General features: G+C 50.8%; 227 protein-coding genes, 1 tRNA gene and 1 pseudogene (1 of these 229 cut by a window edge). 29 read left to right on the top strand and 200 right to left on the bottom strand.

Annotation, left to right across the window (positions count from 1 at the left end):
• On the bottom strand, nucleotides 1–181 hold the 5' end (the start) of the coding sequence (htpG, locus tag NST04_RS17735) for a molecular chaperone HtpG (protein ID WP_341185423.1). It extends 1,703 nt beyond the left edge of the window; 181 of the gene's 1,884 nt are visible here — the first part of the coding sequence; the start codon lies at nucleotides 179–181; its stop codon lies beyond the left edge, outside the window.
• 232 nt (nucleotides 182–413) lie between these two features.
• On the opposite strand from htpG, the gene NST04_RS17730 reads away from it, so the two are divergent.
• Entirely contained in the window at nucleotides 414–869 is a 456-nt protein-coding gene (locus tag NST04_RS17730) for an AraC family transcriptional regulator (RefSeq protein ID WP_341185422.1), read from the top strand.
• Nucleotides 870–1,245: 376 nt separating this feature from the next.
• On the opposite strand, the gene NST04_RS17725 is transcribed toward NST04_RS17730, so the two are convergent.
• The 4 genes from NST04_RS17725 to NST04_RS17710 are packed head-to-tail and all read right to left on the bottom strand — an operon-like array spanning nucleotide 1,246 to nucleotide 6,422.
• Nucleotides 1,246–2,622 (bottom strand): MBL fold metallo-hydrolase, encoded by a 1,377-nt coding sequence (locus NST04_RS17725; RefSeq protein WP_341185421.1) that lies wholly within the window; start codon nucleotides 2,620–2,622, stop codon nucleotides 1,246–1,248.
• Nucleotides 2,619–4,304 carry an ABC transporter permease gene (locus NST04_RS17720; protein ID WP_341185420.1) on the bottom strand — a complete coding sequence of 562 codons (1,686 nt, stop codon included), beginning with the start codon at nucleotides 4,302–4,304 and terminating at the stop codon, nucleotides 2,619–2,621. Before NST04_RS17720 ends, NST04_RS17725 begins: the two co-directional genes overlap by 4 nt.
• 25 nt (nucleotides 4,305–4,329) lie before the next feature.
• Nucleotides 4,330–5,415, bottom strand: a complete 1,086-nt coding sequence (locus NST04_RS17715; protein WP_341185419.1) for an ABC transporter substrate-binding protein — start codon at nucleotides 5,413–5,415, stop codon at nucleotides 4,330–4,332.
• Nucleotides 5,416–5,417: 2 nt separating this feature from the next.
• On the bottom strand, nucleotides 5,418–6,422 hold the full coding sequence (locus NST04_RS17710; RefSeq protein ID WP_341185418.1) for an ABC transporter ATP-binding protein: 1,005 nt from the start codon (nucleotides 6,420–6,422) through the stop codon (nucleotides 5,418–5,420).
• 169 nt (nucleotides 6,423–6,591) lie between these two features.
• Between NST04_RS17710 and NST04_RS17705 the strand changes: the two genes are divergently transcribed.
• Nucleotides 6,592–7,482: a LysR family transcriptional regulator gene (locus tag NST04_RS17705; RefSeq protein WP_341185417.1), complete on the top strand. Its 891-nt coding sequence runs from the start codon at nucleotides 6,592–6,594 to the stop codon at nucleotides 7,480–7,482.
• A gap of 119 nt (nucleotides 7,483–7,601) precedes the next feature.
• Nucleotides 7,602–8,471, top strand: coding sequence for a hypothetical protein (locus NST04_RS17700; RefSeq protein WP_341185416.1), 870 nt, complete (start codon nucleotides 7,602–7,604; stop codon nucleotides 8,469–8,471).
• A 135-nt stretch (nucleotides 8,472–8,606) separates the two neighbouring features.
• On the opposite strand, the gene NST04_RS17695 is transcribed toward NST04_RS17700, so the two are convergent.
• Nucleotides 8,607–9,503 carry a LysR family transcriptional regulator gene (locus NST04_RS17695; RefSeq protein WP_341186784.1) on the bottom strand — a complete coding sequence of 299 codons (897 nt, stop codon included), beginning with the start codon at nucleotides 9,501–9,503 and terminating at the stop codon, nucleotides 8,607–8,609.
• A gap of 119 nt (nucleotides 9,504–9,622) precedes the next feature.
• On the opposite strand from NST04_RS17695, the gene dapA (NST04_RS17690) reads away from it, so the two are divergent.
• A complete protein-coding gene (gene dapA / locus NST04_RS17690) occupies nucleotides 9,623–10,528 on the top strand; it encodes a 4-hydroxy-tetrahydrodipicolinate synthase (RefSeq protein ID WP_341185415.1) in 906 nt (301 codons plus the stop codon).
• A 209-nt stretch (nucleotides 10,529–10,737) separates the two neighbouring features.
• Here the strand turns inward: dapA (NST04_RS17690) and NST04_RS17685 are convergent, their stop codons facing one another.
• The 19 genes from NST04_RS17685 to sleB form a co-directional block, all read right to left on the bottom strand.
• Nucleotides 10,738–12,267, bottom strand: a complete 1,530-nt coding sequence (locus NST04_RS17685) for a DEAD/DEAH box helicase (protein ID WP_341185414.1) — start codon at nucleotides 12,265–12,267, stop codon at nucleotides 10,738–10,740.
• Between the two features lie 220 nt (nucleotides 12,268–12,487).
• Nucleotides 12,488–13,060, bottom strand: coding sequence for a phosphate propanoyltransferase (pduL, locus tag NST04_RS17680; protein WP_036692683.1), 573 nt, complete (start codon nucleotides 13,058–13,060; stop codon nucleotides 12,488–12,490).
• 161 nt (nucleotides 13,061–13,221) lie between these two features.
• Entirely contained in the window at nucleotides 13,222–14,208 is a 987-nt protein-coding gene (locus NST04_RS17675) for a dipeptidase (protein WP_341185413.1), read from the bottom strand.
• Nucleotides 14,209–14,364: 156 nt separating this feature from the next.
• A complete protein-coding gene (locus NST04_RS17670) occupies nucleotides 14,365–14,625 on the bottom strand; it encodes a stage V sporulation protein S (protein ID WP_019910496.1) in 261 nt (86 codons plus the stop codon).
• Between the two features lie 215 nt (nucleotides 14,626–14,840).
• A complete protein-coding gene (locus NST04_RS17665) occupies nucleotides 14,841–15,635 on the bottom strand; it encodes a TIGR00282 family metallophosphoesterase (RefSeq protein ID WP_036724768.1) in 795 nt (264 codons plus the stop codon).
• 146 nt (nucleotides 15,636–15,781) lie between these two features.
• Entirely contained in the window at nucleotides 15,782–17,323 is a 1,542-nt protein-coding gene (gene rny / locus NST04_RS17660; protein ID WP_209879583.1) for a ribonuclease Y, read from the bottom strand.
• A 309-nt stretch (nucleotides 17,324–17,632) separates the two neighbouring features.
• The gene (locus tag NST04_RS17655) at nucleotides 17,633–18,370 is read right to left on the bottom strand and encodes a regulatory protein RecX (RefSeq protein WP_341185412.1); all 738 of its coding nucleotides are present in this window, start codon (nucleotides 18,368–18,370) and stop codon (nucleotides 17,633–17,635) included.
• 120 nt (nucleotides 18,371–18,490) lie between these two features.
• The gene (gene recA / locus NST04_RS17650) at nucleotides 18,491–19,555 is read right to left on the bottom strand and encodes a recombinase RecA (RefSeq protein ID WP_341185411.1); all 1,065 of its coding nucleotides are present in this window, start codon (nucleotides 19,553–19,555) and stop codon (nucleotides 18,491–18,493) included.
• A 299-nt stretch (nucleotides 19,556–19,854) separates the two neighbouring features.
• Nucleotides 19,855–21,144, bottom strand: coding sequence for a competence/damage-inducible protein A (locus tag NST04_RS17645; protein WP_341185410.1), 1,290 nt, complete (start codon nucleotides 21,142–21,144; stop codon nucleotides 19,855–19,857).
• A 58-nt stretch (nucleotides 21,145–21,202) separates the two neighbouring features.
• Nucleotides 21,203–21,790, bottom strand: a complete 588-nt coding sequence (pgsA, locus tag NST04_RS17640) for a CDP-diacylglycerol--glycerol-3-phosphate 3-phosphatidyltransferase (protein ID WP_340753219.1) — start codon at nucleotides 21,788–21,790, stop codon at nucleotides 21,203–21,205.
• Nucleotides 21,791–21,939: 149 nt separating this feature from the next.
• Nucleotides 21,940–22,431 carry a YajQ family cyclic di-GMP-binding protein gene (locus NST04_RS17635; protein ID WP_036724757.1) on the bottom strand — a complete coding sequence of 164 codons (492 nt, stop codon included), beginning with the start codon at nucleotides 22,429–22,431 and terminating at the stop codon, nucleotides 21,940–21,942.
• A 231-nt stretch (nucleotides 22,432–22,662) separates the two neighbouring features.
• Nucleotides 22,663–22,824 (bottom strand): hypothetical protein, encoded by a 162-nt coding sequence (locus NST04_RS17630; RefSeq protein ID WP_179090467.1) that lies wholly within the window; start codon nucleotides 22,822–22,824, stop codon nucleotides 22,663–22,665.
• Nucleotides 22,825–22,907: 83 nt separating this feature from the next.
• Complete coding sequence (locus NST04_RS17625; protein ID WP_341185409.1) at nucleotides 22,908–23,858, bottom strand: RodZ domain-containing protein; 951 nt, start codon at nucleotides 23,856–23,858, stop codon at nucleotides 22,908–22,910.
• Nucleotides 23,859–23,906: 48 nt separating this feature from the next.
• Complete coding sequence (locus NST04_RS17620) at nucleotides 23,907–24,674, bottom strand: DUF3388 domain-containing protein (protein ID WP_341185408.1); 768 nt, start codon at nucleotides 24,672–24,674, stop codon at nucleotides 23,907–23,909.
• A 147-nt stretch (nucleotides 24,675–24,821) separates the two neighbouring features.
• Complete coding sequence (locus NST04_RS17615; RefSeq protein WP_036692667.1) at nucleotides 24,822–25,082, bottom strand: DUF3243 domain-containing protein; 261 nt, start codon at nucleotides 25,080–25,082, stop codon at nucleotides 24,822–24,824.
• A 131-nt stretch (nucleotides 25,083–25,213) separates the two neighbouring features.
• The gene (ymfI, locus tag NST04_RS17610; protein WP_036724753.1) at nucleotides 25,214–25,981 is read right to left on the bottom strand and encodes an elongation factor P 5-aminopentanone reductase; all 768 of its coding nucleotides are present in this window, start codon (nucleotides 25,979–25,981) and stop codon (nucleotides 25,214–25,216) included.
• Nucleotides 25,981–27,261, bottom strand: a complete 1,281-nt coding sequence (yfmH, locus tag NST04_RS17605; protein ID WP_341185407.1) for an EF-P 5-aminopentanol modification-associated protein YfmH — start codon at nucleotides 27,259–27,261, stop codon at nucleotides 25,981–25,983. The genes ymfI and yfmH overlap by 1 nt, the downstream gene beginning before the upstream one ends.
• A gap of 2 nt (nucleotides 27,262–27,263) precedes the next feature.
• Nucleotides 27,264–28,544 (bottom strand): EF-P 5-aminopentanol modification-associated protein YfmF, encoded by a 1,281-nt coding sequence (yfmF, locus tag NST04_RS17600; protein ID WP_445667925.1) that lies wholly within the window; start codon nucleotides 28,542–28,544, stop codon nucleotides 27,264–27,266.
• Between the two features lie 145 nt (nucleotides 28,545–28,689).
• Complete coding sequence (gene sleB / locus NST04_RS17595) at nucleotides 28,690–29,541, bottom strand: spore cortex-lytic enzyme (protein ID WP_341185406.1); 852 nt, start codon at nucleotides 29,539–29,541, stop codon at nucleotides 28,690–28,692.
• A 173-nt stretch (nucleotides 29,542–29,714) separates the two neighbouring features.
• On the opposite strand from sleB, the gene NST04_RS17590 reads away from it, so the two are divergent.
• Nucleotides 29,715–31,694 carry an AraC family transcriptional regulator gene (locus NST04_RS17590; RefSeq protein ID WP_341185405.1) on the top strand — a complete coding sequence of 660 codons (1,980 nt, stop codon included), beginning with the start codon at nucleotides 29,715–29,717 and terminating at the stop codon, nucleotides 31,692–31,694.
• 161 nt (nucleotides 31,695–31,855) lie between these two features.
• Here the strand turns inward: NST04_RS17590 and NST04_RS17585 are convergent, their stop codons facing one another.
• The 79 genes from NST04_RS17585 to NST04_RS17195 all read right to left on the bottom strand — a co-directional run bounded on the left by NST04_RS17585 (nucleotide 31,856) and on the right by NST04_RS17195 (nucleotide 113,288).
• The gene (locus tag NST04_RS17585; protein ID WP_341185404.1) at nucleotides 31,856–34,528 is read right to left on the bottom strand and encodes an FtsK/SpoIIIE family DNA translocase; all 2,673 of its coding nucleotides are present in this window, start codon (nucleotides 34,526–34,528) and stop codon (nucleotides 31,856–31,858) included.
• Between the two features lie 97 nt (nucleotides 34,529–34,625).
• A complete protein-coding gene (locus NST04_RS17580; RefSeq protein ID WP_341185403.1) occupies nucleotides 34,626–34,841 on the bottom strand; it encodes a YlzJ-like family protein in 216 nt (71 codons plus the stop codon).
• Nucleotides 34,838–35,632 (bottom strand): ClpP family protease, encoded by a 795-nt coding sequence (locus NST04_RS17575; protein ID WP_341185402.1) that lies wholly within the window; start codon nucleotides 35,630–35,632, stop codon nucleotides 34,838–34,840. Before NST04_RS17575 ends, NST04_RS17580 begins: the two co-directional genes overlap by 4 nt.
• Nucleotides 35,633–35,789: 157 nt before the next feature.
• Nucleotides 35,790–36,809: an anti-sigma factor gene (locus tag NST04_RS17570; protein ID WP_341185401.1), complete on the bottom strand. Its 1,020-nt coding sequence runs from the start codon at nucleotides 36,807–36,809 to the stop codon at nucleotides 35,790–35,792.
• Nucleotides 36,806–37,306 (bottom strand): RNA polymerase sigma factor, encoded by a 501-nt coding sequence (locus NST04_RS17565; protein ID WP_341185400.1) that lies wholly within the window; start codon nucleotides 37,304–37,306, stop codon nucleotides 36,806–36,808. Before NST04_RS17565 ends, NST04_RS17570 begins: the two co-directional genes overlap by 4 nt.
• A gap of 153 nt (nucleotides 37,307–37,459) precedes the next feature.
• Entirely contained in the window at nucleotides 37,460–39,145 is a 1,686-nt protein-coding gene (locus tag NST04_RS17560) for a ribonuclease J (RefSeq protein ID WP_036692641.1), read from the bottom strand.
• A 579-nt stretch (nucleotides 39,146–39,724) separates the two neighbouring features.
• Nucleotides 39,725–40,600 carry a 4-hydroxy-tetrahydrodipicolinate synthase gene (gene dapA, locus NST04_RS17555; protein ID WP_341185399.1) on the bottom strand — a complete coding sequence of 292 codons (876 nt, stop codon included), beginning with the start codon at nucleotides 40,598–40,600 and terminating at the stop codon, nucleotides 39,725–39,727.
• A gap of 16 nt (nucleotides 40,601–40,616) precedes the next feature.
• Nucleotides 40,617–41,837: an aspartate kinase gene (gene dapG, locus NST04_RS17550; RefSeq protein WP_036692638.1), complete on the bottom strand. Its 1,221-nt coding sequence runs from the start codon at nucleotides 41,835–41,837 to the stop codon at nucleotides 40,617–40,619.
• 218 nt (nucleotides 41,838–42,055) lie between these two features.
• The gene (locus tag NST04_RS17545; protein ID WP_341147960.1) at nucleotides 42,056–42,652 is read right to left on the bottom strand and encodes a dipicolinate synthase subunit B; all 597 of its coding nucleotides are present in this window, start codon (nucleotides 42,650–42,652) and stop codon (nucleotides 42,056–42,058) included.
• A complete protein-coding gene (gene dpsA, locus NST04_RS17540; RefSeq protein WP_341185398.1) occupies nucleotides 42,653–43,549 on the bottom strand; it encodes a dipicolinate synthase subunit DpsA in 897 nt (298 codons plus the stop codon).
• Nucleotides 43,550–43,728: 179 nt separating this feature from the next.
• The gene (gene dut / locus NST04_RS17535; protein WP_076078657.1) at nucleotides 43,729–44,181 is read right to left on the bottom strand and encodes a dUTP diphosphatase; all 453 of its coding nucleotides are present in this window, start codon (nucleotides 44,179–44,181) and stop codon (nucleotides 43,729–43,731) included.
• Nucleotides 44,153–45,418 (bottom strand): M16 family metallopeptidase, encoded by a 1,266-nt coding sequence (locus NST04_RS17530; RefSeq protein ID WP_341185397.1) that lies wholly within the window; start codon nucleotides 45,416–45,418, stop codon nucleotides 44,153–44,155. The genes dut and NST04_RS17530 overlap by 29 nt, the downstream gene beginning before the upstream one ends.
• A 79-nt stretch (nucleotides 45,419–45,497) precedes the next feature.
• A complete protein-coding gene (locus tag NST04_RS17525) occupies nucleotides 45,498–46,484 on the bottom strand; it encodes a polysaccharide deacetylase family protein (RefSeq protein ID WP_341185396.1) in 987 nt (328 codons plus the stop codon).
• Between the two features lie 264 nt (nucleotides 46,485–46,748).
• Nucleotides 46,749–48,851 carry a polyribonucleotide nucleotidyltransferase gene (gene pnp / locus NST04_RS17520; protein ID WP_341185395.1) on the bottom strand — a complete coding sequence of 701 codons (2,103 nt, stop codon included), beginning with the start codon at nucleotides 48,849–48,851 and terminating at the stop codon, nucleotides 46,749–46,751.
• Nucleotides 48,852–49,075: 224 nt separating this feature from the next.
• On the bottom strand, nucleotides 49,076–49,345 hold the full coding sequence (gene rpsO, locus NST04_RS17515) for a 30S ribosomal protein S15 (RefSeq protein WP_019910460.1): 270 nt from the start codon (nucleotides 49,343–49,345) through the stop codon (nucleotides 49,076–49,078).
• A gap of 149 nt (nucleotides 49,346–49,494) precedes the next feature.
• Nucleotides 49,495–50,442, bottom strand: a complete 948-nt coding sequence (locus NST04_RS17510) for a bifunctional riboflavin kinase/FAD synthetase (protein ID WP_341185394.1) — start codon at nucleotides 50,440–50,442, stop codon at nucleotides 49,495–49,497.
• Between the two features lie 36 nt (nucleotides 50,443–50,478).
• Nucleotides 50,479–51,393, bottom strand: a complete 915-nt coding sequence (gene truB, locus NST04_RS17505; RefSeq protein ID WP_341185393.1) for a tRNA pseudouridine(55) synthase TruB — start codon at nucleotides 51,391–51,393, stop codon at nucleotides 50,479–50,481.
• A complete protein-coding gene (locus NST04_RS17500) occupies nucleotides 51,390–52,367 on the bottom strand; it encodes a DHH family phosphoesterase (RefSeq protein WP_341185392.1) in 978 nt (325 codons plus the stop codon). The genes truB and NST04_RS17500 overlap by 4 nt, the downstream gene beginning before the upstream one ends.
• 26 nt (nucleotides 52,368–52,393) lie before the next feature.
• Nucleotides 52,394–52,741: a 30S ribosome-binding factor RbfA gene (rbfA, locus tag NST04_RS17495; RefSeq protein WP_173133324.1), complete on the bottom strand. Its 348-nt coding sequence runs from the start codon at nucleotides 52,739–52,741 to the stop codon at nucleotides 52,394–52,396.
• Nucleotides 52,742–52,759: 18 nt separating this feature from the next.
• The gene (infB, locus tag NST04_RS17490) at nucleotides 52,760–55,408 is read right to left on the bottom strand and encodes a translation initiation factor IF-2 (RefSeq protein ID WP_341186782.1); all 2,649 of its coding nucleotides are present in this window, start codon (nucleotides 55,406–55,408) and stop codon (nucleotides 52,760–52,762) included.
• Nucleotides 55,401–55,691 (bottom strand): L7Ae/L30e/S12e/Gadd45 family ribosomal protein, encoded by a 291-nt coding sequence (locus NST04_RS17485; RefSeq protein ID WP_445667924.1) that lies wholly within the window; start codon nucleotides 55,689–55,691, stop codon nucleotides 55,401–55,403. The genes infB and NST04_RS17485 overlap by 8 nt, the downstream gene beginning before the upstream one ends.
• 25 nt (nucleotides 55,692–55,716) lie before the next feature.
• Nucleotides 55,717–56,025 (bottom strand): RNase P modulator RnpM, encoded by a 309-nt coding sequence (rnpM, locus tag NST04_RS17480; protein WP_036692616.1) that lies wholly within the window; start codon nucleotides 56,023–56,025, stop codon nucleotides 55,717–55,719.
• Nucleotides 56,026–56,055: 30 nt separating this feature from the next.
• Nucleotides 56,056–57,153: a transcription termination factor NusA gene (nusA, locus tag NST04_RS17475; RefSeq protein WP_036692613.1), complete on the bottom strand. Its 1,098-nt coding sequence runs from the start codon at nucleotides 57,151–57,153 to the stop codon at nucleotides 56,056–56,058.
• Between the two features lie 26 nt (nucleotides 57,154–57,179).
• Entirely contained in the window at nucleotides 57,180–57,647 is a 468-nt protein-coding gene (gene rimP, locus NST04_RS17470; protein ID WP_036724721.1) for a ribosome maturation factor RimP, read from the bottom strand.
• Nucleotides 57,648–57,849: 202 nt separating this feature from the next.
• Complete coding sequence (locus NST04_RS17465) at nucleotides 57,850–62,181, bottom strand: PolC-type DNA polymerase III (RefSeq protein WP_341185391.1); 4,332 nt, start codon at nucleotides 62,179–62,181, stop codon at nucleotides 57,850–57,852.
• 174 nt (nucleotides 62,182–62,355) lie between these two features.
• The gene (proS, locus tag NST04_RS17460; protein ID WP_341185390.1) at nucleotides 62,356–63,804 is read right to left on the bottom strand and encodes a proline--tRNA ligase; all 1,449 of its coding nucleotides are present in this window, start codon (nucleotides 63,802–63,804) and stop codon (nucleotides 62,356–62,358) included.
• A gap of 94 nt (nucleotides 63,805–63,898) precedes the next feature.
• Nucleotides 63,899–65,173, bottom strand: coding sequence for an RIP metalloprotease RseP (gene rseP, locus NST04_RS17455; RefSeq protein ID WP_341185389.1), 1,275 nt, complete (start codon nucleotides 65,171–65,173; stop codon nucleotides 63,899–63,901).
• Between the two features lie 147 nt (nucleotides 65,174–65,320).
• The gene (locus tag NST04_RS17450; RefSeq protein WP_341185388.1) at nucleotides 65,321–66,460 is read right to left on the bottom strand and encodes a 1-deoxy-D-xylulose-5-phosphate reductoisomerase; all 1,140 of its coding nucleotides are present in this window, start codon (nucleotides 66,458–66,460) and stop codon (nucleotides 65,321–65,323) included.
• A gap of 23 nt (nucleotides 66,461–66,483) precedes the next feature.
• Nucleotides 66,484–67,287 carry a phosphatidate cytidylyltransferase gene (locus tag NST04_RS17445; protein ID WP_341185387.1) on the bottom strand — a complete coding sequence of 268 codons (804 nt, stop codon included), beginning with the start codon at nucleotides 67,285–67,287 and terminating at the stop codon, nucleotides 66,484–66,486.
• Between the two features lie 20 nt (nucleotides 67,288–67,307).
• Complete coding sequence (locus tag NST04_RS17440) at nucleotides 67,308–68,075, bottom strand: isoprenyl transferase (RefSeq protein ID WP_341185386.1); 768 nt, start codon at nucleotides 68,073–68,075, stop codon at nucleotides 67,308–67,310.
• A gap of 78 nt (nucleotides 68,076–68,153) precedes the next feature.
• Nucleotides 68,154–68,708, bottom strand: coding sequence for a ribosome recycling factor (gene frr, locus NST04_RS17435; protein ID WP_036724711.1), 555 nt, complete (start codon nucleotides 68,706–68,708; stop codon nucleotides 68,154–68,156).
• Complete coding sequence (gene pyrH, locus NST04_RS17430) at nucleotides 68,709–69,437, bottom strand: UMP kinase (RefSeq protein WP_036692582.1); 729 nt, start codon at nucleotides 69,435–69,437, stop codon at nucleotides 68,709–68,711. It abuts the gene before it with no gap.
• A 102-nt stretch (nucleotides 69,438–69,539) separates the two neighbouring features.
• Nucleotides 69,540–70,190 (bottom strand): translation elongation factor Ts, encoded by a 651-nt coding sequence (tsf, locus tag NST04_RS17425; RefSeq protein ID WP_036724710.1) that lies wholly within the window; start codon nucleotides 70,188–70,190, stop codon nucleotides 69,540–69,542.
• A gap of 146 nt (nucleotides 70,191–70,336) precedes the next feature.
• Nucleotides 70,337–71,038, bottom strand: a complete 702-nt coding sequence (gene rpsB, locus NST04_RS17420) for a 30S ribosomal protein S2 (RefSeq protein ID WP_036692565.1) — start codon at nucleotides 71,036–71,038, stop codon at nucleotides 70,337–70,339.
• 161 nt (nucleotides 71,039–71,199) lie between these two features.
• Nucleotides 71,200–71,820 (bottom strand): hypothetical protein, encoded by a 621-nt coding sequence (locus tag NST04_RS17415; RefSeq protein ID WP_341185385.1) that lies wholly within the window; start codon nucleotides 71,818–71,820, stop codon nucleotides 71,200–71,202.
• On the bottom strand, nucleotides 71,817–72,389 hold the full coding sequence (locus NST04_RS17410; RefSeq protein ID WP_341185384.1) for a hypothetical protein: 573 nt from the start codon (nucleotides 72,387–72,389) through the stop codon (nucleotides 71,817–71,819). The genes NST04_RS17415 and NST04_RS17410 overlap by 4 nt, the downstream gene beginning before the upstream one ends.
• Before the next feature lie 68 nt (nucleotides 72,390–72,457).
• On the bottom strand, nucleotides 72,458–72,766 hold the full coding sequence (locus NST04_RS17405) for a hypothetical protein (RefSeq protein ID WP_341185383.1): 309 nt from the start codon (nucleotides 72,764–72,766) through the stop codon (nucleotides 72,458–72,460).
• Between the two features lie 69 nt (nucleotides 72,767–72,835).
• Complete coding sequence (locus NST04_RS17400; RefSeq protein ID WP_341185382.1) at nucleotides 72,836–74,239, bottom strand: DUF342 domain-containing protein; 1,404 nt, start codon at nucleotides 74,237–74,239, stop codon at nucleotides 72,836–72,838.
• A gap of 30 nt (nucleotides 74,240–74,269) precedes the next feature.
• Entirely contained in the window at nucleotides 74,270–75,058 is a 789-nt protein-coding gene (locus NST04_RS17395) for a FliA/WhiG family RNA polymerase sigma factor (protein WP_341185381.1), read from the bottom strand.
• 78 nt (nucleotides 75,059–75,136) lie between these two features.
• Nucleotides 75,137–75,547: a hypothetical protein gene (locus tag NST04_RS17390; RefSeq protein WP_341185380.1), complete on the bottom strand. Its 411-nt coding sequence runs from the start codon at nucleotides 75,545–75,547 to the stop codon at nucleotides 75,137–75,139.
• A gap of 2 nt (nucleotides 75,548–75,549) precedes the next feature.
• Complete coding sequence (locus NST04_RS17385) at nucleotides 75,550–76,047, bottom strand: chemotaxis protein CheD (protein WP_036724701.1); 498 nt, start codon at nucleotides 76,045–76,047, stop codon at nucleotides 75,550–75,552.
• Nucleotides 76,040–76,666, bottom strand: a complete 627-nt coding sequence (locus tag NST04_RS17380; RefSeq protein WP_339310138.1) for a chemotaxis protein CheC — start codon at nucleotides 76,664–76,666, stop codon at nucleotides 76,040–76,042. Before NST04_RS17380 ends, NST04_RS17385 begins: the two co-directional genes overlap by 8 nt.
• A 3-nt stretch (nucleotides 76,667–76,669) precedes the next feature.
• A complete protein-coding gene (locus NST04_RS17375; RefSeq protein ID WP_036692546.1) occupies nucleotides 76,670–77,131 on the bottom strand; it encodes a chemotaxis protein CheW in 462 nt (153 codons plus the stop codon).
• Nucleotides 77,132–77,158: 27 nt separating this feature from the next.
• Nucleotides 77,159–79,249, bottom strand: coding sequence for a chemotaxis protein CheA (locus NST04_RS17370; protein WP_341185379.1), 2,091 nt, complete (start codon nucleotides 79,247–79,249; stop codon nucleotides 77,159–77,161).
• 34 nt (nucleotides 79,250–79,283) lie between these two features.
• Nucleotides 79,284–80,678 carry a protein-glutamate methylesterase/protein-glutamine glutaminase gene (locus NST04_RS17365; protein WP_341185378.1) on the bottom strand — a complete coding sequence of 465 codons (1,395 nt, stop codon included), beginning with the start codon at nucleotides 80,676–80,678 and terminating at the stop codon, nucleotides 79,284–79,286.
• Between the two features lie 35 nt (nucleotides 80,679–80,713).
• Nucleotides 80,714–81,595 carry a MinD/ParA family protein gene (locus NST04_RS17360; RefSeq protein WP_341185377.1) on the bottom strand — a complete coding sequence of 294 codons (882 nt, stop codon included), beginning with the start codon at nucleotides 81,593–81,595 and terminating at the stop codon, nucleotides 80,714–80,716.
• Nucleotides 81,592–83,010 carry a flagellar biosynthesis protein FlhF gene (flhF, locus tag NST04_RS17355; RefSeq protein WP_341185376.1) on the bottom strand — a complete coding sequence of 473 codons (1,419 nt, stop codon included), beginning with the start codon at nucleotides 83,008–83,010 and terminating at the stop codon, nucleotides 81,592–81,594. Before flhF ends, NST04_RS17360 begins: the two co-directional genes overlap by 4 nt.
• On the bottom strand, nucleotides 83,007–85,040 hold the full coding sequence (flhA, locus tag NST04_RS17350) for a flagellar biosynthesis protein FlhA (protein ID WP_036692533.1): 2,034 nt from the start codon (nucleotides 85,038–85,040) through the stop codon (nucleotides 83,007–83,009). Before flhA ends, flhF begins: the two co-directional genes overlap by 4 nt.
• Before the next feature lie 20 nt (nucleotides 85,041–85,060).
• Nucleotides 85,061–86,155, bottom strand: a complete 1,095-nt coding sequence (gene flhB, locus NST04_RS17345) for a flagellar biosynthesis protein FlhB (RefSeq protein WP_083677977.1) — start codon at nucleotides 86,153–86,155, stop codon at nucleotides 85,061–85,063.
• A 22-nt stretch (nucleotides 86,156–86,177) separates the two neighbouring features.
• A complete protein-coding gene (fliR, locus tag NST04_RS17340; protein WP_036692526.1) occupies nucleotides 86,178–86,969 on the bottom strand; it encodes a flagellar biosynthetic protein FliR in 792 nt (263 codons plus the stop codon).
• Nucleotides 86,970–86,973: 4 nt separating this feature from the next.
• On the bottom strand, nucleotides 86,974–87,243 hold the full coding sequence (fliQ, locus tag NST04_RS17335; RefSeq protein WP_036692523.1) for a flagellar biosynthesis protein FliQ: 270 nt from the start codon (nucleotides 87,241–87,243) through the stop codon (nucleotides 86,974–86,976).
• Nucleotides 87,244–87,265: 22 nt separating this feature from the next.
• Complete coding sequence (fliP, locus tag NST04_RS17330; protein ID WP_341022677.1) at nucleotides 87,266–88,030, bottom strand: flagellar type III secretion system pore protein FliP; 765 nt, start codon at nucleotides 88,028–88,030, stop codon at nucleotides 87,266–87,268.
• Nucleotides 88,027–88,557, bottom strand: coding sequence for a flagellar biosynthetic protein FliO (locus tag NST04_RS17325; protein ID WP_341185375.1), 531 nt, complete (start codon nucleotides 88,555–88,557; stop codon nucleotides 88,027–88,029). Before NST04_RS17325 ends, fliP begins: the two co-directional genes overlap by 4 nt.
• Nucleotides 88,558–88,566: 9 nt before the next feature.
• Nucleotides 88,567–88,932, bottom strand: coding sequence for a response regulator (locus NST04_RS17320; protein ID WP_036692515.1), 366 nt, complete (start codon nucleotides 88,930–88,932; stop codon nucleotides 88,567–88,569).
• A 26-nt stretch (nucleotides 88,933–88,958) separates the two neighbouring features.
• On the bottom strand, nucleotides 88,959–90,293 hold the full coding sequence (gene fliY / locus NST04_RS17315; RefSeq protein WP_341185374.1) for a flagellar motor switch phosphatase FliY: 1,335 nt from the start codon (nucleotides 90,291–90,293) through the stop codon (nucleotides 88,959–88,961).
• Nucleotides 90,283–91,281 carry a flagellar motor switch protein FliM gene (gene fliM / locus NST04_RS17310; RefSeq protein ID WP_036692509.1) on the bottom strand — a complete coding sequence of 333 codons (999 nt, stop codon included), beginning with the start codon at nucleotides 91,279–91,281 and terminating at the stop codon, nucleotides 90,283–90,285. The genes fliY and fliM overlap by 11 nt, the downstream gene beginning before the upstream one ends.
• A gap of 39 nt (nucleotides 91,282–91,320) precedes the next feature.
• Nucleotides 91,321–91,788 carry a flagellar basal body-associated FliL family protein gene (locus tag NST04_RS17305; RefSeq protein WP_036724673.1) on the bottom strand — a complete coding sequence of 156 codons (468 nt, stop codon included), beginning with the start codon at nucleotides 91,786–91,788 and terminating at the stop codon, nucleotides 91,321–91,323.
• Nucleotides 91,785–92,009: a flagellar FlbD family protein gene (locus tag NST04_RS17300; protein ID WP_036724671.1), complete on the bottom strand. Its 225-nt coding sequence runs from the start codon at nucleotides 92,007–92,009 to the stop codon at nucleotides 91,785–91,787. The genes NST04_RS17305 and NST04_RS17300 overlap by 4 nt, the downstream gene beginning before the upstream one ends.
• A gap of 113 nt (nucleotides 92,010–92,122) precedes the next feature.
• Nucleotides 92,123–92,941, bottom strand: coding sequence for a flagellar basal body rod protein FlgG (gene flgG, locus NST04_RS17295; protein WP_341185373.1), 819 nt, complete (start codon nucleotides 92,939–92,941; stop codon nucleotides 92,123–92,125).
• A 125-nt stretch (nucleotides 92,942–93,066) separates the two neighbouring features.
• On the bottom strand, nucleotides 93,067–93,450 hold the full coding sequence (locus tag NST04_RS17290) for a TIGR02530 family flagellar biosynthesis protein (RefSeq protein ID WP_341185372.1): 384 nt from the start codon (nucleotides 93,448–93,450) through the stop codon (nucleotides 93,067–93,069).
• The gene (locus NST04_RS17285; protein WP_341185371.1) at nucleotides 93,447–93,983 is read right to left on the bottom strand and encodes a flagellar hook capping FlgD N-terminal domain-containing protein; all 537 of its coding nucleotides are present in this window, start codon (nucleotides 93,981–93,983) and stop codon (nucleotides 93,447–93,449) included. The genes NST04_RS17290 and NST04_RS17285 overlap by 4 nt, the downstream gene beginning before the upstream one ends.
• Nucleotides 93,984–94,010: 27 nt before the next feature.
• Complete coding sequence (locus NST04_RS17280) at nucleotides 94,011–95,486, bottom strand: flagellar hook-length control protein FliK (RefSeq protein ID WP_341185370.1); 1,476 nt, start codon at nucleotides 95,484–95,486, stop codon at nucleotides 94,011–94,013.
• 22 nt (nucleotides 95,487–95,508) lie between these two features.
• Nucleotides 95,509–96,453, bottom strand: coding sequence for a MotE family protein (locus NST04_RS17275; RefSeq protein ID WP_341185369.1), 945 nt, complete (start codon nucleotides 96,451–96,453; stop codon nucleotides 95,509–95,511).
• Between the two features lie 18 nt (nucleotides 96,454–96,471).
• Nucleotides 96,472–96,915 (bottom strand): flagellar export protein FliJ, encoded by a 444-nt coding sequence (gene fliJ / locus NST04_RS17270; RefSeq protein WP_341185368.1) that lies wholly within the window; start codon nucleotides 96,913–96,915, stop codon nucleotides 96,472–96,474.
• 6 nt (nucleotides 96,916–96,921) lie between these two features.
• On the bottom strand, nucleotides 96,922–98,235 hold the full coding sequence (fliI, locus tag NST04_RS17265; protein WP_036692488.1) for a flagellar protein export ATPase FliI: 1,314 nt from the start codon (nucleotides 98,233–98,235) through the stop codon (nucleotides 96,922–96,924).
• On the bottom strand, nucleotides 98,228–99,076 hold the full coding sequence (locus NST04_RS17260; RefSeq protein WP_341186781.1) for a FliH/SctL family protein: 849 nt from the start codon (nucleotides 99,074–99,076) through the stop codon (nucleotides 98,228–98,230). Before NST04_RS17260 ends, fliI begins: the two co-directional genes overlap by 8 nt.
• Nucleotides 99,069–100,085, bottom strand: coding sequence for a flagellar motor switch protein FliG (fliG, locus tag NST04_RS17255; protein ID WP_036692485.1), 1,017 nt, complete (start codon nucleotides 100,083–100,085; stop codon nucleotides 99,069–99,071). The genes NST04_RS17260 and fliG overlap by 8 nt, the downstream gene beginning before the upstream one ends.
• A gap of 4 nt (nucleotides 100,086–100,089) precedes the next feature.
• Nucleotides 100,090–101,679 carry a flagellar basal-body MS-ring/collar protein FliF gene (gene fliF, locus NST04_RS17250; protein ID WP_341185367.1) on the bottom strand — a complete coding sequence of 530 codons (1,590 nt, stop codon included), beginning with the start codon at nucleotides 101,677–101,679 and terminating at the stop codon, nucleotides 100,090–100,092.
• Nucleotides 101,680–101,713: 34 nt separating this feature from the next.
• A complete protein-coding gene (fliE, locus tag NST04_RS17245) occupies nucleotides 101,714–102,022 on the bottom strand; it encodes a flagellar hook-basal body complex protein FliE (protein WP_036724654.1) in 309 nt (102 codons plus the stop codon).
• A gap of 29 nt (nucleotides 102,023–102,051) precedes the next feature.
• On the bottom strand, nucleotides 102,052–102,498 hold the full coding sequence (flgC, locus tag NST04_RS17240; RefSeq protein WP_341185366.1) for a flagellar basal body rod protein FlgC: 447 nt from the start codon (nucleotides 102,496–102,498) through the stop codon (nucleotides 102,052–102,054).
• A gap of 6 nt (nucleotides 102,499–102,504) precedes the next feature.
• Nucleotides 102,505–102,912 carry a flagellar basal body rod protein FlgB gene (flgB, locus tag NST04_RS17235; protein WP_341185365.1) on the bottom strand — a complete coding sequence of 136 codons (408 nt, stop codon included), beginning with the start codon at nucleotides 102,910–102,912 and terminating at the stop codon, nucleotides 102,505–102,507.
• Nucleotides 102,913–103,288: 376 nt separating this feature from the next.
• Nucleotides 103,289–104,689, bottom strand: a complete 1,401-nt coding sequence (hslU, locus tag NST04_RS17230; protein WP_036724651.1) for an ATP-dependent protease ATPase subunit HslU — start codon at nucleotides 104,687–104,689, stop codon at nucleotides 103,289–103,291.
• 33 nt (nucleotides 104,690–104,722) lie between these two features.
• Entirely contained in the window at nucleotides 104,723–105,265 is a 543-nt protein-coding gene (gene hslV, locus NST04_RS17225) for an ATP-dependent protease subunit HslV (protein ID WP_341147949.1), read from the bottom strand.
• A 40-nt stretch (nucleotides 105,266–105,305) separates the two neighbouring features.
• A complete protein-coding gene (trmFO, locus tag NST04_RS17220; RefSeq protein ID WP_341185364.1) occupies nucleotides 105,306–106,694 on the bottom strand; it encodes an FADH(2)-oxidizing methylenetetrahydrofolate--tRNA-(uracil(54)-C(5))-methyltransferase TrmFO in 1,389 nt (462 codons plus the stop codon).
• A gap of 23 nt (nucleotides 106,695–106,717) precedes the next feature.
• Nucleotides 106,718–108,814, bottom strand: coding sequence for a type I DNA topoisomerase (topA, locus tag NST04_RS17215; protein ID WP_341185363.1), 2,097 nt, complete (start codon nucleotides 108,812–108,814; stop codon nucleotides 106,718–106,720).
• A gap of 99 nt (nucleotides 108,815–108,913) precedes the next feature.
• A complete protein-coding gene (dprA, locus tag NST04_RS17210) occupies nucleotides 108,914–110,032 on the bottom strand; it encodes a DNA-processing protein DprA (protein WP_341185362.1) in 1,119 nt (372 codons plus the stop codon).
• Between the two features lie 251 nt (nucleotides 110,033–110,283).
• Nucleotides 110,284–111,213, bottom strand: a complete 930-nt coding sequence (sucD, locus tag NST04_RS17205; protein ID WP_341185361.1) for a succinate--CoA ligase subunit alpha — start codon at nucleotides 111,211–111,213, stop codon at nucleotides 110,284–110,286.
• A 35-nt stretch (nucleotides 111,214–111,248) separates the two neighbouring features.
• The gene (sucC, locus tag NST04_RS17200) at nucleotides 111,249–112,406 is read right to left on the bottom strand and encodes an ADP-forming succinate--CoA ligase subunit beta (RefSeq protein WP_340940063.1); all 1,158 of its coding nucleotides are present in this window, start codon (nucleotides 112,404–112,406) and stop codon (nucleotides 111,249–111,251) included.
• A 414-nt stretch (nucleotides 112,407–112,820) separates the two neighbouring features.
• The gene (locus NST04_RS17195; protein ID WP_341185360.1) at nucleotides 112,821–113,288 is read right to left on the bottom strand and encodes a MarR family winged helix-turn-helix transcriptional regulator; all 468 of its coding nucleotides are present in this window, start codon (nucleotides 113,286–113,288) and stop codon (nucleotides 112,821–112,823) included.
• A gap of 148 nt (nucleotides 113,289–113,436) precedes the next feature.
• Here NST04_RS17195 and NST04_RS17190 point away from each other — a divergent pair, with 148 nt between their 5' ends.
• Nucleotides 113,437–113,865, top strand: coding sequence for an organic hydroperoxide resistance protein (locus NST04_RS17190; RefSeq protein WP_036692467.1), 429 nt, complete (start codon nucleotides 113,437–113,439; stop codon nucleotides 113,863–113,865).
• Nucleotides 113,866–113,968: 103 nt separating this feature from the next.
• Here the strand turns inward: NST04_RS17190 and NST04_RS17185 are convergent, their stop codons facing one another.
• The 11 genes from NST04_RS17185 to NST04_RS17135 all read right to left on the bottom strand — a co-directional run bounded on the left by NST04_RS17185 (nucleotide 113,969) and on the right by NST04_RS17135 (nucleotide 123,711).
• On the bottom strand, nucleotides 113,969–115,666 hold the full coding sequence (locus tag NST04_RS17185; RefSeq protein ID WP_341185359.1) for a YifB family Mg chelatase-like AAA ATPase: 1,698 nt from the start codon (nucleotides 115,664–115,666) through the stop codon (nucleotides 113,969–113,971).
• Between the two features lie 211 nt (nucleotides 115,667–115,877).
• Nucleotides 115,878–116,387: a phosphoesterase gene (locus tag NST04_RS17180; protein WP_341185358.1), complete on the bottom strand. Its 510-nt coding sequence runs from the start codon at nucleotides 116,385–116,387 to the stop codon at nucleotides 115,878–115,880.
• A gap of 34 nt (nucleotides 116,388–116,421) precedes the next feature.
• The gene (locus NST04_RS17175) at nucleotides 116,422–116,703 is read right to left on the bottom strand and encodes a hypothetical protein (RefSeq protein ID WP_083677976.1); all 282 of its coding nucleotides are present in this window, start codon (nucleotides 116,701–116,703) and stop codon (nucleotides 116,422–116,424) included.
• Nucleotides 116,704–116,973: 270 nt separating this feature from the next.
• Nucleotides 116,974–117,360 carry a YraN family protein gene (locus NST04_RS17170; RefSeq protein ID WP_341185357.1) on the bottom strand — a complete coding sequence of 129 codons (387 nt, stop codon included), beginning with the start codon at nucleotides 117,358–117,360 and terminating at the stop codon, nucleotides 116,974–116,976.
• Nucleotides 117,357–117,659, bottom strand: coding sequence for an EscU/YscU/HrcU family type III secretion system export apparatus switch protein (locus NST04_RS17165; protein ID WP_341185356.1), 303 nt, complete (start codon nucleotides 117,657–117,659; stop codon nucleotides 117,357–117,359). The genes NST04_RS17170 and NST04_RS17165 overlap by 4 nt, the downstream gene beginning before the upstream one ends.
• Complete coding sequence (locus NST04_RS17160) at nucleotides 117,656–119,848, bottom strand: hypothetical protein (protein WP_341185355.1); 2,193 nt, start codon at nucleotides 119,846–119,848, stop codon at nucleotides 117,656–117,658. The genes NST04_RS17165 and NST04_RS17160 overlap by 4 nt, the downstream gene beginning before the upstream one ends.
• Before the next feature lie 167 nt (nucleotides 119,849–120,015).
• Nucleotides 120,016–120,648 carry a ribonuclease HII gene (locus tag NST04_RS17155; protein ID WP_341185354.1) on the bottom strand — a complete coding sequence of 211 codons (633 nt, stop codon included), beginning with the start codon at nucleotides 120,646–120,648 and terminating at the stop codon, nucleotides 120,016–120,018.
• Between the two features lie 488 nt (nucleotides 120,649–121,136).
• The gene (gene ylqF / locus NST04_RS17150) at nucleotides 121,137–122,000 is read right to left on the bottom strand and encodes a ribosome biogenesis GTPase YlqF (protein ID WP_340753151.1); all 864 of its coding nucleotides are present in this window, start codon (nucleotides 121,998–122,000) and stop codon (nucleotides 121,137–121,139) included.
• A 40-nt stretch (nucleotides 122,001–122,040) separates the two neighbouring features.
• Nucleotides 122,041–122,661, bottom strand: a complete 621-nt coding sequence (gene lepB, locus NST04_RS17145; protein ID WP_341185353.1) for a signal peptidase I — start codon at nucleotides 122,659–122,661, stop codon at nucleotides 122,041–122,043.
• Between the two features lie 256 nt (nucleotides 122,662–122,917).
• Entirely contained in the window at nucleotides 122,918–123,262 is a 345-nt protein-coding gene (gene rplS, locus NST04_RS17140; RefSeq protein WP_036701215.1) for a 50S ribosomal protein L19, read from the bottom strand.
• Between the two features lie 146 nt (nucleotides 123,263–123,408).
• Nucleotides 123,409–123,711: a hypothetical protein gene (locus NST04_RS17135; protein WP_341185352.1), complete on the bottom strand. Its 303-nt coding sequence runs from the start codon at nucleotides 123,709–123,711 to the stop codon at nucleotides 123,409–123,411.
• Between the two features lie 265 nt (nucleotides 123,712–123,976).
• Here NST04_RS17135 and NST04_RS17130 point away from each other — a divergent pair, with 265 nt between their 5' ends.
• Nucleotides 123,977–124,924 (top strand): hypothetical protein, encoded by a 948-nt coding sequence (locus tag NST04_RS17130; RefSeq protein WP_341185351.1) that lies wholly within the window; start codon nucleotides 123,977–123,979, stop codon nucleotides 124,922–124,924.
• An 80-nt stretch (nucleotides 124,925–125,004) separates the two neighbouring features.
• On the opposite strand, the gene NST04_RS17125 is transcribed toward NST04_RS17130, so the two are convergent.
• Complete coding sequence (locus tag NST04_RS17125) at nucleotides 125,005–125,262, bottom strand: hypothetical protein (protein WP_076078592.1); 258 nt, start codon at nucleotides 125,260–125,262, stop codon at nucleotides 125,005–125,007.
• A 227-nt stretch (nucleotides 125,263–125,489) separates the two neighbouring features.
• On the opposite strand from NST04_RS17125, the gene NST04_RS17120 reads away from it, so the two are divergent.
• The gene (locus NST04_RS17120; protein ID WP_036701210.1) at nucleotides 125,490–125,684 is read left to right on the top strand and encodes a hypothetical protein; all 195 of its coding nucleotides are present in this window, start codon (nucleotides 125,490–125,492) and stop codon (nucleotides 125,682–125,684) included.
• Nucleotides 125,685–125,784: 100 nt separating this feature from the next.
• Here NST04_RS17120 and NST04_RS17115 read toward each other — a convergent pair.
• The 10 genes from NST04_RS17115 to NST04_RS17070 form a co-directional block, all read right to left on the bottom strand.
• Nucleotides 125,785–125,858, bottom strand: a tRNA-Pro gene (locus NST04_RS17115).
• 540 nt (nucleotides 125,859–126,398) lie between these two features.
• On the bottom strand, nucleotides 126,399–126,527 hold the full coding sequence (locus NST04_RS17110; protein ID WP_341022736.1) for a hypothetical protein: 129 nt from the start codon (nucleotides 126,525–126,527) through the stop codon (nucleotides 126,399–126,401).
• A gap of 251 nt (nucleotides 126,528–126,778) precedes the next feature.
• Nucleotides 126,779–127,573, bottom strand: a complete 795-nt coding sequence (trmD, locus tag NST04_RS17105) for a tRNA (guanosine(37)-N1)-methyltransferase TrmD (protein ID WP_341186780.1) — start codon at nucleotides 127,571–127,573, stop codon at nucleotides 126,779–126,781.
• A complete protein-coding gene (rimM, locus tag NST04_RS17100) occupies nucleotides 127,573–128,097 on the bottom strand; it encodes a ribosome maturation factor RimM (protein ID WP_341185350.1) in 525 nt (174 codons plus the stop codon). The genes trmD and rimM overlap by 1 nt, the downstream gene beginning before the upstream one ends.
• 104 nt (nucleotides 128,098–128,201) lie before the next feature.
• Nucleotides 128,202–128,432 carry a KH domain-containing protein gene (locus NST04_RS17095; RefSeq protein WP_020432321.1) on the bottom strand — a complete coding sequence of 77 codons (231 nt, stop codon included), beginning with the start codon at nucleotides 128,430–128,432 and terminating at the stop codon, nucleotides 128,202–128,204.
• Nucleotides 128,433–128,454: 22 nt separating this feature from the next.
• Complete coding sequence (gene rpsP, locus NST04_RS17090; RefSeq protein ID WP_036701203.1) at nucleotides 128,455–128,727, bottom strand: 30S ribosomal protein S16; 273 nt, start codon at nucleotides 128,725–128,727, stop codon at nucleotides 128,455–128,457.
• Nucleotides 128,728–129,079: 352 nt separating this feature from the next.
• A complete protein-coding gene (gene ffh, locus NST04_RS17085; protein WP_076160340.1) occupies nucleotides 129,080–130,471 on the bottom strand; it encodes a signal recognition particle protein in 1,392 nt (463 codons plus the stop codon).
• A 21-nt stretch (nucleotides 130,472–130,492) separates the two neighbouring features.
• Nucleotides 130,493–130,849, bottom strand: a complete 357-nt coding sequence (locus NST04_RS17080; RefSeq protein ID WP_341185349.1) for a putative DNA-binding protein — start codon at nucleotides 130,847–130,849, stop codon at nucleotides 130,493–130,495.
• Between the two features lie 170 nt (nucleotides 130,850–131,019).
• Nucleotides 131,020–131,667: a PAQR family membrane homeostasis protein TrhA gene (trhA, locus tag NST04_RS17075; protein WP_341185348.1), complete on the bottom strand. Its 648-nt coding sequence runs from the start codon at nucleotides 131,665–131,667 to the stop codon at nucleotides 131,020–131,022.
• Between the two features lie 150 nt (nucleotides 131,668–131,817).
• Entirely contained in the window at nucleotides 131,818–133,335 is a 1,518-nt protein-coding gene (locus tag NST04_RS17070; RefSeq protein WP_341185347.1) for a carboxypeptidase M32, read from the bottom strand.
• Nucleotides 133,336–133,567: 232 nt separating this feature from the next.
• Between NST04_RS17070 and NST04_RS17065 the strand changes: the two genes are divergently transcribed.
• From NST04_RS17065 to NST04_RS17055, 3 genes are all read left to right on the top strand, one after another.
• Nucleotides 133,568–134,131: a beta-class carbonic anhydrase gene (locus NST04_RS17065; protein ID WP_036701195.1), complete on the top strand. Its 564-nt coding sequence runs from the start codon at nucleotides 133,568–133,570 to the stop codon at nucleotides 134,129–134,131.
• A 164-nt stretch (nucleotides 134,132–134,295) separates the two neighbouring features.
• On the top strand, nucleotides 134,296–134,730 hold the full coding sequence (locus NST04_RS17060; protein ID WP_200869617.1) for a hypothetical protein: 435 nt from the start codon (nucleotides 134,296–134,298) through the stop codon (nucleotides 134,728–134,730).
• Between the two features lie 20 nt (nucleotides 134,731–134,750).
• Nucleotides 134,751–135,017, top strand: coding sequence for a YxcD family protein (locus tag NST04_RS17055; RefSeq protein ID WP_339249069.1), 267 nt, complete (start codon nucleotides 134,751–134,753; stop codon nucleotides 135,015–135,017).
• A gap of 85 nt (nucleotides 135,018–135,102) precedes the next feature.
• Here the strand turns inward: NST04_RS17055 and NST04_RS17050 are convergent, their stop codons facing one another.
• The 3 genes from NST04_RS17050 to NST04_RS17040 are packed head-to-tail and all read right to left on the bottom strand — an operon-like array spanning nucleotide 135,103 to nucleotide 138,515.
• Nucleotides 135,103–136,062 (bottom strand): pectinesterase family protein, encoded by a 960-nt coding sequence (locus tag NST04_RS17050; protein WP_341186779.1) that lies wholly within the window; start codon nucleotides 136,060–136,062, stop codon nucleotides 135,103–135,105.
• A 51-nt stretch (nucleotides 136,063–136,113) separates the two neighbouring features.
• Nucleotides 136,114–137,616, bottom strand: a complete 1,503-nt coding sequence (locus NST04_RS17045) for an extracellular solute-binding protein (RefSeq protein ID WP_341185346.1) — start codon at nucleotides 137,614–137,616, stop codon at nucleotides 136,114–136,116.
• Between the two features lie 41 nt (nucleotides 137,617–137,657).
• Nucleotides 137,658–138,515, bottom strand: coding sequence for an ABC transporter permease (locus NST04_RS17040; RefSeq protein ID WP_445321838.1), 858 nt, complete (start codon nucleotides 138,513–138,515; stop codon nucleotides 137,658–137,660).
• Nucleotides 138,516–138,895: 380 nt separating this feature from the next.
• Here NST04_RS17040 and NST04_RS17035 point away from each other — a divergent pair, with 380 nt between their 5' ends.
• Nucleotides 138,896–139,780 (top strand): carbohydrate ABC transporter permease, encoded by an 885-nt coding sequence (locus NST04_RS17035; RefSeq protein ID WP_341185345.1) that lies wholly within the window; start codon nucleotides 138,896–138,898, stop codon nucleotides 139,778–139,780.
• A gap of 141 nt (nucleotides 139,781–139,921) precedes the next feature.
• On the opposite strand, the gene NST04_RS17030 is transcribed toward NST04_RS17035, so the two are convergent.
• From NST04_RS17030 to NST04_RS17020, 3 genes are all read right to left on the bottom strand, one after another.
• The gene (locus NST04_RS17030; RefSeq protein ID WP_341185344.1) at nucleotides 139,922–142,177 is read right to left on the bottom strand and encodes an AraC family transcriptional regulator; all 2,256 of its coding nucleotides are present in this window, start codon (nucleotides 142,175–142,177) and stop codon (nucleotides 139,922–139,924) included.
• A 200-nt stretch (nucleotides 142,178–142,377) separates the two neighbouring features.
• The gene (locus NST04_RS17025; RefSeq protein ID WP_341185343.1) at nucleotides 142,378–142,746 is read right to left on the bottom strand and encodes a hypothetical protein; all 369 of its coding nucleotides are present in this window, start codon (nucleotides 142,744–142,746) and stop codon (nucleotides 142,378–142,380) included.
• A gap of 181 nt (nucleotides 142,747–142,927) precedes the next feature.
• A complete protein-coding gene (locus tag NST04_RS17020) occupies nucleotides 142,928–143,767 on the bottom strand; it encodes a DegV family protein (RefSeq protein WP_341185342.1) in 840 nt (279 codons plus the stop codon).
• Nucleotides 143,768–143,918: 151 nt separating this feature from the next.
• Here NST04_RS17020 and NST04_RS17015 point away from each other — a divergent pair, with 151 nt between their 5' ends.
• Nucleotides 143,919–144,149, top strand: a complete 231-nt coding sequence (locus tag NST04_RS17015) for a hypothetical protein (RefSeq protein ID WP_341185341.1) — start codon at nucleotides 143,919–143,921, stop codon at nucleotides 144,147–144,149.
• Between the two features lie 159 nt (nucleotides 144,150–144,308).
• Here NST04_RS17015 and NST04_RS17010 read toward each other — a convergent pair whose 3' ends face one another.
• Nucleotides 144,309–145,178 carry a phosphotransferase family protein gene (locus tag NST04_RS17010; protein ID WP_341185340.1) on the bottom strand — a complete coding sequence of 290 codons (870 nt, stop codon included), beginning with the start codon at nucleotides 145,176–145,178 and terminating at the stop codon, nucleotides 144,309–144,311.
• Between the two features lie 146 nt (nucleotides 145,179–145,324).
• Here NST04_RS17010 and NST04_RS17005 point away from each other — a divergent pair, with 146 nt between their 5' ends.
• Nucleotides 145,325–146,134 carry an alpha/beta fold hydrolase gene (locus tag NST04_RS17005; protein ID WP_341185339.1) on the top strand — a complete coding sequence of 270 codons (810 nt, stop codon included), beginning with the start codon at nucleotides 145,325–145,327 and terminating at the stop codon, nucleotides 146,132–146,134.
• A gap of 101 nt (nucleotides 146,135–146,235) precedes the next feature.
• Here the strand turns inward: NST04_RS17005 and NST04_RS17000 are convergent, their stop codons facing one another.
• Entirely contained in the window at nucleotides 146,236–146,925 is a 690-nt protein-coding gene (locus NST04_RS17000) for a metal-dependent hydrolase (protein WP_209869408.1), read from the bottom strand.
• 226 nt (nucleotides 146,926–147,151) lie between these two features.
• Between NST04_RS17000 and NST04_RS16995 the strand changes: the two genes are divergently transcribed.
• Nucleotides 147,152–147,919, top strand: a complete 768-nt coding sequence (locus tag NST04_RS16995; RefSeq protein ID WP_341185338.1) for a PaaX family transcriptional regulator C-terminal domain-containing protein — start codon at nucleotides 147,152–147,154, stop codon at nucleotides 147,917–147,919.
• 48 nt (nucleotides 147,920–147,967) lie between these two features.
• Here NST04_RS16995 and NST04_RS16990 read toward each other — a convergent pair whose 3' ends face one another.
• The 3 genes and pseudogenes from NST04_RS16990 to NST04_RS16985 all read right to left on the bottom strand — a co-directional run bounded on the left by NST04_RS16990 (nucleotide 147,968) and on the right by NST04_RS16985 (nucleotide 152,156).
• A complete protein-coding gene (locus NST04_RS16990) occupies nucleotides 147,968–150,070 on the bottom strand; it encodes a thioredoxin domain-containing protein (RefSeq protein ID WP_445667923.1) in 2,103 nt (700 codons plus the stop codon).
• Between the two features lie 338 nt (nucleotides 150,071–150,408).
• Nucleotides 150,409–150,504 (bottom strand): annotated as a pseudogene (locus NST04_RS34035) (DUF255 domain-containing protein); the annotation flags it as partial.
• 293 nt (nucleotides 150,505–150,797) lie between these two features.
• Nucleotides 150,798–152,156 (bottom strand): serine/threonine-protein kinase, encoded by a 1,359-nt coding sequence (locus tag NST04_RS16985; protein WP_341185336.1) that lies wholly within the window; start codon nucleotides 152,154–152,156, stop codon nucleotides 150,798–150,800.
• 103 nt (nucleotides 152,157–152,259) lie between these two features.
• Between NST04_RS16985 and NST04_RS16980 the strand changes: the two genes are divergently transcribed.
• Entirely contained in the window at nucleotides 152,260–152,919 is a 660-nt protein-coding gene (locus NST04_RS16980; RefSeq protein ID WP_341185335.1) for a hypothetical protein, read from the top strand.
• Here the strand turns inward: NST04_RS16980 and NST04_RS16975 are convergent.
• The 3 genes from NST04_RS16975 to NST04_RS16965 all read right to left on the bottom strand — a co-directional run bounded on the left by NST04_RS16975 (nucleotide 152,891) and on the right by NST04_RS16965 (nucleotide 155,892).
• Nucleotides 152,891–154,930 (bottom strand): serine/threonine-protein kinase, encoded by a 2,040-nt coding sequence (locus NST04_RS16975; RefSeq protein ID WP_341185334.1) that lies wholly within the window; start codon nucleotides 154,928–154,930, stop codon nucleotides 152,891–152,893. The two genes, NST04_RS16980 and NST04_RS16975, sit on opposite strands and share 29 nt — an antisense overlap.
• Before the next feature lie 409 nt (nucleotides 154,931–155,339).
• Nucleotides 155,340–155,537, bottom strand: coding sequence for a hypothetical protein (locus NST04_RS16970; protein ID WP_341185333.1), 198 nt, complete (start codon nucleotides 155,535–155,537; stop codon nucleotides 155,340–155,342).
• 88 nt (nucleotides 155,538–155,625) lie between these two features.
• Nucleotides 155,626–155,892, bottom strand: coding sequence for a DUF6809 family protein (locus NST04_RS16965; RefSeq protein WP_341185332.1), 267 nt, complete (start codon nucleotides 155,890–155,892; stop codon nucleotides 155,626–155,628).
• A 106-nt stretch (nucleotides 155,893–155,998) separates the two neighbouring features.
• Here NST04_RS16965 and NST04_RS16960 point away from each other — a divergent pair, with 106 nt between their 5' ends.
• Nucleotides 155,999–156,217 (top strand): helix-turn-helix domain-containing protein, encoded by a 219-nt coding sequence (locus NST04_RS16960; protein ID WP_036733492.1) that lies wholly within the window; start codon nucleotides 155,999–156,001, stop codon nucleotides 156,215–156,217.
• A gap of 125 nt (nucleotides 156,218–156,342) precedes the next feature.
• Here NST04_RS16960 and NST04_RS16955 read toward each other — a convergent pair whose 3' ends face one another.
• The 8 genes from NST04_RS16955 to NST04_RS16920 all read right to left on the bottom strand — a co-directional run bounded on the left by NST04_RS16955 (nucleotide 156,343) and on the right by NST04_RS16920 (nucleotide 163,930).
• On the bottom strand, nucleotides 156,343–156,612 hold the full coding sequence (locus NST04_RS16955) for a helix-turn-helix domain-containing protein (RefSeq protein WP_341185331.1): 270 nt from the start codon (nucleotides 156,610–156,612) through the stop codon (nucleotides 156,343–156,345).
• A 14-nt stretch (nucleotides 156,613–156,626) separates the two neighbouring features.
• On the bottom strand, nucleotides 156,627–157,619 hold the full coding sequence (locus NST04_RS16950) for a hypothetical protein (RefSeq protein ID WP_341185330.1): 993 nt from the start codon (nucleotides 157,617–157,619) through the stop codon (nucleotides 156,627–156,629).
• Nucleotides 157,620–157,869: 250 nt separating this feature from the next.
• Complete coding sequence (locus NST04_RS16945; protein ID WP_341185329.1) at nucleotides 157,870–158,508, bottom strand: histidine phosphatase family protein; 639 nt, start codon at nucleotides 158,506–158,508, stop codon at nucleotides 157,870–157,872.
• A gap of 227 nt (nucleotides 158,509–158,735) precedes the next feature.
• The gene (locus tag NST04_RS16940) at nucleotides 158,736–159,776 is read right to left on the bottom strand and encodes a DUF1835 domain-containing protein (RefSeq protein ID WP_341185328.1); all 1,041 of its coding nucleotides are present in this window, start codon (nucleotides 159,774–159,776) and stop codon (nucleotides 158,736–158,738) included.
• 19 nt (nucleotides 159,777–159,795) lie between these two features.
• The gene (locus NST04_RS16935; protein WP_341185327.1) at nucleotides 159,796–161,190 is read right to left on the bottom strand and encodes an ADP-ribosylglycohydrolase family protein; all 1,395 of its coding nucleotides are present in this window, start codon (nucleotides 161,188–161,190) and stop codon (nucleotides 159,796–159,798) included.
• Nucleotides 161,191–161,303: 113 nt separating this feature from the next.
• Nucleotides 161,304–162,020: an SMI1/KNR4 family protein gene (locus NST04_RS16930; RefSeq protein ID WP_076160385.1), complete on the bottom strand. Its 717-nt coding sequence runs from the start codon at nucleotides 162,018–162,020 to the stop codon at nucleotides 161,304–161,306.
• Between the two features lie 239 nt (nucleotides 162,021–162,259).
• The gene (locus tag NST04_RS16925; RefSeq protein WP_341185326.1) at nucleotides 162,260–162,907 is read right to left on the bottom strand and encodes a hypothetical protein; all 648 of its coding nucleotides are present in this window, start codon (nucleotides 162,905–162,907) and stop codon (nucleotides 162,260–162,262) included.
• 96 nt (nucleotides 162,908–163,003) lie between these two features.
• Entirely contained in the window at nucleotides 163,004–163,930 is a 927-nt protein-coding gene (locus NST04_RS16920) for a helix-turn-helix transcriptional regulator (protein ID WP_341185325.1), read from the bottom strand.
• Nucleotides 163,931–164,029: 99 nt separating this feature from the next.
• Here NST04_RS16920 and NST04_RS16915 point away from each other — a divergent pair, with 99 nt between their 5' ends.
• Entirely contained in the window at nucleotides 164,030–164,521 is a 492-nt protein-coding gene (locus NST04_RS16915; protein WP_341185324.1) for an effector binding domain-containing protein, read from the top strand.
• Between the two features lie 129 nt (nucleotides 164,522–164,650).
• Here the strand turns inward: NST04_RS16915 and NST04_RS16910 are convergent, their stop codons facing one another.
• The 5 genes from NST04_RS16910 to NST04_RS16890 form a co-directional block, all read right to left on the bottom strand.
• Nucleotides 164,651–165,226 (bottom strand): DUF1648 domain-containing protein, encoded by a 576-nt coding sequence (locus NST04_RS16910; RefSeq protein ID WP_341185323.1) that lies wholly within the window; start codon nucleotides 165,224–165,226, stop codon nucleotides 164,651–164,653.
• Nucleotides 165,227–165,531: 305 nt separating this feature from the next.
• Complete coding sequence (locus NST04_RS16905) at nucleotides 165,532–166,275, bottom strand: hypothetical protein (RefSeq protein WP_341185322.1); 744 nt, start codon at nucleotides 166,273–166,275, stop codon at nucleotides 165,532–165,534.
• A 79-nt stretch (nucleotides 166,276–166,354) separates the two neighbouring features.
• Entirely contained in the window at nucleotides 166,355–167,281 is a 927-nt protein-coding gene (locus NST04_RS16900; protein ID WP_341185321.1) for a hypothetical protein, read from the bottom strand.
• A gap of 172 nt (nucleotides 167,282–167,453) precedes the next feature.
• The gene (locus NST04_RS16895; RefSeq protein ID WP_341185320.1) at nucleotides 167,454–168,146 is read right to left on the bottom strand and encodes an SAM-dependent methyltransferase; all 693 of its coding nucleotides are present in this window, start codon (nucleotides 168,144–168,146) and stop codon (nucleotides 167,454–167,456) included.
• Nucleotides 168,147–168,274: 128 nt separating this feature from the next.
• Nucleotides 168,275–168,718 (bottom strand): DUF4275 family protein, encoded by a 444-nt coding sequence (locus NST04_RS16890; protein WP_341185319.1) that lies wholly within the window; start codon nucleotides 168,716–168,718, stop codon nucleotides 168,275–168,277.
• A gap of 283 nt (nucleotides 168,719–169,001) precedes the next feature.
• On the opposite strand from NST04_RS16890, the gene NST04_RS16885 reads away from it, so the two are divergent.
• Together NST04_RS16885 and NST04_RS16880 are read left to right on the top strand one after the other, a co-directional pair.
• On the top strand, nucleotides 169,002–169,352 hold the full coding sequence (locus NST04_RS16885; protein WP_341185318.1) for a hypothetical protein: 351 nt from the start codon (nucleotides 169,002–169,004) through the stop codon (nucleotides 169,350–169,352).
• A gap of 32 nt (nucleotides 169,353–169,384) precedes the next feature.
• Complete coding sequence (locus tag NST04_RS16880; RefSeq protein ID WP_341185317.1) at nucleotides 169,385–169,945, top strand: helix-turn-helix domain-containing protein; 561 nt, start codon at nucleotides 169,385–169,387, stop codon at nucleotides 169,943–169,945.
• A 5-nt stretch (nucleotides 169,946–169,950) separates the two neighbouring features.
• On the opposite strand, the gene NST04_RS16875 is transcribed toward NST04_RS16880, so the two are convergent.
• Nucleotides 169,951–170,643 carry a metallophosphoesterase family protein gene (locus tag NST04_RS16875; RefSeq protein WP_341185316.1) on the bottom strand — a complete coding sequence of 231 codons (693 nt, stop codon included), beginning with the start codon at nucleotides 170,641–170,643 and terminating at the stop codon, nucleotides 169,951–169,953.
• Between the two features lie 170 nt (nucleotides 170,644–170,813).
• A complete protein-coding gene (locus NST04_RS16870) occupies nucleotides 170,814–172,292 on the bottom strand; it encodes a serine hydrolase domain-containing protein (RefSeq protein ID WP_341185315.1) in 1,479 nt (492 codons plus the stop codon).
• 361 nt (nucleotides 172,293–172,653) lie between these two features.
• Here NST04_RS16870 and NST04_RS16865 point away from each other — a divergent pair, with 361 nt between their 5' ends.
• Nucleotides 172,654–174,387: a M28 family peptidase gene (locus NST04_RS16865; RefSeq protein WP_341185314.1), complete on the top strand. Its 1,734-nt coding sequence runs from the start codon at nucleotides 172,654–172,656 to the stop codon at nucleotides 174,385–174,387.
• A 111-nt stretch (nucleotides 174,388–174,498) separates the two neighbouring features.
• On the opposite strand, the gene NST04_RS16860 is transcribed toward NST04_RS16865, so the two are convergent.
• From NST04_RS16860 to NST04_RS16835, 6 genes are all read right to left on the bottom strand, one after another.
• Complete coding sequence (locus NST04_RS16860) at nucleotides 174,499–175,137, bottom strand: ABC transporter ATP-binding protein (RefSeq protein ID WP_341185313.1); 639 nt, start codon at nucleotides 175,135–175,137, stop codon at nucleotides 174,499–174,501.
• A 1-nt stretch (nucleotide 175,138) separates the two neighbouring features.
• Complete coding sequence (locus NST04_RS16855) at nucleotides 175,139–176,017, bottom strand: hypothetical protein (protein ID WP_341185312.1); 879 nt, start codon at nucleotides 176,015–176,017, stop codon at nucleotides 175,139–175,141.
• Nucleotides 176,010–176,774, bottom strand: a complete 765-nt coding sequence (locus NST04_RS16850) for a hypothetical protein (protein ID WP_341185311.1) — start codon at nucleotides 176,772–176,774, stop codon at nucleotides 176,010–176,012. The genes NST04_RS16855 and NST04_RS16850 overlap by 8 nt, the downstream gene beginning before the upstream one ends.
• Before the next feature lie 9 nt (nucleotides 176,775–176,783).
• Nucleotides 176,784–177,980 carry a hypothetical protein gene (locus NST04_RS16845; protein ID WP_341185310.1) on the bottom strand — a complete coding sequence of 399 codons (1,197 nt, stop codon included), beginning with the start codon at nucleotides 177,978–177,980 and terminating at the stop codon, nucleotides 176,784–176,786.
• Nucleotides 177,981–178,076: 96 nt separating this feature from the next.
• The gene (locus NST04_RS16840; protein WP_341185309.1) at nucleotides 178,077–178,463 is read right to left on the bottom strand and encodes a hypothetical protein; all 387 of its coding nucleotides are present in this window, start codon (nucleotides 178,461–178,463) and stop codon (nucleotides 178,077–178,079) included.
• Between the two features lie 227 nt (nucleotides 178,464–178,690).
• Nucleotides 178,691–179,254 (bottom strand): RNA polymerase sigma factor, encoded by a 564-nt coding sequence (locus NST04_RS16835; RefSeq protein WP_341185308.1) that lies wholly within the window; start codon nucleotides 179,252–179,254, stop codon nucleotides 178,691–178,693.
• Nucleotides 179,255–179,529: 275 nt separating this feature from the next.
• Here NST04_RS16835 and NST04_RS16830 point away from each other — a divergent pair, with 275 nt between their 5' ends.
• Complete coding sequence (locus tag NST04_RS16830) at nucleotides 179,530–179,883, top strand: VOC family protein (RefSeq protein ID WP_341185307.1); 354 nt, start codon at nucleotides 179,530–179,532, stop codon at nucleotides 179,881–179,883.
• A gap of 2 nt (nucleotides 179,884–179,885) precedes the next feature.
• Here the strand turns inward: NST04_RS16830 and NST04_RS16825 are convergent, their stop codons facing one another.
• The 3 genes from NST04_RS16825 to NST04_RS16815 all read right to left on the bottom strand — a co-directional run bounded on the left by NST04_RS16825 (nucleotide 179,886) and on the right by NST04_RS16815 (nucleotide 182,132).
• Nucleotides 179,886–180,278, bottom strand: coding sequence for a VOC family protein (locus NST04_RS16825; RefSeq protein ID WP_341185306.1), 393 nt, complete (start codon nucleotides 180,276–180,278; stop codon nucleotides 179,886–179,888).
• A 21-nt stretch (nucleotides 180,279–180,299) separates the two neighbouring features.
• Complete coding sequence (locus NST04_RS16820; RefSeq protein WP_341185305.1) at nucleotides 180,300–180,569, bottom strand: DUF6809 family protein; 270 nt, start codon at nucleotides 180,567–180,569, stop codon at nucleotides 180,300–180,302.
• Between the two features lie 276 nt (nucleotides 180,570–180,845).
• Nucleotides 180,846–182,132 (bottom strand): amidohydrolase, encoded by a 1,287-nt coding sequence (locus NST04_RS16815; protein WP_341185304.1) that lies wholly within the window; start codon nucleotides 182,130–182,132, stop codon nucleotides 180,846–180,848.
• A 78-nt stretch (nucleotides 182,133–182,210) separates the two neighbouring features.
• Between NST04_RS16815 and NST04_RS16810 the strand changes: the two genes are divergently transcribed.
• Both NST04_RS16810 and NST04_RS16805 read left to right on the top strand, forming a co-directional pair.
• Complete coding sequence (locus NST04_RS16810; RefSeq protein WP_341185303.1) at nucleotides 182,211–183,191, top strand: MerR family transcriptional regulator; 981 nt, start codon at nucleotides 182,211–182,213, stop codon at nucleotides 183,189–183,191.
• Nucleotides 183,192–183,501: 310 nt separating this feature from the next.
• Nucleotides 183,502–183,870, top strand: coding sequence for a hypothetical protein (locus NST04_RS16805; protein ID WP_341185302.1), 369 nt, complete (start codon nucleotides 183,502–183,504; stop codon nucleotides 183,868–183,870).
• A gap of 298 nt (nucleotides 183,871–184,168) precedes the next feature.
• Here the strand turns inward: NST04_RS16805 and NST04_RS16800 are convergent, their stop codons facing one another.
• The 3 genes from NST04_RS16800 to NST04_RS16790 all read right to left on the bottom strand — a co-directional run bounded on the left by NST04_RS16800 (nucleotide 184,169) and on the right by NST04_RS16790 (nucleotide 186,916).
• Nucleotides 184,169–184,618 carry a GNAT family N-acetyltransferase gene (locus tag NST04_RS16800; RefSeq protein WP_341185301.1) on the bottom strand — a complete coding sequence of 150 codons (450 nt, stop codon included), beginning with the start codon at nucleotides 184,616–184,618 and terminating at the stop codon, nucleotides 184,169–184,171.
• Nucleotides 184,619–184,877: 259 nt separating this feature from the next.
• Entirely contained in the window at nucleotides 184,878–186,200 is a 1,323-nt protein-coding gene (locus NST04_RS16795) for a sensor histidine kinase (RefSeq protein ID WP_341185300.1), read from the bottom strand.
• A gap of 2 nt (nucleotides 186,201–186,202) precedes the next feature.
• Nucleotides 186,203–186,916, bottom strand: a complete 714-nt coding sequence (locus tag NST04_RS16790) for a response regulator transcription factor (protein WP_341185299.1) — start codon at nucleotides 186,914–186,916, stop codon at nucleotides 186,203–186,205.
• Nucleotides 186,917–187,099: 183 nt separating this feature from the next.
• Here NST04_RS16790 and NST04_RS16785 point away from each other — a divergent pair, with 183 nt between their 5' ends.
• Nucleotides 187,100–187,993: a serine protease gene (locus NST04_RS16785; RefSeq protein WP_341185298.1), complete on the top strand. Its 894-nt coding sequence runs from the start codon at nucleotides 187,100–187,102 to the stop codon at nucleotides 187,991–187,993.
• A gap of 101 nt (nucleotides 187,994–188,094) precedes the next feature.
• On the opposite strand, the gene NST04_RS16780 is transcribed toward NST04_RS16785, so the two are convergent.
• The 3 genes from NST04_RS16780 to NST04_RS16770 all read right to left on the bottom strand — a co-directional run bounded on the left by NST04_RS16780 (nucleotide 188,095) and on the right by NST04_RS16770 (nucleotide 189,911).
• Nucleotides 188,095–188,496 (bottom strand): hypothetical protein, encoded by a 402-nt coding sequence (locus tag NST04_RS16780; RefSeq protein WP_341185297.1) that lies wholly within the window; start codon nucleotides 188,494–188,496, stop codon nucleotides 188,095–188,097.
• A 213-nt stretch (nucleotides 188,497–188,709) separates the two neighbouring features.
• Complete coding sequence (locus NST04_RS16775; protein WP_341185296.1) at nucleotides 188,710–189,318, bottom strand: ankyrin repeat domain-containing protein; 609 nt, start codon at nucleotides 189,316–189,318, stop codon at nucleotides 188,710–188,712.
• A gap of 8 nt (nucleotides 189,319–189,326) precedes the next feature.
• The gene (locus NST04_RS16770) at nucleotides 189,327–189,911 is read right to left on the bottom strand and encodes a TetR/AcrR family transcriptional regulator (RefSeq protein WP_341185295.1); all 585 of its coding nucleotides are present in this window, start codon (nucleotides 189,909–189,911) and stop codon (nucleotides 189,327–189,329) included.
• Between the two features lie 169 nt (nucleotides 189,912–190,080).
• Between NST04_RS16770 and NST04_RS16765 the strand changes: the two genes are divergently transcribed.
• Nucleotides 190,081–191,067, top strand: coding sequence for an NADP-dependent oxidoreductase (locus NST04_RS16765; protein WP_341185294.1), 987 nt, complete (start codon nucleotides 190,081–190,083; stop codon nucleotides 191,065–191,067).
• Nucleotides 191,068–191,218: 151 nt separating this feature from the next.
• Here NST04_RS16765 and NST04_RS16760 read toward each other — a convergent pair whose 3' ends face one another.
• From NST04_RS16760 to NST04_RS16750, 3 genes are read right to left on the bottom strand one after another with little or no spacing between them, the layout of a single operon-like run.
• A complete protein-coding gene (locus tag NST04_RS16760; RefSeq protein ID WP_341185293.1) occupies nucleotides 191,219–191,695 on the bottom strand; it encodes a DUF6756 family protein in 477 nt (158 codons plus the stop codon).
• 56 nt (nucleotides 191,696–191,751) lie between these two features.
• Nucleotides 191,752–192,369, bottom strand: coding sequence for a CPBP family intramembrane glutamic endopeptidase (locus NST04_RS16755; RefSeq protein ID WP_341185292.1), 618 nt, complete (start codon nucleotides 192,367–192,369; stop codon nucleotides 191,752–191,754).
• A 3-nt stretch (nucleotides 192,370–192,372) separates the two neighbouring features.
• Nucleotides 192,373–193,107, bottom strand: coding sequence for a MerR family DNA-binding transcriptional regulator (locus NST04_RS16750; protein ID WP_341185291.1), 735 nt, complete (start codon nucleotides 193,105–193,107; stop codon nucleotides 192,373–192,375).
• A gap of 150 nt (nucleotides 193,108–193,257) precedes the next feature.
• Here NST04_RS16750 and NST04_RS16745 point away from each other — a divergent pair, with 150 nt between their 5' ends.
• Nucleotides 193,258–194,142 (top strand): alpha/beta fold hydrolase, encoded by an 885-nt coding sequence (locus NST04_RS16745; RefSeq protein ID WP_341185290.1) that lies wholly within the window; start codon nucleotides 193,258–193,260, stop codon nucleotides 194,140–194,142.
• Between the two features lie 115 nt (nucleotides 194,143–194,257).
• Here the strand turns inward: NST04_RS16745 and NST04_RS16740 are convergent, their stop codons facing one another.
• The 4 genes from NST04_RS16740 to NST04_RS16725 all read right to left on the bottom strand — a co-directional run bounded on the left by NST04_RS16740 (nucleotide 194,258) and on the right by NST04_RS16725 (nucleotide 200,723).
• Nucleotides 194,258–195,484 carry a glycoside hydrolase family 5 protein gene (locus NST04_RS16740; protein WP_341185289.1) on the bottom strand — a complete coding sequence of 409 codons (1,227 nt, stop codon included), beginning with the start codon at nucleotides 195,482–195,484 and terminating at the stop codon, nucleotides 194,258–194,260.
• Between the two features lie 577 nt (nucleotides 195,485–196,061).
• Complete coding sequence (locus NST04_RS16735; protein ID WP_341185288.1) at nucleotides 196,062–198,362, bottom strand: glycosyl hydrolase; 2,301 nt, start codon at nucleotides 198,360–198,362, stop codon at nucleotides 196,062–196,064.
• Nucleotides 198,363–198,835: 473 nt separating this feature from the next.
• Nucleotides 198,836–199,429: a hypothetical protein gene (locus NST04_RS16730; RefSeq protein WP_341185287.1), complete on the bottom strand. Its 594-nt coding sequence runs from the start codon at nucleotides 199,427–199,429 to the stop codon at nucleotides 198,836–198,838.
• Nucleotides 199,430–199,556: 127 nt separating this feature from the next.
• Nucleotides 199,557–200,723 carry an MFS transporter gene (locus NST04_RS16725; protein WP_341185286.1) on the bottom strand — a complete coding sequence of 389 codons (1,167 nt, stop codon included), beginning with the start codon at nucleotides 200,721–200,723 and terminating at the stop codon, nucleotides 199,557–199,559.
• A 154-nt stretch (nucleotides 200,724–200,877) separates the two neighbouring features.
• Between NST04_RS16725 and NST04_RS16720 the strand changes: the two genes are divergently transcribed.
• Nucleotides 200,878–201,768, top strand: a complete 891-nt coding sequence (locus NST04_RS16720; protein WP_341185285.1) for a LysR family transcriptional regulator — start codon at nucleotides 200,878–200,880, stop codon at nucleotides 201,766–201,768.
• Here NST04_RS16720 and NST04_RS16715 read toward each other — a convergent pair.
• Nucleotides 201,738–202,232, bottom strand: a complete 495-nt coding sequence (locus NST04_RS16715) for a copper amine oxidase N-terminal domain-containing protein (RefSeq protein WP_341185284.1) — start codon at nucleotides 202,230–202,232, stop codon at nucleotides 201,738–201,740. The two genes, NST04_RS16720 and NST04_RS16715, sit on opposite strands and share 31 nt — an antisense overlap.
• A 200-nt stretch (nucleotides 202,233–202,432) precedes the next feature.
• Between NST04_RS16715 and NST04_RS16710 the strand changes: the two genes are divergently transcribed.
• The gene (locus tag NST04_RS16710; RefSeq protein ID WP_341185283.1) at nucleotides 202,433–203,404 is read left to right on the top strand and encodes a helix-turn-helix transcriptional regulator; all 972 of its coding nucleotides are present in this window, start codon (nucleotides 202,433–202,435) and stop codon (nucleotides 203,402–203,404) included.
• Nucleotides 203,405–203,578: 174 nt separating this feature from the next.
• On the opposite strand, the gene NST04_RS16705 is transcribed toward NST04_RS16710, so the two are convergent.
• The 22 genes from NST04_RS16705 to NST04_RS16600 form a co-directional block, all read right to left on the bottom strand.
• Nucleotides 203,579–209,359, bottom strand: a complete 5,781-nt coding sequence (locus NST04_RS16705) for a tail fiber domain-containing protein (RefSeq protein WP_341185282.1) — start codon at nucleotides 209,357–209,359, stop codon at nucleotides 203,579–203,581.
• Between the two features lie 38 nt (nucleotides 209,360–209,397).
• Nucleotides 209,398–209,580, bottom strand: coding sequence for a hypothetical protein (locus tag NST04_RS16700; RefSeq protein WP_036701070.1), 183 nt, complete (start codon nucleotides 209,578–209,580; stop codon nucleotides 209,398–209,400).
• 19 nt (nucleotides 209,581–209,599) lie between these two features.
• Nucleotides 209,600–212,440, bottom strand: a complete 2,841-nt coding sequence (locus tag NST04_RS16695) for a tail fiber domain-containing protein (RefSeq protein WP_341185281.1) — start codon at nucleotides 212,438–212,440, stop codon at nucleotides 209,600–209,602.
• A 28-nt stretch (nucleotides 212,441–212,468) separates the two neighbouring features.
• Nucleotides 212,469–213,218 (bottom strand): phage tail protein, encoded by a 750-nt coding sequence (locus tag NST04_RS16690; protein WP_341185280.1) that lies wholly within the window; start codon nucleotides 213,216–213,218, stop codon nucleotides 212,469–212,471.
• On the bottom strand, nucleotides 213,215–214,087 hold the full coding sequence (locus NST04_RS16685) for a hypothetical protein (RefSeq protein ID WP_341185279.1): 873 nt from the start codon (nucleotides 214,085–214,087) through the stop codon (nucleotides 213,215–213,217). Before NST04_RS16685 ends, NST04_RS16690 begins: the two co-directional genes overlap by 4 nt.
• Nucleotides 214,088–214,109: 22 nt before the next feature.
• On the bottom strand, nucleotides 214,110–217,751 hold the full coding sequence (locus NST04_RS16680; protein ID WP_341185278.1) for a putative baseplate assembly protein: 3,642 nt from the start codon (nucleotides 217,749–217,751) through the stop codon (nucleotides 214,110–214,112).
• Between the two features lie 11 nt (nucleotides 217,752–217,762).
• Nucleotides 217,763–218,158 carry a GPW/gp25 family protein gene (locus NST04_RS16675; RefSeq protein WP_036701060.1) on the bottom strand — a complete coding sequence of 132 codons (396 nt, stop codon included), beginning with the start codon at nucleotides 218,156–218,158 and terminating at the stop codon, nucleotides 217,763–217,765.
• 3 nt (nucleotides 218,159–218,161) lie between these two features.
• On the bottom strand, nucleotides 218,162–218,557 hold the full coding sequence (locus tag NST04_RS16670) for a PAAR domain-containing protein (protein WP_341185277.1): 396 nt from the start codon (nucleotides 218,555–218,557) through the stop codon (nucleotides 218,162–218,164).
• Between the two features lie 16 nt (nucleotides 218,558–218,573).
• Entirely contained in the window at nucleotides 218,574–219,293 is a 720-nt protein-coding gene (locus NST04_RS16665; protein ID WP_341185276.1) for a phage baseplate assembly protein V, read from the bottom strand.
• The gene (locus NST04_RS16660; RefSeq protein WP_341185275.1) at nucleotides 219,290–220,333 is read right to left on the bottom strand and encodes a phage late control D family protein; all 1,044 of its coding nucleotides are present in this window, start codon (nucleotides 220,331–220,333) and stop codon (nucleotides 219,290–219,292) included. Before NST04_RS16660 ends, NST04_RS16665 begins: the two co-directional genes overlap by 4 nt.
• A 12-nt stretch (nucleotides 220,334–220,345) precedes the next feature.
• The gene (locus NST04_RS16655) at nucleotides 220,346–220,957 is read right to left on the bottom strand and encodes a CIS tube protein (protein ID WP_036701053.1); all 612 of its coding nucleotides are present in this window, start codon (nucleotides 220,955–220,957) and stop codon (nucleotides 220,346–220,348) included.
• Nucleotides 220,957–222,510 carry a hypothetical protein gene (locus tag NST04_RS16650; RefSeq protein ID WP_341185274.1) on the bottom strand — a complete coding sequence of 518 codons (1,554 nt, stop codon included), beginning with the start codon at nucleotides 222,508–222,510 and terminating at the stop codon, nucleotides 220,957–220,959. The genes NST04_RS16655 and NST04_RS16650 overlap by 1 nt, the downstream gene beginning before the upstream one ends.
• Entirely contained in the window at nucleotides 222,510–222,986 is a 477-nt protein-coding gene (locus NST04_RS16645; RefSeq protein ID WP_341185273.1) for a phage tail protein, read from the bottom strand. Before NST04_RS16645 ends, NST04_RS16650 begins: the two co-directional genes overlap by 1 nt.
• Before the next feature lie 11 nt (nucleotides 222,987–222,997).
• The gene (locus NST04_RS16640) at nucleotides 222,998–223,183 is read right to left on the bottom strand and encodes a DUF6760 family protein (protein WP_076083189.1); all 186 of its coding nucleotides are present in this window, start codon (nucleotides 223,181–223,183) and stop codon (nucleotides 222,998–223,000) included.
• The gene (locus tag NST04_RS16635) at nucleotides 223,180–223,548 is read right to left on the bottom strand and encodes a hypothetical protein (RefSeq protein ID WP_340753075.1); all 369 of its coding nucleotides are present in this window, start codon (nucleotides 223,546–223,548) and stop codon (nucleotides 223,180–223,182) included. Before NST04_RS16635 ends, NST04_RS16640 begins: the two co-directional genes overlap by 4 nt.
• A gap of 147 nt (nucleotides 223,549–223,695) precedes the next feature.
• Nucleotides 223,696–224,139, bottom strand: a complete 444-nt coding sequence (locus NST04_RS16630; protein WP_019910188.1) for a phage tail protein — start codon at nucleotides 224,137–224,139, stop codon at nucleotides 223,696–223,698.
• A gap of 23 nt (nucleotides 224,140–224,162) precedes the next feature.
• The gene (locus NST04_RS16625; RefSeq protein WP_341185272.1) at nucleotides 224,163–225,701 is read right to left on the bottom strand and encodes a phage tail sheath family protein; all 1,539 of its coding nucleotides are present in this window, start codon (nucleotides 225,699–225,701) and stop codon (nucleotides 224,163–224,165) included.
• A gap of 214 nt (nucleotides 225,702–225,915) precedes the next feature.
• Nucleotides 225,916–226,488: a DUF4255 domain-containing protein gene (locus NST04_RS16620; RefSeq protein WP_341185271.1), complete on the bottom strand. Its 573-nt coding sequence runs from the start codon at nucleotides 226,486–226,488 to the stop codon at nucleotides 225,916–225,918.
• Nucleotides 226,489–226,490: 2 nt separating this feature from the next.
• Nucleotides 226,491–228,941 (bottom strand): ATP-binding protein, encoded by a 2,451-nt coding sequence (locus NST04_RS16615; protein WP_341185270.1) that lies wholly within the window; start codon nucleotides 228,939–228,941, stop codon nucleotides 226,491–226,493.
• A gap of 353 nt (nucleotides 228,942–229,294) precedes the next feature.
• A complete protein-coding gene (locus NST04_RS16610; protein ID WP_341185269.1) occupies nucleotides 229,295–229,984 on the bottom strand; it encodes an SMI1/KNR4 family protein in 690 nt (229 codons plus the stop codon).
• Between the two features lie 69 nt (nucleotides 229,985–230,053).
• Nucleotides 230,054–230,368, bottom strand: coding sequence for an HNH endonuclease (locus NST04_RS16605; RefSeq protein ID WP_341185268.1), 315 nt, complete (start codon nucleotides 230,366–230,368; stop codon nucleotides 230,054–230,056).
• Nucleotides 230,365–230,686 (bottom strand): hypothetical protein (locus tag NST04_RS16600; protein WP_341185267.1); only part of this gene is annotated, 322 nt, incomplete at its 5' end. The genes NST04_RS16600 and NST04_RS16605, both read right to left, overlap by 4 nt.

The following is a 230,686-nucleotide window of genomic DNA, read 5'->3' as shown; positions in this document are numbered from 1 at the left end:
AGTAGTCCTCTTTATTGAACACCAGACTGTCATCGGCCAGTGCCTTGTAATAGATTTTATCGATGGCATCACTTGCATTAGAGATCAGTTCCCGCAGAAAAATCTCACGCTGCGTATAAATGGAGTTAATCATCATTTCCAGCAGTCTTTTGGATTCAGCTTTAAACTCTTTTTTAGCCATGAATAAATGAATCTCCTTTCAAAAGTAACCTTCGGATTGCGGAGCATCGTTTAGCACTCCACTCACTTGAGTGCTAACACTCCCTTTTATATAACATATTCTAGTTTTTGATGTCAATATCTTGCTGCCTAAGAAGTCCACAAAAAAAGAAATGAATTCTATTTTAGTCCATGTTAGCATTCGGATTGTACTTCATTTGACCACTTAACCATAGAAAGGATAATGATTAACGATGAACATTCAGCTCGAGAGCATTCCGGCAACACGCATAGCTTATGTACGGCAGACAGGTCCCTACGGGCCCGCAAACGCTCAGGCGATGGACCAATTGAAGCAGTGGGCGCGGGAACAAGGCTTGCTTCAAGGCTCGGCGGTGCTGTTCGGCATTCCGCAGGACAACCCTGCAGCTACACAGCCGGAGCATTGCCGATACGATGCCTGCATCAGCCTGCCTGAGAATCCTCCCGCCGAGACCTCGGTACCTTACGGTGAGCTTCCCGGCGGAGCCTACGCAGTAATGAGCATCCAGCATACGGCTGAAGCCGTCCAGCAGGCATGGGCCGAGATTCTACCGGCGATGTCACGCAGCGGCCATAAGCTTGATCCCGGGCGTCCGGTGATGGAGAGATACACGGAGGACATGGTCAGCAGGCATCTTTGTGAGCTTTGTTTTCCTGTGCTTGAGTAAGGGTAGAAAGACGCTTTGAAAAAGTGCTCCTCATCTCTAGCCAGTTCTGAACTTTTCTCTCACCGACCACTTGTATGAAGCAGTATTGTTGCACATTTTGCAGGACTTCACTAAAAAAGTTACTGGTCGTGGTACATTGTTGCATCATTTGCAGGAATTCCGGTACTTAGTGCGAGTTAGCGCTAACTTTCTTGCATTTCATGCAAGATTTCAGCATCAGTCGCTTCTACCGGGCCAGTATTGCTGCATTTCTTGCATGATTTCTCTACAATGTTACGGACTGCGGATGCATCTGCTCTTCTTTCTAAAACAAAAAAAGAGGCCATCTCTATAAGTGAAATTCCACTTATGAGACAGCCTCTTTTCATCCGTCATTTCATAGGCCTTCCAAATCCAACTCTTCCCCCGGCGCCATAGAATGCAGCGTGCAGCCGGTCAGCTGACCGCCTTGGATCAAGGCTTCACGGAGCTTGTCGGTCTCCGGCTTCGCGGCATGAACCAGTACGGCGTGCCGGACGGGGAGGGACTTCAGCATATGCTGCACATCTTCCCGGCCCTGATGCACCTTGTAACGCAGCTTAAGCACCTCGCATACTCCATGCTGTCCCGGTTCATGCAGCAGCTTGTATCCAAAGGTACCAGCCGCTACATGGCCGGTAATCAGCACGGAATAGGTTGAATGGGATGCCCACCTCGCATAGTACCAGCGGGACAAGGATGATTGCATCATGCCATCCGGTACGAACCATAGGGAAGGGCCGGAGCGTGACAGCAGCTCCTCCCGCTCCGCCTCGCTCTGCGGCAACGTCCAGCGGCGGGCGGTAAGAAAGCCCGCCATGTTGTCCTGTGCGGAATACTCTCCCGTTCTCTCAGTCCTCCTAAGCCAGAACGGCGATGCAGCAAGCCGCCTCATCCCCTCTATCAGCTTCGCTTCCACAACCATTGGCAGATCCGCAAAAAGCTCAGCGGCCCACAGCAGCATCTCCTGGCCGCGTCCGCCTGCCGGAACCGGGAGCAATACCTTGCCTCCCCTTGCCGCAGTCCTGCGGATGGCCTGCTCCAGCTGCCTTAGCTTATCAGACTGGCTCTCCTCGTCCATTCCGTAGGCCGCATCAGCAACCGCTAGATCAAGACGCTGGCCGCAGGACCATGTTCTCAGCCTCTGCTCAAGGTCCGGGATACCCCCAGCAGCTTGTATTGCTTCAGCCGGTGAATCAGCCGCAAGCAACAGGGATTCCGCCGTATAATCACCGGAATAGAAGATCGACCGCCCTTCCGCAGCGATCAGGAACCATACAGATCCCGCCAGATGACCGCTGCGCCCCCACATGACCTGAACTCCGGGAATTAGTCCGAACCAGGACAGGCAGCTGCCCTCCTCCTCCAGATACCGGTAACGGATCGCTTGTTCATCTGCTTCAGTGTATGGCAGTTCATGGCCCTCACGGCTCATACTCGAACGCCAAGAGCGGAAATAGGCATCCAGCTGCGCCCGCGTTTCCCGCGTTGTCCATACCTCACCCTTGTAACCCTGCGCATACAACAGCGGCAGTGCTACCGAATGATCCTCATGGGCATGAGAGAGCAGTACCGCATCCAGCAGGGCCGCCTGTCCGGGTTCAATGAGGGGATATTGTCCGGCACCGCCTTTTTTGACGCCGCAATCCAGCAGCAGACGGTAGCCGCCGCCACTCAGGAGATAAGCGGAACGCCCGTGTTCACCCGCCCCGCCCCATATGGTCAGCTTCGTCATGATCCATTCCACTTTCTTCTGGAATTCAGCAGTTCAATACCGAGCAGCAGCAGCACCGTCAAACCGACCGATACCACCGCCATTGCCATGCCAAGCGATACCTGCCCCTGCTCGAACTGGGCAAAAATATACGTAGCCGAGGTCTGCATCGAAGGCGGCAGAATCAGCAGCGAGCCGACCAGCTCCCGTACAGATATGGTGAAGGTCATCATCCAGCCTGCCAGCATGCCGGGCATAATGAGCGGAAGCAGAATCCGCCGCAGGATATAGAACGGGCCTGCTCCGCTGACCTGGGCCGCTTGAAACAGCAACCCGTTAATTTGCGAGAAGCTGGCCTTCACATACTGTACCGTATAAGGAAGAAACAGCACCACATAGGTAAGCACTACCATCCCGTAGGTGTTGTAGAGCGTGAAGGGCATCCATGGCGCATTCCAGAGCAGAATCAGCCCTACCACCATTACAATGCCCGGAACCGTATTAGGCAAAAGACTCAGCAGATCAATGATCCGCTGCAGCCGGGTAGAAGACCTGCCGATGGCCAGAGCAAGGCCGGCTCCAAGTATGACAGCCACCGATGCTGCGGCAAGCGACAGCCCCAGACTGTTCCCAATTGCCTTCAGACTCACCGATCCCCAGGAGAGCAGCTCCCTGTAATGATCGAGCGTCAGGTTGTCCAGCGACAACCCGGCACCGCGCAGCTTCATCAGCGAGGCGGCGATAATCGAGAAGTAAGGGATGCCTATGGATAATAGCAGTAGTGAAGCCAGATATAAGCCTGCGAGCCAGCCTGCGCCGCCGCGCAACGAATACGTCTTGGAGCGCTGTCCCTTGCCGCCCACCAGACGGTAAGTGAACCGGCGGCTGACTGCCGACTGCATATACCAGATGACCAGACAGACCGACAGCAGCACGGATGCGAGCGACGTAGCCTTGCCGAAGTCAATCGGCCAGCTGGAAATGTATTTATGAATTTCCGAGGTCATGACATAATAGCCGATCTTGCGGCCGAAGGTAGCCGGTGTTCCGAACTCCGCAATCGTCTTAACGAAGACGAGCATTACCCCCATACCATAAGCCGATAACAGCAGCGGCATGATGATCCGCCTGAAGCGGTAGCCTGCCTTTGCGCCGTGCACCGCTCCCGCCTCCTCCAGATTGCCGCCTATGCGGATAAGCGCATCCCGAAGCAGCAGGTACAGGAACGGGAACAGATGCATGCTCATGATGAAGACCATCCCCCAGAAGCTGAAGAAAGAATCACTTAACACACCCGCGCCAGGAAGCCACTGCTGAAGATAGCCGCCTTTTTGCATGAACAGAATCCAGCCCATGGAGCCGATATACGGCGGGGTCATGAACGGAATCAGCAGAATCACATCAATCCAGCGGTGCAGCCCCATACGGGTCTTAGCCATCATCCAGGCCAGCGGCATCGCAAGCAGCGTCGTTCCGGCCACTACGCATATTCCAAGCCATACCGAATTCAGCAGCACCCCGGACAGACTCTGTCCGGTGATCGTACGGAGCGGGGCCATCCAGTCCAGCCGCTGATTTGGGGTAATACTTTGCCAGAAGATGAGCAGAAGCGGAATGCCGATGCTGACCGCCAGCAAAAAGAAGGAGAGCAGTAAGCCCGCTCTCCGAAGTATCCGGTTACTGTCCATGGAGACTGGACTCATTGCTTTTCACCTCAACCTTAAGCCTTTATTTGTAGAGTTCTGCGAATTTCGAAGCCGCCATATTCCCGTGCTCACTCATCCAGGCCCAGTCTGCCTTAAGCTGCGGGATGTCCTTCAGATTGGTCCGGTTCGAAGCTTCAATATCCCCGCGGCCCGGGATGAGATACGCATCCGCTACCAGCTGCTGGGCTTCGTCGGACAACAGATAATCAATGAACGCTTTGGCGTTGTCTACGTTCGGGCTTGATTTAAGAATCGCCGCCGGTCTCGGACTAACCACTGTGCCTTCCTCAGGATAGACAATATCCAGCGGCTCTCCCTTAGCTTTGGCCTTGTAGGCCATATAATCTACACCTGCTGCGACAATACTCTTAGCTCCTGTAATCACCGGATCAAGCGCCTCCTGGTTCGCCCCAGCCATAGCAACACCGTTTGCCTTATAATTCTTGAACAGATCCCAGCCCTGCTCGCCGTTCACGCTGAGATAGCCTGTAATGAAATCCAGCGCAGAGCCTGACAGCGTCGGATCAGGAATGTTGACGGCATCCTTCCACTCCGCACCGGCCAGCTCTGCCCAGGTCTTGGGCGGATTCGCTACCAGCTTCGTATTATAGACAATTCCCAGCGCAGAGGCGCTTGAACTGAAATAATTGCCTTCGGCATCCGACCAGTCCGGATTCAGCTTCTCTTTGTTGGCTGCTTCCGGGTAGGGCAGCGTCAGACCGTCCGCCTTAAGAGCTTGTGCGGAGGGCAGAGAAGCCAGAATCACCACATCGGCCACCGGATTTGCTTTCTCCGCCTCCATCCGGGCCAGAATCTTGCCGGTTGTTCCCTGGAACATCTCCACCGTGAGTCCTGTCTTGGCCTTGAAGCCATTGACAATATCGTCTGCCAAGCCCTGCGGGCCGGCGGAATACAGTACCAGCTTGCCGCTTAACGCAGCAGCTGTAGCTTCAGGAGTGGACGCAGCTGCATCCGTTGCCTCTGGGGTACTCGTGCTGGCCCCGCCGGCACTGGTGCTGTTGCCCGTACCGCAGCCCGCCAGACTCACACTCATCACAGCAGATAACAGCAGCGTTGCCCCTTGTTTACGCGGATTGTTCCATTTCATGATTATGTTTCGCTCCTTTTAGGTTGTTCTTCATTTGAATTAGAATTCATTCGGCATATCCGCCGTGGTGAGACATAGAGCTGAACCCTTTCTTCTACAGGAATCCGGTTGTTCAGATAGACTGTCCATATTCCGGCCCCCTCCACCTCCGCACGGATCTCATAACGCTCTCCGACATAACTGACACTCCGTACAATAGCGGGATAACACAGATCCTCTGCCGCCGTGCGGCTCCATCCGATATGTTCAGGCCGCACCATCTCCTGCTCCGGCGTAAGCCAGTTCGACTTGCCGATGAACGAAGCAACGAACGGCTCTGACGGTGCCTCGTATACCGCTTCGGGAGTTCCTGTCTGCAATATCCGCCCGCTTTTCATAACCACAATCTCGTCGGACATCGACATCGCTTCGATCTGATCGTGGGTCACGTAGAGTGCAGTTAGACCCATGTCCCGGACCAGCGACATCATTTCCACTCTCATCTCTTCCCGGAGTACGGCATCCAGCGCGCTTAACGGCTCATCGAAGAGCACTACACCCGGACGGACAACTACTGCTCTGGCAAAAGCAACCCGCTGCTGCTGGCCGCCCGACAGCTGATGCGGATAGCGGTTCTCCATCCCCTGCAGCCGGACCATCTCCAGTGTCTCCAGTACCTTGCTCCGCTGCTGTGTACGCTGCCCTGAGGCCTTCAGCCCGAAGGCCACATTCTCGTACACCGTCATATGCGGCCAGAGTGCAAAATCCTGAAACACCATCCCGAAATTCCGCTTATGTACCGGAACATCGATCCGCTGCGCAGCAGAGAAATAACATTTCCCGTCAGCGTTTAATTCTCCGCCATCCGGGCGCTCAAGGCCCGCTAACATCCGCAGCAGCGTGGTTTTTCCGCAGCCGGAGGGCCCCAGTAAGGTGGTGAACTTACCGTGTTTCAGTTCAAGCTGGGCAGGCAGCAGCGCCGCTTGTCCGCCAAAGCTTTTATGAATCCCCTTGATCTGAATATTCATTTCGATCCCTGCCTGTCTTCTTGAGCTGTCCTCAGTCTAACGTCTGTATTCGCAGGTTGTTTATTTTTCATGTAAACATGTAATTAACTTTTTATATGAATTCTGTTAACGTTCATAGATAAAATCTATGGTGGGGGATCTCCCACTAACGCTTAGAAGAGGTAAAACCATGAATCTGATGAAACTGCAAATCATTGAACTGATCGACCAGCTGCACCATATGACCAGCGTAGCCGAGGTACTCGGGATCAAGCAGCCGACCGTAACCTTTCATATGAAGTCGCTTGAAGAAGAGCTTGGGGTCCGGCTGTTCGAATCCCGCAGCGGCAAAACCTTTCTCACCGAGGCCGGAGCAGCCCTCCTTCATTATTCCGTGAAAATTAATGCGCTTGCCCGTGAGGCCCGCCGGGTAGCCGGCGAATTCGACACCCTCTACCGGGGAACGCTGCTGATTGGGGCTAGTTATGTACCTGCAACCTATTTGCTGCCGCCTATATTACATGCGTTCTCCCAGGAGTTCCCCGGCATCCGTATGGCTCTGTCCGTAAAGCCCGCCCCTGTGATCCGGGAGATGCTGATCCGCCACGAAATTGACTTAGGCGTCATCTCCTCAGAGCCTTTCACGGAGCCAGCCCTGCAGGCTGAGCCGCTGATTACAGATTGTCTCGTCCTGATCTGCTCTCCCGGGCATCCGCTTGCCTGCAAGACTCAGCTTGGCATGGAGGAGATCAGTAAGACTCCCTTTGCTCTGCATGGAAGCGAGTCCACCACACGCAGCCTGACCGAACGCTGGTTCGAGCAGCAAGGGCTGCGGCTGCGTAATACAATTGAGGTGGATTCGCTGGAGGCTATCAAGCAGCTCGTGCGGCTCGGCGGGCACATCTCTGTGATGTCACGGATGGCGGTGCAATGGGAGGTAGAACAAGGACTGATCCTGGTGCTGCCTATTGAAGGGGGAATGGCACCGCGGTATATCTATGCCGTGCATAACAAGGACCGGCATCCTTCGGTACAAATGGAGAGCTTCCGGAATAGTGTAATGGCCACCAAAAACTGTTAGCTGCCATTGAGTAAGTCTATGCAGGATTAACGCAATTCCCCTTTCGCTTTGACCGCTCCCATATACTCAGCATATAAAGTGGGTCATGTACCCAAACCCGATCATAGGAGTGATGATGCTTGAGAAAATGGAAAAAGCTTACCCTGTCCTTCATGCTGAGTATAGTGACGGCAGGCGGTGGATTGGCCGGACAGGGCATCCTGCTGCCGGAGCGTGTCTCAGCTGCAGCTAACGCAGTTCCAGCCTATGAAGTAAAGTTTCTGGCGGACCCTGATCTTGTACTGGATAGCAGCGGATCGCCGCGCAGCGAGGTCGTGGATGCGCTGGACCTGGATTCTACTCCACAGGCTATTCGTGTTGAGTATTTCGATACGAATATGCTGGAGCTGAACAGCAAGGGGTGGGATGTGCGGCTGCGCAAAAAAGAAAACAAATCTGATTATGAATTGACCTACAAGAAACGTTATCCTGTCGTGAACGGAAATATCCAGGCAGCGCTCACCCTGGCGAATCAGGAGGGCTTCGATGCCTCCGATGACAACTATGAAGCAGAAGTGGATTGGGGGTATGGCAAGCAGACCCTCAGCTTCTCAAATACCAAGAAGGTCAGCACCAAAGTTGCCGGAGCCGTACTTCCCGCTGAGGATGACGCCCTGGAGCTGCTGCTAGACAAGCTGCCCGGTAAATTGAAGAACTGGTCTGCATCGAACTGGGGGAAGCAGAAGCTGGCAGCCTCCCGGGCGCATGGCCCTTTGACCTTCGAGCGTTATACAGGCACCTGGAATAATCAGGAGATCACCCTTGAGGTATGGCCTGTGCGTGACGAGGCGGGAACCGGCATCCAGAACATCGTAGAGATTTCGTTCAAAACAGCCGATAGCACCAGCGTAGCCGGATTACGTGCCGGGCTGATGAGCCTGCTGAACGCCGAGGGATGGCTTATTCCTGCTGATGGTCTCAAGACCCAGCTGATTCTGGAACGGTATTAACGTAATCGTCAATCAATATTTGCTTATAACACAAACAAGAGCACTACCGCACCCTAAATGAGGGTGATACGGCAGTGCTCTTCTAGATGGTATGAATTTGTTACGAGGCGACCCCCGCTGCTCCTTGCATCACCTTCACAGCACAGCAGTCTTCGCCTTAGCATCCTCAAGCAGCATCTGAATCAGCGACTGGAGCGGCAGGGACTTCCACTTCTTCGGATGCAGCAGAAGCTGCAGATCGAAATGAATCTCCGGGTGGGCAAAAGACAGCTCGGACAGGTTGCCCCGCTCGATCTCCTCCTCCGCCACAATCCGCGGCAGCAGCGCTATGCCCAGGCCATTGCGCACACACCGCTTGATCGCTTCCAGATTCGACAACTCAAAACCAATCCGAAACACGATCCCGTGATCCCGGAGCAGGTTCTCGAACAGGCTGCGGTAAATGCAGCTCTCCTCGGAGACAATCAGCTCGCAGTTGTTCAGATCCTGAAGCGTCACCTGCTCCAGCCGGGCCAGCGGATGGCTGGCCGGTGCCACCAGGACAAGCGGCTCCTCGCGGATGATCGTCCGCGAAAGCGCGCTATCCACCGTGCTGCGGTCCAGCAGAAGACCGATATCGACCTCGCCGTCCCTGATCTTGGAGATCAGGTTGGCCTCCTGCTCCGTCTGCAAATGAATATTCAGACCAGGGAACATCGTACGCAGCTGCTGCAGGAACGGCGGCAGATAGAAGGCCGCAAGGGAATCAATCGTTCCGATCGTAAGCGTTCCGCCGATTTGCTGGGCGATCGTTTCCTTAGAGCGGTCATAGAGCTCCAGAATCTCCACGAACAGCTTAAGCAGCTCTTCCCCAGGCGGCGTCAAGCGCAAGGCGCGGCCGTGACGTTCGATAAGCGGCACGCCGTATTCCTTCTCAATCTTCTGTATCTGCATCGTGACACTGGACTGTGCATAGCCCAGCTCTTCAGCCGCACGTGTGAAGCTCTGCCGCTTGGCCACTTCGCGGAAGGTCCGCATATATGTTAAATCCATCATCTCACCCTAACATCAATATTATTGATAGCCCACATCATTTATTATAGCTAACAACGATGCAATAATCCATGGTACAGTAGAACAAACGGATTTTACATTTTTGGAGGACGATATTCATGTTAACAGAAGAACAGATTTATGGAATTTATGTTCCCGTGGTCACCCCGTTCCATGCTGCCGGCGAGCTTGATCTGGAATCGTATCAGCGTTATGTGAACAACATCATCAAGAACAATATTCATGGTCTGGTCGTCAATGGAACCACTGGAGAATCGCCGACAGTCAATATACAGGAATTACAGTCTCTCGTAGATACCTCACGGGAACTTCTGAAGTCCAGCTCTATCCCGCTCGTGGTGGGCACAGGTACAAATGATACCTACTCTACCGTGGCCCGTACTGAGCTGGCGGCGAACGCAGGTGCCGATGCCGCACTGGTGGTTGTCCCTTATTACAGCCGTCCGTCCCAGGAAGGCATCATCGCTCATTTCCGCAAGGCGGCAGAGGTGGGTCTGCCCATTATGGCTTACGATATCCCGGGCCGCACTGGAGTCGGCATGACGCTGGACACCGCCCGTACGATCCTGGAGATGAACAATGTCGTAGGGTTAAAAGACTGCTCCGGCTCCCCCCTGCTCGTCTCCGAGCTGTCCAAGAGCGGCGGCAAGCCCGTGCTCTGCGGCGACGATCTGCATTTCTTCGACATGCTGGGCTACGGGGCCGCCGGAGGCATGCTGGCCTCAGCCAATGTACATACAGGCCGCTTCCTAAGCATCTACGAGCAGTACAGAGCCGGTCAAATTGAGGCTGCACAGGCTGCGTATGATCAGCTAGTGCCGCTGATGAAGCTGCTGTTCAAGGAGTCCAACCCGGCCCCGATCAAATGGCTGCTCAGCGAACTCGGAGAGCTCTCCTCAGACACGCTCCGCTTGCCAATGACTTCCATTAGCACCGCGCTGCGCGAGGAGCTGGGCGCCTACCTTGCAGAGGAAGCTGTCAGCGGCAGACAAGAAGCGATATAACCGTTAAGAGGCCATGGAGCAGACAAACACCCGCCATTTTCAGTGAGATACTGAGAATGGCGGGTGTTTTTTGTTAAAATATAAGAATTTAGTTTCACGCTATAAATGATCCTTGTATTTCTCGCTGAAACGGTACCGTCCTTTAAAAGGACGGCGAAGCCGTTTCCACTTGGATAAGGTCAATCATTACTGCACGTTACAAAATCGAATTACGAGCGCCCCGCTTTAGCCGCTGGACGGCTGGACGGACGTCCGCTCTGACCGCCAGGTCTGCTGCCCGAAGGGTTTGAACGGCCGTATGAGCCGCTGGGCGATTTCTGGCTCTGGCTGCCGCCTGGACGCCCGTTGGCATTAGCCTGGCCCCCCGAAGCACCTCTCGCTCCACCGCCAGCATAACTGCTGCCCGATGCGCTTCTAGCTCCACTGCCTGCATGACCGCTTCCAGAAGCGCCTTTAGCGCCACCTGTGTTGCCGCCGCTCTGCTGTTTGCCTTGCGCGAACCATTCCGACTTCGGCTTGCGGGGCGGATTCGTTTTGGCTTTCTGCGACGGTTTGACCGGCGCTTTGCCGGGACGGTCTGCCAGCAATGCCAGATTGCTCTTAGACATCGGATACGCATGCTCCTTGATCTCCGGAATCGTCTTGCCAATCAGCTTCTGGATATCCTTCAGATACGGAATTTCCTCCGCTTCGCACAGCGAGATGGCGATGCCGCTCATCCCCGCACGGCCGGTCCGGCCAATACGGTGAACATAGGTTTCCGGAATATTCGGCAGGTTGAAGTTGATGACATGGGACAACTCATCAATATCAATTCCGCGCGCAGCGATGTCTGTAGCTACCAGTACGCGGGTCGCTCCGCTCTTGAAGTTTCTTAGCGCATTCTGGCGCTCATTCTGTGATTTGTTCCCGTGAATGGCCTGTGCTGTAATATTAATGCGGGTTAAATCCCGGGTTACCCGGTCCGCGCCGCGTTTGGTGCGTGTGAATACCAGTGCCGATACAATCGACGGGTCCTGCAGCAGACGGTTCAGCTGATTCTGCTTATTTCCGTTCTCCAGCAGATAGATTGACTGCTCAATTCTGTCTACCGTGGAGGATACCGGAGTAATCTCGATTTTTACCGGATTGACAAGCAGTGTTTTCACCAGCTGCGAAATCTCCGCAGGCATAGTCGCTGAGAAGAACAAGGTCTGCTTCTTGAGCGGCATCTTGGCGATAATCCGCTTCACATCATGAATGAAGCCCATGTCCAGCATGCGGTCCGCTTCATCCAGCACGAGAATCTGCACATGCTGCAGATCCACACGCTTTTGGCTGATCAGGTCGATTAGACGGCCCGGTGTAGCAATCAGAATGTCGGCACCGATTGCAAGCGCCCGCTCCTGCGCCTTCTGTGATACTCCACCGACAATGGCTGTCGAACGGATGGTTGTGAACTTGCTGTAAGCCTGAATGTTCTCTTGAATTTGCAGCGCCAGCTCACGGGTAGGCGTAAGAATCAGGGAACGGATGCGCTTGCCTCCGCCGGTTCTGCCCGGCTGCTGGCTCAGCAGCTGAATAATCGGCAACGAGAAGGCCGCCGTTTTACCGGTACCCGTCTGTGCACAGCCCAGGATGTCTCTGCCGGCTAAGGCCGCAGGAATAGACTCTTCCTGGATCGGGGTCGGGGATGTATAGTTTTCCAGGCTAAGCGCCTTAAGAATCGGGGGGATCAGGTTCAAATCGTTAAATGTCATTTTATCTCCTTCATTGTGCATACATATATTGGTGAATCCTTAATTCCATTACTGTATATTCCTTTTGCGGCGTCTCCACATAGCGCTAAGCAAAGTCATAACACATAATGATAACACATAAAAGCGAATATGAAAACTTTCATTTCTTTCTTTTCAAAAAAATCTACAACAAAAGAGCAGAGGAAGGGTCCCCTGCTCTTGTCTTACCTATTATAAAATACTAGTCTAGGATTTCAGCGGTATCACCATTATTGGCACCGGCAGCGTTAGCTTCATCGGTATCGATGTGCATGTCCAGCTTGAAGCTGTCGGATACGCGTGCAATCACGTTCTCCAGCACCAGGCCGCGTTCGCCGCCCAGACGTACCTTCAGGAGCTGCTTGTCAGCAATGCCCCAAGCTTCTGCTTCGGAAGTATGGAAGTGGATGTGGCGCGCTGCTACAATAACACCAGTCTCCAGCTCAACTTCACCGGCAGGTCCTTTAATCGTAATTCCTGGTGTTCCTTCAATATTGCCGGATTCACGGACAGGTGCCTTCACGCCGAGGCTGAAGGAGTCTGTGCGGGATACTTCCAGCTGCGAAGCCGGACGGGCAGGTCCGAGGATTCTTACTTTGTCGAACTTCCCTTTCGAACCAATGACAGCCACTTGCTCATTGGCTGCGAATTGTCCGGGTTGGGACAGCGGTTTGAACTCGGTCAATTGATAACCTGGGCCAAACAATGCTTCTACGTGCTCCTGCGTAAGGTGAATATGCCGGGCCGACACACCTACGGGTACAGTCTTGCTCATTTTTAAGTCACTCCTTGTATTTTCTCTAGTATCTGTACAAGCCACTGAACATTATACCTCTAATGACCTGAAAATAAAAAGACCCGCATCACAATGCGAGGCTTTTTTCCGGGCATATTACGATTCTGTGAATGCTTCATCCTGGTTTTTCCAATTCATAGTCACTTCCTGGTGAGAAAAGAGGGTAAACCTGTGGAAGAAGGCAGCTGCTCCCTCAAGAACCCCAGCGCATTCTCATACAGCCAGCCCCGTACCTCAGCTTCGGGATAGTATTTCAGCAGCATCTCGGCGAACTCCGCGTATTGCCCCGGATGCTCCAGCCCTTCTACCCACGCTTCAATTCCGTCAAAATCCGAGCCGAACATCAGTTGTCCGCTCCCGCCAAGACCACAGACATGCTCAATATGCCTCCGCATATCCTCCCTCCGGGCTGCTCCTTCATCCCGCACGAACCAGGGGACAAAGGTAAGCCCAATTCGCCCGTCCCTTACAATCAGTGCCTTCAGCTGATCATCACTCAGGTTGCGGGGATGACTGCATACCGCTGCGCAATTCGAATGCGAAGCAATGAACGGACGGGTACTGTGCTCCAGCAGCTCCCAGAAGCCTGCCGGGGCCAAATGCGACACATCCAGCAGCATTCCGCTCCCGTTGCACCAGTCGATCAGCTTCCGGCCATGCTCAGTGAAACCGCCGTTCCGCCGCTCCAGCACACCGTCCGCCGCCCAGTTGGCATAGTTCCAGGTAATCCCCAGGCAACGCACACCCAGCTCGAAGCATAACTGGGCATAGAACAGATTGCCCTCCAGACCGTCCACCCCCTCCAGAGAGAGCATTCCATAGGCTGGTGCAGTGAAGCTGCCTTCCTGCGCTTCTTCCTTCCACCTCAGCCACTGCAGCCCTCCAGGACCGGTAACCTTTTGATGGAAGCACTCGATTTGCCCCAGAATATCCTCGAACTTTGCCCTTCCGCGCACCGCAGACAAATAGATGGCAAAAACCTGCAGTCCGACATTTCCCTCTGTCAGCCGCTCTGCGGTCACATCCAGACGGGGATCATTCTTGAAGTCTATCCCTGGATTCGCCTGCAGCTTACTCAGAGCATCACAATGAAAATCCGCCACCTTCAGCCTCCTGTTTCCCACCATAGGTCAGCTCTCCTTCTTTCTTCACCTGAATATCCAAATGAACCGTTGACAGCCCAGCGTCTATTTCATGTATATGCACCTAACTGAAGCGGCAGTCAGCACAGCAAAAAGCCTGTTTACAATGTAAACAGGCCTAATCTAAATGATTCACTTGAGTTATCTAGGTTCTACAATAAGTTTGATAGCCGTCCGGTCTTCCCCATCAATCACTATATCCGTAAAAGCCGGAATACAGATCAAGTCCACTCCGCTAGGTGCGACAAATCCCCGGGCGATGGCAACGGCCTTCACGGCCTGGTTCAGTGCTCCTGCTCCAATAGCTTGTAGCTCGGCCGATCCACGTTCGCGAAGAACACCTGCTAATGCGCCAGCAACGGAATTTGGATTGGATTTAGCTGATACTTTTAATACATCCATAGTAAGTACCTCCCCTGGGAAAATGATGGTGTTCTTCTTCCACTACAGTAGATGTTATTCGCTTCAGAAGAATTAATTCCTTCTTTTTGCGGACCTCTCCGGAGAAAATAGTTCAAAAGATACTCTTTTTCGATATAATAAATATCACACTTCACCCAAAACAAAATGAGTATTACCGAATTACCTATTTGCAAGTAGAAACGGCATTGCCGTCCTTAGCTCATCACCCATTCATCCTCACGCAGCCGGATCTTCTCCAGTCGTGTCGCTCTGCCTGTAGCTTCATCAAGTTCTGCGAATAGACCATGCAGCTGCCATTTGCCTTCGTCGACTACAAACCGGGAGGGAAGCTGAGTTGTAAATTTATAGATGATCGCATCCTTTTCCATACCCAAAATCCCTTCTCTTGAACCAACCATACCCGCATCTGTAAGATACGCTGTACCTCCAGGCAGAATCACATCATCATTACTCTGCACATGAGTATGTGTGCCGACTACAATCGAAGCCATTCCATCCATAAAATAGCCCATCGCTATTTTCTCGGAGGTTGCTTCCGCATGGAAATCCACCAGAATGCACTTATGCTCTCTGCGCAGTTCCTCCACAATCTCCTCGCCTACCCGGAACGGGTCATCGATCGCCGGAAGGAAGGTACGGCCCTGCAGATTCACAATCGCCAGCTGCTTGCCGTTCCCCTTAACAACGGTATATCCACGGCCCGGTGTCCCCGGCGGAAAGTTAGCCGGACGGATGATCCGCGGCTCGTCGTCGATGAACTCGAAGATATCCTTGTTGTCCCAGGTGTGGTTGCCCATCGTAATCCCATGGATACCCCAGTTAAAGAATTCGTTAGCGATAGCAGCGGTGATCCCTCTGCCGGCAGCGGCATTCTCACCATTGGCAATGATGATATGCGGCTGATATTTGCTTTTCAGGGAAGGCAGCATTTCACGCAGCGCTTTTCTGCCTGTATTGCCTACAATGTCTCCGATAAATAAAACTTTAATAATCTTCTCCTCCTAAATTTTTGGTTTGTGTATGCTCTGCCAACCATAAATCGCTGCTTAAGTATAATTTCACCTATTCTGCTTCATTCCAAACTCCACGGCGTGCTGCATGAAAAAAGGCCCCGCAAGGGGGCCGATTTCCTTATTTATTTCGCATATTCTACAGCGCGTGTCTCGCGGATTACCGTAACCTTGATATGACCCGGATAATCCAGCTCACTCTCAATCATCTTCGTAATATCGCGGGCCAGACGGAAGCTTTCGGCATCATCAATCTTCTCAGGCTGTACCATTACGCGAACCTCACGGCCCGCCTGAATGGCATAGGATTTCTCGACACCCTCGAAGGACTCCGAGATCTCCTCCAGCTTTTCCAGACGTTTGATGTACGTTTCCAGGGTCTCACGGCGTGCACCTGGACGGGCAGCTGACAAAGCATCAGCAGCACCAACCAGCATAGCAATAACCGAGGTAGCCTCGCAATCTCCATGGTGGGACGCGATACTGTTGATAACCACCGGATGTTCCTTGTACTTCTTCGCCAGTTCGACGCCGATTTCAACATGCGAGCCTTCCACTTCATGATCAAGCGCCTTGCCGATATCATGCAGCAGTCCGGCACGTTTTGCAAGCACGATGTCTTCCCCAAGCTCACCGGCCATAAGTCCAGTCAAATAAGCAACCTCCATGGAGTGCTTCAGTACGTTTTGACCGTAGCTCGTGCGGAATTTCAGGCGGCCCAGAATTTTGATCAGATCCGGGTGCAGACCATGAACGCCAACCTCGAAGGTAGCTTGTTCACCGTATTCGCGAATCCGTTCATCCACTTCTTTGCGGGATTTCTCCACCATTTCTTCAATACGTGCAGGATGGATACGTCCGTCTGCCACCAGCTTCTCCAGTGCCGTACGGGCCACTTCGCGGCGGATCGGATCAAATCCTGACAGAATAACGGCTTCCGGCGTATCATCAATAATAAGATCAATCCCGGTCAGAGTCTCCAGCGCACGGATATTGCGGCCTTCACGACCGATAATCCGGCCCTTCATCTCTTCATTCGGCAAGGTAACGACAGATACCGTAGTTTCCGCCACATGATCAGCCGCACAGCGTTGAATCGCCAAGGTGATAATCTCACGGGCTTTCTTGTCCGCTTCTTCCTTAGCTTGCTGTTCGATTTCCTTGATCATCTGAGCAGTTTCATGGCGAACTTCCTGTTCTACATTGCTGAGAATGATACTTCTGGCATCATCGATGCTCAGATTGGAGATACGTTCCAGTTCAGTAACCTGATTCTTGTAAATAACATCAATTTGCTGTTGGGTTTCATCAATTCGTTTCTCTTTGTTAGCTACTTGTTCTTCTTTTCGTTCAAGCGATTCCATTTTTTTATCCAGCGATTCTTCCTTTTGCAGCAAACGTCGCTCTTGCCGTTGGATTTCATTCCGACGTTCACGAGTTTCTTTCTCAGCTTCGGTACGGATTCTATGAACTTCGTCCTTAGCCTCAAGTACCGTTTCCTTCTTCAGCGCCTCCGCCTCTTTCTTCGCGTTCTCCACGATGACTACGGCTTCTTTCTCTGCGCTGGAAATCTTAGCTTCTGCAAGGGATTTACGAATAAAATAACCGAATCCAAAGAATGCTGCAGCTACAACGAGAACGACAATGACCCAGATCAATGTTTCCATCTGTTCACCTCCTCGTTGATATCCTCCAAGGATCTTCCCTTGGGTATTTGTGCAGTTGTTAAACTATCCGTTCATCACCATACAAAAAACCGGTAATACACCGATTGCCATACTGCACATGCTGCACATGGACATTGCCCGCCTTATCCGGCGATTACATTTCATATGAGTTGTACGCGAACCGGAACATAAGAGTCTGCTTTTTGGGAAGGAAAAAGGATTCTTAGTTTATGCCGATTCATGTTATATTTTATTATTTATAAAAAGACCTTGTCAAGAGAGTCGATAACCGTAATAAAGTCAAGAGAATCAATCCAGGAAGTAAAACTCCTCTTCTTCCCCCCCAGAATCCTGCTCATCCCGCAGAATCCCGATCACCTGGCGCACCATTTCTCCTGAGAATCCCCGGCGCATCAGGAACGCCCCTGTCTTCCGGCGTTTGTCGTTCACATCTCCCCGGATCGTATTCCATTTCTTCCGTCCGGTCTGCAGCGCGCTCTCCAGCTCCTGCTCGGGTGTGATCTCATCCAGCGCTTCCGCAATCAGCGACTTATCAATCCCTTTCTCCCGCAGCTCCTGCCGGATCCACATCTTGCCCTTACGCTGATTCACAATCCGCTGCTCCGCCCACTGCTTGGCGTACAAGGGATCATCAAGCAGACGTTCCTCCTGCAGGCGGAGCAGAACTTCGGCAATAACAGTCTCCCCTATTTCCTTCTCCCTTAAACGGCGGGCCATCTCCTGTGCGGTTCTGGGCTTGCGCTCCAGATACCTAAGCCCCTCCACATACGCCCGCTGACGCTCATCTGCGGCAACGATATCCTCCAGATCCGCTTTTACAAAAGCACTCCCGGTAATCATCCGGTATTTAATCATGACATCTTCATGAACAGTCATGTTGTAGTCTCCGAAATGGATTAGATAACGATAATTAGACTTCTTAAGCCGCTCTACCTTTGTAATTACCAGCTCTTGATCTGCCGGGAAATCCGCCAGCACCTGCTGCTCATCCTGTTCCTCGAATTCCTCATCCAATTGTATAACCATCCTGCCAATCACCTACTTAAGCTGAAATATTTGCGAAAAGGCACCCTGTTATATCTTCACAGGGCGCCTATCCATCTTGACTTCATTATTCAATTAGAAGTAGAGGGGTAGAGTACTTAATTACTCAATCTCAAGCAACAGCTTCTCTTCTTCCTCTTGCTCTGCAGCCACAGCCGCTTCGGATGGTGCCTCTACCAGAGTCGTGAGATTACTTGCCTCACGGATCTTATTCTCGATCAGCAGAGCAATATCCTGATGTTCCTTCAGGAACTGCTTGGAATTCTCACGTCCTTGACCCAGACGTTCGCCTTCATAGGAATACCAGGCACCGCTCTTGTTAACGATATCCATCTCTGTACCGATATCCACAAGGCTTCCCTCTCTGGAGATTCCTTCGCCGTACATGATATCTACATCCGCTTGCTTGAACGGAGGCGCTACCTTGTTCTTCACAACCTTGATCTTCGTGCGGTTACCCACAACATCGTTACCCATCTTGATGCTCTCTACCCGGCGCACATCCAGACGGACAGAGGAGTAGAACTTCAGAGCGCGTCCACCCGGAGTGGTCTCAGGGTTACCGAACATTACGCCGATCTTCTCACGAAGCTGGTTAATGAAGATCGCAATGGTGTTGGATTTGTTGATGGCGCCTGACAGCTTCCGCAATGCCTGAGACATCAGACGGGCCTGCAAGCCTACGTGGGAATCACCCATATCGCCTTCAATTTCCGCCTTCGGTACCAATGCAGCTACAGAGTCAACTACGATGATGTCTACTGCTCCACTGCGTACAAGCGCTTCAGCGATTTCCAGGGCCTGTTCACCTGTATCAGGCTGGGACAGCAGCAGTTCATCAATGTTAACGCCAAGCGCCTTAGCATACTTAGGATCAAGTGCATGCTCGGCATCGATGAAGGCAGCTTGTCCGCCCTGCTTCTGTACTTCAGCAATCGCATGAAGTGCAACCGTTGTCTTACCGGAAGATTCCGGTCCATATACTTCAATAATACGTCCTTTGGGAAGTCCGCCAATACCTAGTGCAATATCAAGTGCCAAAGATCCGCTAGGTACAACTTCCACTTTCATGTGAGTGGATTCTCCCAGTTTCATTACCGAACCTTTACCGAATTGTTTCTCTATCTGACGAAGCGCCATATCAAGCGCTGCACGACGATCTGACAATCAGACCACTTCCTTCACTGTTTATAGTATTATCATAACGTGTTTTGAAGGTCTTGCCAAGTCTTTTTTAGAACATACATTCGTTTTTTTTGCTCCCAGGGATAATACTCCCTTTAATTGTAAGAGACTAACCTCCTTCCGGATGCAAGGACTTAGCAGGCAGCTTCTCTTCCGCTTCTTACGTTAACAGGAACAATCATAGGATAATTTGTTATACCTGATATAAAACAAAAAACCGCAGCATGATTGCTCAAGCCACGGTTCTTCCGCATGTATAAATTATATACCGCCCTGAAGCGTTATTGCAAGGCCGAGCCTTCCAGCGGAGTCGCCACCTTGCGTTCTTCCAGCCTCCGCCACAGGCGGTACAGCAGCGCCTTGACGGTGCGCAGGCGGATGTTGTCACGGGTACCCTTCAGATTCAGCTCATATACCTCTGTCTTGCAGCCCCGCTCAGCCAGTCCTACGAACACAAGACCCACAGGCTTGCGCTCCGAATATCCCGGTCCGGCTACACCGGTAACCGATAAGCCGAAGTCCGTGTCGCCGATCATACGCACCTGCTCAGCCAGCACCTCGGCAACCTCGCGGCTCACCGCTCCCGGGGCATCCGGGCCTTCAAGCATAGCAGCGGGCACATTCAGCAGTTTTTTCTTAATATCATTGGAATAACAGACGATGCCCCCGGCAAACATGGAGGCGCTGCCCGGGATATTCGTAATGCTCTCCATCAGCAGCCCGCCCGTACAGCTCTCGGCAGCACTCAGAGTGAGTCCCGCATCCGCCATCCAGTCCACAATCAGCTGCTCCAGCGGCACATCAATGTTGGCATACAGGTTCTCCGGCAGAATATCCGCTATCGTCTTCTCCAGAGCATCGAGCTTGACCATAGCTTCCCGCTCGGACGGAGCCTTGGTAGAGATGCGCACGGTCACTTCGCCTTCCTTGGCATACGGGGCAATCGTAGGATCGCTCTGGCTGCGGATCAGATCAATCAGCTTGTCCTCCAGCAGCGACTCGCCAATCCCGGCGAACTTCAGCATCTTCGAGTAGAGGGGCATTTCACTCGTAAGTGCATGCTGCTGAAGCCATGGCTTGGCCTTATCCGTGAACATCGGCTTCATCTCCCGGGGCGGGCCCGGCAGTACGATATAATATTTGTCCTCTTCTGCAAAAGCAATCCCTACCGCAAGGCCGGTATCATTGGACAGAGGAGTCGTCCCTTCAATGACAAGCGCCTGCTTGCGGTTATTCTCAGTCATTACAATCTTGCGGTCATCGAAGAAGCGCTGCACATGATCCATGGCCAGCTGGTCGATGTGCAGGGTCCGGCCAAGCGCCGCAGCCAGCGCATCCTTGGTCAGATCATCCTCGGTCGGACCGATGCCGCCGGTGAACAATATAACATCCGCCCGGCTCTGAGCAATCCGGATCGCTTCCAGCAGGCGGCTTTTGTTATCTCCCACAACGGTCTGAAAATAAACGTCAATGCCTAATGCAGCCAGCTCTACTGAAAGAAACTGGGCATTGCTGTTCACGATTTGTCCAAGTAAAAGTTCTGTTCCAACGGCAATAATCTCTGCTTTCATAGCTGACGTTCTCCTCCTGATTGTAGGTATCCTGCAAGGTTCAGCCTGTTCCAGCGTCTCAGGCTTTGTTCAAATCCAGCAGTTCCTTATTCTTCACAAAATAATCAATACCCGAGTAAATGGTAATGATGGCTGCCGCCCAGATGGCAATATCATCCACAGGGATGCTGACGAACTGGAACGGGAAGTTGTTAAGCAGCAGCAGGGAAATGGCAACAATCTGAATCACTGTTTTTACCTTGCCCCATTTGCTTGCAGCTACTACCTTCCCTTCCAGCAATGCCACCTGGCGCAGTCCGGTCACGGCAAACTCACGGCTGATGATGACAATGGCAATCCAGGAATCGCATCTTCCCAGCTCGACCAATGAAATCAGCACGGCCGAGACCAGCAGCTTATCCGCTAGCGGATCGAGTAGCTTGCCCAGATTGGTGACCATGTTATATTTTCTGGCTATGTAACCGTCAATTCCATCGGTACTGGCTGCCAGCAGAAAAATAACCGCCGCGACCAAATGATTAATTGAAAGCTGAAAGGAGCCCCAATGTATCGGTTCCGGATAGAAGCTGAAGTCCACCAGCAGAAAAAACATCATGATTGGGATAAGGCAAATACGCGCTAATGTGATACGGTTGGGTAAATTCACTGAAGGTTCCTCCCCTAGTCCATACGAATCCAGTATTCCAGCAATTTCTTCAAAACTGCTTAGCTAGTATATTATAGCCATAAATAAGTGTCAAAAAAACATGAAGCACCCCGCAAGTAAGGTAAGTATACACTGCGGGGCACATGATCTTACTTTAAATTGTTAAACTGCAAATCAAGCGGCAAATCAGCCTTGCGTAAAAGCTGGATAATCTGCTGGAGGTCGTCGCGGCTTTTACCGGTCACACGGATCTGATCACCCTGAATCGTGCTCTTAACCTTCAGCTTGGAATCGCGGATCAAAATATTGATCTTCTTCGCGTTCTCCTGGTCTATCCCTTGCCGCAGTCCCAGCCGCTGGCGCACCGTGCCTAATGAAGCCGGCTCCACTTTGCCGAAATCCATATTCTTTAGCGTGATTCCCCGCTTCACCATCTTGGTCTGGAGGATATCAATCACTGCATTCAGCTTGTATTCATCCTCTGAGGCGATGACAAGCGCATCCTTCTCCAGCTTCAGGCTGCTCTTGCTGTTCTTGAAATCAAACCGGTTATCGATTTCCTTCTCGGTCTGATGAACCGCATTGGTCAGCTCCTGCATATCCATCTTGGATACGATATCAAACGAACTTTCTGAACTCATGGTTCCACATCCTTTAGTTACAATTAGTCTGTTCCTATTATATGAGATAGGGGCTCTTAAGTCTAATACTGGAAAAGAGTCAAGTGGAAACGGCATTCCGTCCTTTGTAAGGACGGTACCGTTTCAGCGAGAAATAGAAGGATAATTTATAGCGTGAACATATAAATTCTTATATTTGCACCTAAAAACACGCCTCCCGGAACCCGTCCGGGAGACGCTCACATCTAATTATTATCTGCTGCGTGCAGGAGCCCGGAACATATCCAGAATCCCCAGCAGAACATGTGCCAGTCCAAAGCCCAGAATACCATATCCCCAGGCGCCCGGTGTCAAATAATACCCCAGGAGACTGACGATAATACCAAGCCCTGTTACAATCCAGCTGACGGTCATGAGAGAATACACCTCACTTTGGCGAGAGAACTGTTAAACACTTCTAGGTTCTCCATTCCGCCAAAGACTATACATCGGGTCTACTATTCTCCTGTAGTACTCCCGCCAGTAGCGCCGCCCGTCCCGCTGTCCAGTTCAAGCAGCAGACGTGAGGAGGTTTTGCCGTCGGTGATAGCCTGTCCGTTGACCGAAATTGCCGTAGCCGGTGAATATCCCGATTTGATATACATTCCGCCGCTGTCCAGCGTAAAGCTCAGATTCTCGCCGGCCTTGGTGTTCCCGAAGCTGAGCTTCTCCCCCTTGGAGTTCTCGCCCTTGTACACTTCAAGCCAGCTGACTCCGGTAGCGGCAATCTGTACCTGAACCGGGGTTCCGGCAGGTGCAGAGACCTTGTAAATGGTCGTCTTGCCCGATTTACGGTCCTGAGTAACAGTGACAGCCCCCGGAGAAGCCGATGGAGACGGCTCTGGAGTTGCAGAAGGCGCAGTAGTAGCCGTGGCTCCTGCCTCAGGCGTAGCTGCCGTTCCCGCTGTCGCTGAAGGCACTGCTCCCCCGCCAGCGGCCGTAGGTGAGGGCTTCACCTTGGCCGGATCTTGCGTTGCGTCAGTCAGGCTTGCGTTATCTGCTTTCTTCGGCCCTGCATCATTACTCATCGTGGAAGAGGCATACAGGTAGATGACCACCAGGATCAGCACCGGGAAGGTCCACATCAGCAAAGTCGGCAGCCACTTGGCATTACGCTCCGTTTCAGGCTTGCGGCTCCGCTTCTGAATCACGGTTTCCATGGTGGTATCGACGGGAGCGGCAGGCACATTGCCATGCTCCTCCATCAGCTCATCCGGGTTAACCCCAACTGCCTCGGCATAGGTTTTAATAAAGGCCCGGACATAAAAACTGCCCGGAAGCACTTTATAATCCCCTGCTTCGATGGCTTCCAAATATTTTTTACGGATCTTTGTTACTTCCTGGACATCATCAAGACTCATCCCCTTTTGCAGACGAGCCTCCTTCAAATGCCGGCCCAGTTCCGACATACCATCACCTCCTGAATGTTGTGTGAGCAATGCTCTGAATGAAATATATTAAAGATCTTCACTGTAGCTTGTCGTAAACGACTCGTACAATATCTCTTCGTTCGGTGAATTGCGCAGCTCAATAATAATATCGAAGTCATCGAAGGTGAATTCGGACTCCCGCACAAAAATATCAGGATGCTCAATCACCTTGGTGCTTGCCATACCCATGACATTCTGCAGCAGGTTGTAATGCTTCTCGTTCGAGCGGATGGTGCTGACGATCCCGTCAATGATAAATACATTATGCGGATTCATCTCGTCTTCGGCGAGCTGGCTGCGGACGGTCTGGCGCAGCAGCGTAGAGGAGACAAACGTCCAGCGCTTCATCGCACAGACGCTGCCGGCAATGATCGATTCCGTCTTGCCTACCCGCGGCATGCCACGTAGTCCTATTACCTGATTGCCTTCTTTTTTAAACACCTCACCGAGGAAATCGACCAGCAGTCCAAGCTCATCCCGGGTGAACCGGAAGGTCTTGCGGTCATCCGAGTCACGGTCAATATACCGTCCATGCCGGACGGCCAGCCGGTCGACAAGCCGCGGTGTACGGAGCGCCGTAACCGTTATATTATCAACTTTCTTGAGCATCTCGCCCATCAGCATAATCTTCTCATCGTCGCTGGTTTCCAGCAGCATACCGCGTGTCTTGCCTTCCACACCGTTAATCGTCAGAATATTGACTTCCAGCATACCCAGCATAGAAGCAATGTCGCCTAACAGACCGGGTCTGTTCTTATGTATCTTATACTCCATATACCATTGTTTATATTCCACTTGTGCGCACCTCATAGATTCCTTTTCCCTGCATGTTGTTTCAGACACACGGGTCATGTTAATGATATAGAAAAAAAAATTGAAAGGCAAGGACACGATTGTAATAATTGCAGAAAAGCTCCCTCAAGGGGAGCTTCTTCCGCGTACCTATGCGTTTTTCTTCGCCAGTTTGACCATGAGTCCGGCAATGGTATGCTTCTCATCATCCGTTCCGACATCCCACAGCTCTTTGATGGCCCGGTTGGAATAGTTGCCCGGATCGACCTTCTTGTCGAGGAATTCCCCGATTTCGAACGCCAGCTTGGTGATGGTCTCGTCGCTCATCCCCATTTTTTCGGCCTGAATGACCCGGTCGCCCAAAAAGCTTTTCCAGGTATCAAAGTTCTTCACTACGGAATCTGTTGACATCTTAAATCCTCCTCAGGTTTGTAATGATATTGAGATTTAGAAGCAACAGTTATAATATGTCTCAAGCCGGAAATTCTTATGCTGGAGCATTTCTCCAGAGCAACTCATGGTTCCTGGTATTATACCGGATATTAAGTAATCCAGCCGCCGTTCGGACTGATGACCTGCCCCGTAATATAGCCGGATTCAGGCAGCGCCAGAAAATAGACAAGCGAGGATATATCTTCAGGGGTAGCCAGTCTCCCCGCAGGGATCTCCTCCTCCAGCATCTTCAGCTCATCCGCCTGCAGATTGGACAGCATGGCCGTGTGCACCGCTCCTGGCGCTACTGCGTTCACAGTGACCTTCGAGGGGGCCAGCTCCTTGGCAAGCGCCTTGGTAAAAGCATTCACTCCGCCCTTGCTGGCCGAATACGCCACTTCACAGGATGCGCCTGAGATCCCCCACACAGAGGACACATTAATAATCCGGCCGTAACGCTGCGTGACCATATAAGGCATGAAAATCTGGCTGCACATAAAGGTGCCCTTCAGATTTACCGCCATGATATCGTCCCATTCCTCCTCGGTCAGATCGGCTAACATGCCATAATGTGCTTTTCCGGCATTATTGACCAGGATATCCGGCATCATGCCGCTGCTCTCCAGTCTTTCGGCCATGCGTACGAGCTGACTGCGGTCTTTCATGTCCGCCGCTACGGTCATTACCTTCGCCCCCAGCGCCAGACAGCGCCGGGCCACATCATTGGCCGCTTCATGCGAATTCATATAATGAATCACAATGTTCATTCCCACCGAAGCAAAACGCTCAGCGATCGCGCCGCCGATTCCCCCGCTGCCCCCGGTAATGAGCACTGTCATTTCACCAATCGGTTTGCTGTCCTCTCCCGGTAACATCATTAAGGACTCACCACCAGCGACACGGCCAGCTGCTCCCAATTCACATGGGCATGTAGCCGGTCATTCACTTCATCCAGAGTGATCGATTCATACAGGGGAAGCACTTCAAACAGATCTCCTCCACGGAACTGGTAACGGGTGAACTCATGGGCAATGCTCTCCGGCGAATTCAGCATCCGCAGGAAGCCGCCGATTTTCTTTTTGCGGGCCCGTTCGAAATCCTTCTCCGCGAAGCCCGTCTCCAGAATACGTCCAACTTCTTCCTTAATCCGTTCAAGCAGCAGCCCCGGATCTTTGGTATCGCCGCCGATTGCCGAGAATGCATACTCCGAGGAGCTGTTAAATTCATGGCCGAAGCTGTCCGAGATCAGTTCCTCGTCGTAGAGCTTCTGATACAATGCTGTACTGCTGCCAAACAGCAGGTCCAGCATCAGCTTCGTGGTCAGGTCACGGCGTACAGCCGCTTCACCGCTGAGACCATCCACCTTTTCCTTGAAGCCGAACATCATTTTGGGAATGGAGACAGCAAGTCTGCTCTCCACATGCTTCGAGGCTACCTGCTCAGGCTCCTCCGCGAAGATACGTGTAATTTCACCCTGCTTCTCATAGCTCTTGCCCTGCTGATTGTTGCGGATCAGTTCAAATACCTGCTGTGGGTCCACCCCGCCGACAACGAACAGCAGCATGTTGCTCGGATGATAGAAGGAATTGTAGCAGGTGTACAGCGTTTCCTTAGTAATGGTTGAGATGGATTCAATAGTTCCGGCAATATCAATGTGAACCGGGTGGGTAGCATACATCGCTTCAATAAGCCCAAAATAGACGCGCCAGTCGGGATTGTCGGCATACATGTTAATTTCCTGCCCAATAATCCCCTTTTCCTTCTCCACATTCTCATCTGTGAAATACGGACGCTGCACAAAATCAACCAGGGTGCTGAGATTCTGCTCAATATTCTCTGTGGCCGAGAAAAGATAGACCGTCTGGTCGAAGCTGGTGAAGGCATTCGCAGATGCACCATTGGATGCAAAGGTAGCAAATATGTCTCCTTCCGGCTCCTCGAACATTTTATGCTCCAGGAAGTGTGCAATGCCGTCCGGCACGGTAGTCTCCTCGCCGCCCGCCACCTTGAAGTGATTGTCTACTGATCCATATTTCGTGGCAAAGGTGGCGTAGGTTTTGAGAAAAGCCGGCTTCGGCAGCACATACACCTGAAGACCGTTATCCATAACCTCATGATAAAGTGTTTCTTGAAGCCGTTCGTAATGGAGCTTTTCCATCCCTATTCCTCCTTCCCTGTCAGGAAATAAATCGTATCCAGCTCAAAAGTCTCCGCCGCTGCCTTCACTTCAGCCGCCCCCATGCCGTCAACCTGGTCCATCAGTTCTTGGGCAGAACGGTCTTTGCCTGATAACTGGCGGTTGAAATCAAAGGAGATCATCTCAAATGCCGAATCCTGAATCTCGGACAGCAGGTTGCGAATCATCGCCTTGGTCTGGCTAAGCTCCAGGTCAGTGATATTGCCCGCCTTCAGCTCATCCAGCTGCTTGCGGATAATATCAACGGCTTTGCCGTAATTCTGGGTCTCAATCCCCGATTGAATCGTCCCGATGCCCTTATGCCCGTCATAACGGGAGGAGGCGTAATATGCCAGACTTTCCTTCTCACGCACGTTGACGAACAGCTTGGAATGCGGGTATCCGCCAAGGATACCGTTGTACATCAGCGCGGAAGCATACCGGTCATCCTTGTAGGTAATCGAAGTCCGCAGCCCCATAATCAGCTTGCCTTGATTCACATCCAGCTTCTCTTCCACCGTCCGTACTTCTGTAACCGTTACCGGGGTGAAATCTGAGGTATAGCCTCCAGCTTCGGAGTGATGTGCCCGGCCGAAATGAGCGGTCACCAGCTTCTCGACTTCCTCAGGTGTGGTATCGCCCACTACATACAGATCAAGTGTTGCGCCATTCAGCCAGGAGGTATAGCTCTGGTACAGCGTCTCAGGCGTAATAGCATCCAGATCGGCCCGCTGGCCAAGGGGATGAAGACGGTAAGGCTCGTTGCGGCACATTTCCTCAATGCAGCGTTCTGCCGCATAACGGATTTTGTCATTCACAATGGATTCCAGCTTCTTGCGGATGGTCTCGCGTTCAGTAGCTACATAAGAAGCCCGGAAGCTTCCATTCTCAAGCAGGGGACGGGTCAACACCTCTCCCAGAAAAGCAAAGGATTCTCCAAGCAGGCTCTCCTTGCTCTGCACAAAGGAATCATTGATCGTATCCATCCGGAACTGGACAATCTGGTAATCCCCGCGTTTGTAAATATCGAAGCCAAAGCCTGCACCGTACAGCTCCTCCAGACGCTCACGGAATTGGGTAGTCTCCGGGTAGGACGCTGTCCCCCGCCGGAGCACAAACGGAACCAGTGCGGTAGAGGTTACTGTACTCTCTTCAAGCGGAAGGCCTGCATACAGTGAGATGGCGAACGTCTTGAACGCCTTGGTCGGCAGAACATGTATACGCATGCCTGCGGCATGCCCATGTTGAAATCCATTATTAGTCAAGTCCAAAACTCCTTTGCAGCGTGGATTGATGCTCTATAACAAGTTTATGAAGTATTATCCATTCTAAACCATTCCAAAGTAAGGAAGCAACCGGAGGACAGCGTACCGGTTGCTCTTACGGAGGGTTGTATACAGACACTGTAAGCTACATGCAGAAGATATGCTGGCCGATCGTCTTCACCTGCGGACGGGACCAAATCCACTTGGAGGTCGCCGTCTTGGGATTGAAGTAATAGATGCAGCCGCCCGACGGGTCCCAGCCACTCAGTGCCTGCTGTACGGCCTTCCGGGCCTGTTCATTAGGCTCCAGATAGATCTGGCCGTCAGCTACGGCGGTGAAGGCTCCCGGCTGGAAAATGACGCCCGAAGGCGTATTCGGGAAGCTTGGGGATTTTACACGGTTGAGAATAACTGCAGCTACGGCTACCTGCCCTTCAAAAGGCTCCCCGCGTGACTCGCCGTAAACCGCATTAGCCATGATCTTGAGGTCATTTTCGGACAGGCCCATCGTATTGCCGGAGGACAGCTCAGCCGTATTGGATTTGGACGCAGCTGCGCCGGAGGGCGCTTTTTTCTGGGCGGTAGACGTCTCGGGCGCTGTCGGCTTCCAGGCTGTAGTCGCATTGTATAGCTTAAGCTTCGTCTTGGCCCCGACCACCCCGTCGGATTTCAGGCCGAATTTCCACTGGAACCAGGTCACGGCATTCTTCGTCTTGGTCCCGAACTGGCTGTCAATCTTCCCGTTAAAATAACCCAGGTGCTTCAGTCGTCCCTGCAGCTCATATACATCCTGCCCGGAGGAACCTACCTTAAGCGGAGTTGTGCCGAACACGGGCATGGCCTCCTCCCCTTCATCAGGGATGTCTGCGGCAACCTGTTCTGCTGCATAGGGCTTGGCATAGATCAAATCATGATCTTTGAAGACAGCACCGGCAAACGGTGCAGCTGCAAGAACAAGGGTAACGGCGGCAATGATCCACTGCTTATGTTTTGTCATAGGATTCGCTCTACCTTTCTCTTGGAAGTTCTGCATGAATGGCTAAAGTTATTATGACGACTGGCAGGACTTCCTATGCATGACCGCAAAAGCTTGAAAGCGTAAATCCATTGCAACTGAGAACGATTATCAACTATACTTGGGTTATGAAACAACAGGAGTTGAGAAGAAACATGGATTTTATGGACCATATTGTACTTTGGAACCATGCTGCTGTAGAAGTTATCGATATCCGCAAGGCCTCGTTCACTTCCGGACAACCTCCGCTGAAGTACCGCCTTCCGGCTAGTACATACCTGTATATCGTTCGCGGCAGCGCAAGTGTGCTTATAGATGACAACCCCTATGAAATCAGCGGCGCAAGTGTCTTTCACGGGGGCAAAGGTACTATTATCCAATTGCTGCAAACCCAGGAAATCCTGGATTATTACCTTATTATGTACCGTTCAACGTTAACCCTGCCTGCCCGGCGCAACCTGACAGCGCTTCTGGAACGCAGCAAGCCTTTTAGCGGAACCTATCACTTCATTCCTCTTCATCCCCTGCCGCTGTATGAGATTCTAGACCAGATGTATGGTGATTGGCAGACACGCCGCGCCCTGGAGCATCTGCATGTCAAAGCCCTGTTCTATCAGTGGGTCCATGAGCTGCTTCATCAAATGCAGGTGCAGGAACATCACCCGCTTAGAGCAGATGTGCTCGACCAGGCTGTACGCTATATGCATGATTCTTACAACAAGCCCTTCACCCTGGATACACTAGCCGGTACTTTGGGCACCAGCCCGAGGACGTTATCGAGGTTATTCCGTATGCGGCTTCAGACCAGTCCTGCACAATATCTGGTTCAGATTCGCATGGACAAGGCCCGTGAGCTGTTACTGGACACAGAGGCCACACTGCATGATATTGCTGCTGTTGTGGGCTACCCGGATGCGTATTCTTTTGGAAAAATGTTCAAGAAGCACTTCGGAAACTCGCCGGTGAGGTACAAAAATTCTGTACAAGCCGCTTCATCGTGGCGGGATATGCCATCTGCGCTGTCTGCAAATGACATTGCCCGTGAAGGTACTCTCCGATATATTGATGATGATAATCATTATCAATATGATCTAAAAGGAGCGTCATCCATGTTCAGAACGGCTAAGCCATCCCTAATGTTAACCTTGTTGTTATGCTTCACCATAGTGTTAAGCGCCTGTTCCTCAGGAAATACCGGTTCTAACGCAGCGGGTAATGCCAGCCCTTCGCCGGCTTCTTCTCCTGCAGCCACCTCCCCCGCCACACCCTCTCCAGACCACACTGCAGCCGAGGCACAGACCCGGACAATCTCTACGGTAAAAGGAGATATCGAGGTACCCGCCGATCCTCAGCGTGTCGTTGTGCTGTACTTGCTGGGAGATGTGTTGGCGCTGGGCATTAAGCCCGTAGGTGTATCTAGTGTTAATGAAGGTGCTGCCTTCGAAAACGAATTGAAGGATGTACAGAAGCTGGGAAGTTGGTTCGAGGCCAGCCCGGAAGCTGTCTTATCGCTTGATCCCGATCTGATTATCGTTCCTTCCGAGGAGACCTACAATGCCTTGCATGACATTGCACCCACTGTGTTAGTACCTTATGAGAAAATGACGACTGCTGAGCGGGTCAGCTTCATTGGTCACACTCTTAACAAGGAAAATGAGGCCACCAGCCTCTTAAACGACTTCAATGCCAAAGTAGAGAATAGCAAGCAGAAGCTGCGGGAGGCGGAAATTCTAGATTCAACCATCTCCATCATGGAAGGCGGTGAAGAGCGGAATATGCTAGTAATTATGAGCAAACAATATGGCCGGGGCTCGCAGGTCTTATATGAATATCTTGGCATGAAAGCACCGGAGAAGATTCAGCAAAAAATAGACAGCAAGACTGATGTAGGCGGCGAGTCAGTATCCTTTGAAGTCATTTCCGATTACAGTGGAGATTATATCTTCCGTTCCTCCTATGACGGGATGACTGATCTGACGGGGGACCCGCTCTGGAACAGCATTCCGGCAGTCAAAGAAGGCCGGTTGATGAATATCGACTTCGGATTATCTTACTATAATGATATCTACTCCCTGAATGCACAGCTGGATTACATTGTTAATGCTCTGCTTGCAGCACCCCGGGTGAAGAAATAGCAGTTCAACCGCTCATTGCATAACTTATCTTTCGCAAAATAACCCCACAAAGTGGGGATTTAGCTTCGATGATAACTCAGGTACTTTGCGGGGACCCCAAAACATATAAATTCTTATCTATCAAAAAAAGAGATGGCCCAAGTATTGGGTCATCTCTTTGTCTAAGAACTCAGCCTACCATGCTGATACTGCTCCAGCGACATCAGCACCTCACGCGGCTTGCTGCCCTCGTAAGGGCCGATGACCCCTCTGGCCTCCATGGAGTCGATTAAGCGTGCAGCGCGGGTGTAGCCCACCCGCATACGCCGCTGAAGCAGCGATACAGAGGCTTGCTTGGCTTCCAGTACGATCTGAACCGCTTGTTCATACAATTCATCCTGCGGTTCCTGGTCATCGCTCATGGTGTCGTCCACCTCCGGCACAAGCGACTCATCGTAATTCGCTTCCCCCTGGCTGCTGACATACTGGACAATCGTCTCCACTTCCTGATCGCTCATGAAAGCACCCTGAACGCGGATCGGCTTGGAAGCTCCCATCGGCAGGAACAGCATATCGCCGCGTCCGAGCAGCTTCTCGGCGCCCGGCATATCCAGAATGGTCCGGGAGTCCACATTCGAGGAGACGCCAAAGGCAATACGCGAAGGAATATTCGCCTTGATCAGGCCGGTGATAACATCCACCGAAGGACGCTGCGTGGCGATAATCAAATGAATTCCCGCTGCCCGCGCCATCTGGGCAAGACGGCAGATGGCATCCTCCACATCATTGGCCGCAACCATCATCAGATCGGCAAGCTCGTCCACAATGACAACGATATACGGCAATACTGCTGCGGGATTATCCTTCATCAGGTTGTTATAGCCTTCCATATTACGTGTGCCGGATTTGGAGAACAGCTCATACCGCTTCTCCATCTCCACCACAATCTTCTTCAAAGCCAGACTCGCTCGCTTAGGGTCTGTAACTACAGGAGCCAGCAAATGCGGAATGCCGTTATATACATTCAGCTCGACCATCTTGGGGTCAACCATAAGGAATTTCACTTCATTCGGCTTAGCTTTATATAGAATGCTGGTAATAATACCGTTGATGCAGACCGATTTACCGGAGCCGGTAGCTCCCGCTACCAGCAGATGGGGCATCTTGGCGAGATTGCCGATAATCGTCTGTCCGGAGATATCCCGTCCGAAGGCAATGGATAGCCGCGAATCTGCCTCCTGGAAAATCTGTGTCTCCATCACTTCCCGCATGGTGACGACTGATACTTCTGAATTCGGAACTTCAATACCGATGGCTGATTTGCCGGGAATCGGCGCTTCCATACGGATATCCTTGGCAGCCAGTGCCAGCGCGATGTCATCGGTAAGATTAACAATCCGGCTGACCTTCACGCCGATATCCGGCTGAATCTCATACCGGGTCACTGCAGGTCCGCGAACCACTTCAAGCACCTTCGCCCTTACACCGAAGCTCTCCAGTGTAGCCTCCAGCTTGCGTGCCGTCTGCATATAATCATTCTGATCGCCCGCCTTGGCCCCGTTATTAGGCTTAGCCAGCAAACGGAAGGACGGCAGTTTGTACGGCTTCGGTGGAGGTGGAGGCGGTATAACAGGAGCCATCTCCCCCTCCTCTGCCGTTCCCAGCAGCCCGTCCAACTCCACGGGCGGTGTATCTTCGTCGGATTCCCCCGGCGAAGCCAGGTCTGCTCCCGCTCTCGTCAACTCCCCAGCACCCATGCCCGTGACAGCACCGCCACGCGCCGCTGGCGAGAATTCGCTCCATTCCTCCCGGTCCTCAGCATTCAGCCCTTCAGAGCGGATATGCTCGAAGAAGTCACGGATGATTGGCGTAACAGGCTCAAGCTCCTCATCCGGGAATTCCTCCTCGCCATACTCCTCCAGAGGAACTCCTCCCGCTGCTGTCATCCCGGAGATGACCGGACCTGTGCGCGGATCAGTAATTATAATATCCGGCAGCTCTTCCTCCAGATCATCCATGACTTCCGGCTGGTTCTGGCGGGCAGACCCGCCGAACCAGCCGGTAATTCTGCCCAGCAGCTTCGACTGTCCGCGTCTTGGCAGCTGCTGACCCGATCCGTCATCCTCTTCAAAGTAATCGTCATCATCCGCAGGTTCCGGCGTTGTAACTCTGCTGGCTCTGGCCGGTCTGTTGTTCACCACCGGAACAGCAGCCGGGCGGTTAGCCGCCCGGAGCTTAATTCCTTCAATCAGCTTGACGGCCCTTACCCGGAGTAAGGTAAACAGCTCTACATAGGAAAGATTGGTAATCAGCATGAAGCTGATCGCCAGCAATACAATCATCAGCAGCTTAGCGCCCAGATTGCCGAACAGCCACAGAAGCGCAGCGTATTCAAGCGCGCCGATGTACCCGCCGCTGATATCCTTGCCCAGCATGTATACGCTGCTGTCGCCGGCGCCCGGTGAGAGGGCGCCGGATAAATCATTATGTATTTGAGACAGTACATTGCCCGGATGCAGCATCCCAATCGGACCCAGCTTCTGCTGCATAGCTGATATGCTACTCATCAGGCACATGGACAACAGCAGGAGCAGGCCGCCAGTATAGCGGCTGTTCCAGGTGGACGGCCATTTCCTGTGAATCATTACCATCAGGCCGTAGAAGATGCCCGCCAGCGGCAGCACAAAATAGAATCTGCCAAGCAAATAACCCGCCATGCTTGAGAGCGTGCGGCCGACAGCCGCTTCCCCCGACAAAGCAATGACGGAAATCGTAATCAGCAGAATTCCGTAGATTTCATATTTTAAAACACTGCCCAGCAGTGCTTTCTTCTTCTTTCTTCTCCGTTTAGCCACGCCAGCCACCCCCGAGTCAACATTATACCATATAATGGCGTGGCGTACCTATGTTCTCTTTTGTCAGAATATGCATCTTTAGGGGGTTTGTTCGCACTTAGCGGTCCAGCTGAACGATTGCACCCGGGGAGAAGGCCGCATCCAGATATTTATCCAGCGGACACTGCAGCAGACGGACCACCTTCGCCTGGCCTCCATCCAGCATTTCAACCTGCATCAGCATGCCCTGAATCGTGATCTCCTGCACAGGAGAAGCATAATTCAGCGCCCCCTCGAATACCTGCTCCATCGGCAGAATGGTATAAAAGGTCATTGGGTCAGCCCTCCTTGCGGAAGCGTATCGTTCGTCTGAGAAGGAGCAGCGGCAATCATCCGGTTCAGATGGGCCAACGCGGCACCGATCCCGCCCACTTCATCCATCAGGCCGAATCTGACGGCATCCTGACCGCCCACTGCGGTACCGATGTCCCGGTTAAGCTCTCCGGTCTTGAACATCAGATCCTTAAACTGTGATTCCGTGATCCGGGAATGAGAGGTTACGAATTTCACCATCCGCTCCTGCATCCGTTCCATGTACTCGAAGGTCTGCGGCACGCCGATCACCAGGCCGTTCATCCGGATCGGATGGATTGTCATGGTAGCACTTTCTGCAATAATGGAATACGTCGAGGATACTGCTATTGGTACGCCGATGCTGTGGCCGCCGCCGATGACAACTGTGACCGTAGGCTTCGACAAGGAAGCAATCATCTCCGCTATAGCCAGGCCAGCCTCTACATCCCCGCCAACCGTATTAAGAATAATCAGCAGTCCCTTGATGGTCTTATTCTGTTCGGCGGCAACAAGCTGGGGAATAATATGCTCGTATTTCGTGGTCTTGTTATGCGGCGGCAAGACGAAATGACCTTCAATCTGTCCAATAATCGTCATACAAAAAATATCCGCCTCCCCTGTCGGCACCGCTGTCTGTCCCAATTCTTTAAGCACCCCTACAGGTCCCGGTATTCCTGGAGGAACCGGCTCATTCACTACGGGCTTTATCTCCCCTGGCAGGATTTCTTCGTTACGCCCTCCACCCGCCTTGCTAGCTTCTGTAATTTCCATCGTACACAGCGCTCCCCTTCTGCCTGCAACACCCGTGTGCTTCAGGATTCTGATTTCTGTTAGTATGACATTCCGGGGGACTCCCTTATACACCATTAACTTGAACTATCACATAGAGACAGCGACCGCTCCTCAGAACGTCCGCCGCTATTGCCGGTTAGTATTTGTCCGCCACTGCTCCCAGTACAGCTCCGTGCACATAAGCTTGGCCTTTCAGACTTTTCAAGCTGCCAGCCGTGCCGGTCACAACTACGCCCAATATCCGGACATCACCGGCTTCCGGCGCCGCTTTGTCCTTTTTCAAATAGTTGTATATCCGTTCGTACTCGCTGTGATATTTGTCCCTTTTGTCCTTACCAATGGTTATGGCTCCGATGAAATCCTCGGGGTCCGCCTGATCCCAGTCCGGCTGGACGCCGAAACCGTAAACTCCGTAATTCGCACTCATCGGGGTCGGATAGTTCATTTTAGCGGGATCATTCTCATTTGGATACGGCTTGAAGCTGAACCCCTCACGGTCATCATACGTATCAACCCAGTACCAGACGGGCTTTGCGCCTGCGGGCAGCAGCCTTTTCACCTCATCGAACGAATAATCCTTGTCAAAAGATACGCCCAGCTCCACCCGCTTCTCTTCGTTCATCTTGTCCAGCTCAGGAAGATCATTGATGATTTTTTCGTTGTAATCCACTCCCGGGATATAGAAGGCCATCTCTCTTTGACCATTTTCAGAATTATACGCCCGGTAATACTCATAGCCTTCCTGCTTCATCTTGGCATCCTGTACGGTTAGATTATTAGAGCCTCCATAAGCACCTGTGGTGAACGGGAACCACCAGGCGTTGTAATTGAGCCATCTGTTCTTCCAGGGAACAGGCACATCATCGACGATTTTGTAGGTTTGAAGTTCAAGGACTCCTGATAAAAAGCCCCTGTTGTCCTTAAAACCTGAATCGAATTCATTAGGGCTGCTAATTCTCATATACTGCTGCTCGCTGTACAACGTATTGTTGGAGAGCTGGTTTACGAGCTGTGCCGCGCCAATGAACACAGCGATTAATACTACCGCACTGACCACAACTGAAATCAGAATACTGCGTATCAGGCTCTTACGTTTGGTCTTCTTCAAGGTCTGGATAATATTCTGGTCCTCTGCTTCTTCCCATGGGGCTGTCATTCGCCCTCACCTCCGTATAATTGTTGAAATTGCTGTCTGGCCCGGTAGAGCGTAGCTTTCACTCTTCCTTCAGAAATGCCGAGCATAGCGGAGATCTCCTTGTAGGATAGCTCCATTTCATATTTCAGCAGAATCAGCTGCTTATTCACCGGATGGAGCCGCGCCAATACTCCCTCCATCTCTTCCTTCCGTTCCCTGCGCAGCAGCACCGCTTCCGGCAGCTCCTGCTCACGGGCTGGATGTTCCTCCACTTCCTCGCCGCTATACTGATATCTCTTCTGACTGCGGCAATGGTCAAAATACCGGTTAATTGCGACCTTGTACAACCAGGCGCTGAATTTGCGCTCATCGATTGCATCCAGATACAGCAACGCCTTGTACAACGTATCCTGCACAATATCTTCTGCATCTGAGGCCCCGGCGCCGAGGCGGATCAAGTAGCGGCGGACCTCCGCCATTTTGGGTTGGAGCACCTTCTCCATGTCTCTTGGCTCCATGCTGCACCTCCTTGCCTGTATAACGGTCAGGTTGCCCAAATGTTGTTTTGTGCAGCGAAAAAAACATAAAAAAGCCCCTTCCCCCTGGAAACCGTCCAATATTTCCGGGAAAAGAGGCTATTGCCAAAGCTATATTGTTAAGGAATGCTTCTCTTATACTTCCATAATAATCGGCAGGATCATCGGTCTGCGGCGGGTCTGCTCGTAGAGGAAACGGCCGAGCGAGTCTTTGACACTGGTCTTCAGGGAAGCCCATTCATTGACCTTCTCACTCATCAGACGCTGCAGCGTTCCCGAGACAATGCGGTTCGCTTCATCCAGGAGACCTTCTGATTCCCGCACATACACGAATCCGCGTGAGATGATGTCAGGACCGGAGACAATTGCTCCGTTCTGCTTGCTGAGGGTAACCACTACCACCAGAATACCATCCTGCGACAACAGCTTACGGTCACGCAGTACAATGTTACCTACATCGCCGACACCCAGTCCGTCGATCAGTACGTTACCGGCAGTTACTTTACCCGCTCTGCGAGCAGCTCCTCCGGAGATCTCAATCACTTCACCCAGCTCGGTGATGAAGATATTGCTTGGCTCTACACCAACAGACTCCGCCAGAAGTGCATGCTTGCGCTGCATCCGGTATTCACCGTGGATAGGCATGAAGTATTTCGGCTTCATCAGGTTGAGCATCAGCTTCAGCTCTTCCTGGCTGCCGTGACCGGATACGTGAACGCCGGAGTTGGAGCCGCTGTAAATAACATTGGCACCCAGACGGAACAATTCATCAATGGTACGGCCTACATATTTCTCATTCCCCGGTACTGGTGTAGCTGCAATAATAACAGTGTCGCCCGGCATAATATCTACCTTGCGGTGGCTGGAACGCGCCATGCGTGTCAGTGCCGACATCGGCTCACCTTGGCTGCCTGTACATAATACTACTACACGGTTGCCTGCCATTCTGTTCATCTCTTCAGGCTCAATGAGCATGCCGTCAGGGATATGCAGATAACCAAGCTCGGAAGCAATGGATACTACGTTAACCATGCTTCGTCCAATAACGGTGATTTTGCGTCCGGTTGCTTCAGAAGCGTTCACTACCTGCTGAATACGATGCACGTTGGAAGCAAAGGTTGCCACTACCACACGCTGTTCAGCTTTGCGGAAAATATCCTCCAGCACGATGCCGACATTCTTCTCCGAAGGCGTGAAGCCCGGCTTCTCGGCATTGGTGCTGTCTGACAGCAGGGCCAGAACGCCCTTCGATCCGATCTCAGCCATGCGGTGCAGATTGGCAAATTGACCGTTGACTGGCGTGTGGTCGAATTTGAAGTCACCGGTGTGGACAACGTTGCCCTCTGGTGTCTCAATGCATACCCCGACTGAATCCGGAATACTGTGATTCGTTCTGAAGAACGTTACCTTAAGCGATGTGCCCAGCTCAACCTCGGAATCCTCGTTAATCAGAATCCGCTTCGTTTCACCCAGCAGGTTCGCTTCCTTGAGCTTGTTCTCTACAAGGCCCAGGGTCAGTCTTGTTCCATATACAGGAACATTCAGGTTCTTAAGCACATAAGACAATCCGCCAATGTGATCCTCATGGCCGTGGGTAAGAACAATCCCTCTTACCTTGTCACGGTTCTCAGTGAGGTAGGAGATATCCGGTATTACGATATCAATACCCAGCATATCTTCTTCAGGGAACTTCAGACCGGCGTCTACGACTACAATGTCGTTGCCGTACTGAACTACGTACATGTTCTTACCAATTTCACCGACTCCGCCAAGTGCGAATATCGTCAGTTTGTCGTTGTTGTTATTGTTTTTTTTGGACAAATGAATCTAACCCTCCTATGATGTTGGACGTCATACTTTTTATTTGTTAACAATGAGCTTCAATATTTCAGCGGCGCTGTAATATACATCAAATTGCTGTTAACTCCTTATTTCGACAAGGAATTCCCGGTAAGTCTGTATACTTGCGCAGGTCTAAACTCCCGAATCCGGGCAGTAATATCCTCTTGAAGCGGGCAAAAGCCCTCAAAATTCCACCACCGCGCCCCTCGCGCGTAAATCCGGCATATTTAGCACAGACTTATTCAAGGACCTATCCTGTCTTACAATGCAACAAATCCGCATTGCCGGAAGATTACCGCATATTCAATTAACCGCACCAAGTCACTTAAGTTCATTATACATGATTTTTTTGGCAAAAGACAAGTCACCCTGTACCTGGTCCTATTGTTTCCTTAACAAACCGCCAATATTTGAGGAAAAGACAAGCAAAAAAACGCAGTAATGCCTGACTTTTTTAACATGGAGTTAATGCAGGAGAAATAAAAGGAGCGGTCCTCCAATAATGGAGAATCGCTCCTTTTTCACATGTTAAATTGTATAAGAAGATCCTGGTCTATCTTATCTTAGGAGTGAAGCAATGAAAGCCGCCTCTTCTTCCGTCGGCGAAACCAGCGGCAGACGGACCGAGCCGACATCCATCCCGCGCAGCCCCAGCGCGTACTTCACGGCTGAGGGATTGGGCAGCGGCTGCGGACACTCGAACATTCCCTTGAAGACCGGAAACAGCTGCCGGTGAAGCTCGCCTGCACGTCGGACATCGCCGGAGTTAAAGGCCTCGATCATCTCCGACATCTGTGCTCCCACAACATGGCTGGCCACACTGATGATACCGTGGCCCCCCACAGCAAGCGTCGCGAGGCCGGCGGAATCATCTCCGGTGTAAACATGGAAGTCTTTAGGACAAGCCGAGGCAATCCAAGTAATCTGGTCTACCGAAGCACATTCCTTCGTGGCCACAATATTAGGAATCTCCGCCAGACGCAGGGTGGTAGCTACACTCATGCTTACTGTCGTTCGTCCCGGCACATTGTACAAGATGCAGGGCAGTGAAGTCGCGGCAGCAATGGCAGAGAAATGCTGGTAGAGCCCTTCCTGATTCGGTTTATTGTAATAAGGGACGACCAGAAGCACACCGTCCACGCCGATTTTTTCGGCTTCCTTAGTGAGCTCTATGGAATGTCTGGTACTGTTGCTGCCGGTACCGGCAATAATTTTACAGCGTCCGCCTGCTTGCTGCTTCACGTAGGAGAACAGCTTCAGCTTCTCCTTATCGGTTAAGGTCGGCGATTCACCGGTTGTTCCGCAAACTACTAGCGCAGCGGACTTTTGTTCCTCGATCAGGTAATCGACCAGCCTTGAAGTTGCTTCCCAGTTGATTTCTCCTTCCCCGTCAAACGGGGTTACCATTGCGGTGATCAGTCTTCCGAAATCCACTTTGAATTCCTCCTTGTCAGCGGTGCAATTCAAACTTGGCATGCAGGGCGCGAACCGACTGCACCATATCTTCTTTTTTCACGAGAACCCAGATGGTTGTGTTGGAATCGGCAGACTGCAGAATCTGGATGTTCTGCGAGCTGAGCGCTTCGACGATATGCGCCATGATTCCCGGAACACCGTTGATGCCTCCGCCGATGACGGAGACCTTGGCACAGCCGGACAAGCTCTTGGGACGCAGACCCAGTTCTTGCAGCGCGGCAATCGCCTGCTCTGATTTGTCATCGAACACCGTATATACAGCCTCGGTCGGCGTCACATTGATGAAGTCCACGCTGATTCCGTTATCGGCCATACTCTTGAAAATCTGCAACTGCACGCCCGTTCCGTTGCCCTCCGGACATTCCACCGAGATCTGCGTAATATTGCTGACATAGGCAACACCTGTGACGAACCGGTCTACGACTCCATGGGACACATCGCTGAAGCCCTCGGGATGGGTCACAAGCGTCCCTTCCGCTTCGGAGAAGGTCGAGCGTACACGCACCGGAATCTGGGCCTGCATGGCAATCTCCACAGCCCGCGGATGAATAACCTTGGCTCCCTGATACGCCATGTTACAAATCTCGGTGTAGCTGACATAAGTAAGCTGTCTTGCATCTTCCACAATCCGCGGATCAGCAGTGAGTATTCCGTCCACATCCGTATAGATGTCTACCATATCCGCACGCAATGCGGCCCCAAGGGCTGTGGCTGAGGTGTCGCTTCCTCCGCGGCCCAGCGTGGTGAAATCACCCGCTTCAGTCTGGCCCTGGAAACCGGTTACTATTACTACTTTATGCTCACGCAGTTCCCGTAGAATGCGTTCTGTCCGCACATCCAGGATTCTGGCATTACCATAGCTGTTGTCGGTCAGGAATCCGGCTTGCGCCCCTGTCAGCACCGTCGAACGAATGCCCTCCTGCTCCAGCAGACCGCACAGATTGGCCGCCGAGATGATCTCCCCGCAGCACATCAGCAGATCCCGTTCCCGGTCCGGCAATGAATTCCCGCTCTGAACCGCCAGATCAAGCAGTGTATCGGTAGCATAGGGTTCCCCCTTGCGGCCCATAGCCGAGACTACAACCACCAGGCTGAACCCGCTGGCCAGCTCCCGTTTGACATGACGGATTACGTGTTCTCTGGCCACTGGTGTGGAGAGTGAGGTTCCGCCGAATTTTTGCACCAAAATACCCATGTATAATTCCTCCATTACTTCTCTCAGCAGAACTACTGAACTTTACGTGAAATAAATCACCCCGCGAGGCAAAAGTGTTCGTAGCCGCGATAACCTGACTCTTATTATAGCGTAAAATTGTTTGTGCCGCCCCCGGGATGAGGACGGCAGAAATGAAGCTTATGGGTCCGTCAGCTAAAATTCGCTCTTCCGGGACAATCCTGTGCTGTTTATATAAGCTATGCAGAATGAATTCGTTGTACTAACATAGGCTGTAACTGGTGACCCTGCAGGGCGGCGTAACAGGCTTCAGGAATAAGATCCATCTGCGCCACCAGCGAATTTGGCTTACCCTCCGGATTATCCTGTCCGAACGGGACGAAATAAATATGTTTGGCTACCAGGAGCTTCGCAATATTCGCGGCGTTAAGCCCAAGTCCGTCATTCGTCGAGATCGCCAGCACCAGCGGACGCCCGTTGCGCATCTGCGATTTGGCTGCCATCAGCACCGGACTGTCCGTCATCGCGTTCGCCAGCTTGCTTGTTGTGTTCCCTGTGCAGGGAGCAATCGTCAGCACATCCAGCAGCTTGGAAGGACCCAGCGGCTCCGCTTCAACAATTGTAGAAATGATATCATTCCCTGTTATATCTTTCAACTGTTTTAGCCAATTTTCCGAGGTTCCAAAGCGGGTATCGGTATTCAGTACCGAAGCAGATACAATCGGCACCACATTCGCCCCTCCATCCATGAACCGCTGAATCTGCGGCATCACCTCAGCGAAGGTGCAGTGTGAGCCGGTAATGGCATAACCTACTGTTTTTCCGTGCCAATCCATTCATTCATCCCCCCTGATTAAAGTCTCGTCCGATATCGACTGTACCAGTGCACCTGCCATAATGATTCCGGCGCTCTTGGGGGCAACAATCCCGGGCAGGCCCGGTGCCAGCATCGCCTTGATCCCGCGCTTCTCGGCATAACGGAAGTCGCATCCGCCCGGTGCGGACGCCAAATCAATGATCACGCAGTGCGGCTGAAGCCGGGACAGGACCTGAGCGTTGATAATCATAGCGGGTATGGTGTTGAAGATCAGATCCGCCTCTGGTGCATGCAGCAGCAAATCCTCTGTCATAAAAGGCTTCCAGCCCATTTCCGCCGCTCTTGCAAAGTGCTCCTGCTTCCTGACGCCTACTTTGACCGTTGCTCCCATTCCCTGGAGCGTTCTGGCCATGGTGAACCCGGTCCGGCCCATTCCCAGCACCATCGATGTGGAGCCGTGTATGGTAAAGTCCGTGTTCTGTACGGCCATCACCAAAGCTCCCTCCGCTGTCGGAATAGAGTTATAGATCGCCACATCGTCCCTGTTCAGCAGTTCCACCAGCTTCAGCGAATGTCCGGCACACAGGCTGCGCAAATAGCTTTTAGCCATGCCGGTGTACACCAATGCCCGGGACGGCAGAGCCGCTACATGCTCCTCCCGCAGCTGAAGGCGTTCCGAAGAATACAGCGCGTTAATGTAACCCTCATCATCGCAGCCGACCGCCGGCAGCACCAGTACATCCGCTTCACCTAGCAGCTCGGGCGACAACAGTTCCAGGCTTACCCCCGGGCATGGGGCATCCCATGTATCGAATCCGGCAACGCTTACGGCCGCATCCAATTCCACACATTTCCGAATCACTTCAATTTGTCTCGCGTCCCCGCCCAGGAACACGATCCTGATGCCAGTAAGCATAGGGATGACGCTCCTTTCCACAACCACATTCGACTATAGAGCATCTTATGCCGGAAGCCGCCGATGGGTGAAGAGCGGAGAGGAATTCCCGTTTCACGACAAAAAAAGCCTGCAGCCGCACACCCGAAGGCGCGTGATCCGCAAGCTTTTATTAAATTCACAAATAGGATTCCCGTATGCTATTTGCCGGTATGCCCGAAGCCGCCGGCTCCGCGCACCGTGTCAGACAGCTCATCCACTTCCACCAGAGTCACTTCCGGCACAGCCTGGAATACCATCTGGGCGATCCGCTCGTTGCGGGCAATTGCAAACGGCTCCTGACCCAGATTGATCAGCAGTACCTTTATTTCACCCCGGTAATCCGCATCGATGGTGCCCGGTGTGTTCAGGCAGGTGATGCCATGCTTCAGGGCCAGCCCGCTGCGCGGACGGATCTGCGCCTCCAGCCCGCCTGGCATAGCCAGTGATATACCCGTGGGGATTAGCGTCCGCTCGCCCGGAGCAAGCACCACAGGCTCTCCTACAGCGGCATACAGGTCATACCCCGAGGCCTGTTCGGACATTTTGCAGGGCAGCAGGACATCCTCATTCCCTGGTAGTTTGTTAATTTGTACGTAATGAGGCAAGATCATCTCTCCTAACATTGGCTATCGCTTTATCTGTGGAACCAACCATTGCCAAAGACAACGGCTGTGCGAACATAAAGTCCAGCAGAGCATCGATATCTTCCATGGTTACAGCTCCAATTTTGGCTATCATTTCATCCAGCGTATCCTGACGGCCGAGCATCAGCTCATTTTTGCCCATCCGGTTCATCCGGCTGCCCGTACTCTCCAGACTGAGAATCAGGCTCCCCTTAAGCTGCTCTTTGCCTTTACGCAGTTCGTCTTCACTCAGGCCGTTCACAGCCAGATCACGCAGCATCTCTTTAATAAGCTCAGTTACTTCCTTGGTCTGCTTCGGTGCTGTCCCGGCATAGACCGTGAACAAGCCGCTGTCAGCCTGGGCACTGTGGTACGAGAAGACGGAATAAGCCAGACCGCGCTTCTCACGGATCTCCTGGAACAGCCGGGAGCTCATGCCGCCGCCGAACGCATTGTTAAGGAGCGCCATCGGATATTGCAGCGGCCCGCCGCTGCGGACACCCGGCAGGGAGATGCAGATGTGATTCTGCTCGGTTTTCTTTTTGTGGAATACCAGTTCCCCATGATATGCAGGCTCAGTCAGCACCGGCGACTCCCCATGATTCGTGAAGGAACCGAAATGCTGCTCCAGCAGCGGGATCAGCCCGTCATTAATATTACCGGCTACGCTTATGACTGTATTCTCAATGGTGTACTGCTCCTTCATGTAAGCACGGAGATCATCCGGCGTCATCTCCAGCAGGCGTTCCTTGAGCCCGAGGATTGTATAGGCCAGCGGGTGCTCGCCGTAGGCGGCAGCACACATCAGCTCATGGACAAGATCGTCCGGGGTATCTTCGCACATGGCGATTTCCTCCAGGATTACGTTCTTCTCCTTAGCCAGCTCTTCGGCATCCATCCGTGAGCGGAAGAACATATCTGCCAGCACATCCACGGCTATCGGCAGATGCTCATCCAGCACCTTCGCATAAAAGCATGTATATTCCTTCGAGGTAAACGCATTGACGTTACCGCCAATGGCATCGAACTGTTCGGCAATATCCTTGGCGCTATAGCGGTCAGTTCCCTTAAAGAGCATATGCTCGATGAAATGGGAAATCCCGTTGTTCAGCGGGTTCTCATTGCGGGAGCCCGTCTTGACCCAGATTCCGAAAGATACGGACCGGCCGGTCGGGATCTTCTCGGTCACCACCCGGAGTCCGTTCGATAATAATATTTTGTCCAATGTGTAATCCTCCTGGCACAGCCCCTGGTTCTGTCTGTATTTGTTATTCGCGCCTTTTATCCTATCAGAAATAAGGCGTTCACTCAACTTCCGGCGGTATGATACGCTCAGGAGAGAGCGTCTGACTGACGGTTCCCAACTGCAGGCCCTTGGCTCTGATCCCCCGGATCATCCCCCTAAGCGCTTGCGAAGAGGACGCCGTCGGATGCATCAGAATCAGAGTTCCCGGCTCTACCCGGCTGCTGATCTTGGCAACCACCGATTCCGGGGACGGATTGCGCCAATCGACTGTATCCAGCGTCCACAATACCGTCTTCAGCCCCAGTGAGGCGGCGATCTCCACCGTCTGCTGGTTAAAGTCTCCTGACGGCGGAGCAAACCACTTATTCGTCACACCCAGGCTTTCCTTCAGCAGCTTCTGCGTCTTCTCAATCTCGGCAGTGGCACGCGTCCGGCTGAGAATACTCATCTTAGGGTGCGTATACGCATGGTTCTCTATCTCATGCCCGCGCTTCAGCATCTCAGCTGCAAGCTCCTTGTTGCGGCTTAACCAGCTTCCGTCCAGAAAAAAGGTGACCTTCACCTTCTCCGCATCCAGAATGTCCAGCATCGGACGGATATACTCATTCCCCCAAGCCACATTAATCATCAGCGAGACCATCGGCTTCGCCGGATTCCCCCGGTAGATCGGCTGCGCCCCCAGATCATCAAGTGATACCTTAGGCTTAAGCTGGCGGTACATCAGTTTGAGGCTTGCTTCGGGTCCACGTAAAAGTGCGCTCCGGTAGGTTGCCTCCACATCGACCTCCAGCCCGTTATACCCCGGTATGGCTTTCCATACCCGGTCAACAACAGCATTCACAGGCTGCGCATTCAGCGCCTCGGCCCGGCGGGTAATCTGCGTGCGCAGATCATCCTCTCTCTGATTCAGTGCATAGCTCATCACGGCTGCATCCGCCTGAGGCTTAAGCCCGGCAATCATCTCTTTCACGGGTCCGTTCGTACTGCCGATTCCAATTACTACTGCGATGCAAGCCAGCACGAGCGCCGCCTTGTCCGTCTTCATGACGTTTTACCTCCCCGGCACAAACGGTCTGTTCCGTCTCCGCACCAGGGTCAAGCCGTGCGGAGACGCTTTGTCCCAGCCTATGTATGCAGAGGGCAAATTATGCATACTGCATCGATGCCGCCTTCAAGCGGATAAGGTATAACCGTCAGTCAGGATGGTACCGCAGCGTATACTTTTCCAAAAAAAAGAGCCAGAACTGTACTGCTTCTGTCTCTTCTTATCTATAGTTAAAATAGCGGTGAAGCGGCAGCGTAATACTTCTTACGCCTTCGCTCCGCTCTCTGAAGTCAGCACAGCTTTGCGTGACAGGTTGACACGGCCCTGCTGGTCGATCTCCGTTACCTTCACGGTAATCGTGTCGCCAATCGCCACAACATCTTCAACCTTCGCAACACGCTCTGTAGACAGCTGGGAAATATGCACAAGACCGTCTTTGCCAGGGATCAATTCAACGAATGCGCCGAATTTCTCAATGCGTCTGACCGTACCCACATAAATCTCACCAACCACTACTTCCTTCACAATACCTTCAATGATGCCACGGGCCTTCTGGATCATAGCTTCGTCAGAAGAACCGATAAATACGCGGCCATCCTGTTCGATGTCGATCTTCACGCCGGTTTCTTCAATGATCTTGTTGATGATTTTACCGCCGGCACCGATCACATCACGGATCTTATCCGGGTTAATATTGATGATGATGATCTTCGGAGCATATTTGGACAGGCTCGGTCTTGGAGCTGCGATCGCTTCATTCATTTTGCCCAGAATGAACATCCGGCCTTCTCTTGCCTGCTCAAGCGCCTCCTGCAGAATCTTGCGGTCGATACCGTCGATTTTGATATCCATCTGAATCGCCGTTACGCCCTCTGCTGTACCTGCTACCTTGAAGTCCATATCGCCGAGGTGATCTTCCATGCCTTGAATATCTGTCAGGATGGATACATGCTCCCCGTCCTTGATCAGACCCATCGCTACACCGGCTACAGGCGCCTTGATAGGTACCCCTGCATCCATCATCGCGAGAATACTGGCACAGATACTTGCCTGGGAGGTGGAGCCGTTGGATTCAATCGCTTCGGATACCAGACGGATGGTGTACGGGAATTCAGTCTCACTTGGAATGACCTTGGATAATGCACGTTCACCTAGTGCCCCGTGGCCGATCTCGCGGCGTCCCGGTGCTCTTAGCGGACGGGCTTCCCCTACGCTGAACGGAGGGAAGTTGTAGTGGTGCATGAAGCGCTTGGTTTCAGCCGGATCGATACCGTCCAGAATCTGCACATCGCCCAGTGCGCCCAGTGTACATACGCTAAGAATCTGTGTCTGGCCGCGTGTGAACAGACCGGAACCGTGCGTACGCGGCAGCAAAGCTGTATCACATTCGATCGGACGGATCTCATCTAACTTACGACCATCCGGACGAACCTTGTCATGCGTGATCAGACGTCTGACTTCATCCTTCACGATATCATGCAGGGCTTCCTTAACATCCTTAAGAAGCTCTGGGGTTTCTATGTATTTCTCTGCGAAATACGCCACCGCTTCGTTGTTCACCAGATCGATAGCATCCTGACGGGCATGCTTCTCGGCAATTCTTACGGCTTCCACCAGACGGCTCTGCGCAAAAGCACGAACCTCTGTATTCACATCCGCATTAACCGCATGCAGCTTAACTGCCATTTTCTCTTTACCGGCAACGGCTACGAGCTGTTCAATCACAGCCACAATCTTGCGGACCTCGTCATGTCCGAACATGATCGCTTCAAGCATCACTTCTTCAGTCACTTCATTGGCTTCTGCTTCTACCATCATGATAGCGTCCTTTGTACCGGCCACAACCACATAGATATCGCTGATTGCCTGCTGGGCTTGATCAGGGTTGATGATGAATTCTCCGTTAATCCGGCCTACAGCCACGCCGCCGATGGGTCCGTTGAACGGTACATCAGAGATGCTGAGCGCAGCGGAAGTACCGATCATGGCAGCAATATCAGGCGCGCAGTCCTGATCCACACTCATCACCAGGTTCAAAACTTGAACGTCATTGCGGAACCCTTCCGGGAACAATGGACGAATTGGACGGTCTGTCAGACGGCTGGACAGAATCGCTTTCTCGCTCGGACGTCCTTCACGTTTGATGAATCCGCCAGGGATTTTGCCTACTGCATATAATCTTTCCTCATAGTTCACTGTAAGCGGGAAGAAATCCAGATCTTTAGGCTCACTGGATGCTGTAACCGTACACAATACTGAAGTATCCCCGTAACGCACCATCACGGCTGCGTTCGCTTGTTTGGCCAGACGGCCTGTTTCCAGCACAAGGCGTCTTCCGCCCAGCTGCATTTCCACACGTTGTTCCATAAAACCCCTCCTTGAATGGTAATAATACGTTCCTGTATGTTCTACAAGCAAAAACGGCTTGTCCTCCGCAGAAGTGCTATAGCCGTTTTTGCGAATGCTATCAACTTGTCAATTCTAAAAGTCTACCCTAAATTTTCAAAAAGCAACCCGGCTGTCCCGCTGTCGCTCGTAAGAAGGACATACGGTATACAACCAGGCTGCTTTTGGGCTTAACTTATGGAAAATTAACGACGCAATCCCAGTTTTTCGATCAGGGCGCTGTAACGTCTGATGTCTTTGTTCTTCAAATACGCCAGCAGTTTACGACGTTGTCCAACCATCTTCAGCAGTCCGCGGCGGGAATGATGATCCTTCTTGTGCGTACGCAAGTGGTCAGTCAAATTAACGATGTTCTCCGTAAGGATAGCAACTTGCACCTCAGGGGATCCAGTATCGGATTCGTGAGTTTTGTGCTCGTCGATCAATTGGTGTTTACGTTCTTGAGTCAATGCCATCCTGTTCACCTCCTTCATTATAATCGCCAGTAGCCTCGTCACCGTCGGTGAGAACAAGTAACCAAGCTAAGGTTCATATGCTGTCATTCCAGCAACGTTAATCAGTATAGCACCTTCACAGGCAAAAGTAAACGGCTTGTCCGGAAAGATTAGGAATGATATCCCAGCATCCCTTTGGCCGTCTCAGCATCTGCGCCGATCTGTGCAATCAAAGCATCGATGGACCCGAACTTGCGCTCGGAGCGGATATAGGAGACCAGTTCCACCTTAAGCTCCTGTCCGTAAATATCTGAGGCAAAATCAAACAGGTGCACCTCAAAGCTTGGAGTGGTCACGCCTTCGTGGAACGTTGGCTTCACTCCGACGTTCATCACCCCGTAGAGTACCTCTTCCCGGTAAAAGACCTTGACGGCGTATACGCCCTTGGCCGGAATAACATAGCGGTCTTCGAGCTGCAGGTTAGCTGTCGGAAAGCCGATGGTCCGGCCCCGCTTCTCCCCGTGCCCTACGGTACCGCGCAGGTGATAACAACGTCCAAACCAGGCATTAGCCTTACCCAGTTCCCCGCTCAGCAAGCTCTTGCGGATACCCGAGCTGCTGACCTTCTCTCCTTCAAGCAGGAACGGAGCGACCGTCTCTACCTTCATCGCACCTTGTCCCAGCTCTGAGAGCGTGTCCGCATCCCCCTCACCTTTGTAGCCGAAGCGGAAGTCGAACCCCACAACTGCAGTTACAATCTGCAGCGGCAGCAGCATCACAGAGACAAAGTCCGCCGGACTCACCCGGGAGAGCTCTTCATTAAATTCAATTATATATAAAAGCTCAACACCCATCCCGGCAAGCAGCTCCTGCTTATCCTTAGAGGGGGTCAAATATCCCTCATAATCCCCTTTGCCCATAACATCCTTGGGATGGGGGTAGAAGGTCATCACCGCTGCGGGTACACCTGCCTCACGGGCAAGAGCAACAGCTGATGTGATGACACTGGCATGCCCGAGGTGCAGTCCATCGAACTGTCCCAGGGCAACTACTTGAGGCTGCGCGTACTGTGCTGCCGCCTCAGGCAGCATCGGATAGCTTAACGTTACGGTTCTCACGCTGTTTCTCACCTACATTCGCAAATAAATTAAAGTTTAGACCTGGGCAAACACCTTAACAGGTGCAATAGCTCCGTTAGCCTCCAGAGCATAAATACCGAGGAACTCCCCTTGCTGATCATAGAGACGGAAATCTCCGGCCTGCTTCACTTCCGGCATTACAAACCGGGTCGATAAACGCTGCCCCTGCAGGGCTGCTTTTTTCTTCTCTTCGGCAACGGTATGTCTGGGCAAATGCGAAATCGCCTCGTCAGCAGCAATCAGATGCTCATCCAGTGTGCCGCCTTCCTTGTGCTGCGCAATTTGCTCCAGAGTCAGGCAATGGCTGGCAGAGATCCCGGCCGACATCGTGCGCTCCAGCTTCACCATTACACCGGGAAGACCAAGCTTACGTCCGATATCTACACAGAGGGTACGGATATAGGTCCCCTTGGAGCATAACGCCCGGAAAGTGATCTCCGGATAGTTGCCGTTCCAGACCATTTGCTGCATCTCAATCTCATAAATCTCCACTTCACGGCTCTTGCGCTCTACGGTCTTGCCTTCCCGGGCCAGCTCGTACAGACGCTTGCCGTCCACCTTCACTGCGGAATACATCGGTGGCACCTGCGAGATTACGCCCCGGAAGGAGTTCAGCACAGCCAGCACTTCGGCTTCTGTGACATGAACCTCCTCCACGGATTCCGTAATCGTCCCGGTCAGGTCCTCTGTATCACTGGCCATTCCCAGCCGCAGTGTGGCAACATATTCCTTGGGCAGTTCCTGGATATACTCCACTACTCTGGTAGCGCGGCCCAGACAGAGCGGCAAAACTCCGGTTACCTGAGGATCAAGGGTCCCGGTATGTCCTATCCGCTTCATGCCCAGAATGCGCCGCGCCTTGGCCACAACATCATGTGAAGTGAACCCTGCCGGCTTATATACAGCCAGAACTCCTGTAAGCTCACTCATAAATGACGTTTGACCTCCTCCAGCACCTGTGCCACAGCTTCTTCCAGAGTTCCATTAATACGCGCGCCTGCTGCACGGGTGTGTCCGCCGCCGCCGAAGGCTTGCGCAAGTAGCGCCACATCCACCTTACCTGCTGAACGAAGACTGGCCTTTACCGCATGGTCATCAATAACCTTGAACAGAATACCTACCTCTACCCCGCGGATATTCCGGGGATAGTTGACAATCCCTTCAAGATCCTCATTGGCCGCTCCGGAGTCCAGCATATCCTTAGGTGTAACATACACCCAGGCTATATCTCCTTCAGGACTAAGCTGTAATGTGCTAAGTGCGCGGTTCAGCACCTTCACCTGAGGAAGTGTCATCTCTTCCAGCAGAGTCTCTGCCAGGTCCGGTCCATTCACACCCATTGCCAGCAGCTCGGATACGGCCGCCATCACTTTAGGAGAAGTATTGCTGTAACGGAAACCGCCGGTATCCGTTAACAGCCCGGTATAAATGGCTGTGGCAATATCAATATCCCACTTGAGTTCAAAGATCTTCAGCAGATCGAACAGAATCTCTGCTGTCGCGGCCGCATCCGGCTTGATGAGATTCACCGCGCCGTAGCCGTTGTTCGTTGGATGATGGTCTATATTCAAGATCAGGGCATCACTGGTGAAATGCTGCTGGGTCAGTCCTACACGCTGGAAATCCGCACAGTCAACACAGATCACATGGCTGTACTGGCGGGGCAACGAACCCTCAGACAGATTGACAATCTGATCGGCATGCCATAAATATTCCATTCGCTGCGGAATCTGGCCTTCGTTCAGCATCAAATATTTTTTGCCCAGACATGAGAGAAGCCAGCCCACCGCGAGGGTGGAGCTGACTGCATCTCCGTCCGGCTGAACATGCGACACTACAAGATAATCGTCGTGTTCCAGCAGAAACTTACGCGTCTGCTGGAGACTTTGTTCATAGCTCTGCATTCGCCGTCTCCTTTATGTTCCGTAGCCTATTCGTTTTTGCCGATTTCGCCGAGCAGCTTCTCAATATGACTTCCGTAAGCAACGGATTCGTCAATTTTGAAGATCAGCTCTGGCGTATGGCGCAGGCGGATCGCTTTGCCAAGCTCCGAGCGGAGAAAACCATTCGCTTTCTCAATCGCCTTAAGTGAGTCTGACTTCTGCTCCTCGTCCCCGAATACGCTCAGGTATACCTTGGCCTGCGACAGATCGTTCGTCACATCTACGCCAGTTACAGTTACGAACCCGACACGCGGGTCCTTTAGTCCGCTCTGGATGAGCTGGCTCAGCTCTTTCTTGATCTGCTCGCCAACCCGTCCCGCTCTGATTTTAGACATCTTATTTCACCTCTTCGCTTAGCGCTCTACCGTTTCCATGATGAATGCTTCGATGATGTCACCTTCAAGGACATCATTATAGCGTTCCAAAGTTATGCCACATTCATAACCCTGTGCCACTTCTTTTGCATCATCTTTGAAACGCTTCAAGGTGTCGATTTTGCCTGTGAAGACAACGATACCGCTGCGGATCAGGCGCATTTCAGCATTGCGGGTAATTTTGCCGTCGGTAACCATACAACCTGCGACACTGCCCACTTTGCTGATTTTGAATACGTTGCGCACTTCGGCATGGCCGATAACGTTCTCTTTATAGATAGGATCAAGCATGCCCTTCATGGCACTTTCGATCTCTTCAATGACATTGTAGATGATGTTATGCAGACGCACATCCACCTTCTCCTGCTCGGCTGCCGCTTTCGTCTGGGCATCCGGACGAACGTTGAAGCCGATCACGATAGCATTGGAGGCTGCTGCCAGGGTAATATCGGATTCCGTGATCGCACCGGCACCGCTGTGAAGGATCTTCACGCGTACGCCTTCGACTTCGATCTTGGCCAAGGAGCCCTTCAGCGCCTCTACCGAACCCTGAACGTCACCCTTGATAATAACGTTGAGATCCTTGATCTCGCCGTCCTTGATGTGTTTAAACAGATCATCCAGCGTAACGCGTGTGTTCGTGTTAAGCTCGGACTGGCGCTGCGTTGTAGAACGTCTGTCAGAGATCGCGCGTGCTTTACGCTCATCTTCGAAGGCCATGAACGGATCGCCCGCTTGCGGTACCTCAGTCAGACCGGTAATTTCCACTGGAGTGGAAGGTCCCGCTTCCTTAATTTTGCGTCCCTTGTCATTCACCATGGCGCGTACGCGGCCGAAGCAGTTACCCGCTACAAATGCGTCTCCGACCTTCAGCGTACCATTCTGCACGAGAATACGGGCAACCGGTCCACGGTTCTTGTCAAGCTCAGCTTCTATAACAGTACCGCGTGCCCGTTTGTCAGGGTTCGCCTTGTACTCATTCACTTCGGCAACGAGCAGGATCATTTCCAGCAGCTCTTCAAGGTTAATGCGCTGCTTAGCCGACAGGTTGACGAAGATTGTATCGCCGCCCCACTCTTCCGGTACCAGCTCATAGCTTGTAAGCTCCTGCTTCACCTTGTCAGGATCTGCGCCCGGCTTATCGATCTTGTTAACTGCCACAATGATCGGAAGTCCGGCTGCCTTCGCATGGTTGATCGCTTCAACGGTCTGAGGCATTACGCCGTCATCTGCCGCTACAACGATAATCGTCATATCTGTAACCTGGGCACCACGGGCACGCATGGCGGTGAACGCTTCATGGCCCGGAGTATCGAGGAATGTGATTTTCTTATGATTAATCTCAACCTGATAGGCACCGATATGCTGCGTAATTCCGCCCGCTTCGCCGCCGGATACATTCGTGGAACGGATGGCATCGAGCAGGGTTGTTTTACCATGGTCAACGTGACCCATGATCGTTACAACCGGTGGCCGTGTCATCAGATCCTCTTCGGAATCATTCTCTTCCACGGTCTCGAAGCTGTCTTCGTCCACCGGAATCTTCACTTCTACTTCTACGCCGAATTCGCCGGCCAGAAGCAGAATCGTATCGATATCAAGCTCTTGATTGATGGTGGCCATTACCCCCATCGAGATCAGCTTCTTGATCACTTCCGAAGCATCCTTGTGAAGCAGCTTCGCGGTTTCACCCACGGTCATGCTGCCACGGACAATGATCTTCTTAGGTGTGTTGTCAATCTTCTCACGATATACGGTCGGCTGGTTTCTGCCGCGGTTGTTCTTGCCGCCACGGCCGCGATAGTTGCCGCCCTTGTTGTCGTCGTAACGCTTCTGGCCGCTGTTATTGCCGCCAGGTCTGCCGCCAGTGGTATTCTTCTTAGGGCCGTCATTGCGTGAGAAACCTCCGCCTGCATTGCCTTGTCCTTGCGGACGGTCACCTGTACGTGGTGCGCCGCCTTGTCCTTGCGGACGGCTGCCAGTAGAGCTACCCTGTGGGCGGCTGCCGCTAGTAGAGCTGCCTTGCGGACGGCTGCCAGTGGAGCTGCCCTGTGGGCGGCTGCCGCTAGTAGAGCTGCCTTGCGGACGGCTGCCAGTGGAGCTGCTTTGCGGACGGCTGCCAGTGGAGCTGCCTTGCGGACGGCTGCCAGTGGAGCTGCCTTGCGGGCGGCTGCCAGTCGAACTGCTTTGTGGACGGCTGCTGCTTGAACTGCCCTGCGGGCGGGAATTCTGAGCGGAGCCTGATGTTTGTGTTCTGCGGGAATCTTGTCCGCTTTGGGGCCTTGGGGACGTCGTCGATTGGTTGTTGTTTTGGTTACTGTTCATACCTACCTGCTTTTCCGATTGAATTTTGTTGGTATTCTGAGCACTGCGTACTTCGGCGGTTACCGAACCGGTATTTACCGGACGGCTGCTGGTGCCGGTGTCCCGCTTGGCTGCAGCGTTTGACTTGATGTCCTTGAAGAACTGTTCAACTTTGTTCACAGAGCCATTCTCCATGACACTCATATGATTATTCACCGGGACATCCAAACGCTTCAGAATGGTAATAATTTCTTTACTGCTCATGTTCAAAGACTTTGCATATTCGTATACGCGCAGCTTATCCTTATTATCTTCTTTAGTCAATAACTCCACCTCCGACAGTATCTCCAAGCGTTCTGGAGATCATTTCCGCGAATCCTTTATCCGTAACGGCCAGCACAACGCGCTGGTCTTTACCAATACTTGCACCGAGTTCATCCCGGTGAAATGCGATTACTAGTGGAATATCGTAGGTCCCGCATTTATCGCGGAACTTCTTCTGGGTATTATCTGAAGCGTCACCTGCCAGGACGACCAGCTTCGCCTCTGAAGACCGTACTGCCTTAAGCACAGCCTCATCGCCGGTGACAATCTTGCCTGCTCTCATCGCAAGCCCTAAATAAGAAAGTGTCTTACTCATTGTCCTCACTATCCTTCGCTGCCAAAAACTGCTCCTCCACGGATGCAAAATCCCGGGCAAGCTGGGCATAGATTTCAGGACTGACCTGGCATTTCAATGCCCGGTCAAGTGCTTTGGTCTTCTGTGCTAGCTTAAAGTATTCCAGTTTACCGCAAATATAAGCGCCACGGCCCGACTTCTTGCCTGTCAGGTCGATCAGCACCTCGCCTTCAGGCGTTCTCACCACGCGAATCAGCTCTTTCTTGGGCATCATCTCCTGGCTGGCAACGCATTTACGCAGCGGCACCTTTCTTTGCTTCATAACAAAGCACCTCCCGTCAGTCAGCATTCATTAATCGATGGAGACGGAATCCTGATGCATTTCATCATTGGACGATCTGGGTCTGCCGTATTCCTGCTCCGCCTGAGTCTCGCTCTTGATATCGATCTTCCAGCCGGTCAGCTTGGCGGCAAGACGGGCGTTCTGCCCCTTGATGCCAATAGCCAGCGACAGCTGATAGTCAGGAACAATGACGCGGGCCATTTTCTCAGGTTCAAAGACTTGAACCTCAAGCACCTTGGACGGGCTAAGCGCATTGGCTACGTACTCCTGCACCAGTTCGGAATATCTGACGATATCAATTTTCTCACCGCGAAGCTCAGTAACGATGGTCTGTACACGTGTGCCTCTCGGCCCTACGCAGGAGCCCACCGGGTCCACTTCGGGATTGCGCGAGAACACGGCGATCTTAGAGCGGAAGCCGGCTTCGCGGGCAACGGAACGAATCTCCACCACCCCGTCAAAAATCTCCGGCACTTCCAGCTCGAACAGACGCTTCAGCAGACCCGGATGACTGCGGGACAGCATAATTTGCGGCCCTTTGGTCGTGTTCTCCACCTTAGTGATATAAGCTTTGATACGCTCGCTCTGCTTGAACTTCTCTCCAGGCATCAGCTCGCTTAGCGGAAGAACCGCCTCGATTTTGCCAAGATCCACATAGATGTTCCGCATATCCTGACGCTGTACAAGGCCGGTTACAATATCATCTTCCTTGTCGATAAAAGCGTTATAGATCAGGCCGCGTTCCGCTTCGCGGATACGCTGGGTAACCACCTGCTTCGCAGTCTGGGCGGCAATGCGGCCGAAATCACGCGGCGTGACTTCCTGCTCGGCGATATCCTCCAGCTGGAAATGCGGGTTGATCTCCCGGGCAGCCAGGAGCGAGATCTCGGTACGTGCATCGAGAACCTCCTCCACAATCAGTTTGCGGGCAAATACCTTGATTACGCCTGTGTTGCGGTTCATATCCACACGCACATTCTGCGCCGCATTGAAATTGCGTTTATAGCTGGAGATCAGCGCCGCTTCGATGGCTTCGAACAGCACATCCTTGCTGATGCCTTTCTCCCTTTCCAGTTCATTCATAGCTTCAATAAACTCCATACTCATGAAATTCCGGTCCCCCTTTCAAGACGTTAAAAAATAATGGCCAATCTCGCACTGGCGACCTTGGCGTAAGGTACCACATGTTCTTTTTTGCCCGCGGAGATGAGCAGTTCCTCGTTCTCGAATGATAGCAAACGGCCTTCGAATTCTTTGAGTCCTTGAATCGGCTCATAGACCGTTACATATACGTCTTTGCCTACCGCCTTGGCGACATCCGCAGCTTTCTTGAGCGGACGCTCAGCTCCCGGCGAGGAGACTTCAAGGAAATACGCTTCGGAGAACGGATCATTCTCATCCAGCTTCTGGCTGATATATTCGCTGATGGTGCCGCAGTCATCGATATCGATGCCGCCCTCTTTGTCTACGAATACGCGCAGAAACCAGTTGGAGCCTTCCTTCACGTATTCAACATCCACCAGTTCGAAACCATTGTCCTCGAGATAGGACCCGAGCAGCTGCTCTACCGTTTGTTTAATTTTGGATTTGGGTGTGCTCAAAAGAAGATTACCTCCACGAACTTGTCTTTTGCTATATACCAAAGATAAAGAGTGGGTTTCCCCACTCTTTACACAACGGACTTATCTCATTATTACCAAAAAAATTATACCATAGTGAGGCAGCACTGACAAGTACCAGCCCTTGACTCCCCTTTCTATGAGGACATTAAAGGACTGTATATGCTATCACTTGAGCCGATTGTCAGAACAGTGAAAGCTGGTTGCTCTCCGGCAATCCCCGGAAGCAGCCCATTCCCGTGAGCAGCTCAATCACCGTTTTACTGGCCTTGGATTTCTGCTGAAAATCCTCAATGGAGAGGAATTCTCCTGCGTCCTTGGCAGCGGCGATATTAATCGCAGCATTATCCCCGATTCCCGCAAGCGAGGAGAATGGAGGGGTCAGGCTGGTGCCATCCACTGTGAATTTGGTAGCATCCGAGCGGTACAGATCAATGTTCTTGAAGGTGAAGCCGCGTGCGGTCATCTCCAGGGCCATCTCCAGGACCGGAAGCATGGCTTTTTCCTTAGGCAGCGCCTGGAAGCCCTTGGCTTCGATCTCTACCAGCTGGCGCGCAATGGCTTCGTAGCCTTTGCAGCACAGTTCGATATCGAAATCGGCCGCGCGGACCGAGAAGTAAGTCGCATAGTATTCTATCGGATGATACAGCTTGAAGAAGGCTGTGCGCACCGCTGAAATAACATAAGCCGCGGCATGGGCCTTCGGGAACATGTACTGGATTTTGAGACAGGAATCGATGTACCACTGCGGCACCTTGCAATTCTTCATCTCCTCAATCCACTCCGGCGGCAGTCCCTTCCCTTTACGCACGCTCTCCGTAATTTTGAAGGCCAGACTGGCATCCATGCCCGCCTTATAGATCAGATAGAGCATAATATCATCACGGCAGCCGATTACCGTCTTAATGTTGCAGGTATTGTTCTTGATCAGCTCCTGGGCATTCCCCAGCCACACGCCGGTTCCATGGGACAGCCCGGAAATCTGCAGCAAGTCGGCAAAGCTGGACGGCTTCGCTTCCACAAGCATCTGGCGGACGAACTTCGTCCCCATCTCCGGCACCCCATAAGTTGCTACCGGAGTCCGGATCTGATCCGGCCTTACTCCCAGCGCATCTGTGGAGTTAAACATGCTCATCACCTTGGGATCATTCATTGGAATAGTCGTCGGGTCCACACCAGTCAGATCCTGCAGCATGCGCATCATGGTCGGATCATCGTGGCCGAGGATATCGAGCTTGAGCAGGTTGGCATCGAAGGCGTGATAGTCAAAGTGAGTGGTCTTCCACTCGGCTGTAACGTCATCTGCCGGGAACTGCACTGGAGTGATATCTTCGATCTCCATGTAGTCCGGCAAAACAACGATACCGCCGGGATGCTGCCCCGTACTGCGCTTCACACCGGTACAGCCGGCGGCAAGCCGTCCAACCTCCGCGCCGCGCCAGCGCTTCTGGTGATGCTCTTCATATTTCTTGGTGAAGCCGAAGGCGGTCTTCTCCGCCACCGTACCGATGGTTCCCGCACGGAATACATTATCAGGACCGAACATCGTTTTGGTAAAGTTATGAGCATTCGGCTGATACTCCCCGGAGAAGTTAAGGTCGATATCGGGAACCTTGTCCCCTTTGAAGCCCAGGAAGGTCTCAAATGGAATATCCTGGCCTTCTCCCTTAAGCTTGCCGCCGCAATCCGGACAGTCCTTATCCGGCAGGTCGAAGCCGCTTGGCACACTTCCGTCCAGGAACCATTCGCTGTGCCGGCATTCCGAATTGGTACAAATATAATGAGCCGGAAGCGGGTTAACCTCCGAGATTCCAAGGAATGTTGCCACTACAGACGAGCCTACCGAGCCACGGGAACCGACGAGATAACCGTCCTGGTTCGACTTTTTGACAAGCCGTTCCGAGATCAGATAGTTAGCGGAGAAACCGTATTTAATAATCGGGGCAAGCTCCTTCTCCAGACGGGCAACCACAACCTCCGGCAGCTCTTCGCCGTAGATCGATTTGGCTGTGTCATAGCAGGTATTGCGGATCTCATCATCTGCCCCTTCAATAATAGGCGTGAAGAGATCGCTTGGGAACAGGTCGTATTCCTCGAACCGCTCAGCCAGCTCAACCGTATTCGTGACCACAACTTCCTTCGCTTTGGCTGCACCCAGGTATTCGAACTCAGCAAGCATCTCATCGGTTGTACGGAAGTGGGCGTCCGGCTTGTTCTGGTCCTTCAGCGGACTGAACCCGGTAATCCCGTGGATTGTAATATCGCGGAACAGCTTATCGCGCGGCTCCAGATAGTGCACATTCCCCGTGGCAATCACAGGCTTATTCATCTGCTCACCGATCTCACAGATTTTGCGTACAACACTCCGCAGGTCCTCTGGACTCGCTACGAATCCTTTATCCACCAGATGCATGTACATAGTCAGCGGCTGGATTTCCAGAACATCATAGAACTGGGCAACCTCAATCGCCTCTTCCACGGTCTTATTCAGCACAGCCTCGAAGAACTCGCCCCGCTCACAGCCGGATATGACGAGCAGTCCGTCACGATGCTCTTCAAGCTTCGATTTGGGAATGCAGGGTACGCGCTTGTAGTACTCGGTATGAGACATTGAAATCAGCTTATAGAGGTTCTTTTTGCCAGTCGGATTCAGTGCATAGATGCCGCAGTGAAACGGCCGAACATTCGACAGGTCATTGCCTACATAATCATTCAGCCGGTCCAGCCGGGTCAAGCCCTTCATCTTCTCAGCATCGGCTAAGAGACCGTTCAGAATCCCGCCCAATGCAATCGTATCATCCACCGCACGGTGATGGCTCTCCAGCAATACCTTGTACTTGTCAGCAAGCGTATTGAGCCGGTGGTTCTTCATGCTCGGGAAGAGCAGACGCGCCAGCTCCAGCGTATCCAGTGAAGGATTCGGCAGCTCCGGCTGACCCAGCTTCTTCAGAGAAGCTTGAATGAAGCCCATATCGAACCGCGCATTGTGCGCAACGAGAATGCTGTCTCCTACGAACTCCACAAATTCCCTCAGTACCGGTTCCAAATCCGGGGCATCTTTGACCATTTCATCCGTAATGTTCGTTAATTGCTGGATGTGGTAGGGGATTTTCTCATGCGGATTAACGAAGGTGGTGTAACGGTCCAGCTCTTTGCCTTCGCACATCTTGATCGCAGCAAGCTCCGTGATGTTGTTGCGTGTAATGGACAGCCCCGTGGTCTCGATGTCGAAGACAACATAGGTTGCAGTCTTGAGCTCCAGCGGCTGCGCATTCTCCACGATATTGACCGCATCATTGACTACATTGGCCTCCACACCGTAAAGCATCTTGAGCTTATGCTTATGGGCGGCGTGGTTCGCATCCGGGAAGCTCTGAACATTGCCGTGGTCGGTTACTGCAAGCGCCGGGTGGCCCCACTTCGCAGCTGTTTTGACATAGGCATCAATCGGTGCTACCGCATCCATCGTGCTCATAGTCGTATGCAAGTGGAACTCCACACGTTTCTCCTTGGCATTGTCCTTACGGGCAGGGGGCGCCGATACCTCGGTCAGATCCGAAGGAATCATCACCAGCTCGGGAATCTGCATGAACCGGTCATATTCCACTTTACCGCGCGCACGGACCCATTTGCCGTTAGCCAGCTGACCCATGATCTTCAGCTCTTCCTTGGTCTTGGCGAACATCTTCATCTGCAGGGAATCTGTAAAGTCTGTGATGCAGAAGGTGAACAGCGTATTTCCGTTACGCAGCTCCTTGCGGTCCAGCCCGAAGATCGTCCCCTGGATTGTAATCTTCTTCTCTTCATCCTGAATCTCCAGAATGGAGACGGCCTGCTCTTTGATGTCATTCCCTACCTGAAGCTTAATGACCTCATTTGGGTCCCCGGCTTCTTCAGGCTCGTCCGGCTCGCTATTCATCATCATCAGCTCTACCAGCTCACGCTGCTCCTGCTGGAGCTTTTGCTGGAATTCCTCATAGGCATCCGCCTTGCTCTTACTCTCGTCCTCGGCCATTTGCAGCTTGACCTTGAGGGGAAGTGCGAAATATTTATCATAATATTTAATAATGGCGGCTTCGATACCCTTCTTGCGGGCCAGCTCAAGTGACATCGAATCATTCAGGCTAAGGATGAGCGTACCGTCCCGCAGCTCCTGACTGGAACGCGTCAGCCAACCGTTGACGGAAGGAATCTCACGCTGGACCCACTCCAGGAACATGCCCCAGTACTCCTGCACAATATCAGCTCTGCTTACAGTATCATCATATAGGAACAAGAAGCTGACCTTGGCAATATGCTGCAGCTTCTCACGCATTCTTAGGATAAAGGCCCTGTAGGTCTGGGCGGGAATTAGGGTTGTCTTCGCAATCACGATATGCCAGTCATGGTTGCCGCGGCTAATCTCCACCCGTTCAATCTGTCCGTCTACAAAATAAGGATCAATCATGGCAGGCGGAATCTCCCCCTGCTTCATCAACAGCTCAAATCTCTTTCTTCTCTCCACGTTATGCTCCATGCATTCCCCACCTAACTCGGCAATAATTGGCGTAAGACTCCGGCGTCATTCTAATGTAATCACTCACTCTATTGTAAGAAAAAGCCTCCGGCTTAAAAAGCATTGGGTACTTGCGGCCCGCCGACTCCTCTCGCCAGAAGCTGATATAAAAATTAACAAATATAAGTCTGCCGATTAATACGCTTTGGCAAATACAACCGTGTGCTGAGCAGGTTTGCCGCAGCAAATACAGGTCTCTTTCGTTTCTGACGGGTGGAACGGAATATTACGGCTGCCTGCACCGGTCTCTTCCTTGACCTTGGTCTCACATTCCTCAGAGCCACACCAGCCTGCAAGCGCAAAACCGCGTTTCTCCTCCATAGAATCCTTCATTTGCTCAAGCGTATCTACGGAATAGAAATGATCCTCGCGGAATTTCAGTGCCCGCTCGTACATTTCCTGGTGGACCTGTTCCAGCATAGCATTCACTTCTTCAACCAGGTTCTCCTGCTGAATGACCTTCTTCTCGCCGCTGATCCGGGATACGAGCACACAGACTCCATTCTCCATATCACGCGGTCCAAGCTCCAGACGGACAGGAACGCCGCGCATTTCATATTCATTGAACTTCCAGCCCGGGGTTACATCGGCACGGTCATCTACACGCACACGGATTCCGGCACTCTTGAGTTCACCAAACAGTTCATCGGTACGTCCGATGACAGCTTCGCGGGTCTTAGGCGGTCCGATTGGAATCATAATGACCTGTGTAGGCGCTACCTTCGGCGGCAGAGCCAGTCCACGGTCGTCACCATGCACCATGATGAGGGAACCGATCAGGCGTGTGGTAGAGCCCCATGAGGTGGTATGTGCGTGTTCCAGTACATTCTCCCGGTTCAGGTATTGGATATCAAAAGCAACCGCGAACTTGGTGCCCAGGTAATGTGAGGTAGCGGCTTGAACCGCCCGTCCATCCTTCATCATCGCTTCAATGGAATACGTATCCACCGCACCGGCGAACCGCTCGGATGGCGTCTTCTGTCCGGTCACTACCGGAATCGCCAGAAAAGTCTCCACGAAGTCGCGGTAGTTATCAAGCATCTTCATCGTTTCTTCGCGTGCTTCCGTCTCATTCTCATGCGCGGTATGGCCTTCCTGCCAGAGGAATTCAGTCGTGCGGATGAACGGCAGAGTACGTTTCTCCCAGCGGACTACGTTCGCCCATTGGTTGATCAGCACCGGAAGGTCACGGTAAGACTGAATCCATTTAGAATACATATGCCCGAACATCGTCTCGGATGTAGGACGGATCGCCAGTCGTTCTTCCAGCACATCGCCTCCGGCCTCAGTGACCCAAGGCAGCTCCGGGTTGAAGCCCTCCACATGTTCCTTCTCCTTCTGGAAAAAGCTCTCGGGAATGAATAGCGGGAAGTAAGCGTTCCGGTGACCGGTGGCCTTCAGGCGGCGGTTCATTTCCTCCTGGATATGCTCCCAGATCTCGTAGCCGTCCGGTTTGAATACGATACAGCCGCGGACCGGTGAATAATCCATCAGGTCCGCTTTTTTGATAACATCGATATACCAGCGTGAGAAATCCTCGCCCTGCGGCGTGATCTCTGTAACGAACTGCTTGTCTTTGGCCATGTGAAGAAATCCTCCTATTATTCGCCCCTCAGATTGCACATTAGCTATGAAGCCCAATCAAATGCATCACGGGATAAAAATGATATGACATCCGTCAGCCGCTTATGAGGCGTAAAATATCATTATACGTAACAGCGATCATCACCAGGAACAGCAGGGCAAAGCCTACAAAGTGGACCATGCCTTCCCTGCTCGGGTCCACCGGCTTGCCGCGCAGTGCCTCAACACCAAGGAACACCAGCCGGCTGCCATCCAAGGCAGGAATCGGCAGCAGATTAAAGATCCCTAAGTACAAGCTGAGAATAGCCGCCCAGTACGTCAGATACTGAATCCCCTGCTGGGCAATCTGCCCTGTCAACTGGAACGTGCCTACCGGCCCGGAAATATCATCCATATTAAATTTGTTGATCAGCTGTTTGAAGCCGACAAAAATTAACTCCGTGGTGTCCACCATAGCTTTGCTTGACTTGGTAATCGTCTCACCCACTCCGGCCTTTCGGGTAGGCAGCTCCGGCGTAATTCCAACCTTGCCGCCTTGCTCCCCTTCCATTCCGCGGGGAACCATGGTCACACTGAAGGTCTCTTCACCACGTTTTAGCGTCCAGTTCATTTCTTTGCCTTTGGAGGCCGAGGTCAGCTTGATCATCTTCTGATAATCTCCGCCGATGGCCTGCCCGTCCACAGTGACGACAATATCACCCTTCTGAAGGCCAGCTTCCTGCGCAGGCATTCCTAAGCTGACGTCACCGATCTTCACATAGGTCGGGTTCTCCACCGGAATACCGGCCATCTGCAGATGAAGTGCAAATAGCACAAACGCCAGAATGAAGTTCATCACCGGACCGGCCAGGATGGCTATCGCTCGCTGGCCGACGGTTTTGCTCCCGAACTGGCGGTCCTTAGGCGCGATTTGTGTCTGCTGGGTGCCCTTGATCATCATCGCCTGCGGATTCACATCATAGGTGGTCACTTCACCATCTACATCAAGGCGGATTTTCAGATCATTCTCCAGATCCGTGAACTGCGCTTCGCCGCGTATAACATTTCTGCGCGTATCCAGGGAATCAAGGTAAATATTCTTCACCTTGTTGTCCTGGCCCAGCCGGACAGCAATGGTCTGCCCAGGGCCGATCTCAACCATCTCCGGGTCTTCGCCGGCCATACGGGCGTATCCCCCGAAGGGCAGCAGACGAAGCGTGAACTGGGTTTCACCGCGTTTATAAGAGAACAGTTTCGGACCGAAACCGATCGCAAATTCCCGTACAAGAATTCCGGCGCGTTTGGCAAAATAATAATGTCCCCATTCATGGACAGTCACCAGAACAAAGAACATAAACACCGTTAAAAAAACAACTCTTACCATCTCCATAGCGCAACATTCCCCCTTTAGGTGTAAGACCGAAGTATGTCCTCTTAATTTATCATTATTCCAAGGCAGGGCACAAGAGAATCAACAGTCCACACCTATTTTTCAGGGTACAGCCATATTCACCGTTTCCAAAGGCCTCTTATCCCTTTACAGGATAGCCGCAAGCTCCCGGGAAGCTATATCGCTCCTGTGAATCTGTTCCAGACCAGGGTTCGCCTCATTCTGATGACGCTGAAGCACTTCATCAATAATCTCATCAATCCGCAGGAAGGGAATCTCACCGCGCAGGAAGCGGGCCACGGCGACCTCATTGGCTGCATTGAAGGCTGTTGTGAATGTGCCGCCCGCTATGCCGCAGTCAATGGCCATCTTCAGCGCCGGATAGCGCTCATAATCCATCTCCCGGAAGGTCAGGCTGGCTACCTGAGCCAGAGACAAACGCTTCGCAGGAGAAGGCCAGCGGTCGGGATAGGTGAGCGCATATTGAATGGGAACCCGCATATCAGGAGTTCCAAGCTGAGCAATAATGCTGCTGTCACAGAACTCCACATACGAGTGAATGATGCTCTCCGGATGCAGCACCACATTAATCTGCTCATACGGAAGGGCGAACAAATGGTGGGCTTCAATAACCTCCAGGCCTTTGTTAACCATGGTTGCCGAGTCAATAGTAATCTTGGCCCCCATGCTCCAATTGGGGTGACGCAGTGCGTCCGCTACCGTTACATTCGTAAGCTGTTCACGCTTATAATCACGGAACGAGCCACCCGAGGCTGTAATGGTAATTGAAGCTACATCATTACGGTTCTCGCCATTTAAGCATTGAAAAATTGCTGAATGCTCGCTGTCTACTGGCAGCAGCTTCACGCCTTTGCGTCCAGCCAGTTCTGTAACCAGATGTCCGGCGGTCACCAGTGTCTCCTTATTAGCCAGTCCAATATGTCTGCCGGCTTCAATTGCCGCCAGCGTAGACTGAAGTCCTACACTGCCTACAAGCGCAGTTACGACCGTCTGTGCATCGCCTCCGGCAGCAATCTCCACCAGACCTTCACTTCCGCTATACAGCTCTACACCGGCAGGCAGACTGGATCTGATCTCCTCTGCAAGCTCCTGCGTCGATACCGATACACGGCGAGGCTTGAAACGGCGGACCTGTTCCAGCAGCAGTGAAGTATTACTTCCCGCCGCCAGTCCATCGACTTCAAAAGCTTCCGGATGCATAGCTACCACATCCAGCGTCTGGGTACCGATGGAACCCGTGGAGCCGAGAATACTAATTCTTTTCACAGTTGCTTTCCTTCTCCCTGTCGTTAATAGTAAGGCATCAGCATTACGATATGTACGAAAGGAAATACGATGATCCAGCTGTCGCAGCGGTCCAGGATGCCACCGTGACCCGGCAGAAGTGAGCCTGAATCCTTAATACCGTACACCCGTTTATAGGCAGATTGTACAAGATCTCCAAGCTGACCCAGCACAGCGCAGGCAATTCCAATCAGCAGCGCGCGTCCGATAGTCAGCAGATCAGGAACCAGTAAAGCAAACACAATCGATATGACAGCAGAAATCAATACTCCGCCAAGCGCGCCCTCTATAGTCTTATTAGGACTGATTGCAGGCCACAGCTTGTTCTTCCCGAAGCTTCTGCCGACAAAATAGGCTCCGGCATCACTGCCCCATATACAGCACAGCAGCAGGATCGTCCAGAAGAGGCCATGGCCATCTCCCGCACCGCGGGCGACTCCCATATACGAGAACCCCATTCCTATGTAAACAATGCCAGTGAACATCATCGCGGTGATTTTGATATCCAGCTTATTCTTACTGAACACAGTGACCAGCAGGAACAGCAGCAACACCAGCCATATCCCCTGTTCCCAGGAGAATAACTTTTTCATTTCCAGGAGGTCCCAAGGAATCATAAAGCCTACAACAGAGGCATAACCAAATACAGCCGTCAGCCCGAAGGTTGCTGTACCTGTCATTTTCACAAATTCATAATAGCCGATGAGGGCCATGGCAGTCAGCATCAGCTGATACGGCCAGCCGCCCCAATAGCATAACCCTAAAAACAAGGCTCCGGCAACAATTCCGGTAATCAATCGCTGCTTCAAAGAATCCCTCTCCCATCAGGCTACTTCAATCCACCATAACGGCGTGTGCGGCGCTGATATTCAGCCACAGCCTGCATCAGATGCGCCTTGTCGAATTCCGGCCAGTATGCATCCGTAAACCAAAATTCACTGTATGCGATTTGCCACAGCATAAAATTACTGAGCCGCATCTCTCCGCTGGTACGAATCAGCAGGTCAGGATCAGGCAAGCCGCTGGACAACATTCTGCTGTCAATCAGCTCTGAAGTAATTTCTTCAGGTGACAGGATTCCTGCCTGGATATCCTTGCCCAAGTCGCGCATACAGTTCTCTATCTCTTTGCGCCCGCCATAGTTGAGTGCAAAATTCAAAATAAGTCCAGTATTACTCTGTGTGCGGGCCACCGCTTCTTCCATCGCCTTGCGCGTATGGGAAGGCAGCGAGTCGGTATCACCCATTACGCGAACCTGTACATTCTTTTCAATTAATTCGTCCAGTTCAATCGCCAGGAATTCAACGGGGAGACGCATCAGGAAATCCACTTCATCCTTCGGCCGGCTCCAATTCTCCGTAGAGAAAGCGTACAGCGTCAAAAATTCTACTCCGAGGTCATTCGCTGCAATCGTAGCACGTTTGACTGCCTTCATCCCGTTCTGATGGCCCACAACCCGGGGCATACCGCGCCGTTTCGCCCAGCGCCCGTTGCCATCCATAATTATCGCTACGTGCCGGGGAATATTATCCGGTGAAATCTCGACTGGCTCCTGCCTGTCTTTACGGCTCAGCCATTCTTGAATCCGTTTGATCATTTCCGTTTCCTCCAAGCTCTTATCAGAAAGAGACAAACCCCACCATTAACGGAGGGGCCTGAAGTCTCATGAATTTCGTTATACTTCCATAATCTCTTTTTCTTTGGACAAGAGCACTTTGTCGACTTCAGCTATGAACTTATCCGTTGATTTCTGGATATCTTCCTGATGTCCATGGGATTCATCTTCTGAAATGCCGTTCTTCTCCATCTTCTTGATGTCATCGTTGGCATCGCGGCGGATGTTGCGGATCGCTACCTTAGCTTCTTCACCGAACTTCTTGGTGAATTTCACCAGCTCAGTGCGGCGTTCTTCGGTAAGCGGAGGAATCGACAGGCGGATGATCGTACCATCATTGGCTGGTGTAATCCCGATGTCGGATTTCATAATCGCCTTTTCGATGTCTGACATTGAGGTTTTGTCCCACGGCTGGATCAGCAACGTCCGGGAATCCGGTGTGCTGATGTTAGCCAGCTGATTGATCGGAGTTGGAGCACCGTAATACTCAACCTGGATGCGATCCAGCAGCGACGTCGAAGCGCGTCCTGCCCGCAGTGTTGCCAAGTCGCGTTTCAGCGAGAGAATCGCTTTTTCCATACGCTCTTCAGCATTCTTCTTAACCGATTGTGGCATTTAATTTACACTCCCTTTAACGATCGTCCCGATCTTTTCGCCGAGAACGACGCGCTTAATATTGCCTTGCTCTGTAATAGCAAACACAATGAGCGGTATATTATTATCCATGCAGAGTGAGGAAGCGGTAGAATCCATAACTCCCAGGTTTTTGTTCAGAATATCCATGTAAGTCAGCTGCTCGTATTTAACGGCTGTGCTGTCCTTGAACGGATCTGCTGAGTAGACTCCGTCTACCTTATTCTTGGCCATGAGGATAACCTCGGCTTCAATCTCGGCTGCTCTAAGCGCTGCCGTAGTATCGGTCGAGAAGAACGGATTCCCTGTCCCTGCGGCAAAAATAACTACGCGGCCCTTCTCCAGATGCCGGATGGCCCGGCGGCGGATATAGGGCTCAGCAATCTGCTGCATGGCGATAGAGGTCTGAACCCGGGTAGGGACATCAATCTGCTCCAGAGCGTCCTGCAATGCCAGCGAGTTCATCACTGTTGCCAGCATTCCCATATAATCGGCCGTTGCCCGGTCAATACCGCTTGCACTTCCGGCGATTCCGCGCCAGATGTTGCCACCGCCGCATACAATCGCAACCTGAACTCCAAGCTCCACGACTTCCTTGACCTGCTCTGCAATAGAGATGATCGTATCGGCATCGATGCCATAGCCATTCTGTCCGGCGAGCGATTCACCGCTTACCTTAAGGACTACTCTCTTAAATACCGGTTGTTCCAATTATATACCCTCACTTTCTACAAAAGACGGAACACTACTTGTATGTGTTCCGCTCTTTTGATGCTTGCCTGTATTCAGTTCTTATTCAATGACCTGCAGTTATTATTGTTTTACTTGTGCCATAACTTCTTCTACGAAGTTATCGACTTTCTTCTCAAGACCTTCACCCAGTTCGAAACGAACGAAGCGGCGGATCGTGATGTTTTCGCCAATGGTGCTGATTTTTTCATTCAGCAGCTGGGAGATTGTCTTGTCCGGGTCTTTAACGAAGGATTGCTCCATCAGGCAATATTCTTCATAGAACTTGCTGATGCGGCCTTCCACCATTTTTTCAACGATCTTCTCAGGCTTGCCTTCGTTCAGCGCTTGTGCCTTAAGAATTTCTTTTTCCTTCTCTACGTCTGCAGAAGGTACTTCTTCACGACGGACATACAGCGGGTTCGCTGCTGCGATTTGCATAGCGATATCGCGTGCGAATTCTCTGAAGGAATCCGTTTTGCCTACGAAGTCAGTTTCGCAGTTGATTTCTACCAGAACGCCAATACGGCCGCCAGCGTGGATATAGGATTCTACAGTACCTTCAGTAGCAATACGACCTGCTTTGTTGGCTGCTGCGGACAAACCTTTTTCACGAAGCAATTCAGCTGCTTTGGTGATATCGTTGTTTGCTTCTTCCAGAGCTTTCTTACAATCGAGCATTCCTGCCCCTGTTCTTTCGCGAAGTTCCTTCACTGCTTTTGCATCTACTGCCATTGTTATTCCCTCCAGGGTCATAGTCGTTGTCATGCGGGGACATCTAGCGATACTTACTTGCATTTTAAAAAAAGGGCAGTGAGAGGTTATCCACCTGCCAACCACCCTTTTCATTTAAGTTCTTATTTATATGTTCCGGTTACTACTTAAGCTGTAGTTGTGTCTTCACCCTGATGAGCTTCAACAACAGCATCAGCCATCTTACCAGTCAAAAGCTTCACGGCGCGGATAGCGTCGTCATTGCCTGGAATTACGTAGTCAATTTCATCCGGATCGCAGTTAGTATCAACGATAGCTACGATTGGAATACCCAATTTGCGAGCTTCTGCCACTGCAATGCGCTCTTTACGCGGGTCAATGATGAACAGCGCGCTTGGAAGACCTTTCATGTTCTTGATACCGCCCAGGAATTTCTCAAGACGATCTTTCTCTTTGCGGAGAAGGATAACTTCTTTCTTAGGCAATACTGCAAAGGTACCGTCTTCTTCCCATGCTTCCAGTTTCTTCAGGCGGTCAATACGCTTCTGAATGGTCTGGAAGTTAGTCAGGGTACCCCCGAGCCAACGCTGGTTAATGAAGAACATACCCGAACGTTCAGCTTCTTCTTTCACGGAATCCTGAGCCTGCTTCTTTGTTCCTACGAATAGGATTGTGCCGTTGTCGCCAGCGACGCTCTTTACAAAGTTGTAAGCTTCCTCTACCTTCTTGACTGTTTTTTGCAAGTCAATAATGTAAATTCCGTTTCTTTCAGTGAAGATATAACGATCCATCTTTGGGTTCCAACGACGAGTCTGGTGACCGAAGTGTACCCCAGCTTCGAGAAGCTGCTTCATGGAGATTACTGCCATCTTCACACACCTCCTAAGTTTGGTTTATTGTGTGTCTCCTCCGCCGCGCGTCATCTTTCAGCAAGACTTTCTTCAGAAGAAAGCACCCCTTACCGAAATCAACCGGCGTGTGTTTTAACACCGTCAATTAATATATCATAATAAAACAACCTATGCAACGATTACTTTTTTACGGTAATCAGCTTGTCAATAATGGAGTTGATGCTCTCTCCCTTGGTGAAGTTGTAGCTGCCGTATTGAATGATAGTATTCACCTTACGGCTGTTTGCCGTCTTGAGGAACTTATTCTTGTCCTCAATTACCCCGGCTTCCGCGAGTAAATCTGCTGTCTGAGCGAGGGTAATTCCAGTGGGGATCTTGAGAGTGATTGCCCCATCCACCGCAGCCACAGGCGCTTCAGGCTTAGCCGGAGCTTTGGTAACAGGTGCTGCGGTGCTCTGCGGCTGCGCAGGAGCAGAAGGCTTGCCCGGAGTCGCTGCGGCATTTGGCACTGCAGCCGGCTTGGGCGGGACAACAGGCGTAGATGCTGGTGTTACTGGTGTTACTGGTGTTGCTGCTGGCGCCCCGGATGCCTCAGTCTCGGCCGCTTTCTCCGGGGACGGCGTTGCTGTTGCGGCAGCTTCTGCCGGATCTAGAACGGTAAGGTTCAGACTAGCCGCTTGCCGGATCAGCTCTTCTTTGGTCAGAGGCGCCGCCCGCCCGGCTATCATCAGCTGCAGCAGCAGTGCGCCGGCTATCAGCCCGATCCCTAATCCCAGCATAAAGAACCGGTTCTTCATCATATGGACTCCTCCTGCTGGGCAAGCTGCAGGATCAGCTGCACCTCGCCCCGCTGAAGACCGGCGGTCTTAGCGATAGAGTCGATCGATTTCCCCTGCTCATGCAGCTCGAACAGCCGGGGATACCGCAGCTTAATGGAGCTCACGGGTCTTGGCTTAACAGGAGATACTGCCTCAGTTGCCTGCTCCGTGCCCTGAGGCTTCTCCGCATGGCCGGACGAAGCTTCCCGAGAGAAGGTAGCTGCCAGCTGAAGCAATCCCTTCTCTTCCGCAGTCAGACGCGCATCCATCAGCAGCAGGCTCTTCTGCAGCTCGCCCACCTGCTCCCGCAGTACACCGATTTCTTCCTGAAGGGCTGCCTTATTGCTCTGTGACTGTGTCTTAATGCTGCCCACCAGCTTCAGCAGCTCGGAGTTCTCATGTTCGATATCGGCCATGTAGAGCTCCAGAGCTGCCTCCGTCTCCTTCAGGCTCTTCTTCTCCGAATCTTCCTTACCCGTCCTGGCCGGCAGCCGCAGGGCATAAACAATAGCAACTACGCCTACCAGCACGATGTATACCCATGGTTCCAAGTGTGTAATCTCCTTCTGCGTTTAATTCGTAGGATGCCTTAACTGCATTTGCGGTTATCCTGTCCCAATCAGAGACTGAAATCAATACGGTGCCCTTTATAGGGATGTTCGGCATCATGGGTGTTCTCCTGCTTGTCCGGTTTGCGCGGATGAGGCTGACTGCCAGAGCCGTTCCCATTGCCGCCGTCCCGCAGGGCCGATTCGGCAGACTCGTCAACCTCAGTGCTGCGCAGCGAGATTTCCTGGCTATGCTTAACATTCTGGCCTGCCAATTGCTGCTGGTCGAGTGCAGGACGCTGCTGAAGGTTGTTCTGAACTTTGCCCGCATCATGGGTACGGGGCAGTGCAATTTGCAGTTCCACCGGTTTCAGACTCATAAGATCCCTCTTCTCCGCTCATTGGTTTCAGAATCAAGGAATGGCAGGCCGCCACGGCTGCCCGCCTGATTAAACGTACGGTATGATAGATATATCCCCTTCACTATAAATGAAGGTTACCCGCTCCGTCGGGTCCTTGACGAACCTCGTGTATCTGCCGATTACGATCTTGGAGCCTCCATAGATCGTCTTGACGACATCAACCTTAGCTCTGCCGGTGTCCTCCAGCATGCGCTCGATCTCCAGCACACGCTCTTTAATTCTCTTTTCATCACGCATATGGGACTGCTTGGTGGCATTAAGCTTGACGCGAAGCGCCACCTTGTCGGGCGATAGCTGCCCATTGTTCGCCAGCTGATTAAGCAGATACAACGCCTTATTGGTCTTGTCCTCATTCTCGAGAAGCTGCCGCAGCTCCTGGCGCAGTTCGTTGATCTCATTTCTCAGCTCGGGAACAACGCCCACTTCAATCGCTGTAGCTGTAGACATGGTATTGCCGATGGTACGGGCAATCACGCGCTCACCTGCCTGTACGATACCGCCGACGATTAAGCCTTTGGCCCCGTTGCACAGTACATCATGACCTGCCCGGATGCTGGAATGCATAATGCTCTGGGAGACGATAATATCCTCCCCGGCCACAACATTGCCCTCCTGGATGAACGAGACCTTAACATTTTTACCGGCGCTTACGTGGCCTTTATTATATCCGATGATGCCGCCCGTAATCTCGATGGACCCGCCCGATATCAGTTCGGCCCCCTCTACCCCGCCGACCACACGGATATCTCCTGCCGATTTGACGGTGAAGCCGGTAAGCACATTGCCGCGGATGACCACCGTGCCCACGAAATCAATATTGCCTGTGCTGTAATCCACATCCCCATTGATTTCATACACCGGAAATACATTGATTTTGCCCTTGTCTGTCAGCGTAACCAATCCGTCAATCGCCGAATACATGGAGGTCTCTTCCTGATCCACCACCACATTCTTGCCTACTTTGAAATGAGCCTCCTTCCCTGCCCGGAACGGAAGCTCTTCCCCGGTTACCATTTTTCCGCTCACGCCGTTCTCTGCCGGAATAACCTTGGCAATAAGCTGGCCCTTCCTTACGTTATGCAGCCGGACCAGCTCTTTGTAATCCACTTTGCCATCCTCTTTCTCCAGAGGCTTGCGGTCCTCCTCCATATCAACGGTCAGCACAACCCGGCCGTCCTTACCGTTGACAGCAGGCTGTCCAATCGCGATAGGCACCCGGTTCCAGAAATATTCTTCCGGGTTACTGCTAATCCGCTGAACAATATCATGCTGGATACCGAAACGAATATTGTGACTGAACAGGAAGCTCTCAAGGTCTTCGACCGAACAGGTGAAATTCTCATCCTTCTTGGTGAACTGAAGGTAAGCGATCCCCTTATCCTCCGAAAAAGTAATGCTCAGGTATTGGCTCAATACATATTGACCGATCAATTTCTGCTCCCCCTTGTCACCGTCACCCGGTTAATCATTTTGCATTAGAAGGTCCCGGTTCTTCTCAAGTGTTCCTCTTAGCCGCAAAATAGCTTTGGAATGAAGCTGGGAGATTCGCGAAGGAGACAGTGACATCACTTCCGCAATCTCGCTTAAAGATAAATCCTCATAATATAAAAGGGACACGACGGTCCGTTCTTTCACTGTTAGTTTCTCGATGCCTTTGGTTAGCGTATCCCGCAGATAGAACTCATTCACTTTACGGTCCGGATTCTTGGCCTTGTCATCTACCAATATGGACATTCTTGTCTCTGATTCTTCTTCGCGTATAGGATCTTCCAATGAACAGAGCGACATTACTGCGACATCCTGCAGCATCGTCTGAAACTCCGTTTCCGAAATATTCAGATATTGGCTCATTTCATCATCAGTTACTGACCTCAAATACTTCTGCTCCAGCTGCTGGTAGGCATCCTCGATTTTTTTCGCTTTTTCGCGTACGGATCTGGGAACCCAGTCACTTTGCCGCAGAGAATCAAGGATTGCTCCCCGTACCCGCCACGATGCATAGGTCTGGAATTGAAGCCCCCGCTTGTAGTCGAATTTTTCGATGGCATCAATGAGTCCCATGACGCCGTTGCTGGCCAAATCGTCCTTGGAGACGTTTTTGGGCAGTCCTACTGCCAGACGGCTGGACACGTAATCAACAATGTGGAGATAACTCTCAATCAGCTTTTTTTTAGCTTCAGGATCGCCGTGCTCTTTCCACTGCTCCCAAAGCATATCTGTTTCCGACTGAGCTGCTTTACGCTCGTTCAACGGCTTTCACCCTTCCCAAAGTTTAGTCAGCGGGCAAACATGCGGCGCAAGATGACGGACTTTCGCCGCAGCACTCGCTTATTCTTCTTTCAGGTGACGAACGGCCTTGGCCAATTCTTCAGGATCTTTCATAGAGACTAGCTTCGGAGGCTGCAAAGGCGTGAATCCCCCTGGCTCTTCACTGACCGCCTCCCGTTTTGGGGTGAGCAGGTCCTTGAGCTCCTGATCCTCTTCAGGTGTACTAATATCAAGCTTCACGCCAAGAGACTCTCCGTTATCGAACAAACCGGCTTCCGGATCTGAGGATTCTTTTCCGATAATAAAACCCAATACCCATCTCAGGCAGAAAGCAAGCACAAACCAGATAATAAATCCGTACATGCCCCGGATCAGGCTGGTACCCAGCAGGTTCTGTCCGTTGTTCGCAAGGAAGGTTAGTACAAATCCGATCAGTCCGGCCACAATATTCAGCAATAGTTTCCTGCTCATGGCTAAATTTCCTTCGGGCCTTTTTGAACGCTGCGGATAAAAATGACTCCGGTATTGCAGGAGATTTCTATCGTGCGCCCATAATTGCCGCCCGTGTCCTCCGCGATAAGCGGAATATGAAGGCTCTCAAGAGCAAGCTTGCAGGATTCCACATTCCGAGGCCCGATCCTCATGGTGTCACTCCCTCCGGCAAAAGCAAACATCTGCGAGCCTCCGGCCATCTTGGCCACAATCCGGCTTCTAACCGCCCCCAGCCCCAGCAGGCGGGCTAAAAGCTCAGGCACAGCAGTATCTGCGAACTTGGCGATATTCAGCTGTCCCTCCCGGGCAATCTCTGACGAAGGCAGCATGACATGAGCCATCCCCGCCAGCTTTTTACCGGGATCAAACAGAGTCAGACCTACGCAGGAGCCAAGACCGGTCGTACGAATAAGGCTGTCCTGGCTGCCTACGTTCAAATCCGCCATACCTACTTTAATGATGCTCTGCTCTTCAATCATTGTCGAACGGTACTCCTAAAGCCTTGAATATTTTGGGGAACGATTCCGGATCGGGAATAAGGAAGAATTGTCCTTCAATTTCATTTTGGCCTTCTAAAAAAGTCGTATCGATCAGCAGCGCATCATCGCCCATCTGACCGAACTGCAGCAGCCCGTAGCCAAGAATGGCTCCGGCCATATCCATCGCAAGCGCCGGCACTGTCGGATACATGGTCAGGGAGGTGAAATCCGCCAGGGAAGAGAGATAAGAACCGGCCAGAATATTGCCGATCTCGCTTAGTGCGGATAATTCCATCTCACTCAGCTCACCGCCGCCGGAGACTTCAATGCCGGCAATCCGGCTGAGCAGGTTGCTTGCCGCTTCCGGGGTAAGAATGAAGAACAGGTTGCCCGGGGCTTCACCTTCCACACGCAGGAATACCGCGTATACCAGCTCCTCCGCTCCGCCCACCTTATCGGTGATTTCCTCGAAGCTGAGCAGCTGTACCTTAGGCACGGCCATGTCAATCGGCTTATTGAGCAGCTGGGACAAGGCGGTGGCTGCATTGCCGGCCCCGATATTCCCGACTTCCTTAAGCACATCCATTTTGAAGTCTTTGAAATTCTTGAATAGCTCCATAGGCTAGCCCTCCAGGCTTTCCAGCTGCACGATTTCACTCTTGTTCAGTACTTCAGACAGGTTGAGCATAATCAGCAGACGGTCATCCCCAATTTTGGCCACCCCGTCCAGATACTTCGCCTTGATGCCCCCTACAACATCCGGCGGTACATCGATAATGTCACGGTTCAAGTCAATGACATCGTTGGCTGAATCGACAATGAAGCCCACTTCCATCTCATTCACATTGACGATAATGATCCGGGTCTGATCCGTGTGTTCCGCTTCCTCAATGCCGAAGCGTCCGCGCAGATCGATAACCGGAATCACGACGCCGCGCAGATTAATCACACCTTTGATGAAGGAATAGGTCTTCGGTACGCGGGTAATCGGCATCATACGTTCAATCGTCTGGACCTTCTCTACTTCAATGCCGTATTCTTCAGTGCCAAGCTTGAATACAATTACTTTGATATCTTCAGCCATGGAATGAGCCTCCCTGTTCTAACCTGATTATTTGATAAAAGCATTCGGATCGATAATAAGCGCTACCTGCCCGTCTCCAAGAATCGTGGCTCCGGAAATTCCCTGTACCTCAGGCAGATACTTGCCGAGGTTCTTGATTACGATTTCGTTCTGGCCAATGAAGTCCTGCACAGCCAAGGCAACCAGCCTTTCTCCTTTGCGGACAACCACGATCTCCGTCTCCTCTTCCGTGCTTTCATCATAGTCGGGAATGGAGAAGATCTTGCTCAGGGAGACCAGCGGAATATGGCTGCCCCGGAACTCCAGCATCCGGTTGCCGTGAATGGTGCGGATCTGGGCTTGCTTCACAATTCCAGTCTCCACGATGGAAGAGAGCGGAATGGCATATTTCTCGGAGCCCAGCCGAACCAGCATCGCTGCAATGATCGACAGGGTCAGCGGAAGCTGAACGGAGAAATTCGTGCCTTTGCCCGGTGTTGAATAGATGGTGACGTTACCGCCCAGGGAAGAGATTTTGGATTTGACCACATCGAGACCCACGCCCCGGCCCGATACGTCAGAGATGACCTCAGCTGTACTGAATCCAGGCGCGAAGAGCAGCTGGTACGCTTCGTCATCTGTCATCGTGCCCGCCTGCTCCTGGGTAATCACACCCTTTTTGACGGCAGAGGCCAATACATTCTTCGGATAGATGCCCTTGCCATCCTCTTCAATCTCAATGAAGACATGATTGCCGCTGTGGAAGGCCCGCAGCTGCACAGTGCCTGTCTCCGGCTTTCCGGCAGCAACCCGGTCCGCGATCGATTCAATCCCGTGATCCACTGCATTGCGCAGCAGATGCACCAGCGGATCGCCAATCTCATCAATCACCGTACGGTCAAGCTCCGTATCGGCTCCGGTGATGATTAAATCTACCTTCTTGTCCAGCGACTTCGCCAAATCGCGAATCATCCGCGGGAACCGGTTAAATACGGTATCTACCGGAACCATACGGAGCTTCATGACTATATTTTGCAAATCTCCGCTCACCCGGCCCATATGTTCGACCGTTTCGGTAAGATCACCGTTCTGCACCTCTGAGGCCAGCTGCTCCAGCCGGACACGGTCAATCAGCAGCTCGCTGAACAGATTCATCAGCACATCCAGCCGCTCAATATCAACACGGATGGTGCGGGAAGGCGACGGCGCTCCTCCAGCCCGGGCCGGGGCAGCTTTGCCGTTCTCTTCCTTGGGATGCAGAGAAGCCGCAGGGGAAGCATTACCAGCTGCTGCCGGAGCAGCCTCTTGCACCGGAGCCGGGGCAGGCGCTTCGGCTGTAGCTGCTGCAGTGTCTTGTCCCATTTGGCGAAGTGACTCCTGATCAAGCGCCACAGCGGTGACCGCTTCAATCTCCGACAGATTCAGAATCATCTTCTGAATTTCACTTGCATCCTTTTGGGTTATGTAGTAGAGGGAGAATCCGTAATCGAATTTCTCCTGTTCTATGTCCTGAACCGAAGGGAAGGATTTCACGACTTCTCCTGAACGCTCCAGAAGGTCGAAGACCATATAGGCACGTACGGCTTTGAGCTGACAGTCCTTGCGGATCGCCACATCCACATAAAGCACCTGATGGCCTTCCTGAAGGGATTGCTCCAGCACAGAGTACTGGAATTCATCCAGGAACACCTGGGCCGCGCTGGCATTGCCGGACGCAGCAGCCGTGACTTCAGCAGAAGCATTGCCGGCAGAGGGAACCTCTCCGCGAACGATGGCCTGCAGGGACGAGACAATGGCTGTTACATCGGCCTTGCCCGCTCCCCCGCCGGTAATATCCTCCACCATGGATTCCAGAGCGTCAATACTTTTGAACAGGGTATCAAAAATGAAGTCTTGCATCCGCAGTTTGTTATTGCGCACCAGATCGAGCACATTCTCCATTTGGTGCGTAAGCGAAGCCAAATCTTCAAAACCCATTGTAGCCGCCATACCTTTCAAGGTATGGGCGGAGCGGAAAATCACCTGAACAATACTCAGATCCTCCGGATTCGCTTCCAGCCCCATCATGCTATCGTTCAAAGACTGAAGATGATCATTTGACTCATCAATAAACATGGATAAGTATTGGTTCATGTCCATGAGCGGGTACCTCCCCTTCGAGTTCGCTATTCCATTATTTAACGGCTTGTACCAGCCTTGGAGCAATTTCTTGCAAAGGCAGGATGTGTCTTACACACTTCAACTCTACTGCAGACCTCGGCATTCCGTAAACCACACAGGTTTCTTCACTCTCTGCAAAGGTAGATGTCACCCCCGAATCATAGAGTGCTTTCATCATCCGTGCTCCGTCGCTGCCCATCCCCGTCATAATGACGGCATGACGTTCCAGCGAGGTAAGCTGCAATACCGATTCAAACAGTGTATCTACAGAAGGACGATGTCCATTGCGGACCTCTTCCTTAGTAAGCTCTACCATGTATTGGCCGCCAGGCGCAGGTACCACTGTCAGGTGATAGCCGCCGGGGGCAATATACGCCGCTCCCTGCCGGAGAACCATACCGTGTTCCGCTTCAGCGACTTCCAGTGCGCTAAAGGTATTCAGGCGCTGGGCCAGCGACTTGGTGAAGTTAGGCGGCATATGCTGGACAATGACAATCGGTGCCGGGAAGTCGCCAGGGATGTTCTCTAGGAACGCCTTCAGCGCTCTCGGACCTCCGGTTGAGCAGCCTACAGCCACCAGCTTGCGCACGCTCCGGCTTCCGCTTGTCTGGCCTCCTGCTGCTGCAGGAGGCTCCACGAATGAGCCAGCAGCAATTTCAGCAGCCGCCCGTTGTCCAGCCCATCCGCTGCCCTGCGCCTCCTGGTGGGAGCGGCCTTTGAGCCTGTCGGGAGCCGGTTTGGGCACTGCTGGTGCAGGCTTGACCACCCGCTTTGCATTGGGCGGCTCAGTGCGGGCTTCCGGCTTCCGTTTGTCAGCCGGCGGTTCAAGCGGCGCTCTGGCCCTCGGCTTCTCCGTGCCCTGAAGCGGCGCTTTATCCGCCTCCTTCTTGGACGGCTCCAGCTTCCGCCTCACCGGTTCCACAACAGCCCGCGGAGCAGGCAGTTCGGCAGCGGGAGGAGGAGGCTCAGGCAACTTGACGGCGGAAGCGCGGGCTTCACGGCGCTCACGCGCCATCATGGCCTCTTTCATCTGCTCCCGGAGGGATTCTCCGACAGCGATGATATCCTGGGAGTTTGAAATGGACGGCTTTCGGATGAAATCGAAAGCCCCCCACTCCAAGGCCAGAATCGTCTCCTTCATACCCTCTTCATTGATGCCGGACAGCATAATTACCGGGAGCGGACGCTGGGCCATGATACTTTTGAGCGCCTCCAGGCCATTCATCTCAGGCATCTCCACATCCATGGTTACGAGATCCGGACGAAGCTCGTTCACCTTCTCAATCGCCTCGCGTCCGTTGGCAGCTGTCGCTGTGACTTGAAAGTCGGCATCATTCTCTATTAAATCCGAAATGATTTTGCGCATGAATGCAGAATCATCAACAACCAGAACTTTATATGGCCTCATAGCTTTTCCACCTCTGTCCCTCAAATTCAGAACAATTATCTGTTTCGTTTCAACCACTTGCTGATGAATCCCTTGATGCCTTGTACTTTAGCGGTTTCTACTGAATCCACAGCCAGATAGCTCTGCGCAAGCCTCTGCACATCCCTGGCTGCAATACTGTTCGGAAAAGCCACTGAGAATGGAATTTGTTTCTTAACGGCCTGTACTACATGCGGGTCACTGCTGATGTAACCGAGGAAGGGAAGCTCTAGCTGCAGGAAGCGGCTGGCTGCCATCCTAATTTTGTCACTGGTGGCCCGTGCCTCCCGTTCATCCCCTGCCTGATTGACAATCAGCCTGAACGAGACCTCCGGATGACTATTATGAACAACCTTCATCAGTGCATACGCATCTGTAATTGCGGTAGGCTCGGGCGTGGTCACCACCAGGCAGTCGTCGGCAGAAGTGATGAATTTCATCGTTTCCTTGGACAGCCCCGCCCCTGTGTCAAACAGGATAAAATCCATGGTATCGGCAATGCTTGCAATCTGTGTGGTAAAGTAGTTCAGATCCGCCTCAGAGAGTGTGAACAGCTCGTCCATCCCGGAGCCCCCTGCAATGAAGGGTAACGCTTGCGGTCCGAGTTGAATGATCTGTCCGATCTCCGCCTCCCGCTTGAGCAGGTGGTACAGATTGTATCTGGAGGAGACTCCCATAAGGACATCAATATTGGCCATGCCGATATCGGCATCGAACAAAAGCACTCTCCGGCCCATGGCCTTCAGCGCAAGCGCGAAGTTAAGGGTGAAATTCGACTTCCCGACGCCCCCCTTCCCGCTGCATACTGTGATGATCCGGGCGGAGGCACCGCTTCCGGGAGCCTGCCTCGTATCCTGGCTGGAGACCAGCCGCCTTAATGCCTGCGCCTGGTCCATCACCCGCCCCCTGTTCCCAGCAGCATGCCGCCAATCTGCTCCCCAGTGGCCATAAGAAGATCATCCGGAACATTTTGTCCGTTGGTAATATAAGAGAGCTTCAGCGGGTAATCATTCAAGACATTGAACAGCGGGCCATAGCTGCCCGTTTCATCCAGCTTAGTGAATACTACCTTGTCCAGCTGGTATCTGCCGAAGTGCTCTGCAATCTTTTTCATGTCACGACTCTTGGAGGTCAGGCTCAGCACCAGCAGGGTCTCGCTCTTAAGCTCCTTGGCGAGCAGGCTCTGCAGTTCAGCCACCAGGATTTCATTGCGGTAATTCCGTCCGGCAGTATCCATTAACACCAGATCACAGCTCTCCAGCCGGAACATCGCCCGCTGCAGATCACCCGGCGATTGCACAACCTCCAGCGGCATGTTGAGAATGGAGGCGTAGGTTCTAAGCTGTTCAACGGCCGATATCCGGTAAGTATCCGAGGTAATCAGCCCAACCTTACGGCCTTGCTTGAACAGCTGCTCCGCTGCCAGCTTGGCGATCGTTGTCGTCTTGCCGACCCCTGTCGGCCCGGCAATATATACAATCCGCGTATCCGGGGCAATACCGCCGGCAATTCGTCCCGCCAGAAAACCGTCAATCTGCTCTCTAAGCACAGCCTCGAATTGCTCCGGTCCCCAGCTGCTTCCTTCCTCACGGTAACGCTCCAGAACGTATCCGATCCATTCCTCTACGAGAACAGCGTCAGTCTCCTGGTCAATCAGGCGGCTACGTAAGGATTCCAGCGCATCCGGCAGCTCGGCAGCCCCTGAGGAATAACGTGCGATACGTTCCATCCATTGCTTCATATCCCGGATCTCCCGCAGGACATCACTCTCAGTCGCAGAGGCACTCTCAGGTTCAGGCTGTTCTGCCGCAAGCGATTCATAGATGGCTCCAAGCTTCTTCCGGCTCTCCTCCGGCTGCGGTACAGACGGCTGGCCTGCTGCAATATCCTCAGTGCGCATATCCGGCGGATCAGTCTTGGTCAAAGGCGGCATCACAGCGACACCTCCGCCCTGCTCCAGCGGATCAGCCAGTGCTGCGGCAATCTCGGCAAACGACTTGGCGGCTGCCGCCTCCCTTACCGTCACAGACGGCGGGAGAGGAGGAGCAGCGGCTGAGGCAGCCTTCTGATAGGCCTCTGGCACTGCATTTCGCGGTACGTTCATTGGCGGTGCAGGAATCTTCTCCTGCGCAGCCGCCTTTGCCCCGTTCTCCACAGCAGCTACAACCTCGATCTTCTTTTTCGTGAACATGCCCATGAATCCGCCAACCTTTATTTCTTTGGTGCTTAAAATAACGGCATCGCTTCCAAGCTCGCTGCGGATCGAATGCATGGCGTCAGGCATCGTATCGACCACATAACGCTTCACTCTCATAAGTTCACCACCCCGACGCTTTGAATTTCAATGTTTGGCTCCAGCTCGCTGTAGGACAGCACCGGGATATCCTGCATGGTCCGCTCAATCACCTGGCGCAGATACATGCGAATCGTTGGAGAGGTCAGTACAATCGGCTGCTGGCCGGATTGCAGGAGACGGTTGATCTGCTCCGTAAGCCGCTGATAGACGGTTTGGGTAGAGACCGGATCAAGCGCCAAGTAGCTGCCTTGCTCCGTCTGCTGCACGCTCTCGGAAATTTTTTTCTCAAGTCCGGGACCTACGGTAATGACACGCAGGGTCTCTCCCGTCTGAGAGAACTGCTGTGTAATCTGTCTGGAGAGGGATTGCCGCACATATTCAGTCAGAATATCCGGGTCCTTGGTATACGTGCCGTAATCGGCAAGCGTCTCGAAAATGGTGACGAGATCGCGGATGGATATTTTCTCCCGCAGCAGCTTGCCCAGCACCTTCTGAACATCCCCTACAGCAAGAATGGAAGGAATCAGTTCATCCACCAGTACAGGGTAATTCTCCCTGAGATTGTCGACCAGCTGCTTCGTCTCCTGACGGCCCAGCAATTCGTGTCCATACCGTTTGATCAGCTCGGTCAAATGCGTGGCTACAACGGAAGGCGGGTCGACCACGGTATAACCGGATAACTCAGCCCGCTCCTTCACCGACTCATCGATCCATAGGGCAGGCAGCCCGAAGGATGGTTCAATAGTCTCAATCCCGCTAATCGACTCGTCATCATAACCAGGGCTCATGGCAAGATAGTGATTAAGTAATAATTCACCGCCGCCAACGTTATTTCCTTTAATTTTGATGACATATTCATTCGGTTTTAGTTGAATATTGTCGCGTATGCGAATAACCGGCACGACTAGACCCATCTCCAGCGCACATTGCCGTCGAATCATGATGATACGGTCGAGCAGATCGCCGCCCTGTCCCGTATCCGCCAAAGGAATCAGACCATAACCAAATTCGAATTCGATCGGGTCCACCGTAAGCAGATTAATAACACTTTCGGGACTGCGTACCTCTTCGATCTGCTTCTCCTCGACCAGTTGTTCATCGGCAATCTGCTGCCTGCTTGCCTTCTGTCCCATACTGTAAGCCGCATAAGCCATCAGCCCCGCCAAAGGAAGCGTGGACATAATCGTAATCGGGGTAAAGAACCCCAGAAACGCAATGGTCGCAGCCACTATGTATAGAAGCTTCGGATAGGACAGCAATTGTCCGGTCAGATCCTCGGCCAGATTGCCCTCCGAAGCCGCACGGGTAACGATGAGACCGGAAGCCGTGGAGATCAGCAAGGCCGGAATCTGGCTGACCAGACCGTCACCGATAGTCAGGACAGAGTAGGTTGAGAGTGCTGTCTGGAACGACATACCATGAACGGTCATACCGATAATGAAGCCGCCGATCAGGTTGATAATGAGGATGATGATACTGGCAATGGCGTCCCCTTTAACGAACTTACTCGCACCATCCATGGCTCCGAAGAAATCCGCCTCGCGTTCGACATTACGGCGGCGTTCCCGTGCCTGCTGCTCATTTATCATCCCCGCATTCAGATCCGCGTCAATACTCATCTGCTTACCGGGCATCGCATCCAGCGTGAAGCGGGCGCCTACCTCGGCCACGCGCTCCGAACCCTTGGTGATAACAATGAACTGAACCACAACCAGGATCAGAAAGACAATGAACCCGATAGCGATCTGTCCCCTGGCAATCCAGCTTCCGAAGGTCGCTACGACCTCCCCGGCATGGCCATCAGCCAGAATCAGCTTGGTTGTTGACAGGTTCAGCGCTAAGCGGAACAGCGTTGTGATCAGGAGCAGTGAAGGAAATATTGAGAACTGCAACGGATCTCTGGTATTCATGGCGACCAATATAATGGTCAGGGCTATCGAGATATTGACAATTAACAGTACATCCAAAAGCCAGACAGGGATGGGCAGAATCATCATAAGCACAATACCGATAATGCCCAGTAGAACTGTTAGATCTTTAGCTTTCAATGTCCTTAACCTCCCCCGGCTTATCTCCTCTTGCCTTTAAGCTTATATACATAGGCCAGCACTTCGGCAACTGCCTGGAACAGATCGGCCGGCACTACATCACCGATCTCCGCTCTCTGGAACAATGCCCGTGCCAGCGGCTTATTCTCCATCGTTACAACACCATGCTCCTTGGCCAGTTCCCTGATGCGGAGTGCCACATAATCCTGGCCCTTGGCTATAATCTGAGGAGCCTCCATTGTGGAACCGTCATACTTCAGGGCGACTGCAAAATGGGTCGGGTTCGTGATGATAACATCAGCCTTGGGGACCTCCTGCATCATCCGCTGCATCGCCATTCTGCGCTGACGTTCCCTGATCTTGCCTTTGATGATGGGGTCGCCCTCCATCTTTTTGTACTCATCCTTAATGTCCTGCTTGGACATCTTGAGACTCTTCTCATGCTCGTATTTCTGATAGATATAGTCCAGTACAGCCATTATAAAAAGAGCCGCTGCAATCTTGATGCCCAGGCTCATGGTCAGCTTCGCAACGAAGGCGTATGCCCCTTCCGCATCGACATGCGAGAGGCGTGCAAAACTCTCCTTCTGTCCCCAAAGCGTACTGTAAACCAGATAGGCAATCAGGATGAGCTTAAAGATAGATTTGAGGAACTCTACTACGGAACGCATGGAAAAAATATTTTTGAAGCCTTTGATGGGGTTGATCTTGCTGAACTTAGGCGTAATTCCTTCGCCTGAAGCCATGAAGCCTACCTGTGCGAAATTAGCCACGAGCGCCAGCAGGAAGGTGATGCCCAGCAGCGGAGCGAGCAGAATGAGGATCTGCAGCCCGTACTGGTTAAACAGCGTAGAGATATTCTCCGGTGTTACCTCAAGCATCATCCGGTTCTGGAACACATCTGTGTAGAGCTTGATAAACCGTTCTTTCATGAAGCCGCCGAAGACGCTCAGTGACAGCAACGCCGAGAAGAGGACCACTGCGCCTGACATTTCAGCACTTTTGGCAACCTGCCCCTTCTTGCGGGCATCCTGCCGTTTCTTTGGAGTGGCTTTCTCTGTCTTATCTCCCCCGAACAGCTGAAGGTTCAGTTTGTATCTTGCCTGTTTTGCCAAGACAATCTCTCCTTACCGTAGCCTAAGGACTCTTCCCAATGAGGCCAAGCAAGTTGTGCATGGACTCGAACATAATCTCGAAGAGATTCTGGAACAGCGCAGCCATCCCCGGCATCAGTATAAGAAGCAGCGCCAGACCGATAATGATTTTGAGCGGAACACCGATGACAAACACATTATATTGCGGAGCCGTTCTCGCCAGGAAGGCCAGGCCTACATCCGTCAGGAACAGTGCAGCAACCAGCGGAGCCGACATTTGAAAGGCCAGCATAAAGGATTGAGCAAAGGTGCGGATCAGAAACTCTGACAAGCTTCCGCCGATCATTTTGAGGAACAGATCATTATCGATCGGCACCCATTTATAGCTGTATACAATAGCATCCAGCAGGTAGTGGTGGCCATTCATGCTCAGGAACAGCAGCAGCGCAATCATATACTTGAAGTTACCGATAATCGGCGCCGAGGCCCCGGTCATCGGGTCAATGACGTTCGCAATCCCGAACCCGATCTGAATATCGATAAAAGAGCCCGCAGTCTGAATCGTCATAAACATCAGGTAGGCGATAAACCCAAGCAACAGCCCGATTAATGCCTCCCTGATAATCAGGAGGATAAACCCCAGATCCTGCGGAACTGTAATATTCATGCTGCCTGAGCTGAAGATGACCATCGATACAAAAAAAGACAAACCAATTTTGAACGTTGTCGGCACGCTTTGCGACGAAAAGACAGGAACGACAACAAAAAAGGCGGTAATTCGACAAAAAATCAACAGAAAGACAGGAAAACTTTGCACCAGGGTCTCTATATTCATAGACTCAACCGATATACATATAGAGACTGCCCAGAATTTGGCTGGTGAAATCCACCAGCTTCGTTATAATCCACGGACCGAACAGCAGTAAAGCAAGCAGTACGGCAACGATTTTGGGAACAAACGCCAGGGTCTGCTCCTGAATCTGGGTTGTGGCTTGAAAAATACTGACGATCAGTCCTACCACCAGACCAAGAATCAGCATGGGGGCGCTGGTCTCCAGCACTAAATATACGGCTTGGCCGGCCAGGCCGATAATAAACTCCGCATTCATCCCATGTACCTCCTCTTACAAGTCAGGTGTTAAAACTCAGCAGCAGTGATTTGACTACTAGGTACCAGCCGTCCACCAGCACAAAGAGCATAATTTTGAAAGGCAAAGATATCATTACCGGCGGCAGCATCATCATCCCCATGGCCATCAGTGTGCTGGACACCACAATATCAATAATAAGAAAAGGAATAAAAATCATAAAGCCCATGGTAAACGCCTTTTTCATCTCGCCGATTGCAAAAGCAGGTACCATTACTGTTAAAGGAATATCATTATAGCTGGCGGGCTTCACTGTAGCATTATTGCCGGTATAGTTCATGAACAGCAGCAGGTCCTTCGTATTCGTCTGCTTGAACATAAACTCCTTAATCGGCTCCTGCGCTTTGTTCAGTGCCTCGCTCTGGGTCAGAGTGCCCTTCATATAGGGCTGTAAGGCCGTCTCGTTCACAGTTGCCAGCGTCGGCGACATAATGAACAGGGTTAAGAATAAAGCCAGTCCTACAAGCACCTGGTTCGGAGGCATCTGCTGTGTACCCAGTGAGGTTCTCACGAACCCCAGTACGATCACAATCCGCGTGAAGCTGGTCATCAGCACCAGGAATGAAGGAGCAATGCTAAGCACCGTTACCAGCAGCAGGATAGAGATGGAGCTCGTCCCTCCGCTTGAAGCATCGTTGTCCCCCACCGAGATATTGATATTAGGAATCGGGTCAGCATGAACCGGATGCAGGAGCAGCACGCTGAAAATACCAAGCAACAGAAAAGAAAGAATCAGCTTTTTTTTCATAAATCCTCCGACTCTTTCCTGAGATCCTCATCCCTGCGCAGTTCCTCCAGCTTCTCCTTGCGCTCTGGCGCCAGGGCAAGCTTGGATTGCAGCGTCTCATAGAAAGACGAAGTCTCATGAATCTCAATTTCCTGGGACGGCACCTCACCGCGCAGCTTGGACTTGATTTTGGCGATAAGCGGTGAAATGAAGTTGTCCGTTCCTGAGGCCTGGTCTTCAAAGGCGGATATAATCAGCGCCACCTCTGCCGGATCGGTGATCTTGTCCATCATGGTGATGTCCTCGCCTACTCCGATCAGATAGAGGCTGCCGCCCAGCTCAATGACCTGAATCGACTTATTCGGACCCAGCCCCAGCGCACCCAGCGTGCGGATGGAACGGCCGCTCATCAGAGTCTGATTGCGGCGTCCCAGAAAACGGATCAGCAGCACGATAAGAATAACAATGACTGCCAGAAAAAAAACAACCTTTAATAAATTCAGCAGGGCATTACTACTGTCTCCGAGCGTTCCGGAAGCAAATAACATACCTCGTTCCTATATACCCAGCGTTTTGTTGATGGCTTCAATGACACGGTCTGCCTGGAAAGGCTTCACAATAAAGTCCTTGGCACCGGCCTGGATTGCATCAATAACCATAGCCTGCTGACCCATGGCTGAACACATAATGACTTTGGCATTGGCATCTACTTTTTTAATTTCCTTAAGGGCGGCGATTCCGTCCATTTCAGGCATGGTGATATCCATCGTGATCAGATCCGGACGCAGTTCCTTAAATTTCTCTATAGCCTGTGAACCGTCCTGGGCTTCACCCACTACCTCAAATCCGTTCTTCGACAAAATGTCCCGGATCATCATTCTCATAAATGCTGCATCGTCCACGATTAGAATTCGGTTAGCCATTTTTACAAAATCCTCCCTAAGTATGCTTATTGTAATTTTTGTATACGGTCCCACTGGCTGACGATATCCGTAACGCGGACACCGAAGTTTTCGTCGATAACTACGACTTCCCCCTTGGCAATGAGCTTGTTGTTAACCAGAATGTCAACAGGCTCACCTGCCAGCTTGTCCAGTTCAATAATTGAACCTTGCGACATTTCCAGAATATCTTTGATCTGCTTCTGGGTCCTTCCTAATTCTACGGTTACCTTCAGTGGTATGTCCATCAATAAATTTAAATTATTTTCGTCAATATTGCCAAAAGCCCCTGCACTCAGATTCGCAAATTGCACAGGCTGTACATTTACATTACGGCCCTGTGCCGGATTCTGCGGCTGAGCCTGCGGGTAGGGCGTGCCTTGCGGCGGCATTCCGTAAGGCGGCATGCCCTGCATCCCATAAGCCGGCATCCCTGCCGGAGGATAATAATATCCCCCTTCCGGCATTCCCGGATAAGGCGGCATTCCCTGACCCTGCGGCGGATATTGCGGCGGGTACCCTCCCGCCTCCGGCGCAGGCATCTGCTGCTGAGCTGTAGGCGGCGCCTGCGGTGGTTCCGGTGCAGGCGCTGGTGCGGCTGCCGGAGGCGGAGTCGGCGTTGCTTCCGCAGAGGAGACGGCCGCTTCCTGGTCAGCCTGGCTGACATCGCCAAGCAGCATGGTCACCATATCCTTGGCGAATTGTACAGGCAGCAGCTGCATGATGGTGGAATCAATCAGATCGCCGATCTTGAGGCGGAAGGAAATCTGGATTAGAGTCTCATCATCCGGCAGACTGCCTACACCTTCTCCGCTAGACATGTTAAGAATGTCAATGCCTGGCGGAGAAATGTTGACGAATCTGTTGAAGATCGTTGACATTGAGGTAGCGGACGAGCCCATCATCTGGTTCATCGCTTCCTGCACAGCACTGATATGAATTTCGTTCAGTTCCTCGTCTTTGGGATCTCCTTCCCCGCCGAGCATCAAGTCGGCAATGACCTGCGCATCCCTGATCTTGATAACCAGAGAATTGATGCCCTGGAAACCGTCGACATACTGTACGTGAACAGCTACATGAGGTTTGGGGAAAGCTTCCTCGAACTCTCCGCGTGTAATAATGGATACCTTAGGGGTAGTAATGTCAACCTTCTTACCCAGCAGGGTAGAGAGTGCGGTTGCCGCACTTCCGAAGGTGATATTGCCGATCTCTCCCAGTGCATCCTGTTCAAAAGGTGTTAAGTAATCATCCACGGTCTTCGGTGAAGGAGCCAAATTGCCTTCCGCAGACTGTCTAAGAAGAGCATCTATCTCTTCCTGGGACAAATAATCTTTACTCGTCAAACTCTTCAACCCCTTCGCTGACAATCTCGTCTATTTGCACAGCCACACGTTCTTTGATCATCCCCGGACTTCCAATGAATTTCAGCTTGTCTCCCACCTTAATCGACAGACCGGAATCCACCGTCTTGTTAAGAGAAATCACGTCGCCGATGCTGAGCCCGAGAAATTCAGCAATGGATAAATTCGATTCGCCCAGCTCAGCCACGATTGGAAGCTGCGCCCGGTGAACTCTGGCCCGGATGGCCTCGAGCTCTACCTCATCCCGCACCTTTTTCTCGGAGACAAACCACTGGTGCACCGAGAGCCTTGACATAATCGGCTCCAGCACAACGTGCGGAATACAGAGGTTGATCATCCCCGTCGTGTCTCCTATTTTGGTACTGAGGGAGATCAGGGCAATCGTTTCATTGGGCGATACAATCTGCATAAACTGCGGATTCGTTTCCAGCGCCTCCATCCGGGGATGGATATCAAGCACCGTCTTCCAGGCTTCCTGCAGACTTTCAAAGCATCTGCTGAAAATCCTCTCCATAATAGTCGTTTCGATTTCAGTTAACGCATTGATTTTGGAGGGTGCTGTTCCGAAGCCGCCAAGCAGACGGTCCAGCATGGCAAAAGCAATATTCGGATGCACCTCCATCACCATCCGGCCCTCCAGCGGCTCGGCCTCAAAAATATTCAATATCGTCATTTTGGGAATGGAGCGGATAAACTCGTCATAAGGGAGCTGCTCTACTTGAACGACATTGATCTGCACGAAGGTGCGCAACTGGGCCGAAAAGTACGTTGTAAGATAGCGGGCAAAGTTATCATGAATCCGGGTTAAGCTGCGGATATGATCTTTGGAGAAGCGTACGGCCCGTTTGAAATCATAGGAGCGGATCTTTTTAGTGGTTTCTTCTTTTTTAAGTTCGTCGGCATCCATTTCACCGGATGAAAGTGCAGCAAGCAGAGCATCAATTTCGTTTTGTGATAGTACATCAACCAATTCAATCACCCCCCTATCAAAGAATAGACCCGCCTGCAGCTACATTGGTGCCATTATGAATTTGGTGAATTCAATCTGGGTAATCGAACCTTCTGTCAGGTTTTTATTAATGATGTTCACCAGTTTGCTGCTGAACTGATCTTTGCCGCTGGCCCCATTCAGCTCCTCGGGTTTGGCATCGGCAATCGCTTTGATAATCAGCGGTGTTATTTTAATCGATTTTATTTTTTCGAATTCTTCCTTGGACGCCGCCGAATCTAATTGAAGCGCGATGTCAACTGAAAGGATGTAATCGGGATCGGCGAGATTAGTTTTGATATCCTGGATTTCGGCCGTCATCTTAACAATTTCATCAGCAGTCATCTTCTTCGTCTCCACGTTCTGAACAGCCTTGTTCACTTCATTCCCGTCACTTGGGAAAAACCTGTCCATCAGCAAGAATGCAGCGACTACGATAAGTGTAACGGCCAGCAATATCGTGATGAGCCATGGCAGCATCTTTTTCATGAAAGCTCCTCCATTGACTGGACTTTAATGGTGGCAGCGTGTGTGCCTATGTCCCTGTTATATTCCTTGATCTTGCTAATGACTTCATCGGCCTTTTCAAGCACGATCAGCCTTTTGCCGGTTACCAGCGTAATGTACGTGTCCGGTGATTCCTCAACCATTTCAACCAGCAGGGCATTCAGCCACATCCCCGCCCCGTTCAATCTTGTTACCGAAATCATGACAGGCCTCCTAACCTAAATAGGGGGAGGAGTTCCTCCCCCACGACTGCAATAACATTTCCGCTTGCAGGCAAAACGTTATTATTCAGCAAGTTACATATTATGGTTCAAGCTTAACGCTTCAGATTAACCACTTCCTGCAATACTTCATCGGAAGTGGTGATAATCCGCGAATTCGCCTGGAATCCACGCTGGGTAACAATCATTTCCGTGAACTCGCCGGTCAGATCCACATTGGACATTTCCAGCTGGCCGGCAACGATGGTGCCTGTCCCTACTTCTGCATCATTGGCAGTTGTCGGTTCCAGAGCGCCTTCAGCATTTGCATTTAAGGACATACGGTACAGGTTGCCGCCGATCTTCTCAAGCCCCTGGGGATTGCTGACTTTACCCATACCGATCTGAACGCCAGCTGTCGTTGTGCCGTCTGCCATCGTCTGCACAATTGTTCCGTCACTGGAGATGGAGAATGCCGTAACATCGTCAGCGAGCTGAATGACTTCGCCTCCGGAGTCAACGACATGTAAACCATCCGATGTAATCAGATTCCGGCTGGCATCCACATGGAAATCTCCGGCGCGGGTCAGGAACGGTACATCCTGGTCACCCGTGAGCTTCACCAGAAAGAACCCGTCTCCGTCGATCCGCAGATCTGTAGGATTATTGGTAGTCATCGCACTCCCAGCTGTATGCATGGTGTCGACAGAACCGATGGACACCCCAAGACCGATCTGCTTGGCATTGACACCGCCTTGTCCGCCATCAACCGGTGCTGTAACACCTGAAACGGTCTGGCTCATGATATCCTTGAACATCACGCGTCCTGACTTGAAGCCGATGGTGTTAACATTCGCAATATTGTTACCAATGACATCGAGCTTCGTCTGAAATCCGCGCATACCTGAAACCCCTGAGTACATAGATCTTAACATTAATAATCGTCCTCCCGGTTATAGAGTCTTCTGACTCTTAAGAATTTAAAAAGATGCAGCTGGAACGGTGGCCGCGTCAGTCGGTCGGCAGCCACTGTCGGCTCTCCAGTAAGGACCAGCCGATATCAAGATATAATTACTGCACTGTCTATCTGTGTGAATACATTGTCTTTCATTGAGTTGCCGTCCATCGCAGTAACAACTGTCCTGTTCTTTACACTTACAATCAATGCCATATCCTTCATAAGAATCAGAGATTCTTTGCTGCCCTTAGCGGCTGCTTTGTCTACCGCAGAGGAGATCTGATCCAGTTGGCGGCTGCCAAGCTCGATTCCCCGCTGCTCCAGGCGTTTGGCTGCATGGTTGCTGAACTTCAGCATATTCTTCTGCAGTACGCTCTCGAACGACGCTTCAGGACCTACCGAACCCTTAACAGATTGCTGACGCTGCAGAGCGGAAGGATGAACCGCTGCCGGATACAACTGGCCGATGGTTATTCTGTCGCTCATGTTGTCTCCCCGCTCTCCCCGCCACCTGCTGGAGGTGTACTGCTTGCCGGAGACTCGTTGCTTGCCGGAGTCTCACTGGGCGCTGGTGTCTCGCTACCTGGCGGAGGTGTAGTGCCGGCATTCTGGATTTGCATAATATCCGTTAGAGCAATCCGCTCCTTGCCTACCACTGCGTATTGCACACCGCTGCTGACTACAATCGATTCAACATTGCCGGATTTAGGCAATTTCGTCTCGGCATCCGTCCAGGTGATATCCTTCCCGATCAATCCGGATACAGAGCCAAGGGACTGATTCAGCGCTGTAAGCTGGGTGGATATGTTCATAAGCTGCTCTACGGATGAGAATTGAGCCATCTGGGCGATGAATTCCTTATCCTCCATCGGCTGCATCGGATCCTGATTCTGCAGCTGGGTAATCAGTATTTTCAAGAACTGATCCTTGCCCAGTGTAGAGGTGCCTGTGGTCTTGGGTGTTTTATCATCCGCTACATAATTCCATTGGTTGCTGTTAGACACGGGATTCGTTGCCATATCATTTCACCTCGCTTGTTCTGTTCATCAAATCTTGGTTGAGAATCCGCCGCTCTGGTTACTGTCCTGCTGAGCTGCTGACACCCAATCCTTCCATTCTCCATTAAGCTCTGCGGCAAGCACAGCATCTGCCGATTCTTCCTGGCGTTCCCGTGAACGTCTGCCTTGCTGCTGTCCGCCTGCGCCTGTCTGCTGGCCCTGCCCTCCGGTCCACTGTGACTGAGGAGAGTTGTTGTTCTGCGTCACTTCGAGGCGCTCTACCTGAAGCCCCTGGGACTGTAAGGCCATACGAAGCTGGCTCATCTGCTGCTCAAGCATATCCTTGGTTCCGGCATGCTGGGTCATGAACTGTGCCACCAGATTTCCGTTTTGCATGGTAATCTTCACATCAACTTGTCCAAGATTCTCCGGGAACAAGGTGATCGTAGCTTCAGCTACTCCACCCTTCTTGACAATCTCAAGCTTACCGCTGATGAAGGTATTCATCTCCTCGGCGAATTGCTGGACTGGCACTGGCGCGGCTTCCGCCTTGAGCGGTGCAGTAATTCCGTGCCGCAGGGATAATTGGCCGGCCGTTACAACCTCCGGCTCCTTAGTCGTCCCTTCGCCAGCGAGCAAAGGATCTTCGGCATGCACTGTCTCCTTCATTGCGGAAGTCAATACTGTGGCAACAGGAGTGGAACCCTCAGGTGCAGTTACCGTTTCGGAATTGCCAGCCGCAGCTGCTGCATCCAACATGGAACGAGTGCTGGCTGAAGCCCCCAGTAATCTGCGGACATCCGTTGCCAAATCTGCCTTGCTATACATTTCCACCTTCGGCTCGCTTCCCGTGGCCTGCTTAAGCGGCACCGCTGGAGTATCAACAACTGCTGGAGCCTTGTTAGCCATAGACTTGTGATTAACAGGCGCACTCTCCGCCATAATAGCCGAGAATTGATTCAGAAGTGCCGCTCCTTTGACAGCAGTCTCCTGATCGCCGCTAACAGCTGCCGTCTGAACCAGTTGAACCAGGCTGTTCACTTCATCCTGAACGGCAAAGCGCAGGGTTTCTGGGTTCTGAGCAAGCGGTGACAAGCCTGTTGAAGCTTCAGAAGCAGTCGATCCAGCATCCTGCGACCCTGTAGAGGGATTACCGGACACAAGAGCAGATACTTGAAGCAGCCAGCCTTGAAGCGCTGCGATTAGCGCCGGATCAGCTTCCAGACTGGTGTCCAGCTTCTCTATATCCTGCACCAGACCTTCCAGCAGATTCGTTTGCTTGACATCTGTACTGCCTGCCTCTTCTCCCTTAGCCTGAACAGCACTCAGAAGTCCTTGTAATAATGAAGCCAAATTACCGGCTACTGGAGTCTCAGTGCCTTTGACAGCCGTAACTCCTACCATGCTCTGCACAAGCGTCTGGGCAAATGGCGTCGCCGGATTAACCGTTCCGGTAGTTCCCGGCGTTGTTCCGCCTGAAGCAGCCAGATTGCCTGCGGTTAAGGTTTGTAGAATAATACTCATCTTTTTCACCTCCCTTCAAGGTTTATTTTCCGCCCATCAGACGGTTGACGATTTTGGCTGTCTGCTTGCTGTCTTTCTTGGTCATTTCCCCCAGAATGGAGGAGCGGACCGAGTCACTCACTGTATTCAGCACAGTGATGACCTTATCCGGACTAAGGCTGTACATGGAACCGAGCAGGACTGCTGCATCCGCAGCGGGCATGCTGGTGAAGGTCTGGCCTAGCTTCTCCTGATCCAGATTAGCTGAAGGCTTGGGAGTTACCGTACCCGTCTCCTGCTTTAGCCGGGATTGCAGGGCTGCAATAGCCATATCGGTTGAATTTGTGGTTTCTTTTAGCTTTATGGAGACATCTGCCGCTTTCTTGGCATCCATTTTTTCCAGGATGGCCGATTTGCTGGCATTATTCATCACACTGAAGATTTGAACCATCTCTTCGGTAGTCAAATTCTCCATAATCGGTGCCGCTTTGGAGGCCTTCATCCCGGCATACAGCTTGGCCAGATCCGTCACCTTCTTCAGATAAGGATCTTCCTCCTCTTCGGGGGCTGCGGCCGTTTCAGCAGCGGTCTTTAACTCATCCACCTGCTTTTGAAGCGCTTCTGCCTTGGTGACCTCCGCTGCCTTGTCTTCCTCCGCCTTTTTCAGCTTCTCCTCCCCAGCAGCAAGCTGAGCTTTGAGTTCTTTAATCGTGCTAGCAGAGCTGGCAGCCTGTTCTTTGCTCTCTGCTGGCTTCTCTGCGGCATCACCCGGCGCTGCCGGGTCCGCCGGCGGATCAGGCACCCATTTTTCTATAATAGGAATTTTGTTGGCAATCGCCAGCACGTTATTGCGGATATCCATATTAAATAGGGTCAACAATACCCCAAGCAGTACAAGCGTGAAAATGATTGGAATCATCAAGAACAAGAAACGCTCTAATTTGCCTGCCGACCCTTCATCTTCAAATTCCATCTGATTATTTGCCACTAGCGGAAACCTCCCGGGTTAGAGGGATTTCATCGCGAAGCGGACGGTAGCCATCTCATCCAGTTCGTTTTGTTCCCGTAAACTCATATTCTGCAGAAATGCGGTTTGTGCTTTGTCTTTAGCTTTGAGCCATACCTTCTCATCCAGAACCTTCGTACTCAGATGATCCTGCTTATTCTGAACCTCAACATGTGCCCGGCTAATGTCAGAATGCTTGCGGGCAATGCATTTGTCGAGATAATCCACGTAATCCTGCATTTCGCGAAGCTTAGCCATCGGTGTCTTCTGCTGTGCTGCACTTTGCAGGGACAACATCAGCATACTGCGCTGGCCGATTAATTCATCAAGGCTTTTTTCCTGTGCCTGCAGTTCTCCGAGTGCGCTTGAGAGCATCCACTCTGCCTGTGTTTTTTCGTTACCCTTCAAGTCCACCACTTTTTGAAAAGTATAATGGAATCTCATGATCAATCAACTCCTCGAGAACTGTGAAATTAAAGTCTGCTGCACTTCGCTAAGGGTTACCTTCTCGTTGACCTTTTGTTTGGTGAAATCCCAGATGCTGTCGATGTAATGCATCGACTCATCGATTTGCGCGTTCGAGCCCCGCTGGTAGGCCCCGATGTTAATCAGATCCTCGGAATCCTTATATACGGCCATCAGGCGCTTCACATTCTCGGCTGCAGCAATCTGCTCCTCCGGGGCGATATCCTTCATCACCCGGCTGATGCTGGCGAGAACGTCAATCGCCGGAAAATGTCCTTTGTTGGCTATATTCCGGTTCAGAACAATATGTCCGTCCAGAATACCGCGTACAGCATCTGCTATCGGCTCGTTCATATCATCACCGTCAACCAGCACCGTGTAGAACGCGGTGATTGAGCCCGTTGGACCCGTCCCGGCCCGTTCCAGCAGCTTAGGCAGACTGGCGAATACAGAAGGTGTGTACCCTCTCATCGCCGGCGGCTCGCCGACTGCCAGCCCTACCTCACGCTGGGCCATCGCATAACGTGTTACCGAGTCCATCATCAGCATGACATTCAGACCACGGTCGCGGAAGTACTCGGCAATTGTAGTAGCGATCAGCGCCCCCTTGATCCGGATCAGCGCAGGCTGATCGGAAGTGGCCACAATGACCACCGAACGCTGTAGACCTTCGGGTCCCAGATCCCGCTCAATGAAATCAAGCACCTCTCTGCCCCGTTCACCGATCAGCGCAATCACATTGACATCTGCCGAGGTGTTGCGGGCAATCATGCCCATCAGAGTACTCTTCCCCACACCCGAGCCGGCAAAAATCCCTACACGCTGCCCCTTTCCGATCGTCAGCAGTCCATCTATAGCCCGGACTCCAATACTGATCGGTTCGGCAACCCGCGGGCGGTTAAGCGGATTGGATGGAATGTTGAAGGTGGAGCTATGCGGCATTCTGGCCGGTATCAGAGAACCGTCCAGCGGCTGTCCCAGTCCGTCAAGTACCTTCCCGAGCAGCTCCGAGCCGACTTGAACGCTCAGCGGCTTGCCGGTGCCCACCACATCACAGCCAGGTCCGATAGCCTGCAGTTCGCCAAGCGGCATTAGCAGCACCTTGTTATCGCGGAATCCTACAACCTCTGCCTGGAGCGGCTTACTTCCTTTGGCAGGATAGATATAACAGACATCACCGATGCTGGCGTCAGGCCCTTCCGACTCCACCATCAGCCCGATAACCTGTGTAACCTTGCCGTTAATCCTTACCGGATCGAAGTTACGCAGCTGATCTTTGTATCTTCTGCTGTCAAGCATCGTCGTCCCCATTTCTGTGTTCATCCGAGTCCAGAGCGATTCTTAGCAGTTCTTTTTTGATTTCGGCAAGCTGGGTATCGACACGGGCATCGATGCTGCCGAAGGAAGACCGGATCACACACCCCAGATCTCTGACCGTTGAATCCGGGAGAATCTGCAGCTCAGCCTGTGAGTCCACCGCAAGCGAGAGTTCTTCCCGGGCTGCATTGACAAAAGCAAACTGTGCAGGAGAGACACAGAGTGAGATCAGCCCCTGCTCGCGTTTGCGGGCCAGATTCTTACGGATCAGATCCATTGCAAATTGCGGTTCTATGGTTAGCTGCTTGTCCACGATTTTCTCAGCAATATCGCAGCTCAGCTCCACAAGGAAGGGTTCCGCCTCCTGAATAATTACATCTCTTGCCCGGTAGGCTTCCTGAAGCACGGTCCGCGCTTCTTCCATCATCTCGGCGAGACGCCGGGACATCTCCTGCTCTGCTTGAGCCAGACCTTCCTGGTACCCCTGCTGATAGCCCTCGGATTTGACGGCTTCGATCAGCAGCTCATCCTGTTCCCTGCGCTCACGCCACCATTTTTCAGCTTCAGTCCGCGCTGATTCCACAATATTCTCCGCTTCCTCGGAGGCGCTGCGGACTTGACTCTCCGCGAACTCCTGAGCATCCTTCAGCATTTGCTTGCGTGACTGCTCCGCTGCCTCCCTGGCGGGGTCCTGGTAGTGGACTTCACCCGGAGGCTCTTCTGGAGCCGGCTCTTCAGTCAGACCTGCATGATGCCTGGCCTGTTCAAGACGCTTCAGCACATCTACCGGAATATATTGAGAATGTTTGATCAGCTTAGACAATAATGTCATCTCCTCCGCCACGGGCGATGATAATTTCACCAGACTCTTCGAGTCTGCGGATCGTGCCTACGATGCGGGTCTGTGCTTCTTCCACATCACGCAGCCGCACGGGCCCCATATACTCCATTTCCTCGCGGAAGGTCTCGGCCATACGCTTGGACATATTGCGGAAGATAACATCCCGCACTTCCTCGCTGGCCACCTTGAGCGCAAGCTGCAAGTCCGCGTTGTCGATATCCTTGATAATCCGTTGAATCGAGCGGTTGTCGACATTGACGATATCCTCGAAGACGAACATCCGCTTCTTGATTTCCTCGGCCAGCTCCGGGTCCTGAATTTCCAGGGAATCGAGAATAGTACGCTCTGTACCGCGGTCTACGCCGTTCAGAATCTGTACAATCGATTCGATACCGCCTGCGTTCGTATAATCCTGGGTTACTGTAGCAGACAGCTTCTGTTCCAGGACACGTTCGATCTGTGTTACCACCTCTGGAGAGGTGCTGTCCATGATCGCTATTCTTCTGGCTACCTCCGCCTGCTTCTCCTGAGGCAGGGAAGACAGAATGGAGGCCGCCTGTTCAAATTGCAGATAAGAGAGTACAAGGGCAATCGTCTGTACATTCTCGTTCTGAATGAAGTTGAGAATCTGGTTCGGATCTGCCTTGCGGGCAAAATCGAAAGGCCTTACCTGCAGCGTTGCTGTCAGGCGGTTGATAACTTCGAGCGCCTTGGCTGAACCGAGAGCTTTCTCGAGAATCTCCTTGGCGTAATTGATACCGCCCTGCGAGATATATTCCTGGGCGAGACAGATCTGATGGAATTCGGACATGATCGACTCTTTTTCGCCGCTGTCCACTTTGCGTACATTCGCAATCTCCAGCGTCAGCTGTTCGATTTCCTCATCCCGCAGATGCTTGAATATTTGTGCCGATACTTCAGGCCCTAGTGTGATAAGCAGGATCGCCGCCTTTTGACGGCCGCTGAGTCCCTGCTGGCTAGCTTTTGCCATTTCTTCACCTCTGTTCTTCAGCAAGCCAAGTGCGGAGCAGATTTACGAATTCATCCGGCTTCTTCTTCGCCAGACTTTCCAGCTGCTTGCGGACCTGACTTTCATTCGTCACGCTATCCATATTAATTGAAGGGAACTCGGTAGGAACCTGCAGCGGAATATCTTCTTCCACCTCTTCCTCCTGCTTGTTCTTGCGGCTGCGGTAGATTAGATAACCTCCGCCTGCACCGACGAGCAGAGCAGCAGCACCGATCGCCCAGATCATCCAGGTTGCCAGTCCGCCGGTTGTATTCTCGGCAGCGGCACCTCCAAATTGTTGTGAGAATACCGAAACTTTTTTGGTCAGGTCGGCGTCTGTATAAGTAATACCTGAATCTGCCAGGGACGCGCGGACAATGTTGACCAGAATGTTCTGGATGGCTCCTGAGGTAGCATCGTCCAAAGTTGTTTGTCCTGCAGGTGGTTCAACCGCGACATTTATGGTTAAATCTTTTACAGTATATGGACTTGCGATAATATCTTTAGTGATTCTAGTAACTTCATAGTTCCTTGTCTCCGATGATTCCTCAGAAGAAGAAGCACCTGTGTCAGCCCCCGCAGGATAACCTGCAACATCTTCAGATCCTGTACCTGCGACTCCTCCGGAAGTGTTCCCTTGGCCCGAGAATGTTTTGCTGATAATCTGCGAGCTGATCTCAATCCCCTTCATATTCTCAGCATCCACCGGTACTACGACATCTTCCTTTCTGTTCTCCTTATCGAAATTAAGCTTGGAGAACACCAGAACATCAACCTTATCGGGACCTGTGAGGGTACTCAGGAATTGCTTCACATCTCGCTTCACATCATCTTCGAATTTCTTCTTGAGGGCGAAGTTCTCTTCAACTTGGCTTGCGATCCCCGCCTGGCCGCCCTTGGCCGTGGGTTTCAGCTCCACCTCGTTGTTAGTGATCGTAATGTTGTCGATGGGAAGATTCGGAACAGCAGTCTTCACCAGATTGAAGTAGCCGTCAATATTCTCCTGAGAAGGTCTGAATCCCGGATCAAAGCTCATCACCACGGAAGCCTGCGCTTTCTCCTGATCCTCTTGTGAGGCGAATACCGTCTCCTTCGGCAGGGTAATGAGAACCTTGGCGTCTTTAATCCCCTGCATCCTTCTCATCAGCTGTTCTACTTCACCATTAAGCGCATTGTTGTATTTAACATTGAATTCACTGTCTGTAGTCCCGATCATGGACGAGGATTCATTGAATACCTTGTACCCGATCGAGCCCTGCTGAACGATCCCCTGAGAACCAACAGCTATCTTGATACGTGCAGCATCCGTGCTGGGAACGGAGATGCTTTTGCCATCCGGGCTTAAACGGTAAGACACCCCTGATGTATCCAAGTAACTCATAACTCCCGCTGAATCGGTACTGTCCAGGTCCTGAAAAGCAACCTCATATTCAACCTTCGATAACTGCATAGTTGTAACTACGATTACTATAATGATAATAAACAGAGTGGAGAAAAACATTATCTTCTGTTTACCGCTGAATCTGTTCCAATACTGGGTTATCTTCTCCCGGTACTGGGCCAATCTTTCATTCACAGTGTCACCCCATCCGAAACGTAGCTAGGATTATTTAGATTTGAGTTCTCATAATTTCCTGATAGGCTTCAATCACTTTGTTCCGGACTTGTGTAGTCAACTGCAAACTCAGCAATGCCTGTTGGGACGAAATCATAGCCTCATCAATGTTGACCTCTCCCAGTACAAATTTGTTACTCATGTCTTTCGCCTGCTGTTCCTGATCTGCTACCTGGTTAAGCGCATTCTCCAGATATGAACCGAAGCTCTGTCCCGGCTCTTGCACGGCTGATGATTCTGCAGCTACGGATTTCATAGCGAGAGGCTGAACCGCCTGGTTCCCGATCAATAAATTCTGTATCAATTCTTCTCCCCCTAGACAGTCAATTCATTCTAACGGCCAATTTCAAGCGCCTTGGTCACCATCGATTTGGATGCATTCAGCATCGTAACATTCGCTTCGTAAGAACGGGAGGCAGACAGCATGTCCACCATTTCCTTGGTCACATCCACATTCGGCATATAGACATAACCGTCAGCGTCTGCATCAGGATGGCTCGGATTATATACCGGCTTCAGCGGAGAAGAATCCTCAATAATCGACTTCACCTTGACGCCATCATTGCCGCCGCTCATCTTGGAGCCGAGTATATTCGCGAAGCTGTCAGCCTGGGTAGTCTCCAGAACTGTGAGCTTACGGCGGTAAGGTACGGCTTTGCCGTCTACCACGGAGGCCCGAGTGGTCTCGGCGTTGGCGATATTGGAGGAGATCACATCCATCCGCAGTCGCTGGGCGGTTAAAGCCGAGGCGCTAATACCAAAGCTGTTGCCAAAGTTCATTATTTATTACCCTCCCTGTACAACTGTACGCATCATTGTGATCTGACTGTTCAGCTGTTCTACATAGGAGTTGTATCTCAGCTGGTTCTCGGCGCTCAGCGCCTGTTCACGATCCATATCCACATTATTGCCGTTGTTATTCATAGATGTAGTCTCATCGGTACTGACTACAGCGGCCGGCATGCCGGTCACTGTCCCGAAGCGGAAATGACGGGAGTCTGATACCTTCGCACCCAGTGTAGGTTTAAGTCCGCTCTCCTGATCTCTCAGGAAGCTCTCAAAGCTAACATCTGAACGTTTAAAATTTGGTGTATCATTATTTGCTACATTATTAGCCAGAACACTTTGTCGTTTGGTGGCGGCATCTAGGCCTCCTTGTAATCTTTGAAAACTGACACTGTTCAGCAAACCCATAGTAATCCCCCTTCCAAACCTATCATAATGAAAAGAATTCCACAACTTTGTTCAAATCCCTGCTTATTTTCGACAAATAAAGTCATTTTTTTCACAACATATTCGCCTTAAAGTCGAACCATGTCGAGGAATGATTCTTATGTCAATCTCACATACATTGATTCTCTTAGAATTTGTATATTATTACAATAAGAAATAAGCCCTATCTTTTCAGAAAAGAGAGGGCTTAAAGCATGTTTTTACAATTATTTTCCTTTTTTATTACATTTTTTGCTTTATTATAGATTTTTTTAACTTTTAATGCATGAATTTAGAATCAAATTTATATAACCTTAATTCTAATTACCTATATTGAAGATTTTGTGGCTCTGTCAGCTTAGAGGATATATTGGCTTAAGTCGCGGTCCTGCGCGATTCCTGCCAGTTTTTCGCGAACATACTCCGGCGTGATGACCATTGTATCCAGCGTCAGCTCAGGTGCCTCGAACGATAGATCCTCCAACAGCTTTTCCAGGATCGTATGAAGACGCCGCGCTCCGATGTTCTCCATATTCTGATTCACGGAGGCCGCGATCTTGGCAATTTCCTGAATGGCTTCCTTCTGGAACTGGATTTCAATGTTCTCTGTCTGCAGTAAATGGACATACTGTTTCGTAAGTGCGTTCTCAGGCTCCGTAAGAATAGATACAAAGTCCTCAAGTGTAAGACTGCTCAGCTCCACACGGATCGGGAAACGTCCCTGAAGCTCAGGGATCAGATCTGAAGGCTTGGCGATATGAAAAGCGCCTGCAGCGATGAACAGCACGTAGTCTGTCTTCACAGGCCCGTATTTGGTCATGACAGTCGATCCCTCGACGATGGGCAGAATATCACGCTGCACGCCTTCGCGGGATACATCGGGACCTGAGCCCTTGCCTTGGCTGGCTACCTTATCGATCTCATCGATGAAAATAATCCCGGATTGCTCTGCGCGGGCTACGGATTCCTGAATCATGTCGTCTGTGTCGATCAGCTTGGCCGCTTCATCCTGGATCAGTACCTTGCGGGCCTCACGGATCGGCAGCTTGCGCTTCTTCGTACGCTTCGGCAGCAGGTTACCGAACATCTCCTGCATATTCATGCCCATCTGGTCGTTGCCCTGGCCCGCGAACATATCCATCATGGAAGGCGTCGTGTCCTCGACATCAATCTCAATGACGTCATCCTCTAACTGGCCGGCAAGCAGCTTGAACTTGATCCCTCTGCGGCGTTCGCTCAGGCTTCCGTCCTCCGGCTCTTCCTTGGATTCTTCCGCCCCGCCGTTGTTTCCGCCAAAAATCATCTCAAACGGATTGCGCTGCGATTTGCCCTTCGAGGAGGACGGAACCAGTATTGCCACAATCCGGTCATTCGCCAGCTCTTCTGCGCGGTCCTTCACCTTTTCGGTGCGCTCCAGCTTCACCATACGGATAGAGGTCTCCACCAGATCACGGACCATAGACTCCACATCGCGCCCCACGTAGCCGACTTCCGTAAATTTGGTAGCCTCTACTTTGATAAACGGGGCATTAACAAGCTTAGCCAGACGCCGGGCAATCTCTGTTTTACCTACACCGGTAGGTCCAATCATCAGAATATTCTTCGGCACAACCTCATCCCGCAGCTCCTCGGACAACAGACTGCGCCGATACCGGTTGCGGAGGGCAACGGCCACTGATTTCTTGGCCTGCTTTTGACCTACGATATATTTGTCAAGCTCTGTTACGATCTGGCGTGGCGTAAGCGATTGATTCACCATTGTGACTTCCTCCCTTTATATATGGCACCTTGCCTATAGCTCTTCGACAATAATATTGGAATTGGTATATACACAGATCTCGGAGGCAATTTGCAGCGCTTCTCTGGCAATGTCACCGGCACCGAGCTGCGGAGCATGGCGCTTAAGTGCCCGCCCGGAAGCCAGCGCAAAGTTCCCGCCGGAGCCGATCGCCAGCACATCATCATCCGGCTCGATAATTTCACCGTTGCCGGAGATCAGCAGCATGCCTTCCTTATCCATTACGATCATGAGGGCCTCCAGCTTGCGCAGAATACGGTCCTGACGCCAATCCTTGGCCAGCTCCACCGCCGCCCGCTGCAGATTGCCGTGATGCTCCTCAAGCTTGCCCTCGAACTTCTCGAACAGTGTAATTGCATCAGCCACGGAGCCTGCGAACCCGGCAATGACCTGGCCTCTGTACAGGCGGCGGACTTTCTTGGCCGTTGTCTTCATAATGACACTCTCTCCGAATGTAACCTGGCCGTCACCGGCAATCGCCGCATGGCCGTTATGTCTTACCGCACAAATCGTAGTTGCATGAAAGCTGGGTAACATGATGGGCACCCTCCTCAGATTAGGTGATACAGGTCTGGACCTATTGAGCCGGTTGTGCCGGACTATCCGCTTCTGCCGGATCAGCATCCACCGGCTCCGGCTCTGTATACGTCAATTCATGGGCAGCAGCATAAGCAGCAAGGCTGTCAAGCGCCCGGTGAGCCAGACGTTCGTTTTTCTCTTTTTTGCTGCGGAACCGGGTCTCAAGCTTCGGCAGCAGGCCGAAGTTGGCATTCATCGGCTGGAAGTGCTGCGGATCGGCCGAAGTGATATAGGCGGGCATGCTGCCCAGCACCGTATCCTCGGGGAAGATCAGGCTCTCTTCTCCAAGCGCAGCTCTCGCTGCATTCATACCGGCGATCATACCGGAAGCCGCAGATTCTACATACCCTTCCACCCCGGTCATCTGGCCGGCAAAATACAGCCGTTCCCGGCCTTTCATCTGGTAAGTGGGCTGCAGCAGCTTGGGAGAATTAATAAAGGTATTGCGGTGCATAACCCCATAACGCACATATTCCGCCTGCTCCAGGCCCGGAATAAGTGAGAATACCCGCTTTTGCTCGCCCCACTTCAGATGGGTCTGGAAGCCAACCAGATTATACAGCGTACCGGCAGCATTGTCCTGGCGCAGTTGCACAACCGCGTAAGGCAGCTTGCCCGTGTGAGGATTGAGCAGCCCTACAGGCTTCATAGGGCCGAACAGTGCCGTCTGCTTGCCGCGTCTCATCATAATTTCAATCGGCATACAGCCTTCAAAATAAATCTCTTTCTCAAAATCTTTGAGTGCAGCCGTCTCAGCCGAGATCAGCGCATCATAAAAAACATCGAATTCCTCTTCCGTCATCGGACAGTTCAGATAGGCGGCTTCGCCTTTATCATAGCGGGAAGCCAAATAGACCTTGCTCATATCGATGCTGTCTTTCTCAACAATCGGAGCCGCTGCATCATAGAAATAAAAGTATTCCTCGCCAAGCAGTCCCTTAATCTCCGAGGACAGGGAGGGTGAAGTCAGCGGCCCGGTAGCAATAACAACAATCCCTTCCTCCGGTATATGCGTAAGTTCTTCGTTTATGACTTCCACCAGAGGGTGGTTATGCAGCATGGATGTAATTTCACCGGAGAATCCGTCCCGGTCAACAGCAAGAGCGCCTCCCGCCGGAACGGCATGTCTGTCGGCTGCACCCAGTACCAGGGAGCCCAGGCGCCGCATTTCTTCCTTAAGTACACCCACTGCATTCCCGAGGCCATTCGCCCGCAGTGAGTTGCTGCAGACCAGTTCGGCGAACTGATCTGTATGATGCGCCGGTGTCTTCACAACCGGGCGCATCTCATACAATCTGACTGGAACTCCGCGCGAAGCGATCTGCCAGGCGGCTTCACTTCCGGCCAGACCTGCTCCGATAACGGTTACTTGTGCTTTTTGTGTCAATTTCCGTTCCTCCTGTAACCCTATTATTCTGCTAACTCATCGCTCTCGATTACAGCTTCTGTATGATCGCATGAAGTACACTGCAGCTTGGTTCCCTGCTTGTTGCGTTTCTCTATCATCCAGGAGCCGCAAGCCGGACAAGGCTTCACTGATGGCTTATCCCAGGAGACAAAGTCACAGCCCGGATATTGGTCGCAGCCGTAGAAGACACGTCCCTTCTTGCTGCGCCGCTCCACAACCTTGCCTTCATGGCATTTCGGACAGCTTACACCGATATCCTTAATGATCGGCTTGGTGTTGCGGCATTCCGGAAATCCGGAGCAGGCCAGGAATTTGCCGAACCGGCCCAGCTTATAGACCATGGGCTTGCCGCATTTCTCACACAGCTCATCGGAGACCTCATCTTCAATCTCGATTTCCTTCATTTCTTCTTCCGCATATAGGAGTCTTTTCTCAAAGGATTCATAGAACTGGGCCAACACCTTCACCCAATCCTCCGCGCCTTCCTCCACATGGTCAAGGTCTCCTTCCATATGGGCAGTGAATTCCACATTGAGAATTTCCGGGAAGAACTCTTCCATTTGCTCTATGATCAGTTCTCCAAGCTCAGTCGGCATGAACTTCTTCTCTTCAATCGCCACATACCCGCGCTTCTGTATCGTCTCCAGGGTCGGCGCATACGTACTTGGACGGCCTATGCCCAGTTCTTCAAGCGTCTTGACGAGACGGGCTTCTGTATATCTTGGCGGCGGCTGGGTGAAATGCTGCTTCGGCTCAATCTCGCGCTTCACCAGCTCATCGCCTGCCTTCAGCTGCGGCAGGAACTTCTCTTCGTCTGTTGTGCCGTCGTCATTGCCTTCCACATACACTTTCATGAAACCCGGGAACGAGACCTTGGACCCTACCGCTCTGAATATCGCTGTTCCGGCTGTAATATCTACCGACAACGTATCCAGCAGCGCGGAAGACATCTGACTGGACACAAAACGCTCCCATACCAGCTTATACAGCCGGAATTGATCACGGCTCATGAATTCCTTGACCATTTCCGGCTCACGCAGCGCAGAGGTCGGACGGATCGCTTCATGCGCATCCTGTGTGCCCGCAGCCTTCTTGGAATATTGGCGCGGCGTCTCGGGAATGAACTTCTCACCGTATTTGGCTTGGATCAGCTCCTTGGCTTCATCCTGGGCCGTAGTGGATATACGCGTAGAATCCGTACGCATATAAGTGATTAACCCCACAGTGCCTTCCTTGCCCAGCTCGACTCCCTCATAGAGCTGCTGTGCGACAGACATCGTCTTGGACGCGCGGAAGCCCAGCTTGCGGGCAGCCTCCTGCTGCAGTGAGCTTGTCGTGAACGGAGCGGATGGATGACGCTGTCTCTCCTTCTCTTTCACTTCTTTGACCTGGAAGGCAGCGTTCTTTATCGCTTCCAGCACTTCCTGCACATCGCTCTCCTGGCCCAGTTCCTTCTTCTCGCCGTTCAGCCGGTGGAACTTGGCTTCGAATTCAGAATCCCGAATCGCTAGCCGGGCAGTAATGCTCCAGTATTCTGTAGGAACGAATTCGGAAATTTCATTCTCCCTGTCCATTACAATCTTGACCGCTACCGATTGTACCCGTCCGGCGGAGAGGCCTTTTTTGACTTTCTTCCATAATAGAGGGCTAATCTTGTAACCGACAAGCCGGTCCAGAATCCGCCGCGCCTGCTGGGCATTCACCAGATCCATATTAATCTTGCGCGGTGTCTTGAAGGCATCCTTTACCGCCTGCTTCGTGATTTCATTGAAGACCACCCGGCATTCCTGAGTGTTGTCCAAATTCAGTGCATTTGCCAAATGCCAGGCAATGGCTTCCCCTTCGCGGTCCGGGTCAGCTGCGAGATAGACTTTCTTGACTTTTTTGCTGGCATCCTTAAGTTCCTTCAAGATAGAACCCTTGCCCCGGATCGTTATATATTTGGGATTGAACTGATTCTCCACATCCACACCGATCTGGCTTTTTGGCAAATCTATGATATGCCCCATTGATGCCTTAACAATATATTTGCTGCCCAGATATTTACCAATCGTTTTCGCTTTTGATGGTGATTCTACAATAACCAACGCATCTGCCATAGGTTTTCCTCCCAAAAGTTCGTAAGCAGGCAACCTCCTGAACCCGTCCTCAGACCAGCCCGAACCAGGAAGTGCAAGCTTACCACAGTTACTTCTATATTAAATTACCTTATAAATTGCACCCGGTAATTGTGTTACCGCTTTTTTTATGATTAAAGATAACAGAACTGAATGCAAATGTCCAAAATCCCACCTCGTTGACGCCAGCAGCTCATCGAGTGTAAACGGGCCTTGATGCAGTATATGGTAAAGGTGCAGCTCCTCACTTGTCAATTTCTTTTCCATCAGATCGGCCGGACTCTCTTGCTCTAGTGCTCCTGCTGAGGCTGTTCCAATCCCCTTGGAAGGCAGGCAGGAGACGTATTCTTCCACAATATCTGAGGCACAGGTTACCAGCTTCGCACCTTGCTTAATCAACTCCAGTGCCCCTCTGCTCTTGGGAGAGGTCAGCGGCCCCGGCACGGCAAATACATCCCGGCTTGCTTCAAGCGCAGCATCGGCAGTAATCAGGGACCCGCTGCGGCTGTCTGCTTCTACCACCAGTGTTCCCAGTGACAGACCGGCGATAATCCGGTTGCGCTGCGGGAATAGTCCAGGATGGCTCGGAGTTCCGAGAGGATATTCGCTAAGAACCAGCCCGCCCCGCGAAATTTGCCGCTCCAGCTCACGGTTATCCGGAGGATAGACCTTATCGAGGCCGGTTGCCACCACCGCAATGGTCCCCCCTGCTCCGTCTAGCGCCGCTTCATGACAGACACTGTCAATCCCCCTCGCCAGGCCGCTTACAACCGTGAGACCGGCTGCACTTAGCTGTCCCGCCAGCATCTCTCCCACCTTACGCCCATAAGCAGTAGGTACCCGCGTCCCAACCATGGCAACAGAGGGACGGGAAGCCAGCTCCAGGCGGCCACGATAGTACAATACCCAAGGCGGCTGAGGGGTTTCCCGCAGCTGCACGGGGTATTGTTCGTCCAGAATGGTGACCATCGCTACACCGCTTTCTTTCATTAAAGAGTAGCGCTTCAGCACCCATGCTTCAGTAAATTCTGCCGCCAGCCGTGCAGCTACTACGCTGCTGATTCCAACCCGCTCCCATTCCTCAGCAGAACAGGAGAAGACAGCATTCGTCAAAAGACCCGCCCGGCGGATCTTGTCGATACTTTTCCACCCAATCCCCTCCATCTCATGCAGACCGAACAACAGCTCCCGAATTTCCATATGTATTCTCTCCCCGTGCGGAAGGGCCAGCCTTCCTTATTGTCTTAAACCAAATGGTCTTAAACCAAAAAAAGCAACCTTTCATCCGCGTAATACGGGACAAAAGGTTGCTTACCTTCAATATTCATTATACCTGCTTCAGCAGGAAAAGCTGTGACTAAACAACCCCACAAAGTGGAGATTTAGCTTGGATGATAACTCAGGTACTTGGCGGGGACCCCAAAACATTTTGAACTAGCGTAAGAAGTGCTCTAGTGGGTTGTGAAAGCATTCAGGATGCCGCGTTCCTCAAGTACACTGACGAGGGTAGAGCCCATTTCGGCAGGCGTTGGCGCTACCTTGATGCCGCAGGACTCCAGCACAGCGATCTTCTCGCTCGCCGTACCTTTGCCGCCCGAAATAATCGCCCCGGCGTGGCCCATCCGTTTGCCTGGAGGTGCAGTAACCCCGCCGATGAAGCCCACTACAGGCTTGGTCATATTCTCTTTGATCCACAGCGCAGCCTCTTCCTCTGCCGTCCCGCCGATCTCACCGATCATAATGACAGCCTTCGTGCCCGGATCTTCATTAAATAGCTTCAGAATATCGATGAACTCCGAGCCCTTCACCGGGTCGCCTCCGATGCCCACCGCCGAGGATTGGCCGATTCCGCGCTCTGTCAGCTGATGAACAGCTTCGTAGGTCAAGGTGCCGCTTCGTGAAACTACACCCACATAACCCGGCTTATGAATATAACCCGGCATAATGCCGATTTTACATTCTCCAGGCGTGATGACACCGGGACAGTTGGGACCGATCAATACCGTGGAGCGACCTTCCATGTATCTGGACACTTTGACCATATCCAGCACCGGAATGCCTTCCGTGATACAAATGACCAGTTCCATCTCCGCATCCACTGCTTCCATAATGGAATCTGCGGCAAAGGCAGGCGGTACATAAATGACGCTTGCAGTTGCGCCTGTGGCTGCTTTGGCGGCAACAACCGTGTCGAAGACAGGCAGACTTTTCTCAGTGCCGTTGTCCAGGGTTATCTGAACCGTAGTCCCCCCCTTGCCAGGAGTTACCCCTCCAACCATCTGAGTACCGTAATCCAGCGCGCCCTTCGTATGAAATAAACCTGTAGCGCCGGTAATTCCCTGCGTAATGACTTTCGTATTTTTATCTACAAGAATGCTCATGCCTTAGGTCACATCCTCACTTTTATTGTCGAATATTACACCAGAGCAACGATTTTGCGGGCACCGTCCGCCATCGAGTCAGCAGCAACGATATTCAGTCCGGAACCGGCGAGGATCTCCTTGCCCAGGGCCACATTCGTGCCCTCAAGACGTACGACCAGCGGCTTAGTTAAGCCAAGCTGTCTTGCCGCTTCGACTACACCGGTAGCGATGACATCACAACGCATAATGCCGCCGAAAATATTAACAAAGATACCGTTCACCTTGTCATCCGACAGGATGATTTTGAACGCTTCCGTTACCTTTTCAGTCGTCGCACCGCCCCCTACATCGAGGAAGTTGGCCGGTTCGCCGCCGTAGTATTTGATGATATCCATCGTCGCCATCGCCAGGCCCGCACCGTTCACCATACAGCCGATGTTGCCGTCAAGTGCGATATAGCTGAGGTCGAATTTGGAAGCTTCGATTTCTTTGGCATCCTCTTCGTCCAGATCACGCAGCTCCAGAATATCCTTGTGGCGGAACAGGCTGTTGGAATCGAAATTAAGCTTGGCATCCAGCGCCATCACATTACCGTCTGCGGTCACGACCAGCGGGTTGATCTCCGCAATTGAGCAATCTTTATCCACAAAAGCCAGATATAGCGCTTGCATGAACTTGACAGCTTTATTCACCAGTTCTGGAGGAATGGCAATGCTGTAAGCCAATTTGCGCGCCTGGAAGGTCTGAAGCCCCACCGCCGGATCAACGATTTCCTTGAAAATCTTCTCGGGATGTGTAGCCGCCACCTCTTCAATCTCTGTGCCGCCTTCCTCGGATGCCATCATGACGACCCGTCCGGAAGCGCGGTCTACCACCAGACCGATATAATATTCTTTGACAATCTGACAGCCCTCTTCAATCAGCAGCCGCTTCACTACCTTGCCTTCGGGTCCCGTCTGATGGGTAACCAGTGTCTTGCCGAGGATCTCGGACGCAAAGCTGCGGACCTCATCACTGTTCTTCGCCACCTTGACGCCCCCGGCTTTGCCGCGTCCGCCTGCATGAATCTGTGCTTTGACTACAACCACCGGTGTACCCAGCGCTGCGGCAGCTTCCACTGCTTCGTCCACTGTATAAGCAACTTTTCCGTTCGGTACGGCTACGCCATACTTCTTAAGTACTTCTTTTCCCTGGTACTCGTGGATATTCATTCCGGAAGCCTCCTAAAGTGTTGCGGTGACCTGTGCAGGCAGCCTGCGGTCATTCCGCATTCCGTTTTGATTGTCCAAAGCCGGGTCCAGACCGGTGTTAACCGGCAATATCCCGGTACAAGCAGAGCGCCGTTGCCTGAAGCATACGCTGCAAACGGTACAGTTCTCTGCCAGTAGCACATAGTTCCTATCACAAAGTGATATCTATAATTACCTATATGCCAGAATGTGAAACCCAGAATATTGTAACATGTTTTAAAAACGCTTTCCTTAAAAACTTTCACTATTTATACATACATTTTCGCTCGGTTTCATGCCGGAATGCGAACGATTGCATTGACATCCATGCTGAAACGGCTTTACCGCCCTTATTCAGGACGGCGAAACCTATACTCTTGTATGGGAGCGAGACTACTATTTTGAATTGCTGACGTTAGCTTCATGCACCCGGTCCAGGAGATTTTTGAATTGTCCCAGCAAATCTATGAACTCTACCGGGGAGAGCTTCGTGCCTTCTACCATTTTGCCGGGAATGTCCATAGCATCCAGCTGAAGCGCCAAGCCTTGGGGGGTTAATGAAATCAGTACCTTCCGCTCATCCTGCAAAGAACGTTCACGCAAAATTAGTCCTGCAGCCTGCAGACGCTTGAGCAGCGGAGTCAGCGTACCTGAATCGAGGAACAGAGCTTCACCCAGCTCTTTGACTGTACATTGCTGTCTCTCCCACAGGACCAGCATAACCAGATACTGCGAATACGTTAATCCGATCTTATCCAGATGAGGCTGGTATAGCTTCGTAAATTCACGCGAACAGGCATAAATCGTAAAGCAGAGCTGGTTCTCCAGCATAAGCTCAGGGGTTGTTGTGGATTCTTTTTGCATTTCTTCTTCACCTGCCTTTGTGACAATAGTTTATCACAATTCATCCATAATATCATGTTAATAGCGGAAAATAGATTGACTTTAATTTTAATTGTGTTAAATTAAGTTGTGTACAATACATTATGAAAACGAACGGGAGCGATTTAATATGATGACCATCCAACAGAAAATGTACGAAACAACAGTAAAAGCCGTAGGCGGCAGACAGGGTTCTATCGAATCCGACAGCCCTAAGCTGAACCTTGCGATCAGCACACCACGCGAAATGGGCGGCGCCGGCGGTGAAGGCACGAATCCTGAGCAGCTGTTCGCAGCCGGATATTCCGCTTGCTTTGACAGCGCGCTAAACATGGTTGCACGTATGGGCAAAGTAAAGATCGAAGGCTCTGAAGTAACAGCTACCGTCAGCTTCGGTAAAGTGGAAGACGGCGGCTTCGGCATTGCCGTGAAGATGGATGTTCTGGTCAAGGGTGTCGATCGTGAAACCGCCAAACAGCTGGTAGAAGCGGCTCATGGCGCATGTCCTTACTCCCGCGCAACCCGCGGCAATATCGAAGTTGAACTGAACGTGCTGTAAGAATAGCTCCACAAGTGGAGACGGCATTGCAGTCCTTTTAAAGGACAGTACCGTTTCAGCATCCAACCCCTGTCCGGCGGCCCTGGACGGGGGTTTTGGCGTGTCAGGCTTCCTCCTCCACCATGACCTGCCTGTCCAGATTGCGGTATTGGACCGCTTCGGCAAGATGAGCAGCGCCAATCCCCTCCGTGCCTTCCAGATCGGCAATCGTACGGGCCAGCTTAATAATCCGGTCATGCGCCCGCATGCTGAGTCCGAGACTCTCCAGAATACTGCTTAGCAGCATCTCCTCTTCCGGCCGCAGTTCAGCATAACGGCGAAGCGCCGCCCCGGACAGCTCGCTGTTCCAGGAGATCGGCAGAGTCTTATATCGCTCCGCCTGAATGGCCTGAGCCCGCATAACCTCAGAACGCATCTGTGCTGTCGAGACCGGAGGTACACTCCGGTCTCCTGCTCCTGGACGCGGTACATCAACCTGCATATCCATCCGGTCCAGCAGCGGGCCCGAGATTTTGCCACGGTACTGGGCGATTTTGGCCGGACTGCAGCTACACCGCTGCTCTGCACTGCCATTGCCCAGAAATCCGCACAAACAGGGATTCATGGAGCAAGCGAGCAGGAACTGGGCAGGAAAAGTAAAGGATGCCCGTGCCCGGCTGATGGTGACAATCCCATCCTCCAGCGGCTGGCGGAGCACTTCGAGCACATTCCGGGAGAACTCGGGCAGCTCGTCCAGGAAGAGAATGCCGCGGTGTGCAAGGCTAACTTCCCCGGGCTTCGGAATTCCGCCCCCGCCGATCAATCCGGCTGCCGAGATGGTATGATGCGGTGAACGAAACGGGCGCTCACGCAGTAAGCCGCCTCCGCCGTCCCTAAGCTTCCCGGCAGCACTGAATATCTTCATCACCTCAAGCGATTCTTGATCGTTAAGCTCGGGAAGAATTCCGGGTAACCGCTTAATCAGCATCGTCTTCCCCGTACCAGGCGGGCCGATCAGAATTATATTGTGCATCCCGGCAGCCGCAATCGTTAGCGCCCGCTTCACATGATTCTGGCCGATAACATCACTGTAATCCTCATTCATTAGCTGCTTCAGCCCAAGCGGGGAGGGAATATTCTCCGCCGGCTCAGAATGATATCTCAAATGATCCAGGGACAACACCAGAACGGGCGGACGCTTCCTGGAGGACGCTTCAGCACTCACAGATACTGAAACCGGAAACGGCAAATCAGCCTGCGGCAAGGGCAAGTCTGATCCGGCTGCTTCAGACTGCTCAACCGGATTCGGCGGAGGAAGCTGACCGGGCTGAGGCAGCTCACGCAAATGTCCGGCAGTGTACACCTTCATTCCCGCGATTAACGCAGCTTCAGCCGCGTTGCCGGGCGGCACCAGAACAGCATGAATCCCGGCCTGCCGCGCAGCCTGGGCCATGGATAATACCCCATTTACCGGCCGCAGACTTCCATCCAGCGCAAGCTCACCAATCAGCAGCATCTGCCCGGCTTCCGGCATGATAAGCTGGCCGCTCGTCGTCAGTATCCCGAGGGCAATCGCCAGATCAAACGCCGAGCCCTCCTTGCGCAGATCCGCCGGAGCCAGATTAATCGTCACCCGCTGCTGGGGATAACTATATCCGCAATTTTTGACGGCGGCCCGTACCCGTTCGACCGCTTCCCTGACTGCCGAATCCGGCAGACCGATAATATGAGTCTGCGGCAAACCATTAGCCAGATCCACCTCCACTCCGATCATTACACCTTCAATGCCATACAGGCATGCGCTATGCATTTTTCCGTACACCAAATAAGCACCTCTTCTCCAGAAATACACCCGCAGCGGGCGTTCGTTTCCAGGAAAAAAGGTGCTTCCTCTTTTTCCGTAATCTTAATTGCTCTAAGTATATCCACAACCCTACACAACATGCAAGGTTATTGCGCATAAATCACTGCACAAAATTTAGATTTTAATCGTCTTGCATAATTGTGCAATCACGACTAAAGGATCATTTTAATCAGCCTTCTTCACTGGCTGCCACCGACTCCCTGATCTGTTCAAAAGATAGCGGGGTGTAATTCCAGTGCTCCACACAAATATTAAAGTGATGATTCCCCTCATACTTCTGTCCATGAATATGTCCGTGCACATTCACGTAAGGCATATGCTTGTTCATATACATCGGCTCATGGGAGAGCAGAAAAAACTCCTTGTATATCATTGGATACTCACTGACCTCATCAAATCCGGCTTCAAGCCACCAGTCCCGTCCCCGTCCACGGTCATGGTTGCCAAGAATCAGAATTTTGTACCCGTTCAGCGCAGCCACAATGCTCCGGGTATCCTCTTGATTCCTGAAGGAAAAATCCCCAAGATGAAAAACCGTATCCTCCTTGCTTACGACAGCATTCCAGTTCGCAATCATCACCTTGTCCATCTCTTCCGCACCGGCAAAGGGCCGCGATTCAAAATCAATGATCAGCTTGTGGCCAAAATGATGATCCGAGGTAAAAAATACTTTGGACAAGACCGCTCCCCGCTTTCGCTAAGTGCTTGATTCCTTATTCATTCCACTTCCGTTTGGCCCCGCGCCGGTTCACATCCATTTGTATTAATTCCGCCACCGGCGGCGCTTCCTCATGCTCGATCAGCCATTTGCGCATTTCCTTAATGGCCTCCACTTGTCCGTTGCCCTTGTCGCGCCAGGTCAGCAGCTCGATCACATTGATGACCAGTGACAAGAGGCTGCTGTTGCTGTCTTGGGTTTTCTCAGCACGCATCTTGTGGAATAACGCTTCATTCTCCCAGTCAATCAATATCTCTTCCGCTATTGCAGGCCGCATAACGGTAAATGTCTTATTACAATTACTGCAGCAAACAACGGATAAGGGCTCTGCGCCAAGTTCCGCTACTATATTATGCTCACAATTTTGGCAAGTAAAGCTTACCTGTATATTCATTGGTTGATTCCTCATTCCGGCAGCCCTCCTCATGGTGGCATTAAAAGTTACACTAATGTTTACCCACTTCTTTTGAGAAATGACCCATGAAGTCCGGCATCTGTCAAGGATAATTGTATAATTCTACCCGATTTTTTAAAAAACAGAGAACCGCTAAAAGGCGTCCCGGAGATGACGCAGGGAGCCGATGCTTAAATCCGGCTGAAGCTGTACAGCAATCACATCGAAGGCAATTGCATTCGGCTGCAGTCCCTGCATGTGCAGGTAGACCCGGGCCGTCTCTCTCACCTGACGTATTTTGCGCGCATCAACTGATTCCTCCGCAGTGCCTTGTACAGCTGATCCGCTCCGGCTGCGGACCTCAATGAAGACCAGAGCGCCTTCATACTCTGCGATAATATCCAGCTCTCCGCTACGGCAGCGCCAGTTATAATCCCGGATGAGGTAGCCCCGTGAAGTCAGATACATTCGGGCCGCCTGCTCGGCAGCAGCGCCCTTCTCCTGGCGGGTGTAGGTTCCGCCATCCCCGTTATGGCTCACTTCAGTCTCCGTTCCCCGGCTGTCCGGTCACTCTGGTATACATAGCTGAGAATCTCAGCCACCAGCTGGTAGAGCTGAGGCGGAATCTGCTGGTCGAGATCCAGCTTCGACAGCACCTCTACCAGCGCAGCATCCTCCTGGACCGCTACTCCGTTTTCCTTTGCCTTTTGCAGGATGATGTCCGCAACCGAGCCTTGCCCCTTAGCGACAACCACTGGCGCTTCACTCTGCCCCGGAATATATTTGAGCGCCACTGCCTTCTTGAGATTTTGCGGAACCTTCTGCTCAGACTCACTCATATGCGGTAATCTACTCCTTTGTACTCCTGAGGAGCATAATCGGACGGCTTCACCGCAGCAGCGGCCACGCTCCGTTCCGGCAATGCCTCCGTGCGCAGGCTGGACAGCTGATAGCCTATGCCTTCGACCGCCGCTTTCATCTCCTCGCGGCGGCCCTCCAGCAGCTCCAGTACCCAAGGTTCATCGTTATGCAGCTTCAGGCTGACGATGCGGTCCACCACCTGCACATCGACCAACGTCTGGCCGAGCTGCTTCATGTCAAGATCGAACCACAAGCGGCAATTCGCCGCGTCGAGTTCCCCTTTGCTGCCGCGCCGCGACTGGATCTGGACGGAGGCCGTCTCCCGGCCATCCGGTCCGTGCAGCGGCAGGAACATCGTCACCTGCGCGAACGGCGCGGTGCGGTCTGTATTCAGCAGCAGCTGCTGGCCCGTCAGCTGCTGCACCAGCTGGCCCGCGGCTTCCTTGACCGCGGGCGGGGCCTCGCTGCTGCCCAGTACCTGCAGCAGCACGCCCTTGAGCGTACCGGCGGCATCTTCTGCGCCGCCGGACGCTGCCTGCGCAGCGGCGGTATGCGCCCCGCCGCCGCGCAGGATCTGCTGCTCGTGCTCCGCACCGAGCAGCTTCAAGATCCGCCCCACCCAGGGGTCAGTCCCCTGGGTGGCGGCGGGTTCCCCCTGCGGCTGCGCCGACGCAGGGGCTGCACTGCCGCCCGCCGCGCCGGAGGCGGGCGGGGCTTCGGCGAGCTGCGGCAGAGCGCCGCGCAGCTCGGAGAGCACGCCCTGCAGCTTCGCGAGCAGGGCAGGCCCCGCAGCGCTCTGCGCCTGCGCGGCAACGCCCGCGCCCTCACGCACTCCAGCTGCGGTACCCGCACCTTCGCCGCGCGCTCCCGCTACAGTTCCCGCACCTTCACCACGCGCTCCTGCGGCGTTCACCGCTCCTTCACGCGCTCCCGTTACAGTTCCCGCTCCTTCACCACGCGCTCCTGCGGCATTCACCACTCCTTCGCGCGCTCCCGCTACAGTTCCCGCTCCTTCACCACGCGCTCCAGCAACAGCTCCCGCTCCTTCACGTGTTCCTGCTACATTCCCCGCTCCTTCGCGCGCTCCAGCCACGCTTCCCGCTCCTTCACGCGCTCCAGCTACAACTCCCGCTCCTTCGCCACGCGCTCCAGCTACATTCCCCGCTCCTTCACCACGCGCTCCTGCGGCGTTCACCGCTCCTTCACGCGCTCCAGCCACGCTTCCCGCTCCTTCACGCGCTCCAGCTACAGTACCCGCACCCTCACCACGAGTTCCTGCTACGTTTCCCGCGACTTCGCCACGCATTCCCGCCGCGTTCCCTGCACCTTCACGCGCACCCGCAGCATTCCCGCTGCCTGCCGGCTCTGCATCTCCCGCTGGTACTAACGCAGCTTGTCCATTAGCCCCGGAAGCTTGCGAAATGCCCGCATTACCCGTCTGTCCCGCCTGAGCATTCGCCCCGGCAGTCCCTCCATTGCCAGCCAGCCCGGCATTCACTCCGCCTGTCAGCAGCCCTGCCGCAGGTCTGCTATTGCCCGCTGCTTGACCTGATCCGTCGCCGTCCGCCCCTTGCTGCACCCAGGCGTTCAGTGCAGTCTCCAGCTTCGCCAGCAGATCGTGCAGCTTCGGTCCGAATACAGCCTGCTGCAGCCCCTTCACTGTCTCCGCCGTTACAGGCAAGCCGCGCTTCACTGAGATTACAGCCGCCTCCAGCCACTCTGAGGCAGGGACACCGGGGGGTTTGGCATTCATTACAGCATCCAGCTTCGCCGCAGTCTCCTTAGTGAAGGCTAGTCCTCCGGCTTGCATCGCTTGAACAATCTCCCGTCCCGCCTTGGAATTGGCAAGTCCAAGCGACTCCAGCGCCTCACCCATACTCTGCGGCGAGACCATAGCCGCCTCCCCTAGAGAGACCGGCTTAAGCACCGGCAAACCTCCTTCTCCTTGTGCGCCCACCTGCAGGTTCAGCGTCTGACCGGCTGCCAGCGGTGTCTCCAGTTCAGCCCGTACCGGCGTTCCCTGAATCTGCACCACCGCTTCTTTTCCGGAATCGGATACGCTTAGCACAACGCCGCGAACAACCTGACCTTCCTTAAGCTCTACAGATTTGGCCTCTCCCGCCTTGCTGTCGCCAAGCAAACCGCGAACCAGTGATCCGATGTTCATGTTGTCCGCCTCCCTTCTTTCTATTTATATCGGTATTTCACCTTCATTTGTGATTATCTGGATGACACGCCAAGTCGAAACTGCTATGCCATCCTTTTAGAGGACGGCACCGTTTCAGCGAGAAATAGAAGGATAATGTATACGTGAAACTATACATTCTTATATTTTTAGAATAAAGATAACTGTTCCTGCTCCGCCAGAATATTGCCGATAAAGCTGCGCCGGTGCATCGGAGTTACACCAAGTAGCTTGATCTGTTCACGATGCAGCTTGGTAGCATATCCTTTATGTACTTTGATCCCGTAATCCGGGTACAATTCCTCCCACAAGCCCTCACAGAGCCTGTCACGGGTCACCTTGGCTACAATGGAGGCGGCAGCAATCGACTGGCTGTTGGCATCCCCTTTAATGATGGCGCGCTGCGGCAGGGGCAGGTCCACCTTCTCCGCGTCAATCAGCATATAGTCCGGCTGCTGGCTTAACCCTTCTACCGCCAGGCGCATCGCCAGACGCGAAGCCTGCTTAATATTAATTTCATCGATTACCGCCGCCTCCACATGCCCTAAGCTTACCGCCAGCGCCTGCTCCATAATGGTCTCATACAGAGCATCCCGCTTTTTGGCCGTCAGCTTCTTCGAGTCATCCACACCCTCAATAATCAGCCCCGCCGGCAAAATTACCGCTGCAGCCACCACATCCCCAAATAAACAGCCCCGCCCTACTTCATCCACACCTGCGATGTGACGGAAGGATTGCCCCCAGCCTTCTTTTTCGTACCCAAGCATATCTAACTCACTCATCATCTCTCCACCTGCCCACTAAAATTAAAATAAGCTACATCTATGATCTTCCTACGAATATATGACATAATGCGAATCGTAAAGTTCCATCACCATCCATCATTTTCCACCTAATTCCAATCTACAAAATTAAAATTCTGCACTAAATACAACAATCCCTTCATTAATACTGCGTAAATCCAAAAAAGTTGTATGAATAACAGCATTTCTCTTCCCCCAAATAGCCCAAACGAGAACATTCCTGCATTTCCTACAACAATTCTGTTACACTGCATCATATCAATAGAGAAGAGTTGCAATTCTTACAACATAACTTCGCGCATCCCCTTATGCCTCCATCCCCCCCATACTTCCGACGTCTTTTCGCTCCTTCTCACACTTCCCAGCACCTTCTAACGCCTTTCAGCTCTTTCTCCCCAACCCTCTACACGCAAAAAAAGAACCACCCCTCATTCACGGATGGCTCTTCCATTCCATACTACATTCTACTATTCAGGTGTCTCCAGCGTGAAGCGTCCAAGCTTCCCGGCACGCAGCTCATGCAGCAGCGCGCGTGAAGCCTTCTCCAGGTCTACACGGCCGCCGCTCATTAGACAACCGCGCTTACGTCCAACCGCTTCCATAACGGCTACGATTTCGTCCGGGTTCTCTAAGTCCTCCGGCAGCTTACTAATATCGAAGCGCTCCTGGAACCGGCTTCCGTAATCCTTCACCAGATATTTCACCGCATAATAAGCGATATCCTCAATATTCAGGATTTCTTCCTTAATGGCCCCGGTTACTGCCAGCTTATAGCCTACCGTCTGGTCCTCGAATCTCGGCCAAAGAATCCCCGGCGTATCCAATAGTTCCAGACTGCCGCCGGTCTTAATCCATTGCTGGCCCTTGGTAACCCCCGGACGGTCACCGGTAATCGCAATATTTCTTCCAGCCATCCGGTTAATGAGAGTCGATTTGCCTACGTTGGGAATGCCCACAATCAGGGCCCGCATCGCACGCGGATTCATACCCTTGGCAATTTGCCGGTCGATCTTGTCCTTCAGCAGCAGCTTCACCTGCTCCGGAATTTCTTTAATCCCGGTGCCAGTAGAAGCATCTACCGGATAGGCAACATGACCTTGCTCCTTGAAATAAGCCAGCCACTTGCGCGTAGCTTCCGGATCGGCCAGATCTGCTTTATTTAGAATAATCAGTCTTGGCTTGTCCCGCAAAATATCGTCAATCATCGGATTGCGGCTCGATATCGGCAGACGGGAGTCAAGCAGTTCTATTGCAACATCAATTAGCTTCAGCTTATCCTCGATTTGCCGTCTAGCCCTCGTCATATGACCAGGAAACCATTGAATGGCCAATGCCGTCACCTCCTTTGACTTCTGTCAGCTTCGTAATGAATTAATGATTTATTAATGAGATATTCTTCACCGGCCAGAAAATAAGGTCTGCACGGCCGACAATATCCCCCAGCGGCACATAACCGATCATCCGGCTATCCGTACTGTCAGAGCGGTTATCCCCCATTACGAACACATGGCCTTCCGGCACCTTGTTGTCGGTAAACTGCTCATTCGGGAAGTTCTTATTGTTATACAAAATGTTGTTATTATGTGCATCATCAATCGCGCCCTGGATATACGTTTCGTTCACAGGCTCTCCGTTAACTGTAACGACATCCCCTTCAACTGTGACTGTATCGCCTGCCACACCAATGACACGCTTAATGAAATCCCGGCCTTCTGAAGGCACATGGAACACAATGACTTCCCCGCGCTCCGGCTTGCGGATATCGTAGAGAATTTCGTTAACAATCACTCGTTCGCCGGTATGAAAGTTAGGCTTCATAGAAGGGCCGTCTACGATAAACGGTTTGAACAAAAGCCAGCGTATTAGAATAACCAGAACCAATGCAATCGCTATCGCTTTAATCCATTCCAGGACTTCATTCTTTGGCTTCCGGGGGCTCTGGCCGTTAGAATCAATCATTTCGCCTTGCCCTTGCTGCAAATCCTGCTGCATAGTTCACCGTCCTCTCCAATAATTGTTATCTCCACTATACAATACAAAAAAGCTCCTGCCAAAAACTCCCCCGCGATTACTCCTTCAGGAGGCCTTTTCGGAGAAGCTGTTCCTAAGGCACATATGTCTAAAAACCCCATAAAGTGATGCTTTAACTTCGACGCTTACTCAGTTACTTTACGGGGAGCACAATTCTTTAATTACAAGAAATAAACGAAAGGGGCTTGAATTCAAGCCCCTTTCCTTTGTCACTATTCTAGCGACGAATTTCTTTAATTCTTGCAGCTTTACCGCGCAGGTCACGAAGATAGTACAGCTTCGCACGACGAACTTTACCGCGGCGAGCCACTTCGATTTTCTCGAGTTTAGGGGAGTTGACTGGGAATGTTCTTTCCACACCAACACCATAAGAGATTTTACGAACCGTAAAAGTCTCACCGATACCGCCGCCGCGACGTTTGATTACAACGCCTTCGAACAACTGGATACGCTCACGAGTTCCTTCGATAACTTTTACATGCACCTTCAAAGTGTCACCCGGGCGAAAACTCGGGATATCTTTTCGAAGTTGCTCTTGTGTAATTGCTTGTAGGATATTCATTAAGGACTTCCTCCTTCCGTACAGGTGTTCTTGCCTCTTCCGGAGAGCCGTTGCTCTCCCTCATTATCCGCAGAGGACCACCGTATTCCACACAACAGAAGTAATTTTATCATAAAAGACAGGCCCATGCAACATATATTTATTCTTTAAAGCGGCAGCATATCCCGTTTCTTCGCCTTCACCTTGCAGTCCTTGCAAAGTCCGACCACACTTCCGTCATCCTGGGCGTAAAAAATCAGCTTGCCGTTCTTCTTCTTGCAGGAGGAGCACTGCTGATCCGCAGCATTCTGCTTGGCCCTACGGTGCCCTTCCATAGAAATTACATTACTGGCCTTCCCCTGCTTCGGCGCTTCAGACTGTTCTTGGCTCATCCGGCTGCGGTACACGGTATAGACAACTGCGCCCACCAACACAACGATCAGGAATGCTGCATACTGCATTTGGCTCATCCGCCCCTCTGACTTATTCAGTCAAAATAGTAAACAGACCGTTTCCCGGGTCTGCTTCCGTGCCGGCCCTCCAGCTGTCTTCATTCTTCCGGTCCTTCATCTAACGCTAGTGTACCATAATGCAGAGTTGAAATGTAGCCGCAGGCTTACTGGACTATAGTCCAGTAGAACAACCCGCCGCCAGGCTGTTATCCAGTGTTTTCCCATAATATATAATACTGAGTATACATAAGCAAATAATCATGCCTTTAGGAGGGCCTATATAATGAAGAAACATCACAGCACAGCAATTATTGCAGCAATGGCCGTATTTTCTATTGCACTTACCGGCTGCCGGGAGCTTCCCGGCAAGGAAGCGGCGGATAACCAGTTGGAGCAGACGATCTCCGGCAGCTTCACCCAGGAAGCGGCAGAAGCCGTGAAGCAGAGTCTCAGCGATGCCAGTGATGCTGTAGGCGACGCCATCGAGAACACAGCGGGCATGATTGAAGATCAAATAAACACCAGCGGAATCAGCCGGAAGTTCTCCACCTCCCTGCCTATTGCTTCGGCTTCTGTCCTAAAGTTAGATAATGCGGTGGGGGAAGTCGCAGTGGCGCCCGCTTCAGGTGACGAGATTACTGTCCAAGCCACCGTCATAGTCCATGAGCAGACAGGCCACAAGCTGGTATCCGGCGTACTGGATCATACAGAAGTTTCTATTGAACATAAAGGTGACGCTCTAATCGTCTCTGCTCATGGTGAAGGCGATGCGAAGAAGGATCTCTGGGAATGGGCGCAGCATGAGTACGGCGATTCCAACCTCAGCATTAATTATGTAATCGGGATTCCAGAGACCGTTGACCGGTTTGAGATTGATAATAATGTAGGCACCGTTCAGCTCCGCGGGCTTGAGGGGACTTTTGAGATTAACAGCAATGTGGGAAGTATCATCCTGCAAGACACCGTGTTCACAGGCAAGTCCAGTGTGGAGTCGAATACAGGAAGTATTGAGCTTGGAGTATCCAGCATGACCAAGGGCAGCAGCCTCAAGGCCAAGAGCGATATCGGAAGAATCTCCGCCGATCTGTCAGCTTCAACCGCATGTACGGTCAAAGCCCGCAGCGAACTCGGCCACATCTCCGGCGCTGACAACGGTAAATCGAAGGATTATAATGGCGGCGGTCCGCTGCTATCGTTAACCACACAGATCGGAGCCATCTCCGTTAATTAAATCATCCTATACTAATGATTACGCCAAAAGTGGGCCTCCCTGACTTCCAGGAGCCCACTTTTGTTTTGTTCAAGCCATCGTCAGATAAGTGCAATCGCCAAAAGCGTGAACAGGCTCAAGGTAAGAATCTGGCTGCCGTAACCATAGTATCCGCCATAGTAGTTCCCCGCACCGCCCGGATAAAAGGCTGAGGTTTGCATTCTGCCATTACCTTTTGTTTTCAGATACACATTGTTCCGGTCCACATCCACAATAATTCCTTCATGGCGTTTGCCGTCAGTAGTCATAATGCGTACACGCTTGTCTTTGCAATGGAGACAATTATAATAAGCTTCCATCTGCTGTTTCCTCCTTAATCGTGGTTCTGTATCTTATGAGGGGAGGGATAAGCCGGTAACGGCTATCGTCACGCAGCAGGTGTCTATAATTAAATTAGCTGTGAAATGAATAACTTGTGAACATTGTGTATCAATTTTGTGTAAAAAGGGGTAATATTAAAGTAACAAAACAATTAACCGCTTACGGTTGTGAACAATCTTCTACAATCCATAAGGAGGCAGGAATCATGAGTACAGCAGGCAGACGTTTTATTAATGAAGGAGTACTGCGGATCGCCTGGTTTATCATCTTCGCTTCGCTCACCTACACGGTGCGCAATTATACTTGGGCCATTGTATTGCTTATGGTTGTTGCCTTGTATTCACTGGTTACGGGAGTCATTATGCTTACCCGCCGGGATAGAGACAGGGGCAGGTTCTAGATTAACCGCACATGGGTCTTATCCTCAAAATAAAAACACTTCCTACAGAGCGTGCTGCGCTGACGGAAGTGTTTTTTATTTTGAACGAAAACGGGAATAATCGGAGTAACAGGATTTGAACCTGCGACCTCACCCACCCCAAGGGTGCGCGCTACCAGGCTGCGCTATACCCCGACATTTCAAATCAACCCAATACTTCATGCCTACGTTTGCCGCATCCTCACGATTAACATACGTTCATCTCATTCATAATATGCCGGAAAGCGGTTACTTGCTGCTTATACTATAAATATACCCTACTCGTGATGTGGTTTCAAATAGAGTTTAGTATTTTTATGGAGTTCAATATTTTTTCGGATGTCATTAAAATTTAATGGATTTTCCGTAAAGGCTGTGCTATACTCTTGGCACAAGGAAAGGAGGTGCGTTCACATCAAGCATGACATGCTGAACGTATCCCTTACCCGGACCAACGGCTGAATGTTTTAGCCTTGGTGGCGCGGGATACGGATCAAAGTTACAAACTAGCGCCTCGGGTAGAGAGACCGTCTTCGGACGGTCTTTTTTATTTTCCAGGTTATTATCTAAAAATAACCGCTTGAGCCATCAGGACCTTACGTCCTTCTGCTCAAGCGGTTATTGGTGTAATCTGCTGTATTACTGAGGCTATGGAACCTGATACCAGGGTCTAATTCATTCCTTGCAATGTATTAGTTATGATTTACGATTCTTATAGAAATCGATAATATCACTCACTGTGCGGAGCGGCTCCGCTTCTTTGTTGTGGACTGTGTCCACGGCTGGCTTGAATGGTTCATGCGTATTCGTAGTCACTTCAGTCATTCCTTTCGATAGTTAAGCTAGCTGTGTCTTAAGCTGCATCTACTCTTGCGGCGCCTCTTATTATTACCCTTGGACAAGGATACCGACACACCCCTGCTTCTATTTTCAAATAAAAATCTACTTTTCCTGCCTATCTGTCACATTCATGAAACATGTCTTACAATCCCCAGCACACAGCAAAAAACGCCTCCCTAACGTAATATACGTTAAAAAGACGCCAGCTATGACTCTATTCAGGCCCAAATTTACAGTTAATTATTATCGAGGCTTGCCTGCTCCTGCAGCCGCTTCAGCGTCTGCTTGTCCTTCACTGTCAGCTCAGCCGTCTCCAGCAGATCCGGTCTGCGTTCGAGGGTACGCTGAAGCGCCTGCTCACGCCGCCACACCTCGATATTGGCATGGTGTCCGCTGAGCAGCATGTCCGGCACCTTCCAGCCCCGGAACTCTGCCGGCCGGGTATAATGCGGGTACTCCAGCAGCCCGGTGCTGAAGGAATCAGAGATTGCAGAGGTTTCGTTACCCAGTGCCCCCGGCTGCAGCCGCACGACCGAATCTATTACGGTCAAGGCAGGAAGCTCACCGCCGGTCAGCACATAGTCGCCAATCGACAGCTCGTCCGTCACCAGATGCTCACGGATTCGCTCGTCATAGCCCTCATAATGACCGCAGATGAAGATCAGATGCTGCTCCTGGGCCAGCTCTTCGGCGATCTGCTGGTTATAGGTCCGTCCCTGGGGGCACATGAGAATAATGCGCGGCTTCACCGCCGCTGTGTCCTCAGTGTCCGTGGCCCCTTGCTCACCGCCAGCGCTGCTCTGGGCTAGAACATGCTCCACCGCAGCGAAGATAGGGTCAGGCTTCAACACCATGCCTCCCCCTCCGCCGTAAGGCGTATCATCCACGCTATTATGCTTGTTGCCCGAGAAGTCGCGGAAATTCACAGTGTTCAGTGAAGCAATGCCTTTCTCACGGGCCTTACCAAGAATGCTGGTGCCGAAGACGCCTTCACACATATCCGGGAACAGCGTCAGCACGTCGATGCGGATCATGGGAGCAGCCCTTCCATGAGGTGTACAGTGATTTTTTTGTCTGCAATATTGACGTCCAGTACTACATCATTAATGACCGGAATCAGAATATCCTGGCCCTTCTTCGGCTTCACTACCCAGACATCGTTGGCCCCGGGCTGCAGAATCTCTGTAATCGTTCCCAGCGGCTGGCCGGCATCTTCATCCGTGTAGACTTCACATCCTACGATCTGGTGGAAGTAATACTCGTTCTCCGGCAGCTCAACCAGATCATCACTTGGCACCTTAAGCATACTGCCTTTATATTTCTCGATCTCATTAATATTCGTATACCCCTTAAGCTTGGCGATATACATCCCTTTGTGCTCTTTTGCCGATTCTATCGTAACCTCGAATTTCGGGCTTCCGTCTGCGGGAATCAGCAGCAGCTTTTTGCCGGGTGCAAACCGTACTTCCGGGAAATCGGTATGCGACAGGATTTTGATCTCCCCGCGGATGCCGTGCGTATTGACCAGTCTGCCTACGGTTAACTCTTCTGTCATGTGTTCATCTCCTTCACGTTGATTACGAACAGCTTATAAATTCTTATATTTTCAACAAAAAGGAGCCGGGATATACTATCCCTAGCCCCTCCTTGTGCGCATCCTTAAGATAAAATATCCACGGTAACGCGTTTATCACTTTTGACTGCTGCAGATGTGACTACGGTACGAAGCGCTTTGGCGATCCGTCCCTGCTTGCCGATGACCTTACCGACATCATCAGGATGCACGGAGAGCTCATAGACAATCAGGTGATCCTTCTCCACAGTCCGTACGGCCACATCCTCCGGATGATCCACTAAAGCCTTAGCAATAACACCAACTAATTCTTCCATAGAGGACCCTCGCAATCAGTCATTATTTCTGAAGCTTTGACTCATGGAACTTCTTCATCACGCCAGCTTTGGAAAGCAGGTTGCGGACGGTATCAGATGCTTGTGCACCTGTCTGAAGCCATTTAAGAGCCTTCTCTTCGTCAATCTTAACGACTGCCGGTACTTCGATCGGATTATAATAACCGATTTCCTCGATAAAACGGCCGTCACGAGGAGACCGGGAATCGGAAACCACTACACGGTAGAAAGGCGCTTTATGTGCTCCCATTCTTTTCAAACGAATACGTACTGCCACGAAATTCACCTCCTTAAAAGAATATCGTTGTCGATCCCTCCCAAACCCTCCCTTCCCGAAGGGAGGACCCCAAGGGCTCTGCCCTCTGGACACCCGCTAAGTGCAACTAGCGTAGGCGTTCAGATTGGCGGGACCTCAGAATGGGTTCGAGCGGAGACCGCTTTTCCTCCCTGCGGGATACGCTTGACTGGCGGCGTTCCCTGGCAACGAGGTTTTAAAGATTTTAAGATCGAAAGACTAAGATCAAAAGATTAAGGTCAAAAGACTATTCGATCTTCTAATGTTGTACTATATCAGATCTAGGGGTAAATCTTAAACCTAGAACCTAAACATTAAACCTTAAAGATTAAGGTCAGCGGAACGGGAACTTCATGCCGCCTTTGCCGGCAAGGCCCTTGAGCTGCTTCATGGCGTTCTTCTTACCGCCCTTGCCGCCTCCGCCGCCCATCATGCCGGAGAACTGCTTCATCATCTTACGCATTTCATCGAATTGCTTGATGAGCCGGTTCACCTCAGCGACGTTGGTACCGCTGCCTGCTGCAATACGCTTGCGGCGGTTGTGGTTGATAATCTCAGGCTGGGCTTTCTCCGCCTTGGTCATGGAATGAACAATGGCTTCAACGCGGCCCATCTGTTTATCGTCCACCTTCAGATCCTTCATGCCCTTGGCCTTGTTCATGCCAGGCAGCATGTCAAGAATCTGATCGATCGGTCCAAGCTTCTTCACCTGATCCATCTGCTCCAGGAAATCATCGAACGTGAACTCCGCATTACGCATCTTACGTTCCATTTCCTTGGCTTTCTCGGTATCGATGTTGGCCTGAGCCTTCTCGATCAGCGACAGCATGTCGCCCATACCAAGTATCCGCGAAGCCATCCGCTCCGGATGGAACGGCTCCAGCGCATCGATCTTCTCGCCGAGAGCGGCGAATTTGATCGGGCAGCCGGTGACCGCCTTGACGGATAATGCAGCACCACCACGGGTGTCGCCGTCAAGCTTCGTAAGCACTACGCCGGTAAGCTCCAGCTGCTTGTTGAAGCTGTCCGCCACATTCACGGCATCCTGACCGGTCATAGCATCGACTACCAGGAGCACCTCGTCTGGAGTTACAATGTTATGGATCTGCTTCAGCTCTTCCATCAGCTCTTCATCAATATGCAGGCGGCCTGCCGTATCAATAATCACATAATCCAAGTTATTATCCTTCGCATGCTGAACACCTTGTCTGGCAATCTCTACCGGACTGGTCTGATCACCCAGCGAGAAGACAGGAACCTTGATCTGTTCTCCGAGCACCTGCAATTGCTTAATCGCAGCCGGACGGTAGATGTCGGCGGCTACGAGCAGCGGGCGGTGATTGCCCTTCTGCAGCAGCTTCGCCAGCTTACCGGAAGTGGTCGTCTTCCCTGCGCCCTGCAGACCCGTCATCATAATGACTGTCGGCGGCTTGTTCGACTTAGCCAGCTTCGCCTGGCTTCCGCCCATCAGCTCGGTCAGTTCCTTGTTCACAATATCGATGATGACCATGCCTGGCGTGAAGCTGTCCATCACTTCCGTGCCAACAGACTTCTCTTTCACCTTGGACACAAAGTCCTTGACGACCTTGAAGTTAACATCGGCTTCCAGAAGGGCCAGCCGCACTTCACGCATGGCTTCGTTTACGTCATCTTCGGATACTTTCCCTTTGCCGCGCAGTTTGCTGAACACATTCTGCAATCTTCCGGTTAATCCTTCAAATGCCATAGGCGGCTCGCTCCCTTCTTCCTACTCTAACTTCTGCAGCTGTTCCATGAGTTCCATGAACTGCTGTTTATATTGCTCAGGCAGCATTGCCGTATCCTGCAATCTGCGCAGTTCTTCTAAGTATTTGTTGCGGTCTTCATGCTTGGACAAGAGTCCAAGCTTCTCTTCATAATTCTCAAGCACTTGCTCCGCCCGCTTGATATGCTCGTACACAGCCTGGCGGCTAATTTCAAATTCTCCTGCGATCTCTCCCAGGGAGAAATCATCATGGAAATAATATTTGAGAAACGTCTGTTGCTTGTCAGTAAGCAGCCGTTCATAGAAAGCAAATAACAGGTTGATCCGGTTGGTTTTCTCGAGCCTATTCTCCTGACTCATTAAGGGCACTCCCTTCGTCAAGGAAAAACACTTTACAGCTTCACAACGTCCCTTATGATACCGAAAACAAAGAAAGATGTCAAGTCTTTTTACTTGTCATCTTTTTCTTTGCTCAAAACCGGCATTCCCGCCCTGAAATCCTGCACCAGTACTGCCCTATACCTCCCGTATTAATGAATAGGGAGAATGTATATCAATACAACGAAGAAGTGCAGAACGGTTCCGGCAAGCACGAATAAATGCCAGATCGCATGATGATACGGAAAGCCGCGCCACACATAGAACACGGTGCCCAGAGTGTACAGCAGTCCGCCGATCATCAGCAGAGTCATACCGCCGCTGGCGACTGCCTGGGACAGCGGGCTCCAGGCGATTACGATCATCCAGCCCATCGCAATGTAGAAGATGGTGGACATGAACAGGAATTTTTTGACGAAAAAAGCCTTGAAGAAGACGCCGAATACCGCCACTCCCCAAGCAATGCCGAATAAGGTCCAGCCCAGCGGTCCACGGATCGCCACCAGCATAAACGGTGTGTACGTTCCGGCAATGAATAAATAAATCGAGGAGTGGTCAAGGAATTCAAAGAAATCCTTCGCCTTCCCCTCCCTGAGACTATGCACCATCGTTGAATTAAAATACAGCAGCAGCATAGTAGCGCCATAAATGGAGAAACTGACTACATGCCAGGCCGTGCCGTTCTGAACAGCATATACAACCAGCAGCACCAGCGCAGCAATGCTTAAGACGGCGCCGATCCCGTGCGTAACCGCGTTAGCGACTTCTTCCTTGCGGCTGTAAGTGTGAGTATTAGCCATACCACGATTCCTTCCGTTTACGGTTTCCCTCTATTATAGCTGTTTCTCCGAAGTCCTTCCAGCTTATGGACGCCGAAGGGCAGGCTGCTGCTGTATCATTCAACCGCCTAGAAGCCATCATTTGCTGATGCAGCAAGGCTTATTTAATTCTTATAGCTTATAAAGCTCGGTATACTTCGCTTCCAGATAATCTGCCAGATAATCGGGATTCAGCGGTTCGCCTGTGACTTGCTCAATAATCTGCGAAGGGGTCAGGCTCTGGCCGTAGCGGTATACCTTGCCCGTCAGCCATTCCTTGATCGGCAGCAGGTTACCGGCGGCAATCAGCTCCTCGAACTCCGGTAGCTCCTTACGCAGGGTGTTCAGCATCTGGGCCGCATACATGTTACCCAGGGAATAGGAAGCAAAATAGCCGAAATCTCCACCGGACCAATGCACGTCCTGCAGCACACCAAGCGCATCCGTAGGCGGTGTAATACCTAAGTATTCCTGATACTTCGCGTTCCAGGTCTTAGGCAGGTCCTTGACTTCAAGCCCTTCATTGAAAATCAGCTTCTCAATCTCATAACGCACAATAATATGCAGGTTATACGTCAGTTCATCAGCTTCGATCCGGATGAAGGAATTGCCTACACTGTTGATCGCCCGGTAAAAGTCTTCCATCTCCACGTTCGCAAGCTGCTCCGGGAAATGCTGCTGCAGATCGCCGTAGTAACGCTGCCAGAAGGCCCGGCTGCGGCCGATCATATTCTCCCACAGTCTGGATTGGGATTCATGAATTCCCATGGAGGCACCCTGTGCCAGCGGCGTACCGATCAGCTCTTCCCCGAAATTCTGCTCGTACAGGGCGTGTCCGCCCTCATGCAGCGAGCTGAAGATGGAGCTGGTCACATTGTCGAGCAGATAGTTTGTTGTGATGCGGACATCGCCAGGATTCAGACCTGTTGCGAACGGATGCACACTCTCATCCAGACGTCCCGCCTCGAAATCATAGCCCATCTGTTCAAGTAAGAAGAGGCCGAACTTCTCCTGTTGCTCTTTAGGGAAGATCTGGCTCAGGAATTCGGTGTCCGGCTTATTCGGCGAAGCATTGATCGCTTCGGCCAGCGGAACAAGGCGGCTGCGCAGACGGGTGAAGATGGCATCCACCTTCTCAACCGTCAAATCGGGCTCGTACATATCCAACAGTGTGTCATAACGCGAGCCTTGTACGCCCCAATAATCAATAAACTCTTGTTTGAGGGCCACAATCTTGCTCAGATAAGGCTCGAAGGAGGCAAAATCATTATCATCCTTAGCCTCTTCCCAGATCGTCTGCGCGTGGGCGGTGAGTACCGAATATTCCTCGAAGGTCTTGGACGGAATACTCTTACTGCGCTGGTACTCCTTGCGGGTATCCTTCACAATCTTATTCTGATTACCGTCCAGATGCTCCGCTACTTCCGGGCGGCTGAGATACTCTGTGAACGTCCCGATCTCCTCCGATACCTGGAGTTTGAACGCCTCTGCACTCAGCATACCAAGTGTGGCGGAACGGGTCTCTACGCCTTTGCGGGGCGCGCCTGTACGCAGATCCCAGCCCAGAAGTCCAATTGCTTCATAATAGCCTTTGATTTTAGATAATAGCTCGCTGAATTTATCCCATTGTTCCCGGACCTGCTGTTCCATGTCTGAGCACCTGCCTTGTCATTTTTTTCTACTCCTCTTGATGATACTTTTTATAATCGTTATAATCAAATTCGGGCTGTTTCTCTTCAAATTTGAAGTAGTCAACGGCTCACAGGCACGGAGACAGACTCCGCTTGGATTTTGCAATATTTGATTACAGCAAGCCCTTTATGTTCACGGCTAGACGCAGTACAATGGATTACAGTTTAATCAATTAAGGAGGCGCATGCTCATGAGTCAGATTACAGACATTATGGAGTTCAACAAGCATTTTGTAGAGGAAAAGGCATACGAGAGCTATCTGACCAGCCGCTTCCCGGATAAAAAAATGCTGATCATCACCTGCATGGACACAAGGCTTGTTGAGCTTCTGCCCAAGGCCATGAATTTCAAGAACGGCGATGTCAAAATCATCAAGAACGCCGGAGCCGTCATCTCCCAGCCGTTCGGCAGTGTCATGCGCAGTGTCATGGTTGCGCTATACGAGCTGGATGCAGACGAAGTCATCGTCGTCGGGCATTATGAATGCGGCATGGCTTCCCTGAACGCAGACAAGATGATTAACTCCATCAAGGAACGCGGCGTGTCAGATGAAGTGCTCAGCACACTGGAGAATTCGGGAATTAAGCTGACGAAATGGCTGCGCGGGTTTGACAATGTTGAGGAGGGGGTAATTCAGACTGTGGAGCTGATTAAGCGCCACCCCTTACTCCCCCCAAACGTACCTATTCACGGCATGATCATCGATCCGGCTACCGGAGCGCTTGAGCTTGTCTCGGACGGATACGCGGACTAAGGCAACTCTCTGATACTGCTGTTTGCGCGGGTCCCGGACCCGCGCTTTTTTTGTGTAAATTCTTATTTATTAAAAATTGAAACCTTAGCCTCCGCTATGCGTATTACCGGGCAACAGCCAGGTAAGCTGGGTGTTACCAAACTTCTAGGAGGTTCTCGTACTCAATGAAACCAATGAAACGTGTAATGATGATCGTCATGGCCTTCACACTGTTCTTCGCCGTCACTGTTCCTGACTTCGCAGATGCCCGCCGCGGCGGGGGCTTCAAATCAGGAAGCCGGGGATTCACAACGACCCCGAAGAAATCGACCACTGATAATGTGAAAAAAAGCGATAGCACCAAAAGCAACACCAACGGAACTGCAGCGAATGCGAACCGCGGCTTCTTCAGCGGCGGCAGCCTGATGAAAGGCCTGATGATCGGCGGGATCGCCGGCTTCCTCTTCGGCGGAATGTTCGCCGGCATGGGCGCTTTTGGAAATATCATCGGATTCCTGATTAACATGCTGGCCATCTACTTTGTAATTACGCTGATTATGTCCTTCTTCAAGCGCAGACAGGAGCGACGCCGGTTGGAAGAAAGAGACGGACGCTACTAATGGGTGTTACTGTTCTCAGTATGGACGAGATTATCAATGCGATCTGCCTGCATATGGCGGAACGTAAAGCTGTACGGGTGGAGGAAGTCCAGGTGGAACTGAGCTGGGATGAGGACACCGGCTACACCGCAGAAGTCTGGATACAGGGAAGAAGCCAGTACCTGGTGGAGTCCAACATGATTGAGTCCATTCTTCGCTACGTACACAGCGAATACGGCATCCGTGCCTACCGCGAAGATGTACGGCTGGAGCTGGACGAAGAGATTACAGCGGTTGTGAACACGTAAGCGTTGCGATACTTTTGAATAAAGGGATGACCCTGATAGCGGGGTCATCCCTTTTATTGTCACTGCGTCATATTCACAAGAGTTCTTATCCTTCCGGGGTATGGAACCCGGCCAATACATCGTCCCTGCCGACCCGCGCTGCGCTGCTTCCATGCAGCTCAGCCCAAGGCACACGCTGCTGCCGCAGAATCGCCGCAGTTCCTTCAGAAGTGTACTCCGCATACCTGACCGTCTGCTCATTGTCAGGCTCGCCCCAGTTATCCCAGCCTTGGGGATGGATATGCTGGCCCATCCTGCAATCCACAAAAGCGGTCTTGGCATGCTCCCGCCAGGGGCGGCCCAGGAATACCGGTGCCGTTCCCGGCTCAGCGCTCAGATAACATTGATTGAACACGTAGCCGTAGGCCTGCCCTTCGGGAGTGGATGCTGCCGTAATATACCCTCCATGCCCTCCGCTATTCCGCAGGCTGTGCAGCGTACAATGCTCGAAGTAGGCCGCTGCTCCGCCAAAGATAAAGTCTACGGTTCCCTCAATACAACAGTGCTGGTACAACTGGCGGTACTGTGCATGATGCTCCCGCAGCGGAACCCCGCCGAACAGCAGACGCTCTCTGGGAGCCGGCGGCAGCGGGCCGGTGAACAGCGTGTCCTGATGGCCCTTGAAGGTACAATTTCGGAATACCGTCTCATCACAATGGGCGTACACCGCCACTGCCTGCCCTACCTCGCTGCCTTGCCCCGCTGTATTAGAGACGGTCAGATTCTCCAGGACCAGCTTCCGGCCACCCAGGAAGAGGGTGGGAGTTGCAAAGGTCCCGATCTCCTCCCCCTGCTGATCCAGCTCCCGGGCATAGCGGTTCATCGTGATCTCCACTTGTCCGATGCCGATGATACGGAGACAGGAGCGGTAGACCCGCACCTCCTCCTTGTACACGCCCGGCATAATGTAGAGCGTGGCCTCTATGTCCGGGTCCAGATGTTCCAGGGCATCAACTGCCGCCTGAATGGTAGAGTAATCGCAAAAGCCCTCTTTGCCCACCAGCATTCCTTTTCCCATCCTCTCTCACACTCCGGACTTTGTGTAAAGCCTGCTTACTTACTTCTTTGTCAGTTTGTATGCAGCTTCATATTCCTCAGTGATCTTGGTTCCGCCGGAATCCTTCCAGGTCTGTACAGCTTTCTTGAATGCCGCCTCATCCGATTGGCCCATGATATATTTGAAGGTAGCATCTGTGATAATCTTTTGCAATTCCGTTCCCTGCTCATTATTGGTTGCCGAATCCAGCGGAACGGTTGGATCAAGCACAGCGAACTTGTCATTCTCACGGATCAGCTCATTGGCCAGCTGCTTCTCAGGGTTCGCATCCTTAAGCGTATAGGCAATTTCACTAGGTCTGCTAGAGGAGAAAGGCTGTACATCCGCCTGCCACAGCTCGGTGTTCAGGATCTTGAAGGCGCCATTCTCATCATATTCATAGTGAGTGCCTTCGATCCCGCCGGTCATCAGCATGAACGCCTTCTCATCAATCAGGTCATTAACGAACTTCAGCAGCCGCTTGAGCTCTGCTTCGGTCTTCACCTCTGATTTTGGAAAAGCCATCAATCCGCCGATCCCGCTGCCCTCGGACCAGATATGATACTGTCCATCTCCATTAGAAATCTTATTCACCGGCACCAGCTCCATGCCCGGCTGCAGATCCTGCGCCAGTGTTCTCAGACTGGTGATGTCCACCATACCGGTATAAATCCCGGTTTTACCCTGCGCGAATTGCTGCTGCTGGTCTGATTTGGCTGTAACTGCGAAGTCCTGCGCCAGATATCCGTTCTCGTAGAGCTTTCTGGAGTAATTCATCGTGTCGATATACTCTTGGGTATCGAATTCAGGGGTAAACTTGCCGCTATCATCCACCTTCCAGCCATTCGGCGTGCCGAAATAGGAGCTTAGTGTTTTGAAGCTGCTGTATTTCAGCTCTGATCTGTCCCCGAAGCCTGTCGTATCCTTCACGCCGTTGCCGTCCGGGTCGTCCTCTGTGAACGCTCTGGCTACTTCATACACCTCATCCAGCGTCTTCGGGACCGGCAGACCCAGCTTATCCAGCCAGTCCTTGCGGAAAATCAGACCGGAACGCGCCAGATTCTTCTGGAAAGGAACGCCGTACAGTACGCCTTCAATCGAAGCCGCTTCCTTCAGCTCAGGAGCAATCTTCGCCAGATTACTGAACTCTGCGAGATACGGCCCCACATCCCAGAACAGCCCTGATTTCAGTGAGCTTCTAACCGATGAATTGGTCATCATGGTCAGCGTGACAATGTCTGCAAGCTCCCCCGAAGCCAGCGCCGTAGTGATCCGCTCTTCCTTGGAAGCATCGGGCACCCAGTTGAAGGAGATTTTGCTGTTGGTATATTCCTCAAGCAGAGATTTGATCGTATCGGTTGGCGGCGAAGCGGTGTGCAGAATATTCAGCCAGGTTAATTCGAGTGTCGAGTTCAGATCCTCTGCAGCGGCAGTCTTTTTCTCTTCCTTGTCTCCGCCGCATGCCGAGAGCATAGTGGTAGCCATTGTAGCGATTGCAAGTAGAGTGACCCATCTTTTGTTCATAACACTTCTCCTTTGGTAGATAGAAATAGTTAACCTTAGCCTTAATACACGCCGTCTTCGCCCATTCTTTTGGCCAGCTTGTTGGAGAGCATCACGAGAATCAACCCGACAACACCCTTGAACAAACCTATCGTGGTGCTGAAGCTTAATTGCCCGTTCTTGAGGCCCGCCGTATAGATATAGGTATCGAAAATCTCGGCGACACTGCGGTTCAGTGAATTCAGCAGCAGATACATATGCTCGAAGCCGAGATCCAGCGTGCTGCCGATTTTGAGAATCAGCAGAGTAATAATCACGGGACGGATGGCCGGCAGTGTAACATGCCAGGTCTTGCGCAGACGGCTGGCCCCGTCCATCTCTGAAGCTTCATAGAGCTGCGGGTCCACTACAGTGATGGCTGCCAGATAGATAATGGTCGACCATCCGAGCTCCTTCCAGATAATCTGCAGGATATAGATCGTCCGCAGCCACTCGGAGGAGGTGAGAAAGCTGATCTTTTTGCCGCCGAGACTTGCGATCATCTCATTGATAACCCCGCCATCCACCGTCAGGAACACATACGTAATAGAGACAATGATGACCCAGGACATGAAGTGCGGGATGTAGATAATCGTCTGAATCCAGTTCTTGAGATAGCGTCCCTTCAACTCATTAAGCATCAAGGCTACAATTATCGGCAGAGGGAAGAAAATCACAATGTTCATGGCAAACAGAATCAGGGTATTGCGCAGCAGCTGCATGAACGTAGGCTCCGTAAATAATCGGATGAAATGCTTCAGGCCGACCCATTCACTCCCGGTAATCCCCTGGAACGGCTGATAATTCTGGAACGCAATAATCAGCCCGCCCATGGGCAGATATTTGAAAATGATGAAATACAGCAGCCCGGGCAGGATCATCAGATACAGCAGCTTGTATTTGTTCAGAGCCGTAAGAGCGCGTGCGCCTTTCCCCTTTTCTATGGTTAGATTTGGTGTTGCGGTGATGCTTGTTGCTTTCACATGTCTGCCTCCTTTGCTCGTTCCTGTTACAGTCTCAGCGTAAGAAATTTCTTACATTACGTATATAATCATTATGTGATAGCGTTTACAGAACCCGCATGGCTGCGCGGTTAAGGCCGATCAGATCTCCTCTGAGGATTACCCGCCTAGGCTAATGATTATTCTGCGGAGACGCGCTGGACAGGGCTGGCCTACGAACACCTCATGCCCGGATTATATACGTAATTTCCGCTCCTTGTTACAGTGAAGAGGTACTGAAATACGAGGAGGATCACAGAATGAACCATAGCTCACGTAGAAAAGAATCGGTCGGCGGAAGGATCTTCACCTTCGTTAATACAGCCATACTCGTTCTGATTGCGCTTGTCTGCTTATTGCCCTTCATCAATATCATTGCCAGCTCCTTCGCTACCACCCAGGAGGTCATGGCCAAGCGGTTCATCTTATTCCCGACCACCTTCTCCCTGGACGCGTACCGCTACATCCTCTCAACGCCTACCATCTTCCGGGGACTCGGGGTATCCATGGGTGTCACTATTGCAGGAACCGTAGTCAGTATGCTGCTTACCGCGCTGATGGCCTACGGCTTGTCCAGGAGATACCTGCCTGCCCGCAATACGATTAACTTCATCGTCGTCTTCTCCATGCTGTTCAGCGGCGGAATGATCCCCACCTTCCTGGTCGTCAAAAGCGTCGGCCTGATCAACTCGTACGGGTCCCTGATCTTCCCGGTTGCCGTCAATGCCTTCAACATGATTATCATGCGCAACTTCTTCCAGGCGCTGCCTGACAGTCTGGAGGAGTCCGCCAAGATCGACGGAAGCAATGACTTCGGAATCTTCATGCGGATCATGCTGCCGCTGGCCCTGCCTTCCATTGCCACCATCTCCCTGTTCTATGCGGTGGCTTACTGGAATACGTACATGAACGCGATCCTCTACATGAATGATTCGGCCAAATGGCCGATCCAGGTGCTGCTGCGCCAGATCGTCATTGTCTCCAGCGGGATGCAGGCAGAGGGAAGCTCGGTCGATATTGTACCGCCGGCCCAGACCATCAAAATGGCGGTCATTGTCATCGCCACCGTGCCGATGCTGGCCGCTTATCCTTTTGTACAGAAGCATTTCACCAAGGGCGCTCTCCTCGGAGCAGTCAAAGGCTGACGGCCCGCTGTTCAGCATCCATCCGAAACTACCGGAACTTTAGAACATATACAGAAACGGTACCGCCTTGAAGCAAGGACGGTACCGTTTGTGCATGAACCCCTGATCCAAGCTCTCTCCTGAACCAAGCCCCTATTCCTGCTAAAATATCTGCTGCTCCCCCTGCTTCAGCTTCCGGTAAGCACCAGGCGTAACCTGCTCCTTCTTGCGGAAGGAGCGGATGAAATTCTGCGGATTATGATACTGCAGCCGCTCGGCAATCTCCCTGATCGTCATATCCGTCTCCGTCAGCCACCGTTTGGCCATCTCCAGGCGGTAGTTCATGAGGTATTCGCTGAAGGCGGTGCCGTACTCTTTTTTGAAGATGCTGCTTAGATAATTCGGATTGTAATGAAGCCGCTCGCCGATCCCCTCCAGCGTAAGCTCACAGTCATATTCCGCGTGCACAATATCGGTGATCTTATCCGAGAGACAGCGGAACTGCTGGCTGGTCTTGTCCTTCATGCTGTACATCATGGGGTAAATAACCTCCTGCACCAGCATCCGCTCCATCTCTTCGGGATTGCGGATATCCAGCAGGCGGTGATACAGCTTATTGTTATCCTGGGTCAACAGGACACTAACTCCCAGATGCTGCTCCAGCTGGATCAGATTATTCACGAGCCGCACCAGCATGACCTCGAATTTCAGGGTGCTCTTATTCTTGCCCATCAGCTCCGCCAGGAACGGATAGAGCGCAGCCGTAACCTGCTCCTTGTCCCCCAGCCGGATGGCATTGAACAATTGCGTCTCCAGCTCTGCCGGATAATGCAGCGACACCGGACCGGAGACGACCATGGAGATATCCTCATAGAAAATAATCGATTCCTTGCCCAGATTCAGCCGTTGATGCAGGGCCTGCTTGCTCATCTCCCCCGCTTCCTTGCTCTCCAGCAGATTGCTGTAAAAGTTGCTGATGCCGATGCTGATCGACACCTTCAGATAATCGCGTACCGCCTTCAGCAGAGCTGCCGCATAATCCGTCACTTCCTTATTCATCCCGGCATCACTGGTCCCGGCGAAGGTCAGGATCGTAGCCTGGGTATCATCGTTCAGGATAATAGGCTGTAATCGCTGCTGTGCTGGGATAAGTTCCTCCACCATCTTATTGACGGCAAGCAGCAGGACATCCTTGTCCGAGGCCTCCCGGCCGCCCAGACTGTCCAGCTGAATCAGCATCGCAGCATAACGGTGCTTCTCTGACAGGTTATACCCGAACCGGAGCAGACTCTGCTCCAGCTCCTCCGCCGAGACGCGGCTGCGGAACAGATTAAGGATCAGCTGCGTCTCCAGCCGGGGCATTTCCGATTCGATCAGACTCTCAAGCGAAGCCTTCTCCGAGATAATTGTGTCAATTGAATGCCGGATATATTCCAGCTCATTCCTGGAGTTCACCTGCGGAATAACGGGCAGACTGCGCTTAAGCTGCTCAATCGGCTTGGTGAAGTATTGGGAGATCATATACGCCACCACCCAGATCAGGAGAATCAACAGCAGCCCCATCGCGGAGATCCCGAACTTGGTCATCTCCAGAGAGCGGGTAACCTCCGCCTGATCCAGCACGGTCAGATAGATCCAGTTATTATACGAGGACTTGGCATAGATAAGCTTCACACTGTCGCGGCCGGAGATCTCCTGCTGGACCGTTCCCTTGTCCTCCATGGAATTGATTGTCCCCGCAAGCTGGCCGAACTGCTCCGGGGCTAACAGCCCTTTGCCAGGATCGGATTCATACATCAGTTCACCATGCTTGTTCAAAATGTAGACGGCTGCGTCTTCCCCGCTGCTTATCGTGGCATTAAGGGTATGTAATGAAATGTCGGATAAGGCAATCGCCTGCTTCTTAGTGGAGAATACCGGCAGTGTATTCACGAACCGGATGCCTTTGTCCGTCTTCATCCAGAAGAGGCTCTGCTCCTGATTCTCAATATATTGCTCCCGGAGCTGCTGAACCTCCCCGGCACTGAGATTGCTGAGCTTCTCATTCAGGATCTGCCAGTTCTGCACCAGACTGATCAGCGAATATTCCGTCCCTTCAGCCGCCATGGAGGCGATATAATTCAGCTGTGAGTTCACATTCCGGTAGGCGATGAAGTCTTGCTCGGTAATGGGATGGGTCACGACCTCCTGAAAAGAGCTGGTGGTGCTATAGGTATTGAACGCGTATTCTATCGTTTGGATTTTGTGCTCCAGATTGTTCTTGATCTGCTCGATATAGCTCTGCTTGCTGCTGGAGAACCGCCCGACCACTGAATCGATGGTACTGATGTAGATATAGCTTCCGAAGCCGACCACCAGTCCCACGCCAAGGATTAATATAGGAATAAAGATGCCGTAGAACATTCTTCCTTTGCTCATTGTGTTTCCCCTTTGATTTGATAGACTCCATTAAATTATAGCGCTTTCATGAATGCGGTTCCATGATTATTTTCACGTGTGCAATTGGCAAAAGGTCTCGTTGAAGCCGTTCAGCCCTCTCCTTGAGCGCAGTAGATCATACAAAACAACCCCACAACGTGGGGCTGTAGCTCGATGATGACCCAGGCTATGAGCCTTGCTTAGAGTAACGCAATCGTCAGCAGCTCGAACAAGACCAGCGGCATAATCACATTGCTGTTCACCGTTCCGGGATAAGGGTAGCCCGGGCCCGGATATCCCGGACCTGGATAAGGCTTGTAATACGGATTGTAATATCCGCGGCCCATATCTGTGGCTATGGTAACAACCAGGTACATATTCTTACTGTCCATACCGGCAAGCGTGCCCTCATGCATCTGACCGTCAAGGGTCTGCACCTGCACTTTGTGATTCAGATACGGCTTACAGGACTGGTGAAGTGAATCGCGGACCCCGTTCAGATGCTGGACCACCGCCGGGTCTGCCTGATAGATCACCGGTGTTTGCGTGCCGGAAGAAGTTGTCGACATAGGTGTATGACCTCCGTGTAATTGGATTTGCTTCATACTATGCACCTGCCCAGCCCAGTGTGCCTAGCCTGCTCCCCGGCGTACCTTCGATCCGCATACGCAGACCAAACAGCCGTATACCGGAAAGTCCGGTATACGGCTTAGTGATCACTACTATACAAGTGCTGTGCGTTCAGAACACTTAAAAAGCCACGCCGATCCCGCCCTGACCGGCATAGGTTCCCATCACGGGTCCCATCGTGGACAGAAGAACCTCCTTGAAGGGGTGCTTCTCCAGAATACGCCGCTTGATCTCCAGTGCCAGCGTCTCACAATTGCTGTGAACAATCGCGATTACCGCCTGCTCATAATCATGCTGCTTCTGGTCCAGCTTGGCCAGCAGATGAGTCAGCGCCTTGGGCAGTCCGCGCGTCTTCTCGACCACTTCAACAATACCCTCGTCGCTGATCTTCAGCAGCAGCTTAATGTTCAGTACGGAAGCCACCGCACCGGAGATCCGGCTCAGCCGTCCGCCCTTAATCACATTCTCCAGGGTATCCAGCGTGAAGTACGCAGTCGTCTCTTCGACCTTCTTCAGCACTCTGTCCTTCAGTTCAGCCAGACTTGCTGCGGTAAGTGACCACTTGGCCGCCATGGCGACAATCAGGGTCAAGCCCCCGGAGAACAGCTTGGAATCTATAATTTCAATTGCATTCGGATGTCCTTCTTCCTCGTACATCTCCTTGGCAATCATTGCTGTCTGATAAGTACTGCTAATATTAGAGGACATGCAGATGACCAGAATGTCAGTGCCTGCTTCCACTTGCTTGAAGCTGTCCAGGAAGGTCTGCGGACTCGGGCTTGCAGTCGTAGGCAAATCCTTCGATTCATGCATTTTGTCATAGAAATCCTTGGCATTCATTTCATCCGGCATCAGCTCATGGCCGAAATGGACCGGCAAATGAACAATGGAGATGTCATACTGCTTCGTGTATTCAGGGGGTAGATCCGAACCGCTATCCGTTATTATCTTGATGGGCATCAGAATGCTCTCCTTTCAATTCTATACCATTATAGTTACCCTTTAAGGAAATCAATAGTACAATTTATAACTTGTCAAAAACAATGTTTTGTGCTAATTGTTACTTGTGATATGGTTTAAGCATAAGCGAACAGAAATGGAGTGTACCAGGATGAGCAAGAACAGAGTATGGAACAGAGGCAAACATAATGGTGCCGGACTGTCCAAAAAAGCCCCGGCTGCCGTGGAATCTGAGGTTGGTGCCGAGACCGCAGCGCCAGAGGACCACAGCGCCGAGGTGATAAACGAGCGGATTGATACGGTCAAGCCGATGAACCGCAGCAACTGGGTCACCCGGCCCGCCCGCGTGAAGCCGCAGAACCCGGAGCGTAATAAGAAGTAAGTTAACCGCTGACATGCTATATTCCCCCGCCAAGCGGGCTTCCCGCAACCCGTGTTATTTATGGCAGACACAAACGGCTACGCCGTCCTTATGAGGATGACGTAGCCGTTTCTGCTTGCGAGGGCAGGTGCCCGGGAGAGTATCCGGCCGGGTATCCCGCTACAGGGATTCAGACAGACTATCCGGCATATACCGGTTGTCCCGTATTAGCGCCCGGATCTCCTTCAGCGTATTCCGCTGAACCGGGACACCCGTTGTCCGGTGCAGCTGAAGCCAGCGCAGGGCAGCCAGTGCCTCGAACAGCTCCAGCTCTGCCGGGCTATAACTGCTTGTGGCAGCAAAGGCTGACCGGTAGACACTGGCATTCCGCTCCGACAAATACACTCTAAAGAGCAGAATAGACCACGCAATATCATACCTCGGATCGCCAAGCTGGACATTGGTCCAATCGATGATAGTGAACGTCCCGGAGTCCTCAAGAATATTGCCTAGATGATAATCCCCATGAATGAGCTGGTGGGCAGTCAGCTTGCCCCGCTCCGCCAGCTCCTGCGCCAGCGTTCGGATCTCCGGCTGCTCTGCCCAGGAAGGGAAGAAGTAATCTGCGAAATCATATGCAGGAACCTTCAAGCTGCTGGAAGAATCGATCTTCAGCTTATGTACATCGAGCAGATTGGCTGCTATGGCTGTAAGGCTATCCGCTTTTACCTTCTTGACAGGCATACCATCGAAGCTGGTTAACAGCACCTGATGGTCCTCAGCGTCTAGACCCCAGGCATACGGCTGTGAGACCGCGCAGCCCTGCCGGAACAGTTGCTCCAGCACTTGATACTGGATCGAGACGTCCGGCCGGGACTCGCGGTTCCATATTTTCAGTACAAGCTTCCTATCCGGCAGTGTAATGCCGCACACCTCAGCTTCCAGTCCCCCCTTCATCGGGGTAACGGCCGCCTCTTCCTGCCTTGCCAGCAGCCGTTCACTATCTGCGCCCTGCTCTTGCCAGCGGATACCGCTCAGAATCTTATTCATAGTTATGATTCCCCTCTCCAAGGAACGATCTGCTGCTCATTAGGCTGCTCCGAATCCCTCAGACCATATTCTAGGCATTTTCCCTATTCCAATGAATAACATATTTCAACTATACAAATCAATAACAGAGAATTGAGGGATGCGAAATGGAACATTGGATTAGAGTAGAGCCGAATGTGAAGGTGTATGTGAATGATCTTAACCCGCTTGGCACCAAAACAATACTCTTCATTCACGGCTGGCCGGCAAATCACCAGATGTTCGAATACCAGTACAATCAGCTGGTGCCCATGGGTTACCGCTGCATTGGAATGGATATGAGAGGCTTCGGCCGGTCTGACAAACCGCTTGACGGGTACGATTACAACCGTCTCGCAGATGATATCCGCTGTGTGATCGGAGCCTTGGGACTGCACAATATTACACTCGGCGGGCACTCTACCGGCGGAGCTGTAGCGATCCGGTATATGGCCCGGCACAAGGGATATGGTGTCTCCAAGCTGGCCTTATTCGCTTCGGCAGCCCCCAGTCTGATTCAGCGGCCGGGCTTCCCTTATGGCACGACCAGAGAAGCTATAGAGCAGATTATCCAGTCCACCTACAAGGACCGCCCCAAGATGCTGAAGGATTTCGGTGATATTTTCTTCTATCAGCCGGTATCACAGCCGTTCTCGGACTGGTTCTTCCTGTTAGGGCTGGAGGCGGCAAGCTGGTCCACCATCGCAGTCTCCGAGGCTTGGCTGACCGAAGAGCTGTTCAACGATCTCCCCCGGATCCAGGTGCCTACCCTTATTCTGCACGGGGTTCATGATCAGGTGTGCTTCTTCCCGCTCGCAGAGGCGCAGCATCAAGGGATTAGGAATTCGGTCCTTATTCCCTTTGAGAACAGCGGCCACGGATTATTCTATGACGAGCGGGAACGGTTCAACCGGGAGCTGGCGGGGTTCGCCGTGTAGATTTTCCGCACAGCCAGAACAGGACTGCCCGAGAAGAAATAGCTTCATGGGGCAGTCCTGTGTTGATTCGCAGGCGTAGGTGCGTGTGCGAATGAGAAGCTCTACAGCTCCAGCGTCTCTCCATAAGCAAGCGCCGAGCCTCTGATCCCCGCCTCCTCCAGCGCCTGAACGAAGGCCCCGGCATCCTGCTTGATCGGCGGGAAGGTATTATAGTGAACCGGAAGCACCTGTCTTGCGCCCAGCCACTTCGCCGCGATAAGCGCATGCTCCGGCCCCATGGTGAAATGTCCTCCGATTGGCAGGATCGCGAGGTCGATCTCATACAGCTCCCCGAACATTTTCAAGTCACCGAACAGCCCTGTATCCCCTGCATGCAGCACCGTGTGTCCGTCCGCCTCAATAATGAAGCCCGCCGGGGTTCCGCCATAGATCCTCTGTCCATCCTCCAGCGTGATGCTTGAGGTGTGGAAGGCATGAATCATCGTCGCCTTGGCAAAACCAAGGTCCACCGTCCCTCCAATGTTCATCCCGATGGTCTTTTTCGCTCCCTGGCCCCCCAGATGGCCCGCCAGTTCCACGTTGGCTACAACCACCGCCTGATTCTGCTCGGCAATCGGCAGAGCGTCCAGGATATGATCCATATGGGCATGAGTCAGCAGAACAGCATCTGTCTTAATATCCTCTACCTTCGTCACCGCCGCAGAGTTACCACTAATGAATGGGTCGATGATCAACGATTTGCCGTTCACCTCAATTTGAACACAGGAATGGCCGTGGTAGGTAATTTTCATAGAATTCCTCTCCTCTTCTTGATTAGATTTCAATAGGTCCTAAGGAATGCATCGTGCAAAAACCCAAGGTTTACGATACAATGACACCAAGTTGCTCTAAATCAAAATCCAGCAGTGCGATTGACGAATATAACATAAATAATTACGCTCGTTGGTTTTTATGATATATCTATTCCTGCCAGCTGTCAAGAGAGGTGTGAAGAAGTTGCTGTCCGTTGAGAAAACAATGCTGTTTCTGTTATCTAAGGTGAAGCAGATGGGCGCCCAGCAGATTGTCGAGATCTATGAACAAAGGGGGTACACCTCCACCTATATCCGCAATGCCCTGTCCCGCTTGAAAAAAGAGGGCTATATCGCATCCCCGGCACGCTCCTGGTATAACGTCACTGCCGAGGGACTCGCCTACATTAAGGCGATTAACAGCAAGCCGGCCCGTTATCAGGAGCAGTGGGACCATACCTGGGATGTGGTGATGCTGGAGGTTCCCGAATCCGAACGCAAGAAGCGCGACCTGTTCCGCTCAGCACTCGGGCAGCTGGGTTACGGGCTTTTATATAACAGTGTGTACATCTCACCATGGAACTATCAGGACGAAGTCGCAGCCCAGATCCAGAAGCTGGAGCTGGAAGGCAAGGTGTCGATCCTCCAAGGCCAATTTCAGGAAGGCACCATTACACCGCTCAAAGCACAGGCCATCTGGCACCTGAACGACATTGAAGCCTTATACAGGAAGAAAGCAGTCTGGCTGAAGGAAGAATTCGCTCCGCGATTAGCGGATACCCTTCAGGCGGGGCAACCGTTACAGCTGTTCCTGCTATATTTGCAAATGGGCGAGGAGTTAAGCGGACTGTTCATGGCCGACCCCTATCTCCCGGATGAGCTGCTGCCGGACCACTGGCCAGGCAAACAGGTCCTCTCAGACATGAGAGAATACATGGTTAAAGCCGCGCAAGCGATACCTGCGGATTCGTTCTATGCACCCTTCGTCCAATAAGGTATGGCAAAGAGCAGCCCGGACTAAGGGCTGCTCTTCGTATATAAACTACTCCGAATGGCTGCCGGAAGCCAGCAGCTCCCGGACCGCTTCCTTATTCGTAAGCGGGGCCCGGCAGGCAAAGTTGCGGCAGACATAAGCGGTCGCTTCACCGCGGATCGCCGGTTTGTCCGCCAGATGCGGCAGCAGGCGGAGCATCTCTCCGCTGTCCCCTTCCCAGTTGACGATGAGTGCTGCGTCCGGCAGATAGGTCTGCTGAACCTGGGAGAGCATGGCGTGCAGCGCGGGATCTTCTTTTTTGCCGGAGAGGACCCATTCTCTGCCGCCGGAGACCATCCCCAGATGGGCCTGCAAATACATCGCATACCCCGGCGGATACTCTGAAGCAGCGGAAGCAAGCACCGCAGCGGTGCGCTCCGCGATCTCTTTTAACTCCATATCCTGGGTAATAACCGACAGCTTCCACAAAAGCTTCGCCGCCACCGAATTCCCGGACGGAATCGCCCCGTCATACAATTCCTTCGAGCGGACCGGCAGCTTCTCCCCGTCATGCCCGGTGAAGAAGAACCCGCCTCCTTCGGTATCTAGGAACAGCTCCAGCATCCCATCCTTAAGCGTCAGCGCCCGCTCCAGATAGACCGCTTGACCTGTAGCTTCATATAATTCGCTGAGCCCCCAGATCAGGAAGGCATAATCATCCACATACGCCGGGATCGCCGACTCCCCGTCACGGTAACGGGCCAGCAGCCGTCCATCTTCACGCCGCAGCTTGTCCCAGATGAAGTCCGCTGCACGTTCGGCGGCCTTGGCGTATTCCGGCTTCTGGAGGGCTTTGGCTCCCAGGGCCAGCGCAGCAATCATCAGCCCGTTCCATGAGGTCAGCACCTTATCATCCTTAAGCGGGTGAATGCGCTGCTCCCGGTACTCGAACAGCTTCGTACGCCATTCCTCCATCCGGGTCCGCAGACCAAGCGGATTCATGCCCATACGCTCCGCAATCTCTTCCGGCAGACCGTGAAGGAGATTCGGAATATTTTCCCCTTCGAAATTGCCCTCCGGCGTAATCCCGTACACATTGCAGTAGGAATGCATATCTTCCAGCCCAAGCGCTTCCTCAATCTCCTCACGGGAGAAGACATAGAACTTGCCTTCCACTCCTTCGGAATCGGCATCCTCCGCAGAGTAGAAAGCGCCTTCCGGTGAAGTCATATCGCGCAGCACATACGTGAAGATCTGCTCGGCAATCTCCGCATACAGCGGCTTCCCCGTAAGCTGGAAGGCTTCCAGATAGACATTCGCGAGGAGAGCGTTATCGTAGAGCATTTTCTCAAAATGCGGCACCAACCACTCCCGGTCAGTCGAATACCGCGCGAAGCCGAAGCCCACATGATCGTACATGCCGCCCTTATACATCGACTCCAGCGTATGCTCCACCATCCGCAGCGCATCCGGCTGATCATGAAGCTGGCTGTACGCCAGCAGGAAAGACAAATTATGCGGCGAAGGGAACTTCGGCGCATTGCCGAACCCGCCGTACTCCTCATCGAACTGCCGACGATACAGCTCATACGCCTCATGCAGCAGCTCCGCTCCGGGAATGCCGCCTGCGGCTTCAGGATTGTACGCATTCTTGCGGTCAAGCGTGTGCAGCTCAGCCAGCAGATCATCGCCCAGCTTATCCAGCGCTTCGCCGTCCTGTTCCCACTTCGTATGAATCTGCTCCAGCACATCCATCAACCCGATCCGACCGAACATCTGCCGCTTCGGGAAATACGTCCCGGCATAGAACGGCTTCTTCTCCGGCGTCAGCAGCACCGTCAGCGGCCATCCCCCGCTCCCCGTCAGCGCCTGACACACCGACATATACAGCGCATCAATATCCGGCCGCTCCTCGCGGTCTACTTTGATCGCTACGTAATGATTGTTTAGGAGCTGGGCAACCTCGGTGTCCTCAAAGGATTCGCGCTCCATTACGTGGCACCAGTGACAGGTGGAATAGCCGACAGATAAGAAGATCGGCTTGTTCTCCGCCTGCGCCTTGGCAAAGGCCTCTTCTCCCCATGGATACCATTCCACGGGATTGTGGGCGTGTTGAAGCAGGTAGGGCGATTTTTCGTTTGCTAATCTATTGGGTGCGTTATGAGTCGTCACCAGGCATCCCCTCATTTCGGATGATTTGGGTAAAGTATTACTTAATTTAGTTTACCCAAAAAGGTGGGGGAGAAGCATTCCTACAGGTACTTCACAATGAACTTTTTGAAAAACTAGATGAACAAAACCAAGCTTCATTTGTAAATACTTTATTAGTCGATCTATTGAACCAGTTTCAGGTCTTTATTAATAATGAGAAGATTGTTGATGGTTGGAATCAGTGTTATGCCAAGCAAATTCTCATTTATTTGATCTTAAATCTGTCTACAACAAGAGAACAGTTATGGCATGTTCTCCGCCTGCGCCTTGGAGAAAGCTTCCTCTCCCCATGGATACTAGTCCACCGGGTTGTGGGCGTGTTGCAGCAGGTAGGGCAATTTCTCGTTCACTAATCTATTGGATGCTTTATGAGTCTTCACCAGGCGTCCCCTCATTTCGGATGATTTGAGTAAAGTGTTGTCTAGGGATAGTTTACCGAAATTGGTGGGGGAGGGCTAAGAAAAATAACCTCTCAAAAAGCTAGTTCTAAATATAGTGAGCTCTTCTATATGCTTCGAGTTTAACAAAGAGTTTTATTGATTTCTAAGAACAAGATCGTTTTTTGAAACCAACTCTAACTTTATATGCATATTTCAAAACATATAATTCTTTTTCACAGGAACATGTTAAATTCACTCAAAATCCATTACTTGACTTCCAAAGAGAACTTATCATCTGCTTTGAACTCTTACTGGTTCTTAATATGGCTATTCAAATTATCTACAAGCTCGTTCAATTTAGAAGTTTTAACACCAATTTCTTCTATAGCATCAATACTTTGAGTTACAAGATTCCAATAGTTACCTATTTCCAAATGTTTTGTTTTATTGTTTGCTTGTGCTCTATAATGGTCTTCTCTAATTTTAAATATATTTTGAACGATGTATATAAAAACTTCACTTAGTGCCATTCCTCCGCTTTGAAGAGGCTTATCCATGAACAAAAGTGTTATTGCGGTTAAAATAATTAAAAATCCTAGCACTAAAGTGGCAAACCATAGCCAAAATGAAATTTTAGCTTGTGAAAGTAATGTTTTATAATCCAAATCTAAATGGTTTCTATAAAACTCTCTACTGGCAACTATTTCTTGCTGTCTTAATTGTTCATTAGAAAAAAATCCAGTTCCACTTTTATGTACCTTCTCATCTACTTTTAACACAAAAGCTTCAGCATCTTCAATAATCGGCTTAAAATCGTTCAATAATTTATCTTGAATTCTATCACTATTCAATGTCTCAAGAGTATTAATAATCTTTAATACTTGATTCATCTCAGGCCTTATATTGGGATCCAAAGACAACATTTGATTAATAAGCTCTTCTAGCTTTTCAACACCTATTAATGTGTCGTTCTCAATAATGACTTGATAACTTTCAGTAGATCTTGACAAAACATCCTTGATGTTTTTATAATCAAACGGTAATTTTCCGGAAAATAATTTATAAAGAATCAAACCTAGCGAGTAGATATCAGCTTTAAAAGTAACACTTTGATTTTCTATTTGTTCTGGTGCCATAAAAGCAGGAGTTCCAATAAAAACTCCTGGTTGTGTTAGAGTCAAACTATTTGTCCAGTCTGAATCAGTTTTACTTATGCCAAAATCGAATAAAACAGCTTTCTTGTTTGTTCTGCTTATAATAATATTTGAAGGTTTTAAATCGCGATGTATTATATTATTTTGATGTAAATATGATAAAGCACTTAATAAATCCTTTGAGTAAGAGATCGCTTCACTTATCGTTATTGATGTGGTATTAATCTCGTTTTCCAATGTATTTCCATCAATAAATTCTTGAACTAAATAGTATTTATTTTTAAAGAAACCTACATCAAACAAAACTGGAATATTAGTATGCTTCAGTTTGGATATTATCTCTACTTCTCTCTGAATTCTTGCAGTAGAAAGATTATCCCTATTGATATAGACTTTAAGAGCAATCTTTCGTTGAGTAAAAGTATCCAGTGCTAAAAAGACTTCTCCCACCCCACCTTTACCTAAACTTCTAATTATTTGGAATCTATTTTGGTAAATATCGTCCTCTTCCAATAAATCGATCTCTCCTTAACAACTGTGATAGATGATTCTAAAAATCCATTGTATAATACTCTTCGGGAATAATAATTTTAAACTTATGAAAAGGTGACTGCTTGTGTTTCAGACTGAGGAAGAATTAGTAACTAGGTTAGTTAAACATTACAATAAATACTACACCATTCAAGAAGTCGGAGTTGGGTATGGGATTTCTGATTTATTAATAATTAGAAACCAAGCAGATTTAATACGTTTTATTGAAACTCGACAAGGAGTATATTTAAAAGATCTTGATGACATAAGGGTATTCGATTACATCCGCAAGAGAAAAAAAGTCAGCCTAGATGAATTAATATCAAAGTTATTTATTTCAAAATCAAAGTTAAAGTATTCAATCCTAAAACGATTAGAGTTTAGTGGTGCAATTACACACAATGCAAAATTCTATAGTAGAAATGAAAATTTCAAGTTGTTTTGTCCCAATGTAATTGCAATTGAAGCTAAACTTGAAGATTGGCAAACGGGGCTTGCTCAAGCAATTAGATATCATCGTTTTGCAGAAAAATCTTATCTGGCAATCGACGATCAGTATATTCATAGGGTTGACAAAAAAGAACTTAATAATTTTAACGTAGGATTAATCAGTGTTGGGTCTAAGGTTAAGGAGATAATAAAGCCTATTCTTCACAAACCACTAGACCCTGCTATGCGATATAAAGTTACTGAAGAAATTATTTCAAGAAATAGTACTAAAGTTGATAAGCCTCATCTAATTTAGACTGTGACACCTCTAATATGATGTCCCTCCATGTCTCTAAATGAGAATGTCCAAAGTTCTTGATTCTTTTCTCCTTATTAATATCTTTTGTTAACTTAACTGCATCATTTACCCTAGTAACAAAACTATTTAATCTCTCCTTCGGTTCAAGAATTGACAGCTCAATCATCTGCTTATTTTTAATATACATATGATGCTTGATTACGTTATTAAATTCACATAACTGATTTGTGTTGCTGGAACCTTGGCAAAAGTCACAACTGCACTTACATTCTTGTCCTGCATTTGTAGATAAAACATCCTGTAGAATATTTTGATTAAACAATCCCATTAGCTTCTCAACATAATAACGTCTTGCTGTTCCTCCCCCTTGTTCACGTTCAAGATACTCTTTCTTGAAATTATCACTTTGTCCCAAGCCAGAGGAAACAGTATTTGCACCTAATGCAACTAGTCCTAAAGAAAAATCATTAACACGAGACAAAATTATTTCTTTCTTCGATTCAGCAAGCATTTTTACTAGACAAGCATAAGAAAGATAGTGGTTAGCGTTTGTTGTTTCAAAATTCCCTGATATTTGTAAATAAAACCCATCTGGATTTGCTGATGTAACCAAATTAACAAGAGACTTAATATTATCGACATCTTCAAACTTACTAATTTCAAATGATATACCATAATAAAGCTTTTTATTAATGCCAGCACTTAGAAGATAAGACTTCCCTTCTTTATAAGCATTATAATCGACGTTTATCCACTCATCCTTTGGATCTTCCAAAAAATGATAAGGAGATATTAAAATCCCAGCTTTATATTGTTCCTGAAGATTTATAACCTTCCTAACTCTCTGTTGTAGTGAAAATACATTCAAAAAATCTTTTGGTGTCTCTTTTCTTAAAGGACTTATTAAGTAAGGGATTTTTTTGTACGATGATTTAGTTGTGAATGCTGAATAACCTAATGTCTGAGTGTATGGATCAACAATCAATTTTACATCACTATCACTCTGTGCAATCTTTAAATAATTTTTATCAGACTTGAGTAACAAAGGGACATTAAAAACAGCACCTTGTATCTTGTGACTATTATGATATTCAACAACGGCCTTTGCATCATTTTGTATTACGATTGGTAAAAACTCAACATTTGTATTAAAATAAATAGTTGTGACTTTAGAAGTAGGTCTACTGCCAGGTTTTTTGTACTTATCCAATATTGACAATATACTCTCGAAAGAAACGCTTCTTTCAAAAGGTTGTTTTTTCAGCAAAGTCTCTATCAGTTCAGAAATTTCAATAGGAACGGAAAGAACTTTTGAGGCAAGTGATTCAGGAACTTCATTTAAGATTTTGTGAATTGCCTCTAATTGATTATTCATTTTTAAAGGTTTTTCACCAGATATTAGTTCATATAAAACTGCTGCTGCTGAATAATAATCTGCTCTAAAATCTATATCTTTAGCAGATCGTAATTGTTCAGGAGCCATATAAGCAAATGTACCCATTCCCTGTCCAGTGGTGGTAAGAGTGCTCGCATCTATTAATTTAGAAATACCAAAATCTAATATTTTTATGTTAAAATTATCGTCAGTAATGATAATATTTGAGGGTTTTAGATCTCGATGAATAATATTGTTCTTATGAATAGCAGCAATTCCTAAATAAATATTTCTAGCTATTGAACAAGCTTCAGAAATAGTTAGAGAATTTTGCTCTATATACGCCTCAAGTGTATTTCCTTGAACATATTCCATTACTATATAACGATATTTCTGTATGCCATCATGTATAAATCCATCATCAACATACTTAACAACGTTTTCATGCGTGACAGCTTTAATAATCTTAATTTCTCTTTCTACCCTTTTTGAATTTACAGCTTCTTTATCAAGAATGTTTTCTCGTATTAATTTTAGTGCGAAACTACTTCCATTCTTCATTACCTCATACGTAGTACCAAAGTTACCTGCACCTAGTGTACGGACAATTTCATATCCATTGATGTTATCCAATCACATTACCTCCAATCTTTAGAATACCATATAGTACCATTGAACCACAGTTTGTCGAAAAACTGAAGGGTAAATTGTTTCAACATATATTAGGAACCAGGACGATATAAATTCCATGTATAAAACAAACCTCTAGAAACGTTACAGAGTTTGTTTGTTTTGATTCCATATTAACCAAACCTTCAATTCAACCAGATACCATTCCCTTTTATAAACAATCCTCTCCACCATCTTCTTTTACGTCCCGATTCTTCTCTTCACTAGTCCCTGCTAAAACTCTACAAATTCCTATAATACCCAATTCGTTCAACCTTCTGGCGAAGATAGACATAAAACCAAAGTATATATCCCCTTAACATAATAAAAAGAAGCCAATGCGTAAATGAATTTACGCACCCGGCTTCTTTTACTACAGACTCTTTCGAATAAAATCCCGCTCCGCTTTTTTCAATTGCTTTAATGAATTCTCGAAAGAATACGGAAACCTATCTCTAAGCTCAATCAGCTTTTCAACCTCTCCTATGGCAATAGCTTTCTTAATAGCTGGAATCCACTTCTCTTGAACAGTACCCCAACTTTCCGCCTGAAGAAGCTCGTCGATCAGCATAGGCAATTTAGAATTAGAAGTCTCATAACTCTCTCCTATCCAACTTTATTTGTTCAAAGACCAACCTCTGCTTAATATGTATAGGTTTTTACTTGTGTTCCAATACTTCTACGAGCACCGCAGCTCCCGTTCTGAATCCAAGAGTATAGGCAGAAGCGGATGAGATGGAGATCAGGAGACTGTTCAGATCCATGACTTCTTCGAGCACGATGAAATCTTCTGGAGACAGCTTTGCTTGCAGAATGTGCATACGCTCCGAGATTAGCTTAGAGTTCTGTGCATACTCAGGATCATTTAAACTGATTTGTTCATTTGGGCAGATTTTTCCGTAATATAGATCTTCTAAAAGACTCACTTATAACCCCTCCCAAATCATCTTCTTGATTATCTTAGCGAATTTTTCGCTAAAAATCAATAGCGAATAATTCGCTAAGATATGCTTGCGATGGAGGTGTTCAACTATGTATCAACGTATCCGGGATTTACGCGAAGATAAGGATTTGACGCAAACTCAAATGGCCGAGTATTTGCAATGCAGCCAGCGGATTTATAGTAATTATGAACGCGGTGATGTTGATATCCCCACGGCAATACTGATCAAGCTCGCAGACTTCCATATGACAAGTACTGACTATTTACTTAACCGGACGAACCAAAAGAAACCTTACTCCAAAAGTTAAATTAGGTAAAAAGAATACTCCGCAGCATAAACAAGCTCAGTGAAGAACCACATGAGCTTGTTTCACGTTATAGCACCCACTCAGACTCACAACTGAATGGAAATCAATTTAATATCCTCAGAGATTCAGTTCTGCTGATTCATCCCCATAGCCTCTTTAATCTGCGGGATCGATAACCCGCTGGCTTTTAGCTCTTTGATCCACATAATGCGTGCGACGGTTGCCTCTCTTTTATATCTGCGTGTTAAGTTCTCTTCAGCCTGTTCAAAGGGCAGCATCCCTTCTTCGGTGTAATGCTTCAGCGTGCTATATCGGGAACCTGTAATTCTTACCAACTCACCTATCGATACATACTCTGAGGCTAGAATCGCCTCCATGGAACGTTGCCTGGACACGGATACCTACTCCTTTACAGTGGGCGCTTCGGAACAAGACGCACACCCTGAATCGGCACTTTCATCATTACATAATGCGGGACCGCATCGTATAACAAATTATCGATTTGGATGGTCGCCATAGATCCCCTCTCAATCACTTTAACTTCATGGCCATAGGACTCTAGCCTTGTAAGGACGGAGTTTAGCCTTTTATCCGAATTATCGAACCAGGCTTCTGTCTCTATAAAGACAGCTTGTGATCGCTCAAGGAAAGGGAAGATAAAATTGATACTGGTGCCTGCATATGTCTTCACAAACTTCGACTTCATGTGAAGGAGCTGTTTGATCCCTAACGCCATTCCATGTTGGATCTGGGTTTGAAACAATGTCTTTGCCAATAAGTTATTACGATATAGATCGTGCATTACGGCACTAATCTTCTCCAGTTCATTCCGTGAAAAGAAATCATGTATACATCCACTTTCGCGAAGCAGCCACAGCAGGCAAATAATCTCATCCGCTACCGTTCCTTCTTCCAGAATTTCTGCCCGTAAGTTCTCGGTAATGCTTGTATAAACTTCATTTTTGCTGCGATAGGCTTTCATCTCAACGCCCGCTGAATCGAAATACATATCGCTCCCTATCAGGCTCGGAATTTCCTCCAGGACTTTCATTGCCTGTAGATCATCTGATATCGCCATTTCAAAATCCTTTAATTTTTTGACAGGCAGCTTTGAAGCATTTTTCAGCCACCAGCCCAGATCACCTTGTACCTCAGCATGATTGTGGAGCAAGGGTAATAGAACCGTTTCTCTATAGAGCGTTGAACTGGATTGGTCTAGAACTTCTTTGCTGAGAGTCAGCACGTGCTCCTCTAGTGTGAAACATCCCTCTAAGTAAGCCTCTAAAATAACCGCAGCAGCCATAGAACGCAGTGCCACTTTCTTCGCATTAGTCATATAAAGCGTTCTCTGCGCATTTAATGCGACCAGAGCAAAACTCTGTGCTAATTGTAAATCCATCATAACCGTCCACCCCTATCCATGATTTAGACAAGCCGGTTCTTGATTCGTGTGTATGAAGAACTTTTTTACTTCGCATCACTTACTACTTACTACTTATTACTTATCACTTATCACTTACTGCTTACTGTACGTCACTTTCTATTTATTGTCAATGGTTCTCCGCCATACCTCGTTCACCCGAACAAGTATTTAGATACAACAAATACCCCATGGTAAATCCCACAGGTTCAACCCGCCCATTTTTGTTCAGCTAGTTATCATAACGGTTCAAGTGTATGTTGTTTGCGAAATCGAGTAACTCAAACTTTCCTCCACCATATCTTACTTTAGTTATAGAGCATTCTGCGACCAAAACACTTTGCTCTTTTATAAAGTTTGGACACTTCCTGTGCAGTTCTTCGTGGGTCAATTCGTTCACCAAAAAGTCTGTAATCAAACCACCATGAGTCACGATAAGAAAACTTTCTTGAGGGTGTTGATCGGCTAACTCCAACAGACATGAAGACAGACGCTCTCCTGCATGTCTCGCCGAGTCACCGACAGGTGGGGAATAATCCCTGTCCCTCGTGCATCGATTCCACATCTCAACAAATTCCTGAAAGGTCTGACCGGGTAAATCTCCCCAATTCGCCCTCTCCCTTAATCGTATATCCTGCGTTAACCCTTTTCTTGTTGTCCTGGATATCATTTCAGCAGTTAGCTTTGATCTCTTTAGCGGACTATAAATAATTCTAGAAAAGGAGACTTTTTTAAAGTGCTCTGCAGTCATGCTTGCTTGCTCTAGCCCTTCGGAGGAGATCAGAACATCACCCGTTCCAATTTCTTTTTTTGCATGCCTTACCAGGTAAAAATCTGTGCTCACTTTATCATCCCTCTCATAAAATAACATCTAATTAGATAAATACCTAACTAGATGTTATATCTGTTTTGATGTTTTGGCAAGTTTTATTTTATCCTGCCAGTTAACGTGGAAAAGACAGCCAAGATTATCGGCTGCCTTTTCCAAAATGTTTTTCCCCTAGCATTTCCCCCTTAACTCCACAGTAAGGTCAATGCATATTCCCTTTAATTCCTTCTCCAAGTTAGGATTCACATAATTACCTCCATTCTCAATCGTTACCTTAACCTATGAGTGCCAAGTTTAACAGAGAACTGATGCAAAGCCTTTGGCAGTCCACTAAACTCTAAAACTCCTTGGTTAACCAGGAACCATATTCTATTGGTAATAAATGAATAGCCTACGAGTTGACGCGACATATCGCATACTCTCGCGAGGACACTCCCCGCCTTGATAAACCCATTCTCATCTTGTTCTTGCTCTAGTTCAATGACTGACCTTATTATCACTTCGTCCAGAGCAGACTCATCGGCACCTTTAACAGAATCTTCATTCCACAAACGAAGCATACGATTTTCATTCGAGAGCATTACCCATTCAGATTCATACCTTCTTCTTTGGTTAGGATCAAGAGGAACACCTTCATAATTCTCTTTAACGATTAGCTGAAAATGCTCTCGATCAATCAAACCACTGGAATAGGGAATCAAACCTTCCTCGTTACGAAGCTCGCTAGTATTAAAGAGCGCTGTCACATTGACAATATGAACTGGCTGTTTTCGATCTCTCAACAAATGCAATACGAAACGTAAGCCTGTTTGATCATGTGCGTTATCCGCACACCAGATAACAATGGTTTTATTTTCCGGAATATTCTTAACTGCCTCTATCCTATTTTCAAGCAGGTGCTTTGGATCATAGTGGAAGTTCCACTCATTTTCCATCAACCATAACAGTCTATTCTGCTGCCCAGTTTTCGTATTTAAATTAGAAATGGGTCCGACTGAAAACAATTCATTGAATGCTAAGACTTGGCATAGCTCCCGTTTGCCGATTTCACTTAGAGTGACTTTTAGTGAACCTGCATCGGAGAGACTGAACACGAGATAGACATACTGTTGGCGTTTATTCATTTGTAATTTATGATTGTGAAGCGCCTCTATCTGGCTTTGAAGTATGTTAACGAGTCCTTCTGCAAGCTTTTTTTCTTCAGTACTGCTGTCCTTACCATTACTCTCTACAGTATTTAACAAATTGTAAAGGAGTAACCGCAGGTCATTTGCATCAAATTGATGTAGGCTATCGTAAAATTTCTCCATTGCTATCCTCCAAATCAATTCAAATCCCCAAATTCTCATTCACATACAGCTCGCTAGGTTGAATACTGTGCTGACCTGTGTGCAACAGCTCTGGCAAACGCCCTATGCGCTCAGCCAAGCGGGAGAGTTGTTGCTCATGAAAATATGATAAGCCCGTATGAATCCGGTCCTGGAAAGGTTCAAGCCATCTCGCATCCAAGCTGTCCGGGCCGAAATACACCCCGAGCAGTGAGCCTGCTGTTGCTCCGAAGCTGTCGGTATCGTTGCCTTGCATGACCTGCTTGCATATTCCGTCTCCGGCATTCTCAGCAAATCGAAAGGTATTTATCAAGGTACCGATTTCCTGATATACCTGGCAGTGGCAGTAATTCGAGTACTTCTGATGTATCCCCTGATAAGCCTCCAGCCAGTTATCTGCATTCGCTACGATCTGCAGGCAATCCGCAGTAATCTCATAGAATCGGCTCCTTCTAGGGACGAATTGCAGTGCAGTCCTTATTATTTCAAGCGGATCGTGCAGCACATGTGCGGCAGCAATTGCAGCAGCAATGAACATCGTGGCATAGATTCCCGTCCGGCGGTGTGTAAAACTGGCATCACGCCAAGCCAGCTCGGCCGCAAGCGCAGGTTGACCGGGGCAGGCATAGCCGTAAGCATCTGCACGAATCGCCGCGCCGCATAATTCTGTATCTTGCACAAGGAAGTCGGGCCAAGCTTCTATTTCTGAATGATTGAATAGTTCCCTATCATGCTCGAGATAGCTAATCCCCGATCGAACCAGGATGGCCCTCTCCGGCCCCCATGTTGTACTGATCGGAAGATGATTGATCCATAAATCTCTTAGGTTTCTTTTCGTAAAACCCTTACCGAATTGCTCTAACGCCATCATTCCCATTAAGGTGTAGTTGATATCATCGTCAGGTGCCACATAGCGAATCCGCCCCCGCGCCGTCTCGAACCAGGACCAATGGCGACGATCCAACGCATGGAGAGCTTGTTCCGAAATATAATCATTCAACGGCCATTCCCCTACAGCGGTTAACGCTTGACGTAACTCCGACAAAGTGGGATTGACCTCAATCGGTTTGCCCAGCATTGAACCACAGACTGAAGCGAGGAAGCCTGCCTCTACACGCTTGGAGCTGTCCTTCAAATTCAAGACTCCGATCTGCCCAAGAGGTCTGTCCGGATCGCATTCCCGCCATATCTCTTCCAAATCGTCCGGCTCATAGTAAGGCCAATTGTCCCGCATTGGAAGATCAGCCAAGCTATGGGCGAATTCCAGATAAGCATCATAGCTTGCGGGAAGCTGTTCCAATCGGGCTAAATAACCGGAGGTTTGGTGCCCCTGTGCAAATTTATTACGCAGAATTCCCTCTAATTGATGTCTCAGAAACGTTAGTGATGGCAGCATATTGTATCTCCTTAATTAATTCCATGATTTTAGTTCTTATCTCATTTATAAATTCACTTTTGTGTACTCTATTTCCTAGTAGTTCGAGTCGATTTACGAGCAATTCAGAGCTTTTAAATTTCATTTTTTCGGTCTTCCCTTATCCTTTCTAATGCTCTTTTGGCTGCTATTTTCCCATTATGCATTCCGTTTTTGGAGATCTTCACCAGCTTTTCCTTAGCTGGTATATAAGTATGAAATCCAATAATCTCACATGCTCTTTCTTGAACAAACATATCTTCATCGTCTAGATATTTTATGATGGAATTAAGATTTCCTTTTGGCGTTAATGCCATAATCGAAAAAATATACTGACAGCGAATATCATCGCTTATAAGTTGGTCAGAGCTTATCATTCGATTCAACTCGTCAATACAAGCGAGGTCTTCATTCATTTCAGTTTGACTAACTTCAAATTCTGCTGGATAGTCTTTATTCAAATCATGCCAATCCAGATCAGGATATTCTTCGATTTTCGTTATAAATGAACGTATACTTCTAAAGGCCGGAGATACATCCGTTTCCTCATGATCGATATAACATATCCTGTATTTGCATGTGCCTTGTACGTACAAGCCAATATAGTTTGAATGATCGTCACTCCACAAAGGAATCATATCCCGATAAGCCTCTATTTTGGACAAATAATCAACTAATTCAACAATTTCGTCAGCTTCCATTAATCTCAAAAAGTAGTTTTGATCCTTTTGTTTCTCCTTGTGCAGCTCCAACTCCTCAACTAATGCAACAGGCAATGTGAGGCCAAGTCTGTGAATAAGATCTGTAAGCATGCGACTACTCCTCATAAAATAGTTTTTCACAACCTAGTGTCACTTTATGATTGACTTTTGTGGTACTTTTTCAGAATGAGATAGTTCATAACTCACCACTAACTATTAAATGTGCAATTACCTCTTCAATCCGCTCACGACTGCATTCGTCTAGTTCCATTCCCCTTCAGCCCATTCTTCAGCTTCAATCCATATCGAATACTCCATTTCAGGCATCCGACTCCCTACGTTTCCTCACCTCACAGAATGAACACAACCGCAATCACCAAATACGAATACCGTACATTCTTTCTCAATAGTATGTATATCGTTCCGTAAAGTAGTGACATGAAAAACGCATAAATCCCCGTCGCCCCGCCCTGGAGCAGAATGTGGATCAGGCCCCAGGTGAGTGCGAGGAACATGCCGCCGTAGGGCAGACCGCCCCGTTTGAAGAGCGTTTCACCGAATTTCTGCCCAAACGCAATTGTCAGCAGAATCAAACCCGCTTCAAACAAATAATAAATATTCTGAAAAACGAACCTCACTACATCCTTGTACTCCTGAACCGGCTTGAAGCCCTCCCATACAATAGTTGTCGCTGCAATAGCGATTACAGATACCACCACCGCAAACAACCATCCCTTGGCATCTGGCTCTGCATTTAACTTCATCATGTCAAAATCGTATTTGCGCTTGGAGAGTCTAATCAGAAATACCGCCATGCTTCCCCACAACAAGCAGGTAATTCCCCAGTGTATACATTGATGAAGCAGTGTATATTCGGAGCTTTTAACTCCTAAGATTGAAGGCAAGACCATCGACAATACCACTTCCAGACCAAACCCTGCAAACGCATACAACGCCAAAGCCAGATAATCGCTTGCTCCAATTTTCTTTTCTGACATTATGGTGTCCCCCATTATACGAATCCTCCAGTTAACTTAATTTCTCCTTCATTTGCCAAAAGCTTATCCATCCCGCCACGCCCACCAATCTCCCCGTTAATCCCCCTCATACTTCCTCATAATCCCCCGCACATATTCCTTGAACCCGCGCCGGATCTCGGGCGGTCCCAGCACTTCACATTTATCGCCAAAAGCAAGCAGCCGGTCGTAGCCATAGTCATTCGCCATAATGGGATACTTGGCCCAGCAATGGTGTTCATCCACCCGCAGGATATGGTCGGCACCGAACCGTTCGACCACCCGATCCATGACGGAGCGGTCCAGCCGGATTGTAACGTCCACCCAGCCCTGGTTCAGCCAATCGCCGCCATCCATCGGGAGTGGGGTGAATGCTTTTGGAGCAAACTGCTCCTTCGTTACCTGGAGACCGTTCATTCTGGCCAGCTTGAAGATCCGGTAGTCCTGCTTATCCATACAATAACCTTGCAAGTACCAACTGCTCTCCTTAAAAACCACCTGATACGGCTCCACCCGCCGTTCACTGCTCTGCCCCCGCGCATCGGTATACTCAAAAGCCAACACAGCGTGCTCATTCATCGCCGTCTCGATCAGCCCAAACAGGCTGCGCAGCGATTCGTTCCCCTTATTTAAAGACAGATCCATCACGAACGGTGCAATCGGTCTGCCCTCTGCATTGTCAGGATAGAGCGCCTGCAGCTTCTCCGCCGCGTAGACCGTCTCCCGCCGCCCGAACAGCTGCTTGTAGCTGAGCAGTCCATTCTGCAGGTTCTGGATTTCTTGCGGAGTGAACAGGGTTTTGCCCACTTTGTAGGATTTCATCAGACCGACACCGCCTGAAGCGCCAAAAAGGGTATAGATCGGCAGCCCGGCCCGGTTCAGCGTATCAATATCCCGGTAAATCGTTCTCCGGCTGACTTCGAGCCGCTCCGCTAACTCGCGTGCACTAATCTGATCCTGCTCCAGCAGGATCATAATAAGCGCAATCAAACGATCCATTTTCATCCAAACCACCTCCATTCAAGTATGCCATACAGGTGTCACAGTTGGTAGGTTATGCTTGCCATGAATACACCAAAACCACAATTCAGGAGGTACATTGTCATGATTTCAACCAGAATTGAAATGAAAGCAGCATTCCGCATCATCGGGTACAAGACGGCTATAAGCGAAGGCGGGGCGGGGCACGATCCGGCGTATTCTCCGCTCAAAACGGCTTTTTTCAAAAGCACGCTGGAGAACGGCTCCATGGCCTCCCTGCGTCCGCTGTCCGAGAGCCCCTACGGCTTCGCCGCGATTGCTCAGGAGGATGGAAAGATTCTGTATATTGCAGGTGTTCAGTCGTCGGGGCCTCAGCCGGAGGCTACTGTTGAAGTGCTTTTTCCGGGAGGAGAGTATCTGGTGTTGTCGGGTCAAGGAGGATTGTCGCGTCTCGCATTTGACCAGCTGGAGGATGAGGCGTTCGGGGCGATTCTGAAGGATGACTACGAGTACGTATACACTGGAGATCCAATCGCAGAGGTACTAACAAATGGCAACCCAATGGATGCCGAAGTCGAAGTATGGGTGCCGGTGAAAAAGCGGAAGGCGGATTGAGGACTCCACTAGGAGGAAATAACGTTACGCTATAGGTAGAAGCAGCTTCGTTGCGTTGTAGCGCGTTGGATCAGCGGCACTCCAAATTTGAGGCGTGGCTGATCCAGCGCGTAGGCTATCTGCTCATGTCTAGCGGCTTTCGCGCTGACCCGCCCAGTACGTTAAAGTGCAGGCGTATAGGATGATAAAAGCAATTATGCTTAGGACAACGGGGATAACAAAATTAATGTTAAGCAGAGAGATCATACTTAGCTGCACGACGGATAACAGGATAACGAACAAGAAGCTTGCTGTAATCATAAAATTCGACCAGGCACGCTGGTAAGATACGTCTTCTCTAACCTGCTTCTTCCCTCTGCGGATACTCCAATACTCAAATATGAACAGAAGAGTTCCTAACACCTGCATGATCGTAGGTATAAACACGATACTATAAGATTTATCTACATAGCGGTCTACGGTCCAACTGCTGTCGAAATGGACTGGAAGCTGGTCAGGAATCAGATCGTAGTTGCGCAGCACTGTTACAATACTAACCACAATAATAACAGCATGAATGAGGAACCAATGACTGGGCAGGCCAACATTTCCTTTCCGGGGTCCTGGTTCCATGACCGATGATTCGGGAGCAGCAGGCAGCATAGGCAGTACGCTTTTCATTTTCAAGTGATACTTAAAGTTAATAACCAGGGAGGTTACGAGCATGGCGAGTGAATAGGAAATAATGCTCCAACTGATTTGCCTCGAATGTTCATCACTGTAGATTAGGCCTAGGATGCCAACACTGAATAGCATAGTATGTAAAATAGCACTAATCCTGGCGTATGACCTCCGCATCTGGCGCAGCGGCTCACTGTGGAATTGGACAGCGCTGACGGTGACTCCGAAACTAATCGTCTCTTTTGATAAATACGGCATACTCACTATGATTATAATGGTAGGTACAAACACTAAGATAAATACGATAACAGGCAGCATCGTCATATCACTCACCTCATTCTACATGAATATTATTTAACATAATCCTCGAAAACGATCTTATACTCAGCATATTTTTCAGGATTACTTTTTTCAAATATTCTCAAAGTAGCGGGTTCCCGAAAATCTATATCATTTACTGAAAAGTTCACACTCTTCATCTTTCCATCCTCATTATTATCAGTCTTATAAGGTTCTATTATTCTACCCTCCTGTTCCAGTTCAATGGCTAACATCTTAGCCCATCCACGCATCACATAAGCAGAAAATGATATATGATCATAGCTGATAAATCTCCACACTTCTTCTATAGATGACGTCCTATCATATTTCGCGTATTGATTACTTGAATGTATTGCCACATATCTGTAAGGTGTATTAATAAATATGTCCATGTATTCAAATGTACTGTCATTGCTGGTCGATGATAATAAGGGTAATTTGAAATCTTCACCAAAATAAGCACCATCTTGTTTTCCTTCATTGATCGCCTTCATGATTTGATCATCAGTTAAGCTATAGATATATCCATAACCAGATTTTACTTTTGCTTCTATTATATCTTTATCTATTATTGTCAATGAATCTTCTGTCCTACTTGTTTTAGGGATACTTGTATTAGGGATATCAATAGAAGTTGAAGCAGAAGCTGACTTAGTGGTACTAGAGATTGTACTTCCTTTCTCAACCAAATCAAACTTCGATAATCCATAAAATATCACTACATTTACTGTTAATGAAACTGTCAATAAAATAAATAAAATCTTAACCTTCATATGCCACCCTCAATTTCCGCGTAATGCAATAACCCTACCATAATATGGGGTACGTGTCACTTCCCCGCACCCCGCATCATCAGAGCAATTCACTAACCGAAACCTGATACAACATATCATCTGCACAGAACAGCGCGCGGTCTTCCCGAAAATCTTGCGTCACGGGTACAAGCGGCTCGGATTTTTCATTCAGAAACTTTACCTTATGCCCTTTGGTCAAGCTGGATTGTTCATGTTTCTTAATAACATATTCTCCGTGTTTGCCGTAACCGCCGTCGAACAAGAAGTGACAACCATCCGTGCAGAACCCGGACGAACCGGAAATCTCAGGATTCATAAACGTAACCTTGGGCTGACCGGGTCCGCCTGAGATGCAGCCGAGCAGAAAGTCTGTATAATAATAAAACCAGACCTCCTCTTCACGGACCACATTCAAAGCGTAACAATCAGCAATATCCGACACATGATCTTCGTACAATTTGTTTCCATGCTCATCCCAGGCCACAAGGCCGTGTTCACCGACAGGCTGATCCCACCCGTTGTTCCCGAACACGCCTTCGTCAAAATAACTGGTCCAGATGGTTCCTTTCTCCGTCACTTGAACATTCTGAATCCCGTCTCCAAGCAGGAACTCACGAACGGTACGTCCTGTATAATCACATACTTTGGCGTTCAGATCATATTTGCCTGCACCGTAATACGAGCAGCGTGCTCCAACCAGCAGCAGATGTCTGCGGAGCGGCTGAACATAATGATAATTGAAATGCTGATCCGGAAATGTAATTTCATCAATATAATCTTGGCTTTCTACCATCAAAACCTTGTAGGTATGCGATTGCTCCAAAGCCGGCTGGACAAACATTCCACGTTTCCGTTCCGGGATCTGATTAATCAGCAGGACATATACGCAGCCATCTCCACCTAATTGAGCTGAGACGATCTTGAACCCTTCAGTATACATTGAAATATCTGCAAAAGGCTGCAGCGTCACCGTTTTATGAAACATGCCAATTCCTCCTTAAGAGCTGGTGTGAAACCATCCTCTGTTCTATTACCGTATTATGGCAGAGTAGCTGGAACCGGAACATGGCGGAAGTATGGCGAAGCATGGGAACGAACAAAAAGACACTAACATGGAGTTAGCGCCTTTATCGATTCAACTCTGTTTAAACCGTAATCTAAAGAGTGATTTTCAACATGCTGTTTGCTCCCTTTTGAAACTCGTATCCGACTATTCTTTCTTCAGTTGAACAGCCCTGTTGATGTAAAAAGGTGAGCAGCACATCCAAATGACGATATCTCTCTCCTGAAAGGCTGACTAAAGGGAAGATCCGGATTTCCTGTTTGGTTACCCGAAGTAGCTCTTGAATTGCTTTCAGATGGAAATCAAAATCAAGCCGATCTGAATACATAAACAAAAAGTGTGCAGACAGTGTCATATCAAATTGCTTATCCTTGAATGGGAGCGAAGGCAGTGCCGATACAATATAACGCCCGGGATGGTTTCTCATATCCTCTGCACAATCAGTTAATGCGCGGTAGCGATGTTGTTTTAGTTCTTCAACGGATTTGAAGTAATCCCATACGTAGTTTGTTTGGGCACTTTCCATTTTGGTCATGGCGTGCTCCAAGTCTTTCAGGCCTTTTGCGTGAAGATCCTCATAGTCATGGTAATAAGCGATATCCGTTGCCGTTACATCGGCCCCCCGTTTATTCGCGTGCGCCGTGAACGAACATGCTCCAGCGGGGCAATCCAGAATGGACCGTCCCTTCAATTCCGTCTCTGTTAAATTAAACATGGACATATATTCTTCAAAGGTACGTCCAATAAACACGATACGGCTTAAATCCAATTTAACCTCTCTGCTCATCTCAGCTCACCTTTCCTCTACTCGTCTAGTCTCAGCTCAATCTTAAGCATAGCTACAAATCGTTTTTTAGTAAAGCTGTTGTAGAAGTCTTATAATGAAATCATGATGAGCGGAAACTGACCCAGCGCTTAACCGTTGGTTATGCGAATATTATTGTTTTTATGATAAAAATAAGGTCCGCACGCGGATTCATGTGTGTTCACATACGTCCACTCAAATTCCGTGTCTACGATATAAATATCATCTTCATAATTAAAATCTTCAGCCACAATGTTCTTCGCATTCTCTATAGTTAATGCATAATCAGAATGTTGGTAAAACACATATACACGATTCTTCGATTCATTGTTAAATGCATTTTTGGCATGTTCCTTCTCGAATACCTCTACTTTTTTGTAGCTGAATAGATGCCATAAAAAGCCATGCAAATATATTTTCCTTTTCTCATCGATGCTAATGGCCTCGGCAAACTCCTTCTCCCACACGCCTCTAAGGTACTTCCCCCATTTACCAACCTCAGTATATTGAATACTTCGTTTTTGGACTATTTCTGTAAGCTTTGTTTTCTTCATTCGTTCTCATCCCCTTTCGTTATATTCCCATACTCCTTTAAATCAACGTTTTCCAGCAAGAAATTAAGTTTATAATATTTTAGCCTAGATGGAACTATTTCTTTTACTTCCCCGTCCTTTTATCATAAAAGGAGATGAAATAAAGATGAACAGAACCGGACTCACAAAATTAACATTGTAATTTTTGTTTGCATTTTTGATTAGTTCATGTACATCCTCAACCAAACCTAGTACTGAAAACAATCTCAATAGCGGGGATTGGCCTTCGTACACTTTTGAGGAATTGGTCGCTAATTCAGACTTGGTTGTATATGGGGAAATCAATGGTACTAAAAATCTTGACGGTGACCCTCCTTCACAAGAATCAAATCTAAATGTCTTGAAAGTGTTACAAGGTGACGAAACGAATAAAACAATATCTATAAAACTAACAGACCCTTCTTATTATGTTAGTTCAAATTCTAAGTATGTTATGTTCTTAGATTACACAGGCTCTTACTATACACAAAAAACGTATAACTCCCTTTTAATCGAAAATAATGGAGTTATTTCATCTAGTCTCCAAGGATTAAGCGGCGACTTTACAATAGATGAGGTTCAAAATCATATTTCTAGTGTTTTGGCAAAAAAATGATTCTTCCCCTCACGAATAGGAGCAGTGTATGTATGAACGAACTCAATCTTAACAATGAAACAATCCTGACATTATCTGAAGCTGCACTGAAGTGGGATTTAAGCGCCTCTAAAGTACGGCAAAAAATCAAGGACTTCCCAGCGGGTACCGCCCGGAAATTTGGAACGCACTGGGTCGTCCTTGAGGTTGGGATGTTGCAGGTATTTGGTCCCATTATGATTGAAGAGGAAACAGATAAGAATAAATTAAGAACTGTTTACAGGACAGTTAAGAGTATGGCTGATGAAGCAGGGCTTTCAGTGGAGCGCACCTTTTCTTCCCACGCGGTTTTGGTAGGCGGGCTATTGCTTGTCTGGCTGGATAATATGCACTGGAAAGAGCTTAAGTTAGGCGCTTCTGATTACAAAAGCCGTGACTACGGCGGCAAAGAATCATTACGAGCTAAAATGCTAGATTTAAAAAGAGAGATTGATGAGCACCACGAAAACGTTAAATGCGGGCGGCCTGTAATGGATAAATTTAATGTTAGCGATAAAATTATTAATTATATGATCGATAATAGTATCAAAGTCAGAAAGTCACCAGCCACATAGAAACGTCATACAATCCTCACCCTGTCCTCATATAGCAGCACCTGCTCATCTGGCAGCTCCGCATTATGATGAAAATGCCCAAAGAACCATTTTCCATATTCCAGTCTAAACTTAATTTGGTTGAAATACGTATGCATAAGATCAACTTCCACATTCGTATTATAGCGCTCTTTGATCCACTGAAGCGCATCATAGGAGCACGTGTGGGTCAATACATAGTCAACCTTCCACTGGTTCATCTCCAGATTGCGGATGCCTTCCTGGTACTCTTCAGGGCTTGGCATTTCGCGTTCCCACCAGGAGACGCCAGCCTTCCTGTACTCCTTGTCATGAGAAGCCGCTCCGCCAAAGGTGAAAAAGCTCTTCCCTTCGATCTCAAAAACTTGCCCGCGCATTAGATGAATGATACTGGGAGTAATGTGATGTACCTGACCCCCATTCCATTCGGAGACTGGATAGGACTCCAGCAAATCAAAGTTCTCATGGTTCCCGTCAATGAACAGGGTGGTCCATGGTTTCTCTGTAAGCCATTTTAGCCAAAAACGATCCTCTTTGTCATCTGCCCACAGCAAGCCGAAATCGCCAACGATAATGACGTAATCCTGCTTCGTCAGCGTCCTGCCCTCAGGAAAGTTCCTGGAGTTAAAGCGGCTGGCCACACTGATGGAACCGTGAATGTCGCCTGTTATGTAGATCATGGGATCTCCTCCTATCAGAGGGCGTTTGATTGGACCGCAAAAGCATATTTCTTCTCCTGCTTCTCCCAGGTTGCATTTATGATAAACCTTCTAAATTCTTTTTTATCTTGTTCATAGTGAGAGCTTAAGTAAGAAGCGATGTGCGTTTCTAAATTGAAGCTATACACACCTTAACGCCAATCTCTACCTGCCAAAACCATGGACAACACGCAGCTAAGCGAAGCCAGCCCCATCCACAGTAATACAGAATAAGACATCCATACACTAATCATAGTATAATTGTAATTTACCAATAAAGGCCAGCCCAGCACAAATAGCAGCAACAGTGCTCTGATAATCAGCGTAACACGCGCTTTGATCTTTTGACGGCGAACCTCCTTCTCCGTGGCAAAATCGCTGCTCCCTCCCGCCAGCCGGATGAGCTTAAACGTAATCCCGATCACAGTTAACACAACTAACAACGAAGCTATCCCGTCCATTAGGATATAGGCGTCGTCATACTTAAAGGCCTTCATCGGCTGCCCTTGCATCCGGTCATAGATATTCTGGGCAATCAGCGTAGGTGCGGTAGAGTTCAGATTAGCCAGTACGAACACCCCCTCCTTCCGCTGCGGATCAATGATTACCTGGGAGGAATAATTCGGGTTGCTGCCGCTATGACGGATTACATGCGTCTCCGAGTTTTGGCTCCAGCCGAAGGCATAGCGCAGGTCTTCACTTTCATGCTCCGCTGTACGGAGGTCAAGCTCATGAGATTGCTGAATGGCCTTGTTCAGTTCATCTGGAATATCGCTGCTTCCCAGCTGGGCATTGACCCAGTGCTGCAAATCGTTCAGATTGGTGACCAGATACCCTGCGGCTATATTTCCGTAGTATCTGGGAGCATCGTAAGCCATGCTTTTGCCAAAAAACACCCGGTACCCCTGAGCAAGCTGCTCCGGCTTCCGTTCCCGCCCTGTAGAGAAATAGCTGTCGTTCATCCCCAGCGGCTGCAGAATATACTCCGTCACATAATCCTGATAGCTCCTCCCTGTAACTTGTTCAATAATCCCTGCCAGAATATCGTAGTTCACTGTTGCGTACTGATACGCACTGCCCGGCTGGGTATCCAGCGCTAGGCTGGACATCTTATGTATGGTCGCTGTAAGCTGCTCCCTCCCTGAACCTTCAGGGATCAGGCGAATGCTCCACGATGGTATTCCGCTAGTATGTGCAAGTAGCTGGTTAATTGAGATCTTGGCCTTCTCCCTTTTATAGGTTGGAGCAAACTCTGGCAGATATTGCGAGACATCATCGGTAAAAGCCAATTCCCCTTGATCCTGTAGCATAATCACAGCCAGCGCTGTAAAGGCCTTGGTCGTTGAGCCTAGTTCAAAAAGCGACTCCGCTGTAACTGGCCTTCGGTTCTCCTTATCGGCATAGCCGTAGGTTTGGAAATCGGTCTTACCACCTCTGGCGGACAAGATCGCTACACCTGGGGTCGCTGTCTTGTCCATGATGCTCTGCACCATGCCGGACTCACTGTCAATCTTCCCTGCGGCCAAAAGAGTTCCAATCTCATGCCAGCATGCAGCCGTAGCAATGACTACAATCAGCAGCATCGCAATGCCTTTTAGCAGTATTTCTGTTCTACGCGTTGATCTCTTCATGGTTATGCTCCTTCAAGTAGGGTCATCTGGATCAATTTACACTTATCTAGTATGACGGCTTGCAGCAGCCTTTCCCTGCACTATACGTGATTAGTACTTTACCCCGACAAAAAGAAGTCCATTTACGAAGTATAAAGAAAATGTTTTTTAGTTTGACCTTGCAGTATAGTTCAACCCTTATAGTGAAATATAGTTAAGGATGCTTTTAAACTAAATTTATAAAAGATTGTGAGAGAGGTATATTATGAGAAGTAAATGTAATGGAGAATTGTCGGGGATTCTATTCCTGATTCTAGCGCTTGGAGCCTCTGTATTCATTGGGAAAGAAATGTTGTTCGCTGTACTAGCAATAATCGTTCTATTGGCACAATTAGGTGTGTATACTTTCCAACGCAATAAAAGAGGTAATAGGTTCTGGGTCTATGCAGTTGCCCTGGTAACCGAGATTATATTCTTGGTCACTAATGAACCTTGGATGTTCATACTCGCTATTTTACTGCTTATCGTCGCAGGGGTATGGAATGTGTTTTTTGCTAGTGAAGTGCGTAAGAGCGGCAAGGTCTTGCTAGTAGTTCGAAGAGTGTTGTACGGTATTGTGGCTGTAGTTGCCAGTGTTTTGTGGATTGTTAACATCTATGCTCAGCCTATTACGAGGTCTGTTACTCTGCCAGCTGAATTAACTGCTGAAATCAATAATGACCAGCTTGATTCTCCTACCACCATGCTCGAAAATATCAAAAAAATGAATTCTTTTGGCAGCCGTACAACGGGCTCAGAAGGTCACAATCAGTTCATTGCCTGGTTACAGCAGCAGGTGACGGATATGGGCCTTACGGTATACCGTGACGAGTACACTTTTGACCGCTGGGAAGAGAAGACAAGCTCTGTGATCATAGATAACCAGGAAATCCATGTATCCTCTGCGTTTCCATACTCTGGGGAGACCGATAGCAATGGAGTAACCGGAGAGTTCGTCTACACCAAACCTGGTGAGTATGAGGAAGCCAAGGGCAACATAGCGGTCGTTGAAATCAAGAACTTTAAGCATTTCCCTATGGCACTGGTTATGAACATACGCGATACATTTCGAGCGGCGGGCGGTATTCCTTCAGATGAAGGCGATCTAGTCCTTACCACCGCTCTCAAGCAGGTGAAGTTGGAAGAAGCAAAGGAACAGGGCGTGAAAGCAGTTATCATCGTCTGGGATGGTGTTTCAGATGACAAGGCTGAGAAGCAATACCTCCCCTTCACCGAGCATTATTTCGGAATTCCGGCAGTCTGGGTCAATAAAACAGAAGGGAAAAAAGTGGTCAATGCAGCTAAGGAACATAAGGCGGGCACAGTGATTTTAGAGGCAGAGAAACAGGAACATGCGCCGACTGAATCTTTTTATGTGAAAATTGAAGGAAAGAACAAAAAGGAATCGATCATCGTTAATACGCATACTGACGGTGTAAATGTGGTAGAAGAAGACGGTGCGATTGGAATGCTCTCCATGATTCGTTACCTGCAGCAGCAGGAGCAACCCGAACGGACTATGATCTTCACCTTCGTAACAGGACATTTCCGATTGCCTGAATTCAAAGGTACCTCGCAGGCAACCTCAACCTGGATGCAGGCACATCCTGAGCTGTGGGATGGTACAGATGGGCACCTGAAAGCCGTGGCAGGACTCACTGTAGAACATCTAGGCAGCTTGGAATGGAAGGACAATGCTTACGGACAATATGGACCCACTGGAGAAATAAGCACTGAATTTGCCTATGCAGGAAATGAAATCATGGAAGCCATTTGGAAGAAAGCCGTTGAAGATAGAAGTAACACCAGGACCGTTATCCTGCGCGGACATAATAAGTTTCAATTCGGTGAGAGTCAGCCCCTGTTCAATGCCGGGATTCCAATGATTGGACTCATCCCCATGCCGGATTATCTCTTGGTAAATAGCGCAGACAGAGAAATGGATAAATTCGATGTGAACCTGATGCACGAACAAGTCGGGTCTCTATTGAAGGCATTACAGCTTATGGATCGTATAGAGACTACTGAACTGGGGAAGGCAGACCGGTATTCATTTTTCTTAGGGCGAACGAAGTAGTTGCATGATAAATTTTGCTCTGAACCTGCCGCATTACCCCATTCATTGGCTTTTGCCCTTGATGGCGCAATGCTGGCAGGTGCCGTATATAGTGGCGGCAGGTAGACCTCACTATCTTATGGGCGTTAAGATACCCCCGTCCATTTCAGAAACAGTATCGCATAACACTTCAATATCCTCAGCATAATGCGAAGATAAAATGATGGTAGTCCCTTCTTTGTTCAGTTCTTTGAACACCTCGCGTATTTGCAAAACGCCCTGCTTGTCCAATCCATTCATTGGCTCATCCAGAATGAGCAACGGTGGCTTTTCCATAATGGCTTGAGCAATCCCTAGACGGTGGCGCATACCTAACGAGTATTTTCTCACATGTTTTTTACTGTCCGGGTCGAGTCCCACACGCCTCAAAGTATCATGAATTTCTTCTTCTGTTATCAGCCCACGAATCGAGGCAAGCAACTTTAAGTTTTTAAAACCGCTGAGAGAACCGATGAACCCAGGGTCTTCTATAATTAGACCAATGTTCTGCGCCACAGCAGGCTTGACCGGCTGTCCGTCAATATGTATACTTCCAGAGCTAAGTTGCATGAAACCACAGATACATTTGAACAGAACTGTCTTCCCCGAGCCATTCCGTCCAATAATTCCATGAATCCGGCCGGTCTCGAATTTGACTGTCACCTGATTTAGCGCTGTTGTCTCCTTGAATTGCTTGCTGGCCTCCAATACTTCAACCTTATATGGATTCACATCAACTTCTCCCTTCCTGTATATTCATATCGCGTCTGCAAAAAACAATAACTGAGACAACACTCATGAACAGAATCGCGATTACAAGAACGCTCACTGCATAGACCGGAGAGGGTAACTGGCCCGTACCGCCCCAATCCAGATAAAACATACTGCTCCAGTTAAGTGGTGATACATAATAGATGATACGACCATAAGCCATCTTCCCTACATAAACAGAAAAGTAGGAAATGAAAGTGAATATGCCTGCGGCGATTAATCCACTTAGTCTGCCTATAACAACCTGAAAACAGAAGATGAGGACACCGATGAATATGGATACGAGCCAAAACATCCCAAAACTAATCAGCATAGCCGAACTCGCAGAAAAAAGGGTAATCACAGGGGCGCCAATTTCCACAAATGGTGTAATTCCATATTTATTCAGGCTATTGCGATTGAATGCAATTGTCTTTAAAACCGCTCCCCAATCGGAACTAAATTGAACGTGGGGAATAAGCACGAGCATAGACATTACCATAAAAAAAGCAGTATAAACAAATGCGGCTAACACGATATAAAGAAGTTGTCCAATCGCCCAATCTCTTTTGCTCATGCGGATCATCAGGTAAGGTGTATGACTATCCATAAACGGAGCATCGCAAAATAGCAATGTAGTCAGACAGCCAAAAATGGGGAATAAGACAGGGACACTCATTAAATAGGGAAATACCCAGGGAGATACGGACGTATTCACAGCAGCAGCATAATCCGAAATCCAGGAAAACATCCACAAGGAGAAGGCGAAAACTACAATGGCAAGTGAATAGATTCGTGGGGTGACTATCCATTTTTTGAAGTTGAGCTGCGCACAGAGCCATATAGTTTTGACCTCAATCATGCCGCACTCTCCTCCCGATTTGTCCGATGGTTCCATACCCCATCAACCAAATTAAACACATGACCATTCCGAACTTAAAAAGTAATGAAGCCATCGGAGACCCCGCATGGTAAGTGCCTTCCACCAGCATCCCTGGGTTCAAGAAAGGCGGAATATCCCAATATCTTGTTAGCCTTAGCCAAACAAAATAGAGAACAACTGGGGCTGTTAAAGCCGTCCATTTATTCGGGATATATGCCGAAATCCATAGGGCTATCACCGCAAACAATGCAGAGGACAAGGACAAATGAGCTGCTGCACTTAGCAAGTAGGTCCATGGCTTCCCGGCATCTAACAAAACAGCGTAGGCATCACCGGTCTGAAAGGTTGTATACAAAGGTAACTGAATCCGCAATAGCAACACATGCAGCAAAATCCCAGTAAAAGTAGTCAAAAAACCTGACGCTGCACTCACCATTAGTTTACTAATGGCGTATGCCCTTACACCCGAGCGTATAATCCAGAAGCTAACCGCACGCTCCTCCCATTCCGAAGCAAAGGTAATGGCAAAAGGAAGTAAAGGTAAGATCCCGACAATTAAAGGGATGTTTCCACTACCGCTTATGATTGCAACGGATAGCACATCCGATTGGGGATTGATCATTCCTATCGAGGTCATCAGTAGTACAACTGTCACCATACTGACGCTGAGCAGAAAATTCCAAGAAAAAAGCGCTCGGCTAAATCCGACCCTTAATAAAGAAGAAATTGGTTTCATTAGGAAGAGTCACCTCATCCCTGAAATTTTGTCACCAGTTATCGCATTGACTACAAATTTGCTATAGTCCTCGAAAGGTAACGTTGTTTGGTTATTGGGATCAGACCATACAACGGGCTTGGCAATCTGGAAAACCCACGCTGGTATTAGCTGATAAGTCTGGTCGTCTGGCATAGACACGTAATTAAGCTCAGCAGACACTATCTTCGTCCCTTCATCTAGCAGCAGCTCCTTGTAGTCACTGAACAGCACCTCCAGAGCAGCGGCAGCACCAATAAGCGGCTTCTCTTCGGCTTCCTTTGTACCTTCAATGTCAAATAAATTCTGAGCAATTAAACTTATTATTCCGTTTTTGGTGAAGGTTACGCTGATTATAGAATTCTTCATTATATTTCCGTCAGGGCCATTTGCTGTTCCCTTCTTCCATTCCCAAGGTACAGGAACGAAAGGAATGTCATCTATCTGTTGTAAAAAGTGAAATTCGTACGCCTCGTCCTCTTTCGAAAAGCTCACTTGTTCCAGATTGTCCTGATTCTTATTCTCCTCTAAATAAAGTGCGTAATGCTTGCGCATCGTGTCTAAATCAAGCGAATAGGTTTCAGCCAGTATAAGCGGCGGGAAACCGATTGATTCCAGTTTCTTTTTGACTGTTGTTAACGCATCCGTATAACTCATGAAGGACAAATCGGCCGTGGAAGCGTAATCACTCCGTAATTTGCTTTTTAATAGCTGTTCGCTCATGTCTGGAGGACCCACTGTTTTGGCGATCACATAGGGATACTTCTCTTTTTGATTGTTGAGCTGTACTGTATAGGATAGTCCCCCGTTGACATCCACTTTTTTACCGAATGCTTTTCCTCCGTCATATACGGTAAGGTATTCTGCAAAAGAGTTGTCTCCGGTTTGGACCCACTGTCCGACTGCCTGTAACTCCGATGCGACGACTTCTTTGAGTAAAAGACCTCTTTTAACCATGTCAGGATCTAATTCCAACATACCGGTTTTAAATGTTTTAGCACTGGACCTATCTTTAACGCTTGCCACATCAAATGCAATCGTAAGATTGTTGGGTAAGGTTGCAGTTTGCAAAAAGGTGCTCAGGTCTACTCCTTCCGATAGCTTATTAGAGTCAGAGGAATCTTTACAAGCAGTAATAGAAAGTAAAAGAATTATACTTATTATAAGTGATGAAAGCTGTTTTCTCATCGTAAGGAAGACCCTCCTTAGACAAAGATTATGTTAGAAATGCAGGTAGCGAGTACACCTGCATTTAGAACGCCAAAACATTCGTATTTGTGCTACTTACGGGGACCACGTACCGGCAACTAAGTAGTCGATGAAATCAAAATTAGAAGGATATGCTGACAAAGCATAATAGGTGCCTTGTCCACCATAACCGGAGTTGTAAGATAGTCCTCTATATCCAGCCGTAGATACATTCGTCACTATGTTGGTTGCATTAATAGAACTATAAGGCTGTGGCGATAAAAAATAATTAGTCGGTGTTGCTGAATAACTTGGATTCACATAAGCTGAATTCGTTGTATCCACTCTGTGTAAGTCAGTAGAAACCAAACTGCCGACAAAAGGAGGCTGTAAATAGAAGGCGTAAGAAAGGGCAAATGCAGAAGTAGGTACACCAACACCAAGAAGCAAAGCAAGAACGGAACTGACAATGCGCTTTTTCATGAGTACATTCCCTCCGTACTATAGTATTTGTCATATAATAAATTAACTTGTACTTAACTCGCATTCATCCAAGTTAACTATGACCACCTTAATTGGAACTATTCTCCTTAAATATATAGACAATCCTAATCTGTTTCTGCAACACTTTTCGCTAAAAAAAACATATATTGGACGATATTCTCAACTGTTTATTCTCATGTAAATCTCTTTAGGTGTTATTCGGTATATTATAGCCCCTCATTTTTCAGTATATTTAAAGCTCTCCGCCGGGCACGGGTTAAATATCCTCTAATATTATTTACCGGGATGTCCATAACTTGAGAGATCTCTTTATCACTCATTTCTAGGTTGTATTTATGATAGAGTAGGTATCTGTCACGTTCGGATAACTGCTCCAATAATTTAGCAATTTCTTCGTTTGTTTCTTTAGCAGTACTAATCTCTTCTACTGTAGCATTGACATCGGAAATAGATTCTATCATTTCATCTGACAACCCCAGAAACATATATTTATGTTTTTTAGCTCGCCTCTTAATATAATTAATAGAAATGTTTCTTATGGTGTAGGCAATGTATGTAGTCCTTTTGGAACCCTCAAGTAGCGATAAAGTTTCAATTCTTTCAATCAATTTTATAAAAGCATCATTAATCAGATCATCGACCACATTGTAATCGTATGTAACCTCATAGGCCTTTTTCTTCATTAAAGGGTAATATTGTAGATATAATTCGCTTATGAATTTTTTATCCTCTTCTGTCTCTAAAGTTGAGATGACATGTAAAGGAAGCATTTTTTCCTCCTTATGCAAATGAATTTTAAAATTAAATATTATTATACCTCTTAATCTTTAAATAATCTTCCTTTAATGGAATAAAAATACCAATCACTAATAAATATGATACACTGCCTCCCCCGTTCGCCTAGGATCGACAAAGAACCGAAGCAATTTGCGCCCCGGTTATTCGCTGTAAGTATGTTATTAGCATGAGTAACTTGTGATCCTAAACAAGATTTGTGATAATGAGCGTAACCTGTATCCCCCAAAATAAGGAAGAAGGTATACGTATGAAGCTTTGTGGAGTCTGTATCCTCACTGACAATGCGCCGCGTCTGGCTGAATTTTATGAAATCGTGCTCAAGGAGTCTCCGGTTGTGGAAGGACAGCATTACGGATTCGACAGCGCCCAGCTTGCGGTCTACAATCCGGGCCATGTGAACGTGGTCAATGACAAAAATATGTCTCTAATGTTCTATGTCCATGATGTCTTGGCTGAATATGACCGTCTAAAGCAAGCTATCCCCGGCATCGGGATTACCTCTCCACCTGAGCGCAGACCGTGGGGCGCCTACTCCTTCTGGTTCCTTGATCCTGACGGGAATACGGTAAGCTTCATTGAAAAAAAGGAGCTTGAAGGCTAGATCTATACAGCGATATACCAGTATACACCGTACTTATCGACGACTTCAGCACAGCAGGAGCTCCAGGGAAGGGCGCCTAACGGAACTAGCACCGTGCCGCCCTTCACTAGCATTTCGTATGCCTTCTTCACTTCTTCTTCACGCTCGAAGTTAATCCCATAACTCATAGTTGGGCGTGATTCCGCTAATGATGATGAGAGCATAATTCTAACTAAGTTATCATTGTGTGATTCGCTGACAGCAAATATTTCTTGTCCATCTCTAAGTAATGATGCGTGCATAAATGTGCCATCCGGGAATTTCTCATGGTTCCCCAGGTTAAGTCCAAAGGCTTCTGAATAAAACGCTACAGCTTCACTGGTATTTTTGATGTATAAGGTTGCTCCTAGTTTCATGTTGTAGACTCCTTATTATATTTAATTCCTCTCCCCACCAAAAACCTCAACCATCATTAACGCACCTATTTTATAACCTTGGATAAAAGATAAAGCCGAATGCAGCGAGCAGGATTCACTATGTAGCTCCAGTAGCCCCTCGACCTGATCAAAATCCTCTTGGGGTAATCTTTCTTTAAGCATCTCTAATGAATCAATAATCCGCTGATTGATCCTTCGCGATTCTGGATCGTTTGGCTTCATCCGCTCATTGGGACGCAAACTCCCATAATACAAATCCTCCAAAATCATGATTATCAGGCCTCCCTTTGCATGTGATCCGAATACTTGTGGACAATAGTGATCCCTCCCCATCAAGTTTAACTGATAAAGTGGGTATATATCGTTTTTTATGCAGTATTCGCATAGAATCACAGCCTCAACAAAAACAAGCCCATATTCCAATGTTTAAAGGACATTAAATATATAGCTAATGCGTGTGCTTCATTAAGCTAACGGACAGTTTAACGCAACAATAATCAACGAAAAACGCGGACAGGATCTGCCCGCGTTTTAAGTAATCCGGAATTAAATGCCTTCAACGATACGCGTAGAGCGTAGCGATACTTGCTCTAATAACTCGTCTTCATCAATCGTGAGCAACTGACGGCCTTGCATTAACACTTTTCCGTTAACGATGCTGGTGTCCACATCCGCTCCGTTAGCGCAGTATGCGAGCAATGAATGGAGGTTGTGCACTGGCTGCAAGTGGGGTTTTCTCATATCAATCAAGATGATATCTGCCTTCTTCCCGATTTCGAGTGTGCCCACCTCATGGGCAATGCGGAGCAATTCCGCACTTCCGGCCGTCGCCATGCGAAGAGCATCCTTCGCGGGAAGCTTCGTAGGGTCCCCGTAATCCAACTTTTGCAGCCATGTTGCAGCCCGGATCTCCTCGAACATATCTAACGTGGTGGCGCTGCCCGCCCCATCCGTGCCTAAACCAATGGTAATCCCTTGGTCAGCCATATCCTTGATCGGCGCTATGCCGCAGCCAAGTTTGAGATTGCTCACTGGATTATGGGACACGCCACCCCGCATACCCTTTAAATACCCAATATCACGACGATTTAGATGCACGCTATGTGCGAGGAGCACATGTGCTTTTTCAAACAAACCGAGGTGATACAAATATTCAGTTGGGGTCTGATTATACTTTTCCCGAATCTGAATGACTTCCTCTTTCGTTTCGGCCAAATGAGTATGTACGGGAATGTTCTCCTGCTCCGCCAAGTCGATAAGCTCTCTAAATGGCTGCGGAGGAACTGTGTAAGGGGAATGCGGACCCAGCATGGTCGTGATTCTGCCTTCTGCTGCACCGCTCCAGTGACGAACGAGATCGAGCGCCTCGGACATTCGCTGCCCTCCGTCATTATCGAGGAAAACCAAACCCCGCGTTAAAGAAGCCCGCATACCGACCTCTTCTACCGCTGCCGCGATTTCATTCATGTGGATGTACATGTCGGCGAAAGCAGTCGTACCCGATTTAATCATTTCCGCCATCGCGAGCTTCGCTCCCCAATAAATATCCTCTGGCGTCATGCGTGCTTCAGCAGGGAGCATTTTCTGGTTCAACCAATCCATAAGCTTCAAATCGTCGGAAAACCCCCGCAACAAGCTCATAGGTGTGTGTTGGTGAGCGTTGATTAGCCCAGGCATTGCTGCCTTACCCTCGCCATGAATGACCACATCTGCCCCAGTAGATATGATGGACTGAATGTCCGTTATGCGGTCCCCATCGATGAGAATATCTCCGATATAGGGCTCCTCGTTCCCCATGGTTAAAATGGTCGCGCCTTTGATTAACGTCTTCATCGTGACAGCCTCCTTTTCTAGGGTTTATACTAAACCTTAACGTTGAGTGAGGGTCAAGAACATAAAGGGGTCTATCTCATGAAAATAAAAGAAGTCGCTGATATGCTGAAAATATCGCAGCGTGCTATTCGGTTCTACGAAGACAAAGGTCTCATTGCTCCTTCCAAACAAGCTGACAATCAGTATCGGATGTTTGACGAAGAAGACATTTGGCGCTTGCAGACAATCATTGCACTCCGGGAATTAGGAATGCCGGTTAGTGACATTAGGACTGCACTATTGGATATTGAAGCCAAAGGAAACAGTCAATTACGATATTTGTTGGAACTCCAGCGATCCGTCATGTTCACCAAGTGGGTCGAAATGCAGCAGATTATCGAGACAACAGACCAAATGATTGAAACCCTCAAGAATGACCATACCCTTCCGCTTGACGACATTTACATTCTGGCGGAGGGCTCGAGAAGACTTAGGGAACAACGGACATGGAAGGATAAGTGGGGGTATGACCGCTTAGCCGGCGTCCACGATCAATTGGTTCAAGAGGACAAACGGAAATATGGGGACTATGATGAGGCGCTGCGACTTGTAGTGAAATGGGTTTCGCCCATCCATGGAGAACGGGGCTTGGATATTGGAACGGGTACGGGAAATTTAGCCGGTCAACTGATCCATGAAGGCGCGATTATGGCTGGGGTAGATCAGTCCAACGAAATGTTAAAGGAGTGCCAGCGTAAATTTCCAGAGATGGAGACCAAGCTTGGCAATTTCCTGGCATTGCCGTACCTTGACGGGAAATTTGATTTTATTGTTTCGAGCTTTGCCCTGCATCATCTGACGAGTGACCAAATGCTGCTCTCTATTCAGGAGATGCGCAGGGTATTAAAACCTCACGGACGGATCTGCATCGCGGATTTGATGATTGACGGGGAAGGAGACACAGCGCCTGAAGGTGATGAGGATTCTATTCTACTCCCCAAGCTCATTGATTTATTAGAAGATAGCGGATGCATCACGAAGCACCTTAAAGTAAATAAAAACTGTTGCATGTTGTTTTAGCAGTACCTATCCGGTAAAAATACCTTACCCCTGCGTCAAGGTTCACCGTACTGCATGTGCATGCACCCAAAGCCAGACCGAGGCCGGTGACTCCGTTCATGCGGTATAGAAACGCTCAAAGACCGCCTCCCCCAGCCCCGGGCCGTTATTTTCCAATTAAGATCGTCCACCGTACCCCTTAATGAAGATGATGGTATTTTCATTTATAAATTAGGACAATTTTAAAATATAAGGTCTAATAAAGAGTTATAAAATAATCTTGTAAAAATACTTTCTACCAAAGTTACGTTATGAAAGAGAGGTGATGTCAATGAAGAAAGTAATAATCTTGTTTTTAATAATCCTTACGGCATGCTCCAATGCTAATAATGCTGGACATTTAAAAAACAATCCTGCCAATGTAGATGTAAATGTTGAGTCTTCCTTCCCCTACCCTTTAGTAATATGGGACAATCAAAAGTATAAGGTTACAACTGATGAAAAAATCAATATCAACAAAGTTATTGGAGAAATTCTAAACTATTCTACAGATGAAACCAAAATTGAAGAAGATACTGATAACTTTTCAAACTATTACTCTAAGGGTACCCAAATTTGGTCCATTCAAGGAATCGATACCAAACAAGCTGTTGCTATTGAATATGAGAAAAACAAGTATGTTAAAGCTATTGTAGAATAGGCGAGAATGGTTAAATTAGGGATAAGGTTAGTTGTACGCCAGGCCAAGGCCGGTTACTCCGTTCGCTCCAGTGTAGAAACGCTCGAAAACGCACTGTAAGGAGGAATGGAAACGAATGAAGTTCGACCTTCGAGAATTAGCGTTGTTTGCAGAACAGACCGTATTCAAAGCAGGTGACAGAATTTCCGATTTGCGCAACCGTGAAAAAATTGAAGTGAATTACAAGGATGCAGGTAAACTCGTAACATCAGCTGATTTGCTATCGGAAAGAATTATTCAAGAAGCCATAAAGGGTACATTATTTAATGGAGAAGTGTACCCAATCCTTTCCTTGAACCGCGTTCATTTTATTGAAGAAAGATTGAGCTCGTGTGTTATTTATTGATGTTATCCAAGTCATATTGGCGAATCCTTGATCAATGCAATAATTTTTACATTTCAGGTAGAGCTGAGATTCTAACTCTGTATCTCTAAAAGCTTCTTTGACGAAGAAGTCGTTCATGACAGCAATTTTATCTGCTTTCATAGTGCTAAATGTAAAATAAAGTGTAGCAAAACCGACGAGTCTGCCATCCTCGTCTGCAACGAATTGGATACCTTGTTGTGTGTCACAAAGAGCTCGAATCAAATGATGGACCTTATCGATAGGTGGACTGGGATTCTGATAGAAGCCTACAATATAATCATACATTAATTCAGTTAAATCGTTTAAATCTTCAAGTTCTGCGGGTCTTATTATAGCTGACATAGCGAAACCTCCACAATTTGATTTCATAATCATACAAATAAACGAATAAAAATACAACTTTTTTTGTTTAATCAGCAAGAATGTACAGAAAAACTTTCTGTTACAGCTAGCGCGGTGAACTTTATCATAGTTCACAGACAAGACATTGCGCTAACTGGAAACTAAGTTGAACGACAACAGCAGCAGTCTAAGACTTATTTAGTCTTGTTCTGCTGCTAATTGTTTGGGTTATATCCGCCCCTTCACACTTAGCACCTTATTACCCAACCTTCCTCCTAAAACTAAACCGCGCCCCGCCCAGCTCTGAGCGGTAATAGGTCAGCTCCCCGTCCAGCCGTGCCGCAATCTGGCGGCAGATAGCCAGGCCAAGGCCGGTTACTCCGTTCGCTCCAGTGTAGAAACGCTCGAAAACCGCTTCCCGCTCCTCTTCCGCCAGCCCCGGGCCGTTATCTTCTATATGGATTGCCCAAGCGGCTCCCGGAACCTCCGTCTCCACCCGGATGATCACCAGATCCTTGGTATGCCTAACTGCATTCTGTAACAAATTGACCAGGATACGGAAAAGCTGCTCGCCGGGAATCGTAACTTGCAGGCTGTCGCCTTCCACGGTGAGCTCCAGGTTCCGCCGGGCGGCCTCGGGCATGAGCAGCATGGCGGCTTCTTCGGCCATGGTCCGCAGGTCTACATTAGCAGCAGGCCAATGCTCGTCTACGGCTTCCAGCCGGGAGAGCTGGAGCAGCTTGTCTACCATATCAATCAGGCGCTGCGACTGGGTGGTGATTACCTCCAGCCCCTCCTCCTGCGTAACCACCTGATCCTGAATGGCGAACACGAAGCCGTGGATGGACATCAGGGGGGTTTTGAGCTCATGGGAGATATTCTGCAGGAATTCAATCTGGTTCCGCTGATGCTGCTGAATACGCCCCGACATGGATTGGAAGGTGGTCATCAGCTCCCCGATCTCCGTCCGGTCCCCTTGCGGAAAAGGATTACCCTGTGCATAAGACGGCTCGTACCGCCCAACCGCCTCCTTCAACTGGTTCAGCGGACGCACCACCCGTGAGACAGCGAACAGCCCGATCGCCAGAATCACCACAAAGCTGGCACTGATGGCAAGCAGAGTAGTTCGCATGAGTGAACCGTATAAGGCTCTAAGCGAGGACAGCGGCGAATAGATGAAAATTTCATCGGACAACCCTCTCAGCTTTTCTTGCGCATATAGAACCTTCCTGCCGTGCAGGAGGGCAATTCCATTTTTCCCCGTTGGCGTATAGTGCAGCTGCTTCCCTTCTTCCTTCTCATTGCTGGCATCTACGATCCTCTGATCCCCATCCAGAATCATATAATCTGCGTTCATCATCAGTCCCTTGACGACATACTTGAACTGCGTGCTGTTCAGATTGTTGAGGTCACCATCACTGAGCAGCTTCTGCGCCTTCCCTACCTGTATGTGCAGCTCAGCCTTCACCTGATTCATCAGGATATCGTCGATCAGACGCACGAACAGCATCACCGTAATCGCTACAGTGATGAGCATGGCAATGCATAGGGAAAAAAGCATTTTACCGCGTATCGTCCGCATGGCTATACCTTCCGTACGGATGCCCGGTATCCGAAGCCCCACACCGTATCAATCAGCAGGGTGGAGTGGTGCTCGGCGAGCTTTTTACGGATTCTTTTGACCACATCATCTACGACCCGGACATCCCCGAAAAAGTCATATTCCCACACCTGCTGGATCAGATGCTCACGCCCGAAGGGCCGTTCCAGGTGGGAGGCCAGGAAAAGCAGCAAATCGAACTCCCGCGAGGTTAAGCTCACTTCCTCTGCATTGACCTTCACCTTGCGATAATCTGCGTCAATCTCCACATTCCCGGACTTGCAGACTTGCTTCGCTTGCACCAATGGCGGAGTCTCCTCCGCAGCAGCATTGCCCGCTCTAGCCAGGCGCAGCATAGACTTCACCCGGCCCACCAGCTCGCGCGGATTGAACGGCTTGCTCAGGAAGTCACTACAGCCCAGCTCCAGACCCTGGATCCGGTCACTCTCTTCGCCGCGCGCGGAGATCATAATAATGGGAAGTTCGGTGAAGGTGCGAAGTTCGGTGAGCAGTGCCAGACCGTCAATCCCGGGCATCATAATATCGAGAATCAGGCAATCCGGGTGTTCGGAGCGGACATGCTCGACCAGCGTGCGGCCATTGGAGAAGGAGGTGACCTCATACCCTTCCTTGCGCAAATATTCAGAGAGCAGCTGCAAAATGAACAGGTCGTCGTCAACGACTACAATTTTGGCCATCACGTAAACTCCTTTTCCATCCTTCATTTAGCTCTATCATACAGGGTTATACAGGTGGATAAAAGACGGGACTCTTCCTGAGCCCTGCCCTACTCTTCCTTACTGTTGTCCTTACATATCCGCAGACTGACCGTCACATCATGTCTCACTCTTCAATAGTATAAAACTAAAGGAGGAGTGATTATGACTCGATGGGTTAGTAGCATCCTCTCAAGCATATTGGCTGTTGTGGTTCTAACGTGTAGCCTCCATATCGCCGCAGCTTCTGCGGGCAGCAAAGTGACCATTAAGTCCATGACCGTCACCAAATCCGGCATTGAAGTCCGGCCTTACACCAGTAACCCGGCTCTATCCCAAAAAGAACAAGACACAGCGTATCGTAAGTATAAGAATCTGACACGAGTCGTGATGATAGAAAAGTATGTACTGTCCAATAAAGGAACCAAGAAAAAGATAGGCATCGGTGCTGGCTTCATGTTACCCGGCGGATACATTGTCACTAATAATCACGTGGCCCCTGCAAGCTATAATGGAAAAGCATTACGATTCCAAATCACCTTGTATGCTCAAAAATCGGACGGGTATCTGCTTGGCTCCCTAGTCGCAACAGATGTTAAGGAGGACCTCTCCCTGCTGAAGATTGACGCTAACAAGCTTCCCAAGAGTTATCAGAACAGCTATTTCAAGGATTTCAATCTGGAGCCGGCGGCCAATGAAAAGGTGACAGTCATCGGGCACCCTACCATGCCAATAGGAAATTCAGACCCCGTTAATACCAAGAGGTCCACCTGGACCCCGCTCTATGGAACGTTCACTGCCGATGATGTGGCTGTTATCCGCAAATCGAAAAATGCATCAATACCTGATGTGTACACGCATTCCATGGAATTCAATGTCCAGACCTGGCCCGGGAATAGCGGCAGTGCCGTCATAGATTCGAGCGATAAAATAGTTGGCGTGATCTCCTCCACGATCCTCGGTGAACCCCGGTCCTTTGCCACCAGTTCGAAGCTTATCTTACAATTTATCGAAAACAACCATTTGTCAGAAGCCGTTTTTGGACACGCCGCTGACTGAGGTTAGAGTTAGTTAGGTCAATAGATGAAAAGCGGGACTCATCACGAGCCCCGCCTTCTGTGGTTATAAGTATGCTGCTGCGGAAGACTGCAAGGACTGCATTATTTCTTCTTTGGTGTTACGATGATCTTGCTTGCCGATTTAGAAGGTGTCACAGCTTTGGATGCTGTTTTGTGTTTGGCGGCTCTGACTGTTTTTGCAGCAGCTTTGTGTTTAACGGTTACGGCTGTCTTAACTGCCGCTTTCTGCTTGGCTGGGGTTGTTGCCTTGACCGGACTCTTAGTAACTGCTGTACTCTTCACAGAAGTCACTGCTTTAGCGTGAGTTGATACTTTCACAGGAGTTACCTTCGCCGGGGTGGCAGATTTCACCGCTGGTGCAGTCACCTTCACCTCTTTAACTGACTTTACTACAGGTGCCGTTGCTGCGAATGCGCTCGTTGAGCCGCCCACTACACTCACGACTGCCAACACTGCGATTACTCTTCTTGTCCATTTGATCATTTCAATCACCTCTTCCTTGAAAGTATCTTCATCTTAGCAGGCGATTGCGGGAATTCTGTGGAACAAGTATGAGTAAAGTATATGAAAATGGCGTCATAGAATGTGAACGGTGGCAACGTCCTTTCCTGCCCACAGATTTGATCTCTCCATAATGAACAACGATATTTCGTATCCATTCATTTCTTGAAAAATTGCCCGGGTCCTGGTGCGTATTCAACCGCTCTTCCCTGCCCTTTTCGTCAACATGTCCAGTATTTCCTGATAACCGCTTCTTCGGGCATGTTGAATCGGACTAACGCCTTCGGAATCGGCAAGATTCACGTCTGCCCCATGATCGATCAGCAGTTGTACAATATCCTGATGAGCCTCTCCCCCATCACTCAGAAGAATAGCTTCCAGCAGTGCCGTCCAGCCAAGATTGTTGATATGATTCACATTGACGTCAGAAGTGGTCAGTAACTCTTCCACAATATCCACATGACCACGTTCAGCAGCCGGAATCAGTGCCGTTCCCCCAAACCGGTTCAGGATAGTTGTATCCGCACCTGCGGCAATAGCCACCTTAACGAAATCAAGCATCCCTTCTGCGCCCGCATAAAGAAGCGGATTGTCTAAGCGGTTATCGCGAATATCGATGTTCGCCCCTTGTTCAATCAACAATTTGAAAATTTCCAATTGATTCGTGTGTATGGCGATCATTGCAGGTGTTCTGCCTAAGGAATCTGTAGCGTCGATATCAGCACCCTCTAACAGTAAATGGGTCACACGATCTATATCGCCTTGCTGAACAGCAGCCCATAGCTGTTGATTTAACTGATCCATTTCATGGTTCACCTCCTGAGTGTTTCCCTGCCCAGACCGTTCATTACATAAGGACGAACAATGTCTACGAGCACTTCCGTCCGTTTTTGGTCCTCGGCATTTAACCAATAATGCGCAGCGCCATAGATGGCCGAACCGGTCATGGCCGCCATGATTTTGATATGATGAATGTCTATCCCATGGAGGGTATCCCCCTTCACAAATATGCTTTCTATGGTTTGCTGCAGCAGTTTCTTGATTTTGTCATCGACCAGCTTAGCCATCGGATTGGAATCTATTCTACAGATCCGGTAAAAATCCGTGATGTATTGGTGCGTCATTATGATCAACTGGTCACATATATCATCTGTGAACTCCTGTGCATCCGCCACTTGCTCAGGAATTCTCTCATGAAAAGCCTGTTCTGTGACTTCGTCCAGCAAAGCATATTTATCTTCAAAATGGGCATAAAAGGTGGCGCGGTTAATGGTTGCTTCCTGAGCGATATCTTTGATGGTGATTGCATCAAATCCTTTTCTCTGCAGCAAGTCTCTGAACGCGGTTCTAATTAACTGTCGTGTGCGCAATACCCTCGGATCTTCCTGATTTACCATCCCTATATCTCCTTGTTAAACATCAATATTCACAATGTGTTGCCTATGCAACTTTCCGCTAACTCTGCCGGTTGAACTCTCAAGTCCAGAATATTATTATCATATCAAACAGGTGTTGCTTAAACAATCTGTGAATCATTATTATGTTTAATTTAAGAGGAGGATTATCATGAAAGCTATTGCTTTGACAAGCTTTGGAATTCCCGAAGCGCTAGAAGAACTGGAAGTACCCATTCCCGAAATCACCGATACACAGGCTCTCGTCGAAATGCACGCCTCATCCATCAATCCCGCAGATGCTCTATTTCGCAGCGGCGCAATTCTTGAGGGTTCGTTGGCCGATAAATTTGCGGATCAAATCCAATTGCCGCTTGTTCTTGGTAATGAAGTAGCTGGTATTGTTAAAGAGGTTGGTAGAAAAGTCCGGCATTTCAAGCCGGGGGATCGTGTCATGGGTATGATTCCGCGAGGTTCCTACATGGACTATGTTGCCGTGGAGGAAGATCTCCTGGCCGTTATTCCTGAGAGTCTCTCCTTCGAAGAGGCCGGCGCCGCGCCTGCCGTTGCCCTGCCAGCCTGGCAAGCGCTGTTTGAGCATGGCCATCTTCAACCGGGACAACGCATCCTTATTCAAGCTGGCGCTGGAGGAGTCGGACACGCTGCAGTACAGTTAGCCAAACAGCATGGAGCATACGTTATCGCAACCGCCAGGGACTATAATCACGATTTCGTCAAAGGACTAGGTGCTGACGAGGTGATCGATTATACGAAAACCGACTTCGCCACCCAAATCACAGAGCCTGTTGACTTCGTGTTGGATACCGCTATGGACCCCGCCACTTTCGGTACCGGGTTACCGGGAGACATCGGAAGGAAGAACTACTCGGTCATCAAGGATGGCGGGACCTATATTTCAGTGGTGGCATTCGCGCTCAATGAATACCCCAAGGTCCGCGGCATTAACGCCTATTTCTTCCAGGCAAGAGCTAACCGTGCCGATTTTGAATCCATTGTCCGCCAGATGCAAGAGAATAAATTGAATATCCATATCCATGAGGCCTATCCCTTCACTGCCCAAGGCTTGCTTCAGGCGTATCGCAAAAGTGAAGAGTCCACCAAACGGGGGAAAATAATAATAACGAAAAATCTTGGATAAATGCCATGCCTGCCGGGATGGGAATTAGTAATCAGCACAAGTGGAAACGATACCGTCCTTTTTAAGGACGGTATCGTTTCAGCGAGAAATATAAGGATAAGTTATCGTGTGCAACATATAAATTCTTATATTTTGAAGAAAGCTCTATCCTCTAAGGGTTAGAGCTTTCTTCACGCATCCATCGTTCAATGATCGGCTGGCCGCTCAGATGGAGCATATCATGGTGATCTTCGCAGAGGAGCCATTGGACCTTTTTGGAGATCAGGTAGTATTCATTGAGGCGGCAACACTCAGGGATCACCTGGAGAATCGTCGCCGTCTTCCCCTCATACAGCCACAGCTTATCATAACAGTCCTCAGCAATGAACCAGATGGATTCATCTTGGATGATGTCTCTTAGTTTGGCATAGTCCTTGTCTGCAAAGCTTACACTATAATGGGGTTCTTTCAGCCGGTTCCAGCCCCAGTGTAGTCCGTGCGTATGGTGGGCCTTCTCCAGAAACCGTTCCTCGATTTCACTCAAAATGCGCCTCCACTGGTCTTTGCGGACTTCAAATAGCCTGCTCCGGTCCAGCTTCAGCGACTTGATTAGTTCTTCAATCTCTGTTCGGACAGATAGGGGATCCACAGCTTCACCTCATTTTCGGTTACATGGATTGACTTAGGCAGTCATATTGGCTTCTATTATCGTTTCTCCCCTCTCATCTGAATTACTTTATACTTGAACAACAGCGTAATCCCCAGATTCATGAAAAAATGGACCAGGATCGGAACCAGTAAATTATCCGTCTGCACATACACCCACCCGAAGACCAGACTTGGGATGGTAATATTCAGCAGCATCAGCGGCTTGCTATAGTACTGGACATGCATTCCCGCGAACAGCACCGTGGTGATTGCGATAGCGATCCAGGGGCTGGGCAGGTAAAGGGTGAGCACATTTTGTATAATTCCCCGGAACAGCAGCTCCTCGAATAAAGCTCCGGCGAACGTGAAGGATAGAATCGCTGCGGGCGAGTAATTCTGATAGCTCTTGTTCGTCTCGTCAATGTGACTGGCGGGCGTAAGCAGGGTCAGGATGATTCCGAACAACAGCAGGCTGATGGATGGAAGAACAACGTACATTGCCAGTTGCAGCGGATTTTCAAAGGATAACAGGTCCTGCAGCGTCAGGACCTCGTAAATAACAAGGGCAAAGAGAACGGTTGCGCTGATCAGGGCAAAAGCGGAGAAAACCAGCACGGCGTCTCTGGGATTGAATTTTTTTTTGGCTAGTTGCGGGGTCTCGGTTGGACGATTCATAACTTAGCTTCTCTCCTTGTCTTCCGGGTTCTCCTTCTCTAAGGACAACAGATTCATATATTTCACCACTTCTGCAATGCCCTTGCATTGAAGCATTAGCCGGGTGTTCAGCTTCTCCAGCGCAACCTGGAAGGAGCGTTCGATCTCCTGATGATCCCGGGTATCCAGAGTACTTAACAGATTCCTCATATTGTCTATGTAATAGACCGTCTTCCGTAAGCTGCTGATCACGAGGATCTTGCGCAGTTCAGCGAGGGAGAACATCCGGAAGCCATTCTCCGGGTTGCGCTCGGAACGGATCAGTCCTTCGGCCTCCCAGTGGCGGATCGCTGAAGTCTTCACGCCTGCTATAGCAGCGGCTTCTCCTATATTCATGGGCGTTTTCCATTCCGCATTCAGGGTACTTGGGATATCCGTATGTCTAATCATGGCCAGAATGTCCTGGACCCGCTTTTTCTCTAGGTGGATCTGGTATTGCTGCTCATTAATCATCCATAACGCCTGTTCCGCCTGCCCTTGCTTCATCCTTCTCATTACCTCATAGGCGACAGGAATATCATAACCTTGTAATAGAACCCGGATCGTCGTAAAAGCCTGAACATGCACCTCTTTATAATAACGGTGATTGCTTGGCGTTCTGGGCACAGTGGGAATCAGATCCTGATCCTCGTATCTTCTCAGGGTTGTGGTGCTCACCTGGAGCATACCGGCAATCTGGTTAGGGGTATATCTCTTCATATGATGAGCCCCTCCTTCAAGTCTAACCTTCAAGTGCTACGATAACATATCTTAGCTGCATTTCATATTCCATATAGGTCAGTAACACTCAAACCGAAAGATTGCATGAATGTTATATGCTTACTATATAAACATTCAAGGAGTGAACATATGGATAAAATGATTAGACTGCTAGACGGATCACAGCTTAAAGCTGGCCTGACCGGTCCTTCCGGCGCTCCAGTGCTGATGCTTCCGGTAGCCAAAGAATCTGTATACGGCCAGGAAGCGGATCACCTGCGGCAATGGGGTGTTGATCCTGAGCTGGGAGAACATTTCATCGCTGGTCTGCGAGACAAATTCCAGGTGCTCTATTTCGATTATGAGGGCCACCGGCTGCGCCAGCCTAATCCGCTTGATCTGACCGCTTCAAGTATCGCACAAGACCTGCTGACCATTGCGGGTGAAATGAATGTTAGCAAGTTCAGCTACTATGGCTATTCCTGGCTGGCGCTGGCCGGACTGCAATTGGCGATCCGCACGGATCGGCTGGAGAGCTTGCTGATGGGCGGTTTCCCGCCATTGGACGGCCCCTATGCAGAGATGCTGATCGTCACCAACCATACGTACATGATGGCTCTAAGCCAACCTGCTCCCGCTGATCCCGCAGAGACAGAGCAGAAGACCGCTGCTCCCGAGGCGACCGATTGGGACAATATCCAGATTCAAATGGACCCGGAGCAAACCAGGCAGTTCGTTACGCTGTACGATAGTCTGGCCGATTTCAGGGATCGTGACATTCAGCATTTACTGCGGATGCCAAGGCTGGCTATTGCCGGGGAGCAGGACAAAATTGTATACGGGGACAACTTCGGGGGTGTAACGGTGGATATTGCCGGTAAGCTTGTCGAGCATCTGCCTCTTCTGGAACAGTTGGGCTGGGATGTAGCCATACTGAAGGGCAGCGGCATGGACCACACGAAAGCGATGCAGCCCGAGACCGTTCTGCCGGTGCTGAGGCCTTGGCTGACCCGAAATGTATTACGAGAGAGCTAAGCCATCCGCGTGAACATACTTTGGCGCAAAAAAGCTCCTGTGATCGCCAATCGCCACAGGAGCTTTCCTTCTTTTTTTGCAGCAGAATGTGATCCTCCGCTTCATGCTTAATAGATCATTGCATACCCTGCATAATAGCATTGATAATGCCTTGCTGGGTGACGGTGTTGTTATAACGGTTGAACAGGGCGAAGCCATGCTGGCCGTTATAGCCATTGTCCCAATAGACCGGTACGGCCTTGTACTTCTTGGCGGTTGTGGTTACGGCTTTGGCATAGGCGGCGCGGTAGTTATTATTGCTTGAATCATAGGACGATTTGTCAATCGAACCGAATTCTCCGATCACCACCGGGTAACCTTGAGTCGTGAATTTATTGTACATGGATTGGAGCTGCAAGTTCAGATAATCCTCCTGTCCCCAGGTGGATTTCTTGGCAGGGTTCGTCGCTGACGCACCCCACTGCGTGATATTTCCCGACTCCTCACCGGCAAAATCCCAAGGGGAATAATAGTGGGCGGAGATCATCATTCTTTTTTCCGAGCTAGGTATGGTGGAGGATCTATAGGTGTCGGTTGGAAGTACAAACCCGTAATTGCCGGCCGTGTAGTCGATATTCGTGTTCCAGCCCGGAATCAGCAGCCATCTGGCGCTATTGTTGCCGCCGCTCTGTCTGACCGTATCCACGAAGATCTGATTGTAAGCGTTCAGGTTGGCGTAGTACGCCGGATTCGGATTGTTGTAGCTGCCGTCAAACACCTCGTTCATCGACTCCAAAATCAGCCGCTCGCCATAATTAGCGAACTTATTCGCGATCTGCTGCCACACCTTCTGGTACTTCTGCTTAATGGCCGTCTGGTTGCCGCTGTTGACCAGGAGCCAGCTGCCCTGAACGGAATTGAAGCCGTCCCCGTGAATATTAATGACCACATACAGGCCTTCATTGTAGGCATAATCCACAACTGCTTTCACACGGTCCAGCCATGCCGAGTTAATCGTATAATTGGGAGCGCTGCCGATATAATTCAGATAAGAGACTGGGATGCGGATCGTTTTGAAGCCTGCTGCTTTGACCTTTTGGATCAACTGCGGCGTAATGGCGGGGTTGTTCCACGCGGTCTCGCTGGGAATCCCGTTCACCGAAGCTTCGAGCGAGTTGCCCAGATTCCATCCGGCTCCCATCTCGCTGACGATCTGTGAAGCCTGCAACGATCTGAAGTCTGAAGTCAGCGCAGCTGACGCTTCTTCCGCAGATGCGCGGGAACCCGAGCTGCCAAGCACAACCGAGGCCAGTAATACTAAGGCTAGACTATAGACTCCATATTTTTTGAATTTGGCTAACATATTAGAACCTCCGTCCCTTCGATTGAATTCTAACTATCAGACAAGACACAAGCATCGCTATGGAAATTCCGAACATCAAAATGTAACCATTATAAAATAGAGTATTTGTGTACTGGTTAATCCAGCCGAAACGAAAGACTACGGAATCTTTATCATTTGTGAAGCCGTTTAAGTTCTGTTCTAACGCACTAATTGTGTGTAGTTCACCAAATATCATGAGCACTAAAGTGACAAGTGATAGAGCTGGAATGACTATTGATGTGATTGTGGGGGGCAGCTTTCTTAGAGATTCAATCGATTTCAACACCAAGTGTATGAGGAAAATCGTAAGCAATATCAGACTAAGGATCAACACTACTATTCCGGGATTCCCGTTACCTGATGTCCCTTTTCCAAGTTTATACTTAATAGTACTAATATCGACCGCAAAAATACAAAGTACATTTAGCGCCAGCAGGATTATTGTTGACCTATACCTTCTTTTCAAAATAACACCTCCGGTATAATGAAATCCCCCGCCCATCATATCATTTTATTATTTAGCGGAGAATGGGTCAACAACTACGGTTAAGGGCGGTTAAGGCTCAATCCCCCACACCAGTTGCCCGTTTACATATCCCGTAACCTGCTCGTGATCGGCGAACTGGGTGCTGACAGCATTAAAGGAATAGTCGTTCGCCTGATTGTAGCCCGACCAGTCTTGTTTGGAGAAGCGGGTCTGAATCTCGGCGCTCTGGCCGGGGTTCAGGGTTCCGGCAGCACTGGTGAAGCCAATCACCAGCGCATAATCGGCACCGGCGGCCGGGGTATCCAGCTTCACGAAGGTCCCGGTGACGTTGGCATTTCCGATGCTGGCCCAATCGGTCCAGAAGCTCTGCTGCTGCTCGCCGTCAATCGTGTAGTAATACCGGAGCTTCACATCGCTGAGCTGGACGGGTGCATTCCCGGTGTTGATTACTTTGAATTTGGGTGCGATTCCATTGGTCGAAGCACCGGTGCTGCCGTTGTAGGCCTGAATGGTCAAGTCGCCTGAAGGCAGCGGAACGCTGCTATCCTCTACGTTCACAGTAAGCACAACCTCTGGTCCGCCGCTGAAATGAAAGGAGATCGTATTCTGGCCGAGCGGCAGCGTGGAGAGGTATGCTTTTCTCAGAACAACCGCAGTGTTAGTCGCCGTATAATCCTGATTCTCGGTCAACACGGTGGTACCCGAACGAAGGGCCGTTAACGTGTTGCCGTTCAGATTCATAGTGACGGTCTGGTCAGTCTGATGCGCCGGAGCTTTGTCAAATTCGACCATGGATGGTGTAATAGTGGCGCCCGGATGAGGGTTATTCCCCTTCAGATCCGGCAGCTCATCCAGCGTTATGACATAATCACTCTGATACAGAGTGGTCAGCGTAGCCGGAAAATTGAACGCCGTGCTCATCAGATGCTCACCGTACCATGGCAGGAAGTAGAGCCAGCCCGCCTTTTCATCGGTCAGATTCTGCACGCTGGGAACGGTGTCGTTCTCGGTCATGGCTACCATCTTTTTGCCCCCGGTCAGATCCACCAGCTGATAAAAGGTCGAGCTAATCGCGTCCTCATTCGGCACGCCGGACAAGCCGTCATAACGGTTGTAGATGGTGTTGTATTTATCGTAGCCGACAATATCCACCTGATCATCCCCTGGATACCAGGCCGGAGAAGTGCTGTACACATAGCTGTTATAGGTCCAGATCAGGTTGTGCAGGCCGTAGGTCTCTGTAAGCTCGGTATAGAGCTGATCCCAGAGCTGCTTGTACACCTCCGCGCCTGCTGAAGCCCACCAGAACCACGCCCCTTCCCCATTCAGCCCGCCGTTGCCTTCTGCCTCATGGTAAGGACGGAAGATCACGGGCACGTTATTGTCCTGCAGAATCTGTAATTGTTCCGCCAGATCCTGGATAGCGAGCTGCAGATACTGGTACTCTTTGGTCCCTGGAATCACAGCATTCGCGGTATTGAAATTGGTCTCGGTTGGTTTATAGGTCGCCTGCTTCCAATCCACAAATTCCCCTAGCTGATAGGCGGTGAAGTCACGGGGAACGGTAAGGTGCCAGCTATTCGTCGCAATCCCGCCCTTATTATTCACCCAGTCGATCATGCGGGCAGTAGTGCCATCCTCCCAGCCATACAGCGGATTGTAATTCATGAGGTCGAACCCGCGGACTGCCGGATATTTCCCGGTCAGATTGTGAATCCAGTCGAATTCCAGCTCGGAGTTGCCGTCATTCCCTCCGCCGTAAATCTCCTGCTGGCCCGAGAGCATGTGCTTCCCGTACACCTCCGTCAAATAATTCATCAGGAGCTGGGTTTCGGGCGTAGCCTGGGCGTCAGAGAGAACGGGCTGCACAATCAGCGGGTCCAGGTTCGCATGATCCACCGTGAAGGTGTCGAAATAAGCGAAGCCCCAGCCTGCTTTTACCTGAATAGTATTGCTGCCTTGATTCAGCTTGTGATAGCCGAAGTTGAAATCCTTCCATGTAGTGGTGTAGGGCAGCATATACGAACCCTTCGCAGCACCGTTAACGATTAACGCCTGCTGTCTGCCGTCCGGGCTCAGCTCCTGCATATAACGGGTCGAGATCGTATACATGCCGGTTGCCGGGACAGTTACAGTGTAGGTTAGCGTACCGGAATTCTGCATCCAGACAAAACCGCTTCCCGAATAGCCGGGCTTCGGCGTTCCGTAAATCTGGGTCGTCACTTGCAAATCCGGGGTGAGCTGGGCATCCTCGCTTTCAATGGTGATCAGTGCAGGGTCAGCGCGGGCCGCAGGCGGTGCAGTAACCCCCCCAAGCAGCAGCGTACACGCCAGCAGCATTGTTCCTGTTCTTTTGAGCCATTTCTTCATTTTCTTCCTTCCTCCCCATGAACAAAATGGTAAAACCTTGGTTAACCTATCAGATCATGGTTGCGCTTTCATAGCAAAGATAGCATGTATTCCATAATTTGTAAATACAATTTAGCAAGTATGCCCAGTGGTATGAAATGCAGGAGAGAGAGAAGGTGAAGTTCATCTTGCGGGGAGGGAAGCTAGTGGAAAAAGTACAACTATTCGAGCGCTAACGGGGTAGTTGCGGGTAGCAGTTGGATAAACAACACTTATTTTGTGCAAATCCAGCCGATTTCATAGAATCGGCTGAAAGAAGTGCCTTTTTTCCAACTGCTGCTTGAAAGGGGTATGATTTGGCGGGAACAAGTGCTCTTTATCCAACTGCTATGTTCTCTAGTGGGTAGGCTGCAGGAGGGTAGACCCCACTGTCCAGCAGCACACCGCGATTCTAGCGGAAACTTGTCTCTCTATCAGAGTCAGCCCTACCCTTCTCAGGGTGCAAACACCTCCGGGTTGTCGCTCGTCCAAGCGCCGACGCAGCCGATTAGGCAGGCGATATAGGTTCGTAGCACTCTACCTTCCCTGCCATACTCGTATTCTAATGCGATGTTTATGCCCTCGCCCCGCCAGGCGATAATGCGGCCGGAAAATCCGGGCCATTCACATTCTTCATCGAGCTGCGGAGGGCCATAGGCCGCGATCGCTTCCTCAGGCGAAGAGTTCATCGTAATGTCCTCAGGTAAAATAACGGGATAAGGCACTTCGATCTTGCCGCCCGAACCAGGGGGAAGGAAGTGGATAGCGCCGATGATCCAATCATTGGGATCCGTATACTGTAGTCCGGTCAGCTCATTGATTTTGGGGATACGGTAGAGATCCATCCTCAGAGAGGCTTTTGCGCACGGGATCATGGTGTCGTTAAAATAGCTCTTTGCCGCAGGCATGCGCTTAACGCCATAGGGCTTAAGCACGGCTTGGACCCTCTTGGGATCATACGGCTGGCCCAGCATGCCGATAAGCTGAACGGCCGGCTCTTCCACCCTATCCACATTCATATCCATATTCATATTCATATTCATATCCATATTCATGTCCTCCTCTTCACCTGGCTTGTACTCTGGTAACCCGTTCCCATTATAACAAATAACGCACTCCCCTACATATCTCAGGGAGCGCGTTAAGGTGTACCTGTATCGAAACTCAGGTCCGAAATTATGGACGTACCATAGACACTGTACCTTCACGGGAGCTTCTGCCTATCATCAGCTGCACCGCGATCATGAGCACAGTGACTACAGCTAAGCCGGTTAAGGCAAGCTGGAATGAGCCCGAAGCATCCAGGATGCGGCCCACTGCGAGGGGACCCAAGGCTCCGAGAATATAGCCGCCGCCCTGGCTCAGTGAGGACCAGGCGCTGGCCTCTTCCGCCCGCTGAGTCATGAGCAGCGGCAGCATGAGCGCCAGCGGGAACAAGCCTCCGGCTCCGATCCCAAGCAGGACTGCGCTCAGGAACGGTGAACCTGAGCCGAGCAGGAGCAGCAGCCCGCTTAGCTCGAACAGGCTGCACAGCACCAGCCATAAGGTTCGCCGCTGGAACCTGGCGACCAGGACAGGCACCAGAATACTCACCGGAATCTGAATCAAAGTGAAGAGTGTGAGCAGGTTGCCCGCATCATGGCGGCTATAGCCCATAGACATGGCTATCGGGGCCAGCCAAGCTGTCAGCGAATAGAAAACACTGGCCATTAGGCCGAAGAATACGGTCAGCAGCCAGGCCCGCTTGTTCGCCACGGGCAGCTTGGCGTGCACACTCTGAGCCTCCGGCTGCAGCGACTTTGCTGTAATTCTCCACCAAGCCGGAAGAGCTGCCAGGGAGAGTACCGCCCATACGGCCAACGACAGCTGCCAGGAACTGTCCAACCAGGTGAACAAGGGAACAGACAGCCCTGCTGCCAGGGAAGCACCCAGCACTAAGGAGGCAGAATACACACTTACCATAGCCGAACGCCCTGGGAAATAACGCTTAATGAAGCCTGACAACAGCGGACCGGCGATTCCGATTCCCACACCTGCTGCGAGTGCGGTCAGAATGAGCCCAGAGGCCGAGGATAACACGCCCCGCGCGGCAGTTGCCGCCCCGATGAGCACCATGGATGCAAAGATTGTACGTTCCATTCCGAAACGGCGGCTGATGCTCACTGCAACCGGTGCGAACAGGCCCATACACAGAACAGGCAGCGTAGTCAGCAGACTCGCTTGCAGGCTGCTCATAGCCAGGTCCCCCTGAATATTGCTAAGCAGCGGAGAGACGGACGTAATAACCGGACGCATATTTAATGAGGCAGCCAGTAGGGCGATGAATAATAACAGGAAAGGCAACGATATCAACTCCAAGCCATAATTTGTGTGTTTCTTGTCTAGCTCGAGTATATATGCGCGCCTTGCATTGTTCAATACTATTATTTCTATTATTATAATAGTATGTAACTATGATTATTCTCTGAACGGAGTGATTCATTTGGAAACCCGCCATTTGCATTATTTTCTGGCTGTGTGTCAAGAACTGCATTTCACACGGGCTGCCGAGAAGCTGGGAATCAGCCAGCCCACGTTAAGCCAGCAGATCAAGGTGCTGGAAGGTGAGCTGGGGCTCCCCCTCTTCGACCGGATCGGCAAAAGAATTGCTCTTACCGAGGCCGGAGTACTGTTGAAGGAGTATGCAGTCCAGATGGTGCAGAATGAACACAGCGCCAAGGCGGCCATGGACGAGCTGCGCCTGGACAACCGCGGCACCATCCGGCTCGGGCTGCTGCCTTCCGACCTCGATTACCAGTTAACACCGCTGCTGGTTAAATTCCACGAGGATTATCCAAATATACGGCTTCAGGTGTTCGCCTCGACGGTCATTCAGCAGGAGGTGCTGGATAACAAGCTGGACATCGGGATCTGTCTCCAGGGGCCACGCGATGAACTGCTAACCAAGGTGGATCTAGGCTGGGAGCCGTATCATCTGATTGTCCGGGAGGATCATCCTTACGCTGCCAAGAGCCATATCGAGCTGTCCGAGCTTCAGCACATCCAGCTTGTGATGTACCCGCGGACTTTTATCGGCAGAGAGCTGGTGGAGAACAGCTGCCGGGAAGCCGGCTTCGCGCTGGAACCGATCATGGAGACCGGATCGGCCACCTCGCTGATCCAATTGGTCCAGGCCGGAATCGGCGGTACCGTACAGCCGGGCAGCCTCATGGACGCCATGAAGAACAGCGGACTGTGCTCCATTCCCATCCTGAATTCGCCGCCGATCCGCAGGCTCAACTTAATCTACCGGGCAGACCGTTACATTAGCAGGGCAACCCATACTTTTATCAGCTACCTGAAGGAGTTCTGGATGGATCATTTGGACAACCCGGCGGGTTCAGGATAGCTGATGAACGCTTCACGATGAACAGCATCCCACTCCAGTGAGCCGCCAATCGCATCATTCACGAAGCGCAGAGGGATATAGAGCTGCTTGTTCACCTGCTGGAAGGCAGCGGAATAAGTGATCTGCTTCCCGTTCACAGAGGCGTTAGTGCTGCCGATCTTCATGCTGCCCTGTGTGAGCAGATTCTGAATGGTGAGCATTCTGGAATGCTCGTCGTATGTAATGGCCGCCCCTCGCACATACAGCTTATCCAGCGAGAGCATGACTGTATTGTTGATGAGCGTAGCGCCCCCTGCGGTTGAAGTAATCCACTCATTGTTCAGATAGACCTGAATCGCGGATGCCCCGGCTGTGGCGGACCGGGTTGTAGCGGAGGCAGCAACAGCCGGGGCAGGAGAATGAGTCACGCTCGTGACAAGAACACTAAGTCCGATGATCTGCATGAGTTTTTTGAATGTAATCATAACGTACCCCCTCTATTTCTCAGAAAATACCATATTTCCTATCATAGCATATTACAGATGGAACAGCCGAATACTAAATGGTAGACTAAGCAGAAACGGCTTTGCTGTCCTTTTAGGGACGGCACCGTTTCAGCGGGAAATATAAGGAAAATACACTACTCAACCGTTAACGAATTGAGAACTTAGGAGAGAATAACCCGATGGCCAAATGGGATAATATGCTCGCAATGCTGTGGATGCTGAGGTCCGGTAAGAAGCTTACTGCCGCACAAATCGCAGACCAGCTGGAGATCAGCGTCCGCACGGTATACCGGTATATCGATGCCTTATGTGCCAGCGGGGTACCGGTGGTCGCCGAATCAGGACATGACGGCGGGGTACATATTCTGGAGAGCTTCAGTGAGACGCCCCTGTTCTTCAGCTCCATGGAGCTGAGAGCGCTGCTCGATGCCTATAAATTCGCGCAAAGCGCTGGCTATCCCTACGCCCTGGAGCTGGAAAACGCACTCAAAAAGGTAGAGAACGGGCTGCATGATGAACAGCGCCAAGACCTGTCGCTGCACACAGGCAGTCTCGATGTGATCGCTCCGTCCCGTCCCCCGTCTGTGGTCCCTTTGCTGCGGGAGCTGGAGCAGGCTGTGAAGGCAGGCCAGACGGTCCACCTCACCTACCGGAAAGTGAATGCCGTACAGGACGAGGAGCGCGAAGTCGATCCGTATGGTCTGGCTTACGACCGTTCCGAATGGTATATGGTTGGGTTCTGTCACCGTTCACAGGCCATGCGGACCTATCGCGTGGACCGCATTGTCAAGCTTGCGTTAACGGAAGCCAGCTTCCCTAGGCCGGAGCCCTTCTTGGTATCTGACTATTTCCGCAGCCAGCTGGAGCCGGAGCCCGAAGAAAATGCCCCTCTGCTCGTGATCCGTATCGAAGGAGAGCCGGATGCGCTGAACAAGCTATGCGGCAACTGGCATCTGCGGCACTACCTTACAGAGCGGACCGACCGGGAGGCGAGGTTCCTGCTGGATGCCCCCTCTATGAATAAATACCTTCCCAAATATCTGCTCAGCTTCGGCACTTCCATACGTATTCATGAGCCTCTGGAGCTGAAGGAGCAGATTCAGGAATTGGCCTGTGCGATTAGCAGACATTACAGGAACGATGGTGAATGAACTTCACTTACAGCCTCTTCCAGATTTCCCCGCGAACTGCAGAATCGAAGGACATTCCGGTGGATGGAATGCAACAAGAAATGACTAGGGTATTCTGCCAAAAGAAGCAGCTCCTGCGGCATAATTGCGGCAGGAGCTGCTTCGTTCACCTTATGTGCTGAGGGGTTGTTGCCATTAAGCGCCGGCCAAGGCCGTAACCTGAACCTTGAGCTCATTTACCTGCTTGCGCATGTCTTGAGCTTCCTTCTGCTGCTTCTGAACTACCGTGGTCAGTACGCCGATAATGTCCATCAGTACTACAGACTTGTGATCTGCAGTGGAGAAAATCTGTGGCACATCCTCGGCGATGAAGCCGATATTCTGCTGCTTGCCGTTCTCCGTCTTGTAGTTGAAGGTCACCGGCTTCAGCTTGTTCAGCAGCTCCAGCGCCTTCTTCACCGGCAGACTGGCAATGTTCTCCTTGTAGGTCCGGGAGGAGGTCTGTGCGAAGTTCGTTGCCCGCAGGTTGCCGTTCACATCCAGCTTATAGTTATCTGCGGGCGCTTTGCCAATCCCGACATTGCTGCTGGAATCTAGCGTTAATGCTCCCGCCACCTGGACCAGTTCATCATAGACGGCATCCTGGCAGACCAGCTTCTGCATACTTCCCTCAATGCCCGCCTGCCATGCATTTGCCGTAGTATCCCAGAGAATCTGTGCCTTCTTATCCTTGCCCCGGTCAAGCTCGATCCCCCGGCTAACCGTCAGGCTGCCGCTGATCTTGGCATCCTTCACGTTCAATGTATCACTGAGGGTTAGTTCCTTCGCTGACAATGTACCTGTGAAGGCGGCGTCCTTCGCGTTGAACGTTCCTGTAAATTCGGCATCCGCTGCCTTTAGTAACGTGTTGATCACTGCGTTCTTCACGGTTAAGGCCCCGTTCACAACAGCGTCAGTGACGGTTAATTTCCCGGATACCGCCGCATTACCGTTCACATCCAGCTTGGCGGCTGGTGCGGCGGTGCCAATCCCGATGTTGCCTGAAGCCACCTTCAGCACAGCACTCAGATCCGTAAGCTCCTCATGCGAATGATCGCTGTACGAGAGCTGCTTCAAGCTGCCCGCAAGTCCCAGCTGCCATTCAGCCATCGCTTCGTTCCATACAATCTGTGCATTGGCACCTGTGCCTCTGCCCACATCAATCCCCCGGCTAAGCTTGAGGCTGCCGGTAACTTCAGCATCCTTCGCGCGGAGCATTCCGCTACATTCGGCATCCGCAGCCGTTAACTTGCCGCTGACTGCCGCGTCTGTAACGGTCATACGTCCGGATACCACCGCATTGCCGTTCACCTCAAGCTTGGCGGTTGGTGCTGCGGTGCCTATTCCAAGATTCCCGGAAGCAATCTTCAGCACTCCCGTCAGTTCTGACAGCTCTTGGTGCGTATGGCCATTGTAGGATAGCTGCTTCATGCTTCCAGCCGTACCAGCCGTCCAGGCATCCAGTGATTCATCCCAGAGCAGCTGTGCCTTCTGCTCCGTTCCTCTGTCCACTGCAATTCCCTTATTGACCGTAAGATCGCCGGTGATGGCGGCATCCTGAGCTGTGAAACCTCCGCTGACGGTGACCTCCTTCAGTGCAGCCAAGCCGCTGATCTTTACACTTGCTGCTGCCAAGCCGCCGCTTAGCGAAGCCTCTGTAACCGTCAATGATCCGCTGACAACGGCATTCCCCTTCACCTCCAGATTAGCGGCCCGGGCATCCGTACCAATCCCGATATTGCCTTCGTCAACAGTGATCGCTCCTGCCAGAGAAGCATACTCGGGGTGGGTATGTCCCTTGAACTCTATGGCCTTCAGGTTATCTGAGACTCCGGCCAGCCACACATCGGCAGTCTCATCCCACAGCAGCTGGGCTGGAAGCGCGGTGCCGCCGCGAAATACCTCCAGACCGGCATTTTGAACAAGCGGAGTCTTCTGAGGGGTATACTTGTTGACTCTTATGATGTTGTCTTCAACCTCAAGTGTAGCCGCATTGATCGTCACAATGTCGCCATTCACCGTCAGATTCCCGTTCACGGTCAGATCCTTGGATATGGCGGCGCTTACTGCGTTAAGTTCCCCATTGATTGCCGCATTGCCTTGTACATCGAGCTTGAATTTAGGGTTGAAGGTCCCTATACCGACCTCTCCGCTGCTGGTAACGCTGAAAGCACTGCTTCCTCCCGGTACCTGCACATCCAGCAGCGCCAGCGGATTCGTTGTTCCGATGCCGACATACCCCTTCGCATCCGAGAACAGGGCAACCGTATTGCCGAGTGAATTGAACAGCTTGTTCTGGCCGCCCTTCCCGGTGCCGAATTCAGAGAAGGTGACCCCATCGCCATAGAACCAGGCATTCTGCTCATTGTTCCAATAGATCCGGGCATTCGGCTGAAGAATTCCGTCTTTGTTCAAGCCGCGCGGAGCTTCAAACCCTCCGGCAGTAACATTCCCGGAGATAACCGCATGCTTGCTGATCACAGCGCTAGCTGCATCAATCCCTTTGTTAAAAGAAGCTGTCCCTTCAAATACAGCATCACTATGAGCCGTCAGCTTGCCTGAGAAGGAAGCCGCTCCAGAGACCTCTGTCTCTGTCCGGAAGACCGCCTTGCCTGCCACATCCAGCACTTCAGTGGGATTATCTGTGCCCACCCCCATCTTGCCGCTGCGGGTCAGGCTGAGAACCGTTCTGCCGGCAGTACCCAGCTTCCAGCGGTCCTTAGCCCACTTGATCTGCGCATTAGTCTCGGTGCCTTGCAGCACCTCAATGCCGTCTCCGACCGTCACTGTTCCTGCAATTGCCGCGCTGGCAGCAGTGACTGCTCCTGTAATCGCAGCACCTGCAGCCTTCACTGCACCGGACGCCTGAACATTGCCTGATGAATCCACTGCCAGCGCAGCACTATCCGTAGGTGTAGCAAGCAGCCACTGGGCCTTGACCTCATCCCAAGTAAGCTTGGCGGCAGGCTGATCCGGGCCGCGATAGATCTCAAGTCCGCCGCCCGCAAGCGACTTGGCTGTTCCAGCATCCTTATTAAGGGTAATCCAGGGGCTGCCGATATCCAGCTCATCTGTGGCAATTTTGGCCGAGGTCCCCCGGATCTCCAGCTCTCCGGCTACCGTCAGATTACTGCCCACAGTCAAATCATGGTGAATATCCACATTCCCTTCGGCGCTGGCGCTGAGAGCCAGGATGTCACTCTTCGGATTGTACAGCTGGCTGTGAAGATGCAGAGCATCCGCACTCGCCATCTGTGTGAGCTTGTCCCAGGAGCTGCCGCTGGCAACATTCTCCAGTGAATTTCCGATACCCACCTTCCACTTCCGCTCGCTTTCGTTCCAGAACATCCGGGCAGGCGGCTGCGATTCCCCCCGGAACACTTCGATGCCGCTCTCGGCGGCTGGCGGGGTATCCCCTGCGAATTTGTTGATCTCAATGATGTTATTGGTGACAACCAGATCTTCACGGTTCAGCGTGGTCGTGGTGCCTTTGACGATCAGGTTGCCGTCTACCTTAACCAGGCCCTGAACCGCCAGACCTCCGCTGACCTCCGCCCCGTTATTGACGGTCAGGGAGCCCTGCACCTCAGCATCATTAATCATTTCAAAATCACCGTCTGCTGTAATCTGGACAGCCGTGTTGCCCGTGCTATCGCTCAGGGAATTGTGCCGGTGCAGCCCATCTGCATCCGAGCTGACCCCTCCGGTCAACGCGTCCCAATTACTCCCGTAGGCAATATTGGACAGTTCATCGCCGAGTCCCAGCTTCCATCTGCCATCCGTCTCGTCCCAGAGCAGCTTGGCGCTCGGGTTCAGCTTGCCCCGGTAGACCTCAATGCTGCTCTGCTTCAGGGAGGAACTGTTCCCCTCGAATTTATTGAGCTCAATCCGGTTGCTGACCACCACCAGATCTTCCTTTTTGACGAAGGTAGTGGTGCCCTTGACCGTCAGATTGCCTTCAATCGTAGCCGATCCTCCGACACTCAGGTCGGACTTCAGCGTGGTACTGCCCTTGGCCAGCAGCGTACCGCCGAGCTCCATATTCCCGGATGCGGACAGCCGTCCCTGGGCGTCTGCCGACAGAATCGTTCCGCCGGACGGCGTACTCAGTGTGCTGTGCTTGTGGGAAGCATCCGCCACAGACCCGCTGGTCAGTGTGTCCCATTTGTTCCCGTAAGGAATGTCGGACATGCTGCCTTCAAGCCCGATTCTCCACTTGCGGTCTGCTTCATTCCACTCCATGCGTGCTGCCGGAAGCTGGCTGCCCCGGTAGACATCCAGCCCTCCCTTGTTACCCAGAGCTGTGTGGTCTTCCGCCTTATTGACCGTAAGGAAGCTATCTGCCACCTCCTGCTCAACCTTCCGGATGACCACCTCTTCTTCCCGGACAATCAGCTTATTCACGGTCAGGGTCTCGCCGACCATCAGCTCATGGGGGATATTCACATTACCGTCCGCACCGATCTCCAGCGCAAGCAGGCTCTTGTCTTCGTTATGGAACTGCCTGTGGGTATGCAGAGCATCTGCATTCCGGTTGCCGCCGGTCAGCTCCTCCCACTGCTTCCCGTCAGGAATATTGGTCATATCCCCGCTCACGGTGCCGGTCTGCCAGGATTTCGCAGCTTCATTCCAGGCTATCTTGGCATTGGGCAGCGTGGCTCCCCGGAAGACCTCCAGGCCATCCTTCTGGGATACCAGTGTACCGGATACGCTCATTCCCCGGTCAACCAGGACCGTCCCCTCGTTGTCCGTGCGAAGTGACGGCTTGCCATCCGCAGCCATCAGCTGGCTATGGCTATGCAGACTATCCGCATTCGCACCGTGATGCAGCTGCTCCCAGTCTGCTCCATAAGCCACCTCGAACAATCCGCTGGCCTCGTCACCCGCCTGCACTTCGGTTCCAATCATCCAGCTCTTATTCTTCTCATCCCATTGCAGCTTGGCGCTGGAATGATCCTTGCGCAGGATCTCGATCCCCATCCGGTCATCTTCAGCCGCATTCTGATTCAGGGTGACCTTGCTTCCGCCGATGATAACCTGGGGAACATCCAGCATCGCCATCCCCCCGCTGACTTCAATCCCTTGCTTCGCGGAGAAAGGCCCCTCCATGGTTGACGCGCCGGAGACCTCCAGATCGCCGGACTCATTCACCTTGAACACCGCTGCGCTGCCCGAGGTTACAGATAACGTGCCGTCTATATCCACTGATCCATAAGTGCTGATGGCCCCTGCCTTGATGTCGCCAGTGAACTCTGTCAGCACAGCGTGAACGTTAAGCCGGCTCCCTTCCTCGCCATCGAGGTCCTCCGAGTTGCTGAGGAAGGGCGTTGCAGGCTTCTTCTCTTTGCCGATAATGATCTGATCCGCCTTAAGCACCGTCCCGCCTGCGGCCCTCGTCACCAGCTGAGACCCGTCCACATCCGTCTCGTAGATCCCGCCGATCGTTAAAGTGCCGTCCTGGGAATGCTTCAGATTCACCCGGGCCAGCAGGATATTCTGGTGTACATCTGCGGGCTTCCGGGAGCTTACTTCTATTTTGGCCTGCTCCAGCACATGGATGGGATTATCTCCTCCCTTGAGCACTTCGGCGTCAGTTAGCTTCTCCTGATAGCTGATGGAAATATAGATCTGATCCGAAGTGCTGTACCCCGAGAGGTTAATCACCCGATCCGGCTGAGTATCACTGACCATAATTTCCTGGCTGATCTCCTCATTGTGCTCCGGGTCGGTGACACGGTTGAGAGCAAAGCCAGGAGCGATCTCAACGGTTATCCCGTCCCGCATGGTGACCTTAAGCCCATCCACGACTCCCCAATCATGAAAATGACGGTTATGCAGCTGCCGCACACGCTTATGGTAATTCTGATCCAGCGTCAGATCCTCTTCCTTCAGCAGCAGCCCGTTGAAATAATTCATGCGTTTCATATCCTTTGGCACAATCCCACTCCTCCCGGCTCTTCATAGTTACAGCTTGATTAGGCCTGAACGGACTCCTCTTCTGCGGCAGCCAGCTCCTCCAGCACCTGAATAGCCCCGCTGATGCGTGTAAGGGTATATCCCAGATTGGTACGCTTCTCGTCCAGCTCCTGGATCATTTGCCGCCCGGATTCCAGCTCTGCCTTCAGTTCATTCATACGTGCTTCCAATTGTTCTTTCATAAATTCATCCTCCTAAGGTTTAGGCACCCTGCAGGGTGTCGATTTGTTTTTGCATTCTTGTAATTGCCTTCTGCTGATCCTTCATCACGCTGGTCAGAACGGCAATGATATCCATCCCGCTGATCGCCCGCTGATCCGGATCGGCCAGAACAGCCGGTACTTCCTCCGCAATGAAGCCGAGGGTCTTTGGCTTGGTGCCTCCTTTGTATTTAAAAGAGACCGGATTTAGCCCGTCCAACAGCTGCTTCGCTTCCTTGACCGGAATATCCGCAATATTGTCCTTCAGCTCGCGCGAGGACCACCAGTACATGCTGCCATTGGCATAGACCCCGCCGCTGGCATGAAGATAGATGCGGTCGCCGGCATCATTAGAGACTCCGATGTCCAGCACGCAGTTCTCCCCGCTGGTTGGATAGTACTTAATCCAGGCCGAGTCGCCGCTGCCGCCGCCGGGATCGGACGGGAAGATAATCCCGTTGTTGCCGCTGCCCGCGCTCGGGATCAGGGCATTTCTCACTTCCAGGCTGCTGTGGACAGAAGCGTAGGACCAGTCGTTGCCGTAATTGAGCACCAGATGGCTGCCATTGTCGACTAGCGCCCGGCCGGGAGCCCCGCGGCGTCCGGGATAACCGATGTAGAAATCAGCGCAGCGTACAGTGGCGGCGAATTCCTCAGCCACATCCAGCTTTTTGAATTTGCCGGCGAAGTTGAATACCTCTGTCTTGATACTGCCTTTGATCTCAAGATCACCGCCAATATAGGCGCCCCCCTTCACCTGCAGGGAGCCATTAACATCGAGATTATCCCAGATGGAGACTCTGCGGACTCCCGACATCCCGTTACCCGCGATCATCAAAGAATTGTAGTTCGTGGTATCGTTACTGATCTCGGCATTCTTGGGGGATTGACCCGTGAAGCCTGTCCATCCAGCGGTGAAGCGGACCGGATTCTGCCCGCTCAGGATACGCATTTCCCCTGCCACGTCCAGCTTGTCCGCAGGCTCCAGTGTGCCGATGCCCACGTTGCCGGAAGCTATCAGAGAGATATGGTCACTCCTGTCATTGGAGGTACCAATCTCCAGCGTGCAATCCTCGCCTGTACGGGGATAGTACTTGATCCAAGCCTGATCATACCCGCCTCCGCCCGGATTGGCCGGGAATATAATGCCGCTGTGCTCCCCGTTACCCGCGCTAGGAATAATCTCCTGGGAGGCCTGCATTGTCCCGTTCACATACAGAAATCCGTTCACATCCAGCCGGTCCCAGATGGCGACCTTTCTCTTCTGCCCGGCAGAGTTATTGCCGACTATCATCAGGGCCTTGTAGTCTGTAGTATCGTTACAGATCTCCGCACCGTTCGTCTGTTTGTCGGGAAAGCCCGTCCAAGCGGAGGTGAAGCGAAGCGGGTTCCGGCCGCTGAGCAGGCGTACGCTGCCCTCGACATCCAGCGAATCCTCCAGCAGCTTCTGCGAACCGATGCCGACATAGCCGTTCTTGTTCCAGGAGAGCGCCTGCTTATCTGTGCGGGAGCCGTCGGCGTTAACCGTCCGGGTACCCAGTGCCCCGCCGCTGCCGCCGAATAACACCGGACCCTCTACCTCTGCCGCAGCGAAGGGCTTCCCGGCTCCGAACCAGCCCAGGCCATGCGAATGGTCAACCGTGTCCGGGTTCGTCCCCTTCAGCAGCAGGATTCTGTCATCCTGAAGGGCAAGATCGGCATCACTGTACAGCTTACCCGCCCCGGTGAAGCCGAAGCTTAGGCCTGATGGCGAAGACAGCTTACTGTGCCGGTGCAGCAGATCAGCGAATTCAGACTTGATCAGGCTGTCCCACTCGTTGCCGTAGGCAATGGTCTTAAGATCGTTGCCGAGCCCGGCCTTGAAGCATTTATCCTCCTCCACCCAGACAATCCGCGCATCATGCTTGCCCCCGTCGCCCCGGTATACCTCCAGTCCGCCATCACGTGCACCGGGAAATACATAGTTCGGATCATCCGTGTTGGGGCTGTTCACCTCAACGAAGCTGTTCATAATCCGCATCTCGCTCTGGGCCTTGTCCTTGCTCTTCAGAATCAGCTCGCCCTCAATCGTTAGCGCTCCGGCTACGCTCATAGCCCCGGTGAAGCGGGTCTCGGGAGCTCTGATCTCCAGCACTTTGCCAGCCTGCAGTGTAGACATGGACGGCATCGCTGCCAGAACGGCTTCACTCAGCCCCGCGCTGTCCATGCTGTCTTCACTCTGAACCGGGATCACCAGCTTCTCCGTGACCAGCTTCTTGCCGGCGGCACCGGCATAGGTTCTTAAGGGCGTCCGGGCCGCATCGCTGTCGTAATCGTATATACATGTACTGTCGATGGTCACTCCCGCCCCATCGGTACGGGGAACCACCCGGGCCAGAAGGATCGTGTCCGTGCCCTCAGGCTTTGTGGTCCCATAACTGATTTTCCCGCGCTCCCAGATATGGATCTGTTCCCCTTGTCCACGCTCGATGCTGTAGTCGGCCTTCACCTCTTCATAGCTGACCCAGATGTAGATATTCTCATTGGCGTTATACTCGGAGAGGTTGACCGGATTATCCGGATGCCCCTCATAGATCAGGATTTCCTGGCTGATGCTCTCATACTTGTCACCATTCTTGACCAGCACCAGATTCAGGGCCAGCCCCTCCGCAATGCTCACCTTCATGGATTCCCCCGGCTTCGCAGAGGGCAGTACCTTGAGCCCGCAGACAATCCCCCAGGTATGCAGATAGCGGTTATGCAGCCGCTGCAGGCGCAGGTGAAACTCCTGATCGAGCATGTAATCCTCAGCGTTCAGGAAGAGCCCGTCAAAGTAGCGCATTCTTCTTAATTCTTTTCCCATGATTCGCTTGCCTCCCGGTCTATAATCTCTATTGCTCTGTCATACCCCCGACTAAGGTCTCCATCCCCACACGCCCATAGACCCCCAGACGCATAGACGGGACTTCAATATTCAAGCTGGAATTGGTGTAAAAGGGCCGCTCCTTCCGGATCACCTCCTGCAGATTGCGCACCTTCTGCTGCAGCAGGCTCCGGCTGTACGCCGGGAGGATGATATGGACGGAGAAGTAGCTCGGCTCGGCCGCCCCGACCATCGTATTAATGCCTATACGCCGGGCATTACCGAGACGGACAGGCTCCTCGTAGCTATAGATATGGATGGCCGCCTCTTCACCGGCGTGAACCTGCAAATATTCGGCCAGACCGCCCAGAGTTCCGCGTTTCTTATAGAGCTGGACGATGCTGCTGATCAGCTTGCGGTTAACGGTGCTGCGGGTGTCCGCAAGCGGAAGAATCTGCGTAGGGGCAAGTGTGCGCTCCTGATTATCCTCCTCACCGTCATACTCCACGCCTTCGGCCAACTGCAGGCCTACCCAGCCTGCAAGCCAGGGCAGAAACTGTGAGGGAGCAGTCTGCGGATCGAAGTATTGATGCAATCCGTCCAGCAAAGCCTCCATGCCCACAGATTCCGCGCCTGCTGTCCCCGTATTGCCCGAGAGCATGGCTTCGAAGGCCTTCAGAAACCGTCCCAGAAAAAACTGTTCATCCGTCTCCCCCGCTTTCTGCTGGAACACCCGGGGGAGATACTCCACATAACTGTACCCGTCTGTCTTGCTCATGCTTCCACCTCAATCTTCAGGTCCTTCAGCTTAAATAACTGGAACGGCAGCAGGTCAGGCGAGTCCAGGTTCACGCTGGTTACATGATCAATACCGGCGATTCCCTCTACCAGATGATACAAATCCGAGGCGTACAGCTTCCTCCCCGGAAGCCAGCCCTGTCCGTGCTCCCCCCCGTTAACCGGGTCCAGGAACTGTACAATGCTGTCATGAACGATGCTCCCGATGCTCTGATTCCCGGCGGCAACCGTCATCTCAATCACAACATCCCGATAATCCGGCTCAACAACATGGACTCGGGTCGTCAGCAGCTTGCTCTGCTCCAGGATGGCTTTAACCTGCTGCTTGATCTCCGCCATGTCTCTGCGCAGATCCTGCTGATTCGCGGTCTGGAGCACCAGAATTACGGACACATGCCCGAAAGCTTCTTTATCCCGCCCGGTGCCGTTCTCCATATCCGTATTAATCAGACAGAGCGTACGGACCGCAAGATCAGGATACGTGGTCCGAAGCCCCGGGATATCCAGCAGGCTCTGCCTCGCCAGCAGCTGGTAATCTTCTGCCGTCACAGCCCTGTAGCATTCGGAGAACTGCTTCGCCCCGCGGGATATTCCGCTGGCCAGCTCCTCCCCGTCCTCCAGGGTGATACCCAGCAGCTTGAGGAACTGCTGCCTGCTCTCATCGGTCACCTGGTCAAGCCTGTAGAGAACCATCTCCGTGAAATAGGCGAACAGCTCCACCAGGGTAATGCCGGGATCGGAGGGATTATAGTTCGTCCAATCCGGATCGTAGAGCGGAATCAGCGCAGTGGCATCCGCCACAAGCTGGTCAAAGCTAAGATCATCCAGCTTCAATACTGGAAGCGGCATAGGTTCTTCCTCCTTTCTGTAGTTACGGCTCCAAAGTATTACAATGCGGACACCGCACCACTGTGTCCGGAATACCGGACAGCCCCGTCAGATACCTCCGCTCTTCCCTGCGGATAGTCTCCAGTCCGCACGCTGCCGTGGTTGCGGTCAAATCATGCAGCAGGCCCGCCCGCTTATCCATAAGATACGGAAAGGGATGTTCCTCCGGCTTGTTCACCAGATGCAGCCCGCCGCAGATCAGCTCATCCTCTTCCAGATGAATATTGCCGCTGGCGAGGGTACGGATCTTGAGCGGTGTGGTGTTGATGTATTCATCCGTCCGGCTCAGGAAGACAATATCCTTCTCCTCGAATACAGCAGTCTTCACAACAAAGGTTACCGCCCCCGAATCCAGCCTACTCAGGATATACGTCCGGACCGTCAGATCATCCGTCAGAGCAAATTCCAGATCGCTGCCCTCGGGATAGCTCTCGGCAAGCGGTTCTTCGTCAAGGGTCTGGCATTCGAGCATGTCACCGTCGATGGTGAGGACAATCAGCTCTACCGGCTTACGGGATCTGTAGCGGAGCCTGATGATTCCGTTCTCCTTGAACCCTCTGAGCACAAGTGATTTCACTTCATCCCCGGCATCCACCGGCTCGGCAAGTGCAAATTGAAGCGCGTTGTCCTCAGAACGGACCAGACTGTATTTCGGATAAGCGGCCTGTGGCTTATATGGCCCGTTCTCAAGCGGCTCCAGCTTCAGCGTGAAGCATTGCACTGAAGCTTTGACGATCACATCCGATACATAGTCAACACCCGGCGTATTCTTAATCACGGCATAGACCTCGGAGACATACAGGTTCTGTCCCAGCTCCCAGCCCTTGTTCCCGTCCGCGCCCTTCAGCGGATGAAAAAACTGCTTCAGGTTGTCGATGATCCGTCCCTCAGCTACCTTCCGCTGGTCCAGAGAGGTAAAGACTACGGTTGCCTCTACAGCCGTGCGGACATAATCCGGGCCAATAACTTCAATCCCCGGCTCTGCGGTGTTCAAAGGGGCCGATATGCGTTCACACAGATAGGCTTCAATCTCACTGCGCAATTCCTGGCTCGGGAACGGCCTCGGATCATCCGTCTCCGGCACCACGATCAGGGTAGCTCTACCCGGGGTGAACTCCAGCTCCCGGTTCATAGCACTTAGACATTTCACCTTGGCGATCTGAGGCATCGCCTCACGCACCAGCCATTCCATGTCCTCAGCGGTTACGCCCCTGTTCCAGCTCTTCAGCGTATGCGGCCCGCGAAGCTCAGCCTGCTCTGCTTCCTCCTGATCGAAGCCGCCGTCCGCCGCCACCGGATTCGTTACGGAATCCAGCCAGCTGTAGCTGTCCCATATCCGGGATACCGAGCCTGCGGCAACATTCCCGGACGCTCCGCCGCCATGCTTGTAGTCACACACGATGTTATCTATGCCCATAGGCGGAATCATGCCGCTGCGTCCATCCCCGAACATGATCATTCCGGTGCTTCTGTCCAGCATATAGTGCCTTGAATCTGAACCGGATACGGAGAACGTATTGACTTCCTCCCACGGTATCCATGTCCCCTGACCGGTGGCTTCCCGGACCTTGAGAAGCTGGCCTGGCAGCACGGGTATTTTGGACAACTGAACGATCTGATTCTCCTCACCGTTGCTGGAGCCCAGAAGCTCTCCCGCAGCGGTATTGGAATTGCGGGCCCAGACCGCGTTAGCAAGAATGGCATTCACCTGCGGGACTATCTCGAACCGGCCTTCATCCAGCCGGGCACGTATCCAGTACTGCTCCGTGCCGAACAACGGCCGTCTCGCAATATCTCCCGGCACGGCAAACTGCAGAATCTCCCTGCGGGTGAAGCCTCTGATCTCATCATTCACGCTGAGCGTCAGCCATCTTCTGCCGTCCCAATACTCCCACGCCACTACCGGACGTCCCAGCTGTTCACCCGTTAGCGGAAAGAAGAGCGACACGGGCAGATCGCTAATATCACGGTCAAAGCCCAGGTAGAAGGTCGGCTCCGTCTCGGTGCACGGATAGAAGGGCTTGAAATATTCACCTTCGTTGCGGCAGGCCGCCGACTTATCAGCGAAGCTGAAGTTATTCTCTGTAAGCACGGTCTGCGGGTGCGCCTCCAGTGTGTAGCTGTAGGCTAAACTGAGTTTACGGATGGAAGGCGGCGCGTATGTCGCCTGGGTCACCTTGAGCTTGGCTACATTGATGCTGCCTTCTCCCAGCTTGACCTCTTCATCCTGATATTCGTATTTCGCATCCTCGCCGTAATTCCCGCCGGTGATGCGGGCCCGGACCCAGTACTGCTCTTCACCGCCCAGCGTCAGCTTCTGGATACCCGGACAGACGAAGCTCAGCGTTCCGCTGGCAGTAAGGCTGCTCACCGCACGGAGGGCAGCACCGCCATAAGCTGCACCGCCTTCGTCCGTTCTCTCCTCAAGACCGGTGATCGCAAGCCATTCCTGCCCGTTCCAATATTCCCAGCCGAGTCTCACATACGGTGTGTCCGGCAGCTTGCTGATCTCCGGCTCTGACAGCTCCACCCTGAGCGTAATCCGGGCACCTGGCTTCGAGAAGGCCTCTTTGCAGGCGATGTAGAACGTATCATTGATTCTGGGCTTGTCCCCAAGCGGATAATAATCCTTGCCCATATCCAGCAGGTTCCCGTTATTCACCGTCACATCCGGCGGGAGCGGCTGCGGACTCACCACGTTAAGCTCCAGGCGGATATCTTCAATATCCGGCATTCGCGTACCGGCGGTTATAGGCTTCTTCAACTCGGCGAAAATCCACTTACCAGGCCATTCCCGCAGCGCCCCGGACGGCTCGTACCCGGCCAGCGTCTTCGTATGCACGCCAGTCAGCCGGTCGAACCGGACCACCGCCCTCCACAGAGCATCTTCGTCCTCTCCCGCTTCGGCTATCGAAGAAGGATACAGCTGCATAGAATTCCCTTCTTCATCGAAACAAAACCAGTCGATATGGTTCAGCAGATCCCCGGTTCTGTCCTGCTCCGGCGCGGCCTTGCTCAGCGCGGCTGCATCCGGCTTGTTGAAATAGACCGATAAGCTGCTGCCCGCTTCCTGGAATCCGAGCAGCTCTGTGTGTCCCAGATACAATCTGTGGACAACTGTCGAATCCCCTCTGAACAGCCTGGCAGGTCTGCCGGCAGCTCCCCCGGCTAGCAGATGATCCTGATTGCTCCACTGGTCCTCCTGCGGATCGAGACTTACCGCCCGGACAGGCTGCGCCATAATGACGGTCAAATCCTTGTCCGTCTCAAAAACCACCTCCGCCCCCTGCTCCGGCTGGGCGGATACCCGGGTTCCGGCCGGAACCGTGTTATAGCTGCCCGAATCCGGCTTCAGCCGGAAGAGCAGCGGAACTTTGGCAGCACGGGGCGGAGTAGGATGAATGCCGATCAGATTCAGGAAGGAGGTGAAATTCTTCGCAGGCGCCTGATTCAGCCGGCTGATCACTTTGCCCATCATCCCGGTGAAGATATGGACCAGGGCATCTGCCTTCTTGTCTGCCTCAAGCTCCGGCACATCCGTCCATTCCCGGCTGCAATATTGGTAGATTAAGCGTCGTAGCTCGGGAACCAGCTGTTCCTGTTCCCGTTTATCAATAATAGGCATTTGGTTTGGCATTATTTCCCCACGCTTTCAAGGAAGAATGGATAGACCAGATTATATTTGCTGTTGCTGGCCCTGATCGAATAGTCAATGGACACCTCAAGCTCAGAGCGGTCTGAGCGCGGGGTGACCGTAATGTCGTCCACTTCAATGCGCGGCTCCCAGTTCTGCAAGGCTTCTTCAATGAAGCTTCGCAGCAAGGTTGCAGTGCTCATGGTATTGGGTGAGAACACCAGCTCGTTCAGTCTGCAGCCGAAATCCGGCCGCATGACCCGCTCGCCGCGGGCCGTTGACAGAATCAGAATAATGGATTCCCGGATGGAGTCTTCTCCACCGGAGGATCGGACGCTGCCCCGCTGGACAGCAAGCGGATACGTCCAGCCCCGTCCCAAAAAATCTACAACTTCCATCTCTCAGCCTCCTAGTAAGACCGTCCCCGCAGCAGACACTTTCCCTGCCGGAAGGTCGGCCGGATCATTGCATGTCACCGCCGGATCCCCGTTTCTGGCAGCCTTTTTCCCGTTGATGAATACCGTTGCGCTTCCGGCGCTGATGGTCCCCTTATTGGTCGGCGGCTTCTGAAACGGGCCTCCCTGCGGAACATGGGCCGGCGTATTCGTAGCCGTAGAATCCATAGTGGCGGCTGGCTGCCCCATAATCTTGACATTCGCGCTTAGCGCACCGTCCAGAATCCCCGTGAAGGGATGAGGCAGCGGGGTGGGAACCAGTCCCCCTCCGGCCGGAAGCATGACGATATGTGTATCGGTATTCAGAATCCGGTCCCCTTGCTTTGCTGCTGGCTGGCCCATAGAGGGCACCCCCTCTCTAATTAATGTTGACCACAGATCCTTTGATCGTCATACTGGCGGCGGCTTTGACCTCCATCCCGGCCGAAGCTTCGATAGTGGTGCCCGCCGATGATTTCATTGCAATGGATTTGGCGGACAGGGACAGCTTGCCTCCCGCCGAGATTTCAATATCTGCACCAGCGGATACCGATACCTTATTTGCCTTGCTGTCCAGAATGATCCGGTTCTTGCCTGATTTGTCGCTAATATGGATCTGCTCCGCGCCGCCCTTGTCATCCAGCTTGATTACGTGACCCTTGGCGGAGGTAAGCGTAATGCTTTCTTCCCCCTTGGTATCGGCGAACTGCAGAACATGCCCGCTGCGGGATTTGAACAGGCGGATATTATTCTTGCCGTCCTTGTTGGTCTCCGGCGGTATGTCTTTGCCATTCCACAAGGAGCCAATGATATACGGGCGGTTGACATCCCCGTTCTCAAAAGCTACCAGCACCTCATCCTCCACCTCCGGCAGGCAAAAAGCTCCCCGCTCCTTCCCGGCCATCCAGGACGCCATACGCGCCCAGTTGGATTCCGGCATTCCCATCAGCGGGATCTTCACCTTCACCCGTCCGGGGCCGGGCTTGTCCGCATGGTTCGCAGAGTCATTATTGATGACAATCCCCACCATTACGCCGAAGATCCGTCCCTCATTCATGATGCTGTCCATAAAATTGCTAATTCCGGGTCCTTCACTCATAGGCCAGTCCTCTTAACCTTGAACGTCGTGGTATAGCCCTTGCTGTCGATCTTGTGAACCGTGGCTACAATGTAATAAATTCCGCTGAAGCGCTCGCCCAGCCCCATCAGCTTCACCGTCTGTCCTGCCCGGAGCTTCGGGTTCCCCCAGCACATGCCTTCCCCGGCAATGAACTCGCGCAGGCGGCTGTTGTAAGCGGCGGCGGCCAGCACCTTGGCTTCGTTCATATCCAGCAGATTCTCGGCCATAATGACAATCGGTGATTCCCCGACCGCTGCTGTGCTGATGGTGAAGCCGCCTTCCTTCCCGCCCATTTTGGTCGTCTCTTCCCCGCTCTTAGCGATAGCCTCAAGCTCCTTCTTCTCCTTCACATCCCAGCCCTTAAGCGTCACCTTACTCCCCCGGGTAAGGGCCCTCAGCTCCAGGTTCAGCCGTTCGAAATCCTTCTTGAAGCTCATCTCCGGCAGCACCGGGGCCTTCACGGACCGCGACTTGACGAAATGCAGCTTCTTATCTGCCGCGAACAGCTCATAATCAAGCAGGGCTGCCCGCTCCAGCAGAAATTCATAGTTGCTCTGATTATTCTGGAAGAGGTAGGGATACACCGTTCCGGTATCCTCCACCACAGGGGTCAAACCATGCTCCTTGGCGATTTCCCCCGCAATATCACTATCCTTCTTCTTCAGAAAAGCTTTGCTCCTCGTCCCCATACGCAGCCTGTGCAGCAGATCATATCCGCGGATATCCAGCACCGAGTGCTCCGCAAAGTTCAGATCCAGCGAGGTAATCTCCCCGCTGATCATCGGCTCCGGCTGATCGAGTCCAAGGGAGAGCTTCAGCTGGTCGCCCGGCTTCAGGCTCGTCAGATCTGTTCCCCGCCACATCCCGCTTCCGGCATTCACCATATTCATCTGGATGGAAAACACCGCCGGCAGATTAAGCTCATCCTCCAGCGTGACGCCTTCCACCGCCGCTGTCAGTTCAGCGGACAGCTTGCTGCCGTTTAGCTCAATTTTGTAATTTGCTACACTGGTGCCCATGCAATCCCCGCCTTAATCCGGGATAACCAGAGTTCTCCCGATGTCATTTTTGCCAGGAAAGCCAACCGGATTGGCGATCCTGTTCAGCTCGGCAATTCTGCGCCAGGCCAGCGGCTCCTTCAGCGCCTCATTCGCAATGAGGTCGAGCCGGTCCCCGCTTTTGACCACCCACAGCTTCCGGCAGGCATTCAAGCCCTGGCTGTCCTCCACCGACTTATCCGGCTCATCTGTAATGAAGGTCACATCCAGCAGCGAGCGGACAGGCGTGCCGTTATCCATGAACATCGTGAACTTCTGCTCGATCTTGCTCAGCAAGCCGCGGTAGGTGAAGCCGCCCCAGACGAACATGCACACCGGCGGTTTTTTCGTGCTTTTGCCGCTGACCTTGGGATCAAGCAGCGACGTCAGCTGCCGGGTCTTCTTGCGGACATCCTTGCGCTGTTCATAGGTATCGTAGAACAAGGAGACCTTGAACTCCGGTGTCTCTGTGATCTGGAATTGCTTGTTGTTCTTCTCCCCGGTATATTTGCCTTCAAAAGAAACGGTGTACTCATTGGGGTTGAACATCACCTCAATGGCTCCGACGGGCATATCCAGAGGAATGATCTTCGCTTTTTCCGCCATTATCTTAGCCCCCTCCGATCCTTGCGTATAGCCATTCTCTTCTCCAGCACCTGATAGACGCGCTCAGCCAGCTGATCCAGCTCTGCTGCATTCATGACCGGCGGCGGAGCGGCCTTGGTGAAGGTCTGCGCCGGAGGCTGGGCCGCTTGTTTCTGCAGCACCCGCTCCAGCTGCTGCTGCATCGGCTCCGGCAGAGTCGCGCGCGGCGCTTCAGGCTTCCGCAGCACCAGGCGGCTATGACTGGCGGAAGGCTGGAGATCCGGTTCATAAGTCGGGCTATCCGCCCTAAGCGGACTGCCCGGCCTTCTTCGCTGCGAAGCGGACGGAAGCTCTGTCCGGTCCGCAGCGTAGATCAGGCTGGCCTCCACCGGCGCCGCAGGCCCCGGCCCTCTTGGAGTAGCCCGTCCTGCGGCTGCGGCCATTTGAGCGGAAGCCGCCTGCCCGGCCAGGGCTGGTGCACCTGACGCAACCCCAAGCGGTTGAAGGATATGCGGCAGCGTAAGCTGTAATGACTTCATCGCCTGCCTCTGATGAACCGTACCAACGGCAGCGGGCAGCGGGCTCAGAAGCTCCTGCCTGCTCTCCAGCTGCTCAAGCGTTGCCGTAAGCTGCTCACCTAAGCCGAGCTGAAGACTGGAACTTACGCTTGTATGCGGAATCAGCAGACTACCGGGCTTGAAGCTTAGGTTAGGAGTCTTAAGCTGTGCTTCCACAGCGGTCCCGGCTGAGCCTGGGACGGCCTCCCGTTCATGCTTTAATGCTTGCGCGCGTACCGGATGCCCTAGCTGCTGCCTCAAGCGCTGCTCTTCCGCTCCGGTATCCCATTCTTGCTTAACGCCATAGGTCCGCAGCAGCTGCAGCACCTGCACCAGCTGCTGCTGGTGATGGACTGCATGTGCCGGTCTGCCGTTCATCCTGTCTTGCTGCCCTGGAAGGACAGAAGCAGCCGGCAGATCGCCTCTGTTCTGCCTGTCTCCCTGGCTTCTTTCACCTGTAGCGCCTGAAGGCAGCGGCTTCAGAACAGACAACCCGGACGGTGCAGAGACTTGCGCCGGTCTTGATCCGACAGGCTGAACAGCTACAGGTTCAGCCGGATGAAGTGCTGTATTTTGTATGCGATACTCCGTTGTTACCTGATGTTTATTGCTTCTATGCTGCCAGACTCTCTCTTGCAGCACCTGTACCGAATTCAGTCGTCCGGCTGCTGAATGAAGCCCGCTCCGCAGATCCTCAGCTTGACCGGGAGAAGCAGATGGAGCGCTTAGTCCAGGCCTGATGCCGCTTTGAGTCACCAGCAGGATGCGGCTTGCCGGTCCCGGCTGTACCTTCTCTGGTACTGCCAGTCCATAGAATGACTGGTGGATATGATTGACCACCAGGTCCGTACGCTGCAATGTCTCCGGCTGCGCAGCATATAACGGATTGTGCCGCAGGATCAGACTCTTCAGCTTGCTCCGCCAGCGGGTCAAGCCGTATTTTGCCAGAATCGATTGAATGAACCCGGTCTGCTTCTGATTCGCAAGAGCCGCCGCGCTCCGGATACTCCAGCTCATTACCGGTACCTGTACAGCCCGTTATGCGTCAGAACTAGGCTCTCGACGGCTACCGCGCTGCTGCTGGCGTTGAACGCAGGCCCTTCCCATTTGATGGGACAGGCTTCGATGAAGTTCCACCACACCTTGGGGGTGCCGGAATGATCCAATAGACAGATGGACCCGCTGCGCCGTCTGACGACCCCGTTCACCACATTCTGATACCAATTCCACAGATACTCATCATTCGTGACCCCGTTTTTCAGCGTCAGATCCGAGTACTTGGTCGGTCCCAGGAACACAAATTCCTTATGATTCTCACCACCGAAGGTTTTGCGCTCCACCTGTGTCTCCACGCTAAGACCTGAGACCTCAGAGAATCCGGCGACGGAGATCCCGTCAATTTCCACGATAAAGTTATAAGCAAGAAAGGGATCTTCCCGGTACCCGGGGACCCAGCTTCTTTTGGCGCCGATATTTAGCATATTTGCCTTCATGTTATCCTCTCCTAAGCCTCAAAGAAGTTCTTCTTCTCTTCCCCGCCACTCAGCTTCTGGTTGATCCGGCTGACTTCACTGCACCAGCGGTCCCGTTCAGCATGCTCCAGGTTCAGCACTGCCGTATAGTCCCAGTGCAGATAGTAGGTCAGAAAGGCTACCTCCTCGTAGAGGCGGTCAAGGGGGTAGCCGACTATTCCCCCGGCGGTTCCAGTTCAAGCTCGAAGCGCTGCTCGCACTTGGGACACTGCGCATGAACCGCATTGCTGCCGTTCTGGTTAATCCGGTTGTACAGATCCTGCAGATAGGCAAAATCCGAGGTATACAATTCTTCGATGACTCTCGGCGTAATCATGCCCAGTCCACCTAGTGCGGTGACTACTCTGGAGAGCAGAATGACTGTCAGATACGCAGGGTTCTGCTGAACCCGGGAATCCCGGAGCGGTGTAATCTCATCGGCTGCGGTAGCCAGACGCATGGTGCCTTGTTTATGCAGCGTGCCCGCTTCATCCACGTACCCCTTGGGCAAGGTGAAGCTGAATTCAGTTTGTAATAGTTCCATATTCTCCCTCACTTCCTCATCAAAACCATCCTAATACCTTCGCTTCCTTCCGGCGTCCCCGGCCGTGAATATGATGTCCATACCGTCCAGCTTATGTTTTGGCGTATTGCATCACATCCACAGTGACGATGACGATAAGCGGGAAGGCTATTTCACTCTGCGAACCCCTTCATGCACCAGCTCCATCGACTCGACAGAGACCTCGTTGCCTTTGGCGCTAAGGGCGCTGACATCATACTTGATCGGCCAGGCTTCGAGGATATCCCATTGCGCCTTGTCATTGCCTTCTTCATCCACCAGGATGATGGACAAGCTCTTGCGGTTTTTCAGCGCGCCTTTGTCCTCAATCGACTTGCGCCAGTTGTAGAGCTCCAGGGAGTCGGTCAGTCCCTTTTTCAAGGTAATGTTCCCGAATTTGGTCAAGCCCGACAGCTTGCGCGCATGCGGGGCGTCGATACCCTCCCGGTAATCAACAGCCTCTGTGGATGTATCCGGAATCGTTGCGTCCGCAAAGGCTGCAGTCTGAATGCCGTCAATTACAACGCGGAAACGGTAATTGCGGTAGGGGTCCAATCTTTTGCCGGTTGCCATAGCATAAATCTCCTCTCAGTCTCTTATTTGGATAAGGTCTTCTGGCTGACCCGGATGACTACAAATTCAGCAGGTTTGACCGGGGCTACGCCCACTTCGATAATCAGCTGGCCGGCATCCCGCACAGCAGGCGGATTGTTCTCCTCGTCCACTTTGACGAAAAAGGCCTCTTCCTGCGTGGTTCCGTAGAGTGCACCGTCTCTCCATACGCGGGTCAGGAAGGCGGTGAGATTGCGCTTGACCTTACCCCACAGGCTCGGATCATTCGGTTCAAACACGACCCACTGGCTGCCCTCATCCAGCGACTCTTCAATATACATCATCAGCCGCCGGACGTTGACGTAACTCCATTCCGAATCGGCGGACAGCGTTCTGGCTCCCCAGACACAGATGCCTTCCGGCAAGGAGCGGATCACGTTGATACCGCCGGGATTCAGCAGCTCCTGCTCCGCCTTCGTGATGATCTTCTCAATCCCGACTACGGAATCCAGATAGCCGTCGGTGGTGCCTGCCGGTGCTTTGTGGACACCGCGAACGGCATCGACATAAGCATACGTACCAGCAATTGCCCCGGACGGTGGCACAAGCTTCTGCTTCCCGGTCAGCGGATCATTAATGTAGACCCAAGGATAGTACAAGGCGCCATAGGACGTATTGAATGAATTGCCCGAATAATCGCCCGCCCCCTCCTTGAAATCCTTGACCTCCATCGGACTTAAGCCATGCGGAGGATCTACGATGAAGATGCAGTCTTTTCTCAGCTTGCAGTAATTCAGCATATCCAGGATGGTGCCCCGGCTGTACGCCATATCTGCAAGGTCTGGAGCTGCTACAATGTTGATGCCGTCAATCGTATCGAATGCGTGGATACCGGCCCGCTTGACCGCATCCCCCAGGAAGTCAATCGGGGACATCCCGTTCACACCGCCGCTGAGGGACAGGGCTGCTTCATTGAACGCCGGCGTTTTCTCCATATTCTCCAGAATGGTCAGGTCGACCAGCGGCTTCACACTGACAAAGGCAGATACCTGATTCACCTTTTCTTCAAAATTGATCAGCAGCATGTTGTCGAAGATTTCGACGATCTTACCCTCTTCATCTTCTCCGCTGTATTCATCATTGAAATCACTGTCCAGCAAATACTGCACAATCATCTTGAAGCCGAATTGCTGCTTGTTGGAGGACGGACCGATCTTGACCGAAATGCGGTTGCCCCACTCCCCTTCCGAACGTGCAACTACCTTGAACAAATCCAGATTATCGGTATCGCGAACCGCAAGCGAAGCCGGCCGGATATCGGTGGATGCGGCTCTCACTACATAGCAGGAGGTGCCTCCTTCCGCAAAAAAGTTATACACGGCATAAGCGAGATAGCCATTGGGGATAAACTGGCCGAACTCATTGACGAACTGGCTCCAGTTGGTGACCAGTACCGCTTTGCCGATAACCCCTTTCTCTGCGATTCCGACGAAGGCCCCGACTGAGGTGCCCACACCGGCAATCGGCTTGACCCCGCTTGAGACTTCCTCCACATACACGCCTGGCGATAAATAATTTGCCATCTCTTACCCTCCTAAAAAAGTTAAATTAGCTGCTGCTTCTGAAAGAAACCTTCGGCACATCTGGCTAAGGAAGCATAAACTTAGGTTGATCAGTTTACACAATCCGCTTAGGCGCAGCTGCCATTGTCTGCGGAATATCCGCTGGTACGGGTGCCTTGCATGTCATTCCTCCATGAATCACTCCCTTCACAGAAGCCCTCTCTGCCAGCTGTGTCTACAGAGGATGAACGCCCAGCTCTTTTACCTCAACCCGCGGGATCTGGATCGTCTTATCCGCAGGCAGCCGCACCGGCGACACCAGATAGGATAGGCTCACCTTAGCCGGCTTCCCGGGGAACACCTCCCACAGCTGCTTGATATCCTGAATCGTCAGGTTGTTATAGGAGATCCGGATCTTCTCATTGCCGCATTCGGCCAGGTTGCCCCGCAGATCGCTGCCGCTAAGCACCGGATGCTCATGGAACAGCTGAAAAATCCGGCCCAGGATCAGCTGCTCGGTCTCCCTGTCCTTGGCATACGGCGTAAGCAGATAGTACAAATCCAGATAAGCCGGCGGATACATGAACTCATTCTTGCCGCCGGTCGCTTCCTTCTCACTGTTGCGCATACTCGGGCTATGGCTCAGATAGTACAAACACATGGACAGCTTCATCGTTGAGCTGTCAATGTCACTTGGAGAGCCGAAGCTGATGAAGCTGTCATCGTTCAGTTCAGGCACATGTGCTTTCAATAACGCCTTCAGGCTGGTGCTGACATCTCTTATTACCGTACCTGTATCCACAGCCATGCTTATTTCACCTCGATCAGTGTGTGATAGGGCGCATAATCCGATTGCAAAAAGGTTCTGCCCAGCTTCAGATACTCCCGCTTGGCTGCCAGCATGATCTGCTTCATCCCGATGGAACAGCCCTCATGCGCCGCATAAAAGGCTGCATTCAAGGCAATGTTCTTGATATTGCCTCCGGCCAGAATGAACTTCTCCGCCATGAAGCCGTAATCCAGGCCAGGATCAAGCGGCGCTCCCGCCGGGAACATTCCCCGCCAGATCCGGCCGCGCTGCTGCTGCTCCGGGAACGGGAATTCCAGCTTGAAGTGCAGCCTGCGGGCAAAGGCATCGTCCAGGTTCTGATTCAGGTTGGTCGCCAGAATCACTATTCCCGTATACTCCTCCATCTTCTGCAGCAGGTAGCTGATCTCCACATTCGCATACCGGTCATGCGCATCCTTGACCTCAGAGCGCTTACCGAACAAGGCATCCGCTTCGTCGAAGAAGAGAATGGCGTTCGAGGTCTCCGCCTCATCAAAAATCCGCGACAGATTCTTCTCGGTCTCCCCGATGTACTTGCTCACAATCTGCGAGACATCGATCTTGTAGAGTTCCAAACTCAGCTCAGTTGCAATCACCTCAGCGGCCATCGTCTTCCCGGAGCCAGGCGGCCCCGAGAACAGGATGTTCAGCCCTCTGCCGAGCGACAGCCGTCCTGCAAAGCCCCACTCTCCATAGACGAGTGCGCGGTATTTCACCTGACGGCAGATTTCCTCCAGCTGATTCAGCTGCTCTTCGGGAAGCACCAGCATGTCCCAGGTATACATGGCCTGGACCTTCGAGGCCAGTGCCTGGATTCTGCGGCTGGACTGGAAGTAACAGGCTTCGTAGAGATCCTTCGTGCTGATCCCGTTCTCCCTGAAGCCGTTCCAGACGGCGATGTTCTCACCGCCGTTCAGCGCGGCCCGGATCTGGCTTGCCGTGAAGCGGAAGCTGCCGCTGACTTCATCCAGTTCCATCTGCGGAGACAGCTTATACTCCTCACCCAAGGCAGTCCACACAGCCTTACGGGCCGCCGCATCCGGAAAGGGCAAGTCGATCTGCATGAAGTTCAGCGGAATTCCGGTGAAGCTGATTCCCCACTGCGCTTCTCCAAGGATGAACGTCAGGGGTGCATAGTCTGCCAGCATCTCCATGAGGAGCCGGATCTGCAGACTGTAGCGGTCATCCTCTGTCACCAGGCTGTCGAAGCCAGTGAAGCAGAGGGCCGCCTTCATCAGCAGCGCATGCCGTCCAAGCAGTCTCAGCATTTCGCTGAAGTCAGCCTCAGGGCGCAGCAGCTTCTCCAGATCGGCAACCAGGACAGAGAGTCCCAGGGTGCCGCAGACCTCGCGGATACCGCCCAGCTTCAGAGCCTCATCCGGGCCGCTGATGTATAGCAGGCTGCTGGAGCTACGGGGGCTGCCGGCTCCGCTGCAGCTGTAATGCTTCACGAACCGCAGCAGCTTCTGCTCCAGCTCAGCCGGAAAATGGATCTGCTGGGGAAGGGGCACCGTGTTAAGCTTCGCCGCCTTCGTCAGACGCTCATCCAGCACCTCATAGCCGAGCAGCAGATTCACCGCCCAATCCTCCAGCTTCAGCGGCCGGGCGATTAACGGAATGCGGCTGTCGCCGTACTCCCCTCTTCGTTCCAGCAGCAGCTTCATCAGCGGCGCACGGACATCGAACAGCAAGCGGGCCGCCTGCCGCTCCTCCTCTACCCCGGCAAATACCTCCAGGACCCACCCCACCGAAGGGCGCTTGTCCGACATATCATTCTGCAGGTAGGCATAGATTCGCCCGTACTTACCGTTCAGCTCAGGCGCGAGACAAGCGACCAGGATGCTTACCTCCAGCCCTGACAGGTTAAGTGCAGAAGCCACCTCCTGGAGCATGAGCCTGGGCGCGGGAACGCTTACCTCCAGCCCCGGCAGGCTAAGTGCAGAAGCCATTTCTGTGCACGTAAGGCGGAGAGCTGGATTGGGTGACTGTTCTGCTGATGGGTGGAAGTTAGTCCTCAGTCTGGCAGCGATCTTCCGTTCCAGATGAGCTATTTCCGCTGTTAAGAGATTGATGTAACGCTCGTCTTCAGGCTGGACATCCAGCAGACTGCGGATCTCCTCGTCCACAAGCTCCAGCTCTGCGTGCGGCTGCGGTCCTTCAAGGTACCTGAGCTTAAGCCGGAGCTCCAGCAGTTGCAGCTCTTCTGCAAGATGCTCTTGGTTCGAGCTGTAGGGCGGAGCGGTTTCGCCGCTCTCCTCTCGGGGAGCTGCTGCTTCGGAAATTGCTTCAGAAGCAGCTGGTTCATGAGCGGAAGCAAGAGCAGCAACATAAGCAGCACCTGTGCCAAGCTCGGCTGCTTCGACCCGTTCCACATCATCAGCAGCCTCCGCTGTTTCCTTTCGATAGCTTCTGGCCAATTTTTTGAATTTCATCGGCAGTTCTGTCCTCACTCTATATTTTCTTGTTCATATATAAAGTAAGTTTTGGGAGAGAGATTACAACTGGGGGGTGGGGGAAATTAAATAAAACCTTATCAACTGAATTGAATTATGATGAACTATATAAAAAAAGAAGCTTATTAACCCCTTACTTTAAAGGGAATAAGCTTCAATAATTGATATTGTCATTCTTTTAGAATTCCTAAATCTTTTTCATTCGCTTCCCATTAGCTCTTGATGAACTTGACTCCAATGCTGCTGAGAGCGCGATTGCCGCAGGTGTCTGAAAAGAGATTTACTGATTTTGGTGATTTAATTAGTAAAGAGTCTCCCTACAGCTTCCATATTCAGCCCTTGCCCTTTTTCTTGTCTTTTCTTTCTTTTTCTTTTGCCTCCAATTCTGCTCTAGCGGCTAACATATTAGCAATAAAGTCACTATTCATTCTTTCTCTTACAATTTTCAATTCAACTTTTTGTTCTTCTGGCTGTTCAATTTCAAGACTACTAATAAAATCAGTAAAAGTATTTGAAATTAAAAATATATTATCCCAATAATCATCTAAACCAATATTTCTATATTTTTTTTCATTAAGCATTAAATTTGCACTCAATTCATCTTCGTGATGCCAAAAATAAATTTTCTCATTGTAATTACCCTTTACACCGATACATATAAGATTTCCGTTCCCATCGTCCGCAATAGGCATTAAGGAGCTGGGAATTCTTTCATAATACTGATTAATTTTATTTTCCAGGTCATCCACGCCACCATCAAAACCAAAAAAAGAATCAAAAGTACTAAGGCCATTCTTATCTGCACAAGGAGATAATTCTATTGATTTATAGGTAACACTTTCATTGAATATAGAATTTCCGTATTTAAGTACAAAAAGCCTATACAATTCAGGAAATGAAATATTGTATTTATTCTCAATATTAGAAACACGAACCATGGGATCAACTATATCTCTACTTGGTAATCCTATAGCATCTAAATGTTCTTCCATACGATTAAAGGTTTTGTTTATCTCTTTCATTCGTTATCTGAGCTCCTTTAAGTTTATATTTGCTATTACTTTCTTCTCTTTAGATCTTTTTGATGTGGTTTAATCCATTGCGTTTCTCATTTCAGATGCCGAACCCTTATGTGGTATATTTCCATGAAGTTTTGACGGAATCATTTGTATTTCTGTATTACTTAAATGGTGAGGCGTCAATCCTTGAGACTTTAATAGTGCCTTGGCTTGAGTTTTATTTTTAGCTAATCCCAGTTCTACGAGCCTATTATAAACAAGTTTAAAATCAGCATCAGTTCCATTTAATTGTCCCAATTCAAATTCTAATTCATAATTTGACCATCTTGAAAAATCAGGCTTACCATCTTTGAATATTATAGGCTCGTCTCCTATTACTTGCTTCACTTCTGAATGATCAGAATACCATTTCCCGTTCCCAGGTTCTCCTTCCCATTTACCACCTGTTCTAGGAAGTCTTTCTTTCGGCTTATTTCTAGATTTTTTTCAGGAGTCGGTTCTTTAATACTATCAAAATCAATCTTACTTTTATCTCCGTCAGCATTCTTTGAGATTTCGATTCGCTTATCACTATCTAATTTATTTAGTTTGCTATGTTCTGCAGCATTAAGCTTAACCGGTTGCTTACCCTCTTGCTTTAATCGCTTAAACTCCTGTTCGAAGTCTTTCTTTGGGATGTCCTGCATAGTCCCGTCAATCAGCAAC

It is taken from the genome of Paenibacillus sp. FSL H7-0756 (genome assembly GCF_038006765.1).
Taxonomy (GTDB): Bacteria; Bacillota; Bacilli; order Paenibacillales; family Paenibacillaceae; genus Paenibacillus_AQ.
The sequence above is the reverse complement of the archived record's forward strand: the minus strand, read 5'-3'. Positions and strand labels throughout refer to the sequence as shown.

Excerpts from the sequence above, each read along its gene's own strand:
- NST04_RS17730 (WP_341185422.1), top strand. The coding sequence starts at position 414 with ATGAACATTCAGCTCGAGAGCATTCCGGCAACACGCATAGCTTATGTA.
- NST04_RS17725 (WP_341185421.1), bottom strand. The coding sequence starts at position 2,622 with ATGACGAAGCTGACCATATGGGGCGGGGCGGGTGAACACGGGCGTTCC.
- NST04_RS17720 (WP_341185420.1), bottom strand. The coding sequence starts at position 4,304 with ATGAGTCCAGTCTCCATGGACAGTAACCGGATACTTCGGAGAGCGGGC.
- NST04_RS17715 (WP_341185419.1), bottom strand. The coding sequence starts at position 5,415 with ATGAAATGGAACAATCCGCGTAAACAAGGGGCAACGCTGCTGTTATCT.
- NST04_RS17710 (WP_341185418.1), bottom strand. The coding sequence starts at position 6,422 with ATGAATATTCAGATCAAGGGGATTCATAAAAGCTTTGGCGGACAAGCG.
- NST04_RS17705 (WP_341185417.1), top strand. The coding sequence starts at position 6,592 with ATGAATCTGATGAAACTGCAAATCATTGAACTGATCGACCAGCTGCAC.
- NST04_RS17695 (WP_341186784.1), bottom strand. The coding sequence starts at position 9,503 with ATGGATTTAACATATATGCGGACCTTCCGCGAAGTGGCCAAGCGGCAG.
- dapA (WP_341185415.1), top strand. The coding sequence starts at position 9,623 with ATGTTAACAGAAGAACAGATTTATGGAATTTATGTTCCCGTGGTCACC.
- NST04_RS17685 (WP_341185414.1), bottom strand. The coding sequence starts at position 12,267 with ATGACATTTAACGATTTGAACCTGATCCCCCCGATTCTTAAGGCGCTT.
- pduL (WP_036692683.1), bottom strand. The coding sequence starts at position 13,060 with ATGAGCAAGACTGTACCCGTAGGTGTGTCGGCCCGGCATATTCACCTT.
- NST04_RS17675 (WP_341185413.1), bottom strand. The coding sequence starts at position 14,208 with ATGGTGGGAAACAGGAGGCTGAAGGTGGCGGATTTTCATTGTGATGCT.
- NST04_RS17670 (WP_019910496.1), bottom strand. The coding sequence starts at position 14,625 with ATGGATGTATTAAAAGTATCAGCTAAATCCAATCCAAATTCCGTTGCT.
- rny (WP_209879583.1), bottom strand. The coding sequence starts at position 17,323 with ATGGAAACATTGATCTGGGTCATTGTCGTTCTCGTTGTAGCTGCAGCA.
- NST04_RS17655 (WP_341185412.1), bottom strand. The coding sequence starts at position 18,370 with ATGGTTATACAATTGGATGAGGAATTCGAGGAACAGGATGAGCAGCAG.
- NST04_RS17645 (WP_341185410.1), bottom strand. The coding sequence starts at position 21,144 with ATGAAAGCAGAGATTATTGCCGTTGGAACAGAACTTTTACTTGGACAA.
- NST04_RS17635 (WP_036724757.1), bottom strand. The coding sequence starts at position 22,431 with ATGAGTTCAGAAAGTTCGTTTGATATCGTATCCAAGATGGATATGCAG.
- NST04_RS17630 (WP_179090467.1), bottom strand. The coding sequence starts at position 22,824 with ATGACCGTCAGCTGGATTGTAACAGGGCTTGGTATTATCGTCAGTCTC.
- NST04_RS17625 (WP_341185409.1), bottom strand. The coding sequence starts at position 23,858 with ATGTCGGAACTGGGCCGGCATTTGAAGGAGGCTCGTCTGCAAAAGGGG.
- NST04_RS17615 (WP_036692667.1), bottom strand. The coding sequence starts at position 25,082 with ATGTCAACAGATTCCGTAGTGAAGAACTTTGATACCTGGAAAAGCTTT.
- ymfI (WP_036724753.1), bottom strand. The coding sequence starts at position 25,981 with ATGATGTTACCGGGAGAGGACAGCAAACCGATTGGTGAAATGACAGTG.
- yfmH (WP_341185407.1), bottom strand. The coding sequence starts at position 27,261 with ATGGAAAAGCTCCATTACGAACGGCTTCAAGAAACACTTTATCATGAG.
- sleB (WP_341185406.1), bottom strand. The coding sequence starts at position 29,541 with ATGACAAAACATAAGCAGTGGATCATTGCCGCCGTTACCCTTGTTCTT.
- NST04_RS17590 (WP_341185405.1), top strand. The coding sequence starts at position 29,715 with ATGGATTTTATGGACCATATTGTACTTTGGAACCATGCTGCTGTAGAA.
- NST04_RS17580 (WP_341185403.1), bottom strand. The coding sequence starts at position 34,841 with ATGACCTTTTATACCATTCTGCCGATGGAGCAGGTATTCGAGGGGGCG.
- NST04_RS17575 (WP_341185402.1), bottom strand. The coding sequence starts at position 35,632 with ATGGAAATTACAGAAGCTAGCAAGGCGGGTGGAGGGCGTAACGAAGAA.
- NST04_RS17570 (WP_341185401.1), bottom strand. The coding sequence starts at position 36,809 with ATGACAGCCCCATGGGAAGAAGCAGAGGACCAGAATATTATCCAGACC.
- NST04_RS17565 (WP_341185400.1), bottom strand. The coding sequence starts at position 37,306 with ATGGAGCCAAGAGACATGGAGAAGGTGCTCCAACCCAAAATGGCGGAG.
- dapG (WP_036692638.1), bottom strand. The coding sequence starts at position 41,837 with ATGGGTATTTTGGTGCAAAAATTCGGCGGAACCTCACTCTCCACACCA.
- NST04_RS17545 (WP_341147960.1), bottom strand. The coding sequence starts at position 42,652 with ATGGATTGGCACGGAAAAACAGTAGGTTATGCCATTACCGGCTCACAC.
- dpsA (WP_341185398.1), bottom strand. The coding sequence starts at position 43,549 with ATGCTTACTGGCATCAGGATCGTGTTCCTGGGCGGGGACGCGAGACAA.
- dut (WP_076078657.1), bottom strand. The coding sequence starts at position 44,181 with ATGATCTTGCCTCATTACGTACAAATTAACAAACTACCAGGGAATGAG.
- NST04_RS17525 (WP_341185396.1), bottom strand. The coding sequence starts at position 46,484 with ATGAAGACGGACAAGGCGGCGCTCGTGCTGGCTTGCATCGCAGTAGTA.
- pnp (WP_341185395.1), bottom strand. The coding sequence starts at position 48,851 with ATGGAACAACGTGTGGAAATGCAGCTGGGCGGAAGACGCCTTGTGCTG.
- rpsO (WP_019910460.1), bottom strand. The coding sequence starts at position 49,345 with ATGGCATTGACTCAAGAACGTAAACACCAATTGATCGACGAGCACAAA.
- truB (WP_341185393.1), bottom strand. The coding sequence starts at position 51,393 with ATGAGTGAGCTTACAGGAGTTCTGGCTGTATATAAGCCGGCAGGGTTC.
- NST04_RS17500 (WP_341185392.1), bottom strand. The coding sequence starts at position 52,367 with ATGCAGAGCTATGAACAAAGTCTCCAGCAGACGCGTAAGTTTCTGCTG.
- rbfA (WP_173133324.1), bottom strand. The coding sequence starts at position 52,741 with ATGTCTAAAATCAGAGCGGGACGGGTTGGCGAGCAGATCAAGAAAGAG.
- NST04_RS17485 (WP_445667924.1), bottom strand. The coding sequence starts at position 55,691 with ATGAGAGCAGGCAAGATTGTCACCGGCGATGAGGCTGTGCTTAAGGCA.
- rnpM (WP_036692616.1), bottom strand. The coding sequence starts at position 56,025 with ATGAAGCAAAGAAAGGTGCCGCTGCGTAAATGCGTTGCCAGCCAGGAG.
- nusA (WP_036692613.1), bottom strand. The coding sequence starts at position 57,153 with ATGAGTATGGAGTTTATTGAAGCTATGAATGAACTGGAAAGGGAGAAA.
- NST04_RS17465 (WP_341185391.1), bottom strand. The coding sequence starts at position 62,181 with ATGGAGCATAACGTGGAGAGAAGAAAGAGATTTGAGCTGTTGATGAAG.
- proS (WP_341185390.1), bottom strand. The coding sequence starts at position 63,804 with ATGGCCAAAGACAAGCAGTTCGTTACAGAGATCACGCCGCAGGGCGAG.
- rseP (WP_341185389.1), bottom strand. The coding sequence starts at position 65,173 with ATGGAGATGGTAAGAGTTGTTTTTTTAACGGTGTTTATGTTCTTTGTT.
- NST04_RS17440 (WP_341185386.1), bottom strand. The coding sequence starts at position 68,075 with ATGATCAAACGGATTCAAGAATGGCTGAGCCGTAAAGACAGGCAGGAG.
- frr (WP_036724711.1), bottom strand. The coding sequence starts at position 68,708 with ATGCCACAATCGGTTAAGAAGAATGCTGAAGAGCGTATGGAAAAAGCG.
- tsf (WP_036724710.1), bottom strand. The coding sequence starts at position 70,190 with ATGGCAGTAGATGCAAAAGCAGTGAAGGAACTTCGCGAAAGAACAGGG.
- rpsB (WP_036692565.1), bottom strand. The coding sequence starts at position 71,038 with ATGGCAGTAATCTCCATGAAGCAGCTTCTCGAAGCTGGGGTACACTTC.
- NST04_RS17415 (WP_341185385.1), bottom strand. The coding sequence starts at position 71,820 with ATGATGAAGAACCGGTTCTTTATGCTGGGATTAGGGATCGGGCTGATA.
- NST04_RS17405 (WP_341185383.1), bottom strand. The coding sequence starts at position 72,766 with ATGAGTCTGAAACCGGTGGAACTGCAAATTGCACTGCCCCGTACCCAT.
- NST04_RS17390 (WP_341185380.1), bottom strand. The coding sequence starts at position 75,547 with ATGAGCAGGAAACTATTGCTGAATATTGTGGCCGGACTGATCGGATTT.
- NST04_RS17385 (WP_036724701.1), bottom strand. The coding sequence starts at position 76,047 with ATGATTGAAGAGCAGAGCATCATTAAAGTAGGTATGGCGGATTTGAAC.
- NST04_RS17380 (WP_339310138.1), bottom strand. The coding sequence starts at position 76,666 with ATGGAGCTATTCAAGAATTTCAAAGACTTCAAAATGGATGTGCTTAAG.
- NST04_RS17375 (WP_036692546.1), bottom strand. The coding sequence starts at position 77,131 with ATGGCTGAAGATATCAAAGTAATTGTATTCAAGCTTGGCACTGAAGAA.
- NST04_RS17370 (WP_341185379.1), bottom strand. The coding sequence starts at position 79,249 with ATGGACATGAACCAATACTTATCCATGTTTATTGATGAGTCAAATGAT.
- NST04_RS17365 (WP_341185378.1), bottom strand. The coding sequence starts at position 80,678 with ATGAGGCCATATAAAGTTCTGGTTGTTGATGATTCTGCATTCATGCGC.
- flhF (WP_341185376.1), bottom strand. The coding sequence starts at position 83,010 with ATGAGAGTGAAGCGTTATGTGGTCGATACGATGCCTGACGCCATGCAT.
- fliR (WP_036692526.1), bottom strand. The coding sequence starts at position 86,969 with ATGAATATAGAGACCCTGGTGCAAAGTTTTCCTGTCTTTCTGTTGATT.
- fliQ (WP_036692523.1), bottom strand. The coding sequence starts at position 87,243 with ATGAATGCGGAGTTTATTATCGGCCTGGCCGGCCAAGCCGTATATTTA.
- fliP (WP_341022677.1), bottom strand. The coding sequence starts at position 88,030 with ATGAAAAAAAAGCTGATTCTTTCTTTTCTGTTGCTTGGTATTTTCAGC.
- NST04_RS17325 (WP_341185375.1), bottom strand. The coding sequence starts at position 88,557 with ATGTTATTTGCTTCCGGAACGCTCGGAGACAGTAGTAATGCCCTGCTG.
- NST04_RS17320 (WP_036692515.1), bottom strand. The coding sequence starts at position 88,932 with ATGGCTAACCGAATTCTAATCGTGGACGATGCAGCATTTATGAGAATG.
- NST04_RS17305 (WP_036724673.1), bottom strand. The coding sequence starts at position 91,788 with ATGAAAAAGATGCTGCCATGGCTCATCACGATATTGCTGGCCGTTACA.
- NST04_RS17300 (WP_036724671.1), bottom strand. The coding sequence starts at position 92,009 with ATGATTTCGGTAACAAGATTGAACGGGGCGGGGATGTGGCTGAATGCC.
- flgG (WP_341185373.1), bottom strand. The coding sequence starts at position 92,941 with ATGTTAAGATCTATGTACTCAGGGGTTTCAGGTATGCGCGGATTTCAG.
- NST04_RS17290 (WP_341185372.1), bottom strand. The coding sequence starts at position 93,450 with ATGAGCGACAGAATAACCATCGGCCAGTTGTATCCGGCAGCGGTTCAT.
- NST04_RS17285 (WP_341185371.1), bottom strand. The coding sequence starts at position 93,983 with ATGGCAACGAATCCCGTGTCTAACAGCAACCAATGGAATTATGTAGCG.
- NST04_RS17280 (WP_341185370.1), bottom strand. The coding sequence starts at position 95,486 with ATGAGTATTATTCTACAAACCTTAACCGCAGGCAATCTGGCTGCTTCA.
- fliJ (WP_341185368.1), bottom strand. The coding sequence starts at position 96,915 with ATGAGATTCCATTATACTTTTCAAAAAGTGGTGGACTTGAAGGGTAAC.
- fliI (WP_036692488.1), bottom strand. The coding sequence starts at position 98,235 with ATGCTTGACAGCAGAAGATACAAAGATCAGCTGCGTAACTTCGATCCG.
- fliG (WP_036692485.1), bottom strand. The coding sequence starts at position 100,085 with ATGGCAAAAGCTAGCCAGCAGGGACTCAGCGGCCGTCAAAAGGCGGCG.
- flgC (WP_341185366.1), bottom strand. The coding sequence starts at position 102,498 with ATGAACTTTGGCAACAGCTTTGGTATTAGCGCCTCGGCTTTAACCGCC.
- flgB (WP_341185365.1), bottom strand. The coding sequence starts at position 102,912 with ATGGGTTTGCTGAACAGTGTCAGTTTTCAAAGATTACAAGGAGGCCTA.
- hslU (WP_036724651.1), bottom strand. The coding sequence starts at position 104,689 with ATGGTGAATCAATCGCTTACGCCACGCCAGATCGTAACAGAGCTTGAC.
- hslV (WP_341147949.1), bottom strand. The coding sequence starts at position 105,265 with ATGTTACCCAGCTTTCATGCAACTACGATTTGTGCGGTAAGACATAAC.
- topA (WP_341185363.1), bottom strand. The coding sequence starts at position 108,814 with ATGGCAGATGCGTTGGTTATTGTAGAATCACCATCAAAAGCGAAAACG.
- dprA (WP_341185362.1), bottom strand. The coding sequence starts at position 110,032 with ATGGAAATTCGGGAGCTGTTGTTCGGTCTGCATGAGATGGAGGGGATT.
- sucD (WP_341185361.1), bottom strand. The coding sequence starts at position 111,213 with ATGAGCATTCTTGTAGATAAAAATACGAAAGTCATTACGCAGGGAATT.
- sucC (WP_340940063.1), bottom strand. The coding sequence starts at position 112,406 with ATGAATATCCACGAGTACCAGGGAAAAGAAGTACTTAAGAAGTATGGC.
- NST04_RS17195 (WP_341185360.1), bottom strand. The coding sequence starts at position 113,288 with ATGCAAAAAGAATCCACAACAACCCCTGAGCTTATGCTGGAGAACCAG.
- NST04_RS17190 (WP_036692467.1), top strand. The coding sequence starts at position 113,437 with ATGATGACCATCCAACAGAAAATGTACGAAACAACAGTAAAAGCCGTA.
- NST04_RS17175 (WP_083677976.1), bottom strand. The coding sequence starts at position 116,703 with ATGCGGCCTGCAATAGCGGAAGAGATATTGATTGACTGGGAGAATGAA.
- NST04_RS17165 (WP_341185356.1), bottom strand. The coding sequence starts at position 117,659 with ATGAGTGAGTCTGAGCAGAAGGTTCCGCAAAATCTCAAGAAGGCAGTG.
- NST04_RS17160 (WP_341185355.1), bottom strand. The coding sequence starts at position 119,848 with ATGAACATCGGATCACTGGTTCGCGGTTTGCTTGGCGACAGCAAGGCG.
- NST04_RS17155 (WP_341185354.1), bottom strand. The coding sequence starts at position 120,648 with ATGAGTGAGTTAGATATGCTTGGGTACGAAAAAGAAGGCTGGGGGCAA.
- lepB (WP_341185353.1), bottom strand. The coding sequence starts at position 122,661 with ATGCAGCAGGATTTGCAGCAAGGGCAAGGCGAAATGATTGATTCTAAC.
- rplS (WP_036701215.1), bottom strand. The coding sequence starts at position 123,262 with ATGAATATCCTACAAGCAATTACACAAGAGCAACTTCGAAAAGATATC.
- NST04_RS17135 (WP_341185352.1), bottom strand. The coding sequence starts at position 123,711 with ATGAGCCAAATGCAGTATGCAGCATTCCTGATCGTTGTGTTGGTGGGC.
- NST04_RS17130 (WP_341185351.1), top strand. The coding sequence starts at position 123,977 with ATGAAGAAACATCACAGCACAGCAATTATTGCAGCAATGGCCGTATTT.
- NST04_RS17125 (WP_076078592.1), bottom strand. The coding sequence starts at position 125,262 with ATGGAAGCTTATTATAATTGTCTCCATTGCAAAGACAAGCGTGTACGC.
- NST04_RS17120 (WP_036701210.1), top strand. The coding sequence starts at position 125,490 with ATGAGTACAGCAGGCAGACGTTTTATTAATGAAGGAGTACTGCGGATC.
- NST04_RS17110 (WP_341022736.1), bottom strand. The coding sequence starts at position 126,527 with ATGACTGAAGTGACTACGAATACGCATGAACCATTCAAGCCAGCCGTG.
- rimM (WP_341185350.1), bottom strand. The coding sequence starts at position 128,097 with ATGACAGAAGAGTTAACCGTAGGCAGACTGGTCAATACGCACGGCATC.
- NST04_RS17095 (WP_020432321.1), bottom strand. The coding sequence starts at position 128,432 with ATGGAAGAATTAGTTGGTGTTATTGCTAAGGCTTTAGTGGATCATCCG.
- ffh (WP_076160340.1), bottom strand. The coding sequence starts at position 130,471 with ATGGCATTTGAAGGATTAACCGGAAGATTGCAGAATGTGTTCAGCAAA.
- NST04_RS17080 (WP_341185349.1), bottom strand. The coding sequence starts at position 130,849 with ATGAGTCAGGAGAATAGGCTCGAGAAAACCAACCGGATCAACCTGTTA.
- trhA (WP_341185348.1), bottom strand. The coding sequence starts at position 131,667 with ATGGCTAATACTCACACTTACAGCCGCAAGGAAGAAGTCGCTAACGCG.
- NST04_RS17070 (WP_341185347.1), bottom strand. The coding sequence starts at position 133,335 with ATGGAACAGCAGGTCCGGGAACAATGGGATAAATTCAGCGAGCTATTA.
- NST04_RS17065 (WP_036701195.1), top strand. The coding sequence starts at position 133,568 with ATGAGTCAGATTACAGACATTATGGAGTTCAACAAGCATTTTGTAGAG.
- NST04_RS17060 (WP_200869617.1), top strand. The coding sequence starts at position 134,296 with ATGAAACCAATGAAACGTGTAATGATGATCGTCATGGCCTTCACACTG.
- NST04_RS17055 (WP_339249069.1), top strand. The coding sequence starts at position 134,751 with ATGGACGAGATTATCAATGCGATCTGCCTGCATATGGCGGAACGTAAA.
- NST04_RS17050 (WP_341186779.1), bottom strand. The coding sequence starts at position 136,062 with ATGCTGGTGGGCAAAGAGGGCTTTTGCGATTACTCTACCATTCAGGCG.
- NST04_RS17045 (WP_341185346.1), bottom strand. The coding sequence starts at position 137,616 with ATGAACAAAAGATGGGTCACTCTACTTGCAATCGCTACAATGGCTACC.
- NST04_RS17040 (WP_445321838.1), bottom strand. The coding sequence starts at position 138,515 with ATGATCCTGCCCGGGCTGCTGTATTTCATCATTTTCAAATATCTGCCC.
- NST04_RS17035 (WP_341185345.1), top strand. The coding sequence starts at position 138,896 with ATGAACCATAGCTCACGTAGAAAAGAATCGGTCGGCGGAAGGATCTTC.
- NST04_RS17030 (WP_341185344.1), bottom strand. The coding sequence starts at position 142,177 with ATGAGCAAAGGAAGAATGTTCTACGGCATCTTTATTCCTATATTAATC.
- NST04_RS17025 (WP_341185343.1), bottom strand. The coding sequence starts at position 142,746 with ATGTCGACAACTTCTTCCGGCACGCAAACACCGGTGATCTATCAGGCA.
- NST04_RS17020 (WP_341185342.1), bottom strand. The coding sequence starts at position 143,767 with ATGCCCATCAAGATAATAACGGATAGCGGTTCGGATCTACCCCCTGAA.
- NST04_RS17015 (WP_341185341.1), top strand. The coding sequence starts at position 143,919 with ATGAGCAAGAACAGAGTATGGAACAGAGGCAAACATAATGGTGCCGGA.
- NST04_RS17010 (WP_341185340.1), bottom strand. The coding sequence starts at position 145,178 with ATGAATAAGATTCTGAGCGGTATCCGCTGGCAAGAGCAGGGCGCAGAT.
- NST04_RS17005 (WP_341185339.1), top strand. The coding sequence starts at position 145,325 with ATGGAACATTGGATTAGAGTAGAGCCGAATGTGAAGGTGTATGTGAAT.
- NST04_RS17000 (WP_209869408.1), bottom strand. The coding sequence starts at position 146,925 with ATGAAAATTACCTACCACGGCCATTCCTGTGTTCAAATTGAGGTGAAC.
- NST04_RS16995 (WP_341185338.1), top strand. The coding sequence starts at position 147,152 with ATGCTGTTTCTGTTATCTAAGGTGAAGCAGATGGGCGCCCAGCAGATT.
- NST04_RS16970 (WP_341185333.1), bottom strand. The coding sequence starts at position 155,537 with ATGCTGATCGACGAGCTTCTTCAGGCGGAAAGTTGGGGTACTGTTCAA.
- NST04_RS16960 (WP_036733492.1), top strand. The coding sequence starts at position 155,999 with ATGTATCAACGTATCCGGGATTTACGCGAAGATAAGGATTTGACGCAA.
- NST04_RS16950 (WP_341185330.1), bottom strand. The coding sequence starts at position 157,619 with ATGATGGATTTACAATTAGCACAGAGTTTTGCTCTGGTCGCATTAAAT.
- NST04_RS16945 (WP_341185329.1), bottom strand. The coding sequence starts at position 158,508 with ATGTTATTTTATGAGAGGGATGATAAAGTGAGCACAGATTTTTACCTG.
- NST04_RS16940 (WP_341185328.1), bottom strand. The coding sequence starts at position 159,776 with ATGGAGAAATTTTACGATAGCCTACATCAATTTGATGCAAATGACCTG.
- NST04_RS16935 (WP_341185327.1), bottom strand. The coding sequence starts at position 161,190 with ATGCTGCCATCACTAACGTTTCTGAGACATCAATTAGAGGGAATTCTG.
- NST04_RS16930 (WP_076160385.1), bottom strand. The coding sequence starts at position 162,020 with ATGCTTACAGATCTTATTCACAGACTTGGCCTCACATTGCCTGTTGCA.
- NST04_RS16925 (WP_341185326.1), bottom strand. The coding sequence starts at position 162,907 with ATGTCAGAAAAGAAAATTGGAGCAAGCGATTATCTGGCTTTGGCGTTG.
- NST04_RS16920 (WP_341185325.1), bottom strand. The coding sequence starts at position 163,930 with ATGAAAATGGATCGTTTGATTGCGCTTATTATGATCCTGCTGGAGCAG.
- NST04_RS16915 (WP_341185324.1), top strand. The coding sequence starts at position 164,030 with ATGATTTCAACCAGAATTGAAATGAAAGCAGCATTCCGCATCATCGGG.
- NST04_RS16910 (WP_341185323.1), bottom strand. The coding sequence starts at position 165,226 with ATGCTCGTAACCTCCCTGGTTATTAACTTTAAGTATCACTTGAAAATG.
- NST04_RS16905 (WP_341185322.1), bottom strand. The coding sequence starts at position 166,275 with ATGAAGGTTAAGATTTTATTTATTTTATTGACAGTTTCATTAACAGTA.
- NST04_RS16900 (WP_341185321.1), bottom strand. The coding sequence starts at position 167,281 with ATGTTTCATAAAACGGTGACGCTGCAGCCTTTTGCAGATATTTCAATG.
- NST04_RS16895 (WP_341185320.1), bottom strand. The coding sequence starts at position 168,146 with ATGAGCAGAGAGGTTAAATTGGATTTAAGCCGTATCGTGTTTATTGGA.
- NST04_RS16890 (WP_341185319.1), bottom strand. The coding sequence starts at position 168,718 with ATGAAGAAAACAAAGCTTACAGAAATAGTCCAAAAACGAAGTATTCAA.
- NST04_RS16880 (WP_341185317.1), top strand. The coding sequence starts at position 169,385 with ATGAACGAACTCAATCTTAACAATGAAACAATCCTGACATTATCTGAA.
- NST04_RS16875 (WP_341185316.1), bottom strand. The coding sequence starts at position 170,643 with ATGATCTACATAACAGGCGACATTCACGGTTCCATCAGTGTGGCCAGC.
- NST04_RS16870 (WP_341185315.1), bottom strand. The coding sequence starts at position 172,292 with ATGAAGAGATCAACGCGTAGAACAGAAATACTGCTAAAAGGCATTGCG.
- NST04_RS16855 (WP_341185312.1), bottom strand. The coding sequence starts at position 176,017 with ATGATTGAGGTCAAAACTATATGGCTCTGTGCGCAGCTCAACTTCAAA.
- NST04_RS16850 (WP_341185311.1), bottom strand. The coding sequence starts at position 176,774 with ATGAAACCAATTTCTTCTTTATTAAGGGTCGGATTTAGCCGAGCGCTT.
- NST04_RS16845 (WP_341185310.1), bottom strand. The coding sequence starts at position 177,980 with ATGAGAAAACAGCTTTCATCACTTATAATAAGTATAATTCTTTTACTT.
- NST04_RS16840 (WP_341185309.1), bottom strand. The coding sequence starts at position 178,463 with ATGAAAAAGCGCATTGTCAGTTCCGTTCTTGCTTTGCTTCTTGGTGTT.
- NST04_RS16835 (WP_341185308.1), bottom strand. The coding sequence starts at position 179,254 with ATGCTTCCTTTACATGTCATCTCAACTTTAGAGACAGAAGAGGATAAA.
- NST04_RS16830 (WP_341185307.1), top strand. The coding sequence starts at position 179,530 with ATGAAGCTTTGTGGAGTCTGTATCCTCACTGACAATGCGCCGCGTCTG.
- NST04_RS16825 (WP_341185306.1), bottom strand. The coding sequence starts at position 180,278 with ATGAAACTAGGAGCAACCTTATACATCAAAAATACCAGTGAAGCTGTA.
- NST04_RS16820 (WP_341185305.1), bottom strand. The coding sequence starts at position 180,569 with ATGATTTTGGAGGATTTGTATTATGGGAGTTTGCGTCCCAATGAGCGG.
- NST04_RS16815 (WP_341185304.1), bottom strand. The coding sequence starts at position 182,132 with ATGAAGACGTTAATCAAAGGCGCGACCATTTTAACCATGGGGAACGAG.
- NST04_RS16810 (WP_341185303.1), top strand. The coding sequence starts at position 182,211 with ATGAAAATAAAAGAAGTCGCTGATATGCTGAAAATATCGCAGCGTGCT.
- NST04_RS16805 (WP_341185302.1), top strand. The coding sequence starts at position 183,502 with ATGAAGAAAGTAATAATCTTGTTTTTAATAATCCTTACGGCATGCTCC.
- NST04_RS16800 (WP_341185301.1), bottom strand. The coding sequence starts at position 184,618 with ATGTCAGCTATAATAAGACCCGCAGAACTTGAAGATTTAAACGATTTA.
- NST04_RS16795 (WP_341185300.1), bottom strand. The coding sequence starts at position 186,200 with ATGCGGACGATACGCGGTAAAATGCTTTTTTCCCTATGCATTGCCATG.
- NST04_RS16790 (WP_341185299.1), bottom strand. The coding sequence starts at position 186,916 with ATGGCCAAAATTGTAGTCGTTGACGACGACCTGTTCATTTTGCAGCTG.
- NST04_RS16785 (WP_341185298.1), top strand. The coding sequence starts at position 187,100 with ATGACTCGATGGGTTAGTAGCATCCTCTCAAGCATATTGGCTGTTGTG.
- NST04_RS16780 (WP_341185297.1), bottom strand. The coding sequence starts at position 188,496 with ATGATCAAATGGACAAGAAGAGTAATCGCAGTGTTGGCAGTCGTGAGT.
- NST04_RS16775 (WP_341185296.1), bottom strand. The coding sequence starts at position 189,318 with ATGGATCAGTTAAATCAACAGCTATGGGCTGCTGTTCAGCAAGGCGAT.
- NST04_RS16770 (WP_341185295.1), bottom strand. The coding sequence starts at position 189,911 with ATGGTAAATCAGGAAGATCCGAGGGTATTGCGCACACGACAGTTAATT.
- NST04_RS16765 (WP_341185294.1), top strand. The coding sequence starts at position 190,081 with ATGAAAGCTATTGCTTTGACAAGCTTTGGAATTCCCGAAGCGCTAGAA.
- NST04_RS16755 (WP_341185292.1), bottom strand. The coding sequence starts at position 192,369 with ATGAATCGTCCAACCGAGACCCCGCAACTAGCCAAAAAAAAATTCAAT.
- NST04_RS16750 (WP_341185291.1), bottom strand. The coding sequence starts at position 193,107 with ATGAAGAGATATACCCCTAACCAGATTGCCGGTATGCTCCAGGTGAGC.
- NST04_RS16745 (WP_341185290.1), top strand. The coding sequence starts at position 193,258 with ATGGATAAAATGATTAGACTGCTAGACGGATCACAGCTTAAAGCTGGC.
- NST04_RS16740 (WP_341185289.1), bottom strand. The coding sequence starts at position 195,484 with ATGTTAGCCAAATTCAAAAAATATGGAGTCTATAGTCTAGCCTTAGTA.
- NST04_RS16735 (WP_341185288.1), bottom strand. The coding sequence starts at position 198,362 with ATGAAGAAATGGCTCAAAAGAACAGGAACAATGCTGCTGGCGTGTACG.
- NST04_RS16730 (WP_341185287.1), bottom strand. The coding sequence starts at position 199,429 with ATGGATATGAATATGAATATGAATATGGATATGAATGTGGATAGGGTG.
- NST04_RS16715 (WP_341185284.1), bottom strand. The coding sequence starts at position 202,232 with ATGATTACATTCAAAAAACTCATGCAGATCATCGGACTTAGTGTTCTT.
- NST04_RS16710 (WP_341185283.1), top strand. The coding sequence starts at position 202,433 with ATGGCCAAATGGGATAATATGCTCGCAATGCTGTGGATGCTGAGGTCC.
- NST04_RS16700 (WP_036701070.1), bottom strand. The coding sequence starts at position 209,580 with ATGAAAGAACAATTGGAAGCACGTATGAATGAACTGAAGGCAGAGCTG.
- NST04_RS16695 (WP_341185281.1), bottom strand. The coding sequence starts at position 212,440 with ATGGGAAAAGAATTAAGAAGAATGCGCTACTTTGACGGGCTCTTCCTG.
- NST04_RS16690 (WP_341185280.1), bottom strand. The coding sequence starts at position 213,218 with ATGAGCAAGACAGACGGGTACAGTTATGTGGAGTATCTCCCCCGGGTG.
- NST04_RS16685 (WP_341185279.1), bottom strand. The coding sequence starts at position 214,087 with ATGCCGCTTCCAGTATTGAAGCTGGATGATCTTAGCTTTGACCAGCTT.
- NST04_RS16680 (WP_341185278.1), bottom strand. The coding sequence starts at position 217,751 with ATGCCTATTATTGATAAACGGGAACAGGAACAGCTGGTTCCCGAGCTA.
- NST04_RS16675 (WP_036701060.1), bottom strand. The coding sequence starts at position 218,158 with ATGGAAGTTGTAGATTTTTTGGGACGGGGCTGGACGTATCCGCTTGCT.
- NST04_RS16670 (WP_341185277.1), bottom strand. The coding sequence starts at position 218,557 with ATGGGCCAGCCAGCAGCAAAGCAAGGGGACCGGATTCTGAATACCGAT.
- NST04_RS16665 (WP_341185276.1), bottom strand. The coding sequence starts at position 219,293 with ATGAGTGAAGGACCCGGAATTAGCAATTTTATGGACAGCATCATGAAT.
- NST04_RS16660 (WP_341185275.1), bottom strand. The coding sequence starts at position 220,333 with ATGGGCACCAGTGTAGCAAATTACAAAATTGAGCTAAACGGCAGCAAG.
- NST04_RS16655 (WP_036701053.1), bottom strand. The coding sequence starts at position 220,957 with ATGGCGGAAAAAGCGAAGATCATTCCTCTGGATATGCCCGTCGGAGCC.
- NST04_RS16650 (WP_341185274.1), bottom strand. The coding sequence starts at position 222,510 with ATGAGCTGGAGTATCCGGAGCGCGGCGGCTCTTGCGAATCAGAAGCAG.
- NST04_RS16645 (WP_341185273.1), bottom strand. The coding sequence starts at position 222,986 with ATGAAGGCAAATATGCTAAATATCGGCGCCAAAAGAAGCTGGGTCCCC.
- NST04_RS16635 (WP_340753075.1), bottom strand. The coding sequence starts at position 223,548 with ATGGAACTATTACAAACTGAATTCAGCTTCACCTTGCCCAAGGGGTAC.
- NST04_RS16630 (WP_019910188.1), bottom strand. The coding sequence starts at position 224,139 with ATGGCAACCGGCAAAAGATTGGACCCCTACCGCAATTACCGTTTCCGC.
- NST04_RS16625 (WP_341185272.1), bottom strand. The coding sequence starts at position 225,701 with ATGGCAAATTATTTATCGCCAGGCGTGTATGTGGAGGAAGTCTCAAGC.
- NST04_RS16620 (WP_341185271.1), bottom strand. The coding sequence starts at position 226,488 with ATGGCTGTGGATACAGGTACGGTAATAAGAGATGTCAGCACCAGCCTG.
- NST04_RS16615 (WP_341185270.1), bottom strand. The coding sequence starts at position 228,941 with ATGAAATTCAAAAAATTGGCCAGAAGCTATCGAAAGGAAACAGCGGAG.
- NST04_RS16610 (WP_341185269.1), bottom strand. The coding sequence starts at position 229,984 with ATGAAAGAGATAAACAAAACCTTTAATCGTATGGAAGAACATTTAGAT.